Here is a 230686-nt window from a genome sequence, read left to right on the forward strand (position 1 = left end):
CGTATTATTTGTAGCTAATTTAACACGATTTTTTTTCGTAAGAAGAAGGCAAAATAAAAAAGTAGAAAAATGTATTAGCGCTACCAATGTCCTAAACAAGGAGATCTATATCTTTAATTTAAGTACTTAATAAACCGACAAATAAAATATTCGTGAAATTTATAAACCAAGCAAAACACTAACCGCATTTCCACCAAATCCAACAGAATTTATAAGTACTTTCTGAATCTCCTTAGTTTGTTTTTGCTCGAAGAAAGGAACTCCGATAAACTGATTGTTTTGCAGCATTAGTAAAGCTAGTTCTATGCTTAACATTCCCGAAGTTCCGAATGTATGTCCTATTTTCCATTTGTTCGAAGTTAATAATGGCAAATGCTTTCCAAATACTTTTTGGATGGCTTTGTATTCCGTTAAGTCCCCTTTTATAGTGCCTGGCGCGTGCATCACAATGACATCCACTTCCTCAAGCGGTATTTCTTTTAATGCCATTTTCATCGATTTTTGAAAGCAAGTTGCTTCGGCGGAAATCGAGATATTATGTTCCAAAATTTCAGTGGCATAACCTACACCTATTAGATAAGCCAAAGCGTTGTTTTTTTCGCCAATTTCCAAACAGCAAACCGCTGCCCCCTCACCCAGTACCATGGTATTTTGCTTTTTATTTAAATCTAAAGCTAAGTTGGGCCAAGAATCTTGATCTACTTTTGCACGCGAATATATTTTGAGTGCTCGCATTTGTGCAATCGTAAAATCCGTCAAAGGTGCTTCGCTTCCACCAACCAAAAACTGGTCAGCCATTCCGGCACGCAACCAAGCCACCCCATTTAATAAGGAATGTAATGCGGTTGAACACGTAATAGAATGTGAAACTTCAGGTCCCTCAGTTTGTAAATCATGCGCAATCCATGAAGAAATATTTCCTAAAGTAGTAGTTGGCGAAGTTAAAGTTTGTGCTTTTCCAGATTCTAAATATTCCTGAAAGTGTTTTTCGAATAAGTCGGTGGCTCCTCTGGAAGAACCAATGTTAATTCCGAAATTAGAACGTTTAACCCAACCCGCTTTTTGCACCGCTTGTCTCGACGCATACAAAGCAAATAAAACCGAATTATCCAGGCTTTTATAATTGGAATCTGAAGAACGAATTGCATCTATTAAATCTTTTGAATTCTCACTCAAAGCACCAACAACTGTTTCTTGCTTGTCTAAAAACTGAGAACTAAAACAATGATTTTTGTTTTTGTAGTTTTCCCACACTTGTTCGGAAGTATTTCCTAAAGGAGAAATAGAAGCAAAAGAGGTAATCGCAATTTTTGGAGTGTTCAAAATATAATTTTTGGCAAAGGTAAGCAGCTTGAATTTTATTTCACATTATACCTCAAAAAAAAATCTCATAGTGAGAATGTTTGGTAAGGCTGAAATTCTCAAAAATGAATTTGTTAGAAAAATTAAAATTTGCCACAGATTAAATCCTTTTAGTTAATTTAAACTGTGGCAAAAAAATATAAGTTAACAGTAAATTAATGCAGCGTAAAAATGTACCGAATCTCTGCTTCTACTTTTTGTTTATCGTTTCGAAATTAAAAACGAAATACTTTTAAACCATTTCTACTGCTTCTTCAACAATAGCATATACTTTTTCTAATTGCTCGTCACTAATAATGTATGGCGGCAAAATGTACACAATATTTCCAACGGGACGCAAAATTACACCTTTCTCAATAAAAAAATTGTAGAGTTTATTCCGCATTGAACCGTAATAGCTTTCATCCGAATTTGATTTAATTTCCAGAGCAAAAATAACCCCTAAAACACGAGTAGTTGTAACCTTTGGATGGTTTTTAATGTGGTTTTGAAACGCCAAATGTCTTTCATTTACTCTTTTTATATTGGCTTGCATATCGGGTTTTTGCAACAATTGCACACTGGCCAAAACTGCTGCACAACCTGTTGGATTAGCAGTAAATGTATGTCCGTGAAATAAAGCTTTATTGATGTCATCATCGTAAAAAGCATCAAATATTTCTTGGGTAAAAGTAGTTATGGCCATCGGAATCGTTCCGCCAGTTAATGCCTTCGACAAACACATCATGTCTGGTTGCTCTTTTACATAATCCATGGCAAATGTTTTGCCTGTTTTTCCAAATCCTGTCATCACTTCATCCGCGATTGTCAAAACCTTATTTTCTTTGCAAATTTCGATTAAGGTAGCTAATGCCTCAGGCTCATACATCACCATTCCTGCGGCTCCTTGAACCAAAGGCTCGAAAATGAATCCCGCACATTTATGATTGTCTATCACGTTTTTTAAAGCAGTAAAACTTGCTTTTTCTTTACCTTTTACGGGAACTGGAATCCGAACCACATCGATAAACATTCCTTGAAATGCCTGCGTATAGAATGATATTCCGCTTGCTGCCATTGCTGCAAAAGTGTCGCCATGAAAAGCATCTTCAAAAGCTATAATAGTTGTCCTTTTTTCTCCTTTATTAAAGAAAAACTGCAAAGCCACTTTAATCGCGACTTCTACCGCAGTAGAACCATTATCCGAAAAAAATATTTTTTGCTGATTGCTAGGCAGAATTTCAATCAACTTTTCAGCGACTTGAATAGCGGGCTGATGGGTAAAACCTCCAAATAAAACATGCTCTAAAGTGGTGAGTTGCTTATAGATGGCGTCAGCAATAAAACGGTTGCTGTGGCCAAAAGGATTCACCCACCAAGAAGCAATTGCGTCAATGTATTCCTTATTGTTCTCGTCCCAAAGCAAAGCACCTTCGCCACGAGCAATGGTTATTGGCAACTGAGCAGTTTTGTGTTGTGTATACGGATGCCAAAGGTATTGGCTATCTTTTTCTGTTGAAGTCATTTTGCAAAGATAAAAGATTTAGGAGGACAGTGGAAAGAGAATAGAGTAAAGAAGATAGACACAAGAAGCAAAGAAATATAAAAAACCATGAGGAAAATAAGTATTAAGAAACAAACGGTAGTAGTATGAATCCTTACTAATTACTTTTTACTACTTACTCCTCACTCTACAAACCTAGCAAATTTTCTCTAAATAAATCCGCATATTCTTTAATGACATTTTTATCAAAATAAGGTTCTTCCTCAATTCTTCCAATGCATTTTATTTGGGTTGAATTTAAGATAATAGCTTCAGTTGCTTGATTTTCATCTCCACTGAAGACAATTCCTGCCACTTGAAAACCTCTATTTTGAAGTGCTTCAATAGTCAATAACGTATGATTGATACTTCCTAAATAGTGGCGTGAAACCACAATCACTTTATAGTTGGGTTGAATTAAATCGATAATAAAATCTTGATCATTTAAAGGAACAAACAATCCACCGGCACCTTCAATAACTAAATGGTTTTGAGTTTCGGGTTCTTTAATCTGCGCTAAATCAATTGTTACATTGTCAATTTCAGCAGCTAAATGCGGACTTGCTGCCGTGTTTAAAGCGTAACTATTGGCATGAAATTGCGATTTAGAATTGGATATCCTTGCTTGTACTTTATGCGTGTCCGAATGCGCTAAATCTCCGGCTTGGATTGGTTTCCAATAATCCGCTTCAAGCGATTCAACAACGATAGACGATACGATTGTTTTTCCCACATCGGTCGAAATTCCTGTTATAAAGATTTTCATTATTTTAATTTTTTACAAAAGTAAAAAACCGATCCTTACGATCGGCTTTAATTATTATTCTTCTTTTAATTCGTCTAAAAGTTTCCGAATCTCTTTGGCATATTTTCCATAAAAATAATGTACCCACCATTCTAAAAGCAGACCTACTGCCAAAATCGAAATTATTATCATTGCAAACAGAGATATTAAAAGCGAATCACTTACTGTTGCTATTTGAAAATTTACTTTCTGCGACAACTGATAGTACATCATGCCAATTAGGTACAAAGTTAAAAATGGCGTAAGTGCGAAACCAAATGTTTTGTAAAGTTCCATATTGAGTCTGATGTCAAAATAGGTTTCGTATAAGCTGTCTTTTGTTTTCAATGTTATTTTTGACAACCTTTTATAAAATCGAAGCAATTTTATTAAGTAATAGGCACAAACGGGCAAAAAAATACTAAATAAGAGGTAAAAAGGAACAATTGTTTGGGAAGGGAAATCATGTGTAAAAGGCACAAATCCTATAAAAAGAACCGAAAGAGTTTGATAAATTAATTCGTTTTTAAGATTCTTTTTAATCTTATCCAGAGGCGTATTTGCTGTCTGTATTTTTTCTAGATTAGTTGGAAGTTTAATCTTTTCATTGGTCTCTTTGTTCCAGGCATCTTGTACATCTTTAAAATCCATAACCTTGATCTTTTATAATTTCTTTTAATTTTTCTTTTGCTCTGTTTAATTTCACCCTCGCATTTCCTTCCGATATTCCTAAATTAGCACCTATTTCTTTATGCGAGTAACCTTCTAATTGATAGAATAGGATTGCTTTATCGATTTTCTCAAGTTTTTGTATAGCCGTGTAGAAGTGCTTCATCTGATCTTCTTTTAATTCCGAATCACTTTCGTCTTCTTTTATGTTTTCTGTAGCAATTGGATACTTATCTACTTTGCGCTTTTCTTTTTTGAGAAAAACAATCGCGGTGTTTAATGCGACTCGATACATCCAAGTAGAGAATTGGCTTTCATTTCTAAAAGTATCGTATGACTTCCAAAGCTGACAAATGATTTCTTGAAACAAATCTTGCTGATCATCAGCATTGTCCATATACATCTTCGAAATTTTATATAAAATTCCTTTATGCACTTCCATTCGACTCAAAAACTCTTGCTCTTTTTCTCTCAAAACAATACTACTTCAATACTGGTTTAACAACATATCCTGCTTCCTTCAACAAGTTAATTAAACCAGATTTACCGGCCAAATGCGCTGCTCCAACAGCTACAAAAACACGTTGTTGTTGCATTAAAGTTGGCAATTTTGCAACCCAATTTTTATTTCTTTTATCTAACATAAATTCTTGGGTTTTCGTATTCATGAGTTTTGGATCTGTAGTTGATTCAAACAATGCAGCAATATCTTCTTCTTTATAGAGGGTCACAAATTTTTTCATATCTACATTATTTGACTCTTCCAACATCCCAATCATTTCGCTATTAGTATAAGCATTTTTCAAAGTTTCTAACTGAGAATCCATTGTTTCTAGTCCATTAACCGAAATTTTATGTTCTTTTGCTTTTTCTATAAAATCCATTTCGTAAAATTTTAAATCTGCGCAACCAAAAGCCTTTGCCACGATTAAACTCATAACAGTAACTAGACTATAGTTATCTACTTGCGCAATAGTCATTCCAGTTGTTTTATTTAAAACAGCGCTAAGACGAGACAACTCTTCGCTTGTTAACTGTCTGCTAAGTCCTTCTTTTCCCATTACTGCTTTTTGCATTGCGTCGATTTCTTTGGGATCGGTAAGATTAATTTCTAAAACCAATTGACCCGAAGACTCTAACGCCTTCTTTGTTTGATCCGTGATGAAAAAATCGGCAGCACAAATCATATGAATGGTTCCATATATAAATGATGACTTTTTTAATCCGTTCCCTGAGACTTCCCATAATAGTGACTTCTCTAATGGTATTTCCTTATTTTGTGCTTGTGTTTGAAAGTTTAAAAATAGTACAAGGACTGAAATCACTAATTTAATTGCGTTTTTCATTTTTTGATTGATTAAAGTTATTGATTGATTTATTGAAACCTCTAGTTAGTTTTGGTATCTATTTCTTTGTATTCCAGCATCCAAAAAAAGCACCCAAAAATTAAGAGTAGTGAAGTGTTTGGCTTATTTAATACAAATTGGTTGACTAAAGAATAAACTAGTTCTGCGGAGCTTAGAAAAATAAATATAATTGCCCACGTTTTTACTTTTAATGATTTTGAATATGTTTTCAAACTGCTTGTTTTTTGATTACGTGTCGTAAGTACGCAAATAATCAAAACGTTACAAAAAATGAAAGGAAATTTAAAAAACTTAAAAAAATAGACGCGTTTATAGTCACAGCCTTTTTATAAAATCAATATAAAGTACCACTTGTTAAAAAAGCAGCTTCAGTAGTAACTCTAAAATTCGAGTAATTTCTTTTTCAGAATTATAAACGTGTAAACAAAAACGAAGTCGCTCTTGTCCTTCGGGCACCGTTGGTGACAAAATAGCCTTTACATCAAAACCTTGCTCTCGCATTTGCTGCGCAACCTCTTTGACTTTTTCATTACCCGGAATTATTGCAGATTGTATAGCCGACTTGCTGCGAACAAACATCGGTTGCAAGCTCATGAGCTTTTTTTGCTGATTGAAAAAGACAATATTTTCGCGTAATTTTTTGATCGAATTTTTCTCTAAAACTAATTGTCGATAAGCCGTTAAAATAGTGGCGACCGAATGCGGCGGCAGACCTGTTGTGTAGATAAAACTTCTCGCAAAATTAACCAAATACGACTGTAGTTCTTGACTACCTAAAATAACCGCGCCGTGACAACCCAATCCTTTACCGAAAGTCATAATTCGTGCAAAAATACGCTCGTGCAATTGTATACTTTGAAGCAAACCTTCGCCGCTTTCTCCAAAAACACCCAAAGCATGTGCCTCGTCAACGACTACGTAAACTTCATGTTTTTCGCAAAGACTGACCAACTCTTCTAAGTTTGGGCAATCTCCGTCCATAGAAAAAACACTTTCTGTAACGACATAAATATTTGTACTGCTAGTTTTAAATTTTAGAAGTAAACGAGCTAAGTCTTCAAAGTCGTTGTGTTCGTATTTGTATGATTTGGCTTTGGATAAGGAAATTCCGTCCCGAATTGAAGCGTGACACAATTCATCGTACAAAATAACATCTGTACGCTGCGGCACAACGCTAAAGAACCCAACATTGGCATCGTAGCCCGAATTAAACAACAAAGCAGCCTCTGACTCATGAAACTTAGCGATTTCTACTTCTGCGATTTCATAGAGATAATGATTCCCAGAAATTAATCGGGACCCTGTGGCGCCATTTTGAATGCAGTTGTTCTCAATTAGAAATTGATGCGCTTTATTAAAAATTGTGGCGTTCTTTGAAAAGCCAATATAATCATTAGACGAAAAATCAATTAAAGCGTTTGGTTGTGGCAATTGACGTAAGGCGTTTGTTTGCTCGCGCTGCATTAACTTTTGACTGAGATTTTCGGGTAATTTCATACTGGTAAAGTTAGTATTTAATGCCTAATTTCTGATTTAATTTTGATTTTTAGCCCAGATGGAAGCGGAATGCTATTGTGTGCGCCGCGGCGCACGCAATAGATACACTGAACAGCTGGAATAGCTTCAAAAAAAAAGCCAAACATCACTGTCTGGCTTTTTATATAAATTGAATTATTTTAATCAACTAAAACAATTACTTTATTGTCTTTCAATTCGACTGTACCCGATTCAATAGTAATAGTATACTCTTGATCGCTTACTTTAGCGAATTTATTAAGAACCTCTTTAGTAAAAGTGAAACTTGGCGCCGCAATCTTTACTAATCCACTGCTCAAAATTGAAACAATTGGTGCGTGGTTGTTTAATATTTGAAAACTTCCGTTTACTCCTGGCAATGTAACCGAAGTTACTTGTCCTGAAAAAAGGGTTGCTTCTGGTGATACAATTTCTAAAATCATTTTCTTTTGGTTATGAGTTATAAATTATATTAAACTTCAGCTAACATTTTTTCTCCAGCTTCGATAGCTTCTTCGATGGTTCCTTTAAGGTTGAAAGCTGATTCTGGTAAGTGATCTAATTCACCATCAATAATCATGTTAAATCCTTTGATTGTATCTTTAATGTCAACTAAAACACCTTTTAATCCTGTAAATTGCTCAGCAACGTGAAACGGTTGAGACAAGAAACGTTGTACACGACGCGCTCTAGAAACAGCCAATTTATCTTCTTCAGATAATTCTTCCATACCAAGAATTGCGATAATATCTTGCAACTGTTTGTATTTCTGAAGAATTTCTTTAACTCTTTGTGCACAGTCATAATGCTCATCTCCTAATATCTGAGGAGTCAAAATTCTTGAAGTAGAATCTAACGGGTCAACCGCTGGATAAATACCTAATTCAGCAATTTTACGAGACAATACTGTTGTTGCATCTAAGTGAGCAAAGGTTGTTGCTGGTGCCGGGTCAGTTAAATCATCCGCAGGAACGTAAACCGCCTGTACCGATGTAATAGATCCTTTGTTTGTAGAAGTAATACGTTCTTGCATTGCACCCATTTCTGTTGCTAATGTTGGTTGGTATCCTACTGCAGAAGGCATACGACCTAAAAGAGCCGAAACCTCTGAACCTGCTTGTGTAAAACGGAAGATGTTATCAACGAAAAACAATACGTCTTTTCCTTGATCAGTTCCAGCTCCATCACGGAAATATTCAGCGATAGAAAGTCCAGAAAGTGCTACACGAGCACGAGCTCCTGGTGGCTCATTCATTTGTCCGAAAACGAAAGTAGCTTTTGACTCTCTCATTCCTGGCATATCTACTTTAGATAAATCCCATCCTCCATTTTCCATAGAGTGCATGAAATCGTCACCGTATTTTATAATTCCTGACTCTAACATCTCACGAAGTAAGTCATTTCCTTCACGCGTTCTTTCTCCTACTCCTGCGAATACTGAAAGTCCACCGTGACCTTTTGCGATATTGTTGATCAACTCCTGAATCAATACTGTTTTACCAACTCCGGCACCACCGAACAATCCAATTTTTCCTCCTTTTGAGTAAGGCTCAATTAAATCGATTACTTTGATTCCTGTAAATAAAACTTCAGATGAAGTTGACAAATCTTCGAATTTTGGAGCTTGTCTGTGAATAGACATTCCGTTTTCACCTGTTTTTGGCAAGTTTCCTAAACCATCAATTGCATCTCCAATTACATTGAATAATCTTCCATATACGTCTGGACCGATTGGCATTTGGATAGGATTTCCTGTTCCAACTACTTCATATCCTCTGCTCAAACCATCTGTTGAGTCCATTGAGATCGTACGTACTGTATTTTCTCCGATGTGAGATTGTACTTCAAGAACTAATAATGTTCCGTCTTTTTTAGTGATTTCTAATGAATCATAAATTTTAGGAAGTTCAACATCTTTTCCGTTGAAAACAACATCAACTACTGGTCCAATGATTTGGGCAACTTTTCCGATTACTTTTGACATTACTTATGTATTTATTAAATAGCTATTTAGGTTTAACGAAAATACCTCTTTTTTCAGTGCGCAAAGATAATTTTTTAAAATCTAAAATCAATATTTTTTTTGTAAAATCTGCTAGTTTTTTTAGAACAATTTAAATTTAGCGCACGTTTCGTCTCGTATTTCTTTTAAAATTACCACAAAAAAACCACCACGCTTTACAAACGGGTGGCTTTCTTATTAATAAAATGATATTTTTTACAATTTTGCAGGATATTGAATAGGATATGCTCCTAAATCTACGGCGCGTAATGTGGCACCATATGTTGTATTAATTGCTTCGACAAATTTATTCGCAATTAAAGCATATCCTCTTGCACTAGGATGAACACCATCTAAAGAAAATGCTCCACCAGTCACATAAGTTGATGAAATGGTATAGTTTCCAAATTTTACTCCACCACTAGACAATTGATTCATAACGACCTTAGAGTCTACAAATGCCAAGCCTTTTTGTTTGGCGATTGCTTCGATTGTGATGTTATAGGCATCTGTTGCTTTTTTTACTTCGGCAATTTCATTTTTCGTCAAAACCCAATTATCAGCTAAAGGAACTGAAACTCCATTTATTTTTGATGGATCACTCCCAACTGTTGTTCCAATAACTGTTCTTGAAGTCAAAACTAATAAATCTTCTTTGGTTGCCATTCGGTAAGAAGGCACTCCAAATCCAGACAAATCTGTCAAATAACTGTCTACCAAAACCACAGCATTTGCGCCTGCTTTAAAAGTGACTGTTCTTCTAGTTGCCTCCTCCGCTGTAAGTAACTTATTAGCAACCATCGCTTGCAACCCTCCGTTATAAGTAGCATAGCCTGTATTTAACTGCGTTGCTGTTGCAGCATCAAGCGGAACTGGATTGTAAGGAACAGTTGTAAAATAAGGTAACGTACTTACATAGGGTAAATTTACGATAACTCCTTTTGCACCTTTGCTCGTTAAATTGTCTACTACTGTTTTGTACACATTAGCAAAAACATTTGGATCTGTGATATCGTTTCCACCGTACGTAGCTGGGTTTAAATTACCTGTTTGATCTTTTCCAATTCCGCCCGAAGTAGCGTAGCCTAAAACATCGTTTCCACCAATCCATAAAGTGAAGAATGTTGGAGTTTGCGCAACCGCATCACCTAAAACAGTGGCCGATGGCGAGCTAGCAAACCTAGCATAATACGGATTTGCTGCGCCACTAGCGACACCTGCCACATTACCATAACCAGGAGCAACCAAATGATAACTTTTTGCTCCGGGAACGCCTAAGTTATTAAACGAACCTGTTAGATGTTTTGTCACTTCCGTTGTTGGCATACCACTTACTGTAACGGGCGCTTGACCGTTAAAGTAAAGACGAGGAGCTGTAATTACATTTCCACCCAATAATAAGCCACCTGTATTATCGTTCATGAATGGCGTTTTAAAAGTACCACCTCCAGCAGCAGCAAATTGTTGTGCCAAGATATTTACATAAGCTCCTTCTTGACCTCTTACAAACAGAGAGCCATCACTATATCCCGCAGCAAAAGAATCTCCTAAAGCCACATAATTAGTAAAGACTGCTGAGCCAGGTGTAACTGGAACTTCTGGAACTTCGCCCGAATTATCATCACTATTACAAGCTGCAAAAGTTAATGAAACCAATAACAGCCATTTGAAATTTTTTATCATCATTTGTTGATTTTTTTTTAAAGATAAATCTTCTCACTTTTATTTTTTGAGCGAAAAGAAAACCGTTTGATTGTGTTTTTTAAAGTTCAAGTGTCCAAGCGGCAAACCATTGTTGACCGATTAGTCCTGCTCCAACCACTTGAAGATAATCTTCTCCGAACAAATTAGTTGCCCCAACTTTTAAAACTGATTTTAATTTTGTGAAAGCATAATTAACCTGCACGTCTAAAACTGTGTTTTCTGGAATGATACCATCTCCAAAAGAAGATTCCCATAAATATTCAGAGTTCCAACGTACACTGACATTAAAACCTAGATCATCAGTTACTTTACTATTTCCTAACGATGCTTTGATTCTATGTTTAGGAGTGTTAAATCCTGCAACAAAACTTGGATCTTGCGTTTGGTCGAACTCAAATTCTGCATAATTATAATTAGCTCCTAATTCAAAATCTTTATATATTTTTTTTGACAATCCGATTCCATATCCAAAAGAATTAATTTCTGCTGAAGTATTGGTGTACACTTGATACACTCTACGATCACCAAACTTTAAAGCAGCATACGTTTGTTGCACATTAGGATCAGCGCTATCTGTTCCAACCTTTCCATAGTACGGAGAGATTACACGAGAGGTATTCATGAAATTAGTATACATATTGTAATAAGCATTGATATCAATAGATAAATCATTATTTACTACCGAGCGATATCCTACCTCAAAAGCCTGTACCTCTTCTGGCTTCACTAAACCAATATTGGCTACCTCTAAAACATTTGGGTTAGAAGTCGCTCCAAAAGCAGTTACCGAAGCTAATGTGTACGCATTTTTATATGCGTCTTGACCAGACAAAGTTACGGTAGCAGGTGCTCCTAAAGCTTGGCTCGCTGCACTCACATTTTTTGTTTCTACAAAGCGATCTAAATTTTCGGGTGCTGAACCAATAAGAGCAAAAGGACCTAAATCTAAACCAATGTACTGATCTTGCGTAGTTGGATTTCTAAATCCCGTTTGATACGACACTCTAAAATTATGCTGTTTTGCATTACCTGCAGAATAAACAAAGGATACTCTTGGCGAAACATTGCCATCAAAGTTTTGACTTTTATCGTAACGAATAGAACCCGTAAATTTCAAACGATCTTCTAACCATTTCTTTTGCAATTGAGCGTACGCTCCATATTCTTTATACTTCAACTCACCATCATAATCAGTAAAAATAGTTCCTTCTGAGTTCATTACGTACTGTCTCCAAGAACCTCCTACTTGAATTTCAGCAAATTTTATAAGATCTTTAAAGTTATAATTCACATCTGCATGATACAATTTTGAATGATCAATAAACTTAGCGCCTTGTGTTAAATCTGGATTATCCACTACATTCTGCAAAGCAGTATTAAACGCTGCGGAACCTGGCTCAAATCTGGCCGAACCAGCTGGTGCTGGGATGAAAGAAATTGCAGCTGGTAATGTATTATAATCTGCAAACGTTCTTCCAATCGCAGCTGATTCATTTGCATTTGTTCCCATTACGGCTCCTGATAATTGGTAAGCAGTTGCATAATTAGTAAACCATTCTGTATCTGACTTTGCAGCTCTGTTTACATTCCAACCCGCAAAACGCATGTCGTAAGAATCTCCAGCATCTTCTGAAGTGTTATACACACGTGCGAAAAAATTCTTTCCTTGAACCTCCAACTTGGTTTGAGACATGCGAAAATTATTTAGCGAGTAGCGGTTGGCTCCTTGATAAATCGTTGTACCCAAACCTAATTTTTCTTGAAAGATAATTTCGGCTCCATCATCTCCCCAAGGTCTAAAATGCAAAGAAATATCGGCTTTAATGTTTTTTACTTTGTTGTCATTTAAGTCGCGTTCTTGGTATCCGGTACGACTCACTTGACCGACATTCGGAATAAAAGTCGAAATTTCGTCGCCATAAATATTTAATCCATCATAATTTTGATTAGTCGCGTGACTGTTTCCGCCAATTGTCATACTTCGTTTGTCATCTGCAATCCATTCGGTCGCACTTACGTACGTTAAATTTCCTTTTAGTGCAAAATAGTTAGTTACTGCTTTAGCCACCCTAACTCCAACATCTACATAATTATTAGACCCTGCAGCTACTTGGGTTGTTTGACCATATTTCGCATAGGCACTAACACCTTCACTAGTAAAAGGATTTTTGCTATTCATAAATAATATTCCGTTGAATGCATTTGCTCCGTACAACGCAGAAGAAGCACCTGGCAACAACTCCACATTAGCTACATCAAGATCAGACACACCAATTAAGTTTCCTAGAACAAAATTTAATGCTGGCGAAGAGTTATCCATACCATCAACCAACTGCATAAATCGAGTATTAGCAACAGATGCAAAACCTCTAGTGTTTATAGATTTAAACGAAATACTACTCGTATTAAAATGCACTTCTTTTAAGTTTTCCAAACCATCATAAAACGTGGGAGCTGTGGTGCTTTTAATTTCTTTCATTCCCATTCTTTCTACAGTAACCGGCGATTCAACAATTCGCTCTGGAGTTCTAGAAGCAGAAACAACAATTTCATTTAATAAGTTTTGCTCTTCTACCAAAACAACATTAAATTTTTGATTGTTAGAAGTAATATTATACGTTTTAGTTTGAAAACCTACGGCTGAAACTTTAATTGTAAAAGGTGGTTTTGCATTTGTTTCCAAAATGAAAGACCCATCGAAGTCTGCTGAAGCACCATTTGAGCTTCCTTCAACATTAATATTTGCTCCCGGAATAGATTGCTTGCTAACATCGGTAACCGTACCCGATACTGTAGTTTGTGCGAAGGACAAGCTACAGACAAAGAATGTTAATAGAAGTAGTTTAATTTTCATTTAGAATGGTTTAGTTGGTTAATAGTACCAAAATACAAATAATTTTGATATTCGCAATAAAAGCAAAAAAATTATTGTTATTGTATAATAATTAATACTAAACATCATGTAATCAATATTTAATTTTATTAAATAAATGTTAATGAATTTGACTGAGTTGTTCTGAAATTATATGCATACATAACAATTTACAGAATAAACTGATTATTTCGCAAAAATCATAATTTTTAAAAAAACGGCAAAAAAAAAAGAGCGCAATAATAAATTGCGCTCTCTCTCTCAGTACTATATAAGTTATTTTTATTCGTTACTCAACTGTAACCGATTTGGCTAAGTTTCGTGGTTGATCTACATTGCATCCACGTAGCACAGCTATATGGTACGATAATAATTGCAACGGAATTGTAGTAATCAACGGTGATAACGCATCCGAAGTTTCAGGGATTTCGATTACAAAATCTGCTAAATCTCTAACTTGTGTATCTCCTTTGGTAACTATTGCAATGATGCGACCACTACGTGATTTAATTTCTTGAATGTTACTTACAATTTTATCATAATGTCCTTGTTTAGGAGCGATGATAATTACCGGCATTTGAGCATCAATTAAGGCGATTGGCCCGTGTTTCATCTCTGCTGCTGGATAACCCTCGGCGTGAATATATGAAATCTCTTTCAACTTCAATGCTCCTTCCAAAGCAACTGGAAAATTGTATCCTCTACCTAAATACAAACAATTTGGTGCATCCTTAAAAGTTTCGGCAATTTGTTTAGCAACTTCATTGCTTAACAATGCTTCTTGTACTTTTTCAGGGATAATTTCTAATTCTTGCAAGTAACGGTGATAATCTGTACTTGACATAGTTCCTTTCGCTTTACCTAAACGAAGCGCCAACATGGTCAATACAGTAATTTGAGTTGTAAATGCTTTTGTTGAAGCTACTCCAATTTCAGGACCAGCGTGCGTATATGCTCCAGCGTGAGTTTCTCTAGAAATAGAAGAACCAACTACGTTACATACTCCAAAAACAAATGCTCCTTTTTCCTTAGCTAGCTTAATCGCCGCCATAGTATCCGCAGTTTCTCCTGATTGAGAAATAGCGATTACAACATCATTACTATTAATGATTGGATTGCGGTATCTAAATTCTGAAGCGTATTCTACCTCCACAGGTATTCTAGCAAACTCCTCAATAATATACTCTGCAACTAGTCCAGCATGCCAAGATGTTCCGCAAGCCACAATAATGATACGCTCTGCGTTTAAAAACTTTTCCAAATTGTCTTCAACACCAGCCATCTGTATAATACCTTTGTTGGCATTTAAACGACCACGATAGGTGTCCTTAATTACACTTGGTTGCTCGTAGATTTCTTTCATCATAAAATGATCGTAACCCCCTTTTTCAATTTGCTCCAAATTCATTTGAAGTTCTTGAATATTAGGGTTTACCAACGAATCATCTTTGATTTTTCTAATTTTGATTGGTTTGTGCAAACGAATATTTGCCATTTCACCATCTTCCAGATACACTGCATTTGAAGTATACTCGATAAAAGGAGATGCATCAGAAGCAATAAAATACTCACCTTCGCCTACTCCAATAGCCAATGGACTGCCTAATCGAGCTGCCACAAGTTCATTTGGATTTTTGATGTCAAATACTGCAATTGCATATGCACCGACCACCTGATTTAAGGCTACTTGAACTGCTTTACCTAATTTTAGATTTTCTGTTTTTTGAATTTCTTCGATTAGATTTACTAAAACCTCTGTATCGGTATCCGATTTAAAAGTGTATCCTCTTTTTTTTAATTCTTCTTTAAGAGGCGAGTAGTTTTCTATAATTCCGTTATGAATTATAGCTAATTCTCCAGAATTGGATAAGTGAGGATGCGAATTTACATCATTTGGTACTCCGTGCGTCGCCCAGCGGGTGTGCCCAATACCAATTTTTCCACTTGTATTCAATTCTGATTCGGATTTTGCTTCTAGATCAGAAACTTTTCCTTTTGTTTTACAAAGCTTAATAGCATTGTCGTCATATAACATGACTCCAGCACTATCATAGCCCCTGTACTCAAGCCGCTTTAATCCCTTTATTACAATGGGATAAGCGTCTCGATGGCCTATGTACCCAACGATTCCACACATATATTTATTTAATTTGGTTTCGTATAGAAAATCTGAAGTTTTAATCTTTTTTCTACTGGAACGGCTGCAGTACCTCCGTACAAAACAGTTCCAAGAGGATTAGATACCGAAGTTCTTGGTACTTGATTACTTACTTCATTTGGAGTTCTAAGTTTAGCGAACCCCAAAACACTAGCGCTTTGACTAACCACCAATCCTAATTTGACATTAGTAGAATCGGCATTTTTTACCAGATTTCTAATATGATCTGTAATTCGAATTTTATAGGTAGTTCCTCTTTTGGTGGTTGCATCTTTAGCAATACCACCATCGTAAATTTCTGCTGAGAAAAAATCAACAATCTCACGATTATTATTCAAATCATACAAATAAATACGGCTTGGTTCTTTTGAATTTTTCATTTGATCCTCATCAATATGAAAGGTCAGATTGGCTTCATTAATCAACCAACTTTTGCTGCGAATCTCTTCTAATTCTCCTGGTTTACTAAACAAAGAGATCACAGACATTGCACCTACTCCGCCCTTTAAATACAACTTATCGTCACCTTCTACTTTATTAGGAGTAGTGGTGGCAGCAGTATAATTTGCGGTAGCGCTCGTTTCTTCTATTAAACTAATTGTGTTTGCTCTTTGAGGCAAAGTCGGACTAAAATTAATTTCTATGGACTTATCTTCTTTTACCGTATCTTCATCTGTAGTCGAAGCAGTTTTTGCCTTGTACTTTATGGTAATCTTTCCTTTTGTAAAATCCAACATTGCTAAATTACTAGCATTGCTTCCCGATTTCTCTACACCAAAATAAATACCTCTAAAATAATTTGTAAAAGCATCTGCAGAAGATAAATTTGACGCAGTCGCATTTAAGATTTTCTCTTGAAAGAAATCTTTATTTAAGTTCAAGACCATTTGAGGAGCAGTGTACTTCGTAGTTTCCTTCTCTGTATCTGGATCTTTAGTTTTGGTTACAATTTGCGCTTTGTTAAAAAAGAACTCTTCGTTTTCGTTCTTATTCTCAGAGTTATTTAACAAAGTAGTGCTTTTTAAAGCAGCTACGATGTCCGTTTTTTGATCGCTGTAATATATTTGATTTTGAAAGCTAGACTCAGGATCCAAATTTCTTAAATAGTAACCTGATTCGTATACGCTCAATTTCAATTTACCCTCTGCAGGTCCAGCGATAGAATCTAATGCATATTCGCTTGATCCATCTTGATTGACCTTAGTAACATGGCTCGAATACGGAATGGTTAGCACTACACTTTCGACAACTGGCGCGTCTCCAATTGTTGGCGCGTAGCTACCCAAGAACACCTGCGTTACAAAATTTGCAGTTGTAGATCCGAAAGCAGGATCATCATAGATACCTAATCCATTTATTGCTTGGTTGTTAGTCTGAACAGCCGTTATTTTTTGATTAAACGCAGCAACATCAGAGTTGTAAGTGGAAAAATCAAAATTGTTATCACCAATTAAATCATCGCCAATAACATTATAATCTTTATCGCAAGAATATAAAAAAACAACTGCCGCTACTAGTAAAATTTTCTTAAAAAAAGAACTGTCAACCATCTGTAAAAGTAAAATTAAAATTTAAAGAACCTCGTTTTTGTAAAATTCGGTATACGCTTCTGCGAAACCATCTTTGGAGGCGAAAGGTAAAAAAGGTTTTCCTGAAGATTCTATAAATTTTGTTAAACTTGGAGAAACGTTAGGCGAAGCAACTATAACAGCATCTGAATGTAAAATACTGGCTTTCATGATGTTTTCGTAATTTGGCGTTTCCAAATCGGCAATTGCTTCTTGTGGAATTTCGTCAAATTTCACTTTATTTATCATTTCACTATTCAAAGTTTCATCAAATGATTGCCCGTAAACAGACGTCACAATTTTTGTCTCAGAGAACAATGCTTCGTTTTTGTAATAATGCTTCATGTAAATTGGTAACATTGCTGCCATCCAACCGTGAACATGAATAATATCGGGAACCCAGTTTAATTTCTTAACAGTTTCAACCACTCCTTTTGCAAAGAAAATAGCACGTTCATCGTTATCTGGATACATCACGCCTTCTTCATCGGCAAAAGTTGCTTTGCGTTTAAAGTATTCGTCATTATCAATAAAATAAACCTGAATTCGCTCTTTAGGAATAGAAGCGACCTTGATAATCAAAGGCATATCTAAATCATTAACTACTAAATTCATACCCGAAAGACGAATAACTTCATGTAACTGATGTCTTCTTTCGTTAATATTTCCATATCTTGGCATGAAAATTCTAATTTGTCCTCCTTGGTCATTGATCATTTTGGGCACATCGTAAGACATTAGAGAAACCTCGTTTTCTGCTAAATAAGGCACCACTTCAGATGATACATATAATATCCTCTTATCTTTCATAATTGTAATTTACTTAATTCATTGGAAATAAAAACGATGCAAAATTACGAAAATTTATGCAGTTATTAAGTAAAATATTAAGTTTGCACTTAATTTAAAAAATACCCGCATGCAAATTTTTACCGGTAAAGTGGCTTTGATGGACTATTTAAAAAGTATTAGTACTCCAAACTGCACCATTGGTTTCGTTCCTACTATGGGCGCGCTACATCAAGGCCATTTGGCACTCATGCAGCGATCCTTGTCAGAAAACACAGCAACTGTTGTGAGTATTTTTGTCAATCCTACCCAATTCAATAATGCAGAAGATTTAGCGAAATATCCGAGAACTTTGACTGCAGATGTGGATAAAATGGAGGCATTAAACTCCAAAATTATCGTTTATGCACCGACAGTCGAAGATATATATGAAGGAAATACCGTATCAAAATCATTCGACTTTGATGGATTAGAAAATCAAATGGAAGGACAATTTAGACCAGGCCATTTTGACGGTGTGGGAACTATTGTTAAGCGCCTGTTTGAAATTGTTCAACCAACAAACGCCTACTTTGGAGAAAAAGATTTTCAACAGCTGCAAATTGTAAAAAAACTTGTCGATAAAAACCATTTAAATGTAACAATTGTCGGTTGTCCTATTTTTAGAGAAGTAAACCAGTTGGCAATGAGCTCAAGAAATGAAAGGCTTACTGCTCAAGAACGCGATGAAGCAACCGTTATTTTTGAGACGTTGAGCGAAGTGAAAGCACGTTTTAACACCGACTCAATCGAACGCCTTAATAATTGGGTAAAAAGCGTTTTTGAAAAAAACCCAACATTTGATTTAGAATATTTTGTAATCGCAGACGAAGCCACTTTGCAAACACAAACTAACATAGAAGCAGGCAAGAATTACCGTGCATTTATTGCAGTTTATGTTAATAATATTCGTTTGATTGATACCATTTCATTAAATTAATTTACTTTTGTGCCATGCAAATTCAAGTTTTAAAATCAAAAATACATCGTGTAAAAGTAACTGGAGCCGACTTAAATTATATCGGCAGCATTACTATTGACGAAACTCTCTTAGAAGCGTCTAACATTATAGAAGGAGAAAAAGTCGCCATTGTAAACGTTAACAACGGTGAACGTTTTGAAACTTATGCCATTAAAGGCGAGCGCAATTCTGGCGAAATAACGCTGAATGGCCCTGCTGCCCGAAAAGTGCAAAAAGACGACATCATCATTATTATTGCGTATGCAACTTTGGAATTTGAAGAAGCCAAAACCTTCAAACCTTGGATTATTTTTCCAAACGAAACTAATAATTCACTTACCTAACATTACCGAAAAAGGACTGAGTTTTTGCTTGTAATCGCGATTGCAGCGCATCTTTCTATGGCAATAAATCCTCCTTCGATTGGATTATACTTCATTTTTTAGCTTCGATAATTTCATATTAAAAAAATTAAATAAAATGGTATATTGCTGCCTTATTTATTCCTTTTAATTGAAGTTACCTTGCCCATTATGAAAAAAATCTACCTACTTGTACTCCTTTTTTCGTTTTCTGCTTTTGCCCAAAAAACAGTTTTCGAAATCAATTCACTTAAATTAAAAGAAAAACGAACCATCTCGGTTGTTTTACCTCCTTCTTACGAAAAAAATACCGACAGAAAGTATCCTGTTATATACCTTTTAGATGGCGATTATTTATTAGATCCTTTTCAGGGAGCACTAACGTATGGCGCATATTGGGATGATTTACCCGAAGTAATTATTGTTGGAATATATCAAGGGAATAATCGCTACGACGATTGCACGGTAGACGGGATTCAAGGCGTTCCTTTTGAAAAAGGAGCACAATTTTTTGAATTTATTGGAACTGAAGTTGTGTCATATATTGATCAAAAATACCGAACTTCTTCTTTCCGAATAATTGCGGGACACGATATCACTGCTGGTTTTATCAATTTCTATTTATACAAAGAAAATCCTCTTTTTAATGGCTTCATAGCCTTGAGTCCAGAACTGGCTCCAAAAATGGAAATGAGAATTCCAGAACAGTTCACTAAAATAAAAACACCTATTTTTTACTACCAGTCCAGTGCCGATGGTGATATCAAAGACATTAGAGAACCCGTTGAAAAACTGGATCAAAATATTAAATTAACATCTAACAAATTGGTTAATTATAAGTATAATTATTTTAAAAATGCTACTCATTATTCGTTAGTTTTATATTCTATTCCCAATGCCTTATACCAAATTTTTGAAGCATACAAACCAATTAATTCGGCCGAATTCAATACAAAAATAATGACTTTAGAATCTGGATATGCTGATTATTTAACTAGCAAGTATAGCTTTATGGCCACTTCGTTAGGAATTAAGATGCCTGTTCGAATGAATGATTTTAAAGCAGTCGAAACAGCAATTATGAAAAAAGAGGCTTACGACGAATTGGAACCATTAGCCGTTGTTGCCAATACCGATTATCCAACAGCAATGTTAGGCGAATACTTAATGGGAGTGATGTACGAAAAAAGAGGTGATTATAAAAGAGCTGGAAAGCGCTATCAAGTAGCATCTCAACTCGATCCAATTGACAATTTGGACAAAGATTTAATGTACGAGAAAATGGAAGAAATGAAGATCTTAAGCGATAAAAAATAATGTCAAAAGTTAAAACCTCTTTTTTTTGCCAAAACTGTGGCACACAATATTCCAAATGGCAAGGACAGTGCAATGCGTGCAAAGAATGGAACACTATTGCGGAAGAAATTATTCAGAAGCAAGAAAAAGTCGCTTGGAAAAATGAAGCACCTGCAGCCTCTAAAGCGCCCAAGCCATTGCGCATCAATGAGATCGATTCGACTCAAGAAATTCGAATGGATACTACAGACGGCGAATTAAATCGAGTATTAGGGGGCGGATTAGTTCCAGGTTCTTTAACTCTTTTAGGTGGAGAACCAGGAATTGGAAAAAGTACCTTGTTGCTGCAAATTTCGCTGCATCTGCCGTACAAAACATTATATGTTTCGGGAGAAGAAAGCCAGAAGCAAATAAAAATGCGTGCCGAGCGTATTACTCCAAATAGTGCGAATTGCTACATTCTGACCGAAACAAAAACACAAAACATCTTCAAGCAAATTGAAGCCATACAACCAGAAGTAGTAATTATTGACTCCATTCAAACACTACATACCGATTATATTGAATCTACCGCAGGAAGTATTTCTCAAATTAGAGAAACTACTGCCGAACTTATAAAATTTGCGAAGGAAACTAATATTCCCGTTATTTTAATTGGTCATATTACCAAAGATGGAAACATTGCTGGGCCAAAAATTTTAGAACACATGGTTGATACGGTTTTGCAGTTTGAAGGCGACCGAAACCATGTGTATCGTATTTTACGTTCTTTAAAAAATCGTTTTGGTTCGACAGCGGAGCTCGGTATTTACGAAATGCTAGGAAGTGGTTTGCGCGAAGTAAGCAATCCCTCTGAAATATTAATTTCACACAAAGACGAACAGCTGTCTGGAACAGCTATTGCCTCAACTTTGGAGGGAATGCGACCGTTGATGATCGAAATTCAATCGTTGGTAAGTACGGCTGTTTATGGAACACCTCAACGAAGCACCACCGGTTATAACGCCAAAAGACTCAACATGATTTTGGCAGTTTTAGAAAAAAGAGCTGGTTTTCGTTTGGGAGCAAAAGATGTTTTCTTAAATGTTACTGGCGGAATTTCTGTAGACGATCCTGCGATAGACTTAGCGGTTGTGGCAGCTATTTTATCATCTAATGAAGATATTGCAGTTCCTAAAGGATTTTGTTTTGCAGGGGAAGTAGGATTGTCGGGAGAAATTAGACCCGTAAATCGTGTTGATCAGCGCATACAAGAAGCAGAGAAATTAGGGTTTTCGACGATTTTTGTATCTAAGTACAATAAAATATCTTTAAAAAATACTGGAATCAAAATTGAATTGGTTGCTAAAATTGAAGATGTAGCGCGTTACTTATTCGAATAAATACGATCCTTATCAAATGAAAAGCAATCAGCAGAAAATTTTCTTGTTTTTAAAAATCGCAGCTCTTGTCTTGCTGATTTTATCGAGTGGAATGTATTTTTTTAGAGAAACTTTATTGCAAAAAGCCTTGTCCAAAATAACCTCCAAAATGGAGCGCGAATACCAATGTGCTTTTTCGGTACAAGATGCTCAATTTGAAGGATTATCTGGCATTAAACTCACCGAAGTTGTCTTGGCTCCAAAAAATGCCGACACATTATTAAACATTAAAAAGATACAAACAAAAGTAGCCTTGTTTCCTTTGTTAGTAGGCGATATTCAATTGGGAACACTGCTGATAAACGATGGTTTTATTCAGTTGACTCGAAAAGGAAAAGTTAAAAATTTTGATTCTTTTTTGAAACGTGATTCTACCGAAGTTAAAACCAATACCAAGCGAGATTATGCTGATTTTGCCTACCGTATTATTTCGAAAGTGCTCAATTTGGTTCCGACAGATATGGAAGTCAAGAATTTGGTTTTTAAATTGGATGACAATGGTAAAAAAGCAACTTTAAAGATCAATCAGCTGGTTTTAGTTGATAAAGAATTGGACACGAATTTAAAAGTAGAGACTGTTACTTTTACACAACGTTGGAGCGTAAAAGGTTTCGCCGATCCGAGAAACAAAAAAGCAGATCTTCGTTTTTTTAATCTAGATTCAGGCGCCATCAAAGTGCCTTATTTAGACGAACGTTATAATTTAATTGCTAGTTTCGATTCAATTCGATTGAAAATCGACAACATCGAAAAATCACTCGGTAAATTAAATATTGATGGCTTTTCATCTATTGTCAATTTAAAATTAAATCATCCTAAAATTGCCAGTAAAGATGTTGTGATCAAACATGCACGTTTTGATTATCGTTTTTTATTAGGCGAAAATTTCGTTAGCATTGACAGTTCTTCAACCATGCAATTGAATCAAATACAATTACATCCTTATCTTTCGTATCAAACCGAAAAAGATACCATTTATATATTAAAAGTGGCAATTCCTAAAATGCCAGCTCAGCACTTCATCAATTCCTTACCCGAAGGATTATTTACCCATTTTGAAGGAATGCAAGCGACGGGAAATTTTGATTATACATTAGATTTCTTATTCAATAAGAACCGACCTAATACGTTGGTATTTGATAGTAAACTGAATAAAGAAAATTTTAAAATCACCCAGTATGGCGAAGCGAATTTAAATAAATTGAATGGTCCTTTTACGTATCGCGCTATTATTAATAATGTACCACAACGCGGTATTTTAGTTGGAAATGGAAATTCGAATTACACGCCTTTAGACCAAATTTCACCTTACTTACAAAAGTGTGTCTTAACTAGCGAAGACCCTTCGTTTTTCTCACATCGCGGTTTTATTAACGAAGCTTTTAAACAATCGATTCTAAAAAACATTCGAACTAAGAAATTCTCACGTGGCGCCAGTACGATTAGCATGCAATTGGTGAAAAATGTGTTTTTAACGAGAGAAAAAACGCTTTCGCGGAAATTGGAAGAAATTCTTTTGGTCTATATCCTTGAGAATAACCGCGTAGCCAGCAAAGCCAGAATGCTCGAAGTCTATTTTAATATTATCGAATGGGGACCAAATGTATACGGAATTGGAGAAGCCAGTCGTTTTTATTTTCAAAAAAGTCCTGCAGAACTCAATTTAAACGAATGTTTGTTCTTGGGATCAATCATTCCGAGTCCTAAAAAATTCATGTATAAATTTAACGATCAAGGTCATTTAAGAGATTTTGCAATCAAAAACGAACAGTTCTTACAAAGAATTATGTTTGGTCGCGGTCTATTAATTTCTGAAGATACTATTGGCCACCAACCCATTTATGTTTCGGGTAATGCTCGCTCCTATTTACGGATTAAAGCACCTGATTCTTTAGCCATTGCTACAGATTCGGTCAAAGAGATTGAGGAATTTGATTTTTAATAAAAAAGAGCTTTGTTAAACGCTTAACAAAGCTCTTTATTACTGGTGTTCGAAAATACATTAATTAGGGCGCAGGATTAGAGATCACAGCATGAACACCATCAATTGTTGTAAGGATTTCTTCGGAAAGACTTACGTTTATCGAATCAATATTTTCTTTAAGTTGCTCAAGTGTGGTCGCTCCAATAATGGTGCTGGTGACAAACGGTTTTTGATTGACATAAGCTAGAGCCATCTGCGCCAAAGTCAATCCGTTGTTTTTTGCAATGTCTTGATACATTTGAGTTGCTTTCATGCATTGCTCGCTACTGTACCTTGAGTATTGTGGAAATAAGTTTATTCTAGAATTAGGAGCACTGCTTCCGTTTAGATATTTACCAGACAAAACACCAAATCCCATCGGCGAATAAGCCAATAGTCCAACATTCTCTCGGTAACTTACTTCTGCATTACCAACTTCATACGTCCTATTTAATAAAGAATACGGATTTTGAACGGTTTTAATTCTTGGTAAATTGTACTGTTTGCTTTCTTCTAGAAAACGCATAATTCCCCAAGGTGTTTCGTTCGAAAGTCCGATGTGTTTTATCTTTCCTTCTTTTACAAATCGGTCCAAAGCAAGTAATACTTCGTTTACATTGTCTTCCCAAGAATCATCTTGTTCTTTAAATCCGAGTTGTCCGAAGTAATTGGTTTTGCGTTCCGGCCAATGCAATTGATACAAATCGAGGTAATCCGTTTGCAAACGCTGCAAACTATTTTCTAAAGCATATTGAATGCTCGCCGCAGAAAAATCATTTGTATCGCGCATGTAGCCAAAATTTGGATTGGGTCCTGCAATTTTTGAACCCAATACAATTTTTTCCCGGTTTCCTGTTTTTTTAAGCCATGTTCCGATAATTCTTTCCGAGCTTCCAAATGTTTCTTCTCGCGCTGGAACCGAATACATTTCGGCTGTATCAATGAAATTAACTCCATTCTCAACTGCATAATCTAGTTGTTGATGAGCTTCGGCTTCAGTATTTTGCTCACCAAAAGTCATGGTGCCCAGATTAATTTTACTAACTTTTATATCGGTATTAGGTAGAGTAGTGTATTTCATTCTTTTGTCTTTACTTTTTTAAAAAAATATTGTAAGTGCTTTGAAGTTATAGCCGTTCAAAGGTACAAAGGTTGAAAAAGAAAAGTCATTAATCAAAAGTTAAAGGTTTTTTAGAAAAAAAATTAAATAGTAAAGATCACAAAATCCCAATTTAAAAAATTAAGAATAAAAAAAGGCTCAAAAGTAAAACCTTTGAGCCTCTGTAACTTTATAACTTTCTCTAATCTATCTCCTTCAACATATCGGCAATTTCATCTAGTCTTGGTGTTAAGATAATTTCGATTCTACGGTTTTTAGCTTTTCCTTCCGGAGTAGCGTTGCTTGCCAAAGGTGAATATTCGCTACGACCAGCTGCAGTTAGCTTCTGCTTATTAATTTTGGTGTTTTCACCTAAAATAGTAACAATTGCAGTCGCTCTTTTGGTTGATAGATCCCAGTTGTTTGCAATTGGACCAGATCCTGCGTACGGATCATTATCGGTATGACCTTCGATTAAAACCGAAAGCTCTGGATTGTCTCCTAATACTTTTCCTAATTCTACAATGGCTTTTCTACCTTCGGTTCCAACGGCCCAACTACCCGAATTGAATAGCAATTTGTTCTCCATTGAAACATATACTTTTCCATTCTTTTGCTCTACTGTCAATCCTTTTCCTTCAAAACCATTTAATGCTTTCGACAAGGTTTCTTTTAACGTACGCATTGCTGCTTCTTTTGCTGCAATCATCGCTTCTAATTCTTGCAAACGACTGGCTGTTTTGTCTAAACGTTGTTGCTCTGCCGCCAAGGCTTTACTTTTTGCTTCGAGTTGCTCAAGTAAATCGCGATTTTTGCCCATGTTGGTTTGCAAAGCTGCGTTGCTGTTTTTCTCTAAAGCTTCGTAAGAGTCTTGCAATTCTTTTAGTTTTCCTTGAGATGCCGCATATTCTGCTTTTTGTTTCTCTAGTTCTGCTCTGGTTTGGTCTAGATCTTTACCTAACCCTTCTTTATCTAAGTCTAAAAGATTTTTCTCTTGCTTTAACGCTTCGTTGGCATCGGCCATTTCTCGGTTTTCTTTTTTGAGATCAGAATATTTGGACTCTAAATCTGTGTATATTTTTTTGGACACACAAGAAGTGGTTAAGGCCACAATTAATAGTCCGATGGATGCTTTTTTTATCATAGTTTCTTAAATGGTATATATTAATAGAATAAAAATATTGGTTCTGAAATACTGAATTTCTAGCCCTGATGGAAGCGGCATCCTTTTGTCTCAATTTTTTTGGAGACAAAAGATACAGTGGACAGCAGGAAATAGCTCCTAAAAAAGAAGTACACTTCGTTCAACAAGAACAGTACCATTAATCTTCAATTTCGACTAAAACGGGGCAATGGTCTGAATGCATGGCGTCGGGAAGTATTACCGCTCTTGTAAGTTTTTCTTCGAGACTTTGACTTACCAAATTGTAATCTATGCGCCAACCTTTGTTGTTGCCTCTGGCTCCAGCACGGTAACTCCACCAAGAATACTGATGCGGTTCTTTGTTGAAATGACGGAAACTATCAATGAAACCAGACTTCATAAAACCGTCTAACCAGGCGCGTTCTTGTGGTAAAAAGCCAGAAGTATTTTTATTGCGAACGGGATCGTGAATGTCAATAGCTTGATGGCAAATGTTGTAATCACCACAGATAACCAAATTAGGAATCGTGGTTTTTAATGCGTTGATGTAGTTTTGAAAATCATCCATAAACATGAATTTATGATCTAAACGCGCAATGTTGGTGCCTGAAGGCAAGTACAAGCTCATTACAGAACAGGAATCGAAGTCGGCTCTAACGTTACGACCTTCAAAGTCCATGTGTTCAATTCCGGTTCCATAAACCACATTATTGGGTTTTGTTTTAGATAAAATGGCCACACCACTGTACCCTTTTTTGGTAGCCGAATAATAGTATTGATACGGATATCCCGCATCGGTTATAGCTTGAGTTGGAATTTGATCTTCGGTTGCTTTGATTTCTTGCAAACAAATGACATCGGGATTGGCTTGCTGCAACCAGTCGATAAATCCCTTTGCAATAGCGGCACGAATACCGTTTACGTTATACGAAATGATTTTCATTGTGTTTATTTTTGAGTTTCAAATGTAATAAAAATGCGGAAAGTTTGGATGAGAAACGACAGAAACTGCACTTTTTTGTTATCTTTGCTGACTGCTTTAATAAAACAATAATACATGGCTTTAGTTACCGCGAAAGAAGTTGCAGATGCAATAAATGTTAGTAAGTATGGCGTGTTTGGCACGTTCTCTGGCTGGTTGCTGATGAAGGTGCTAAAAATTTCTACACTCAATAAAATTTACGACCGTAACAAACATCTAGAAGATGTGACCTTTATTAGTGCGGTTTTAGATGATTTAAAAATAAAATTTGAGATTCCGGAAGAAGACTTCAAACGTTTGCCAAAAGACGGAGCTTACATTACGATTTCCAACCATCCTTTGGGTGGAGTTGACGGTTTGTTACTTTTAAAGTTAATGCTCGAAAGAGAACCTAATTTTAAGATTATTGCCAATTTTTTATTGCATCGTATTGAGCCAATGAAAAAATACATCATGCCCGTAAATCCTTTTGAAAACCATAAGGATGCTAAATCGAGTTTGATAGGAATTAAAGAAACATTGCGCCATTTGAAAGATGGAAAGCCTTTGGGTATTTTTCCTGCTGGTGAAGTGTCAACGTATGCTGATGGAAAATTAGTAGTAGATAAACCTTGGGAAGAAGGAGCAATAAAATTGATTCGCAAAGCAAATGTTCCCGTAGTTCCTATTTATTTTCATGCAAAAAACAGCCGTTTGTTTTATATTTTATCTCGATTGAACGGTACCTTGCGTACGGCAAAGTTGCCCTCGGAGGTATTGACTCAGAAAAATAGAATTATAAAGGTTCGTGTTGGAAAACCAATTTCGGTTGCCGAACAAAACGAGATTGAAAACTTTGATGATTATTCTGAATTTTTGCGTCGCAAGACTTATATGTTGGCCAATCCTTTTGAAAAAGAACACAAACTTTTGCATGCGCCCTCATTAAAAATTCCTAGAAGCCCAAAACAAATAGTTACTGCAACGGATCAAAATAAAATTGAAGCAGAAGTTAAAACGCTTCGAGATAATGATTGTCGATTGTTGCAAAGTAAAAATTACGAAGTGTTTTTTGCCGATGCAAAAGCGATTCCGAATATCTTGCACGAAATTGGTCGATTAAGAGAAATTACTTTTAGAGAAGTTGGTGAAGGAACAAACGAATCTATTGATATTGATAAATTTGACCAATATTACCACCATATGTTTTTGTGGGATGAAGATGCTAAGAAAATAGCCGGTGCCTATCGCATGGGACTGGGTTCTGAGATTTATCCAAAATACGGAATTGCAGGATTCTATTTGAATGATTTATTTAGATTCGAACCAGAACTGAACGATATGATGCAAAATTCTATCGAAATGGGTCGCGCTTTTATCATCAAACAATACCAACAAAAGCCAATGCCCTTGTTTTTGTTGTGGAAAGGAATTATTCATACCACATTGCGTTACCCAGAGCATAAGTATTTAATTGGCGGAGTAAGTATCAGCAATCAGTTCTCGGACTTCTCGAAATCGTTGATGATTGAGTTTATGAAGTCTAATTATTACGATCCGTACATTGCCCAATACATTCATCCGAAAAAAGCCTATAAAGTTAAACTGAAGGATGCCGATAAAGATTTCATTTTTGACGAAGCAGAATCAGATCTAAATAAATTTGATAAAATTATTGATGAGCTAGAACCAGGAAATTTGCGTTTGCCTGTTTTGATTAAAAAATACATCAAACAAAACGCACGCGTAATTGCATTTAACGTAGATCCGTTATTTAATAATGCGATCGATGGTTTAATGTATATTCGAATTGCTGATATTCCTGAAAGTACTATGAAGCCTGTAATGGAAGAATTTCAATTGGAATTGGAACGTAAACTTTCAGACAAAGAAGAATAGTCTTTTTTAATAAACATAAAAAATCCCGTTTCGATTGAAACGGGATTTTTTTATGTTTATTTACAATAGAACTATAGTACTATTTATTCTACTCCGATTTGATTCATTTCATCAAATTCATTTTTTGGATCTGCACCATATTGGTTTGATCCCTTCTCTCCTTCCGTGCAAGCTAATATTAGGCTATATATAGGAATCAAAAGAAACCAACCACTCTTTCCTACATCATGCATTCTTCTAACGCCTACTGCTATAGAAGGAATTAGAACGGCTAAACTGTAAAGGTTAGCTGCCATGCCAAGTGTAGGTGAAATAAGTCCAAGGACAAAACCCAAAATAAAACTTACAATAATGTTTGCTAGCGTGAACATCCAGAATTCTGTTCTTCTCGCTCTTCCATTAAAATTTGCGTAGTTATCAAAAACTACTTTTTTGTACCATTCAATCATATTTATAATTAGTTAGTTAGTTAGTTAGTTAGTTACTTGTTGAAGCGACAAGATTGCAAAATTTCAGCAATTTATAAGTACTTACTTAAAATTTGTAAAAAACAATCTCATTATAGTTTAAATAAAAAATGCCGCAGCAATTGCGACGGCATTTATTTATAACTATTAGAACCAACCTTTCCTACCCACTTGGTACGTTTGGTAAAACTCTTCGTCTGATTTAGTTAGATAAATGATACCCTCAATTAATCCCATTATACTAGCAATTCCGCATGTTACTAATGTTAGTACTATTTGAATAATTCCTTCTTTAGTATATCCCAAGATAAATTTATGCACTCCAAATCCTCCTAAAAGTATCGCTAAAATTCCTGCTACCACTTTTTTGTTTTCTGGTCTTGCTACTTGCGCATTCCATTGTTCTACTGGTTTATTGTTTTCCATTTTAAAATTTAATGATTAGGGTTAAACAGCAAAAATAAAAAATTTATGGAATAATTAACCATATTTTACTGAAATATCAATATTTATAATTTTAATTGTACAATTTATTAATTTTATCCACAATTACTTGTGCCAAACGCTCGTGGCTCTCAAATGTCCAGCCGGCTATATGTGGCGTTAATAGCGAATTTTTTGCTTGTAATAAATATTTTAAGGCTTCGGGAGTTTCACCGTCTCCAAACATGGTTTCAAAAGAAAGTTGCTCATATTCTAAAACATCCAAACCAGCACCTAGAATTTTTTGAGATTTCATAGCTTTCACTAAATCGTCAGTGACAATGTTTTTACCACGAGAGGTGTTGATGATCCAAAATGGTTTAGTAAATGAATTAATGAAAGTAGTATCAATCATTTTATTTGTTTGTGGCGTCCACGGTAAATGCAAACTTAAAACATCCACCTTTTGTTGAAATTCGGCTAATGAAACTTGCTTCGCATTCGCATCTCCTACATCTTTCAATATATCATAACACAAAACTTCTACCTCAAAACCACATAGTTTTTTAGCAAATGCTTTGCCCATATTTCCGTAACCAATTATACCAACCGTTTTTCCATCTAACTCATGTCCGCGATTGCTTTCTCTGTTCCAGAGTCCCGACTTAACTTCGTTATCGGCTTGATTTAATTTATTAAAAAGTGATAAAATCACTCCCAAGGTCTGCTCGGCAACTGCATTTCTATTGCCTTCGGGAGCAGCGATTAATTGAATGTCTTTTGATGTCGCATAGTCACAATCGATACTTTCCAATCCTGCTCCAACTCGTGCTATAAACTGCAAATTGGTGGCTTGATCCAGAAACTGCTTGTCGATTTTAAAACGACTTCGAATAACAATTCCATTATAGTCTTTTATTTTTGCTTCGATTTCTGCTTTACTTGAGGCGAAATCGGCATGGTTTTCAAAACCTGCTGCTTCCAAACCGTTCCAAAGCACGGGATTGTTACTGTCTATGTGTAAAATTTTTATTTTCATGCTGCCCTTTTTATTGCCTATTTCAGTTAGTACGATTCATTGTATTTGTAAGAGAACCTGCCCTTCTTATTCCTTCAGCCTCCTTTTACAAAGCTATCAAAAAAAACACGGTATTGCTTTAGGAGTGTAGCATACCTTATTTTAAAAAATTAAAATCACAAAAAAGAAACAGTCGATAATTTATAACTCTCTTTTTTTTAACTTTGCAAATTATGCGGTTTTAGCATAGAAAACATCTACAAAACACATCCTTTTATAAATGAAATTAACAAAAACATTCAAAGTCTTTTTTGAAAATGAAAAGTCTGGTGGTATACTTTTAATTCTCGTCACTGCACTCTCTCTCTTTCTCGCCAATTCGGCGGTTTCTGCAGATTACGTCGCTTTTTGGAACACGCAAATTGGTCATCATACCGTTACTGATTGGATCAATGACGGACTTATGACCATCTTTTTTTTATTGATTGGGTTGGAATTAGAGCGCGAAATTTACAAAGGTGAGTTGTCTAATATTAAAAACGCAGCATTACCAATTTTTGGTGCTTTAGGCGGAATGGTCGTTCCTGCTGGATTGTTTTTGCTATTAAATTTTGGTACCGCTACGCAAAATGGTGCAGGAATACCAATGGCTACTGATATTGCTTTTGCGATTGGCGTTTTATCTTTATTGGGGAATAGAGTACCGACTTCACTGAAAATATTTTTAACAGCGCTTGCCGTTATTGATGATTTGGGTGCCATTTTGGTCATTGCTATTTTTTACACCAAATCAATCGCTTATGATAACTTAGCAATTGCTGCGGGAATTATGGGCGTTTTATTTATTTTGAACCGAATGAAAATACAAAACTTAATTCCGTATTTAGTCGGTGGTTTCATTATGTGGTATTTTATGTTAAGTTCGGGAGTTCATGCCACCATCACCGGAGTGCTACTCGCTTTTGTGATTCCGTTTTCTGGCGGAAGTAGCAAAACCACTTCTTATAAATTACAGCATTTTTTACATAAACCTGTTGCCTTTCTTATTCTGCCACTATTTGCCATGGCCAATACGTGCATCGCGATTAATACCGATTGGCACGAAGGTTTAAGTCACCCCAATGCACTGGGAATTATTTTAGGATTAGTGGTTGGAAAACCTGTCGGAATCTTATTATTTGCTTTTTTAAGTGTGATCTTAGGAATTTGTGCGTTACCCAGCGATGTAAAATGGAAACATATTTTAGGGGCAGGAATGTTGGGTGGAATTGGTTTTACGATGTCGATTTTTGTAACGATACTTGCCTTTACAGATCCCGAAGTAATTACGTATTCTAAAATTGCTATTTTGATCGCTTCGCTGACTTCTGGAACAATTGGTTTTTTATTCCTGAATTCAATTTTAAAAAAGAAACACAAAAAGCATATTGATCACAAGCACCATTCTAACGCATAAAATTATTTTATAAAAAAAAGGACTTTCAGCAAATGCTAAAAGTCCTTTTTTTATATAGCTGATTTTGATTAGCCTTTAATCTGTTTCAAAGACGTTTTTATTCCTTTAATTAAAGACGAACTAAAACCATTGTGTTCCATTTCGTTCAGTCCAACAATTGTACAACCTTGTGGTGTTGTAACTCGATCTATTAATTGTTCGGGATGCACTCTTTCTTCTAATAACATTTTTGCCGCTCCTTTCACCGTTTGCGCAGCAATCGCCAAAGCAGTTTCCGAATCAAAACCAATTTCGATGCCCGCCTGCATGGATGCCCGTATGTAACGCAACGCGTAAGCCGTTCCGCAAGCACCTAAAACTGTCGCTGCATCCATTAATTTTTCGTCAATTACAGGAGCCGTTCCAAGATCTTGAAATAAATCTACAATTGGAAGTGCAAATTCTCTGTCCTTTTCAGGAAAAGAAATACAAGTCGCAGATTCTCCAAATTGTGCCGCAATATTTGGCATAATACGCACCACTGGATAGTCGTTATTAGTCTTCGTCTGAAGCATTTCTAAAGAAACACCACTGACCGCCGAAGCAATCGTTTTATTTTTTATTGACGGTAGAATCTCCGCCAAAACGATATCTACTTGATAGGGTTTTATGGTTAGAATTACCACGTCAGCATCTTCAATATTGTGTTTATTATCAGAAGAAACAGTAATTCCTAAATCCTGCAAATGCAAAATACTAGCCGTATTTCGTCGGGTCACGGTCACTTGATTGTTTTTTGAAAATTTAGCAATTCCTATGGCAATAGAAACTCCTAAGTTTCCTCCTCCAATAATATGTACGTTCATTGTTTAGTTTTTTATAATAGTTTGTCAATTAAAAACATTCCGGAAATAGAGAAATAGATAATTAAACCTGTAACATCTACTAAAGTAGCTACAAAAGGTGCCGATGCTGTGGCGGGATCCATGCCGAGTGCCCGCAGTACAAAAGGTACTAGCGAACCAGCAAGCGTTCCCCATAAAACGATAATCACCAGCGAACAGGAGACGCTCAAGGCGATCCAAATCCAGTATTCGCCGTAATCATAAAAACCAGCCTCCTGCCAAACGAAAATTCGAATGAAGCCAATCGTTCCTAAAATAGCTCCTAAAAATAGTCCTGAAAATAGCTCCTTTTTCATCACGTACCACCAGTCGCCCAATTGTAATTCTTTTAATGCCATGGCCCGAATAATTAAGGACGCGGCTTGTGATCCTGAATTTCCTCCACTCGAAATAATCAAGGGTACAAAAAGTGCTAACACGATTGCTTTTGAAATCTCACCATCATAATGCCCCATCGCCGAGGCGGTGAGCATTTCTCCAAAGAACAATATGATCAACCAACCGGCTCTTTTTTTAACCAACTCCAGCAACGAAGTTTTAGTGTAGGATAAATCCAATCCTTCGGTTCCACCAAACTTCTGAATATCCTCTGTATCTCGCTGTTCAATTACATCTAAAACGTCGTCAATCGTAATTCGGCCCACTAATCTGCCCAGTTCATCAACAACCGGAATTGCTTCTAAATCGTATTTCTGCATGATGCGAGCTACCTCAACATCTTCCGCATTTACGTTAACGGAATTTAATTTTTTGATGTACACCTCACTAATAGGCGTTCTTGTAGAAGTTGTCAATAAATCTTTCAGCGAAAGTCTTCCTTTCAATCTGTTGTCGTCATCTACCACGTAAATGGAGTGCACTCTCGAAACATTTTCAGCTTGAACCCGCATTTCCTTCACGCAAGTCAATACATTCCAATTTTCATTGACTTTTACCAACTCTTTTCCCATCAAACCACCTGCAGAATTCTCGTCGTAACGCAGTAGGTCTACAATGTCTTTGGCGTGTTCGACGTCCATCAATTCATTGATAACTTCGGCTTTTATCTCTTGAGATAATTCTCCGATAATATCCGCTGCATCATTCGTGTCTAGCTCGTCTAGTTCTTCCGCAATTTCTTTGGGAGAAAGACGACTTAATATGTTTTCCCGCAAATCTTCTTCTAATTCTAAAAGAATTTCTGCGGTTTGATCACTATCTAAAACCTTAAAAATATATGTAGCCTCTTCAAAATCTAGTTTTCCTAAAATTTCCGCGATATCCGCATGGTGCATATCGTTAAGCATTGCCGCAAGGTCACTGTCGTTCTTTGCTACAATATGTTTTTCTAATTGTGATACTAATGCCTTACTTACTTTAAACTCCATCTGCTTCTATTTTTAGCGTCATTTCAATAAATTCTTCCACACTCAATTGCTCAGGGCGTTTATCAAAAATTACGTCTTCCCGCAATCCATCTGATAAATTCAACGTTTTTAAACTGTTACGCATTGTCTTTCTGCGCTGTTGAAAAGCTGTTTTTACTACTGTAAAAAACAATTTTTCTCCGCATGGCAAACTGTAATCGTCTTTTCGCTTCATAATCATCACGCCCGATTTTACCTTGGGGGGAGGATTAAAAACGTTTTCATCTACGGTAAATAAGTATTCGGTGTGGTAAAATGCTTGCGCTAAAACAGACAAAATTCCGTAGGCTTTAGAACCCTTTTTTTCGCAGATGCGTTGGGCTACTTCTCTTTGAAACATTCCTGAAAACTCGGGAATCTGATTGCGCAACTCTAACGTTCTAAAAACAATTTGAGTCGAAATATTATAAGGGAAGTTGCCAATAATAGCAAATTGCTTTCCTTCAAAAACTTCATTTACGTCGTATCGCAAAAAATCTTTAGAGATGATTTTATCTTTTAATTTCGGATAATTGGCATCTAAATACGTAACCGATTCAGTATCGATCTCAATTACATAGGTATCTATCGGTTTTTCGAGTAAGTATTTGGTCAGCACGCCCATTCCTGGTCCAATTTCTAGAACCTGATCGTATCCTTTTAAGCTTAATGAATCGGCAATGTCTTTGGCGATACTTTCGTCTTTTAAGAAATGTTGTCCTAAATGTTTTTTGGCTTTTACTTTTTCCATGGTGCTGATTTTATCTTCTTTGCTCACATTTTTATTTGTTGGCTTTATGTTTGATTTAAATTCTCACGCAAAGTCATGCTGCTGCAAAGGTCTTTTGTATTTTCTTTATTCTTTACTCGTTCTTCTGTTGTCTTCTTAGAAATTAATGCTCGGAAATTACTTCCAATTCCGTTCGGAAAGAAAGTATTTTGTCTGCAAATAACTGCATCGCTTCTTGTTGAAATTGCGCTTGGTGTTCTTGGTAGTATTTTTCTAAGGTTTCCTTACTGTCGGCTACATATTGTACCGAATAAGTCACGCCGCCCATTTCTTCTTCAACCAAAACTTTTACAATTCGTGCTGACGAAAAAGTATTGGTTGCCAAAATTTCAGGAATGTGCTTTTGCTGCATCCAAGTCAACCATTGGTCGTGTATGCTTTCTTGTATATTGGTAGTAACGTTGTAAATTATCATTTTTTTTATATTTCAATCCTTCTGTTTTCTGAAGGTTAATTATTTCTTATCTTATTCTTTTTAATCGTACCCTATAAAATCTTCTCTTTACTTTTGCAGAATTATAAATTTGTATCACCTCTTATGGTTCGGTAGGTCTTTCTTGCTTCGACAAAATAAATACTATCTTGATGATTAAAAATGATCTTCTCGTATAATGGCTTTGCCTTTTCTGGATTTTGCAGCTTTTCATTGTAAATTTCTGCCGAAAAAAACAGCGCTTCATCTGCATAAATTCCATCACTGTGGTGGTCAATTATCAATTGAAATTGCGCCAAAGCTAAATCGTATTGTTTCAAACTTTCATGGGTTTGCCCTAATCGCAACAACGTAACAGTTTCTATTTCATTTCCTTTAAATTGATTTAAAACCAACTGAAACTGAACAATTGCTTCTTGTTTTCTGTTTTGGTATAACAAATAATCACCTTTGGCGAAGGCTTTTAAAGCCACTTGCGTAGAATCAGCAACAGTATTGTCATTGATCAATAAAAAATATTCTAACGCATCATTTGCAATCAATTGTGTACTGGCCGACTTTAGGGTTTTAAATTGTTTTAATGCCCAAACAAAATCCGTTTTAAAATAGCTCGTTTTTGCAGCTTTTAAACTCGCTTCGTGCGCTACAACATCATTTTTTAAATCCAATTCGATTTGCGAATAATACAGTAAAGCTTGATTGAATTTCTCTTCGAAAAGTAAGATATCTGCCAGTTCCATTTTAGCTTCTGCTATCTGATAATTGTTTAAAGGCAGATCCATCGCATTTTTAATAATGGTTCTAGCTTCTTCGGGTTTCTTCAAGTTAAATGCAACAAAATGTGCCTGAATCAGCTGCAAAGATAAGGTAAACGGACTAATTTCAAATTTAGAAAGCAGTCCCGTTAATTCTGCATCAATCGCAGGAAATTCTTTGTACGTAGCCTCTTCAATTTTAATCTTCATTAATTTGGTGTTGGCTTGTACCAAAACATCCAAATCCTTGGAATTTGCGATTACAAAAGTCAAAATTTTACGTGCTACTTCTTCATCGTCTTCATCTAAAGCAAATTGGGCTAAATTGATGATACTTGCCAACGATTCGGGTTCGCGTTTATAAATTGCTTTTTCTTGAATAAATGCCTTCGAGAATTCTTGTTGTTGCACATAAAACCAACTCAAATAGTGGTTCCAATATACATCTTGGTCTTTTTGGGTGCGCAAAATTAATGCTTTTCGCAAGGCATCTCTAAAACCAGTGTCAATATCATCGCTCATAAAGCGCGCCAATTGACTCTGAATCAAATTGCTGTTTTGTTGGCTTTGAAAAGATTCTGTCAACAAGGTTTCAATCATCAAATCTGTTTTGCCTAGTTGTCCGTATAAAAGACCAATTTGAAAATTAAAATTATAATTGGGCTGAATAGTCGAAGCCGTTTGATAGGCTTTTAATGCATAATCCAACAATACTTTTTTCTCAAATGAATTCGCGATTCCGAAAACTTCATTCGGCTTCTGGGTAATTTTCTCTAAAGCTTGATTGTAGTAACTGTTGGCTTTCTTCTCGTCTTTTTGCAGTTGGTAATTGTAACCCAATTCGATCAACAAAGTTCCCTGTTTGTATCTGCTGTATCTAGATTGAATGGTTTTCTCAGCCAAGTCGTACTGCTGCAATTGTTGGTAACAGTCGACAGTTCTAAGAAAATATTGAGTATTAGAAGGACTATTTGCCAGCAACTCTTCATAACTAAGTTTAGCTTTTTCAAAATCGCCTCTTTCGTAATAATATTGAGCGAGCTGCTCGTTTTGAGCGAAGGAAAGTGTAGACCACAACAAAACGATATAGATAAAAATGTTTTTCATATTCGGTTTTTAAAATGTTGTGGCTTAAAAAAACCTAACCGATTTTGAAGTCTGTTAGGTTTTGCTATAAAGTTAGTCTATAATGTCAAATCCGCAGTACGGACGCAATACTTCTGGAATTACAATTCCTTCAGGCGTTTGGTAATTTTCTAGAATTCCAGCCAAAACTCGTGGTAATGCTAATGAACTTCCGTTCAATGTATGCGCCAATTGGTTTTTACCGTCTTTGTCTTTGAAACGCAATTTCAGACGATTTGCCTGAAAAGTTTCAAAATTAGAAACCGAACTAATTTCTAACCAACGTTCTTGCGCTGTAGAAAACAATTCAAAATCGTAAGTCAATGCTGCCGTGAAACCCATATCGCCACCGCACAAACGTAAAATTCGGTACGGCAATTTTAGTTCTTGTAAAATTCCTTGAACATGTTCTACCATTCCGTCTAACGCTTTGTATGAGTTCTCTGGGTGTTCTATTCGTACAATTTCGACCTTATCAAATTGGTGCAAACGATTCAATCCACGAACGTGCGCTCCGTAAGAACCTGCTTCGCGACGGAAACAAGGCGTATAAGCCGTATTTAAAATTGGCAAATCACTTTCGTTTATAATTACGTCGCGGTACATATTAGTCACCGGAACTTCAGCAGTCGGAATCAAATATAAATCGTCTATAGTCGAGTGGTACATTTGCCCTTCTTTGTCTGGCAATTGTCCTGTACCGTAACCTGAAGCTTCGTTTACTAACAGTGGCACTTGCACTTCGGTATAACCTGCTTCGGTATTTTTATCTAAAAAATAATTGATCAACGCCCTTTGCAAACGCGCTCCTTTTCCTTTATAAACTGGGAAACCAGCGCCTGTTATTTTTGTTCCTAATTCGAAATCGATGATGTCGTATTTTTTTACCAATTCCCAATGTGGCATCGCTCCTTCATGCAAAACAGGAATTTCTCCTTGTTGATACACATTTAGGTTCTCCTCGGGTGTTTTTCCTTCGGGAACAATTTCGGCCGGGAGGTTGGGTAACGTATATAATTTTTGAGTCAATGCAAAAGCCAACGCCTCTGCTTTATCTGATAAATCTTTACTTTTTTCTTTTAATACAACGGTTTTCTCTTTTAAAATGGCCGCTTTGGCTTTTTCTCCAGATTTCATCAATTCGCCAATGTCTTTGGACAATCTATTAGATTCGGATAAAACAGTGTCTAATTCTACTTGCGTAGCACGACGCTTTTCGTCCAGTTGAACCACTTCTTCAACAACACTTTGGGCATCGAAATTTCGTTTTGCCAAAGCCTTGATTACTTGCTCCTGATTTTCTCTAATAAATGTAATTTGTAACATAGTTTATTTTTTATAACGGTAGCAAATTTAAGGAAATGTTTGGTACTTACGAGATAAAGTTGTTGTAAAAAAAGATTTCACTGAGACTCGCAAAAGTTACTCAGAGATTCGCTAAAATGTATCCAAAACTCAGCTTAACTTTGCGCTTTTTCTTTGCAGCTCTTTGCGAAACAACTCCTCGTGTATAACTATTCTCTCTTAATTTCGTGTCCCACAAATTCTTCTAATGCCGCAAACATTTCATCTACTGAAAGTATTTCGGTATCGGGATGATTTAAAAGAAAAGCGGCATTTAAGGCTACCAAATTCTCTTCTAATTCAAAATAAGTGTCGTTGTTCATTAGATCTCGAATCGGATTAACCCCTTCTAATTTTCCTTTGAAGAATTTATCGCGTTTTACACTGCTCATCAATCGGACTTTTTTGCATTGCGCTTGAAACAATTCCAAGTGTTTTTCGGCTCCAATTAAGGCCAATCCTTCTTCGATAAGTTCGTTTAATTCAGTGTTCCATTGCGAATTATACACAAATTGTGCAAAGTTACCTTCCGTATAGTTGGATGCGTAATAATCTAAATAATAACTCGTCAAGGAATCTTCGTGAATCAAATCGTCATCAATTTTTTCTTCGCGCATTAAGTTAATTACCGAAATATTGGAGTTGACCACATCTTGCGGATTTTCACTTGCTGCTGCTGTTTCTGAAATAATGATGCTTCCGAATTCCATTTGAGTTTGTTTTAAAGAGTTGATTGCAAATTTCGGAGAAATAATTGGAGAAATAAAATGTTTTATGCTGTAGATGAATAAGATTAAAACACCTATTTTTTTTTCGCAGATTAGTACCAATTTTTTTGGAATTGCTTTAGTGATAAAAATGATTTTTAACAGCAAATCACTCAGATTAGCACAAATTCTTTACGTTTTAGTACATAGAAAACACGTTCCAATTTATTTATTTTCCGCTTCGTCAGTATTCTTTTGCTCATTCATTTTCGCAACTAAGGCTTTCAATTGTTGCGCTCTCGCTTTTTTATCAGCTTGAATTTTAGCGTTTTTTCGATTGAGTAATTTGGTATGTAACGTCTTATTTTTAGTGTTTTTTTCGGGTCCTTTTGCCATGCTTTACAATCTTGTTGAGTTACAATTGCAAAGATAAATGAATAGTTAGAGCAGAAATAAAAAAAGCTGCATTACTTAGTAATGCAGCCTTTAATTTATTTGATAAGAAAACAAACGTTCTTATTTGGTTTTTAATGGTGGTAATTCAAATGCAACTGCATCGTGCTCAAAACCATTTCGGTGTGAACCATCGCAAAAAGGTTTGTTTGCAGATAATCCGCAACGACATAGACCTAAAGCTTTTCTTCCTTGCAAGTTGTAAACATTTCCGTTGGCATCGGTAATTTCGAAATCACCGTCTATTTTTATAGATCCGTTTTTATTGATCGTCAGTTTTGTTGTGCTCATAATATATTGGTGTTTTAAACAAAGATTGAAAATATATCACGAAGAATGTAAAACCAGCAGTAGTTTAAAATAATTCTAATTTAAAGTTGTTGTTTCGCGTTTTTGTCGCAGAGATGCTAAAAGGTTTGACAAAGAATCCCGCAGTTACTTTTGAAATCTGAATGCACTAAAATGAATACATGCTAGATTTATAGAAAAAACTCTGGTGAAGCGCTGTGTTAACTTTGCCGCGCTTTGTGTAATGTCAAGCGTTTTTCACAACAATAATAAGCAATTCCACCCGAAAAATATAAAAAGACGTCAATCCAATCTGCGGTATATCTTGAATTAATTTGGGGAAGATAATATTCGAAATAAATTGAATAAAAGCAAGTCATTACAATGACAAAAACAATAGAGAGCGTAAAAAAAGGATCTTTTTTCAGGAGTCGAATCGCGAATGTAATCGCACCTAGGACTAGCGGAAGACACAGCAAATCGTTGACATAATTATTGATCAATGCTGGCAAAACTATAGCTTGTTTTTGCAGTAGATAAATTGTCGAAGCGATAAGCGCCATTGCCAAATAAGCAATCCTTCCATAGTTGGGAAAATTAGATTTTTTTGTAAAAATTGCGACTTTTGAATTTTTTTCAAGCATTTTTATTTCACTTTAACCCGCTGCTGATGCGATGAGTGCTGCAATGAATCCACCAAAAACCATGGCGAAGAACGTCCAAATTGCATCAGCAGTTTGAAAAACAGAACGTATGAAACCATTTTTGTGCGTTGCTCCTTTTTTTAGGAATGTACTAATTCGGCTTGGTTCTTCTTTTTCTTTTTCAACTATTTTTTGCTGAATTTTCTTTTCGTTTTCGATTTTGCGCTTCAGAACCAAATCTAATATAGCGCCACAGTTGCTGCAATTTTCCTTATTTAAATTAATGGTATTGCACTCCAAACACTTGATATACGATTTACTCATAAATTATGTATTCTAAATTCTTTTAAATGTTTTTTTGCAACAGCCGACAGTCGCAATTTAAATGAGATTCAATCTTTTTTTTGAACTACATTCAAAGTTAGGGAATAATACTCGTTTGACGAGAGCGGATCAGAAATTGCTGGATTTTTATGAGCAAGAGAATGCCGAGTTTTATCGAAAACCGTATCTTTTCTAGTTCAGAAAAAGGTGTTATTAAAGAAAATTTGAGAAAATGGACGAGCAACCCTAGCCCAGATAGAAGTGAAAATCCTTTTGTGGCGGGGTTCGCCACAAAAGATTGTAGCGGATAGCTGGAATAGCTCCTTAAAAAACTTTAAAACTCTCGTTTCTATTGCTTATTTTTGCACTCAATAAAATTGAAAAATGATACAAAATCCGGATCGAGGCAACGCCGAATCGCGCGAAGCTAAAAGATATACCATTACTGCTGCTTTACCGTATACGAACGGGCCGATTCATATTGGACATTTGGCGGGCGTTTACGTGCCAGCCGATATTTATTCGCGCTATTTGCGTTTGCAAGGAAAAGATGTTGCGTTCATTTGCGGAAGCGATGAACACGGTGTGGCTATTTCGATGAAAGCTAAAAAAGAAGGCATTACGCCACAGCAAGTTATTGATAAATACGACGGTATTATTAGAAAATCGTTTATTGACTTCGGAATTTCATTTGATAATTATTCGAGAACTTCGGCTAAAATTCACCATGATACGGCTCAGGAATTTTTTAAAAAATTATACGATAACGGTGATTTCATAGAAGAAGTTACGGAACAATTGTATGATGCAAAAGCAGATCAGTTTTTGGCAGATCGTTTTGTGGTAGGAACTTGTCCAAAATGTGGCAACGAAGAAGCATACGGTGACCAATGTGAAAAATGTGGTTCGTCTCTGAATGCGACTGATTTAATCAATCCGAAATCGACGATTACAGGTGAAACGCCAGTAATGAAATCGACCAAACATTGGTTTTTACCTTTGAATGAATACGATTCTTTTTTGAGAGAATGGATTTTGGAAGGTCATAAAAACGACTGGAAACCTAACGTTTACGGTCAAGTAAAATCGTGGATTGACGGAGGTTTAGAGCCTCGCGCAGTAACGCGTGACCTAGATTGGGGAATTGATGTTCCGGTAGAAGGTGCTGAAGGAAAAAAATTATACGTTTGGTTTGATGCGCCAATTGGCTACATTTCTTCAACTAAAGAATGGGCAGCTCGCGAAGGAAAAGATTGGGAGCCGTACTGGAAAAATGAAGATACGAAATTGGTTCATTTTATCGGAAAAGACAATATTGTATTTCATTGCATTATTTTTCCTGCGATGTTGAAAGCCGAGGGAAGTTTTATTTTGCCAGACAATGTGCCTGCAAATGAATTTTTAAACTTAGAAGGAAATAAATTATCGACTTCTAAAAACTGGGCAGTTTGGTTGCACGAATATTTAGAAGAGTTTCCAGACAAGCAAGATGTATTGCGTTATTCGTTAACTTCAAATGCACCTGAATCAAAGGATAATGATTTTACTTGGAAGGATTTTCAAGCTAGAAATAATAACGAATTGGTAGCTATTCTTGGAAATTTTATCAATCGTGTGGTAGTTTTAACCAATAAATATTACGACGGATTTATTCCAACTCCAAACGAATTAACGGAAGTAGATGAAACAGTTTTAGCAGAATTAAAAGCCTATCCTGCCGTGATTTCTAGTTCTATCGAACGCTACCGTTTTCGTGAAGCGTTGGGTGAATTTATGAATGTCGCGCGTATCGGAAATAAATATTTGGCCGATGAAGAGCCTTGGAAAGTAATGAAAGACAATCCAGAGCGCGTAAAAACACAAATGTACATTGCATTGCAAATTGCTGCAGCTTTGAGTGTTTTGGCTGAACCATTTTTGCCATTTACTGCTACAAAATTGAACAAAATATTAAATAACCAAGGGAAATTAACTTGGACAAATGTTAGCGAATTCGACGAATTGATTCCTTCTGGACATCAAATTGGTGAAGCAGAATTGCTTTTCGCTAAAATTGAAGACGAGGAAATTCAGAAACAAATTGATAAATTGGAAGCAACAAAAACAGCCAACATAGCCGAGAATAAAAAAGCGGAACCACAAAAAGAATTAATTCAGTTTGAAGATTTTTCTAAAATGGATTTGCGTGTAGGAACAATATTAGAAGCCGAAAAAATGCCAAAAGCAAACAAATTGTTGGTATTGAAAGTAGATACTGGAATTGATGTTCGTACCATTGTTTCGGGAATTGCCGAAAGTTTTAAACCCGAAGATATTATTGGCAAAAAAGTAACCGTTCTAGTGAACCTTGCGCCAAGAGCGTTGCGCGGTGTAGAAAGTCAGGGAATGATTTTGATGACTACCAATGCCGAAGGGAAACTGGTTTTTGTGAATCCAGATACGGATGGCGCTGACAATGGCGAAACAATAAATTAAATTTTATAGTTTTTAAATAAAATAAGCAACAGTCGTTTCATACCATTTGAAGCGACTGTTTCGTTTTAAACGCATAGCAATATCGGCTATAGAAAAACTATAGTAATTTAAGTAAAAATGAATTTTCAATTTATTAGAACCTGAAACTACGTAATGTAAAAAATAATGACAAACTCGAAACCAAGAGCAGCGCTGGCCATTGGCATCCTTTGCATCTCCATTTTTCCAACATTGGTCAAATTGAATTTAACGCCTGGATTAATTTCGGCTTTTTACAGAATGACCTTTTCAATCTTGCTGCTGTTGCCATATGTGCTTTTGACCAAAAAACTCAATATGCCTTCAGTAAAAATGATTGTATTGTCGGTTTTGTGCGGAATAATTTTTGCTTCAGATGTTGCCGTTTGGAATATCGCTATTCAAGAATCTAGTGCCACTCAAGCCTCTTTATTAACCAACTTATCTCCCGTTTGGGTGGGAATAGGTTCCTTTTTATTCTTGACCAACAAACCCAAACGCAACTTTTGGCTCGGAACCTTAGTTGCAATTTTTGGGATGGTCACTTTTGTGGGTTTTCATTTTTTTGCCAATCTCGATTTTGACCGTGCTTTTCTTTTGGCCGTTTTATCTGGAATGTTATATGCTGTTTATTTATTGGTCAGCAAAAATATTTTGTCTGAAGTTGATGTACTCTCGTTTATGACGTTGAGTTTAATAGCATCTTCCATTTATTTGGGATTTGTCTGTTGGATTGCCAACGAACCTTTTAGCGGGTTTTCTAATGCGGGTTGGGGCGTTCTGGTTATTCAAGCGGTGGTTTGTCAATTGGCTGCTTGGTTGTTGATCAGTTACGCGACACAGAATATGCGTGCCACAAGAGTTTCTTTAAGTTTGTTGGGACAAGCTATTTTGACGGCTATTTTGGCGTGGTTGTTTCTGGATGAACAAATTACCCTTCAAATGATTGTCGGCGGAATTATTTTACTTTTCGGAATTCGAATCACCTTTTTTGAGGCACCAATTTCTTTAAAAAGTATTTTTTCGAAGAAGGAATAAACTTGCGAAGGTTACGCGGATTTTACTCCGTTTTATCAAACAAATAAAAACATAGGGTATGTGCAAAAAAGAATCTAATTAGAGAAATATATTTCTTTAACATAGATTACTATCCACCTTTAAAAATATGAAACACCTAAAACTAGGCTAAAGAAAGCTATGTCCCTATATGTTAGAAATAAGCTCTAAAGCAAACTCTCTTATTCCACTTAAAATAATGTGAAAGTCACTTTCTAATTCGTTTGTTTTAATTGATTTTCTTACTTTAGAGAAAAATCAAAAATCCCACCTTTATATATGACAGCTAGAATTCCAAATTTAAAAGTAATTGCTTTTGATGCCGACGATACTTTATTTGTAAATGAACCCTATTTTCAGCAAACCGAAGAAAAATTTTGTGCTTTGATGGAAGATTATCTGTCGCATCAAGGTCTGTCGCAAGAATTGTTTAAAACAGAAATCGCAAATTTACCTTTGTATGGTTACGGCATTAAAGGGTATATTCTATCGATGATCGAAGCGGCGATTAGTATTTCTAATAGTACGATTCCGATTGAAGTGGTCTCTAAAATCATGCAGTACGGAAAAGAATTGCTAGACAAACCTATCGAATTGTTAGAAGGTGTCGAAGAAACATTGCAAGCATTACATGGAAAATACAAGTTGGTTGTGGCGACCAAAGGTGACCTCAAAGACCAACACAGCAAATTGCACCGTTCTGGTTTGGGCGCTTATTTTCACCATATCGAAGTAATGTCGGACAAAAAAGAGATGGATTACGAGAAGTTACTTAAACGTCTTGATATCCAACCAAATGAATTTTTAATGATTGGCAATTCGCTAAAATCAGATGTTTTACCTGTTTTAGAAATTGGAGGTTCGGCAGTTCACATTCCTTTTCATACCACTTGGGAGCACGAAAAAATCAATCATAAAGTAGTGCATGAAAATTTCAAGACATTACCTAATGTAACAGCCGTTTTATCTTTATTTACATAAATAGTAAAGTATCGCAACTTTTAAAAATTTAATTTTCAAAAGTTAAAGTTTATTTAGAATGCATAAAAATAAGATTAATTATTTTATATTTGCCTTATAATTAAAGCAATAGATTTTGAGCAAGAAAGAAAAATCAAAAGACAAGGATAAATCGTCCGACAAGAAAAAAGAAAAGAAAAAGGATAAAAAGACAGAACTTCTTGGCGAGATGAAAAAATCCGATAAATGCAAATCGACTTGTTGTGAAAAATATAAAAAGAGCGAAAAAAAGCGCTGTTCAAGATGCCCAATGTTCGATTTAATCGAGAAAGTAGCGTAATAAAACATAAGTACATTAAAAAGTCCGCACCATTGGTTCGGACTTTTTTGTTCTGGAAATCTGTAAAAGCAAAAAACCTCGCAATCAAAAGATTACGAGGTTTTTAAGTACCCGGAGCCGGAGTACCATAATTTTTTAATTGATTTTATCTGTTTTTAACTTGCTTTTATTACTATATTTGCGCTAAACAAAGTTCGAATTTGATTTTTTCATATGATTTTTTTCATTTTAAATTCAAATTTAGCCACCCTTTTGACCACCCTTTATTTTAATTTAATTCGTTTTAACTCGAATGAAAGTAATTTTTGAACTAAGAAAAGAGAAAGCTACAGCAAATGGACTAATACCAATTCAATTTGTTATTAGAGCTGAAGGAATAAGAATAAGAAAAAATGCAGGTTTTAGCACCAAAGAATCATACTGGACAGGTTCGCGTGTAAAGCCAAATTTGAAAAAGGAAGAAGATAACAATTACCAATTCATTAATGATGAATTACAAAAAATTGAATCTAAAGTGAACGATATTTTTTTCTTTTTCAGAGCTAATAAAATACCCTTTTCAAAAGACACATTTCTAGAAAAATTTGAATCCAAACAAAGTAATTCAAAGTCAAAAATTGATTTTTTCGAATGTTTTGAGGAATACTTAACTTCTGGCAAATTATCAAAAGCTTATAATACCATAAAAGCACAAACTACAATAAAGAACTTTTTAAAAATGTTTGAAGATGAAACTGGATTTATCATCACATTTGAAAAATTAGACGGTTTTTTTTATGAAGAACTAATGAGATACTCTTTTTTAAAAAAAGAAATTAAAAACAATTACTTCGCAAAAATAATAGCTGTACTAAAGTCATTTTCAAGATGGGCATTAGACAAAAATTACCACACTAACAGAGAATTCGAGAAATTTAAAGGTATTGAACACGATGTGGATATAATTTATCTAACATTCGATGAATTGATGCTACTATATAACCGTGATTTTGAAAACTCTAGATTAAATCATACTAAAGATTTTTATTGTATGGGATGTTTTACTGGACTTCGATTTTCTGATTTATCTCAACTTCACAAAGCTAATATTACAGAAAACCACATTAACATTTCAATTCAAAAAACCAAAACACAGAATCACATAATCAGTTTAAATAAATACTCTAAACAGATTTTAAGAAAATACAAAGACACCATCTACGAGCCTCTACCAAGTATATCTCAGCAAAAGTTTAATGACTACATCAAAGAATGCTGTGAGATTGTCAAAATAAATAAACCTACAACTACAACAGGGTTTACAGGAACGAAGAAGATTCAGAACACAGTACCTAAATATGAATTAATCACTAGTCATACTGCACGTAAAACGTTTATAACCAATTCGCTACTATTAGGAATGGAGCCAAAGGCGATTAAAAAAATTGCCAACATAAAGAAAGATGCTGTTTTGGACAAATACATGAAAATTACGGAAGAATATACAGACGAACAAATGAACAAATGGAATTAATCATGTATAAAGATGAACGTAGCTTAACAGTCATATTAGAGAAAATCCTTAAAAAAGGAAAAAAATACAATACCATCGATCGTCTTATCTATTTTAAAATTGAGGAAAAAAAATTAAGAAGTATTATAAATTCGACGGACTTACATGGTTATTGGATAGAGGACTATAAATATGAATTTTTAACTCGATTTAATTATGTTATAGATTCCCTAAAACATACCATCATACATTGTTTTGGATTATATCCTTTTGAAGCTTATTCAAGAACTAAAAAAACTACAATTATTGATAATCCTTTTTTCCTTGGAATTTCCCCTTTTTTATTTCACAAAGATGAATGGGTAAACTTTATCATAAATGATATTAAAAAATGCGAAAATATTAACCTCTGTAATATTGAATCAATAATAATAAGCAGTTTAACAGATGTTTTATATAGGTTAGGCGAAGATTATTTTTTAATACAACATTCTTATTCTGCAAAAACATTTACAGATTATTCTCCAATTGCATTATTTTCATTACTTGTAGATGATATTTTTGAATTAATACAAAACAATAAAAATCAAGATTTAAGTATTCTAAAATCAGAAAAGAATGAAACAATATTTAATAAAATTATATTAAGAGATTATACAACTGGAAATATAATTGATGATATAATTAGAGGGTTTAAAGGAGATAAAGTTCTGTCAGAATACGAAAAACAAGAAATAAGAAAATTTGTTAGTCATATCTTCCAAAACAGAAAAGGGAAATGTATTGTTTATAAAGAAAATATAGATACAGACTTTATAGCAAACAACATAAAAATTATTAAAAAATCACTTACTCCAAAGCGAAATGATGAAATGGCAAATTGGACGAATAAACAAATTAGCGAAATAATACACAGGATAATCCCTAATCATTTTAAACTAAAAACAATAGAAAACTACTAAAAAACTATAAAAAAGACAGGTTCCTAAAACCAAAATAAAAACAAATAAATATCTATTTTTCAATTAGTTAGACTTAAATTTTAAAGATTTTAAAATTTAATGCTTTTTTTATTTTCAATTTTACAGCATTGAAAAAACGATTAATACTAATTAAAAAAAAGTAAAATTATGTCTGTACAATTGTATTCCCACAGTAAACAAGATTTAGAAAAAGTTGTAGAAATAATTCTCAATAAAATACAAAATTTCCAACTTACAAACACGGCCAAAGAAGCTAAACCCGAAGATTTAATTTCCCAAAAAGAAGCTTCAAAGTTTCTAAAAATCTCACTCCCCACAATCATTGCTTGGCGCAACGAAAAAGATTTACCCCATTACAATTATAATGGTAGGTATTACTACTCTCCAACAGAACTTCTAGAATATGGAAGAAGAAACAATCATAAATAAAAAATAGACGTAAAACACTCACCAAAAGCCTTTACGTCTATAAATGTTTAATCGAAGACAATGCAAATTTAAGCAAAGTTTTCCATATCAAAATAGTTTAATGGAAGATAAACAGAAAAAAAACAATGGTTTTGTTTCAAATATATTCGACATAACCGAAAAGTATTTATCTGAAAGATATGAGTTTAGATACAATGAGATAGCCCTCGAAGTTGAGTGCAAGCCCAAAAACAGTAAACAATTCAAGCCTGTAAATGAAAATTCACTGTATATAGAATTACAAAAAAAAGGCATTCGAATTTCGATTACAAACCTATTAGCAATATTAAGAAGTGAATTTGTAGAGAATTTCAATCCTATAAAAAATTATTTTATGAATCTACCTCAATGGGATAAACATCCACACATCCAAAACCTTGCTAATTATGTAACTACATCCGATAACAAGCAATTTGAATATCATTTTCTTAAATGGTGTGTACGATGTGTAAAATGTGTTTTTGAAGATGATTACTTCAACAAGCAAGCCTTAATATTTTCTCATAAAGGACAGTCAAGTGGAAAAAGTACTCTTTGTCGCTTTATGTGTCCACCTGAATTGGCAAATTATATTGCTGAGGATATTTCGAACGATAAAGATGCACGAATTTTGCTCGCAAAAAACTTTTTGGTCAATTTGGACGAGCTTGCCGTTTTATCAAAAAAAGACATTAATCAATTGAAATCTTATTTTTCTAAAACGATAATAAACGAACGCTTGCCTTATGACCGTAAGAACAGTATTCTTCCACGTGTTTGTTCATTCATTGGGAGTACTAATATGGCAACTTTTTTAAATGATGAAACAGGAAGTGTTCGATGGTTATGTTTTGAGCTTACCAAGCCGATAAATTTTGCTTATAAAAAGGAAATTGACATCAATAAGGTTTGGGAACAAGCCTATGCACTCTCAAAAACAGATTTTGATTGTGAATTATCTTTTAAAGATGTGCAAGACAATGAAAAACGAAATTCCAAATACACAACCCTTTCTGCAGAACATGAAATTATAAGTAAGTACTTCAAAATACCCATAGAAGAAATGGACGTACAATTTATGACCTCTAGTGATGTATTGCACTATTTATCAATAAAATACCAAAGACTCAATCATGTTAACATTGGCAAAGCCATGACTGGATTAGGATTTGAAAGAATAAAAGATAGGGAGCGCCAAGTTTATGGATATATGGTTAAAACATTACCATTATTCCCCATTAACTAAATCTCAACAAGAATTGTTGTTTTTATCTTACCTAGTTACCTAAAAGGCTTTAAACCGTTGTAAACAAAGATGTCTATTTAGGTAACTTAATATAATTACTTCTTACCTAAAGTTACCTAGCTTACCTAAAGAAGTAACTGCCTATTAATTAATAGTTTAATAAAACCTTACGTAAGATAGGTAAGATGAAAAAAGAGTACAAATCATATTACCGCCCTTGCTACCGTTGACTTAGGTAACTAGGTAAGATGAAATCAAGAAAAACAGTTTAGAATTAATTGCTATTGAAACAAAAAAAAAGATGAATGCACAAAAAGCAAAGACAATTCCAGTAGAACATGTGTTAAGTAAAATGGGAATATTTCCTCAAAAAGTTAGCGGTTCCGATTTATGGTATTTTAGTCCTTTTTCCACAGAGAAAACACCGTCATTTAAAATCAATCAAAAAATTAATCGGTGGTATTGTCATTCTACTGGTTGCGGAGGAAACACATTAGATTTTGTAATAAAAAAAACAGAATGTAGCATAAGTGAAGCTTTGTCTTATCTTAAAGATTTTAATTTCTCTTTTTCTTTTCAAAAGCAAATATCCGAAATCGGTGAAATAAAAAACGAAAACATTCCGACTATAATTAAAATAATACCTATTCAACATTCAGCATTAATTCAGTATTTAAACCAAAGAGGAATAACAAAATTTAGAAGTGTAAAACAGCTAAAAGAAATTCATTATTCGATTCAAGAGAAAAAATATTTCGCTCTTAGTTTTGAAAATAGTAGTGAAGGATTTGAAGTCCGAAATAAATATGCAAAGCTCTGTTTATTAAAAAAAGACATCACACTAATATCAAATAATTCAAATAAATTAAAGGTTTTCGAGGGCTATTTTGATTACTTGTCTTTTGTAAATATTGAAAATTTAGAAAAAGAAAAAACCGATTATTTGATTTTAAATTCAGTGGCTTTATTGAACAAAAACATATCTATTTTGTCGAATTATACCGCAATTGAATTGTACCTCGATAATGATGAAGCAGGAGACAAATACACTAGTTTAATTCTAAACCAATTTCCAACAGCTCAAGATTGTAGAACAATGTATAAAGGATTTAAAGACCTTAACGAATATCATATAGCGGTAGGTTTGAATGAGGGTTTTATATAAAGTTTAGAAATAGCAAGAGGGATTCACGCAGTAGCGTGAATCTATTATAAAGTACTGATTTTCAAGGTGTGTTTTTGTTCGATTTAATAAGAGTACCACAACTTATACCACAATTGAAAAATGAAGGCAGGAAAACAGTTGATTATTAAATTAAACGTACCACAAAACGTAGGACAATGAGAAAAGATATAAGAATAAGCGTAGAAGCTAAAAATAAATTTGATGAACTAAATACTAAGCAGAAATTCACTACAGCCAGTGAATGTATTATACAAATCTGTAATTTTTTTGAAGAAAATAACCTTTCGCCTAAAGATAAAATTGGAGTAAAAACAGCCAATTCTTTTAATGAACTTGAAAAAATTTTAAAGGTAGAATTGATGCTTTTAAAAGAATTTATAAAGACCGATTCTCAAAGTTTACGCAAGCGACATGGTGCAATTGAAAAAGAATATTTCATACCAATTAACCGAAAAATATCCGAAATAGATTTAAAACTCAGTTCTAAAGAAAAGTCCAAAAAAGAAGAAATTGATGTATATGAAAAACTTAATTTGAAACAAAAGGAAATAGACGAACTGAAAAAAAACCTTCAAGAAACTTCACGGATTTTAAAAAGAATAAGTGAGAATTTATCAATTGAAAATCTACAAGGAAAAAATTATCCAATTATCAATTTAGAAGAATACGAGTTAGAAAATATTGTCAATTACATCGCATTATTATGAAATTAAAAAGAGGGGTTTTGTTTCCCGAAAATCAAAAAGAAGAACCAATTATAATTTCAGAACAAGAAATTAAAAAATCAAAAACAAAATCACTTTCTGTTTTTTTTAGCAATATGTTTTTGGATGTTGACAGACAAAAAATGTGGAAGTATATTGGTTATTTCATTGTAGCACTATTGCTATTTATATTTCTAATTTTAGTAATAAATGATTTTAAAAAGGGACAAGAAGAGCAAGCAAAAGAAAAAGCAACACTAGTACAAGAAGAAATAAACGATTGCTATGGAATGCTTAATGCCCTTAAAACGTTTAAAGCTACACGCAAAAAGAAAGAAATAATAAAAAGTAGAATAATCATTAAACTCGATAGCTTAATAGTTGTTCGAGAAAATTTAAAAGCTGAATAATGCATATTTCATTTACAGCACATCAAGCATCAGGAAGCGCATCCTGTTCTAATTTGATTGAATACTTGGAAAAGGAAAATCAATTACAAGAATCCAACGAAAAATTTTTCAATTCAGAATTCCAATGTAGTAAGGCTAGTACTGGAATTGAAGGAACAAAAGTACTTCGAGACATTGACACGAATCGAGGTTCTCAAAATTTTGAGAGTTCTAATTTTTATATGCTCAATATTTCTCCAAGCGCTAAAGAGTTGGCACACATGGAAAGTTTAGCCATTAATGAACTGGACAAAAGAGGGTTTTATGAAGAATCCAATAGGGAAAACTTATACTATATTGAACAAAAAGAGGAATTAATGAAAATTCAGATGAAACTTTACACCAAAGATTTGATGAATGAATATGCCACTAACTTTGGTAGGGAAATCTATTGCAATGAAGAAAAGCTCCCTAATACCGTTGAGAAAAAAGAATTAAATTCAGAAACGGATCAAATATTTGGAGACTATCTTAAAGAAAAGGGAATTGAAGTTGACACTAAAGAGGAATCAAAATCCAAGCAATGGATTGAAGTAAATAACATTCAGATCATTGAACAGAAAGGAAAATCAGCTTTAATTCAATTGGATTTAGAAGAAAAAGGAAAAGCAACTGTTTTTGTTCCTAAAACCGCTTTGCAACTTCAAGAAAATGGGAATTATAAGCTTCCCGAAAATTTATACAATGCCAAAGTAAACGAAGTGATTGATAAAAATACTTTGAGTACAATAAAAGCTGATTTTAAAGATGTTGCTGAATTGAAAAACAAAGACAAAGTTTTTAATTTCTCGATACAAGACCAAAGATTCAAAGAACCACTTACTTATTCAATTAACGAAAAAGACTTGATCCTAAAAAAAGGCGACTATTTTGTATCCGAACATTTGCTAAAAGAAAAGACAAACACTGCAATACAGAAAGCGATTGATAAGGAATTTGGAAAGGAAAAAGAAAGGATTTATCAGAAGTTAGCACACAAAAAAGGATTTGATTTATCCACTAGACCAATGACAGGCGATGATTTGCTTTGGTATGGAAAAATTGAAAATTCAAGAACCTACAAGGCGAATGATAAATTTGCTGTTCAAAACAAAAATACCATTGATCAAATCAATAAGTTAGAAAAAACTAATGGAGATAAAAAAGAAATTAAAATGCTAAAGGAGAATCTGCATAGAGATAAAGAAACAGGAAAAATCATTGAAGCTGGCGACAAGAAAGGTGGGATTCAAATTCACGCTCACGTAGTCGTTTCACGCCATGACAAAACTATGAAAAACCCAAGAAACAAAATTTCACTTTCGCCACTTGCTAATGCCAAGGAGAGCAGAACACAGCACGGAGAAAAAATAGGTTTTGACAGAACTGCTTTTTTTCAGAAAGGGGAAAAAGTATTCGATACTAAATTTGAGTACGATAGACATAAAGAGCAAACTTTCAATCATTACAACCAAGAGAAAAAAGAGATTAAAGGATTGAAAAACCAAATAACAGGAAAAGCAAAAGGAAAGGCTACGCAGTTCTTAATGAAGCACACGGGGCTTTCGGAAATAAAACAACAAATAAGCCCAGTAGCATCCATAAAAAAGGAGCTCGGTATTGTTGCAAATATCCCTACGAGTTTGCCAAGAGGTGCGATTGATCTAGCTTTTAAAATAGTAAAGGCGATTAACAACGACATTGGCTATTAATCACTAAACTAACTTTTCAAAAAAATAACCTTATAAATTTTAAAACATGCCGAAAATTATATTAATAACACACCAAAAGGGAGGAGTTGGTAAAAGCACTCTTACTTTTAATCTTGTACAAAATTTTGCTACAAATTCTAGAGTTGCCGTATTGGATTTCGATTTACAAGGAAGTTTGAGCCAATTAAAAGAATTGGTTACAGATTTTGAAATTATTCCATATACAGAAAAAGTAGAAAAAATTTTAGAATTAGAATATGATTTTATTTTTATTGATACACCTCCCTATTTATCAAATCATTTACCAAAATTAATTTCTGTAGCAGATTTAATCATTGTGCCAACTAAAGCAGGTATTCTAGACTTGCTAGCTATAAAAAGCACCCTTGCTATTATTGAAGAAGAGCAGAGAACAGAGGATACATTGATTGTTTTTAATATGATAAAGCCAAACACGACTCTAACCCTAGATATTTTGATTGGCTTAGAAGAATACAACGTGAAAATTGCTAAAACACATATTAGTGATTTGGTTGCTTTTACCCGCTCAGTTCTTTTAAAAGGGGTTACAAATGATAAAAATGCTCAAAAACAGATAGACCAACTTACAGAAGAAATTTTGACCAAGCTAATATAAATATAGAAAAATACAGTTCTATAAATCTATAAAAATACAAATCTATAATTATGGAAAAACAAAATATCAATGACCTAATTAATAAGGCGAAATCAAGCAATCAACAAAAAGCAATTCAAAAAATTGTCCCTGTCATTACCAAAGAAATAGAAGAAGTTCAATTTTCTTTTTATTTGGAAAAAGAGCTTCTTAAAAAATTAAAACTGAAAGCTTTGCAAGAAGAGACAAGTATGAAGCAACTGGTAAATGATGCTGTAAAATCATTCCTTGCATAAATTCGACCTAAACCACATGAATTATTTTTAAATAAATATTACACTTTAAAAACTTTGACTAAATTTGGAATCAATATAATCTGTAACAAAATATACTTTTATAAAATAAAAATATAAAGTGTTTAGCTTTTGAATTAGTACTATAAAATCGCCAAAATTAATAGCACGCTAATATCAAAACTAAGACGCCCATGCCTAGCGTGGGCTGTTCTTGTTTGATGTGCGGGTGTTTGGCGATACCTATAGTGACTACAAGAAACAGTTCCACGCTTTTTTGATAAACTTCATGGAAAATACAAACGAAAAAATCGCCAATCTTCGAGTTCAAGTTTCAGAAAAATGTACAGAAAGAGAAAAATCAATTATTGAATTGTATTGGAAGTTTGATAGTTTGGAATTTTTAAGTACTGCTAAAAATATCATGAAAACTTTTGAAATTTCTCAAAATCAGCTCAATGGACTTATCTCCTCATGTGGTTTACTTTTGTTTTCTATTCCTTGTGGGTCTTGTACTAAATCTGATGATATGAAAGTATCTAGCAGATCAGATTTTAAATCAATTTTAAATCAAGCACCTTTTACAACAAGCTCTAATTCAACATATAAGTGCAGCTTTTGCATTAGTAAAGAACAAGAAGAAGCTCATTTGAAAAATGTTCAAGAACAAAAAAAAATAAATCAAAATTTAGAAAAAGGCATTGAAGCTAAAAATTGGCAGCACCTCACCAATTTTCAAAAAGGTATGTTACAAAATTGTTTCAAAATGACTTTTTTGGAATTGAAAAAGCATTATCGTAACATATTAAGTCAAGATAAATGGATGTTATTTATTGAATCATTGGAAGTTCTTGAATCACATAATCTTTTGAGTTTACAAAGAGACTCAAATAAGAAGGAGATCATGAATTATAATTATTTGGATAAACTACCTAGTTTCAAAGATGAGATTTCAATCAAAAAAGAAGCTACTAAAAGCTCATTTGAAATTGATGCTCAAACCAATGAATTAAAATTTAAACTTATTACCAATAAAGATCAAAATTATCCAGATAGTCCAGCGCACTCAGGAACTATTATATTCAATCAGGAAATAGTTATTATGCCTGAAGTTGAGTATGTTTATGGACTATGGAAAAGAGCTAATGGAAATCTATATTTAACGATGATGCCCATAGAGAATTTCGAGCTATTGCCTGCCAATATAAAATTCTCTGAAAAATCGATTAGATTGCAAAATAACATTGCTAGTTATTTGAAGGAAACGAGCAAAAAGATTTAGTGTTTTACTATTTAAAATGTATTTTTATAGAAAAGTAGATTTCTACAATTCTATAAATCTAGTTTTCTAGAAACAATTTAAATTGCAGTTAAAATAACAAAAAGTTATTTCCAAAAAATTCTTTTGAGCCTTTTGAATTAGCTCAAGAACTTTTATGGAATAACTTTAGAACCTGATAAAAGAAAAAGTCATCTTTAATCAATTTTAATCAACCCAAACAAGTCAGTATAGTAACCATTTAACAATAAAATCCTATTTTTACCCAACTTAATAAAATACAAGAATTACAATGCCTACATTAAACTGGATTGGAAAAGAAAAAGTAATCAACCATCATCAAGATGTACCCTATAAAATACTAGAACCACAATACGGTTTTACGGATGGTGTGGAGCAAGCTGAACCTAATAACAGTGGCAACAAAATAATACATGGTGACAATCTTGAAGCCTTAAAAAGCTTATTGCCCGAATATGAAGGCAAAATCAAATGTATTTATATAGACCCACCTTATAACACCGGAAACGAAAGTTGGGTATATAACGACAACGTAAACCATCCGAAAATTAAAAAATGGTTGGGCGAAGTGGTGGGTAAAGATGGCGAAGATTTAACCCGACACGATAAGTGGTTGTGTATGATGTACCCAAGACTAAAATTATTACATAAATTATTGGCAGATGATGGTGCTATTTTCATCAGTATTGATGATAACGAACAGGCTAATTTGAAATTAATCTGTGATGAGATTTTTGGCAATAGAAATTTTGTAACGAATATTATTTGGGAAAAAAATTATTCTCCAAGAAATGATGCTAAATACTTTTCCGCATCACATGATTTCGTAATTGTTTTTGCTAAATCGAAAAACAAATGGCGATTAAATCTTGCTCCTCGCACCGAAAAACAAAATAAATTTTACAAATATAATGATAAAGATGGTCGTGGACTTTGGAGACCTGATAACGTATTAGTAAAGTCTTTCTCCCAATCAGGGGTTTTTGGCATTAAAAACCCAAATAATGGCAAAATACATTTTCCTCCTCAAGGGAATTGTTATCGTTTCAACGAGGAAAAGTCTAAATTAATGTTAGCTGAAAATAAATTTTATTTTGGAAAAGATGGCAATGGAAAACCTCAGTTAAAAAGATATTTATCAGAAGTAAATGACGGTGTAGTTCCACAGACTATTTGGAAATATGATGAAGTATCACATAACCAAGAAGGCAAAAAAGAATTGAACAATATCATAGAGGGTAATGTCTTCGACAGTCCTAAACCATATCAATTGATTAATCGAGTTTTAGAATTATCTACAGATAAACAATCCATAATCCTCGACAGCTTCGCAGGTTCGGGGACAACAGCTCATGCCGTCTTAAACTTAAACAAGCAAGATGGAGGAAACAGAAAGTTCATTACGATAGAAATGGAGGATTATGCTGATACCATTACTGCCGAGCGAGTCAAAAGAGTAATCAAAGGCTACGGAATCCCCCCGACCCCCGAAGGGGGAGCAAAATCCAACAAATGGACAGAAGGCACAGGTGGTAGTTTTGATTATTATGAATTGGGTGAACCGTTATTTCTCGAAGAAGATGTACTAAACGAAGCCGTAGGAATTGAAAATATCCTGAAATACATTTGGTATTCTGAAACCAGAACAGCATTTACAAACATTGAAAACCTAGAACAAGACAACTATCGCATTGGCACAAAAGACCAAACCGATTATTATTTTTATTACACAAAACAAGCCGTAACCACAGTAGATTATGACTTTATGGCTAAAATAAAACACAAAGCCAGTCAATATATCATTTATGCTGATAATTGCTTATTAGAAAAAGATTTTATGCTAAAGCATCATATTATCTTCAAGAAAATACCAAGAGATATAACAAGGTTTTAAAATGGTTAAATTCGACCACTTTAGAATTCAAAAATAATATAATATGACATCAAAAACATTCAATATTTATTGCGATGAAAGTTGCCATCTAGAAAATGACCATAAAGATTTTATGCTTTTAGGTTATGTTAGCTCGGCATACAATCAAGTGAAGCGTCATACTGAAAGAATTAATGACTTAAAGAAGAAGCATAATTTTTATGGCGAAATAAAATGGTCAAATGTTTCCACTTCACAATTTCAATTTTATAAAGAATTGGTAGATTATTTCTTTGATACTGATCTACGTTTTAGAACTGTTGTTGTAAGCAAAAAGAAGATAAACAACGGAGCTTTCAATCAGGACTATGACACTTTTTATTACAAGATGTATTACTACCTCTTGAACCATAACATTAAAAGTAATTTTACTTACAATGTTTACATCGACATAAAAGATAGTCTAAGTGCGTACAAAGTTGAAAAACTAAAAGGAATATTAAACACTAAATACGGTGTTTTCAGGAACATACAAAATATCAGGTCACATGAAAGCGCAATGTTACAATTAGCAGACTTCCTCATGGGTGCATTATCATACAATTTGAACGACGCAAACAAAAAAGTAATAGCAAAAAGGCAAATTATTGACCGAATAAAGCATCATACAACTCAAAATTTAGATGCTACATCGTATAGCAATTCGTTTAATATGTTTTTCATTGAATTAAAATAATATGCCTTTTAACTTAATTAAAAAATACAACCAGTTATTAGAACTCAACTCTTATACTGAAAAACAGAGAGCAGTTTGTTTAAGGCAAATCTATGACCGAGACATCGTTCCCGATAAAAAAATAATTTTCAGAACAAAACCACTAAATCCTACCCCTCACGAAAACAAAATTGACTTAGATAGACACTTTTATCATTTAACAACAAAAACTGTCGACGAGAAAACAAAGCAGAGAGAGTACGATAAAGACCGATGCGAACGCTTACATTGGGTAAAATTTCACATTGAAGAAAAGAAAAAAGAGGATGTTTTAGTGTTTTCAGTAAAAGAACCACAAGGAATTAGAACCTACATTTATGATAGTGTAGAAAAATTTGTTGTCGTACTAGAACCACTTAGAAAAGTAGAGGAATACTATCTACTAACTGCATATTTAATTCAAGGAAGAGACAATGCAAGAGATAAATTTATGAAGAAATACAAAAGAAAACTAGATGTAGTATATTGATAAAAAGCAAAAAACGCAGAGCATCTAGGCTTGCGTTTCTCGATTTCCTTCATCCAAACGGAATGATGAACTCGGTGCAAATATATAAAATAGTAATACATAAATGTATTAAAAGTATATTAAAAGTGTACTAACAGTGAATTAAAAGTGTACTAAATCATTATTAATCGTTACCAGTTAATTTTTTAAAGGCAATATGGAGCTAAAATCCTACCAACAACAAGTGATTACAGATTTAGATCTTTTTTTAGAATATCTCCAAAAACACGACACACCTACCCTTGCCTTCAAACAGTATTGGGAAGACAAAGTTGGCGCATATGAATTAAAATTAGACGGCAATTATAGCGGAATGACACCCTATAAAGACAATATCAAAAACACGCCTCACATTGCCATAAAAGTACCTACCGCGGGAGGAAAAACCTTTATTGCTTGCAATGCAATTCATTCCATTTTTAGCAGTTATGAAAGTAGCCGACCAAAGGCAATTGTGTGGCTTGTGCCCTGGAGTAATCTTTTACAGCAAACTGCTTCAAATTTATCAGATGCATCGCATCCGTATCGTCAAAAACTAAATACCCTATTTAATCATAGTGTAGAAGTATATGAAAAAGAAAGTTTGCTGCAAGGCGCAAATTTTAATCCCACTTCTGTTTCAGAACAATTAAATATTTCTGTTTTTAATTTTAGCAGTTTACGAATTAATTCTAAGAAAAAAGATGACCGTAAAATTTACCAACAAAATGGTGCTTTGGAATCTTTTAGAGATAGCATTGTAGCGCAAGATTTAGTATTGCCCGATACAGATGAAACTGCTTTAATTAATATTATTAGAAGTTTGAACCCTTTAGTTATTGTAGATGAAAGTCACAATGCCGAAAGTGATTTAAGTATTGAAATGCTGCAAAATCTAAATCCTTCTTTTATTTTAGATTTAACCGCAACGCCAAAGAAAAACAGCAACATCGTTAGTTACGTCAATGCAATCGAGTTGAAAAAGGAACACATGGTAAAACTACCAGTAATTGTATACAACCACAGTCGAAAAGAAGAAGTAATCAATAGTGCTTTACACTTACAAAGACAATTAGAACAATTAGCGATTCAAGAAAGCTTGGACGGAGGTAAAAAGATAAGACCTATTATTTTATTTCAAGCACAATCTAATATAAAAGGAAGCGACAATACCACATATATTAAGATTAAAGAAAAACTAATCGAATTAAAAATTCCCGAAGAACAAATCAAAATCAAAGTGAGTGGTTTAGACGAGTTAAAAGGAATTGATTTAATGGACGAGAAATGCCCTGTTCGATACATTATAACCGTCAATGCTTTAAAAGAAGGCTGGGATTGTCCATTTGCTTATATCCTTGCTTCACTTGCTGACAAATCATCAGCAGTTGAAGTAGAACAAATTTTAGGTCGAGTATTGCGCCAACCTTACGTAATTAAACACAAAGAACCATTATTAAATCTTTCATTCGTTTTAACAGCATCAGCGAAATTCAATGAAACTTTAGACAACATTGTAAAAGGGTTACAGGACGCAGGTTTTAGTAACAAAGACTACTATGCGGAGGAAATCATAAGCGAAGAAGTAACTACTGTTCTTACAGATAAAGAGGTTCTAAGCAATGAATTGTTTGGTTCTACGGAAAACAGTACTATTCCTTCTTTTACCGATGCTGACATTACAAATATCAATGTAGGTGCCATTAATTTTGACCCTACAGAAAAAACAATATCATCTACTACCAATACAGCCATAAATCTAATAACTCAAAAAGCAATTGAGGAAGGCAAAGCTTTTGAAACAAGATTGACTACAGAGGATGGAGACAATACGGAATACCTTTTAAGAGAAATGGGAAAAGAACCAAAAAGATATAAAATAGTAGAACATTTTAATCAAGTAGCAGAAACAATATCGCTACCTCAATTTTATAAAAAATTAGAGGAAAGTGTATTAAATCAAGAATTAGTTTTTGAAGAACTGAGCCAAGGAGAAGTATTCCTAAACAGAGACCAATTACTGAGCACCTTCAAGTTATCTTCTAAAAACATTGAAATAGATTTCAATAGCGTTACTGCTGATGTAGTAAAAGTTGATTATGATGAAAAACGAAAAGATACTATAATTTCAAAATTCAGTATTCAGGCAAAAAAAATGCTGACTGATACTATCCTTGCAAAGCCTAAGGAAAAACAAGTTAAAGACATAACGAGTATTATGGTGGGTAAAATTGGTAATATGACACCCATTGCAGAACAAGAAATAAAAAAATATATCGAACGTATTTTTAGTGAATTTTCTACTGAAGAAATTATTGATGCCGTAAACAACGAATACAATTACCTCTATAAAATAAAAGCTAAAATAATTGAATTAGCGAATCAGCATGCTAAAGAAGAATTCAAAAAATTATTGGACACCAATAAAATTATAGTGAAGCCAAGTTTCAAATTCAAGAACACTTTAGTTCATAGCAAAGAAGGAGCTATGATTAATAAGTCTCTCTATGAACGTGAGGGAGACATGAATAATTTTGAACAAAGTTTAATAATGGATGTTGCATCATTAGACAATATCTTGTTTTGGCACAGAAACTCAGAAAGCAAGGAAAAAGGGTTTTATTTAAACGGATTTAATAATAATCATTATCCTGATTTCATACTTTACACTCAAAAAGGAAACATAGTATTGGTTGAAACTAAAGGTGATTTTCTCGATAACGATGATAGTAGAGCAAAAAACATTTTAGGGAAAAAGTGGGCTGAGAAATCAGGCGACAACTATAAATACTTTATGGTATTTGAGAATAAAAACGTTGAGGGGTGTTATACGGCTAAAAACTTTTTGGAGATTATTGGGGCTTTGTAAACAGTTGCCAACAGAAGGCATCAAGACAAATTTAAACAAAAAGCTTATTAAAAATAATCGTGTTGTTTTTTTAATAAAAAACGAAAAACAAAAACAGAATTTAGAGGCATATTAAAGGTTTGGATAAAAAATCAAGAATTTAATAAGATCTTAAAATTATTTAGTTTCTTGAAACTTTTGTGTGTTAATTTACAAAGGTGCAAATGAGAAATAATTGAAAAACCATATATCAATATGAGTAGACTTCAAACCATAGAGAACGGACTGTCAGCAATAAATGAAACAGTATTTCAAGAATTATGCGATAGTTTTCTTATTTTGAAAAATAATAATTACAGAGCCTTTTCTAGAACAGGAAGTCAAAGTGGAAAGCAAAAAACGATAAAAGGAACTCCTGATACTTTTTTACTTCTTCCAAACGGGAAATATATTTTTGTTGAATATTCTACGAACATATCCGCAGGATTATCAAAGTTAAAAGACGATATAAATAAATGCATTGATTCCAATAAAACTGGAATTTCTGTCAATCAAATAGATGAAATAATTCTATGTATCAATTTTAATCTGAAAACAGAAGAAATCCAATCATTAGAGAACCTTCTTTCCAATAAAACAATAAGCCTTACGGTTTATATGCTTGATTCTTTAGCTCTCGAACTCAATCTAAATCACCGAAATTTAACATCTCAGTACTTAGGACTTCCGTTAGATACTGGGCAAATTGTTTCCATCGAAAGATTTATTGAGGAATATGATAAAGTATCAAAGGGAATTGCAACAAGTTTAAACAATACATTTTTACATCGAGAAAAGGAATTAAAACAATTTAATGACGTAATTCTTCATAGTGACTTTATTATTTTAACGGGATCACCAGGAGTAGGAAAAACCAAATTAGCACTTGAAGGAATTAAAAATTTTCTTTCTATAAATTTATCATTTGGAGCCTATTGTATTTCTTATAAAAATCACGAATTACTAGATGATTTGTATCAATACTTTAATCTAGAAAGGGATTATATACTTTTTGTTGATGATGCAAATAGAATAGATGCTTTTAGTCAAATTATAGGATTTTACAAATCATCAAGAAAAGGAAATCTTAAAATAATAATGACGGTTAGGGATTACGCTTTCGAGAATCTACGGCTTCTTTGTCAAGAATTTCAACCAAAACCTATAGACATAGTAAAATTCTCGGACGAACAAATCACAGATATTATCAAAGAAAAACCATTTGAGATTCTTAATCCAAATTATCACAAAGAAATTGTTCGCATTGCTGATGGTAATCCTCGAATTGCCATTATGACTTCTTTACTTGCAAAAGAAAAACAGGATATTTATGCTTTGCACGACGTTTCGGATTTATTTGAAAATTATTTTTCTACTTTCGTTAAAGATGACGGAGAGTTCACAAACGATTTGAACATTAAATGTCTTGGATTAATTGCCTTCTTTCACGCTATCCCTTATAAAAATAAAGAGATTACAACTTCTATCCTTAATAATTTCGGAATTCAATACTACACATTTATTGATGCCATAGATAAACTTGATAAATTGGAATTAGTAGAAATCCAATTTGAACACGTTAAAATTCCAGAGCAAAACCTTTCAACTTACTTCTTCTATAAAACATTTATAAAAGAGGATTTACTTTCTTTTGAAACACTATTGAAATACTATTTTGACAGTAATAGTTACTGTTTCAAAGATTCTGTAATTCCTGCCAATAATACATTTGGTTATAAAAATGTTATGCAAAAATTACAACCTCATTTGAAAAATCATTGGGCACTAATAAAGTCTGATCAAAATCGTGGTTTTAAATTTTTATCAATGTTTTGGTTTTACCTGCGAAACGAAAGCTTGGAATTTATCTATACGATCATTGAACCATTGCCCTCTATTGGTATTGCAAAAAAATATGAGGTAACTTATAAAAACAATGCGTTTGCATATAATAAAAATGAATTTATCGAATTACTCGGTGAGTTTTTTAGAAGTTCAGATAACTTAAAAGACTTTTTAGAGATAGCATTTGAATACACATTGAAGAAACCAGAACATCTACCAGAATTAATTCATAAAATAAAAGAAAGATTAGTTTTTGATGTAGAAGATGAAAGATACGGATTTTCGAGACAAAGCATCTTGTTCAAAACTTTAATAGATGGTTTAAACAAAGACATTCCTATTTATTTCATTTCTTTCTATGAATTATCAAAAATATTTTTGGGATATAAGTTTCATCATACAAAAGGAGCTAGAAATAATTCTATTTCTTTCTATGACTATCCAATTCCAAATATTCAAGTGATACAGGGTTTCAGAACAGACATATGGAACGCTTTAAAAAATAATTTTGAAAAATACCCATTTCAATCATTAGAGGTATTACAACATTATTCTGGTGTACGCATAGATTCTTCAAAAGAGCTAATGGAATTTGATGTTGATTATTTAATTAATATTATAGAAACTCATCTAAGTCCAACTTCATTTGAACATTGTAAATATATTCAAGACCAAATAAGAGAGTACAAACGTAATTCAATTTCGCATTCTTCTTTTCCTTCATTAATTACAAGGTTTACAAATCCAACGTACGACACGTTTCTAAAATTTGATATGAATATATTTAGAGACAAAACGCTTAATAAGCAATTGAACTTTAGAGAGCAGGAAAAATTAAGAGAGACGCAAATACGCAGTTACTTTCTCTTTCATAACGTAACAGAGATAAATATTTTTTATAAAACTTTTAAATATCTAAAAAGAGTTGCTAAACGCGAATATAATTACGATGTAACTTTAGATTATATAATTGATGAAAATTGCAATAAAAATTTCGATTTAGGTTGTCAATTCATAAATATCATAATTGAAAATAACAATTGCACAAATTATTCACCTAGACTTGTGTTCATAAATAATTTAAAAACAATTGAAAAAGCAGAAAGTTTTTGGAAAATTTTGCAAAAACAAGGATTTAATCAAAAAGGAAATTGGGAACTATTATTCTATTATTTCTTAGAAATCTCTTTAATCGACAATAATTACTTAAAAGCATTAATAAATACAATAAGTAATCTGAAAGACTCACAAACAATTTACTTTGATGATTTAAAAAAATTTTTAATTATAGAGCCCCATTTGTTTGAAATACTATTAAAAATTATCACAATCAAAAACGAGAAAGAAGGAACACGTTTACAAATTTGGAGTGAAATTTTTAGTTCATCATTAAAATTATTAGGAAATGATTACCGATTGATTAAGAAAGCTTATTTACAACAAGATAAAATTGATAAATCTTTTGATTATGAAAAAAAAGGTTTTCTGAATATTTTACATAGTGATCCTTTATTCCTTTTAGAATATGTAAATGATTTGTATTCTGTAAAAGACAATTACAATTCAGTAGAAGAACATCAAGAACTAGAAATTGTTTGGCAAATAGAAAATATTGAAAATGTATTAAAAGATGTTTTTGATTTAGTCATTGAAAACGAATTATATAGCGGTATTTCAGAACATTTTTGCAATTCGTTTTTCAATAATATTCAAGAAGAAGATAAACAAAGAGCAAAAAATTTCATTTTAAACTATTGCAAAGAAAACCATTTTAATACTAGTAAAATGAATGCTATTGTTGATATAGCAAGAAATTCAATGAAAGATATATTTGATGAAATTATATTACTTTTTTTGTCATTAACTCAAGATCAGAATGTTTTTTCAGCAATTCATTGGAGAGGAAATGGAGGTATTTATTCAGGTGATATCATAATCAGTGATATTGAAATGGCAGAATGGAAAAATATTCTTTCAATTGTAGAAAAATCCGAAATCGGAATAAAACTCATTCCAATCAAAAAAGTGATTTCTGACAAAATTGAATATTGCAGAGAAAAAGGTAACTGGGAAAGAAAAAGACGTTTTTTAGAGCGATCCTAAAAACTTAAGTTAAAAATAAAAACTTAATACATTTTATTCAAAGCAAAACCTATAACTCGTTATTATATTTCGATTTAAAAATTTAACCACCCTTTTAGCCACCCTTAAAAAGCAAAAAGCCTCTTAATCAAACGATTAAGAGGCTTTTAAGTACCCGGAGCCGGAGTCGAACCGGCACGGTTTCCCACAGGTGTTTGAGACCAGCGCGTCTACCAATTCCGCCATCCGGGCTTAGCAGACAGAGATAAAAACAATTATCTCAACGCAATAAAATTATTATTCTGATCGAAATCAACAATAATTCCTTTAACACGGTGCAAATGTAAATAATAATTTTAAATCTCCCACTAAAAATACTTAATTTTTTTCTTTCAGTCTCCGATAAATTTTATAAATTTGCACCTCGTTAAAACAACACACACTAAGTCACTACTAAACAACAAATTATAATGTCACACCTAGAGCCAGAAGCAAAAATATTTGCATGTTCACAAAGTGTTTATTTAGCCGAGAAAATTGCCGAACAATATGGTATTCCGTTAGGTAAAGTAACGATGTCTACGTACAGCGATGGTGAATTTCAACCGTCTTACGAAGAGTCTATCAGAGGGTTACGTGTGTTTATTGTTTGTTCTACATTTCCAACCGCAGACAATTTAATGGAATTGTTATTGATGATTGATGCCGCAAAACGCGCATCTGCAAGACATATTACAGCAGTTATGCCTTACTTTGGTTGGGCTAGACAAGATCGTAAAGACAAACCAAGAGTTCCGATTGGAGCAAAATTAGTAGCTAATTTATTAGATGCTGCTGGAGCAACAAGAGTAATGACAATGGATTTACATGCCGATCAAATACAAGGTTTCTTTGAAAAACCAGTAGATCATCTTTTTGCCTCTACTATTTTCTTACCTTACGTAGAAAGTTTAAAATTAGAAAATTTAACGATTGCTTCGCCAGATATGGGCGGTTCAAAAAGAGCTTACGCCTATTCAAAGTTCTTGCAATCAGATGTGGTTATTTGTTACAAACAACGCAAGCAAGCCAACGTTATCGACACCATGGAACTAATTGGTGACGTAAAAGGACGCAATGTTATATTGGTAGACGACATGATCGATACTGGTGGCACATTAGCTAAAGCAGCCGATTTAATGATGGAAAAAGGAGCATTAAGTGTTCGTGCTATTTGTACACATGCAATTCTATCTGGCGATGCTTACGAAAAAATAGAAAAATCAAAATTATTAGAATTAATAGTGACCGATTCAATTCCGTTGAAGAAAGAATCGAAGAAAATCAGAGTGTTAAGTTGCGCGTCACTTTTTGCAGAAGTAATGCACATGGTACACCACAACAATTCCATCAGTGGAAAATTCATCATGTAAATAAAAACCTTTTCCTATTAGCTTTACGCTAGTAGTAAATGACTTATCTACCAAGTGCCAAAAGCCAATTGCTGCAAGCACCCAACAAGTATATTATTAATAACTATATATTTTTACAATGAAATCGATTACAATTAAAGGATCAGAAAGAGAAAGCGTGGGCAAAGTAGCTACTAAAGCCTTACGTAATGCTGGAGAGGTTCCTTGCGTATTATACGGAGGAGATCAACCAGTACATTTTTCAGCAATAGTTGCTGCATTCAAAAACTTGGTTTACACTCCAAACGCTCACACAGTTGTGATTGAACTTGGAAAAGGAAAATCTTTCAATGCAATTTTGCAAGATATTCAGGTGCACCCAGTATCAGACAAAATTTTACATATTGACTTCTTTCAATTATTTGATGATAAAGAAATCACTATGGAAGTTCCAGTAAAAGTTGTAGGTACATCAAAAGGTGTTCTTGCAGGTGGAGTTTTACGTTTAAACAACCGTAAATTAAAGGTTAAAGCATTACCAGCAAACCTTCCAGATTTTATTGAGGCTGATATTACACCTCTTGAAATGGGTAACAAATTATACGTTACTACAGTTTCAAAACCAGAGTACAAAATTATGCACCCAGAGAACACAGTTGTTGCTCAAGTAAGAATTTCTCGTGCTGCAATGAAAGCTGCTCAAGAAGCTGCAAAAGCTGCAAAAGGAGCTCCTGCAAAAGGAAAGAAAAAATAATATTTTTTCACCACTTATATCAAACGCCAGTTTTACGACTGGCGTTTTTTTGTACTTACATTTTTGGGGAGCAGTTGGTTTACATCTTTAATCGCCTTATCTCCTGCCATACACTGTATCTTTTGCCCCAAAAAGAATTGGGACAAAAGGATGTCGCTGCTGTCAGGGCTAAATCTCCATTATATTTCTTACAGCTAATACAGTAAAAAAAAGTAGCGTGTAGGTTATCCTACCATTGATCAAAATCTACATTATTATCATTCCGACAAAAAAGGAATCTACCAAATTACCTTTCACTCCTAGCAGATTTTTGAAACCTGTTAGATCTTCTCCAAAAAATTAATAGATAAAACAGCTCACTTTTAATTTGGACCACAAATTATCAGCCTTTCTAATTGCCTACTTCTGTAATTGCACTATTTTTGCAACTATGATACAATGGATCAAAAATTGGTTTGCATCAACAGCAAAAGCAGACAACACAGATAATATGAAGAAATTTTTAATCGTCGGTCTCGGAAATATTGGCGCCGAATATGTTAATACACGCCACAACATCGGTTTTAAAGTGGTTGATTTTTTAGCTCGAAAAGAAGGAATCGATTTTAAAACCGTAAAATTAGGAAGCCTAGCCGAATACAAATTTAAAGGAAGAACATTTTTCCTGTTGAAACCGAATACCTACATGAACTTAAGCGGTAAAGCTGTTCAGTATTGGATGGAAAAGGAAAACATTTCATTAGAAAACATTTTAGTTATTACTGATGATCTCAATCTATCTTTTGGTACCATTCGCATTAAACCCAAAGGAAGCGACGGCGGACACAATGGATTGAAAAATATAAATCTGGTTTTGAACACACAAAACTACACCCGTTTTCGATTCGGAATAAGTGATGAATTTAAGAAAGGAAAGCAAATCGATTACGTGTTAGGTGATTGGGACGAAACTGAAAAAGAAAAATTACCGGAACGTTTAGAAACGGCCTCCGAAATCATAAAATCTTTCGGTACCGCTGGTCTAGAAAACACGATGACAGCCTTTAACGGAAAATAAATTCGGCTCTGTAAAGCACTAAAAATGAAGCTATTTACCTAATTTTAATTTAATTATAACAAATTAGCCCTTTCAATTCTCAACTAAAATGACTAAATTTGAGAGGAAAATAGTATAGTATAAATTAAATAAAAAAAGATATCATGGCTTTTGAATTACCACAATTACCTTATGCATACGATGCATTAGAACCAAATATTGATGCTAAAACTATGGAAATTCACCATACAAAACATCATAACGCTTACACTACCAACCTAAATGCTGCTATTGCAGGTACTGATTTAGAAGGTAAAACGATCGAAAATATCTTAATCAATTTAGATAAAAAAAATGCTGCTGTACGTAATAACGGTGGTGGTTTCTACAATCATAATTTGTTTTGGTCTGTAATGTCTCCAGACGGTGGTGGATTACCAACAGGTGATTTAGCTGCTGCTATCGATGCCTCTTTTGGAAGTTTTGAGGAGTTTAAAGCAAAATTTGCTAAGGCTGGCGCAACACAATTCGGTTCAGGATGGGCGTGGTTGTGCGTTCAAAAAGGTGGAAAATTAGACGTTTGTGGAACACCAAACCAAGACAATCCATTAATGCCAGAAGTAGGATGCGAGGGAACTCCAATTTTAGGAATGGATGTTTGGGAGCATGCGTATTACTTACATTACCAAAATAGAAGACCAGATTATATTGAAGCTTTTTTCAATGTAATTAACTGGACCGAAGTTTCAAGAAGATTTGCTTCAGAAAAATAAGCGAAAAATCAATATACAAAAAAACCCGATGCGTTCTGATAAAGAATGCATCGGGTTTCTTATTTTCAAAAACTTTAGTAAATAAAAAAGGTGGATTGCTCCACCTTTTTTGCCCCAAATCTACCATAACTCAACCTACTATCGTTAATGGTTATTCAAATATAGCAGCACATTTCTAATTAATAAAATCTTTTAGACTAAAGGTAAAAATATCTGTTAAAGTGTTACTAATCAATATTTTACTACTAATAAACAAAAAAGGGTAGAATTGCTTCTACCCTTTTTGCCCCAAATCTACTATAAATTTAACCTACTAATATTATAGTGTCGCAAATATATAGTTAGACCAATGATCTAAAAAATAAAATAGTTATACGACTAAAAAAATCGATAAAGCGCAACATCTTCTATCGTGCATCACATAATCAAACTTGCGAAAGTTTCCCTACGAGGATTTGTACTTTAAAACTGTTCGTTAAAAGGTTATAAATTGTTTACTAGAAGAGAAGTCAGCTAAAAATTGTAATTTTGCAAAAAATAGTGAAGATGGTCAAGATTGGCAACATAGAATTACCTGAATTTCCTTTATTACTCGCACCCATGGAAGATGTGAGTGATCCCCCTTTTCGTAGATTGTGTAAAGCGCATGGAGCTGACATGATGTATTCAGAATTTATTTCGTCCGAAGGGTTGATTCGTGATGCGATTAAAAGCAGAATGAAACTAGATATTTTTGATTACGAACGTCCAGTCGGAATTCAGATTTTTGGTGGTGATGAAGAAGCCATGGCTTTATCTTCCAAAATTGTTACCACAGTAAAACCCGATCTAGTTGATATTAATTTTGGCTGTCCGGTAAAAAAAGTCGTCTGCAAAGGTGCCGGAGCAGGAGTTTTAAAAGACGTTGATTTGATGATTCGATTAACCGAAGCCGTGATTCGCAGCACTAATTTGCCTGTAACAGTAAAAACACGCTTGGGTTGGGACGACAATTCGATTAATATTGATGAAGTTGCCGAACGCTTGCAAGATATTGGTGTACAAGCTTTGACTATTCACGCCCGAACGCGAGCGCAAATGTACAAAGGACATGCCGATTGGTCGCACATTGCTCGCGTCAAAAATAATCCTAGAATTACGATGCCTATTTTTGGAAATGGAGATATTGACAGTCCAGAAAAAGCATTAAAATATAAAAATGAATACGGTATAGACGGAATTATGATTGGTCGTGCTGCCATTGGTTACCCTTGGATTTTTAATGAAATAAAGCATTATTTTGAAACTGGAGAACACTTACCTGCTCCAACCGTACTTGATCGCGTAGATGCTGCTCGAAATCATTTGCAATGGTCCATGGATTGGAAAGGTGAACGATTGGGAATTGTAGAAATGCGCCGCCACTATACTAATTATTTTAAAGGAATTCATTCATTTAAAGAGTACAAGCAAAAATTAGTTACTACTGATGCTCCCGAAGATCTATTTGGCGTTCTCGAACAAATAAAAGAGGTATATGCTGATTATCAATTTGCATAAAATATAAAATCCGATAGCTTAAAAAACTATCGGATTTTTTTGTTAATTAGTCGTCCTAATACTTGTCACGATTGAGACCTATTCTGATATAAAAATCTAAATGAAATCACTTTCACAAATTATCTCTATTATATTTCTTTCTTTGTCGAGCACAATTACTTTTGCTCAAAAACAAAAGGACTACTCCACCAAAATTGACAGTTTAGTTAATACCACTAGTCCGAGAATTTTTAACGGTGTTATTTTTGCCACAAAAAATGGTAAAGAGATTTATTCAAAAGTCTACGGTTATTCCAATTTTGATAGTAAAGTTCCTCTTCAATTAAACAGCACATTTAAAATTATGTCTAACAGCAAGCAAATTACTGCAGTTCTACTTTTAAAACAAGTTGAGAAAGGAACAGTAAACTTGCAAGCACCAATCAAAAAGTATTTACCATACTAAATCAAACTTGGGCAGACACAGTTACGGTACATCAATTACTAAACCATACTCATGGAATTATAGACCTAGAAAAACAATTAGCCTTTGAACCTGGTTCTAATTTTAAATACGGAAATTTATCCAATCAATTACTCGGGAAAATTATTGAGTTTTCTTCAAAAAAATCATATGCCGAAATGGCTACGATACTTTTTAAGCAATTAAAAATGACGCGCACTTTTTGCTATTCAAATAAAAACAAGCATTCTGAGGTTTCTGGGTATGTAAATAATAAAAACTCATTTAAAATCGTAACGCATTCGCAAATTACACAGGAATCAATAGCAGCCGATGGTATTATTTCAACTGTAAATGACTTAGCTATTTGGAATGACAATTTACACCAGGGAAAAATATTGAAGCCAGAAACCTATCAATTGATGACAACGTATACTACAGCATCACAACATGATGTTTTCGATACCGTAAAAATTGGTTACGGTTACGGCATCAGAATTAACGATCAGGCAGATCCGAAATTTATAGGGCACACTGGACTTGGTGATGGCTTTGCATCAATGAATTTGTATTTTCCGGAAAGTGATGTTTCAGTAGTTGTTTTAGAAAATCAAACGAATGAAATCTTTGAATTAAATTATTACTTTGAAAAAGAGATACGAAAAATAGTAACCGAAAGCAGTTTAACTAAAATAGCTGCTCCTTAAGATTTTATTACTTTTTCAGATTTTAATTTCTAAATTCTATTACTCCAATAACTTCTTGCTAACTCTACTGCTCGCTATCAGCGAAGCTAAAAAGCCAAGCGAAAGAATAGTTCCTAAAACAATCAAGACATTTTCGAAGTTAAAAACGACAGGATAGGCCAAAGTTGGTGTGATCATCACCAATTCGAATTGCTGTTGCAAAACCACTAAACCAATTCCTAACATCAAACCAATTAACCCTCCAAAGAAACTCAACAAGACTCCTTGCAATAAAAATATCTGACGCAAGTGTTTGATCTCAGAACCGAGATTAAATAACGTTTTAAGGTTGTGCTTTTTATCTAAAATCATCATAATTAGAGCGCCAATAAGATTAAAAAGAGCCACGATTATAACCAAAGTAAAAATTAAATAAACCGCAATATTTTCGGTATTGAGCATCTTGTACAAAGAAGCGTTTAGTTGCGCTCTATTTTTAACTGTAATTTTATTCTTGAAAATTTCTTGTAACTGCTTAGTTACTGTCTCTTCATTCGCTTCCGATTTCAAATCAAACTCAATCGATGAGATCTGATTGGGTTTGTATTGTAGTAATTCTTGTGTCAATTGCAAATCTGCAAAAACATATTTAGAATCTAAGTCCTCGCTAATCGAATAAATTCCAACAGGCAATACATCAATTTTGCTAAAAGCTTCTTCGGGATTGTTTATTGTTCCTTTGCCTGGTTTAGGAGCTAGAATTTGCAATTGATTCTGAAAATCGAGTATTCCCATAGAAAAATCACGAGAAATTCCGTAACCAACCACAACTTGAAATGTTTCTGGTTTGAGCCAGGTTCCATTAAAGAGACGAGATTTAATGTTGCTTACTTTATCGTAATTGGCATCAACTCCTTTTAGATAAGTAACTTGTTGCTTATTATTAAAAACAAACAAAACGCGCTCTTCGATCACTTTAGTGTACGACGCGATACCTTGAATGTTCTTAATTTCTTTATCCTCTTCTCCCGTAATTAGAAATGATTTTCCTAACGTACTTTCAATTTTTAAATCTGGATCAATTTCATTAGTAAACGACAAACTAAACTCTCGCAAACCACTAAATACAGATAAAACTACAAACAAAGCCAAAGTACCAACGACAATGCCAAGACTGGCAATTCGATTAATTATATTAATTGCGTTATTGGAACTGCTACTAAAAATGTAACGCTTGGCTATGTAAAGTGGAAACTTCAAATTATGATCTTCTTCGTTTTTCTAACAAATCACGGTTTTCGATAGGATTTTCTTTTGTTGACAAAGCATTGTCAATCTTTTCGATGTAATCTAACGAGTCATCAATAAAAAACACCAAATTAGGAACACGACGCAATTGCAGACGTACACGTTGCGATAAATCATGCTTAATTATCTTACTGTTGCTTTTTATAGCTTCTAATGTTTCTTTGGCCTTATCTTGAGGAAAGATGCTTAAGTGCACCGTTGCTACCGATAAATCGGAAGTTACAACTACTTTAGATACTGAAATTATCAAATTGGGAATTCCATTTTTTCTCACTTCACCTTGCAAAATATCCACCAAATCTTTTTGGATGACACCGCCTATTTTTTTCTGTCTGTTTGTTTCCATCCTGCAAAAATACTACTTTTATGTTGTATAGTACTATTTTCAAATACACATTGAAATTATTTTAAAAACTACAAACAAATCATAATAAAAAAGGAGCCTTTACAGCTCCTTTTTTATTATTTATTTTGCAACCATCCTTGCGGATTATTGTAGGTCGTATTTTGCAAGATCGAAAACTTTATTGTCGTTTTACCTGTATCTCCGCTCGTTCTAATTTTACCTATTTCTTGCTTAAAAGAAACTTTATCTCCTTTACTCACAAAAACGGAACTTAAGTTTTGGTACACCGTAAAATAATCTCCATGCTGAATCATTACTGCTTTATTGACTGGAGAAAGCACAATCACGCTGGTAACCTCGCCCGCAAAAACCGCTCGCGCACTAGATCCTTGCTCTGTAGTTATTTCGACACCACTATTGTGAATGGTCAGTGTATTGTATATTGGGTGTGGCTGGTCACCAAATCCTTGTGAAATAAAACCGCGCTCTACAGGCCAAGGCAACTTACCGCGATTGGCTCTAAAATCAGCAGCTAAAATTTTAGCTTCAGGCGTTAACTCAATTTTTGTGCTAGAAGCTGTTGAAGTTGGTGCTTTGGTGCCTGCCTCTTTTGCTTTCTCTAATGCTGCCTTTCTGTTAGCTTCAGCAATTGCTTCACGAATTAAACGATCAATCGAACGGTCAATGTTTTTCGTTTCTGTTTGTTTCTTCTTAATATCTTTTACGATACTGTTTTTATCTTTTTTAATAGCGTTTACTAGCTTTTGCTGCTCCTTTTTTTCTTCTTCCAAAGTCAAGCGCTGCTTAATATTCTCTGCTATAAATTTCTTTTTAGTTTCACGTTGTCCTTGTAGCTTTTGGTTGGCAGCTTCTAACTGGGTCGTTTTTGAGCCAATTTCTTCTCCTTGATTTTTTCTGAAACTGGTGTATTGCTTCATGTATTGCGCACGCTTATAGGCTTGCAAAAAGTTTTCTGAAGATAAAATAAACATCGCGCGACTTTGCTCTGACCTACTTTTATATGATTTTAAAATCATCTTTGAATAATCTTCCTTCAAAACCTTTAGATCTCGATTGAGTTGATTGATCTTTAGTTGATTTAAATACATATCATTACTCAACAATTTTGTTTGCTTTTCAGTGGTATGGATCAGTTTTTCTTTTAGTTTTATTTTATTGGTTTGAATGTAATATTCATCCAAAGCCGATTTCTCTTTCTTTTTAACAGATTGCAACATCTTTTCGTTAGCCTTAATTTCTTGTTGAATTTGAGCTTTACGTTGTTCTAGTTTTTCTTGTTGCGTGTCTTGTCCCCACATCAATGAAGAAACACAAATCAATAATACGCTAAGGAGAAATTTTGGCATCTTAAAAATATCTTTTTGCAAATTTACTTAATTATAACTCTTTTATAACCATCTGGAATACTATATGGAAAAGAAATTTCTTCATTGAATGAAATTGAATTGTAATTCAGATTAATATCAGTTTTTCCTTTAGATTGAATGGTATTGATCGCAATGCTTGTCGGTAAAATTCCCTGCTCGAACGTTTTGTGATCGGCATAGGCCACTTGTATCATAACATTTTCGGCTGTTTGGGTAATTTGTTCTTTTTGAAGCAAGAATTTTTCAGCATCAAAATAATACGATTGTTTCAAGTTAGATTCTTTTTGATCATCTAAACGATACAGTTGATCGACAATCGATTCTTTGTACTTGCCTTTTTTTAAATTATCTAGCGCTTCGCCTACCAACAAATTTTGAACTTTTTCAAAATTTAAATCAGTTCCCAGCCATTTACTCAAGCTTGTAAAATCTCCGTCGTAATACGTTCCTTTTATCTTCTCGTAGTAGCTAACAGAAGTTGGTGTAATCAAGGCCTTTGCCATTGTGATTCCTAAAAAACGAATGCTTACCAAAATTTGTTCGTCTTTTTTGATACGTATTTCAGTCGTAACATTCTGATTTTGTTTTACATCACTATATTTAGCAGTCGCTTTTATGTAAAGTGTCGTAAAATTAAGAGTATTGGAGTAATGCTTGTCTATTATTTTTTTAGACGAAACAGTATTCAAATCTTCCGTTTCAGTCGCGATGTCTTTTTTGGCTTTACAACCAACCAAAAGTACCACGACTAGAAAAACTATATATTTTTTCATTTTAAATTTTATTTTTTTTGCAATAACAAATTGGCTTTATCAAGGTGTTCTTGCTTCTTTTTAGCATTTCCTAAACCGTTAAATGCTTCAGCAAGTTGTTCATTAAAATTAATTTCGGCCGTGGCGTCATCTACAACATAATCCATGCCCATTTCTAAAACGTCTTTTGCTTTTTTAAATTGTTTCAATTGATTATTGGCTAATCCATTGTAAAAGTAAAACTCAGGTTGCGATGGAAAAGTATCAATCATCTCTGCTGATTGTTTGGCCATTTTGTCAAATTCCTTTGTTTCAGTATAAACTTGCATTAATAATAAGTTCGTTTCTACATCTGCTGAACTACTTGCTTTGTTGGCTTCTTCGTAATACTGAGCTGCCTTACTATATTGCTTTTTATTGTGAAAGAACTTCCCGACTTCTTTTGGAACATCAACAGTTGAATCTCCTTTTAAATAAGGAATTGCCTTTTCTATCTCCACCTCGTACTCTGGATTCTTTGCCGCAAAAATCAAAAACTCATTAAAAACACGGTGTTTTATTTTGATATCAACATTAGAACTTCCTAAAACCGTAAACAAGGCAGGAATGGCTTTTTTTGGTTGATTTTGGTCTAAGTAACTTTTGAACAAACTTACTTGGGCCCACTCTGATTCCGGTAGTTCTTTTTCTAATTGTTTGGCTACAGCAATAACTTTATCCAATTCATTTCGATTCGCGTACAAGTTGATTAAAGCAAGGTAATTAGACTCAACTTTGGGATTGGAATTAATATTATTGATTAACGTATCAACTTCTTCCTCTTCATGATTTCCTGTTGTGTAAATTCTTCTTTTAAACGATTCTCTTTCTGAAGTTTTACCATACTTATCATCCATTTCCTTGATCAGCGGCAATGCTCTGTCTTGCTGCTCTGTTGCCATATAAAGCGAAATCAAATCGTCTTTATATTCCTCATCAAATGGGATGATTTTTTGAATGGTATTGATCGCCAAAGGAAAATCTTTTGTTTGAAAACTCACATCGTAAATTCCGAGCAAGTACCATTTATTCTTGGGATTAAGCGCTACGGCTTTTTCAAAATTAATTTTTGCATTGTTGTAATCCTTCAACGCTAAGTAATTTTTTCCTAATTCGAAATAACTGACATCGTCATTGGGCTGAATTTTTAAACACTTTTCTAACGCTACGATCGCTTTATCATAATTTTCAATGCCTTTTTGAAGCAGAGATTCATAAAAAGAGTCTTGATACGCATCACTAGCCACGGCAACATCTTCAGGTTCACCCTGAGCTACTGCGGTTGTGACATTGCCTAAAAAGGCAAAAGCAAGTGCTATAAAAACTCTTTTTTTAATCATTATATTATATTAGCTTTTTAACTATTCCAAAACCGAATAATCACCAATGCTAATGCTTGTAAAATTACCATCAAAACTTACGTGATTTCCAATCATCGCATTGTCTAAGTTAGCATTTTTAATGTCGACATTCGATTGAATCAAACTATTTTTTAAAGTGCTATCTGTTACTTTAGCATTGTCTCCCAAAGAAACATTGGGTCCAACTGTTGTGTTTTTTAAAACTACATTTTTACCAATGTAGCATGGCGGTACAATTGTAGCGTTTTCTAAAACAACATTTGCATCTACCATGTTTTCACCATCGTCTTTAAGAAATCCCAGCATTCTAGAATTGGTTTGTACCGTCACATTTTTGTTTCCACAGTCCATCCATTCGTCTACACTACCTGTTTTAAAGACTTTCCCGTTAGACATCATGGCTTTGATACCGTCATTAATTTGATATTCGCCACCGTTCTGAATGTTATTATCCAAGACATTCTGAAGTTCATCTTTTAAATCTCCAATTTCTTTAAAATAATAAATACCGATAACCGCTAAATCGCTCACAAACTGCTCGGGCTTTTCAACCAATTCAACAATTTCGCTATTTTCGTTTAATTTTACTACTCCATAAGCTTCGGGCGCGTCTACTTGTTTAACCCAGATCACCGCATCTGCTTCTGGATCTAAGTCAAAATTAGCTCTAATTAAAGTGTCTGCATATGCAACAACCGCTGGTCCCGACAAAGAGTCTTTGGCGCACATAATTGCGTGACCTGTTCCTAATGGTAAATCTTGACGATAAATCGATGCTTTAGCTCCTAAGCTTTTTGCTAATTGCTCCAAATTAGCAACAACATCAGCTCCAAAAAAAGCTTCATCTCCTAAAATAAACGCAATTTCTTCTATTGGTTCTTTCAGAATTTTGGCTATATCTTCGACTAATCGATTAACTATTGGTTTTCCAGCAACTGGAATTAAAGGTTTAGGAACTGTTAAAGAATGAGGTCTTAAACGTGATCCTCTTCCTGCCATTGGTACAATTATCTTCATTTTTTATTGAACTATCAAAAGATTTGAAAATTAAAAGATTTGGATGTCTTAAAATTCATTAATCTTTAAATTACTACTTTTTTACTTTACTCCTGTGCTACCAAAACCTCCTGCTCCACGATCCGTTTCTGTTAGTACGTTAACTGCATTCCATTCCGCTCTTTCGTGTTTAGCAATTATCAGTTGTGCGATTCGTTCGCCGTTTTCCACAACAAATGTTTCGTTAGATAAATTGACTAAAATTACTCCAATTTCTCCTCTGTAATCAGCGTCAATAGTTCCCGGTGCGTTTAAAACTGTAATTCCATTTTTAGCTGCTAAACCACTTCTTGGTCGTACTTGTGCTTCGTAACCCATAGGTAATTCTAAAAAAAGTCCCGTTTTAACTATCGCTCTAGCCATTGGCTCCAAAGTAACTTTTTCGGTTAGATTCGCTCGTAAATCCATACCTGCTGACGCTATGGTTTCATAATTAGGCAAGTCGTGTTGCGATTTATTAATGATGTTTATTGTCATATTTAAATTTTAAAAGTAAAATAAAAGAGTTTACTTTTTATTCATAATTGCTTTAATAGTATCTTTTTCATTGTAATAAATGAAATACATAAATAATAGTAATAACGGAATTCCAACGAAATAATTTTCTCTAAAGCCATAAAAATAAATGGCTGAAAATCCAATTGATATCCCAAGATATGCTCCAATTTTATTCATATCATACGGAATGGGATAATACTTATTACCAAGAAAATAAGAAATCACCATCATACTACCATAAGCGGAAATCGTAGCGATAGCCGAACCGTAATAACTGTATTTCGGAATCAAATAATAATTAAGTGCAAGAGTTACAATCGCACCTAAAATCGAGATATACGCTCCAATTTTGGTTTTATCCGTCAACTTATACCAAACAGATAAATTATTGTAAATCCCGAGAAAGAAGTTTGCTAGAATAATTAGTGGTACTACTTTCATTGCTTCCCAATAGGCTTTATTATCGAGTAAAAGGACTTTAAAAATATCTGCAAAAACAATAACGCTCAATAGAATTAGCGAACCTAGGATTATAAAATACTTGGTAATTACTGCATACGTTTGAGGAGCATTTGCATTTTTAGCGTGACTAAAAAAGAAAGGCTCAATTCCTAATCGAAATGCTGTTGCGTACAACACCATAAACAAGCCTAATTTATAACAAGCCGAATAGGCCCCAACTTCAGATTTTGCAATATTTTCTGGAAGTAAATAACCCAATAAAATTTTATCGAAATGTTCATTGACCGCAAAAGCAAGTCCAGCAATCAAAATAGGCAAACCGTATTTCATCATTTTTTTCCAAAGCTTTGCATCAAAACCTTTTCTTAATGAAAGGTAATTTGGCGAAAGAACTATAAAAGTGGCTAAACTAGCTAGCAAATTAGCAATGAAAATATAAGCAATCTCGAAGTTTTCGAAATAAATATTATCCCAAAACGAATTTGGATGATTGTTTGCTACGGTAGGTAAATAAAGAAGGAAGAAAATATTTAAACCTAGGTTAACAGCGACGTTACCAATTTTAATAATGGCATACATCATCGGCCGTTGGTTGGCCCTTAGCTTAGAAAAAGGAATGATTACCAAAGCATCTAAAACTAAAATCCAAATCGTATAGGTTATATACTGCACCTCCACTCCTGCCCATGCGGCTAAGGTATTTCTAAATATAAGCGCTGCAAAAAGAAAAATTATAGAAGACCAGAAAACGGAGATCGTCGACGTGGCTACAACATTTTGTTTGTCTTCTTCGGCACTAAAAAACCGAAAGAATGATGTTTCCATTCCGTATGATAAAACGACGTTGAAGAAAACCATCCAAGACAATATAATAGAAACCTCACCGTACTCTGCAGTAGGCAAAATTCCAGTGTAGAGTCGTACCAATAAAAAACTAAGCATTCGTGGTAGCACTGTTGCTAAACCATAAACTGCTGTTTGCTTAAAAAGATTTTTATATAATCCCAAAATAAATGTAGTCCTAAAGTATTGATCTAACAAAAATAACCAAATCTTTGGTTTATTATTGCTTTTGCCGCATCAATAAAGAATTGTTCGTGAATAAATTTTCACGCTAATTTAGATTCATCGATAATTTTAACGAAATGAAAACCTTTAGGCCCGTATCCTTGGTTGTAATAGAATCGATGTGCACCAAAATTTCCTGTAAAAGCATCCAAAACGATACTAGAACAACCTAAATCTTGCGCTTTTTGATTGGCGTAATCAGTCAGCATTTTTCCAATTCCTTTCGAGCGATAATCCGGATGAACTATAAAGTTGTCTAATTCTAAATACTTACCAGTCCACAATTTAGTAGCGGTCCAGCAACCCGTTAATCCTAAACACTTATTATCTTCAAAAACAGCTATTTGTGTATAATTCCGAGGAATCATTTCTGACAGATTAGCACTATACCTTACTGTTGCGAGATTTGGATATAGAAACTGCATCGTTTCAATATGACCTAGCATTTCTTCCAAAGTAGTAAGCTCTCTTATTGTTATGTTCATACTAAAAGTTTTGACTACAAAATTACTTAAAAAAGTACTTTTAAAGATTCGCCTACTACTAAAATAACAGTTAAATTATTTTTAAAAAATTACTGAATTGCACCTTCAAAACAAAAAAAATGTAAATATCACTAAATGTTGGTATTGTATAAAGAATTACAATAGCGGACATTTGTATCACTAAACAACAGTGAGGTAAGGGTTTATAAAGCTAATTGTCCCATTTAAAAACAAAGCACAAGGAAAAAGCTAACCATTCCTTTAAAAAAAAGAGAGCATAGGGTTGATAAAGCTAATTGTCCCTTTAAAAACAAGCACGAGGAAAAAGCTACATTCCTTTTACAAAAAAAGCACAGGGATTATTAAGCTATTTGTTCCCTTAAAAACAAGCACAAGGAAAAGCTAACCAATCCTTTAAAAAAAGCACAGGGATTATAAAGCTATTTGTTCCCTTAAAAACAAAGCACAAAAAAAGAGCCAATTGGCTCTTTTTTCAATTATATACGAATTAAAAATTATCCGTTCAACGCTTCTGCTCCACCAACAATCTCCAAGATTTCATTAGTAATTGCAGCTTGACGTGCTTTGTTATAAGTTAATTTTAATTGATTTCTCAATTCAGTAGCATTATCCGTTGCTTTATGCATGGCTGTCATACGAGCGCCATGCTCTGAAGCAAATGAATCACGAATACCTTTGTATAACTGTGTTTTTAATGATTTAGGAATCAATGTCAATACAATCTCTTCCTTTGATGGTTCAAAAAGATAATCAGCTGCAGCAACTGGAATGTCAGTTTTAATTGGAGCCAAAGGTAAAAATTGCTCTACTTGTACAATTTGAGTAGCGGCATTTTTGAACTGATTGTAAATCAACTCAATCTTATCGTACTCTCCTGATAAAAATTTCTCTGTCAATGTTTCCGCAATAGCAGCTACATTTTCAAAATTTAAATCATCAAAAATAGCACTTTCGTTAGCAACAACTTTGTTTGTTTTGCATAAAACATCGTTTCCTTTTTTACCAATAGCAAAAACATCAACCTGTTTACCTGCGTAAGCAAATGAACGATTTTTAGCTTCCTTAATAATATTAGAATTAAATGCACCACACAAGCCTCTGTTTGAAGTAATGGCAACAACCAACACTTTTTTCACTTCGCGTTGCGTTGTAAAATCACCTCCCACTGCTCCTTCAAGAGTAGCAGAAAGACTTTGCAATAATTCTGTTAATTTCTCGGCATAAGGGCGCATTGCAGTGATTGCATCTTGTGCTTTCTTTAGCTTTGCAGCAGAAACCATTTTCATTGCCGATGTAATTTGCATCGTAGATGAAACGGAAGTAATTCTATTACGGATTTCCTTTAAATTTGCCATTCTTTTTTTAAATATTAAGTTTAAAGCATGAAGTAGTAAGTAGCGGTAAAACCTAAATACTCAGTACTTCATACTCAATCCTTTTATTAGTTATATTTCGCCGAAATTTCTTTTGCTGCTTTTTCTAAAACATCAGTGATAGTATCATCTAATTTTCCAGCTTTTAAAGCGTTCAAAGTATCTTTATGTTTGTTGCTTAAGTACGAAATGAAATCAGCTTCAAATTCTTTTACTTTATTAACAGGAACATTTCTTAACAAGTTTTTAGAACCTGCATAGATAATCGCTACTTGATTTTCTACAGGATAAGGATCATTTAAACCTTGTTTTAAGATCTCAACGTTTCTTTTCCCTTTTTCAATAACATTTAAAGTAACTGCATCCAAATCAGAACCAAACTTAGCAAATGCTTCCAATTCACGGAACTGTGCTTGGTCTAATTTTAACGTTCCAGATACTTTTTTCATTGATTTAATCTGAGCATTACCTCCAACACGTGATACAGAAATACCAACGTTAATTGCCGGACGAACTCCTGAGTTAAACAAATCTCCATCTAAGAAAATCTGACCATCCGTAATCGAAATTACGTTTGTTGGGATATAGGCAGAAACGTCACCAGCTTGAGTTTCAATAATTGGCAAAGCAGTTAATGAACCACCACCTTTTACAATTCCTTTTAATGAATCTGGTAAGTCGTTCATGCTTTTAGCAATTCCGTCATCAGCAATTACCTTACAAGCACGCTCTAATAAACGAGAGTGTAAGTAGAAAACGTCTCCAGGATATGCTTCACGTCCCGGTGGTCTTCTTAACAAAAGAGAAACCTCACGGTAAGCAACAGCCTGTTTAGATAAATCATCATAAACAATTAAAGCTGGACGACCAGAATCTCTAAAATACTCCCCAATTGCAGCACCTGCCATTGGAGCATATACTTGCATTGGAGCTGGATCAGATGCATTTGCTGCAACGATCACTGTATAAGCCATTGCACCTTTTTCTTCTAACATTTTTGCAATTCCTGCAACTGTAGAAGCTTTTTGTCCAATTGCTACATAGATACAAAATACAGGTTTCCCCGCATCGTAAAATTCTTTCTGATTTAAGATGGTATCGATACAAACAGAAGACTTTCCTGTCTGACGGTCACCAATAACCAACTCACGTTGTCCACGACCAACTGGAATCATAGCATCAATAGCTTTTATTCCGGTTTGTAATGGTTCTGTAACTGGTTGACGGAAGATAACTCCAGGAGCTTTTCTTTCTAATGGCATTTCGTATAACGTTCCACCAATTGGCCCTTTTCCATCGATAGGAAAACCAAGTGTGTTTACTACACGACCAACCATTTGTTCTCCTACTTTAAGAGAAGCGATACGTTGTGTTCTTTTTGCAATTGAACCTTCTTTGATCCCTGTTGAAGGTCCTAAAAGTACAACACCAACATTATCTTCTTCAAGGTTTAGTACAATTGCTTCAAGCCCGTTTTCAAATTCAACTAACTCTCCGTATTGTACATTAGATAGCCCGTAAATACGAGCAATACCGTCTCCAACTTGAAGTACAGTTCCTACTTCCTCTAGCGTAGCACCAGATTCAAAACCTTCTACTTGCTTTCTTAATATTGCTGAAATTTCAGCAGGTTTGATTTCCGCCATCTTAATATATTATTTAAACACTTAACGTGTGATAAAACTAATTACTTAACTCTCTTTTTAATACTTGTAATCTATTGCTAACAGATGCATTGTATTGCTTGTCACCAATTCTTAAAATAAAACCTCCAATAATTGCAGGATCTACTTTATTAATAATCGTTACTTTTTTATCTGATAAAGTAGCCACTTTTGCTAAAACTTTTGCTTCTAAAGCAGCGTCCATTTCAATTGCTGTAGTAACAGTAGCTATTTCAACACCATTACTTTCATCAAACAATGCAGTATATTCTTGTGCGATAGCTTCAAGAATTTCAAATCTTTTATTTTCAAACAATAAATGAAACAACCCTTTGGTTACGCCATTAGTTTCAGCAAAAATTTCTGAAAGTGCACTTTCTTTAACATCAACTTTTAAGGTTGGGTTTAAAATAAATGTACTTAATTCTGCATTACCAGTAATTGTTGAAGCGATTAATTTCATATCATTATTCACAACTTCAGCAACTCCTTTTGAGTTGGCTAAGTCCAGAATTGCTTTCGCATAACGTATTGCTGCTCTTGTACCTGCCATAATTGCTTAGTTTAACTTTACATCACCTAACATTTTCTCAACCAATTTGGTTTGAGCCTCTTTGTTAGATAGTTCTTCTTTCAATAATTTTTCTGCGATATCCAATGATAAAGTTGAAACGTGTGATTTCAATTCAGCCATAGCAGCATTTTTTTCTAATTGAATAGCATTTTTTGCTTGCTCAATCATTTTCAAACCTTGCTCTTGTGCTTCTTTCTTAGAATCAGCAATTATTTGGTCTTTCATTTCACGCGCTTCTTTTAACAAGGCATCACGTTCCATTCTTGCTTCTTGTAAAATACGTTCGTTATCTGCAGTTAAATTTTGCATTTCTAAACGAGCAGATTCTGCTGCGACTAATGCATTATTAATAGATTCTTCTCTATTCTTTACTGCCGTTAAAATAGGCTTCCAAGCAAATTTTGCCAAAAGAATGAAGAAAACGATAAAGATAATCGTTGTCCAAAAAATTAAACTCTCTGGTGAAGTTAATTGCATAACATTATATATTTAAAAAATTGTTTGTCTTGTTTAAAAAAACTTCCTGGAGCCAACCGCTACAGGAAGTTTTTGATTTTAATTATTTTGCGATTAACGCAACAACTACTGCGAAAAGTGCAACACCTTCAATAAGTGCAGCAGCAATAATCATAGCAGTCTGGATTTTTCCAGCAGCTTCTGGTTGACGAGCAATAGCGTCCATTGCAGAACCACCAATTTTTCCAATTCCAAGACCTGCACCAATTACAGCTAATCCAGCTCCGATTCCAGCTAATACCATAATACTAAATTTATATAGTTAATAATTAATAAAACTCAAATTAATGATGATCGTGCTCTGCTACAGCCTGACCGATAAATAATGCTGAAAGCAAAGTAAATACATACGCTTGCAAAGCAGCAACCAACATTTCTAAAACACTCATAAATAAAACGAAAGCTCCAGCCACTGGCCCGATAAAAACGCTTTTAAAAATAAATATCAAAGAAACTAAACTTAAAATAATAATGTGACCTGCAGTGATGTTTGCGAATAAACGAATCATCAGTGCGAAAGGTTTCGTTAACATTCCGATAATTTCTACAGGAATCATAATTGGAGCCAACCACACCGGAACGCCTGGCGTGTTAAAAATATGTCCCCAGTATGATTTGTTTCCGCTTAATGTAGTAACGATAAACGTAATAAATGCCATTACAAATGTAAAGTAAATATTTCCGGTCAAGTTAGAACTAAATGGAAAGAAAGGAATCAATCCGATAAGGTTGTTGATCCAGATAAAGAAAAAGATCGTTAAAAGATACGGCATGAACTTCGCGTATTTTTTGTGACCAATATTTGGAATCGCAATTTCGTCTCTCACATAAGTAACTAGTGGCTCTAAGAAACCTGCTAATCCTTTTGGTGCATTTGGGTTTTTCTTATATGATCTTGCTACTGCAAAAAACAAAAAGAATAGTACAACGGCAGACAAAAACATTGAGAATACGTTTTTAGTAATCGAAAAGTCTAATGGTCTTGCGCTAAAAGCAAAAGCACCATTATCTCTTTGGTCTGCTGTCATTGTTTCAAATTGATCAGCATAAAAAATAATTTCTTTATAACGAACTACTTTTTGACCGTTCACATCAACAACATGTTCACCTGAATTATCATGGTGAAATTTTTCTGATGAAAAAATTTCCAATCCGTTTGCTGTCCATAAAATAACCGGCAAGTTAAAAGAAATTGGATGACCGTTCCAGTCAGCAATGTGAAAATCATGAGCGTCGCCGATGTGCGAGTTAATTAAATCACTAGGATTAAATTCTTTTTCCACCTCGTGACCAACAGTTTCGCCGTGACTGGTTGTTACTGCCTGATTGCTCTCTGTGAGTGAAACATTTTCGCTTTGAACAGAGACACTATCAACTGTTGTTGAAGCGAAATTAATCGACGAAGTAAATGCTAATAAAGCAACTAGTAAGTAATGAACTGGTTTATTTGAAATTATCATTATTAAATCTGTATCTAATTTAGGTTTCAAAAATTTTTTGCAAAGGTACATATTAAATTCAAAATCGAAAACATATCTATGTAATTTTTACGATTTAAATTAAAAGTACAACTCAAGTAATACTGAGCTCTTTATCTCTTATTTAGTAATAGAATTGTAAAATACACTTCAAAGAATAAAAATAAAAAATACGGTATAAAAAATGCTCCAAGATCAATAATTGGAGCCTCAACATCGGACTGTATAAACGGAATTAAAAAAACTACTGCAGCCATCATTCTAAACAAACTTGTTCCTAGAAAAGCGAATCCTGTAAAATCTTTAAATTCCTTATTTACAAAAATCAACAATAAATAAACTAAAAAAGTAGCAATGATGTTAAAGGCATAGATACTCCATACCGAATGAAAAAAAACATGTTCTGTGGCTAGGGATTGTGTGATAAAGTATTGAGAAACAAACAATACAACTGAAAAAGGAACAAAATACTTTAGAAAATTTAAAACTCTAATCATTATTTATTTAAATTTTTAACTTGTCGAATGACATTATAAAGCGCAAGAAAAACAGAAAGCAAAGATAGAATTATTGTCCAGATAGACGACCCATTCGAATACTTTTCATCTAGCCACATTCCCAAATACGTAAAGGCCAAGATAATAATTCCCATTTGAAATGGAATATTAATAAGCGCAATCCATTTGTTATTCGACGACTTTTCTTTCGGTTGCTTTTCCATCTGTTTTAGCTTGATTTTTTGCTTCATTTAGCATTGCGCAAGTGGCGGTAAAGCCAGCCCCTGGTTCGACCGAAAGTTTGCCAACAGTAACTTCGCCTTGTATGCTTGCTTTTTCTTTTACATTTAAAATATCGTGCACTTTTATACTGCCGCTAAAAAAACCTTCGATATCGGCATTTTGGCACACTACATCTCCAGTTACTCTTCCTTTTTGTCCAATTACTATTTTCCCTTTAGACGTAAAATTTCCAATTAATTCGCCGTCTAACCTAAAATCAGCTTCGGAGATAATGTCTCCTTTTATAATAGTTCCTTCTACTATTCGATTCGTTTTTCCTAGAACATCATTAGTAGGTTTCTTGGTTTTTTCAAACATAATTATGGGGTTTTTAATGCTTTGTATGCGTCAATATTTTTCTTAATTTGAACAAGACTGTAATTACTACTCGAAATTACAGTTGGTTCTTGTTGTATCTTATACTTATTTTCCCTTAGTAATGTAGCCAAATCGTACGCGTAGGTCTGCGATTTAATGGCATGAATAACTACAAAAGAATCTTTGTCATCGTATTTATCGACTGACAACGTTAATTTCATATAATTTTCTTCATTCAGGAATTTATTAAATTTTGCTTTAATGTCTTCAACTGCTTTTTCATCAGTAGTCGCAATTTTGTAGATAATTTTCCAGTTTTGCCCTTCGGTTGTGGTGAATGCCATTTTCTCTAAAGTCGGAATTTGATTGTTCAAAATGTCTTTCGCCTTTTTTCCTTCTTCACTATTAGGATAATTAGTAACCACTTGTTCCATCGCTGTTTTATAAGCTTCTAAACCCTTTGTTTTTCCTAACGCATTGGCCTTTAGCAATTCAAATTTAGAGACAATTTCCTCTCCCGCATACTCTCTAATCAAAACGTCAACAGTGTCTAAAATAACGGTAAATTGTTCGGCTTCGTATAAAGCGTATTGCTTTTTGTAGACCGCGTCTGGAGAATTTAATCCAGCAGCTGCCGTTGTTGCATTGGTAATAATTTGCGCATAACGCGAAGTAGGATACTGCGTTACAATTTCGTTTTTAATGATTTCAGCTCGATTCGGATTCGTAATCTGATATATTTTATACAAATTATATTCTGCTGGTAATACCAATTTTTCATCTGGTTTAAAAGCAAGTAATTGTTCTAACTTAACACTTGCGAGCTCGTATTCTTTTAAATTTTCTTTGTAAATTAGACCCAATTGATAGTAAGCAAAATCACGATCTTTTTTTATAGTTTGAATTGCCTTTAACTCTGTAGGTAGTTTTTCAGTATAAAAAGCAACCGAGTATCTTGGATCCAGTGGTACAATCGAGTCAGAAACAACTTCTGCTGAACTATTAGTTTCTTGATCGGCCAAAGCTTGGTTAATGTTGGCCAAAGACGAACGCCAATTGCCGTCTAAAGTTCGATTCCCAAATTGTTTCTTAAATTGTAACTTACCATAAGCAACCGTTGTTGGGTTGTAAAAATAGAAGTTACTCTTCACGTCGGTCGCAGATGGCGGACCGTAATTATTCATTACTTTTGCCGCAGGTACATCTGTAGCTCCCGATTGATTGTTGCGTTCTATATTGGCTAACTTTTCTTTTTCTTTATCGGCCGCTACTTGTTTTGCTTTGTCTTGAACTTTTAACGTATCAATATAATTCTGGTAGAAGATAGTTCGTTCTTCTGGCGTGTAGGCAATTACCTTTAAAATACTGTCATTTACCTTAGCAATCGCTTCGTATTTGATTACGTCGTCTAGATTGGTTCGCTTTTTTTTCAGATACACATATTCCCGCGTTTTTTGATTCAGATTGACTAAGGTGCTGTCGTAGTATTTGGCAGCAAGTGTATAATTGGTTTTTTTAAAATACATATTTCCTATATTTCTATAGGTAGAAGCAACCAAATACGAATCTTTAGATTCGGTGTCTAAGGACGCATTGTAAAAATGAAGTGCTGCTTTTTGATCTTGTGTTTGATCATAAAAAACACCCATTTGATAATTTAAAACATCTAAAAATGGACGATTTTCTCGATCTTCTAGTAATTTAGTGTAGCGCTTTACAAAAATTTCTTTATCGCCATTTTCATAATCAAACAGTTGTGCTTTTTTTGCATATGCCTGAATCATGTATTTGCGATCTCCTTTTCTATTCATAGCAATTACCGACTGATAGTATTGTAAAGCACTATCTCGCTCTTGCTTGGCCTCAAATAATTGTGCTAAAATAAATCGGTAACGCGATTTTTCGGTGTTTTTTTTAGAAAACTGAATGGCAATTTTTAATTTACTTATAGTACTGTCGTTTTTTTGTAAATTAAAAAAAGCTTCAGCCAATAAAGCATTCGCATCTGAATAGACTTGTTTGTCTACTTTTACATCTTTTAAAATCTGATTGATGTTTTTGATGACAACGGCATCGTTACCCAAACGCATATTGGTTTTTTCGCGCCAGATTCGGGCGGTATTAATGTTGCTGCTTGTAGGGTATTTGTATAGAATATAATTGAAGGCATCCAAAGCGGGAATGAAGCGCTCGTCATAATAACGTGCTTTCCCTAACAATAAATAGGCTTCGTCCATCTGAAAGTTTTTCTCTCGTCCACCTATATTCATGGAGTGCTTTTGGATGGCTTTGGTGGCTTTAGCTTCTGCTATTTCAAAGTCGGGATTCTTGATTTTTGCTTCTTCCGAAAAATTATCTTCGACTTGCATTCTTTCAATGGGCAAAATTTCCCAAAAATTATCAGCTTCAGCAGTATTAACAGATTGAATTCCTTTATCCAAACCAATTTGACCATTATACAAAATGTTGTATTTAGTACTTAAGGCATGCGAATTTCTAGCCAAAAAAGTGTCCTTTTTGGTAGAACAAGCCACCAAAACAAACACTACGAAAAGCGTGAGAATATATTTAAAATTAGTGTATTTCAAACGGAAAATGTTTAATCATTAAACTTACAAATAGAGCTTTTAGTATAATGATTTGTAAAAATACATTTCTTTTCGAGATAAGTGTCTTTACACGGCAAAAAACAGTTCTAACTCTTGCAACGTCTCGGGTGAAGTTTGAATGTCTTTGACAACTTCTCCTTTACTTAAAGCCACAATTCTATCGCAAACTTCGACCGTATGCTGCAAATCATGGCTGGAAACTAAAACGGTAACATTTGGATCCTCAGCCAAGGTTTTAATGATTTTTTTTAATCGGCTAACTGTGGTTGGATCTAGATTAGCAAAAGGCTCATCTAAAATAACGACTTCGGGACTGCCTATTAATGTGGCAATAATACCCACTTTCTTTTGATTTCCTTTCGATAAATCGCGTAAATATTTTTTGTTATTTAAAATTTCATTATTAAAAAATTCATCATATTTTAATAATAATGCATCAACGTCTGCCTTGTTCTGTCCTCTTAAATCTCCAATAAAATAAAAATATTCTTCGGGAGTTAGGTAACCTATCAAGAAATTTTCATCTAAAAATGAACCAGTAAAAGATTTCCAACTTTCATCTGTATCTACTTGTATAAAATTATTAGTTATATGGCCTGTTGTAGGCTGAATTAAGTCGAGTAATAAACTAAAAAAAGTTGTTTTTCCGGCGCCGTTATTACCTACTAAACCAAAACTTTGTCCTTTTGGAATGACCAAATTTTCTATTTTTAAAACTGTTGTTTCGTTGTATTTTTTTGAAAGATTTGTTACTTGTATCATCTTTATATGTTTAACTGTTACTTATTTACTTTACTTCTCAACTACTTCTTTTGTTTGTATGCGGCGATCGTTGAATATTTTTCGGATTTATATTTTTTTTCGATAAAAGCAAAAACGCTGTTTCTAAAAATAAAACCGAGCACTCCAGCACCTGCCACCAACGCGAGTCCAATTGTAGTATTGTCAAAATACAGGCCTATTCCATACAATAAAACAGGAAGAATTATTTTTGGTAGCGTAAGCAACATCGCACTAACATTAAATGCTTTTTTATCGCCAAAAGCACCTTTGCTAGAGGTTAGGTCGATTGGTGTTTTAGTGTAAGCACCTCCCAATAAAACCAAATGCGAATTAACGCCAATGTTGTAGATGGCGCCCACTACGATTAATAAATAAAATTGCCATCCTAAATAAATATAAAAAGAAGCTAAAATGGTGGAGATAATAGTTGCAATTACGATTAACCACCATTTGGCATTAAGATAACCTCGGTACGGAATATTTTGTGTCATCATCAATTGATAGTAGGAACTGTCCCAACTAGGAACAAATTGACCAAAGACAAACAAGAATCCGCCAGAGACAAAAATTCCAGCAAATATTTGCATCGCTGCCGGTTGTGTAGAATTAAAGAAGATAAAACCGTAAAACAAAAACAAGAAGCTCATGAGAATCGTCGTTTTTGAACGTTTATTTCTTCTAATTAATTTAATGTCATTTTTAAGAAAAGTACCTAAAGTACCAAATTGATTGAGCCAAGTCAAATTTTCGGTTCGGGCGATATCATGCTTCTCTGATAGTCCAGCATCCAAAAATAAATTATTTTTAAAGAATTTGAATGTTAGAACATACAACAGCGCAAAAACTATAAATGGCACTATAACCACTATTGTATTTTGGTACAACGCCTGAAAAAATGGTGCCGTATGTTGTGTAATATCAAAATACTGATAATATTGTAAAGCGGCTAACACACCAACCAGTACCAAGAAAAAAGTAAAAAGCTTATCTATATTGCTTAGTAATAAATTTAAAAAATTATTGCAATAGATCATGCAAAACATTGCAAGACTCCAGGCAATAACACCAAGAGCATCATAACCTTCGATCAATAATACGATGGAAAATGGCACAAAGAAAAAGACATGAATTAAATTAAAAAAGGCTAGAAACGTTTTCCAAAGTGAAAAGTGAACGATGCTGTTTTTTTTAATATTCATTACCAAAAGTGGTTTAATATTTACCACCGGAATAGCTTGAAAAATCAGCCGGATCGCCAGATCAAAAAAGAAATAATAAATCAAAAATTTATTGATGGTTGCCAACGGTTCCAAACTCATCTTTTTGAGTACATAAAAAGCACCAACTCCCATGGCTAAAAAAACGACTGTAAAGTATAGTACCAAAAAAGCCATTAAAATTTTTAAAACGATGTTGGTTCCAAAAGAAGCAGACCGTGAAAAAGACTTCCATTCGAGATAAATAAAATTTTTAAACATAATACATGTATATAAGTTTTCTAGTTGGTATTAAAATGTAAGAAAACGTTACAAATTATTTTATAATCTACTCTGAAAGCGTGGTTTTAAGCGATTACTTTTTTTGAAGTTGGATTGTAAAAGTAAAAATCTAGTTTGCTAGTTTACTCCATTAGAGTATTTGGTATTTTGCTTTTAACTGATAATGTTTTGTCAATAGCACAAAAGAGCTTATACTGTAAAATAGATACAAAAACACAAAAATCAAAGAAATGATATTTCTGTTGGATGAAGTAGTATCTGGCAAAATTGGTAATATGTTAAAAATAAAGCCAACCGCATAAAGTACCACCAAAACGAATCTTCGATCATAAACCTTGGAGAACGTAGTAGTAAAGTTTGATTTAAACAGTAAGATTTTGCCGACTACGTAAATTATAAAAGCGGCCAACAACGAAACTTTTAATGCTATTCTTGTAGTTTTTATAAACGGAGTGGTACTTTCAAAATTATAAATGAGCGTGGTTAGAGATGCCGCGATAAGTACTAAAAAAACTAACGCCCACTTTAATTCGTTTCTTACAATTCTAGACATTTTGTCCATTGCTATTTTGGGTCCCGAAAGAGAATAACATACTGAAAAACCAAGCGTAGTCGTTTTTAGTTGTCTGTTCCATTTATCGAAAACTATTTGTAAAGCATTTTCAAAACCAATATTTTTATCAGATAAAATGGTTTCTATCTCGGTAGCAATATGATCGATAACTTCGTATTTAATGTCGGAGTATGTGAGAGTATTCAAAACCAAAGTTTCATCGATAAGTGCAATTTGTTTGGTGGTTAGTTTCATAGTAAACGGTTTAAAATTCTAATTTTAGATTAACTAATGATTGCATATTTCGTATAAAATTTTCTAGTTCAACAAGTCGATTCGCCGTTTCTTTTCGACCGGATTCTGTTAGTTTATAATATTTACGCAACCTATTGTCTACTCTTTCTATTTCGACATCCAACAATCCTTCGGCCTCTAATTTATGCAAAGCAGGGTACAAAGCACCTTCGGTAATAATAAGTTCTCCCAATGTAATTGCTTTTACTTTTTGCGTAATTTCATAGCCGTACATCTTATCATTTTCTTCCAATAACTTCATAATTATGGTATTTAAACTTCCCTTATATAATTGTGAACTTTTCATTTGTCTTATGCTTTTGAAACACAAATATACATAACTTTCTTATACATATGATTCTTATGTATAGTCAATATGATTTTCTGTTAAGTAAAAACGAATTTCGTTTATTATCTTTGCCTAAAAATTAGCATTATGCCTTCATTCAAAAAACTTACTATAAAAGAAGTAAAGCGCGAAACTCCAGGGGCAGTTTCAATACTTTTTAATGTACCACAAGAATTACAACCCGACTATACATTTGTTGCGGGTCAATATGTTAACTTACGTTTAACCATTGATAATCAAGAAATAAGAAGAGCGTACTCTATTTGTTCTTCACCAGAAAGCGGCGAATTGCGTATTGCTGTCAAAGCCGTAAAAGACGGATTATTTTCGCAGTTTGCTACTACAAAATTAAAGGCTGGTGATTTATTGGAAGTAGGACAACCAGAAGGTAAATTTATATTTGAACCAGACGCAGATCGTCAAAAAAACTATGCTGCTTTTGTAGCCGGTAGCGGAATTACGCCAGTACTTTCGATCATAAAATCAGTTCTAAAAAGCGAACCAAAAAGCTCATTTGTACTGGTTTACGGAAATAAAACTGCCGAAGAAACTATTTTTCATGAGCAGTTACACGATTTACAGTTGCAATATGTTGGTCGCTTTTTTGTTCATTATGTTTACAGTCAATCTAAAGTAGAAAATGCTTTGTTTGGAAGAATTGAGAAATCGGCTGTGAATTTTGTATTGAATAATAAGCACAAAGAATTAGAATTTGATAAGTTTTATCTTTGTGGTCCCGAGGTTATGATTAACACGGTTACAGAAATTTTAAAAGAAAAAAATGTAAAAGATTCGGCTATTAAGTTTGAGCTATTTACTTCTTCCTCTGAAGAAAATGTGATCAATGCTTCTCTCGAAGGACATTCGAAAATCACAATTTTAGTAGATGATGACGAGGTTACTTTTGAAATGTCTCAAAAACAAACCATTTTAGATGCTGCGCTAAAGCAAGGAATCGATGCACCTTATTCTTGCCAAGGCGGAATTTGCAGCAGCTGCTTGGCTCGCGTAACTTCTGGAAGTGCCGAAATGTCTAAGAACTCTATTTTAACTGATAAAGAAATTGAAAGTGGACTGATTTTGACTTGTCAAGCGCACCCAACATCAGAAACTATCTATGTTGATTATGATGATGTCTAGCAAATAGTATGCAGATGACTGATCTTAGTTGGAAGTCTGTAGTTTTATAAATAATTAAAATGAACACGCAGATTTGGCAGATTCGCAGATTTTTTATCCCTAATAAATCTGATACAATCCGTATAATTTGCGTGTTTTATTTTTTATTTAAAATTGATTTGACACCAACACTTAAAAATCCTTTGAAGATGAAAAATCCTCGCGAACTTTTCAAAAACAAACCACATCTTCTAGAGGAAAAAGAAGTAGAAGATCTTTTAGATTATTGTATAAAATTGCAAGATGAATTGATTGATTTGAAATTCGACCAAAAAGAAAGCAAACAACTCATTATGCTCGACATGCTCAAGGAAGTTGTAAAAGCTTGTGAATCAGCCGAAAAACAACAAAAAGAGTTCATCCGTTTTGGACTAGAACCGTCCGATTTTGAAGAATCTATTTCAAATCTCAAAAGATTTTTGACGCTGAGATGTCGTGAAAATGGAATTTGGTTGTGAAAAAATTGAATAATATTCCGATTGTACTACTACTTCAAAAATTGAATTATCTTACTATTTAGCCTAAATAAGACTGAACAGTCGAAACCACTTCTTGTGGAAAAATAGTTCGCATGGCCTCTTGATAGTTTTCAACAACTTTATTTCCATACACCGAAGTGGGCAGTAACGGATACTTTTCTCTGTCTGAAACTAAAGCAGTTTCTAGGGATTGATTGAACGGTAAAAAACCCGCGTAAGGATGCGTTGCACCCCACAACGTGATGACTTTTATTCCTAACATTGCTCCAATGTGCGCGTTTCCAGAATCCATAGAAAGCATGACATCGAGGTTGCTAATTAATTTTAATTCTTCTTGAAATTTAATTTTTCCGGCGAAATTAACAACGTTTTTAAAAGGCTTTGCAATACTCTCTAAAATTTCAATTTCTTTTGCGCCACCTCCAAAAAGTAGAATAGTGTGCTCTTTATTATCAGCCAAACTTGCAATGACCTCTTGCATTAAATCTAATGGATATACTTTAGCGTCGTACTGCGCAAAAGGAGCAATACCGATTAATTTATCGTACTTCAATCCTATCAAACGGGTTATTTCTGCGCTTAAAGTGGCTTTTTGGGGGAAAGCTGGATTTGATAAATCTATTGTAAATCCTAGTTTTTCAAACACTTTTAAATGTCTTTCAAACATGTTCGGTTGCTGTTTGAAAATTTTATTTTCGGAGCGTGTTAGTTCTTTTTTTCCTTGACGACCTTTATCTACAGCTGCCACTTTTTTTCCGCTCAGAGAGAAAAGATTCCGAACAATTTGCGAGCGCAAGACATTGTGTAAATCGGCAAAAGCATCTATTTTAAGTTTTTTTAACTCATTGTATAGCTGAAGTAATCCTAAAAATCCTTTGTGTTTTTGTTTTTCATCAAAAGCAAAAAAAGTAAGATTTGGAATTCCGTCAAAAAATGGTTTAAAGAATGGACGCGAAATTACGGTCAGTTTTACTGCTGGATTTTGTTCTACGAAAGCACGCAAAACTGGAACGGTCATCGCGACATCTCCCATAGCAGAAAGTCTCATGACGGCAATATGTTGAATTTTAGCTGACAAATTACAAATGTTTATGCTCGACTATTACCTGTCCTAGCCCAGATTAAAATGAAAATCCCGGAGCAAAAAAAGAAAAGTTTCTTGTTCTAAAAAAGCGACCAACGGAAGCTCTTTTTAGAACAATAGAAACTATACTTTTTTTGTGAGGAATTGTAATGGAAAGCTGGAAAATGCTCCAACTACTATTTTTTATTTTGATATAAAACTGGATTCAAATCATCATCGTTGTACATTTTCATTTGCTTGTACACTTTCATAAATTTGTCACCATTCTCGATGTCATTCAATAAATCATCAATCGCTGTCGACAAATCACTTCTTTGCTCCAAAAGCACATTTAGTTTTTCTTGGCATTTATCTCTATGCTCTTGCGAAGCTGCTGCACGAGTTGCTTCTTCATTCATATGATAAATCTTCAAAGCTAAAATTGACAATCTATCAAATGCCCAAGCTGGACTTTCTGAGTTAATTTTTGCTCCGTCTTTTACTTTGACCTCATTGTATTTTTGTAAAAAATAACCGTCAATATATTCTACCATATCCGTACGCTCTTGATTGGAAGCGTCAATTCTTCTTTTTAAAGCCAAAGCTGCGACAGGATCAATTTGCGGATCACGAATGATATCTTCAAAATGCCATTGAACCGTGTCGATCCAATTTTTCAAATATAATAGGTGCTCAAATTTATCCTTCGGGAAAGGATTATTTATTGGCTGGTCCACATTATCAAACTGATGATAATCTTTGATACTTTGTTCGAAAACAGAATAAGCTAATTTTGAAAACATGATTTTATATTTAGTAAGAGATACAAAGATACTTTTTATACATTTATGGTTCTCAAAAAAAAATTAAACTTTAGCCTTTTTAAACTCAAATTAAAAAATCATGCAAATTCATTATTTATCTGAAAACAACAGCGTTTTAAATCACTTTTTGGGGCAAATTCGAAACGTAAATGTTCAAAAAGACAGCATGCGATTTAGAAGAAATATTGAGCGGATTGGCGAAATAATGGCGTACGAAATCAGTAAAAATTTAGCGTATAAAAACGTCGAAATACAAACGCCATTAGGAATTAAAAATACTACAGAAATCGCCGACGACTTAGTTTTGTGCTCGATATTGCGTGCCGGTTTGGCGTTGCATATTGGTTTTTTAAATTACTTTGACGGCGTCGAGAACGGATTTGTCTCTGCCAGTCGTCATCATCCTAATAACGACAGCGAATTTGTGATTTTAGTAGAATATCAAGCACTAACTTCTTTAGACGACAAAACCCTTTTGCTAGTTGATCCAATGTTGGCCACTGGACATTCGTTGGTTGCTGTTTTCGAAAAATTGATGCAGAACAGCACTCCAAAAGAAATTCATATCGCAGTAGTTATAGCCGCTCCCGAAGGAATTGCGTATGCAAAAGCAAATTTACCAGACAATTGCCATTTGTGGGTTGGCGTTTTAGACAGTCATTTGAATGAGAAAAATTACATCGTTCCCGGTTTAGGTGATGCAGGCGATTTGGCTTACGGTACTAAATTATAATTGCGCAAAAAAGACAAATAAACTGCATAGAATTAAAGCTCCAAAAGTTAATTCGTTAGTGATTTTCTGCTGCACAAATTCGATCTGACTCGTGGCCATAATTGCTAAAGGCGCAACTGTAAAGACTAATAAATCATTGCTTTTATCTGGAGAAACTAAATACACTAAAATGGCAATAAAAAAGTAAGCCACCACTTTTTTATAAGAAGAATGCAGTAATAATGGACGTTTAGATAAACTAGTTACCATTAAAAAAACAAAACATAAAGCAACAGTAAAATAGATGGACAAGGCCCAATTTTGTGAACTTTTAGCAAAGTAGGAAATACTGAAATCCATATGCGCTCTGTTTTGATAGTGCGAAAGAATATCAATATTAAACAGCAATGCGAAGGCAATAAATAAAGTTCCTACAGCGAGTAAAGCTATAAATGGTAAAATCCAGTTTCGATAATCGCCTGCAACGTGAAAAATTATCGATATAAAAACCAGTACTAAAAATAAAATGCACCAAAATTGAAATAAAGAGGCTACAATAATCCATAGAGATGCATCAAAAATTTTCTCCTTAGCCGATTTTAAAGATTGTAGCGATATTAAACGACGCAAAGCCAATAAGAGAAAAAAGTTTGCCAAAATAATATTGGACTTACTAAACGAATCTGGAAAAAAGGCAAACAGTAAAAAGTAAAAAAACACTACATAAGTATTGTCTTTACTCAGTCCGTTCTTTTTAGTAATGAAATTCGTTACCAATATAGAAGCTAAAATAACACTAATCAATACTACTTTTTCTACAATAGAAATAGCGGATCCAAACCAAGACAAATCTTGAAATTGATAGATAAAAAAGAACAACAGCATTAAAATTATGATTAAGGAATAATTTAATGGTGTAGATTTTTTAAAAACACTTGTAATCATAAGGATATTTTATACTTTTGTGACTGTAAATATAATACTTGTTTAAAAAACGAAACTAACTTGTTGGAAAAAGATTCTCAATCTTACTTCAATACGCTATAAAACAATAAATAACATAATAATTTATAAATTATGAAAGCATTTTTTGAAGGAATAAAAACTCTTTTTGTTGATTTTTTACTTGTGCCGCTAGATCTTATCCGCGCGTTAGAGTTAAAATCATGGTTCGGTGCTAACGCAATCAACTGGATCTTCATGATTATCTGCGCATGTGCAATCGTATACTGGATTAAACAATTACGCATTTTTGATGATGCTGGAACAGAAAATCAAGACACAACGGCTCACTCATTTTTAAAATAATAAAAAAGTCCTAATCAACGATTAGGACTTTTTTAGTTTTACTACAAATCGTTTCCGATATCGCGCCTAAAATACATTTGATCAAAATGTAGTTTATCTATATTTTGATATGATTTCTTAATGGCCTCTTTAAAATCCTCTCCATAAGAAGTGATTGCAAGTACACGACCTCCGTTGGTTACTACTTTTCCACTTTCTAACGAAGTTCCCGCATGAAAAACAATAGAATCGGTTATTTTTTCAATACCTGAAATTTCCTTTCCTTTTTCATACTCTTCTGGATAACCACCTGAAACCACCATAATGGTTGTTGCACTTCTAGGATCAATTTCTAAATCGATCGTATCCAATTCTTGTTTAGCAACTGCTTGAAACAGTGCTACCAAATCCGTTTTTAATCTTGGAATTACGACTTCGGTTTCTGGATCTCCCATTCTAACATTATACTCAATAACAATTGGTTCGTTGTTCACATTAATTAAGCCGATAAAAACAAACCCTTTGTATTCAATTCCGTCCTTTTGAAAGCCGTCAATTGTTGGTTTAACGATACGTGTTTCGATTTTTTCCATCAAGACATCGTCTACGAAAGAAACTGGAGAAACCGCTCCCATTCCGCCTGTATTCAATCCCGTGTCACCTTCACCAATTCGTTTGTAATCTTTAGCCGTTGGTAAAATCTTGTAATTTTTTCCATCCGTTAATACAAAACAACTCAATTCAATTCCGTCCAAAAATTCTTCGATTACGACTTTAGAGCTCGCTTCGCCAAATTTTTGTCCTATCAACATGTTTCTTAATTCCGTTTGAGCTTCCGCTAGATCTTGAATAATCAAAACACCTTTTCCTGCTGCTAAACCATCCGCTTTTAACACGTACGGCGGTTGCAGCGTTGTCAAGAAATCACATCCTTGTTCTACCGTTTCAGCCGTAAAACTGTCATAAGCTGCTGTCGGAATGTTGTGACGTACTAAAAATTCTTTTGCAAATTCTTTACTTCCTTCTAATGTTGCGCCTACTTTTGACGGACCAATTACTGGAATATGCTGCAAACTTTCGTCGTTTTTGAAATAATCATAAATACCTTTTACCAAAGGATCTTCTGGACCAACAACGACCATGCTAACATTTTCTTTAATTACAAATGTTTTTATCGCTTCAAAATCGGTTGCACTCATAGCGACGTTCGTTGCAATCGCTGCTGTACCTGCATTGCCTGGTGCTACAAAAAGTTTTTCACAAAGCGGACTCTGAATCATTTTCCATGCAAAAGCATGCTCTCTTCCGCCTGAACCCAGTAATAAAATTGTCATGTTGTAGTTGTATTTAGTTGCTTGCCCGCCTTTTGGAGGATCTGCAAAAATAATTGCTTTTGTACGTAAAAAATAATTAATTTTTAAAAACTTCGTGATTCCCGAAAGATAATTGCCGCTAAAGAGTATTTTTGAAAAAAATAAGCATTTATGTTTCGACTTTTTGATCTTTCGCTGCGGCTTAACGGCTTCCCCATTCAGGAAGCAAAAGCACAATTGAAAGAAATTCTGAAACTTAAAGAGAAGGAATACCAAAATTTTTTAGAAAACAAAAAAATGGAAATTGTACATTTTCATTTAAAAAATAATCTTTTTTATCAAGATTTAGTCGGTGTAGAAAACATACCTCAGTGGGAAGATCTTCCAATACTGACTAAAAAAGATTTGCAACAACCTTTACAAAATAGACTTTCCAAAGGATATTCGGTTAAAAATAGTTTCGTCAATACAACCTCGGGTTCTAGTGGAACTCCGTTTATTTTTGCGAAAGATAAAAAAACTCATGCTTTAACTTGGGCATCCAATATGTTGCGATTTGGCTGGTACGGTATTGATTTTAACTCTTCCTATCAAGCTCGTTTTTACGGAATTCCAAGTGATTTTATCGGAAACAAAAAAGAGCGTTTCAAAGATTTTTTAAGTCATCGATTTCGATTTCCTATTTTTGATTTGTCGGATTCTGTTTTAGAAGGTTTCTTGAAAAATTTTCAAACTAAAAAATTCGATTACCTCAACGGTTATACGAGCTCAATTGTTCTATTTGCCAAGTTTTTACAACAAAAAAATATAGTTTTAAAAGAGGTTTGCCCCACTTTAAAAGTTTGTATTGTGACTTCTGAAATGTTGTTTGAAAGTGATAAAATACTGCTTGAAAAACAATTCGGAATTCCGATTATCAATGAATATGGTGCTTCTGAATTGGATTTGATTGCTTTTGAAAACCCGCAAGGCGAATGGCAAGTCAATGCAGAAACTTTATTCATCGAAATTCTAGACGATAACAATCAAGTGTTGCCTTACGGCGAAATGGGAAAAATTGTAATCACTTCTTTGTTCAATAAGGCACATCCATTTATTCGCTACGAAATTGGTGATTTGGGTATTTTAGATGAAAAAAGCACACTTCAAAAACCAATTCTCAAGCAACTTATCGGCAGAACGAATGATTTTGCCCATTTGCCAAGGGGCAAAAAAGCGCCTGGATTGACGTTTTATTATGTGACTAAAAGTTTAATTGAAGACGATGGAAACGTAAAGGAATTTATCATCAAACAAACCAAAATCGATACATTTGAAGTTGATTACGTAAGTGAAAGTGAATTAACTTCTGCGAAGATGGATCAAATTCAAAAAGCAATTGCTAGTTATTTAGAACCCAATTTGAAATTTACTTTTAATCGAAAAGCAGTTTTAAATCGAAGCAACCGCGGAAAATTAAAACAATTTACTTCATTTATATAAAGTAAATAAATTCCTATATTTGTGTTTTATTTTCAAACCTATGAGCGCAAATCTTATACTTTCAGAAGAGACTATTTCGAATGCCATTTATTACATCCAAAATCAAAAAGTAATGCTTGACAGAAATTTAGCTGTACTTTACGGAATTGAAACGAGAGTTTTAAAACAAGCTGTTAAAAGAAATATTTCAAGATTTCCCGGAGAATTTATGTTTGAACTCACGAAATTAGAATTTGAAAATTGGAGGTCACAATTTGTGACCTCCAATTCAGACAAGATGGGTTTGCGTTACGCTCCAATGGCTTTCACCGAACATGGAATACTGATGTTATCTAGTGTCTTAAAGAGCGATACAGCCATTCAGACCAACATATAAATCATGCGAATTTTCACGAAGGTGAGACAAATGCTACTTGATACCACCGAAATGAAATTGGATATTGTTCAAATTCAAAAGAAATTAGAAAATCAAGGTAAAAATATCGAACTGGTTTTTTCTTATTTGGATGAACTAACAGACAAAAAAGAAGCTGAAAAACCAAGAACAAAAATTGGTTTTAAAAAGTAATCGCTTCGCTAGCAATTACGGCATATTCTTTACGTATTTCGGTTTAATCACTAATTGGGTGAATAAAAAACCAATCATACAAAGCGACGCTTTCAGCAAATTATACTTATGAAAATTGCGATAAACGCCAAAATTATATTTCAGTAATTTAACTTTAGATGCTGAAATAGAATTGTCTCGTACGCGATAAAAAGCCAGACTTTCGGTTACTGGTTCTGCCTTCTTGATTTGTTTTAAAATAGTCAACCACAATATCCAATCTTGTCGCTTTCGGCTCTTATCAATCGTGATTTTTCCAAAATAATCGGTACTATAAATTCCAGTAAGATTTCCGATATAATTACAAAAAAACAATTGTCTGTAACTTAGAATGCTTGGCGCCTCTACTCTTTTATGTAAAATTTGTCCGTTTTCATTAATACAGTCGTAATACGAAAAGGTAAACGGAACTTGCGTTTCCACTAAAAAACGAACCTGCTTTTCAAGTTTTTTAGGCTTCCACAAATCGTCTGAATCTAAAAAAGCGATATACTTTCCCGAGGCTTTTTCGAGTGCAAAATTTCTAGCTACACCTGTTCCACTATTTTTATTTAAAGAATGGAATTGTATTCGATTGTCGTTTTTTACATAGTTCAAAATCAGTTCAGCCGTATTATCAGTAGAACCATCATCGATAATAATCATTTCCCAATTTTCATAGGTTTGATTTAAAACAGATTTTATCGTTTCAGCAATAAAGGCTTCCGAATTAAATGCCGGAGTTATAATAGATACTAACGGTTCTTTCATATTAATACGCTTTTTCATCTCCTTTTAAGATATTAAATATCGTTTTTAAGATAATTTCAATATCTAGTAAAATAGACCAATTCTCCATATAAAAAATGTCATATTTGAAGCGATTAATAATATCTGAATCATTTTCTACTGCACCTCGGTATCCTTTTGTTTGTGCCAATCCAGTAATTCCAGGTTTAATAAAATGGCGAATCATAAAATTATTCACTTTCAAAGCATATTGTTCGGTATAACTGATCATGTGAGGTCTTGGTCCGACTACCGACATTTCTCCCTTTAATACATTATAAAACTGTGGAAATTCGTCCAAACTAGTTTGTCTTAAAAATTGACCTATTGCTGTCACTCTAGAATCAACTTTAGAAACTGGATCGTATTTCTCATCCTTAGAAAATTGCATGGATCTAAATTTGTAACAAGTAAAGACTTTATTACTTAATCCATTTCTTTGGTGTTTGTAAAAAACGGGTCCTTTGGATTCCAGCTTTATTAAAAAAGCTAAAATAGGAGTTAACCAACTTAAAACTACCACAATAACGAGTACTGAAAACAAGATGTCAAAAATACGCTTCGCAATTTTATTGTATGTCTCGTCCAAACGAATGTCTCGTAATGCAATTATGGGCAGATAACCGTAGTACTGAAAAACATAACTTCCCGATAAAATCTGGTTGTCATCCGGAATAAATTTAAGCGTTTTTAAATTATTATTTGCAAAGTCAATGAGCATTTGTATTTGAGGTTGAGTTAAATCACTCATCGCACAATACACCTCATCCATCTTGTTTTCGATTATAAAAGAAAATGCTTCCTGTAACTCCTTTTCAATATTTTCTTCTAGTGAAAAGGAGTTACAAACCTTATATCCATATTCTAAATTTTCGGAGAAAAAGGTCTGTAAAGGCGCTACTTTCTCAGGAGAACCTATTAAAATTACTCTTCTTAAATTTCCGCCGTAATGCAATCGGAATTCCTTTAAAAAATAATAGATGACTAATTTTAAAATAACAATGCAAGATGCAACACTTCCTAAATAACTAAACAGTGTTGTAAAACTTGTTTGCTCACCATACAAATAAACAATAGATAATAGAGAAATAGTAAACAATACAAACTGTTTAACAGCGCAGTTGAGTATACTGACTACTTTGGTGTACCGATATACTTCATAAAAACCAAGTTGTGCAGCTATAATCAGCCATACGGAACTTAAAAGCAGGTAAAATGGAATTTCTCTTTGTGGAAAATTAAAAAAATAAAAGCCAAAAAAACTAAGTATCAAAACATCAGACACATAGGAAAAAGGGCGAATATACCCTGAATATCTTCCTGTTGTATTGCGCATGTACGTTTGGTTTAGTGAATTTTATGGTGATTATACGGATCAATTTACATCAAAATCAAAATTCACTTACAGAGTTATCCGAGAAATTTTACTATTTGTAAACTACGCTAAAAAGTTACTTTATGATAAAAAAAACGTAGCTTTTTGGCTATTTTTTATTTGATATACTCTGAAAAATCTTTATGCTCTTCTTTTGAAAGCTCTTCTTTAGAAAGGGACTTAAAATAATCATAAGTGATCTTCATTCCTTCACTTCGACTCACTTTTGCCTCCCACCCTAAAATTTCTTTTGCTTTGGTGGTGTCTGGCTGACGTTGCAACGGATCATTTATTGGTAACGGATGATACACCACTTTCTGATTCGTTCCGGTGAGCTTAATGATTTCTTCAGCAAAATCTTTAATGGTAATTTCGTCTGGATTTCCAATATTTACTGGATACACATAATCAGAATGCAGCAATCTAAAAATACCTTCTACTTGATCGTCTACGTAACAAAACGATCGCGTTTGCATTCCGTCTCCAAAAATGGTTAAATCTTCGCCACGCAGTGCTTGACCAATAAAGGCCGGAATAACACGCCCGTCGTTTAAGCGCATTCGCGGTCCATACGTATTAAAAATACGGACAATTCTAGTTTCTAAACCATGAAAAGTATGATAAGCCATGGTAATTGATTCTTGAAAACGCTTGGCTTCGTCATATACTCCGCGAGGTCCTATGGTGTTTACGTTTCCATAATATTCTTCGGTTTGTGGATGAACTAATGGATCTCCGTAAACTTCAGATGTCGAAGCGATTAAAATTCGCGCTTTTTTTACTCGGGCCAAACCCAATAAATTGTGTGTTCCTAGCGAACCAACTTTTAAGGTTTGAATCGGAATTTTTAGGTAATCAATTGGACTTGCAGGTGATGCAAAATGCAAAATATAATCTAACTCTCCTGGAACGTGAATAAATGTGGTAATATCATGATGATAAAACTCAAACTGTTCTAATTTAAATAGATGTTCAATATTCTTTAAATCGCCCGTAATCAAGTTGTCCATTCCGATAACGTGATAGCCCTCTTTGATGAAACGATCGCACAGATGTGATCCTAAAAACCCAGCTGCTCCAGTGATAAGTATTCTTTTCATTTGTTTGCTTTATACCTCAACTCTTACTTGAAATTTATTTTTTTATTTGAACTTACACGTTCAAAATTTGCTCTAAAATTTTAATCGTAATCAAATACGTTGGTTTAACTCCCGTAGTTCCTAATCCTCCAGAAGCTAACGTACTTCCTGTTTCTAGTGGATTATCCGACGCGTAATACGCATATCTTACTTTTACGTTGTTGGGTATGCTCTTTCTAATTTTAGACGCTGATTGAATCGCTTTTTGATAGTACGAACCTTCCATCTCTAATCCGATTACTCCCCAAGTAGATTCATGAAAAAATTTAAGTAACTCTCGATTTTGCAATGAGGTTCCCAAAACAGTAACCATAGCACCTTCATAAACTGCAATTCCATTTCCTTCAAACATAGCTCCAGTTAATTCATTTTCGAAAAAATAATTATCTGCCGTTCCTTCGTTAATATGGGCAGTTGGAATCATAATGTCTCCTTTTCCTCCTTCTAAAATTCCTGCTTTACCCATAATCGAAACCGATTGTACGTTAAGTAACGTATCTTTTTTAAACGGTTTTAAAAGCTCATCAATCGTTTCGTAGGCTTGTTCCCCAAACGCATAATCCATGACGATAAGCACAGGTTTCGGATCCTCTAATTTTACATTTGCAAAAGCGGTGATACTCCAATCAATCTTGGCTGTATCAAAAATTTCAACATCAATATTAGTACCTGAAGTATCTGGTAAAAATAACATTCCGTTTTTTAGGGCGATATTTTCTACTTCTTTTCGAATGGCGCTTGCACCCGATTTGCTCAATTCTTCGTAAATAGTAAAATCTTCTTTACCTTTAAATTTAGGTCGCAAAATTGGCGTGGCAAAAATCGAATTCATCACACTGTGCATATTGGCACTAATAATATGAATGGGTCTGTCTAAAAGATTGTTGGCTTTTAAAACTTCTTTAATATTGGTTGCCCAAATTTCACCATGAATGTGATGTCCCAAACGCTCTCTAAGAATCGGACTGAACGTAATGGTTCTTTTATTATTATCTAATAATTCTTCAATAGCTAATTTCCCCAACCAATAAATGACGTGCAAGAAACGATCAGGAGCCTTTTCGGATCCAAAAGAATCGTAGATATCTAAAATTTCTTCGAATGTTCTGCCTAAAATATTAGCGGTATGCGAAATGGCAATTTCCTTATCCACTAAAGATAATTTTTTGCTTTGTTGTACGGCATATTCTAATTTCATCCAATCCCGAGATAGTTCGCCCGCCTCATCCAATAGCACTCGATTTCTAATTTTATGAGATTCTATGAAAATGAACGTCAAATGGGTTAAAATGTCATAAATATCAGAGCGTCCGCGCGTAATTTCAACGTTCATTTGCTCTTCATCTATACGGTAACAGTTGCGTCTTCTTTTTGGAGGAACAATGGCTTCAAAATGCGATTTAGAATAACCCTCATCTGACGTTAAATTGATAAAACGACATTCTTCAATACCAATAGGTAAACGTTCCATTACATACAACAAGCCATTTAATTCGACTTTTTCGTCACCAATAAAGCCATAAATTTCTGGTCGCAATGCTAATAATGCTTCTCGCAAAGTATCTCCAGAAACGCCCATTGGTTTGTAGAAACCACGGTTGAACAAATGACGCATCGTAATGTACATTTTTTCAATTGCTGCTGATGATTCTTGTGCTCTTGATCTTGATATGTGTTTGGTCTCTGCCATAATTTTATAATTTCTGAACTTTGCTTATAGAAAGCATAAGTTTTATGATTTTTTTTGATTTAAATTACGAATTTACTAAAAATGTATTTGAAATAAGTCGAAGTTTTATCAATTATAGTACGTTCAAATAAAAGCGAATAGAATTATAGCACTTCCAGCACATCTGCAATCGTACGATTGTCTGCTAAACGCGGAATTTTATTTTGACCACCCAGCTTTCCAACCGATTTCATGTAATTTTCAAAACCGTGTAAAGCCACTTTAGAAACAACTACTTTGCGTAAAATATTTCCAGTAATTAGATCGTCGTAATAAATATTTTGCTTGCGCATCGCGGCATCTAATTTTTCTGAAAATAATACCATGTCTTCTGGTTCATTTTCAAACTCAATAAACCACTCGTGGTACGGAAGTCCCGAAATTGGATTAATTTGAGGCGCCACTGTAAACTCATTAATTCGAACACTTGTTCCTTCCATTGCTTCTTTCATGGCATTCTCTACCTCATTGCTAATAACATGCTCACCAAAGGCAGAAATGTAATGTTTGATGCGGCCCGAAACGATAATGCGGTGCGGTTTTAGATTAGTAAACTTTACGGTATCCCCAATATTGTAAGCCCAAAGTCCCGCATTGGTTGATACAATCATAACGTAATTAACGCCAATTTCTACATCGGCTACGCCTAAACGTTTTGGATTCTCATCAAAAAATTCATCACTTTTAATGAATTCATAAAAGATACCACTGTTTAACAACAGCAACATTCCTTTTTGTGTCTGCGTATCTTGATAAGCAAAAAATCCTTCAGAAGCTGGAAACATCTCAATACTGTCTACTTTTCTACCAATTAAATTTTCAAACTTCGCTCGATACGGTTCGTAATTGACACCACCATAAATGAATAATTGAAAATTTTTGAATAAATCTCCGACTTTTTTCCCACCGCTTTTTTCTCGTAAGCGTTCAAAGTACATTTGTACCCAAGACGGAATTCCAGAGATCAAGGTCATGTCTTGTTCAATGGTTTCTTCGACAATGGCATCAATTTTAGTTTCCCAATCTTCAATGCAATTCGTATCCCAAGAAGGCAGTCTGTTTTTTTGTAGATATTTCGGAACAAAATGTGCTCCAATTCCAGACAAACGGCCAAATTTGATTCCGTATTTTTCAACCAATATCGGACTGCCTTGCAAGAAAATCATTTTGCCGTCTACAAAATTAGCATTACCTGTTTCATAGATATAGTGCAAAATCGCATTGCGAGATGCTTCAATATGAAACGGCATCGATTCTTTGGTAAGTGGAATGTACTTTGCTCCCGAAGTGGTACCAGAAGTCTTAGCAAAATACAAAGGTTTACCTTTCCAAAGGATATCTTTTTCGCCCAAACGAACTTTTTCAATATAGGGTTTTAAATCTTCGTAATCACGAATGGGTACGCGTTTGCGAAAATCACTTATTGTCTTTATTTTATCAAAACCGTGGTCTTTTCCGAACTCCGTTTCTGCAGCATCTCTAATTAAACTTTGAAAAACTTCTACTTGTGTTTCCACAGGTTTATTAGCCCAAGCACGCGTCTGATAGTATATTTTACTGGCAAATAATTTTGCCGCTATAGCTTTTATTGACATTTTAAGAACTAATTATTTAGTGTTTTTAGTTTTCTTTTTTGAAGCTTTTGCACTTGACTCTTTTGCCGCCTTCTCCTCTTTCTCTACTTCTGCTCGCAATTGCAACTCGGCAGCAGTAGCTTGCATATCTTCTTCGGGAACGACTAATTCCTCGTTGGCCAAAATAGAATCTTTATTAAATTTAGCATACTCTAACTCTCCCGTTAAGACTTTTTGAATCGATTTTATATACAACTCATTTTGATGTAAAACAGTTGTTAACGAATCTGATTTTAGAGCTAGCTCTGTTGCATTCTTTTTTAATTCGGTAGAAGAATAACCCGGAATGTATTCTCGCAAGGGCGTAAAGGCAATGATGAAAGTAGTAATTGATACCAAGAAAATAGCGCCTAGAGTAAGCGTCACAAAAACGTTCATCAAATTAAGCTTAAAAGAAAAAATTTCTTCAAAAGTATCTTCGTTCAATATTACCAATCGGTTTTTATTGAATAAACGTTTTTTTATAGTGGCTCTTTTCTTTTTTTTCTTTGGCATTATGGTACTTTATTCTGGCAAATATAATAATTTATAGCCGTCTTAAAACTTTGAAAAAAGATTATAACTAAAGATAAAATAGTAATTTATCAAATATTTAACGTACTCAAAAAAAAATATTTGGCCTCAAATGCAATTATATATAAGTAATTCTGTATACCTTTGCAGGACTTTATATCAATTTGCTTCGGCATATTAAATATTTCAATCATGGGAAGATTTGGTGTTACAGAAATCCTTGTTATTCTAGCAGTTGTACTATTGCTTTTTGGAGGTAAAAAAATTCCGGAATTAATGAAAGGTTTAGGAAGCGGAATCAAAGAATTCAAAAACGCTGCTAAAGACGAACAAACTACGGCTAAAAAAGAGGAGACTCCAGAGTAATTCTTTTTTAATAAAAAATAAAATTCCAAATTCTCATTGTACGCAATAAGAGTTTGGAATTTTTATTTTAAAGATTATTTATATTATCATCGTTAACTGAATGCGCTTTCGGTCTTCATCTACTTCAGTAACTTTTACCTCAACATGTTGGTGTAACTTTACAACTTCATTGACATCGCTCACAAATCCGGCTTTTAGTTGCGAAATATGCACGAGTCCACTTTCTTTAACGCCAATATCCACAAAACAGCCAAAATTGGTTATGTTATTGACAATTCCAGGTAAAATCATTCCGGTTTTCAAATCTTTTATTGTTTTCACATTTGGGTCAAATTCAAATACTTTGGCTGATTTCCTTGGATCTAAACCTGGTTTTTCTAATTCCTTAATAATGTCCTTTAACGTTAATAAACCAATTTCTGTGGTAATGTAATTTTCGGGCTTAATTAAAGCCGTCTTTTCTTTATTGGCAATCAATTCAGTTACTTTCAGTTTTAGATCTTTTGCCATTTTCTCCACAATCGAATATGCCTCGGGATGTACGGCAGAGTTATCTAGCGGATTTTTAGCATTCGAAATTCGAATAAAAGCGGCTCCTTGCTGATAGGCTTTTTCTCCCAAACGAGGCACTTTTTTTAATTGTTTTCTATCTTCAAACGGACCATTTTCCGAACGGTACTTCACAATATTTTCAGCGAGTTTCTCTCCAATTCCACTTACATAACTCAACAAGTGTTTACTAGCGGTATTGATATTTACACCAACCGAATTTACGCAACGCACAACCGTAGTATCCAATTCATCTTTTAATTTAGATTGATCTACATCGTGCTGGTACTGCCCAACTCCAATTGCTTTTGGATCAATTTTTACCAACTCCGCCAAAGGATCAGACAGACGTCTTCCGATAGAAACCGATCCACGAACGGTAACATCATAATCAGGAAATTCTTCCCTAGCAATTTTAGACGCCGAATATACTGAGGCTCCAGCTTCTGAAACAATAAAAACTTGAACCGGTTTATCAAAGGCTATTTTTTTAATAAAGAATTCTGTCTCTCGTGAAGCCGTTCCATTTCCAATTGAAATGGCATCAATTTTATAAGAATTTACCATCGAACGAATTTTTTTCATAGCCATCGCTTCTTCCTTTTGAGGTGCGTGCGGATAAATGGTTTCGTTGTATAATAAATCACCTTTTTCATCCAAACACACAATTTTACAACCGCTTCTAAAACCAGGATCGATAGCCAAAATTCGCTTTTCTCCCAAAGGCGGCGCCAACAACAACTGCCCTAAATTGTTCGCAAAAACCTGAATCGAATTGGCATCGGCTTTCGTTTTAGCGTCTTGTAAAGTTTCGTTAGAAATGGCCGGTTGCAACAACCGTTTGTAACTGTCTTCAATAGCCAACTGCAAATGTGGTGTGGTATTGTTTTGCTTTTTAATGATGATTTCATCAATGATATCATAGGCTTCATCAATATCGGTCTCAATTTTTAATTTAATATAACCTTCTTTTTCTGCACGCAACATCGCCATCAATCGATGTGCAGGTGCTTTGGATAATGGCTCTGCCCATTCAAAATATTGGGTAAACTTTTGTGCGGCTTCATCGTCTTTTTTACTCTTCACTACTTTTGTAGTAACGACTGCTTTACGCTGGTACAAACGACGCAATTGCTGACGGACATAAATATTTTCATTAATCCACTCGGCAACAATTTCGCGCGCACCTTGCAACGCAGCGTCTTCGTTAATTATCGCTTCATTAACATACTGAGTGGCTAGAAAATCAACGTCATCATTGCCTTGGGACACAATAATTTTGGCTAAGGGCTCCAACCCGTTTTCACGAGCTACATCGGCTTTGGTTCGTTTTTTCTTTTTGTACGGCAAATACAAATCTTCGATATCTTGTAAATCAAAACTATGATCAATTTTTGCTTTTAATTCAACCGAAAGTTGCCCCTGCTCATCGATTGTTTTTAAAATCGTTTCTTTTCGTTTTACGATGGTTTCGTACTCTTTTTGAAGTTTGGCAATTTGTTCAATTACTACTTCATCCAAATTTCCAGTAACGTCTTTTCGATAACGGGAAATAAACGGAATGGTGCAATCTTCTGAAAGTAATTGTACTGTTTTTTGAATATTTATAGCCGCAGTTGCGACCGTTTTTGAAATGAATTGAATATTGTTCATTAGGAATAGCGGATTAAAAAGGAGTCTTTTTTACGTTACAAAACTGATGCTAAAATACTATCTTTAAATCTCAATCGAACTTCAATTATGATTTTATTCTATTCTTTTTTGCTCTTAAATTTAATTGCTTTTGTACTAATGGGATACGATAAAAATGCAGCAAAAACCCGTAGAAGTAGGATTCCAGAACAAGCACTTTTAACTTTTGTTTTACTTGGCGGAACGATTGGTTCTGGATTGGGCATGCTTGTTTTTAGACACAAAACAAGCAAGAAAAGCTATCTATGGAAATTTTGGATCATCGTAGTAATTCAAATAGTAATAGCCGTTGTTTATTTTAAATAGTAAAAAAGTAACTCTTTTTTTATGCACAGAAGTCAGCAAACGTTATTAGTAGGAATGTTCAACTGATAATAATTCCTCTGAAGCCTATTGTAAACTTAAACTAACTTTAGTTTTTTACTCCAATAAAATTGATGTAACATTCGGGCTGTGAATAGTTCATTTTAGATTGATGCCATATTTTAAAACCAGCATCGTTGAATAGCTTGGCATAGTTGTGAGAAAAAGAATTTTCAGAACCATATATTTCAGAATTTGGATTTTTTATAAAATCATGATCCAATCCTGTAGGCTCGATGGCAATAAAAATATTTTTTTTGAATTTATTTAGTGCGTCAAAAAATTCCTGTAATCTTGACTGCGTAAAATATTCTAAAACTCCTCTCGAGGTCACCACTATCATAGCGTTATGTCCGTTTTGCTTGATCCAATCAAAACCGTCGCAGGCTACAAATTCTAAATTTGAGCTGCCATTAAATAATTTTTTATTTGCTTCAATTTGAGAACTACTTAAGTCGATGCCAACAAATCGATCAATTTGCGGAAATTTAGAACTTAAATATTCCAAAATTGTACCATCTCCAGTACCAATTTCAACAAGCGTATGGTATTTTAGAGATTCATTTTGCAGTTGTTCTTGCAACAAATCAATCAAAAAAGAACAATTGGGTATAAAAAAAGTGTCTAGTACTTTATTATTAAATCCGCTAGAAAAATATTCTTCACCTCTGTTGATCCAATAATTTTCATGAAACTGAGAGAGCGTTTCAAAATCGTTCTTATTTTTAGCTTTTTGTAGTAAAGCATCTCGCATGAAGCGATCTCTTCGAGACAAATTCATGTCTATGGTCATTCCTTTATTCAGTAATTCATCTGCTTTTTTAGGAAGCATTGCAATTAGAATAGTGCCAATACTGTTTTTTAAAAGACGCTTCATTTTTCAATTTATTTTTAGGATAGGTTAACTATAAATAATAATAAATTGACTCGGGGCGGAGTTAAGGAGGTTCCATGCTATAAAACCTTACTTTAATTTTAAAACGCTGCTACTTATTGCAACTAATAGGTAGCAGCGCTAATTTTACTTATTGACAAGCAATTTTATTGACACGAGTTTGGTGTCTTCCACCTTCAAATTCGGTATTTAAAAACGTCTCTACAATTTCAACTGCTTGTTGAATCGAAGTATAACGCGCCGGAATACTTACAATATTAGCATCATTGTGTAAACGTGTTAAATAAGCAATTTCTTTAGTCCAACACAAACCAGCTCGAACACCAGCGTGTTTGTTAACAGTCATTGCAATTCCGTTACCACTACCACAAATAACGATTCCAAAATGGGCTTTGCCTTCAGTTACATCTGTTGCAACGGGATGTCCAAAATCAGGATAATCTACTGAATCTTCAGAATCTGTTCCGTAATTAGTTATTTCATGTCCTTTTGCTTGCAACATGGCTACAATTGCTTTTTTATACTCTGGTCCTGCGTGATCGTTTCCTATTGAAATTTTCATTTTAAAATACTATTTAGTTGTATCGACAAATTTAACCAAACAATTCAATAATTAATTATAACGATTTGTTTATTTGCAATTTAATTAAAGTCTATTCGATTGACAATTAAATATATACCCGTAAAAGTATATTTTTATTCCACTATAATTAACCTATTTTCAAATACTTACGTAATTATAAAAAAGATAAATTTATATAAAATATTGATAATCAGTGTATAATATATATTTTAATTGTTAATTTTTTACAATGTTAATAGTAAAAGCTAACGAGTTGATACTCAGTTTACCTTACGTTAATATTAATTGTTAATAAGTATGGATAGAATATTAGAAGTTTTTTTTGGTTGTTTGATTTTTTTACCTAATCCAAAACTGCAATTAGAAATCCTAATAAAGTTTACTGATTTTTTAGAATAGTTATCAATACTTAAAAGTAGTTTATCAACATAAAACGCTAGGTGAAGTTATCTACAAAATCATTTGTTTTTAGGTTATCAACGATTGTTAATAGCAATCTAAAAAGTGTTTAAAATGAAACCATTAACTCCAATTAGCTATGTTGATAACTCTAAATAAAGAAGCAAAACTTAATATCACACTCTTTTTTCAAAATTTTATAGCCACTATTAACAAGCCATAATAACCACCAAAAATTAATTAAATTTAAAATTTCTTTTTTGTTGTATTTAATATATGTTGACAACTTTTGAAATTTTAGAAAAAAGAGAAAATAAAAATTGGATTAAATTGGACAGTAGTTTGAAATTTTAGAATTGATTCTGAAATTTGAAAGTGATTATCGGTTGCAACTAAAAATGAAGTAGAAGTTGCATGTAATTTTGATTTCAAACGATTCGAAGCGGATTGTTTAAATTGTCGATGAATGTTTGAACGCGTTCAAAATCGCTATGGTGTATTTTAAGTTTAATACCGCCCAAAGCATTTGCGTAAAAGGGAACGATAGATAATGTGGTTTCGTTTTCAAAAAAATACGGAATTTCATCTTGTTCTAATAAATGTTTTAGAACAACAGTTTCGTGTTGATAATTGAAAATTGCTATAGTTTTAAAGCCTTTCATAACACTGTTTTTATAAATTCAGGAGTTATATTTTTAATAAATGTACTCGTTAAAATCCGTAATCTGATATCTTCTTCGTAATTTTAAACTTTATAAGAAAAGATATATGAGTAAGAAAATTAGAAAGCCGATAAAAAACGAAAAAGATTTTTCGGATAAAATAATTAAAATTTTATCGCAAAATGCTAATAAACCATTCAACTACAAACAAATAGGAGCTAAGTTAGAATTGGACGATACCCAAAGTCGCAATCAAATTATAAAGGATTTAAAAATTCTTGCCGCTCAAAATAAGATAATTGAATCAGAACCAGGAGCTTATTTAATCAAAGCAGTAAGCCAAGATTATTACGAAGGAACCATTGATATGACAAGCCGTAAGACGGCTTATTTTATTTGTGAAGATTTCGCAGAAGATGTATTTATTCCGACTAATAATTTGAATCGTGCGTTAGACAAAGACAAAGTAAAAGTCTATGTCTACAACCGTAGAAAAGGAAAGCGACCTGAAGGAGAAGTAATTGAAGTAATTGAGAGAAACAAAACAGAATTTGTGGGTGTGATTGACATTCAACCCAACTTTGCGTTTGTTTCGACGGCCAATCCAAAAATGTATACCGATATTTTTATTCCAAAAGATAAATTTGGTGATGCTGAAAATGGCGATGTTGTTTTGGTGGTCATTGAAGACTGGAAAAAACGTGCTGATAGCCCATTTGGAGCTGTTATAAAGGTTCTTGGTAAACCAGGTGAACACAATACAGAGATGCATGCAATTTTGGCTGAATACGGCCTTCCTGCAGATTTTCCGATTGAGGTAGAAGTATTCGCGCAAAAAATTGATACGTCAATTACTGAAAGCGAAATTGCCAAACGTCGGGACATGCGCGACACGTTGACCTACACGATTGACCCAAAAGATGCAAAAGATTTTGATGACGCACTTTCCTTTAAAAAATTAGAAAATGGCAACTTCGAAATCGGAATTCATATTGCCGATGTTTCTTATTATTTAGAAGAAGGAACTATTTTAGACGATGAAGCGTATCAAAGAGCAACCTCGGTTTATTTAGTTGATAGAGTGGTACCGATGTTGCCCGAAGTATTATCTAACTTTGCCTGTTCGTTGCGTCCAGATGAAGAAAAATATACTTTCTCGGCCGTTTTTGAAATTTCACCTCAAGCGCAAGTAGTGAACCAGTGGTTTGGTAGAACGGTAACGTTATCCAACCAACGTTTTGCGTATGAAGAAGCACAGTACATCATTGAAACCAAAGACGATGTTATTCCAGAAGAAATTTCTATTACTGGATCTTCGTATAAAGTTTCAGAAGAATTAGTGGAAGCGACTATAAAATTAGATGAATTAGCTAAAATTCTTCGTAAAAAACGAATGGCAAATGGCGCAATTTCTTTTGATAAAGTTGAAGTGAAATTTGATTTAAATGAAGAAGGAGAACCAGAGGGCGTTTATTTTAAAGTATCTAAGGATGCCAATCATTTGATTGAAGAATTCATGCTTTTAGCCAATCGTAAAGTAGCAGAATACATTGGTAAGCAGAAGAAAACATTTATTTATCGCATACACGATGAACCAAATGAAGATAAATTAATAGCCATGCAAACTGTAATTGCAAAGTTTGGTTATAAAATTGATTTTAGGAATAAAGGAGATATTTCCAAATCACTGAATGCTTTGATGGAACAAGCAAATGGATCAAAAGAACAAAATTTAATTGATACGTTAGCCATTCGAAGTATGAGTAAAGCCAAATATTCGACTGATAATATTGGTCATTATGGATTGGCTTTTGACTATTATTCTCATTTTACGTCACCAATTCGTCGCTATCCTGATGTTATGGTACACCGTTTGTTACAGTTTTATTTAGATGGAGGAACTTCAGTAGATGAAGATTTGTACGAAACCAAATCGTTGCACTGTTCTAGTATGGAAAGTTTAGCATCTAGTGCAGAGCGTGACAGTATTAAGTACATGCAAGTTAAATATATGCAAGATCATCAGCATGAAGAATTCTTGGGAGTTATTTCGGGTGTTACCGAATGGGGAATTTACGTTGAAATTGTGGCCAACAAGTGTGAAGGTATGGTGCGTATTCGTGAAATAAAAGACGATTATTATACGTTCGATGAAAAGCAATATGCTATGGTTGGTGCAACTTCAGGAAAAATTTTACAATTAGGAGACGAAATTTATGTGAAGGTTAAAAATGCAGATTTAGTTAAAAAACAACTGGATTTTCATTTTCTGAGAAGAGCAGGAGAATAATAAATTTAATTAAAGTGAATATGAAAAAGATACTAATTGGAATTGCAATTTTATTTGTTCAAGTTTCTTTTGCACAAGTTTCAAAAGAGTTAGGCGAGTTTAGTGAAATAAAGGTTTTTGATCAATTAAGTGTCCAACTAATTCAATCTTCAACTAATAAAATTGACATTACAGGCGATCGCAGTGATGAAGTAGAAGTAGTGAATAAAAATGGACAACTGAAAATTAGAATGCCGTTTCCAAAATTACTTTCAGGAAATAATATGAGCATCAAACTTTATTACAAGCGTATTGAAAGAATTGATGTGAATGAGGGAAGTATTGCACACTCGAAAGAAACGTTTAAACAAACCGCTTTTGAAGTTAGTGCACAAGAAGGCGCAAGGGTAGAAGTGAATTTAGAGGTGGATAAGGTAAAAGTAACAGCTGTTTCTGGCGGAATTGTCAATATTAGTGGTTCTGCTACCAATCAGTCGGCAAGTTTAGGCGCTGGTGGTATCTTAGAAGCTAAAAATTTGCTAACTTCTCAAACGGCTGTTAGTGTTTCGGCTGGCGGTCATGCCGAAGTTAACGCTTCCATTTTAGTTGATGCAAAAGTAAGTGCTGGTGGATCGATCTATATTTATGGCAAGCCAGAACAAATTAACAAGAAGACCGTTTTAGGTGGCCGAATTGAAGAAAAATAATAATTTTTTTGAATGATAAATGATATTTTAGCCGGAGTTCCATGGGGAATTTTCCTCAGTTTTATGATTGGTCCTGTCTTTTTTATATTACTTGAAACAAGTATTACAAAAGGGTTTAGGGCCGCTCTGGCTTTTGACTTGGGTGTGGTTTTAGGAGATGTGTTTTTTATAGCCATTGCATATTTAGGGAGTTATCGATTGATTAAAAGTTTAGAAGATAAACCTGCTTTATTTATTTTTGGAGGTATAATTATGTTAGCTTATGGTATCATTTCTTTTATGAAATTAAAAAAAGTGAAACCGATTAATCTTGAAGAAATTGACCGTGATATTTTAAAGCGCGACTACGCTTCACTATTTGCAAAAGGTTTTGTTTTAAATGTGATCAATGTTGGTGTGTTAGGCTTTTGGATGGCGATAATTATTTCGGTAGGGCCAAAATTAGAGATGCAAACATCAAGGATGATAACTTTCTTTACTGCGGTTATTGTGAGTTATTTGATTGTTGATTGCCTTAAAATACTACTGGCCAAACAATTAAAATCTAAAATGACGCCGACTAATATTCTTAAAATCAAAAAAGGAATTAGCGTAGTGTTAATGGTTTTCGGAGTAGTTTTAATTGTTCAAGGTTGGTTTCCAAAAGAAAAGGAAATGGTAAAAAATGCTTTTGAACACATTAAGAAAGAGTAATTCTTTAGATAATTATAAGGAGTAAGCCTTTCCATTGGAGAGGCTTTTTTTATGCGCTAGAGTGCAGTCAATTTTGTAGTTCTCACGAAGAAAAAATCGCTGTAAAATTTTTGTATAATAAGAATATCTTATTACCAATAAGACAAAAAAAAACCCTCAAATTGCTTTGAAGGTTTTAGAGGCATCGTCCGGATTCGAACCGGAGTAGGAGCTTTTGCAGAGCCCAGCCTAGCCACTCGGCCACGACGCCATTGTTATGGGTTGGCAAAAGTAACCAAAATCATCATAGTTAAAAAATATTTTCAAACTATTTTTTTAAAATTAAAGTTACTGCATTATTTTAGAATACCTATATTCTTTTAATTTTATGGTAACCGACTCAACATCACCACCAATAGGAGGATTAATCTTTGAAACTTCTACAATAGTTTTTTGTACCATTGGTAGTTCGGCTAATACTCTCGTATTTATTCTTTTGGCGACATGTTCCAGTAATTGAGATCGAATTGCCATTTCTTCCACTACAATACGGTTTAAATGCACATAATCGACTGTATCTCCCAAATGATCGGTTAGTGTTGATTCTTCTAAATTAGCATCTACAGTGAGATTAACTGCGTAATCAGAACCAATTTTACCTTCTTCTATTAAACAACCGTGATAAGAAAAGGTTCTAATATTTTTTAATTTGATGGTACTCATAATGAATTGAATTTTACGTTGAATTTTCAAAGGTTAACAAGCTAGTTTTAGCTTTAAAGCTTGCTGCTTTTTTTTATCTTTGCTAAAATTATACAAAATTATGGCAGCAGAAGAGAAATCACTTCATTTTATAGAACAAATCATTGAAGAGAATTTAAGCAATGGTTTTTCGCAAGATAAATTGCGTTTTCGTTTTCCACCAGAACCTAATGGATACTTGCATATTGGCCATGCAAAATCGATATGCTTGAATTTTGGATTGGGATTGCGTTACAATGCGCCTGTTAACTTGCGTTTTGATGACACCAATCCAGCCAAAGAGGAACAAGAGTATGTTGATGCTATTAAGGAAGATCTACAGTGGTTGGGCTTTAAATGGGCTGAAGAACGATATGCTTCTGATTACTTTCAGCAATTGTATGATTGGGCTGTGGTAATGATTAAAAATGGTAAAGCGTATGTCGACAGTCAATCTTCTGAAGACATGGCCATTCAAAAAGGAACACCAACGCAGCCAGGAGTGGATGGACCGTATAGAAACCGTTCTATTGAAGAAAATTTACAATTGTTTGAAGCAATGAAAAATGGTGATTTCCCAGAAGGAAGTCATGTTCTTCGTGCTAAAATAGATATGACATCAACAAATATGTTGATGCGCGATCCGTTAATGTACCGTGTTTTACACCGCCACCACCATCGTTCAGGAAATAAATGGTGCATTTATCCAATGTATGATTTTGCACATGGGGAAAGCGATTACATAGAAAGTGTTTCACATTCAATATGCACATTAGAATTTGTGATGCATCGCGAACTTTACAACTGGTTTTTAGATCAAATTTACGACGATACTAAAGTGCGTCCACATCAATATGAGTTTGCACGTTTGAATTTGAATTATACTGTAATGAGCAAACGAAAGTTGTTGCAATTGGTTCAAGACAATGTGGTTAATGGCTGGGATGATCCTAGAATGCCAACCATTTCAGGATTGAGAAGAAGAGGGTATACGGCCAATTCTATTCGTAAATTTTGTGAAACTATTGGTGTTGCGAAGCGCGAAAATATTATAAATGTTTCACTTTTAGATTTTTGCTTGAGAGAAGATTTAAACAAAACTGCACCTCGTGTAATGGCTGTTTTAGATCCGATAAAATTAACCATTACCAACTATCCGGCAGGAGCAGAGGAGTGGTTGGATGCCGAAAATAACCAAGAAGATGAAAGTGCTGGATTTAGAAAAGTACCTTTTTCAGGCGAATTGTACATTGAAAAAGAAGACTTTTTGGAAGAAGCGAGTGCTAAATTTTTTCGATTAACTATTGGAAAAGAAGTGCGTCTTAAAAATGGTTATTTGATTAAAGGTGAAAGCGTTGCCAAAGATGCAAGCGGAAACATAACTGAAATTTTTGCGACTTATGATCCTGATTCTAAAAGTGGAAGTGGGACAGAAGCAAGCCAAAGAAAAGTATCTGGAACTTTGCATTGGGTTTCTGTAAAACATGCTATTCCTGCTGAAGTTCGTTTGTACGATCGTTTGTTTTTAGATGAAGCGCCAGACAGTCACAAAGAGAAGAATTTCTTAGAATTTATCAATCCAAATTCACTAGAAGTTACAACAGGATTTGTAGAGCCAAGTTTGAAAGAAGCAAAAATTGGAACTCATTTTCAGTTTCAAAGAATGGGTTATTTTACTGTTGACAAGGATACCACTGATGGTAAATTAGTGTTTAATAAAACTGTTGGTTTAAAGGATGCTTGGGATGAGAAAGGTAAAAAAGAAGAAAATAGTATTAATAATTCGTTGAAAGATATCAACAAATATTTTAAAGTAGCAACCGAAGCAGAACGGTTGACTATTGAAGAAAGTATTGGTGGAAATATTAAAACGATTGCAAATTTTAGTTTGCTGCAAAATGCGTTCAAGAAAAACACCAACAATAATAAAAGTTCGCTGTTATTTAATCAATTTTTATTGAAATATACTTCTTTGCAAGTTTCGGATTTTGATGCGGAGGAATTGGAAAAATTATTTGCTTTATCATTTCGAAGTGAATCGTCGTTTGTTCGGTCTAAAGCAATGTTAAATTTAAGAGATTTGCAAATTCCGACAGCAATCAAAGTTGAAGTTATAAAGAATGTTAAAACTATTTACGAGAATCCTCCAAAAGGAGCGACGGAAGAAGAACTTCTAATCGTTGAAGAATTAATTTAGTAGTAAATAGATCGAATCTATCAAAAGTGCCTTTCGGGGCGCTTTTTTTTTATAATATGTTTTTCTTATCATAAAATAGATTTTAATAAACGTTATATATCATAAATGACCGTTCTATGTGAGTTTTAAGATCATTTTAAAAATACCTAAGCATAATTTGACGCCTATTGTTTTTCGATCAAATTAGCGCTTTTAAAATCAGTTTGGTGTTTATTTAAACGTAGATAGAAGGCCTTGTCCCTTTAAATTTTAGATATTTAGATTTCAAAGTAATTTTAGAATATTTCTTGAACAGTTTTCCAACAACTTGAACGAAAAATATTTTAAGGAGTTTTGAAAGTAACGAGGATCTAATTTAAATTTTAAGGAATTATTTTAAAAAAGTAATACGGCTTGTTAAAGTTGTACTAATGATTTTTCGTTCAAAATTTTGCAAATGAATTTTAGGTATCTTTATAAAGTACTTAAATTTTAAAATCATGTCAAAAGATAATACTATAGCACTATTGGCTATTGTTGCAGGCGCTGCAATTGGAGCTGGAATAGGAATTTTACTAGCGCCAGAGAAAGGATCTCTTACGAGGAAACGCGTAAAGGGAGGTGTAGACGATTCAATTCAGAAATTAAAAGAAAATTTACAAACGACCGCTCAAGCTTTACAAGAAAAATTAAATTATGCTAAACAGGATCCGAAAGCAAATTATAGCGAATTGCTATCCACGATGAATTACAAAACGGACGACGATACGTTATTTATATAAAACTAGATAATACTTGTTAAATTTTAGCTAACGATTGAGTAATCAACTTTTTCATGGTTATTTTTCCCTACCTTTATTAGGTACTTAAAACTTAAATATTATGTCAAAAAATACAGGAATAACAGTATTAGCGCTTGTTGCAGGTGCTGCAATAGGAGCAGCAGTAGGAATTTTATTAGCACCAGATAAGGGCACAGTAACGAGAAAACGTTTGAAAGAGGGTTATGATGATACTGCGCACAGTTTAAAAGATACTTTAGGAGCAACCGCTGAAGCATTGCGTGGAAAATTAAGTACTGCAAAAAAAGACGCAGAAGAAACTTATGAAGATTTACTTTCGAATATGAGTCATAAAACTGAGGATGTTATTTCTTTCTTAGAATCAAAACTCGCCGATTTAAAGGTTAAAAACGCAAAATTACAGCGTTAATACTTAAACTATAATTCAAAAGCACAAAGTTCGCTTGTTGTAGGTTTAATTTTCTTTGATTTATTAAGGAAACTGAACTACAATTAGCGAACTTTGTGCTTGTTTTGTTAATAACCTTAGAAAATGGATTTATGGCTTTTGAAGATTTAAAAGGGCATACAGATACTATTCAAGATCAAGCCAAAGTTTATTTTGAAAGTCATCTTGCCTATTACAAATTGTGGGGTTTTAAAGTTGCGATGAAATCAACTACTTTAATTTTTAAGTTTGTTTTAATTGGTTTGTGTCTTTCTATGGTCTTAGTATTTGCTTCGGTAGCTTTAGCATTTGCAATTAGCGCAGCCTTGGATAGTTACACCTTTGGATTTCTATCAGTAGGAGGGATGTATTTGGTAGTAGGTGTTTTATTATTTTTTATAAAAGATAAAATGGTGGAAGGACCAATTATTGAAAAATTCTCAGAAATCTTTTTTAATGATTAAGTTATGAACGTAAAAAAATATGCATCGTACGCAGAGATAGAAAATGAATTAGAAATTTTAAAACTTCAAAAAGAAATTAGTTATCAAAAGTTAATTCTTAGTTTGCAACAAACCAAACAGAGTTTGTCACCACAAAATGTAGTGTCAAATTTATTAAGTTCCTACACTGATTACTTTGCAAATAATTACAGCAAACTACTACAAATGGCAATACCATATGTTATAGGTGGGTTTATAAATAAAAAAAGAGGCTAAATTAATAGCCTCTTTTTTATTATTTTTTATGTTCCTCGTCTTCGTCTTTATCCGTTTCTGAAGTATCATAATCATAACCATGCTGAATTTCTCGAGGTTTTTCTTCGTGTTTATTTCTATTAGTTTTCTTCATCATTTCCCCCACTTGGTTGGATGCCGAAAACGATGCGACCATATTATTTAGCATTTCACTTCCTGCTTGTGGTGAATTTGGTAACAAAATTAAGTTAGAATTAGAGTCCGCACCAATTGCTTGCAACGTATCATAATGTTGCGTTACAACAATTAAAGCCGAAGCTTCCTGTGAATTGATGCCTACTTTATTTAAAACATCTACACTTTCTACTAATCCTCTTGCAATTTCACGACGTTGATCTGCAATACCTTGTCCTTGTAAACGTTTGCTTTCTGCTTCTGCTTTAGCCTTTGCAACGATTCTAATTCTCGATGCTTCTGCCTCAAATTCAGCTACCGTTTTTTCTCTATCAGCTGCATTAATTCTATTCATCGCATTTTTAACTTGAATGTCTGGATCAATATCCGTTACCAAGGTATTAATGATGTTGTAACCATACGTAGTCATTGCTTCGTTCAATTCTCTCTTTACTGCAACTGCAATATCATCTTTTCTCTCAAAAACATCATCTAATTTTAATTTTGGCACTTCTGCACGCACAACATCAAATACATAAGACGTAATTTGGTCGTGTGGATACTCTAATTTGTAAAATGCGTCATAAACGGTATCTTTTACCACCATAAATTGAACTGAAACTTTTAGTTTGACAAATACGTTATCCTTTGTTTTAGTTTCAATGACAACATCCAATTGTTGAATTTTTAAATTAACGCGTCCTGCAATTCTATCAATCATCGGAATTTTTAAATGCAATCCTGATTGTCTGGTGCTATGAAATTTTCCGAAACGTTCGACAATAATACTGGTTTGTTGCTTCACTGTAAAAAACGAAGACATCAAGATAAAGAAAGCAATAAATGCTATAATAATTAATGGAATCATAATTGTTTTTAATTAGGTTTTAGAAAAGGTCAAATTACGAAAATTCTTTCTTCTTTACGTATTAAATTCATTTTATAAAAAAAGCCAAGATTTCTTAATGTAAAGATTTCTTGGCTTTTGTATTTTTTTTTAACGGAGGTTATAAACTTGCTATTGCTTTCTTAATTCTTGAGGTAGTTTCTTCTTTTCCAATTATTTCAACAATGTCAAATAGGTGAGGACCTTTTAAAGCTCCGACTAAACTTAAACGAAATGGTTGCATCACTTTCCCCATTCCAATTTCGTTAGTAATCATCCATTCTTTTACTATTGTTTCGATATTTTGACTGGTAAAATCTTCGATTGTATGCAAGACAGAAATTAAATCGTGCATTAATTTTGGAGTTTCTTCTTTCCAATTTTTAGTTGCTTTTTCATCGTATGAAGTTGGAGCAAGGAAAAAGAAGTCACTTAGCTCCCAAAATTCAGAGACGAAATGAGCGCGTTCTTTAATTAAAGAAACGATGCGAGTTAATTCTATAAACGAATACGATTTTGTGTGCTCTTTTGTTTCTAAAATACCAGCAAAATTTTCTGCTAAATCAGTATCATTTTGCATCATCAAATGTTGATGGTTGAACCATTTGTTTTTTTCTGGATCAAATTTGGCTCCAGATTTATGTACTCTGTTTAAGTCGAAGGCGGCTACTAGTTCTTCTAAAGAAAATAATTCTTTATCTGTTCCATCGTTCCAACCCAATAAGGCCAAGAAGTTTATAACTGCTTCCGGAAAAAATCCTTTTTCTCTGTATCCTGATGATACTCCTTCTTCGGTTTTCCATTCTAAAGGAAACACAGGAAATCCTAGTTTGTCACCGTCTCTTTTTGAAAGTTTTCCGTTTCCGACAGGTTTTAATATTAAAGGTAAATGTGCAAATTCTGGAGCTTCCCAACCAAATGCTCTGTATAACAGAACGTGTAAGGGCATAGATGGCAACCATTCTTCACCGCGAATTACGTGCGAAGTTTCCATTAAATGATCATCAACAATATTTGCCAAATGATACGTTGGCATTCCGTCGCTTTTAAACAATACTTTATCGTCTAAAAGATTGGTATCAAATCTTACTTCTCCACGAATAATATCTTGCAGCACTAACGTTTCATTAACTGGAGTTTTAAAACGAATAACGTAATGTTCACCATTGGCAATTCTTTCGGCAGTTTCTTCTTTACTACCAACTAAAGAAGTATCTAATTTTTCACGATTGTGATGGTTGTAAATAAATGTTTTACCATCAGCTTCATGTTGTTTTCGGTGCGCATCTAAAGCGTCTGAAGTATCAAAAGCATAATAGGCCCAACCATTTTGAATCAAATCGTCGGCGTAATTTTGATAAATTGCCTTGCGATCACTTTGTCTATACGGACCAAATTTTTCGTTTTTACCAACTGTTTCATCAGGAGCAATTCCCAACCATTCCAACGCTTCCATAATATAAGCTTCAGCTCCAGGAACAAAACGGGTTTGATCAGTATCTTCGATTCTAAGGTAGAATACGCCATTATTTTTTTTGGCAAATAAATAATTGAATAGGGCAGTACGAACACCACCAATATGTAAAGGACCTGTTGGACTAGGTGCAAAACGCACACGAACTTGCTTAGACATTTTTTAGAATTTTGTTACAAAGATACAATTCTAATTAGAATAGGAGGGAAACGTTGGTACGAGATCATTAGTGGCTTGTTGTCTAATTAGTGCGTTTTGCAATGAATTTTTATAGAATTAAAATTATTACATTTAGGGGTTATAAATTTAAGTACAAATTATTTTGAATTCGACACATTCGATTTACCAAAAATTAGAAGACTTTATAAAAAAATATTATACCAATGAATTAATTCGAGGCATACTTTTGTTTATCGGCTTAGGATTGCTGTACTTAATATTGACTGTGTTCGTCGAGTATTTTTTATGGCTACAACCAGCGGCTCGTACTTTTTTATTTTGGATTTTTGTTGTAGTTGAAATTTTGCTGCTGGTACGATTTATAGTATTTCCAATTTTTAAGTTATTGAAACTAAAAAAAGGAATCGATTATAAGGAAGCTAGTATAATAATAGGAAATCATTTTAGTGAGGTAAATGACAAGTTAATTAATTTTTTACAGTTGTCTTCTGCTGAAAATAATTCAGATCAGTCCGAACTATTATTGGCTTCTATTGAGCAGAAGGCAAATTCATTACAATTAGTGCCGTTTAGTAATGCAGTAAATTTTAAAACGAATAAGAAATATTTACCGTTAGCTTTGATTCCGCTTTTGATTCTTTTTGCTTTTTACATTTCAGGAAACAGTGGTGTGGTTTCGCAAAGTCTGAATCGAGTAGTACATTTTAATGCTGTGTTTCTGCCGCCAGCTCCTTTTGAGTTCGTAGTTTTAAATAAAAATTTGCAAACAGAACAACACAAAGACTTTCTTATTGTGATGGAGACTAAAGGAAACATTGCTCCCGAAAATGTGAGCATTCGAATCGGTTCCGAGACCTATTTCATGGAAAATTCTAAACCAGGTCGGTTTGAATTTAAGATAGAGAAGCCGAAGGAGAATGTTGATTTTATTTTTGAGGCAAATTCAATTGCGTCGAATGGGTATGTGCTAAAAGTAGTAACAGTTCCTACCATTGCTAATTTTGATATGATTTTAAATTTCCCTTTGTACTTAGGTAGGAAATCTGAAATTGTAAAAGGATCTGGGAACGCCATTGTTCCTGAAGGAACCCGTGTGATTTGGAAAATGAATACGCAATCAACTCAAAGTATTGATTTAGAAATCGGTAAAGCTTCTTTTCCTTTCGCTAAATCTGATAATAGCTTTGTTTTAGCTAAAAATATCAGTCAAAACGCAGAATATCAAATTGTTACTTCCAATAACTCCATAAAAAACTATGAAAAGTTATCTTATCAGCTTTCGGTAGTAAAAGATCAGTTTCCTAGCATACAAATTAACGCCGCACCTGATAGTTTAAGGCTGGACAAAGGATATTTGTTGGGTCAGGTTTCTGATGATTATGGTGTATCAAAAGTACAAATTGTCTATTACGAAAGAAGCAAACCACAGACAGCGAAGCGTGGAAATTTAGCAATAAAGAATGCTGTTTATGATCAATTTGTATTTTCTTTTCCGAGTAACTTACCTGTACGAAGTGGTGTTTCGTATGATTATTATTTTGAGGTTTTTGACAATGATGCGCCACATAATTTTAAAAGTGCTAAGTCCGCTGTTTTTTCTGATCGTGTATCGACCGCAGATGAAGTACGTGAGCTTGATTTAGAACAACAAAATACAACGATTAAAGGTTTGGAGAAATCATTAGAAAATCAAAACAAACAGTTTTCTGAATTAGATAAACTAGAAAAACTTGGTAAAAAGAAAGACAATCTTGACTTTAAAGAGCAGCAGAAAGTAAATGAGTTTATTAAACGTCAGGAAAAGCAAGACGATATGATGAAGCAATTTGCGGAGAAGTTGAATCAGAATTTGGATAAAATGAAGGATTCAAAAAAAGATGAAAGGATTGAAAATTTGCAAAAGCGATTGGAAAATGCCGATAAAGACATTGAGAAAAATCAGAAATTATTGGAGGAACTTAAAAACTTAAATGAGAAGTTAGACAATCAAGACTTGTTTGAGAAGTTAGAAAAGTTCAAACAAGTGAGCAAAAACCAATCCCGAAATTTGGAACAATTGGTAGAGTTGACTAAACGTTATTATGTAAATAAAAAAGCAGAGCAGTTGGCTGATCAATTGAGTAAATTATCCAATAAGCAAGAACAACTTTCGAACAAAGACAAAGAGAATGTTGTTGAGAGGCAAAATGAAATTAATAAGGCCTTTGAGAAGATTCAAGAAGAATTAAAATCGCTTCAAAAGGAAAATGGTTCTTTAAAGGCGCCTTTAGATTTGCCTAAAGATGGAACGAAAGAAAAGGAAATAAATAGTGATTTACAAAAAGCATCTGCTGAATTAGAAAAGAAAAATACGGCTTCGGCAAAACAAAAACAAAAAAGTGCTGCAAAGAAGATGAAGGAAATGAGCAGTAAAATGGAAGAAAGCATGGCGGGTGGTGAACAAGAACAATTGCAAGAAGATATTGCGATGTTGCGTCAGGTGCTCGATAACCTATTGGCTTTTTCTTTATCTCAAGAATCGGTCATGTTACAGTTTAAAGGAATGAAACTGGGTTCGTCTGCTTACAATAGAAATATAAAAGTGCAGCAAAACCTCGAACAACAGTTCAGGCATGTGGATGATAGTTTGTTTGCTTTGTCTTTACGGAATCCTAAAGTTGCTGAAGAAGTGACGAAGGAAATAGGCTATGTGCAATATAATATTGATAACGCATTAGAGTCTTTAGTAGAGGTGCAAGTTCCTAAGGGAGTTTCGCACCAGCAATATGCAGTTTCTGCATCAAATAGACTTGCGGATTTTTTAAGTGATTTGTTAAGTAACATGCAAAATCAAATGTCAGGTTCAGTAGAGGGCAAACCAAAACCTGGGCAAGGCGATGGTGGTATGCAGTTGCCAGATATTATTAAGAAACAGAAAGGACTTGGAGAAAAACTCAAACAAGGGACACAAGAAGGCAAGGACGGTGCTGCAAATGGAGGAGAGAAAAACGGCAAGTCTAAAGATGGAAAGCAAAAAGGAGAAGGTGGAGATGGTGAAGGAGATGCAGAAGCAATCATGGAAATTTACAAACAGCAAGTTGAATTGAGAGAGGCATTGCAAAAGGAGTTGGCCAAGCAAGGCATTAATCCCAATGGGCAGAATGCGGTGGAGCAGATGAAACAGCTAGAGAAGCAATTATTAAACAAAGGTTTTAAGAATGAGAATTTGCACAGAGTATTAAATATTCAGCAAGAATTGTTAAAATTGGACAATGCTATACAGCAACAAGGAGAGGATTCAAAAAGGAATGCGAACACCAATAAATCTGAATTCAGAAATCCTGCTCAAGCTTTGCCTGCCTCACTTTTAGATTATTTAAATAGCGTAGAAATATTAAACAGACAATCACTACCTTTGCAGTCGAATTTTAATCAAAAAGTTCAAGAATATTTTAATAAAAAATGATCAATTTTAATTACGAAACCGACTTTACATTAAGCGATGAATCTGTTTATGAAAAATGGATCTCAGCTATTATAGCTTCGGAAAACAAGAAGGAAGGAGAGATTAGTTATGTTTTTTGCGATGACGAGTACTTGCACAAAATCAATCTTGAATATTTAAACCACGATACCTTAACGGATATTATCAGTTTTGATTATTCGGTAGGCAATGAGTTGAACGGAGATATATTTGTTTCGGTTGAAAGAGTACAAGATAACGCAACTGATTTTAATGTTTTGTTTGCAGAGGAATTACTGCGAGTTTTAGCACACGGAATTCTACATTATTGCGGCTACAAAGATAAATCAGAAGAAGAAGCTGTTTCAATGCGAAAGAAAGAAGACGAGAAAATAGCAATGTTCCACGTGGAACTGTAGTTAATTACCCCCTTTCCCTTTTACTGTTCCACGTGAAACATCATTTCAATATTGGTTTTATAAAAAGTTTTGTTTCACGTGGAACAATTTGTAAAGATTGACTTTGTAATAAATACTGTTCCACGTGGAACAAGTTAGTATTAATTTAATTTGAAGACTGTTTTTGCGACAGCGCTTCTATATAATAGAGAAAAACAATATGTTTTTAGAAGAATATGATGTAATTGTAGTTGGTGCAGGACACGCTGGATCGGAAGCTGCGGCGGCGGCGGCAAATTTAGGTTCTAAAACTTTATTGGTAACAATGAGCTTACAGAACATTGCGCAGATGTCGTGTAATCCTGCAATGGGTGGAATTGCCAAAGGACAAATAGTTAGAGAGATTGACGCCCTTGGCGGGTATTCCGGAATTGTTTCAGACCGCACAGCTATTCAATTTAAAATGTTGAACAAGTCCAAAGGTCCTGCAATGTGGTCGCCTCGTGTTCAAAGTGATCGCATGCGATTTGCCGAAGAGTGGCGCTTGATGTTGGAAGCAACGCCTAATTTGGATTTTTATCAAGAAATGGTAAAAGGTCTTATTATTGAAGGTGGAAAAATAAAAGGAATTCGAACTTCGTTGGGTTTAGAGATTCGGTCTAAATCGGTGGTCTTGACCAATGGTACTTTCTTAAATGGGTTGATTCATATTGGAGAAAAGCAATTTGGTGGAGGACGTGCTGGTGAAAGTGCAGCATACGGAATTACCGAAGATTTGGTTGAAGCTGGTTTTGAATCGGGTCGAATGAAAACGGGAACGCCGCCTCGAGTAGATGGTCGTTCTTTAGACTACTCAAAAATGAATGAAGAAAAAGGAGATGCTGTACCGCAAAAATTCTCTTATTCTGATTTGACCAAACCTTTGGAGCAACAAAGATCGTGTCACATGACCTATACGTCTTTAGATGTTCATGATATTTTAAGAAAAGGTTTTGACCGTTCGCCAATGTTCAACGGTCGTATCAAAAGTATTGGTCCAAGGTATTGCCCGTCGATTGAAGATAAGATAAATCGTTTTGCGGATAAAGAAAGGCATCAGTTGTTTGTGGAACCTGAAGGTTGGAAGACCTGCGAAGTATATGTGAATGGATTTTCGACTTCGCTGCCAGAAGACATTCAATTTAAAGCATTGAGCTCCGTGGTTGGTTTTGAGAAAGTAAAATTTCTAAGACCAGGATATGCGATCGAGTACGATTATTTTCCGCCGACGCAATTGAAACATACGTTGGAAACTAAATTAGTGGAAGGCTTGTATTTTGCAGGGCAAATTAATGGAACGACGGGATATGAAGAAGCCGCTTCTCAAGGTTTAATGGCAGGAATAAATGCACACTTGAAAATTAATGAAAAGGCTCCTTTTATATTAAAACGAGACGAAGCGTATATCGGAGTTTTAATTGATGATTTAATAACCAAAGGAACCGAAGAGCCGTATCGAATGTTTACTTCACGAGCAGAGTACAGAACATTGCTTCGTCAAGACAATGCCGATTTTAGATTGACGCCGATGTCTTATGAAATTGGCTTGGCTTCGGAAGCGCGATTGAGAAGAATGGAACACAAATTAAAACAATCTGAAAATATGGTTTCTTTCTTCAGAGAAACGAGTATTTCTGTTGCCGAAACCAATCCTATTTTGGAGGCCAAAGGTTCCGCTTTAATTTCACAAGGAGATAAGATGTTTAAAGTTTTTTCTCGTCCACAAATGGAATTGGAAGATATTTTGAAATTCGAAAAGGTTCAAGAATATGTGACAACTCACAATTTGGATCAGGAGATTTTAGAGCAAGCAGAAATTCAGGTGAAGTATTCGGGTTATATTGAAAAGGAAAGAAATAATGCGGATAAGTTAACTCGCCTTGAAGAAGTAAAGATTCCTGAGAATTTTGACTACGATAAAATTAAATCCATGTCCATTGAAGCAAAGCAAAAACTAAAAAAGATTCGTCCGGTAACTATTTCGCAAGCCTCGCGAATTAGTGGTGTTTCACCAAGTGATATTTCAGTGTTACTAATTTATATGGGAAGATAATTAAAGTCATCCGTTTTAAAAGTTTGGTTCTTTAGCGTTCATTTGCTACTTTTTTGAAGCTGTGAAATTAATTCTTTCAAAATTTTATTACTATTGGAACTGGTCGCGGTCATTATCAAAAACACTGATACTTATTAAAATTGTTCCACGTGAAACTATTTTTTAAAATAATAGCAACACCTGTGTAACATCAAAAAAACAAAGCCCTAAATGTGAATTTTCACGTTTAGGGTTTAATTGTACTTAACCTCAAAATGCTAATTTAGATCAATGAATCTATCTGATAAAAAAAAGTTCCTTACGGTAAAAGATCACTCGGTATCACAAGAGCTGTTCGATTTGCATTACGATGCGAATTTAGACATGCTGATTACCTCGCCACAACCAAACGAAAATGTCTTGAGTAAATATTACGAAAGTGAAGATTACATTTCGCACACCGATAACAAACGATCTCTTTTTGAAAAAGCATATCATTTGGTAAAGGGTATTGCGCTAAAAAATAAATTGAGTCTGATAAATACGGAGCAACCACAAAAAGGATTGCTTTTAGATATCGGTGCGGGCACGGGTGATTTTTTATTAGTTGCAAAAGAAAATGGTTGGCAAACGGTAGGAGTGGAGCCAAGCCCAAGAGCAAAGAAAATTGCTATTGGAAAAGGAATCACTTTCGTGGAACAGATAAAAAGCTTAGAAAATAATTCTTTTGATGTAATTACTATGTGGCATGTTTTAGAACATGTACCCGATTTAGATTTACAAATTCAAGAATTGAAACGGTTGTTAAAACCAAGCGGAACATTACTTATTGCTGTTCCAAATTTTAAATCCTACGATGCAAAACATTACAAAGAATATTGGGCAGCATACGATGTGCCAATTCATTTTTGGCATTTTTCAAAAACAGCCATTTCAAAACTTTTTTCTAAAGTAGAAATGAAATTAGAAAAAGTGTTGCCAATGAAATTTGATTCGTTTTATGTAAGCTTACTTTCAGAAAAATATAAAAGTGGCAAAATGAATTATTGGAATGCCGTAAAGATCGGATTGAAGTCGAATTGGAAAGCAAAAGAAAGTGGAGAGTATTCTTCGCACATTTATGTCTTGAAAAACCAGTAGAATCGATTTTGACGTTAATTTTAGGCTGTTTTTAGGGTTGTAATTAGAAAACACCTTGACCGTTTCTGAAAATAGCTTAAAACGAACGGGAACGCGTCAATATTAATAAATATTAATGATCAGATTACGAATTTCAATAGCAAAAACTAATAGCATAAAAATTGTAGCATTTTTCAAACTTTATGTTGAGGCTATCTATTTTTTTATATTTTTGTCATCAATACTATAAAAACAAGAAATTATCAAAATGAAAAAAGCATTAGTAATTATCGCACTTTCGATTTCAGTTATAGCGTGTAACAAACCAGCAGAAGTTAAGGAAGTAAAAACAGCTTACGTAGACACTTCGCTTTTAATGAAAGAATATACAGAAGCCAAAGATTTGGAATCAAAATACAAAACTCAAGCAGAAGAAAAAGGAAGACAATTACAAGCAGAAATAAATCGATTCAAACAAGATGCTGCAAGTTTTCAAAGTCAAGCACAAGCAAACGGTCAAGAGTGGGCTCAGAAAAGAGGAACTGAACTTCAAAAAAGAGAACAACAATTAGGATACGCGCAACAACAATTGGCGCAACAGTTGCAACAAGAAAGTGGTGCCGAAATGGATTCATTAGTAAGTGGTGTAAAAAAATTCATTAAAGGTTACGGTAAAAAAAATGGATATTCTTATATTTATGGAACTGGTGATGCAGCGACTGTTTTATATGCAGAAGATAAATACGACATTACAAAAGAAATTATTAAACAATTGAATGAGAATTATAAAGCGGGTGAAAAATTAGAATCAAAAGCGGACGATAAAGCAAAAGATTCTACTGCTACAAAAAAATAATTAAGTTCAAATAACTGTAAGCTAAAAAGCCTAAATCTGTAAAAGATTTAGGCTTTTTTTATTTAGATTTAGCCCAGCAGTCGATTGAAGCTATTTTTAAATGATGCTTTATTTAGTAACTTTCGGTTTTTAATTTACACGCCAAATGCAAGATCTCTCTCAAGCAGCTTCTTATACGTTGCAGTTTATCAATCAAACACAGCGCTCCATATTTCTTACTGGAAAAGCAGGAACCGGTAAAACGACGCTGCTGCGGGAAATTATAGCCACAACGCACAAGAACACAGTAGTGGTGGCTCCAACAGGAATTGCGGCCTTAAATGCTGGCGGAGTAACTATTCACTCGATGTTTCAGCTGCCTTTCTCTGGCTTTATTCCAACGGCGCAAGCAGAATCTCTTTTTACCGAAAACGTAAAATTTGAAAGTAAGGAAACTTTACGACGTCATTTTAAAATGAATAACGTAAAACGTGCAGTAATTCGAAACATGGAACTACTTGTCATAGACGAAGTGAGTATGTTGCGTGCTGATTTGTTAGACGCTATGAATTTTATGCTGCAAACCGTTCGAAAAAGTGCACGACCTTTTGGCGGAGTTCAAGTGTTATTTATTGGCGATTTACTACAATTACCACCCGTAATTAGGGACGAAGAATGGCGTACGCTGAGAAATTATTACAGAGGAAAATTCTTTTTTCATTCGCATGTTGTGCAACAATATCCGCCTTTATACATAGAATTGGATAAGATTTTTAGACAAACGGACGATCATTTTATTTCGATTTTAAATAATCTTCGAAATAATGAAATTACAGCTACTGATATTGCAGTGCTCAACAAGTATGTGCAACCTGATTTTGATTTAAAGAAAAACGAAGGATACATTACGCTTACCACGCACAATGCCAAGGCAGATGAGATCAATAAAAAATCATTAACCGACTTAAAAGGAAAGGCAACAGCTTATTTTGCAAGTATTGTAGACGAATTTCCGGAGAAAATATATCCAGTCGAAGGTACGTTGCAGCTAAAAGTAGGTGCTCAGGTAATGTTTGTAAAGAACGATACGTCGTTTGAGAAGAATTATTTTAATGGAAAAATGGGAATCGTAAAGTCGCTTTCTAGTGCCGAAATTATGGTTCATTTTCCAGAAGAAAATAAAACCATTGAGGTCGAAAGATACGAGTGGCAGAATATTAGGTACACGGTCAATGCGTTAACGAAGGAAGTAGAAGAGGAAGTCTTAGGAACGTATGTGCATTATCCAATTAAATTGGCGTGGGCAATTACGGTGCACAAAAGTCAAGGCTTAACTTTCGACAAAGCTGCGCTTGATGTATCGCAAGTTTTTTTACCTGGACAAGCGTATGTTGCTTTTTCACGTTTACGTTCTTTAGAAGGGCTTATTTTACTCTCTCCGTTGCGAATGAATGGAATTTCAAATGATCTAGATGTGATGGCTTACGCCGAACATAAAGCATCAACTGCAGTTTTAGAACATTCGTTGCATTTTGAAACTAAGAATTTTATTCATAACTATTTGGCAGTCAGTTTTGATTGGGCAAATTTGACGCAAGAATGGAGGAATCATTTATACAGCTATCAAGAAAAGTCTGAAAGTTCTGAAAAAGGCAAGCATGAAGATTGGGCGAAAAAGCAATTCCTAGTCATGGAGGGGCTGGTAGAACCTGCTCGAAAATTCATAGTGCAGTTGAATCGGGTGTTCAGCCAGGAGACTGTAGATTTAATTTACGTGGCTGATAGAATGACTGCAGCCTATGTTTATTTCTTCGATGCGCTAGATAATTTAGTATATGAGCTGTTGTATAAAATTGAAGAAATTCAAAGAAAGAAAAAAGTCAAAGCTTTTTATGATGAATTGGCTTTTCTAGAGGAGTTGCAAACCAAAGCTATCTTGCGTTTGATGAAAGCCAAATTGCTAATTGAGATTGTTGTTGCTGGTGAAACTATTTCGAAAGAGAACTTGACTTCTTCTGAAATTAAAAGCTATTTAGCTAGAAAAACAACTGCAATTCGAGAGAAATTCAAAATCGAAAATGCCGATTTATTGCAAGAAGATGAGCCAGTAATTCGTTATACTTCTGCTAAAGCTAAAGAAAAAACAGTTAAAAAATCCACGGTGGAAGAAACGTTCGATTTGTGGAAAGAGAAAATTTCAATTGAAGCAATCGCCGAAGCAAGAAAACTAACGATAGAAACAATAGAATTACATATAGTCAAACTAATTCAATCCAAATCAATTCAAATTTCCGAAATTTTGCCAGCAGCTAAGATTCTAGAGATAGGAGAAGCTTTTAAATTTTATCAAGAAGAATCGTTGGGTGGATTGAAAGAAAAACACGGAGATCAATTCAGTTGGTTTGAACTCAAGATGTTTAAAGCCAGTATGAATGCATAAAAAAATCCGATTCTTTCGAATCGGATTTTGTATTAAAAACGTTTAGCAATTTTCTCTAAATCATTCTGTTGTTCGAGTACTTTCAACTTTAATTTTTCAATTTCAAGTTCCGATTTCTTAGAGCTTATCTTAAGTTTTTGAATTTTTTCAAGATCAGAATTGGTACTAATTCTTAAAAGTAATTTCTCATTCTTTTTTTGCTCTTTTTCAATCTTTTTGTACGTTTTGTCGATACTTTTTTGTGCACTTTTTAAACTTTTTTCGTGCTTTTTAATTTCCTTTTCTCGCTTTGCAAAACCAGACTTTTCTGCTTTAAATTTATTCTGGTACGATTCCATTTTTTTTGCTTGCTCTCTTTTTTGATCAATCGCGGTATTTTCGGGATTAGCAGCATCAACCTTTTGAGCAGAAGAAGGAATCGAAATAACTAAAAAGCAAGCAACAATAAAAGCATTTAATTTTGCACACATAATTTTAGGTATTAAATGTTATTATAGATTTTCAATTAAAATCCAAGCCTCAGGATTTTCTGCTTTATGAATTTCACGTTGTGCACGTTCTGCTTCCTGCATTGTCGCGTAACTTGCGTACAAAACGGGATACAATCCGTACTTGTTCATTTCGATGCATTTGGCATTTTCAAAACCATTTTTAATCAAAATGGTGTATAATTTTTGAGCACCTCTTTCACTTCTAAAAGCACCTGCAACAATATGATACGACTTGCTTTCTTCTTTCTCTGCGACAGTTAAAGTAACTGCTGGCATTGGATTTTTAATAAAGAAAGTTGCTTCTTGAATCTTATTTTGAACTTGTTTTTGAACCGCATTTTCAACCACAACAGTTTGTGATGCAATTTGGTTTTGATACATTGGGTAACCAATACCTCCAGCAACGGCAAGACCTAAAACAAAAATGGCAGCGTATTTTAAGAAAGAGCCAGATCTACTAGTTTCTTCAGAAAAATATTCAATAACTTCAGTTTCTGTAATCGTTGGTTCTAAAGTAGCTATTCTTTGTTCAAAGACCTCTCTTTGCACCAAAGGGGAAACAAACGGACTCAAACCAAAAGAACTGGTCAAATAATTGTGTTGATCGCTTGGCGTAAAAATGATATTGTGATCTGCATTCAAACGCAATTCACCGATATTTTTTATAAATAAAGTTCCATTTTGTTCCAATTCTTTCTTCCAAGACAAAACCTCATGACCAATAGCGCTTACGGCGTAATCATAAGAAGTTTTTTCTGCCTGAGCAATGTGATTGGCTAACAATCCATCGTTATTTTTTAAGTAACCGTTAAACGAGATCGTCTTTTTTGGAGGAAAAAACGAATTCGAGCTTTCATTAAGCTGTGCCGATTGAATTTCGGTTAAAAAAGCGCCGAATCCAGGAACCGTTACGCACTGATAACGATATAATAACTGAGAGATGTATTGTTCAATTTTCATAGTAACAAAGTTAGGCAAGAAGAATAGTTATCAAAATTTTATTCACAATTTTTATTAACAATTCAGTTAATTTTATAGACAATTCAAGCTCAATAAGTTGAATATTTAGAAGTTGTTGAAAAGTAAAGATAAACAAGAGCATAATTAATATTTTTATAAGAATTTACGTAAATAATTGCCAATTTATTTGTTAGAAGATTTAATTTTGATTTAGTTTGACGGAATTTTTAAGTAAATAATAAGGCATAAAGTAAACTGATTTTTATGACAGAAGAAGAATTGTATTATACGTTGGCTTTACTTCGTGTAGATGGTATAGGCGACATAATGGCTAAAAAATTGTTGCAGCATTGTGGTACTGCTAAAGCTGTTTTCGAAACGAAAAGAAACCATCTTGCTGCTATTGATGGCGTAGGTTCTTTTTTAGTAAACAATTTAAAAGAGACTTCTGTTTTTGAAAAGGCTCAAAAAGAGCTTGATTATATTCGTAAAAATAATATTGCAGTTTCTTTTTTTAAAGAAGACAGCTATCCCGAACGACTGAAGCATTGCATTGATGCTCCTGTTTTGCTTTTTGCATCGGGCAATTTGGACTTTAGCAATCGTAAAATAATAAGTATTGTTGGCACCAGACAAATTACAAGTTATGGTACCGATTTTTGTAAAAAATTAATCGAAGATTTGGCACCATTGAATCCGATAATCGTAAGTGGATTTGCCTATGGAGTTGACATCGTCGCACACCAACTAGCGATGGAGTTCGGTTTGCAAACTATTGGGGTTTTAGCACACGGTCTCAATCAGGTTTATCCGAAAGTGCACAAAAGGTATGTAGCTAAGATGGAGGAAAATGGTGGATTTTTGACTGAATTTTGGAGTTCATCGAATCCCGATAAAGAAAATTTTGTGCGCCGCAACCGAATCGTAGCTGGAATCTCAGAAGCAACAGTAGTTATAGAATCGGCCGAAAAAGGAGGTTCGCTCATAACAGCCAATTTAGCCAACGATTACAACCGAGATGTGTTTGCCGTTCCAGGGCGTGTTACAGATAAATTCAGTTTGGGATGTAACAATTTAATTAAAACTCAAAAAGCCAATCTCTTAACTTCGGCAGCCGATTTGGTGTACATGCTCAATTGGGATATTCAAGAAAAGAGCAAACCTATTCAAAAACAGTTGTTTGTAGAATTGGAACCCGAAGAACAAAGAATTTATGATTACTTACTTCAAAAAGGCAAAGAATTGTTAGATGTCATTGCGTTACAATGCGAGTTGCCTGTTTATAAAATAGCGGGTATTTTAGTCAATATGGAACTCAAAGGTGTCATTCGACCGCTGCCAGGAAAATTATTTGAAGCAATTTAAGATTGGATGTTATTCATTTTTTGAATAATTGCGGAACTGTAAAAAAAAATCCCTTTTAAAGTTAGGACTCAAAAAGGGAAAATTATATACTATGTAATTATTCTTAGTTGGTTTCAAATCCTAATTTAACACGCACGCGGTGTAAAACGCCATTTGCTACAATCGCGGCTTTTTCAGCACCTCTTTTTAACAAAACATCAACTTCATCAAGGTTGTTCATGTAGTAGGTGTATTTTTCTCTTTCAGTTTTAAACTTTTCGCATATTAATTCAAACAAAGCTTGTTTAGCGTGACCGTAACCGTAATTTCCACCCAAATAATTCGCTCGCATTTCAGCAATTTGCGACGCTGTGGCTAGTAACGAATAAATAGCAAAAGCATTACAAGTATCCGGGTTTTTAGGATCTTCCAAAGGGGTACTGTCGGTTTCAATTCCCATTACTTGTTTGCGCAACGTCTTGTCATCCACAAATATATTGATGAAATTATTGGCCGATTTACTCATTTTTCCGCCGTTGGTTCCGGGAATCAACATGCTGTCTTCCTGAATTTTTGCTTCAGGAATGACAAAAGTTTCTCCCATTTGATGGTTGAAACGAGAAGCTACATCGCGTGTAATTTCTAAATGTTGCAATTGGTCTTTTCCAACGGGTACTAATTCGGCGTCGTACAACAAGATATCAGCAGCCATTAACATCGGATATGAAAACAAGCCTGCATTAACGTCGTCTAAGCGATCTGCTTTATCTTTGAAGGAATGAGCAAGCGTTAAACGTTGAAACGGAAAAAAACAGCTTAAATACCACGTTAATTCGGCCGTTTGAGGAACATCTGATTGTCTGTAGAAAGTTACTCGGTCAATATCCAAACCAAAAGCCAGCCAAGTTGCGGCTACGCTAAAGGTATTTTCACGCAGCGTTTTGCCGTCTTTTATTTGTGTAATGGAATGTAAATCAGCGATAAACAAAAAAGAAGTATTGTCTGGATTGTTCGATAATTCGATTGCCGGAATAATTGCTCCCAATAAGTTGCCTAAATGTGGCGTTCCCGTACTTTGTACGCCCGTAAGTATTTTTGCCATTATAATTTTTTCTGATCTGCGAAGTTCGCAAAGTTTTTTTCAAATTTCGTAAAAGTTTTTGGAAACTGAATTAATTTACTAAATACCACCGCTCTTTTATTACATTTGAGCCTTGTAAAATTGATCTTGGCTTACAGATTTTTTTTGTAAGTAACTTTAGAACAAGAAGTCAGAACGTATTTCAACATTAAAAACTATATTCCCCATAAATGAAATTTCTCAAAAAGCCTTTTTGGATTCTGTATCGCATTTGGTTTTACGTCTTAATGGCGATTCCAATTCTAATTATGTTTCCATTTTTAGTTCTTTCCATTTTAAAAGAAAGTGGCTATCCTTATTTTTTTAAAATGGCTCGAATTTGGGCTAAATTTATTTTATTCGGAATGGGGTTTTACTATAAAGTGGAGCGAGAACAACGGTTGCAAAAAGGTAAAAGTTATATGATCATTGCCAATCATACCTCAATGACCGATATTATGTTGACATTGGCTGTGGTTAAAAATCCATTTGTTTTTGTAGGTAAGAAAGAGTTGGTGAAGATTCCGCTTTTTGGATTTTTTTATAAACGGACCTGTATTTTGGTTGATAGAACGTCTTCGAAAAGTAAGATGGACGTTTTTGCTCGCGCTCAAAGTCGCTTAAACCAAGGACTTAGTATTTGCATTTTTCCGGAAGGTGGAGTACCAGACGACGAATCGATTGTATTGGACGAATTTAAAGATGGCGCTTTTAGATTAGCGATTGAACATCAAATTCCTATTGTACCCATTACGTATGCAGACAATAAAAAACGATTTTCGTATACCTTTTTTAGTGGGAGTCCTGGAAAAATGAGAGTAAAAATTCATGCCGAAATTGCTACGCAAGGGAAAACTGCAGAAGATCGCAAAGCTTTGCGGGATGAATGCCGCCAGCTAATTTACCAGCAATTATTAAAATTTCAGTTGCGAAAAAAAAAGAAAAGAGAAGTTGAATTAGTTCACAAGCAAAATGTTATCGATGAATAATTTTTTCGGATATAAAAGTAAATACACGACGAATTTTCACTCTGGTTTTTTTGCTGAAAAAAGGTTTGGTTAGTAGCATTTTACAAAAGATTAGTTAGAAAAGCAAATGACGTTACTTTTGTAAGAGTAGCTTTTATAAAAAAGGTTGCGTGAAAAATAAAAAAAGCCCGAAAATTTTTTCGGGCTTTTCAATTTTAAAAAATTATGCGTTCGCTAATTCTTTGATATGTGCTTTAATTTTTACTTCTAATTCATCGGCCATTTCAGGATTGTCTTTAATTAAAGACTTTACAGCATCACGGCCTTGTCCCAATTTAGTTTCGCCATAACTGAACCAAGAACCTGCTTTTTTAACGATTTCGAACTCAACGGCTAAATCTAAAATCTCTCCTGTTTTCGAAACTCCTTCTCCGTACATAATGTCGAATTCGGCAATTTTAAATGGTGGAGCTACTTTGTTTTTAACGACTTTTACTTTAGTTCTGTTTCCAATTACGTTGTCCCCATCTTTAATTTGAGACGAACGACGAATGTCCAAACGAATTGAAGCGTAGAATTTTAGTGCATTTCCACCCGTTGTCGTTTCAGGATTTCCGAACATAACACCAATTTTCTCTCTCAATTGGTTGATAAAGAATACTGTACAATTTGTTTTGCTAATGGTTCCTGTTAATTTACGCAGAGCTTGTGACATCAAACGTGCATGAAGACCCATTTTAGAATCTCCCATTTCGCCTTCAATTTCACTTTTTGGAGTTAAGGCAGCTACGGAGTCAATTACGACAATGTCAATCGCTCCCGAGCGAATTAAATTTTCAGCAATTTCCAAGGCTTGTTCTCCATTATCAGGTTGAGAGATAATTAAGTTTTCAATATCTACTCCTAATTTTTCGGCGTAATTTCTATCAAATGCATGTTCCGCATCAATAAATGCAGCAATTCCTCCTGCTTTTTGAGCTTCCGCAATTGCATGTAGTGTCAAGGTTGTTTTACCAGAAGATTCAGGTCCGTATATTTCGATAATTCTACCTCTTGGATATCCATTTACTCCTAAAGCCAAATCGATTCCAAGAGAACCAGAAGAAATAGTTTCCACTTCAACAATGGCCTTGTCGCCCATTTTCATCACGGTTCCTTTTCCGTATGTTTTATCTAATTTATCAAGCGTTAACTGTAACGCTTTTAATTTAGCATCTTTCTCCGAACTCACTTTTTCTTTTTCTTTCATCTAAATAATTATAAATCTGTTCTGTAGTATACAAATCAGTACCAATAAAAGTCTGATTTTGATTGTTTTCGCGTTCTAGTTTTCGTAAAAATAATTCTTTTTTTCGAACAAACAATGGCTTTATTTTTATGGCAAAAATAAGGCTCTTAATTCGGTTGCATCCGCAGGTTTTATTTTTCCAGCGAGCAATAAACTCAGTTGTTTGCGTCGCAAGGCAGCTTCAAACCTGCTCTTTTCTAAGTCAGTTTCTGGAACAACTGGTGGCACTTCAACAGGAACGCCGCTATCATCAACGGCTACAAAGGTATATATGGCTTCGTTGGCTTTGGTACGGTTACGCGATTCGCGGTCTTCTACCCAAACATCGATGTAAATTTCCATGGAACTTTTAAAAGCACGAGAAACTTTGGCTTCAATTGTTACCACCGCACCTAGTGGAATTGCTTTGTTGAAGGCTACGTGATTCACGGAAGCAGTTACAACAATACGGCGAGAGTGTCTTCGAGCAGCAATACTTGCGGCACGATCCATTCGGGCCAAAAGTTCACCACCAAAAAGGTTGTTTAAAGGGTTTGTTTCGCTTGGCAATACCAAGTCTGTTAATATTGTTAATGATTCTGAAGGATGTTTTGGACTCATTTGCATGTTTTAATGTAATAGTGTTGAAATTTAATTCAACCAGTAAACAGCCATTACAGCTGGAATAAAATAAATAGCGATGGTTCTTGCTCCATCATAATCTTTGGCCAATCGTTGACCGAAAAACAACATTAGTAATGTAATACACGAAAAAACTGCTCCATAAAAACCGTATTCGCGACCATCATTCATAAGCAGTTGAATGGCTCCGACAATACATAAGATACTCGAAATTAATTCAAGAATCAAAATATGCAAGAGCGCTAGTGGAACTTGGTTTTTAAGTTGGGTTTTAGCAAAGTGCTCTTTAAGCCAAGACACATTGTCTTTCCAATAAAAAAGTTTATCATAACCCGATTGTAAAAAGGTTATGGTTAAAAAAGCTAAGATTAAAATTGAAGCTACATTATTCATTAGGTTATTTTTTATGAATTAAACGGGTTAGTTTTATGGATAAATCGGTTAGTATAATTTTAGCATTTCCGTTGCGCTCAATGTGATACATGGCAGTGGATAATTCCTCAAAAATGGAGGTTATATTGTTACCGTTTACAAAAGGAGCAAAGTTTTCGAGTTTAAATTTCGCTACTTTAGGTTGCATATAAACCAATTTTGGCGTTTGGTAATTTAACAATAAAGCTTGACGGAACATTTCGATACAAAAGCCGATAAATTTTTTCTGACTTTCACGACCAAGACCAGCAATTTTTTCACTCCATTCAATTAAATCTTGAATCGCGGCTGCATTTCTCTTTGCTTTAAAAGCAGCACGAACCCAAACGACAAACCATTGTTCAAATGGATCCTCAGTAGTATCTTGGTTCAATAAAGACACGGCTTTATTATAATTTCCTTGTGCTTGATGCGCAATTTTAAGAGCCAAATTACCTTCTATTTTATGCTTTTCAATTAAGGCTTCAGCAACTACTGCTTCACTTAAGCCATTAAAATGAAGTACTTGACATCTGGATCGAATGGTTTGTATAATGTCTTCTTCGTTTTCAGAGATTAATATAAATAAGGTTTTATCATGAGGCTCTTCTAATAACTTCAAAAGTTTATTGGCTGCTGCAGTATTCATTTTGTCCGCCATCCAAATAATCATAACCTTAAAACCACCCTCATACGATTTTAAGGCGAAAGATTTTAGTACTTCTTGCGCATCTTCTACGCGAATTTCTCCTTGTTTGTTTTGTACGCCCAACAGGTTATACCAATCAAATAAACCGCCGTATGGATTTTCTAAAATAAATTTGCGCCAATCCTGAATAAAGTCTAAACTTTTAGGTTTCGTTTTTACGTCTTCGGTGGTTACCGTTGGGTAAATAAAATGCAAATCGGGATGTGAAACCGAATCGAATTTTAAGTTACAAGCTGCATTTCCATTTGAATTTTCGCCGTCGCTATTGCTACACAAGATATACTGCGCATAAGCTAGTGCAATAGCCAAAGTTCCGCTGCCTTCTGGGCCAATAAAAAGTTGCGCATGCGGAATGCGCCCCATAGATGCGCTCTTGGTTAAATGCGTTTTAATGTGATCTTGACCTAATATATCTGAAAATAGCATGCAGCAAAGATAACAGAAAATGATTTATGCAATAATTTAAGCGACTTAAACTTTCGACAGCTAATTTTTATAAAAATCGACGTTTCAGGAGGCTCGAAAAGCATTTCCTACCGCACTTTTTTATAAAAACTTTATTAACAGTATTTTGTTAATATTCTTTTGACGGACAGCAGCAATTGAAAATATTTTTTGTTAAATTAATGCTGTTATTAGTGCTAAAAAGATGTTAAATTTTAAGAATTTACCTATGTAGTTAAAATTTAACAAATAGCCTTCCAAGCTCGATTAAAGACACTTTTAGCCGTCAGAACGCTGTTTATTAACACTATTAGTAGTTGCTTCTGTTAAAATATTATCACAATAAAGTTGCAAATTAACTTAATTTATATATTTTTGTTTTTATTAATGAATATTTAAAATCGAATTTATGAAAGGGAAAATTATTTTTTTAAGCTTATTCTTATTATTAGCTACCGAGGTGATGTCATCTCAAAATAAAAATGCACCTCAAAGTATAATTAGTACAACTGCAATTATCCGTAAATACCATTCTCAAGATGAATTGAAAGGAATGCAAAAAGGAGAATTACTTGAACTGTATATTGAACGTATTAAAGTTTTAACTAAAACCCTACCGTACATTGCATTGGCGACCAAGCCAGGAGTAACTATGGCAGATTTAGGTATCCCTATGGATAACGAAAATAAAAAGGTTCAGGACAGCCAAGTAGCATCTACAGACTCGTACTTAAATGTAACCGTAGATTTTCAACGTAAAATGATGCCCTATTCTGATAAAGATAATTTGGTAGCAGCAATTTTATTTTACGAAAATACCATTAAGTCATTACACCTTTTCAATGAATACAATTAGTAACTCTTTTAAGTTTTACTTTCATAAATAATAGTGAGAACATTTTATTTGAAAGTAAATTACTAGTTTTTTATTCTATTTAAAACTAATAAGACTTCAAATGCGTATGTTCTTAGTATTAACATAAATACCTACAATATCATGAAAAAATCATTACATGTTATCTGGATTACACTTGTTATGGTTTGCACAGCAAATGCACAACAAGAAAAAGGAATTATTGGATACAACAATTGGTTAAACAATTGGACTGAATTCAAACCTAATAAAATTGAGTATGGAGAAGCAAATCAAATACTAGCTGGAAATATTTCGGTAAATACTAAGTTATTAAAAAGAAACATCTACGTTTTGCAAGGGCAAGTATATGTAACAAATAATGCAGTACTTACTATTGAACCAGGAACTGTTATTATAGGTGATGCGGATACTAAAGGAACATTAGTTATTTCTAAAGGTGCCAGTATTATTGCTGACGGATTAGAAACTGACCCTATCGTTTTTACTTCTAGTAAAGGTTTGAAAAAAGCAGGAGACTGGGGTGGAATCGTGATTTTAGGAGATGCACCGATCAATAAATTTGGAGGGATTTCTTCTATTACTTACGATTTAAATCCGGCCTTAACTATTTATGGCGGTCAAAATGTAGAAAGTAATTCAGGTATTTTGAGATATGTTCGTGTAGAATTTGCTGGTAAAAAAGTAAGAGGTTCTACTGCTATGAATGCGCTTACATTGGCTGGAGTAGGAAATAAAACTGTTCTAGAGAATGTAATGGTAAGTAATTCAGGTGGAGATTCATTTGCAATTATAGGTGGAGAATTAAGTCTTTCTAAATTTGTGTCATATCACTCTGTGAATGACGATTTTAAATTTACTCAAGGAACACAATGTAAAATATTTAATTCGCTTGCTGTACGTTCTTCTTATGTAACGAGCAACAAAGATGGATCTCGTTGTATGGAAGTAATTTCATATGATAAAAAAGAAGAAACAGATTTTAGTAAAAAACAAACTTTAGTTACGGCTTCAAACATTACGATGTTAAATGACAGTCAAAACATTAGTGCTGATATCCAGTCAGGATTGGTAAAAGAAGCCATTTACATCGGTAGTGACGCAGCTCTTGAAATCAAAAGAAGTGTAGTTTCAGGATTTAATCCAGCCGTTATTTTAAACAGCCAAATTGAGATCAACGATAAAAATTTAAAGAAAATCAAAATTGAAGAAATGTATTTCAACATGTGTAAAGGAAATATCTTTACAGAATACAATTCAAACAATGAAGATTTAGAAAACTGGTACGGTAACAGTATCTTTTTTAACGTCTACTCACAAACAGATAACAATGAAACTTTTATTGATATCATGAATCCTAAGAGACCAGATTTTAGAATCAAATTAGGAAAAATTACTGCTGCTTCCGGCAAGTTTTAATTTCAGTAAAAACATAAATAATAGGTAAGGAATTAGTGATTCGTCGCTAATTCCTTATCACTTTTGCCCAAAGTATCTTATAAAAGAATGATAGCCCCCAAATGTTAAAAAAAATTCTTTTTATTTTGTTTTTGGTAACCCCATTAGCAAATAAAGTAATCGCGCAAACACTAAAAATTGGAAAACCTAATTTCGATTTTAGTCAAGCTTGTGCCAACTCGGCCTTTAATTCATTTGAAGTGAGATTTAATTTCTCCACTTCTGCTCCATTAGATCCGAACAATCAGTTGATAGTAGAGTTGTCCGACCCCGAGGGCGACTTTGCTATACCTACTGTTCTATATCAGTCTAAAAAAGGTGAACTTACTAATAATGCGGTTTCGTTAATAGTGAGTCTTCCAATTACTGCATCTGGCGAAAATTATCAGATTAGAGTTAGAGCAACAGAGCCTGCTGTTACTAGTTCAAAGTCCAGTATTTTCCCCGCTTATTACAAAGCACACGACTCACAATTTACCATAAATAATACTATTCCCTCCGCGACTTATTGCGCAGGAGGTAGCTATGTTTTATCTATTGATTCAAATGGTAATGGAGTAACAAATTCTCCTTTGCAATACTCTTTTTTAAGCTACAACTGGTACCGAGACAATAGTACACCTTCATTATCGCTACCTCCCACTTTGCTTGCCACTGCAACATCAGGGTCTTACACGGTAAGCACACCAGGAGTATATTATGTAGAAACTAATTACGGTACTTGTACGTCAGATTCTTATTCTAATTACGTGACCGTTACAGAGGCTAATACCACTGCTGCTGCTACCGTGGTTTCAAGCTTGGGCAATCCTTTCTGTTCAACTTTAGGAGCTACAATTTTAAGCACTACAGCAGGTAAAAGTTACCAATGGTTAAAAGATGATGTCGCGATAAGTGGCGCAACAAATAAAACTTTTTCAGCAACTTCAGCTGGAAAATATTCTGTTAAAGTAGATTATGGTGGATGTCAAGCGAATGGCTCTATCGTCTTGCAAGAGTATCAAATGACTGCTAGTCTTAATGTACCTTTGAGTCCTGCAATAAAACAGATTGTTTCTGGCGAATCTTTTAATGTAGTTGTTGCGACAGATGCAAATAATCCTACATACAAATGGTACCTTAATGAGACTCTAATTGAAGGAGTTAATTTAAACAATTACTTGGTTGAGGTAAAAGGAAAGTATAAAGTAATAGTAACTGAAGAAGGAACTTGTAACTTAAGTAAAGAGCTTTCTTTTATTATTAACGATTCCAATCCTTTTGCGGATGTTCCAAATATTCCCAATTTAATTAGTCCGAATGGTGACTTTGTAAACGATACCTGGATTTTACCAAACGAATATGTTAACGGTAGCAATGCAGAAGTAATGATCATTAGCGGTAATGGGAATGTAATTTTGCAAACGACCAATTATCAAAATGATTGGCCTTCAAATGAAATCGAATTTAAAAATATAAATCCAGTTTATTACTATATTATTACAACACAAGATAATAAAGTTAGAAAAGGATCCATAACGGTTATAAAATAATATGAAGAAAATTTTACTATTCATAACTTTATTTTACGGTGTTACCTTTCCACTCTATTCACAGAAAACTGATTCTGGGGATGGAGTTGTTTCGTTTTCACTGCCGATAAGGAATTCTATAAAGTACAACCGTTTTGCCGTTAATCCAGCTTTTAGTTTTGTTAGAGAACAATCTACTATTGCAAGTTTTTATAACAAAAGACAATGGATAGCATTTGATGATGCGCCACAAACGTATGTATTTAGTTATTCGGGTCGTTTCAGAGAAAACGAAGGAATAGGTATAGGCGTTTTTCAACAAAATTATGGGTTGCTTACCACTTTTGGTGTTATTGCAAATTTTGCGCACAATTTAGTACTTCAAGAAGACAGCAATTTGACCTTCGGTTTAAATGTATCTGCTTATAAAAGCGGTTTAGATCAAGGAAAAGTAATTGTAAATACACCCGATCCATCTTTAAATGATATCCCTTCCAATACCATTTTAGCGGTTAATCCAGGAATCAATTACGGAAATGCATTTTGGGACGTAGGTCTAGCGGTTCATAATCTAGTGCTATACAATTTTGCTAGTTCAGAAATTGTAAAAGAAGACCCAGAGCAAAGTTTATTAGTGCATGGTATGTACACGGGATATTTAGATTCGTACGGCTTTTTAGACCGAAGCAAATTTTCTGCAATGGCTCGAACTGAATTCAAAAAGGATGAAATGGTTATTTCTGGCGTTGGTATGTTCATGATACCGCAAGGGGCATGGGCTCAAGTAGGCTACAATACTGTTTTTGGTTTTTCAGCAGGATTAGGAGTCAATGTTACTCCAAAAATATCTATTGAATATAATTACGAAAGAGGCACAGGAAATTTTTCAAATTTTGGTGCTTCGCATGAATTTTTAATAGCATATAAGTTCAAAAGTAAAAATTATTATTACGGTGACGATGAAGAAGAGGGTGCTTTAATTGCGCCAGCTTCGGCGCCTAAACCAGCGGCAACGACTGCAACTAAAGCACCTGTACAACGTGTGAATGCAGAGCAACGTGCTGCCGAGGCTAAACTTCTTGCTGCTGCAAAAGCTAAGGCCGATGCAGAAGCGCTTCAAGCTAGACTCGCAGCTACCAGCAAAGCTAAAGCGGATGCTGAGGCATTGCAAGCAAAATTAGCAGCGGACGCTAAGGCGAAAGCCGATGCAGAAGCCGTTCAAGCAAAATTATCTGCTAGTGATAAAGCTAAAGCGGATGCAGAAGCACTTCAAGCTAAGTTAGCTGCAGACACAAAGGCCAAAGCTGATGCAGCCGCAGTTCAAGCAAAGTTTGCAGCTGAGGCTAAACTTAGAGCTGAGGCTAGAGCTAAAGCTGATGCAGAATCACTTAAATTAAAAATTGCGGCTGATGAAAAAGCAAAAGCAGCAGCTGTAGCATATCAAGTTCGTTTAGCAGCAGATAATAAAGCTAAAGCAGAAGCAGAAGCGATCAAAGCAAGACTTGCCGCCGCCGCCAAGGCCAAAGCTGATGCTGAAGCACTTAAAAACAAACTAGCAGCTGATGCTAAAGCGAAAGCCGATGCAGCAGCTTTACAAACGAAACTAGCAGCAGATAATAAAGCGAAAGCGGATGCAGCAGCATTGCAAGCGAAACTAGCAGCTGATGCTAAAGCGAAAGCCGATGCAGCAGCATTGCAAGCGAAATTAGCAGCAGATAATAAAGCTAAAGCGGATGCAGCAGCTTTACAAGCGAAACTTGCTTCAGATGCGAAAGCTAAAGCGGATGCAGCAGCTTTACAAGCGAAACTTGCTGCAGATGCGAAAGCGAAAGCAGACGCCGAAGCTACACAAGCGAAAGTCGATGCAGCAGCATTACAAGCAAAACTAGCGGCGGATAGGAGAGCCAAGGTTGATGCCGAAGCTACACAAGCAAAATTAGCTGCCGATGCGAAAGCAAAATCTGATGCGGAAGCGTTGAAAGCCAAACTTGCTGCAGATGCGAAAGCGAAAGCAGACGCCGAAGCTGCAGCGAAATTAGCAGCTGATGCAAAAGCTAAATCTGATGCGGAAGCGTTGAAAGCCAAGATTGCAGCAGATGCGAAAGCGAAAGCAGACGCGGAAGCTGCACAAGCGAAAGTCGATGCAGCAGCATTGCAAGCGAAACTAGCAGCTGATGCTAAATCTAAAGCCGATGCGGAAGCGCTTCAAGCCAAGATTGCAGCAGATGCGAAAGCTAAAGCAGACGCCGAAGCTGCCCAAGCGAAAGCAGATGCAGCAGCATTACAAGCGAAATTAGCGGCGGATAGGAGAGCGAAAGTTGATGCCGAAGCTACACAAGCAAAATTAGCTGCCGATGCGAAAGCAAAATCTGATGCGGAAGCGTTGAAAGCGAAACTTGCTGCAGATGCGAAAGCTAAAGCAGACGCCGAAGCTGCCCAAGCGAAAGCCGATGCAGCAGCATTGCAAGCGAAATTAGCTGCAGATGCTAAATCTAAAGCCGATGCGGAAGCGCTTCAAGCGAAACTTGCTGCAGATGCGAAAGCGAAAGCAGACGCCGAAGCTGCACAAGCGAAAGTCGATGCAGCAGCATTACAAGCGAAATTAGCGGCGGATAGGAGAGCAAAAGTTGATGCCGAAGCTACACAAGCAAAATTAGCTGCCGATGCGAAAGCGAAATCGGATGCGGAAGCGCTTCAAGCGAAACTTGCAGCAGATGCGAAAGCGAAAGCAGACGCCGCCGAAGCTGCAGCGAAAGCCGATGCAGCGGCATTACAAGCGAAATTAGCGGCGGATATGAAGGCCAAGGTTGATGCGGAAGCTACGCAAGCGAAGATAGCTGCAGATGCAAAAGCGAAATCTGATGCCGAAGCCTTTAAAGCGAAACTAGCAGCTGATGCGAAAGCAAAAGCAGACGCGGAAGCTGCAGCTAAATTAGATGCAGCGGCATTACAAGCTAAATTAGCGGCGGATAGGAGAGCCAAGGTTGACGCAGAAGCTACGCAAGTGAAGTTAGCTGCAGATGCAAAAGCTAAATCGGACGCGGAAGCTCTAAAAGCAAAACTAGCTGCTGATGCACAAGCGAAATTAGATGCAGAAGAAGCTGCAAGAATAGCGGCTGCAAAATCAGTTCAGAAAGACGAAACGGCCAAAGCCATGGATAACTTGGCGGAGAATTTTGGGTCGACCTCAAAAACGCAGTCTGACTTAATTGCACAATTAAATGCTGCTGTTGCAAACAAACAAAAAGAATTGGATGACATGCGCGAAGAAAACGACTTGAGCGAAAAAGGCATTTACAGAGAGCAAAAAGAATTAGTGTTCAAAAGCGTTTCTGGAGAAGCAGCTCAGTTAGAGAGTTTGAAAAATCAAATTAGCGATGTCAATAGAAGTCAAAAAATCGCTTTAGATAACTTGACTAAATTATATAACGATAGACTTAAAAAAGTGCCGAATAAAAATGATGCACTCAACAAGTCGTACTTAGAAAAAATTGAAGCATTAAAGGCCGAGCAGTTGGCAGCCGAAAAATCGAATGCTGCACTCTTAGCTAGTTTAGAAAAAATTAAAGCAGAAACCGAAATCGAACGCAAGCGTCGTATTAAAAGAGCAGCTTTTGAAAACGATCAAGGAAAATATACCCAAGATCAAGTAGCCTTAAAACGAATTAAGGAAACGACCAAATTAAGTGCGACTCCTTTAAAAGCAGCAGATTTTGATTCTGGTGAAGAGCAATCGAACATGCAGATCATTAAAAATGTTAAGAACGAGCAAAGCGGTTATTATTTAATTATTGCCGTTCATAATAGCGTTGAGAAGAGAGATCAGTTTTTAACCAAAGCAGTGGCAGCGGGACGATCAGATATTAATTTCTTTTACAATGTAAATACGAGTAAGTATTACATCTATTACGAGAAATTTGACGGCTTAGAAGATGCTCAAAAAGCATTAGAAAATAAAGGGACAAAACCATACAATGAAAAAATGTCGGTGGTGAAACTCGAAAACGAATAAAAGTATAAAACAAAATTATAAAAGAATTGCAGTTGTTTTTTATCGCAAGAGAGCAACTGTAGTACAATAACATTTAAGGACGAGTTCGCTCTTTTTTAGAAACCCCTCTAAAAAGAGTAAACAGATCAAACCTCAAAATACCATGAAGAAACCTACTATTTTAAAAGCAGTTTTAGTTGTATTATTCCTAATACAGAGTTCTATTTCTGTAGCGCAGAATGTAGTGGCTTACAATTCAAATACGTCTTCGTACTTGAATACTGATCCTACTTTGTTAGGTCAATCAATTGCAAAGCATAACTTAAAAAGTTTTGTAAAGAGCGATAAGATATCAAAAAAAATAGTAGCTGCAGTCGACATAAATCCCGTGATAAAATACGCGCAACTGCCTTACGCAGGTCAGGTTGCTGTTTGCCCTAATAACAATAAATTGTTACCCAAATTGTTTTTATGTGGTGGAACTGATTCGAGGTTAATTAAGACAGGAATAAAAGATGCAAAATCTATTATTTGGGAACGTTTTATTTCTGGAGGAAGTTGTATAACGGTTTCTAATAGTGATTGTGCTAATGAATCTGCTGCAGTAACTTGTTGGGAAAAAGTGGCAATAGGGGAAGATTATTTAGCTAATTCGGCAGGACAATTTCGTGTTAAAATAATAGACAAAACAGATACACAATATGTTTATTTTTTTAATGTATATCAAAATACGTTAATACCTACAGCTACTACCAAAAGTGATATTGTAAAATACGACATAGCTTGTACAATTAACGGTAAAATTACTGTTGGAGGATTTGGTAGTGGGTATGAATATAGTTTTTCTACTACTGGTTCTCCTGGAACATGGCAAAACAGCAATATTTTTACAACGAGCACACCAGGTGTTTACACGGCATTTATTAGAATCAAAGAAATTGTAGGATCTTGCGAATTCAAAGTTTTAAATCTTGAGATTAAAAGTCTTGATTTTTCAGTAGCTACAGAAATTATTTCACCAAAATGCAGTGGTGCACTAGGAAGTATCAGAGTAATTTCTAGTGATGTTAAACAACAATACAAATACAAAATTACAAAACCAGATTTTACAGATTCATCTAACTTAACAGAAGCTTCGGAGTATATATTTACGGGTTTAGCTTCAGGTACTTATAATGTTGAGACCACTGTTGTAGGTTCAAACTGTATGGTAGATTCTAAAACTGTTATTATTGCTGCTGCTCCAAATGTTATCAAAGCTTCTGCGAGAATTTCAGAGGAGTTAACGGCTTGTAACGATACTGGTATTATACTGTTAGAAAATTTAAGTGGAGGAACTAAACCTTATACCTATTCGGTGAGTATTGATGGAGCTGCATTTGTCAATAATGGTACAAATAAAAGTATTATTACATCAAAATCGGGTATTTATACTATTCGTGTCACTGATGCAAATGGATGTTTCATTGACACAAAGGTTACAGTTCCTGTTGTTGACAAGCCTATTTATACCGTTACTAAATCCGAAGGTAGTTGCAGCAATCCGAACGGTACAATAAAAGTTACAATAATTGATGCTAAAGGTTATAATATTCAAACTAGAATTAATGACGAAAATTATATAACTGTTGATGGATACATTGAATATCCAAATCGTGCGCCAGAAAACTACATAATAAGGGTTCAGTACAGAAAGGGTGACAAGGGTAATTATTGCATTGATACAGACATTCCTATTTCAATAGGATTAACGACAGCCTTAACCGCGTCTGCTGGTGTAGCAGAATTATCGGGTTGTGGCCCAGCAGGAAAAGAACTTCAAGGTAAAGTTAGAATTACCAATGCTGAAGGTGGGGTTCCTATTGCCGGAGCCAATCCTTACTTATATAGTTATGATGGAATGAAAACGTGGACAACTTCAAAAGAAGCTTATGTTGATCCTGGAACACATGTTTTTTACGTCAAAGACGCTAATTGTGAGATTCCATTAGATAAAGTTATTCTAGCCGAAAAGCCGGGCGCTCCAACAATTAAAGTAGACAACCCTGCTTTTAATTGTGATGGGACGGCAACGACTACCGTAACAGTAACGAACGACGTAAATTCTCAATTTAAATATGAGTATTATTTAGATGGAGTTCTCAACACCAATATCCCTACTAATATTTTTAAAAACGTTAGTCAAGGAGATCATACGATTACAGTAAGTTATAATGTGGTAAGTGTTCCTACGGAGAGTGTTTTATTGAGAGAAACATTTGGCTCGGGACCCGATGTCAGTTCGCCGGGTATTAATGCTGCATTTTGCTGGGAGAGACAAGTAGAAGCAACAAAATGTAACGGAAATAAATTATTTGGAAATGGTGAATACACGGTAACGAATTCATTAAAAAACAATCCCTATAGTGGATGGCATAATCCTATAGATAATACAAGTAAGGGTAAAGATCCAAATGGAAGATATCTGGCTGTAGATGCTGGAGAAGCAATTCCTAATAATGCAGTGCTTTATAGAAAGACCATAAAAGACATTATTCCCAATCAACCTGTTAAAGTAACATTTGTAGCAACAAATTTATTGAAAATAGGAAATAATCAACCGGATGCATCACTTACTGTCGAATTGCAAGATGCGAATGGAGTAGTGCTGCCAGGGCCTCCTCAATCTACTGGAGGTATTCCCAAAACAAACGGTTGGGTAGAATATACAAAAACAGTAAACCCTGGCAATAATACAACATTGGATTTTGTATTGCGACTGGAACTTTCTCAAGTTAACGGTATTGATTTTGCAGTAGACGATATAGTAGTTACTCAAATGCCAAAATCATGTAATACCACTGCTAATTTTCCCCTAGTTATTGACGGTAGTAAAGCTTTCGCAGCTAGTATTACGGGTTACAAAAATGTACAGTGTAACGGTGAGCAAAATGGAGAAATAACTTTATCTGCTAAAAATTTTGATCCCGTAAAAGGTTTTCAATATCAAGTTGATGGTGGTAATTGGATAACGGTAATTCCTTCACCAGCGAAATCTCCAACTACTGGGAGTGTTACTTTGCAAAACTTAGGTAGTAAAGTATATGACATTAATATTCGTTATGACGATACAGGCGTGAGTTGTAATTTTCCTCTTAAACAAGAAATAAAAAACCCACCTGTTTTAACAATTAAAGCGGAGGTTACCACGAAAGCAACTTGTATTTTTGGAGCTACTATAACTGCTAAAGCAGAGGGAGGAACGCCAGGATATGCGTATGAATTGCGAGAAGCTAATGGTACAACATTAGTGCAGCCTTTTCAGGATTCTGGAATATTCACTAACGTAGCAGTAGGAGATTACACAGTTATTGCAAAAGATTTAAATTCATGTCAGTCTGCGGTTCTTGCAGAAGTAAAAGTGGTTGCTGCAGTTGCACCAGTTGCTGTATTTGAACCTTCAAATTTGTGTTTTGATTCTACAGCAGAATTTAAAATAAAAGTAACTGGAGGTGTAGGTCCTTATACTTATACCACAATATATAATGGTGGAACAAAAAGTAATCCAAGTGTTACTTTTGTTGGACCCATTCTTACGTATACTGTAAATAATGCAGGAAAGTACGAATTTGAAATTACCGATAGCTACGGTTGTAAAACGAATGTACTAACTGAAACAATTAGTGCTAAATTAGTTACGGTAACTCCGGTTACAACTCCTTTAGATTGTGATGTGGCACCAGCTAATGAAGCTGTTATTACAGGAACAATTACAGGCGGTAAAGCACCATTTACGGTAACGCTTACTTCCGGTTCAAATTTAGGGACATTAGTTCAGCCTACTGCTGTTACAACTACTGATGAAAGAATATTTACCTATTCTACTGCAGTTTCAGGTAATTACAAATTTAAGATTACTGATGCCAATAATTGTACAACAACAAGCGAAGCTACTATTGCGGCCTTAAATCCTATTACTTTAGGATCTACAGATATAAATCCTAAATGTAATGGTGATTCGAATGGATCTGTAACATTGATACCAGGTGGCGGATCAGGAGTTTATACGTATAGTAAAGATGGAGTTCTTTATGATAATACTATTCTTTATACTGGATTGAAAGCTGGAATAGAATATACTTTTTATGTTAAAGATGGTAATGGTTGTACTAAGAGTAAAAAAGTTACATTAGTAGATCCTGCAGTAATAGTAGCTTCTGCAAATCTTCCTGTACAAACCTGTACTAAATCTACGGTTGTTACTGCTTCTGGAAGTGGTGGTGCAGGATTAGTAACTACAGATTATACGTATAGTTTTGATGGTGGTGAATATAAAACCACAAATACTTACACAGCAACCAAAACAGCAACTGGTTACGATCTTACTTATTCTGTAAAAGATGCTAATGGCTGTACAAAAGATAATAAAATAACAATACCAGCTTACAATCCGCCAACTGGCATTACTTTTTCAACACCAGCAGCAATAAGTTGTAAAGCGGGTTCTACTACAACTAGTGTTACATTAACACCAAATAACGGCACTGGAGTTGCTCCATTTACTTATAAAATTGTTTCTGGACCAGGAACTGCAACTTCAAATGTGAGTGGATTAAATGATGGTACATTCACAGGTTTAGTATCGGGAGATTATACTTTTGAGATAAAAGATGCTAATGGTTGTCCCAAACAAGCGTCTAAAACTATTGCAGAAGGAATTAAAATTAAAGTTTCAGGAGTAAAAACAGACGAAAAATGTTTTAATGCTAAAAATGGTACTGCCACGTTTACCATTACGGAACCTAGTAGTTTAGGTAATTTTACTTATGTATTGAGTCCAACTGTTCCTGCGGGTCAAATTCTGCAGACAGATAATGAAGTTAAAGTTACAGGATTGGGAACTGGTAGCTATACCTTAACAGTTACGGATAAAACAACGGGTTGTTCTCAAACTTCAAATGCAGTAGTGGTTGCTGCTGCAACACAAATTCTCATTAACACCGTTACTGCAACAAATGTAAGTTGTAATAAGTCGGAGTCTACTATTGAGGTTACTGCCACTGGTGGAATAAAGAATTACAAATATGCGTATGTTGTAAAAGGAGCTTCAGAACCTTTAGCAGGAGATTTTGCAATTACAAATACTACTATTAATACGGGTGCTAATCAAACTAGTTTAGATTGGGATGTATATGTTATGGATCAGAATGGTTGTATTGCTGGACCTTTTAATAAAGTAATTACCAGAGATGCATCACCATCAACAAAAACACCGGCTCCAGCGGTACTATGTTTTGTTGCAGGACCACCAATGCCACTAGATGTATCTACATTATTTAATTTAGGTACAGGAACGCATAAGTACACTGTAAATGGTACAGGCATTACAGGAACTAACTATAATATTAAAGCAAGTGGAACTTATACCATAATAGCAACAGATGCTAACAATTGTTCGGCAACGGCAACCTATATCGTAAAACCAGAGGTGACTATTTTAGCTACTCGTGTTAAAGATTTAGATTGTATTAGTGATGGAATAATTAGTTTTGTAGTATCAGAAGGTTCTAAAACTTATAGTTCTTATGAAGTACAACTTAACGGAACAAGTCCTTGGACACCAGTAGACTCACCGTTTGATGTTGACGAAGCGGGTAATTACCAAATTAGAGTTACGGATAACGCAGGATGTACTGCGGTTTCCAATATTATTGAAATATCACCTGTAACAGCACCTACTTTTGTAAGTAAAAAAACTAATATTAGTTGTTCTGGAGGTTCTAATGGAGTGATTACAATCACGAATCCAACCGGATTAGCACCATTTACTTATTCCATCAAAAAAGGGGTAAGTGTAGTTGCTTTTTCTACTATTGCTAATGGTATAACGGCTACTGCCTTAACGGCAGGAACTTATGATGTTGTAATGAAAGACAGTAAAAATTGTACTTTTAGCGAGTCAATTACTTTATCTGAACCAACTCAATTAGTAACAACTGCTAAAGTAACTACACCGCTTTCTTGTGGTGCTCTTAATGCAACTCAAGATGCAATTATTACAGTTACTGTTCCTACTACAGGAACTGGTCCTTATAAATATAGTTTTAACGGAGGAGCATTCGATACCTCAAATACCTATGCTATTGGAGTTGCTGGAAATGTAACGGTACAAGTGCAAGATAGTAATATGTGTACTTTGGCAGCTGTCATCACTGTTCCTGTTGCTGCTCTTAACATCCCTAAGTTAGCATTAATTACAGGAACGACTCTTTACTGTGCACCTCTTACTAGTACCACAAGTACCGTTCAGGTTAGCACAATAGCAGGTACTGGAGTTGCACCACTTTCTTATACGTTAGTTTCTGGTCCATCAGCTGGAACCACTACGGCAACGATAGGTGAATTTAAGGATCTTATTGCGGGAACTTATGTGTTTAAAGTTACGGATGACAACGGTTGTACAGATACACAATCCTATACCGTAAAATCACTAGTTAACATAAATGCAGTTGTAGCATCGCAAATAGATGTAGAATGCAATGGAGACGCTACAGGTTCCGCAAAAATCACGGTTTCAGGATTTACAGGAACCTATACGGCTACTTTAATTTCTGGAACAGGAACAATAACTCCGATAGGAGCTACAACTAATACGACCATTGATGTAACGGGATTAGTACAAGGAGCGTATACTTTAAGAGTACTTGATAATGTTACGGGTTGTAGTAAAGATGTTACATTTACCATTGCTGAGCCAACGGCTGTAACATTAACATTAAAATCTAATAAAAATGCGAATTGTAATACTCCTTTAGCGACTGTAACCGTAACCGCTGCTGGTGGTACATCACCTTACAGTTATGCTTTTATAAACACTACAGGAAATCCTGCTGCGGGAGATTATATTTTAGATAAGAACAAAACAGATCTAGATCCGGCAATTCCTACTTGGTATGTATGGGTAAAAGACGCTAACGGATGCGAAAAGCAATTAGCAACACCAGTTACAATCGTAAAAGATCCTGCGGCTGCAATTAATGTTCCTGCACAACAATGTTTTAGTGGTAGTCCTTTTACGATTACACTTACAGGCACTGGTACTGGAACTTTAAAATATTCTGTAAATGGGATACCTATAACAGGAAACACCTACAGTATTACTGCAGCGGGTACCTATAAATTGGGAGTTGTAGACGCTAATAATTGTGATGATTTTGTAAACTATACGGTTGACAAACAAATTTTTGCTACTTCATTCCTAGATAAAGATATCACTTGTGTTGCACCAATTGATGCATCTATTACAGTAAATGTAACAAACGGAACAGGACCGTATTCGTACCAAATTTATAATGGTCTAGCAACTGTTGGATCAGTGGTAACGGGAATAGCGACTACTACTTTTACAAAAACTTTTGCAACTCCTGGAAATTATAGTTTCCTTGTTAGGGATAGCAAAGGATGTCCAGTACAAACGAATCCGCAATTGGTTACTGCTACGGTTATTCCTGTAATAACTTCTGTTGTTCAGCCAATCAACAAAATGATCTTATGTCACGATGAAGAAACGGCAGAGATTGTGGTTACGTACGATAATACAATCGGAACAGCTCCTTTCATTATTAATGTAAAAAATGATACAACGGGTAAAGATTATGGGGAACAAACAACTGGTCTAAAAGCAGGTGTTTACACGATAACCCTTACTGATGCTAGAGGATGTGCAACTACTAGCACAATTACTATTGGTGAACCTACAGCTATTGTAATAGATGCTGTTGCAGATCCAATCACTTGTAATGCATTAGGGGTTTCTAAAGGTTCAGTTACAATCAATGGTGTAACTGGAGGAACAGCTCCTTATGATTATTTTATTACAGGTAAATTTTATATTAATGAAGCATTAGGTGAAACGGGAGGAACTGTCGTATTTAATGTTGTAGATCCAGGGATTTACCAAGTTATCGTTAAGGATGCAAATGGTTGTACGGCAATTGTGGCAGATTTGAAAGTGGCTTCGGATGTAAAAGATCTTGATATATCGGTAGTATTGCCTCCGGCCAATTGTACAACTGGTGGTTCAGCCACTGTTGCGGTGGGAGCACTTTCAACTAATATTACGGGTAATGGACCTTTCTTTTTCCAGATTTATACGGGTCAACCACAAGTTTATCCTACAGATGGAGTTTGGTTGCCAGAATCGAGCACCGGAAGTAAAAATGCTACGTTTACCGATTTAACACCTGGAGTTTCCTATTCATTTGTGGTTTATGATAGTATAACGGGTTGCTATTTTACAAGTCCTTCTACAACACCAATTCCATCCAATTCTACACTAGTAGCAGCTGTTTCTGGGTTTAATAACGTGGCTTGTAAAGGAGATGCAAACGGGAATGTTGCTTTTAGTGTAACTAGTTCATATGCGGTTAGCACTCCAATTACTTACGAAATATTTGAGGCTACAACTAAAGCATCAACTTTAATAACTGGAATAGAAACTGTACCTGCAAACGGAAATATATCGTTTGTAAATATTGGTCCATTACCAATTGGTGCGTATTATATATTAATCAAAGAGGATCTAGGCGGCTCAAATGCAGGTTGTAGTGTTGCAACAGCTAACTTTAACATCACAGAATCTTTAGAATTACTAACCGTTACAGCTTCGAACACTAAAAAAGTTAACTGTAATGCTAATTCCGGAGTGATTACGGCTAGTGCCCAAAGAGGTACTGGACCATATAAGTACCAGTATTTATTGGCTACAGCGACTCCTCCTACAGGTTCAAGTTTATTATGGATTGATAGCACTACTTATAAAACAAGTGTAACAGGTAATTATATTGTATATGCTAAAGATGCTTATGGATGTATTCAAAGTACTCCAGTAACTGTTGATCCAGAAATAGCGCCTGCAATTGCAGCTATTACACCGGCTTCATTATGTTATACAGGAACAGCCATCGCTGTAACTGTTACAGCAGATGCTACAACAATTTTACCAGTTACGTACAGCGTAAATCAAGGTGCGATTATAGGTGGGTATTCAAATAATAATGTATTTAATCTGACACCAGGTACTTACACACTGAATATCAAAGACGGGTATGGCTGTATTGCTTCGGCGCCATTTACGGTTAAAGAGCAATTAACACTTAATCCTATTGCAATTAAGAAAGTAGATTGTAAGACAGCAGCTCCTAATGGTGGAATCACTGTGAAAGCGGATGGCGGTAATACCGTTCTTCCAGCGACTTATACTTATTCTATTACAGCTGGTCCTACTATAAATTCAACTGGAGCAGCAACAGGAATCTTTACTGATTTAGCAGATGGAAATTATACTTTTGAAGTATCTGATGGTACGTGTACGGCTACAACTACCGCTACAATTGATGCATTAGTACCAATTGTTCCTACAGCAGCAGCAGGTATTCCTTTATGTGTGGGTCAAGCCACAACTGTAGTAATTAATGCGACAGGAGGAACAGGAACTTATACTTATCAAAAAGGAGCTGCTCCTACATTACCAACTGAAACTAATAATGAATTTAATCAAACAGCAGCAGAAGGTGAAGTAACCTATTATATAAAAGATGCTAATGATTGTGTTGAAACAATTAAGGTTACTGTAACAGATCCAACGCCAATTGCGACACTAACAATTGTGGTAGATCAAATGAGGTGTGGAGGAGGAAATGATCCTATAGAGGCAACGATTACGGTTACTACATCAGGTGGTACAAATGATTTTCTTTATAGTTTTGATAATGGAGGCAGTTATTCCTCTAATAATATTCGTAAAACAACTGCAGCAGGAACTTATGAAATCATTGTAAAAGATAGTAATGGCTGTACAACAGCTATGATTCCTATAGTTATTGATGCATTAGATCCTCCAAAAATTACTGGATTTGTGCCTACTCAAATGACTTGTCCTGCATTGACAAGAGATGTCAAAATTAATTATTCTAACGGTATTGGTACCGTTACTTATACCTTGGTTTCTGGTCCATCTTTCCCTAATAACACGGGAGATACTACTGGAACTTATTTAGGATTGTTAGCAGGTGATTATATGTTTAGAGTTACCGACAGCAAAGGATGTAGTACTGATGAAGAATTATATACAGTACAAAAATTGCCAGCGCTTCAATTAGTGCCAAATGTTGTATCTAATGTAAAATGCAAAGGCGGAGCTACAGGAAAAGCTACTTTTACGGCAAGTTCAACAACCGCTCCAGGTGCTTTTACTTTTGCTGTAGCAACAAATCCAGTTGGGTTACCAGTAATATCAAGTAAATTGGGTGATGTAATTACTTTAGAGGATTTAGCGATTGGTACTTATGATGTTACTATAAGAGACAATACAACAACTTGTGAAATAACAAAATCGGTTACTATCACTCAACCAGATTTAGATTTGTCTATAAATGCTGTACCAAGTAATGTGAGTTGTGATAAACCTATTTCTCAAATTACGATGTCACCGTTAGGAGGTACTCCGAATTACAAATATGCTATTGTTCCACCAGGATTTTCTGGAGCTATAATTTTCTCTGATGTTACTACTATAGATACGTCAACATTAACAAATGGGATAGCAACACCTTTAGGAATGACTTGGGCTGTTGAGGTACACGTACAAGATGCAAATCTATGTACAGCAATGATACCTATTACGATTACTAAAGATGATACACCAACAGTTTCGGTTCCAACATTAGCCTCAAACCAATGTACTGCATCAGGAAATTATACTTTTGTAGCTACAGGAACGGGTGTTTTACCACTAAGTTTTAGCATCAACGGAACTGATTTCTTTACTAGTACAGGTACGACGTATACGTTTACAGTTCCTGCACCAACGGGAGCATCACAAGCTTATACGGTTACTGTTAAGGATGGCAATGGTTGTATTGCAACTAGCGCTACCACAATTACTGTATACAAACCGTTACAATTAGCGGTTACTCAAGTTAAGGATCTTACTTGCGCTCCTGCAGCAACAACTGCTGGTGAATTTACTTTTAGTGCTACTGATGGGAATAATGCAAGTTATACCTTTGCAGTAAGTATTAATAGTGCACCGTTTGCAACAATTACTTCGCCTTATACGAATAGCACTATTGGAACATATGTTTTCCAAGTTACCGATGCAAACAATTGTACGGTGCAAAGTGACCCATTTGAAGTTACTATTCCAATAAATCCAGCAATTGCTTCAACTGTTATTAGTTCACCAATAGAATGTTTTGGTGGAACGGCAACATTGACAGTAAATGTTGACTTGTCAAAAGGAGTGGCACCTTATACTTTTGTATTATCAGGAGCAACTAATAACACCGGTGATTCATCAGGAATTTATACTGGTTTAGTAGCAGGTTCTTATAGTGTGGTTGTTACCGATGCTAAAGGATGTAGTTCTGTGGCGGCAACGCAAGTAATTAATAATCCACCATTATTAACTACAACAGCAACACAGTCAATTAATACTACTTGTAGTAGTGAGACAGTAATTACCGTTGTTGGAGCTGGTGGAACACCTACGGGAGTTTTAACAGGTTATTATTACAACTTCAACTCAATAGGGTATGATAGTGATAATACATTTTCTGTCAATGACGATGGAGCAATCCAAACGATAATTTATACGGTAAAAGATGCTAATGGTTGTGAGACAGCGCCTAAAACAATAACTGTTGATCCTTTAAACAAACCAACAGATTTAGCTTTTGATGCTACACCAATTCTTTGTTCTCCAATTGTAGATCAAACGAGTACGGTTACAGTAACGGCTACAAACGGAGTTGGCGCGTTGAAATTTGAAATTATTGAAATTGATGGTGTACCGCTAGCGACTCCTACTGTAGTTAATACAACCGGAGCTGCTGACCCAGCGATTTTCGCAGGATTACTTGCTGGTGATTATACTTTTAAAGTAACAGATGCTAATGGTTGTTCGTACCAAGAACTTACCACTGTAGACGATGGTATTAAAATAGCCGTTAGTGGAGAAGTAGTAGGTGTTGCTTGTAAGGGTGAAGCGAACGGAAAAATTACTTTTAAAGTTTCTGATTTTGGAGCGACAGGATTTACTGCGACTTATACTGGACCAACAGGAGGTACCACAACTGTAGTAGGAACGGACACAATTGAATTAACCAATCTTATAGCAGGTACTTACGGAATAAAAGTGGTAGACAATACCACTCTATGTGAGGCTACTGTTAGTATAGAAGTAGAAGAACCTGTTGTTTTAGATGTTAATTATGTGACAATTAAAAATGCCAATTGTAATAGAGGTTTTGAAATAAAAGCAACGGCTTTTGATGGTACACCGGGATATACTTATGCTTTTGTAAAAGCTGGAGATACAAAAGTATATGATGTTTATGATACAGCGATTTTAGATCCTGCATTCACTTGGACACTTTGGGCAAAAGACGCTCACGGTTGTGAAGTTTCTATGCCAATAGTGATTGTTGAAGATCCAATGCCAACTGTAACTGCAACCACTAGCCAATGTGCTAGTCCTTATACAATCACTGCTGTAGGAGCATCGGGTGTAGCCCCATATGAATACTGTTTAGACGGTAATACATGGCAACTGAACAACAATATATTAACTGTTCAAACAACAGGAAATCATACTGTTTATGTTAGAGACGCCAACAAATGTGTGGTGACAGAAACGGTAACTATATTAGAACCGTTACAATTACTTTACGAACTTACTACTACTCCAACTTGTACAGACGCAGATGGCGTAGTAACCTTGACGGCTTCTGGAGGGACATTAGTGGCAAGTTATGAATACAGTATTGACGGAGCTCCTTATGTTTCATCAAATGTATTTACAAATTTAGCGCCAAACACTTATATTTTTACCGTTATAGATACAGGTACAAACTGTACAAAAGAGGTTGAAGTTATCATTGAAAATCCGAATCAAATTATCAATTTTAGTTTGGCTAAAACGGATGTAATTTGCAACGGAGATAGCAATGGAACTATTACGGTAAACATGGATACTGCAACAACAACAGTAAACAACAATCCGGTTTATACGTACGATATTAGCCCTAATGTAGGAACGTTAGTTGGAAACGTATTTAAAAATCTTCCGCAAGGAAATTATACGATAACAGTAACTTCAGGAAGAGGATGTTCAGAGTCTAAAAATGAAACAGTACTTGAACCAGCTCCACTAGTTGTTGTAGCACCAACTGTATCAGAGTACGGTTGTGCAACAGGAAACGGAACTAATGATGCGACCATTAGTGTACCATTGCCAACTGGAGGTTCAAACGTTTATACGGTATATGAATTTTTAAGAAATGGAAATCCTATCCCAGTTCAAAGAGGTGATAATCCTATTTATAGAGAAACTGATTTACTAGGAGGTACTTATCTAATCAATGTATACGATGATAAAGGATGTTTAGGTACTACTACCGCAACGATCAATGCATTTGTAGGAATTGATTTTGCTACAACAGAGAATATCACAGTAACCAAAGCAATTACATGTATTGATACCGAAGATATTCAGGTTAATGTTGTCTTTACAAGCGGTGCAGCAGTTCCTCTTGATTACACAATTGAAGGAACAGCAACTAATGCAATTGCATATCCAACGCAAACAAATACTAACGGTATATTCACAAATTTAACTGTTGGTAGTTATGCAATTACTGTTGCAAATCCTATCACAGGATGTAGCATAAAAGCGATTCATTATGTAAATGAACCCAACACATTTAATATTGTAGCAAGCAACGTTCAAAATGTTATTTGTTATGGTTCAGCTACCGGAAGTGCAGTATTGACTTTTGTTGACAATCAAACGGATCCTACTGATGATGCAGGACCTTTTGAATATACTATTACGGGACCAAATGGTAGTACTCCAGTACAAACAACAGCAGGAGTTTCAATTACGATTCCGAATTTACCAGCAGGAGTTTATAATGTAAAAGCTAAATTAGTAAATACTCCAAGTTGTGAGGTCGAAACAAACTTTACAATTGCAGGGCCTACAGCGGAATTGGAAATTTTTGTAACAGCTACGCCTATAACTTGCGATCCAGGCGATGATGGAACAATTTCAGTAACGGCAGATGGCGGATGGTCAGGTATTTACCAATACGAGTTGGTAGGTCCTGTAAGTGTTCCTTATTCTGATCAGTTCTATTTTGAAAACTTGATTCCAGGAACGTATACAGTAAATGTTAAAGATGCAGGTGGCTGTATTGATACAGAAACAGTTATTCTAAAAAATCCAGATCCAATTGTGGTTACGGCAAGTGCTACCGCAACTACGCTAGCTTGTAACGGATCTTTCGATGGAGAAATAGTTGTCGCTCTTCCAACGGGAGGTCAAGGGACAAATTATGCTTACATTTTAAATTATGTGTCAGCTAATCCGATGTTTTCTTCTACACCACAAAGTAGTCCTGTATTTTCAGGTTTAGGTGCTGGAACGTACAGCGTAACTGTTGTTGATGGTTTAAATTGTGTGTCACAACCTACAGCGAATATTGTAATTGGAGAACCAACTAAGGTAGAGCCAACATTATCTCTTGAAACTGGAGTGACTTGTCTGACACAGGCAACATTAACGTTAAGCGCTACTGGCGGAAAAGGACCATATGAATACAGTGAAGATCAAAATTTTGTAATAGTTTCAGGTTCTTTTGTTTCTGAAGTAACTTTTTCTGTGGGCTTAGGAGATCACCAGTATTATGTTAGAGATGCAAATAATTGTGTGAGTTTTATCTCAAACAATGTAACTATAAATGCATTAACGCCTTTAGATCTTAATTTAGATTTAAGTAATGCAGACGTTAAATGTACAGGTTCTGCGTCAGGAGTTATAGACGCGAGTGCTGTGGGTGGTTTAGGAAACTATTTGTACACTTTATTAGATGCTAGTAAAGTTGCAATTAGACCTACACAATCAACTGGTTATTTTGATTTGCTTCTTGCAGGCACGTACATCGTTCGTGTAGACAGTGGAGATTGTCAATTCGATAGCGGTGTAGTTACAATTGCTGAACCGTTGCTAGCATTGACTGTTACGCCGCTTATTACGAATGTTACGTGTAACTCAAACAAAGATGGTAAAATTACAATCGATGCTTCTGGAGGAACAGGTGCTATTTCGTACGCAATTTCTCCGAATTTAAATCAATTTTTTGAAGGCAATAGTGCTACTGGACATGTCTTTGATAATTTGAGAGCGGGCAACTATGAAGTATTAGTTACAGATGAGAACGGCTGTTTTGTTTCACTTAAAAACATCACAATCACAGAGCCAGACGACTTAATCGCTACAATTATACCTAATTCTATTAGAGAGGAAGTTTGTCAAGGTGATAACGATGGAGCATTTAGTATTGATATTGAAGGAGGAACTGCTCCATACCAAATTAGTTTGGATAATTTCAAAGGAGTGTATACAACAGTAACTACTCTTCCTTATGACTTTACCGGATTATCTGGGGGTAAACATACAGTTTATGTTAAAGATGCTTTAAACTGTACTACTGAAGTAGAAATTGAATTTGAGGCGGCAGTAATACTAAATCCTAAAGCAGTGGTTACATACGACTGTGTTAACAATGCGTCTGCAAATGTTGTAACGATTACAATTGATGATAGTAATGATCCAGCAGATGTAGATTATGATTTAGACGGTGCAGGCGTTTTCCAACCAAGTGGTATATTTACAAATGTTGCCCCAGGTAAACATTTTGTAATAGCAAGACACAGTAATGGTTGTGAAAAACGTACAATTGAATTTGAAGTGATTGCAGTTGCTCCATTAACGCTTACATTAAGTGATGGTCAATTAAACCAAATTGTGGCTACTGCTACAGGTGGAAGTGGAGAGTATGAGTACAGCTTTAATTCAGAGTCATTTACAAGCAGTTCAAATTACGTTTATTATAAATCAGACGTGTACACGGTAACTGTGAGAGACAAAAACGGATGTACTGCAACAGCTTCAAGACAATTTGATTATGTTGATGTGTGTATTCCTAATTATTTCACGCCAAATGGTGATGGAAACCAAGATACTTGGGGACCTGGATGCTCAATCAATTACACTGATTTAGTATATACGATTTTCGACCGTTACGGACGTGAAATTGCTAAATACCGTTTCGGACAAAAATGGGATGGAACGTACAAAGGAGCAGCATTACCAACAGGAGATTACTGGTATGTTGTTAAATTAAACAACCCAAAAGACGATCGCGAATTCGTAGGTCACTTTACATTATACAGATAACTTTTAATTCCCAAATCGACTGTTGTCTATTAAAAAGAATACCATGAAAAAAAGATTTTTAGCACTATTACTCTTGGCCGCTAGTTACGGTTACGGCCAAGAGTTAAATTTACCTACGTTTACGCAATATCTTGCAGACAATCCATTTGTGGTGTCGCCTGCTTATGCTGGTATTGGCGATAATCTTAGAATACGTGTAAATGGGTTGACGCAATGGGTTGGTGTCAAAGATGCACCCGAAAACCAGTCCGTTTTTGCCGATTTTAGAGTGTTAGATCGTTCGGGAGTTGGACTGTCCTTTTACAATGATAAAAACGGATACACCCGCCAAACGGGAGCCAAAGTTTCGTTTGCACATCACTTGGTTTTAGATTACTATTCCAAACAATATTTGTCGTTTGGTCTTTCGTATAACTTCAATAGTTTTAAGATTGATATTAATGAGTTTGATCCAAATTACGAAAATCCAGTACTTGATCCAGCAATTACCAACAACCGGTATACCTCAAACAATAACTTTGATGTGAGTGCTTTGTATCGTAATAAAGGATTTTATGCTGCCTTAACTGCCAGTAATATTTTAACTAAAGACATTGATAAGTTTTCGGGTATTGAACCAAATTTGCTTCAGAATTATCAATTGTATACGGGATTAATCATCAAAGGTCAAAATTATGATGAGTTCGAACCCTCTGCATACATTCAGTATTTTGCAAGCGACGGTCGTTCAAGTACTGACATCAACTTTAAGTACCGAAAGTTCAACCGCTACGATGATTATTATTGGATAGGGGCGTCGTATCGTTTCTTAAATGATCAACCCATGAAACCGCTTAATGTAGGTCCAATGGTTGGTTTTGCGAAATCTAAATTCTATTTTGGGTATTCGTATCAAGTAACGGTCAATGATTTTGTGTCGTACAATAGTGGTACGCACATGATTACATTAGGTTTTGATTTCTTACAGTCGATAAGTAACTGTCCGTGTACGCAAGGGCCAGTTCACGATTAATTTTAATAATTTGTAATAGTTTAAAAGCGGTTAAGAAATTAACCGCTTTTTTTTGTCTTAAAAAGAAGCACTAGAAAAAATCGTTTATTTAAAGTTTGGGACTCTACTACGAAGTGGATTTCAGCAGAATATTTATCCCGAAAAGAAGGAAATACATCTCTAAAAAAGCAAATTAGTACGGACGAGAACGGAGTTTAGGTTACTGCATAGCCAGTGTATGGATAAAGCATAGATAGTGCATGGATAGTGCATGAAAACAAAGTAGCAAAGAAGTCAGTATTTGCTAAAAAATTAGAGATGAGGCTACGGATGCGTTTTCGTACACTTACTTTCTCCCTTCAAACAATAATTCTTACTTTTTTACAACGTTTTCGTAAAATTTAGATGCTATTTTCTGAAAGTGTCCAATTTATAACTTGCTCTAAAATGCTATATTTGTGGTACTTTCAAAAAATATAAAAAACGATAAAGTATGAAAACGATAAACGATTTTAATTTTGCAGATAAAAAAGCCATTATCCGTGTTGATTTTAATGTGCCTTTGGATGATAATTTTAAGGTAACCGATACCACTCGTATCGATGCAGCTAAACCAACTATTGATAAAATCCTTGCCGATGGCGGAAGTGTAATTTTAATGTCGCACTTAGGACGTCCAAAAGGAGTAGAAGAAAAATATTCTTTACACCACATTTTAAAAACAACTAGCGATATTTTGGGAGTTCCTGTCCAATTTGCAGCGGATTGTATTGGTGAAGAAGCGAAAAATGCGGCAGCCAATTTAAAGCCAGGTGAAGTTTTATTGTTAGAAAATTTACGTTTTCATGCAGAGGAAGAAGCGGGAGATGTTGCTTTTGCAAAAGAGTTGGCTTCTTTGGGAGACATTTATGTAAATGATGCTTTTGGAACGGCACACAGAGCGCACGCTTCAACTACAATTATTGCACAATTCTTTCCAATAGCAAAATGTTTCGGATTGCTATTGGCCAAAGAAATTGAAAGCTTGAATAAAGTATTAAAAAACAGTCAAAAACCAGTAACGGCAGTTTTGGGAGGCTCGAAAGTTTCTTCTAAAATTACAGTGATCGAGAATATTTTAGACAAAGTAGACCACATGATTATTGGTGGTGGAATGACCTTTACCTTTGTAAAAGCACAAGGAGGAAAGGTAGGGAACTCGATTTGCGAAGATGACAAATTAGAACTAGCCTTGGAGATTTTACGTTTAGCGAAAGAAAAAGGAGTTCAAATTCACATTCCAGTTGATGTAGTTGCTGCAGATGATTTCTCAAACACAGCTAATAGTCAAATTGTAGATGTAATGGCGATTCCTGATGGTTGGGAAGGTTTAGATGCTGGACCAAAATCATTAGAAAATTTCAAGAAAGTACTATTAGAATCAAAAACTATTTTATGGAACGGTCCTTTGGGTGTTTTTGAAATGGAAAGTTTCGCAAAAGGTACTATTGCTTTAGGTGAATTTATTGCAGAAGCAACTGAAAACGGAGCCTTTTCTTTAGTAGGTGGGGGAGATTCTGTGGCCGCTGTAAAACAGTTTGGTTTTGAAGATAAAGTAAGTTATGTATCGACTGGTGGAGGTGCCATGTTAGAAATGTTAGAAGGAAAAGTGCTACCTGGCATTGCAGCAATTTTAGACTAACTAACTGATATTTAACATAGTTTAAACATTATTTTAATTTCAACAGGCTAAGTTTGTAAAAAAAGTTTATCTTGCTTTTTCAAAAGCCCCTGTTGAAATTAATCTATGTTAGTAAAAAATACCACACTTTCGTTTTTTTGTTTGTGTTCTTTTGCCTTATTTGCCCAAGATAATCAAACAAATACCCCTTCAAATCTTTCGTATTTAGAGCAAGTCAAAAACTCCTTTGTTACCGATAAAATGACGACTTGTGTCGATAGTTTATGGATCAATGAATTGACCAGTTCTGATTTATATGAAGAGAAAAATGTAAGCTTCGAAGAAGTTGTAATCGATACCGATCTGGATGTCGAATTACCAACCGCTTTACTCAAAGAACGGTTGCAAGTAATGAATCAAAAGTCGCCTTTCAATATCGAATACAATGAAAGCCTCGAAAAAACCATAAAATCATATTTAAAATACCGACGCAAGTCATTTGGCCGCTTGATGGCCTTGTCAGATTATTATTTTCCTTTATTTGAGGAAGCGTTTGCCAAACAAAATGTTCCTTTAGAAATAAAATATTTGGCCGTTGTCGAATCGGCGCTTAATCCGAAAGCGGTGTCAAAAATGGGAGCTACAGGATTGTGGCAATTCATGTACCACACCGGTAAGCAATACAATTTAAAAATAGATTCGTACATCGACGAACGTAGCGATCCGCTAAAATCCAGTCAAGCCGCAGCCGATTATATGGCAAAAATGTATAAAATTTTTGGCGATTGGGATCTGGTTCTAGCCTCATACAATTCAGGTCCAGGAAATGTTTCTAAAGCAATTCGTCGTTCGGGCGGAAAACAAAGTTATTGGGAAATTAAAAAACACTTGCCTAAAGAAACGCAAGGCTATGTACCCGCTTTTTTAGCAACGATGTATTTGTATGAGTTCCGCAAGGAGCACGGCATCGTTCCGCAGGAAGCAGTCGTACAACATTTTGAAACCGATACGGTTCAAGTACGTCAAAAAATGAGTTTTCAAGACGTAGCCGATTTACTAGATGTTCCGCAAAAGCAAATTGAATTATTAAACCCTTCGTATAAATTGAAAGTGATTCCATACTACGCAAACGAACCACACTTTCTTCGTTTGCCTTTGGATAAAATTGCAGTTTTTACGGCCAATGAACCAAAGATTTACGCGTATTTAGACCATAAAAATAATCCAGAATTTAACAACCAGCGAACAGCTATTGCCAAAGCTGAAATTAAAACCAGTACCAACGGTTCTATTAGTTATTATAAAATTAAAAGTGGCGATAATTTAGGAGCAATAGCAGATAAGTTTGATGTTTCTGTAGTAGAGCTAAAAAGTTGGAATAAATTAAATACGAATCGTATTGCTGCTGGTGCAACTTTAAAATTGTACAAAGAAGTTCCAGTTGAGGTTGTTCAGCCAAAAGAAGTGAAAGTAAAAAACGCTTCGAAAATTGATAAAAAACGTGTGGAAGAAGTAGTGGCCGAGGTTCAGGTAGATAAAAACAAATCGACAAAAGATCCAGTTTTATATACCATTCAAGTGGGCGACAATTTAGAAAGTATTGCTAAAACAAAGAATGTTGCAATTGCTGATTTGCAAGAATGGAATGCATTAAAAGATTCTAAAATCACGGCAGGAAAAAGTCTAATTGTTTCTTTAGCAGTTCCAGAAGAAATGGTGGTTGTAAAAACGAAAACTAGTATCGTTTCGAACAACGCTACCGTAAGTGAATTTAAAAGACATGCGACAAGTAGTAAAGAATCTACAATAAATTACCAAGTTCAAAAAGGAGATTCGTTGTACAGCATAGCTAAAAAATACCCTGGAATTTCGGTTTCAGATATTAAGCAGTTAAATGATGGCATCGAAGCCAAGGATTTAAAACCCGGAATGAAACTTAAGATTAGCAGTTAGTCCAAAAAAAATACATTAAATTTGGCTTTATTTCATAATAGTAAAAATGAATAAAGCCATTTTTTTTATCCTAATTTCGGCGGTCCTCTGTATTTCTTGTTTTAAAAAGAACGATAAAAATAAGAGTAAAGAAGCCAATAAAACCAATGCTATATCGGTTATCATTGACGACCAATTGTGGTACGGAGAAGTCGGAGATACGATTCGAAATAAATTTGCTTCGCCCGTTGTTGGCCTTACCAAAGAGGAACCTCTGTTTACCATCAATCAATATTCGGCAAAATTACTAGAAGGCTACATGACCGATGGCCGCAATGTGATTATTGTTAAAAAAGAAGATTTTAATAAATTTGAAGTCAAAAGAAATCAATATACCTCTCCTCAAAATGTATTTCGCATTAGCGGCAAATCTATTGCTGATATTATCCAGTCGATCGAAATTAACGCAGCAAGCATCATTCAACAAATTCATAAAACCGAACTCGAGGAATGCCAGCAACAAAATGCGAAGTCATTACTCGATCCGACGGTTATCAAAAACAAATTTCATATCGATTTAAAAATCCCAACAGGTTTTAAATATGCCTTGCATGAACGCAACTTTATTTGGCTTAAAAAAGAAGTAGTAGGCGGAAATATCAGTTTGTTGCTGTACCAAATTCCACTACATTCATTTGATCCTTCAAAGGATATTGCCAATCAAATTGTAAAAATTAGAGATTCTGTTGGCCTGCATGTAAAAGGAAAAGAGCCGGATACACCAATGGTAACAGACGATTCTTATGCTCCCTATTTTTCTACCATTCTTCTAGATGGTAAGAAAGCATTTGAAACCAAAGGAACATGGGAATTGCAAAACGATTTTATGATGGGACCTTTTATCAATTATGCTATTATAGATGAAACGTACAATCGAGTTTTGGTTGTTGAGGGTTTTTGTTATGCACCGTCTAATGAAGAACGAGATTTAATGTTGTATTTAGAATCTATTATCAAATCGGTGCAAGTGCAACCGCGACAAAAAGCAGAAGAATGAATCAAGTAGAATGGAAAATAAAGCCTTTTCAGGAGTTAACGGTATCCGAATTATATGACACGCTACAATTACGCAGTGAAGTCTTTGTGGTGGAGCAAAATTGCGTCTATCTTGACTTAGACGGTAAAGATAAAAAAGCGTTGCACCTAATTGGTGTTTGTGATAGTGAAATCGTGGCGCATGCCCGTTTGTTTGATGCCAAAATTAGTTTTGAAAATGCATCGATTGGTCGAGTAGTGGTTAGTCCAAAATACCGTCATAGAAAGTGGGGTCACGCGTTAATGCAGCAGGCTATTGATGGCATAAGACTGCATTATAATAAAACAGCAATAACCATCGGTGCACAATTGTATCTTAAAAAGTTTTACGAATCGCACGGCTTTATACAAACTAGCGAAATGTATTTAGAAGATGACATTCCGCATATTGAGATGCAATTGCTGCCAGTGCTAAAAAACAGTACAAATGAATAAGTACAAGATCGATAGCGGACGCTTAACGTTGAGGGCTATTGTCGAAAAAGATCTCCTGCAGGTACATTATCTGCATTCGTTAGAAGAGGTCGACCAATACAACACAGTAGGTATTCCTGAAAATTTACAAGAAACCGAATCAATTCTCCAAAGTTGGCTTAAAGAACATGATACTCAAAACACGCAGCGGTTTACCTTTGCGGTTGAGTTGAATACGGATCATCAATTCATTGGTTTAATTGGAATCTCGCTTGGAAAAGCCAAGTACAAAAATGCTGAAGTTTGGTTTAAATTTGATCCAAAGTTTTGGAACAAAGGCTACGCGACAGAAGCGTTGAAAGAACTATTGCTTTTTGGTTTTGAGGAGCTAAGACTCCACCGAATCGAAGCGGGCTGTGCTGTAGCGAATTTGGGTTCAATACAGGTTTTAGAGAAAGCAGGAATGCGTAGAGAAGCACATACCCGACAACTTTTGCCGTTAAAATCGGGATGGTCAGATAATTACGGATACGCAAAATTAGCATCCGATTGATGAAACGTATCGCGTTTCTGTAAGCAGAACTTAAAAATAAGCATAAAAAAAGTGGGTAGTTAGAATTCTAAATACCCACTTTTTTTTTAAGAGTTGAAGCGTATTATACTCCTATTTTTTTAGCAATATCTGCTGGAATTGCATTTTTGTTCACTAAGAAAGAAGTCGTCTTATATTTTACGAAATTCTTAGTTACAAAAAGATAACCTTTGTAATCATTGGTTGCGCCCCAAGAGTTCTTAACGATATAATAGTCTTTACCCGATTGATCTTTGGCCAAACCGATAATGTGCATTGCGTGATCGTCTGTAGTTTCATAATTGTCAAACGCTTCTTGACGCAATTCTGGAGTAATGTCTAGTTCTGTTTTTGGACCGTTAAACATTTCTTTTTTCTCCTCTTCGCTCATATCTTGGTATTTCTTGGTTGGCACATACGCTACACCATTTTTCCAGCTAAAGCTTTTTTCGCTCACATCTGTCGACCACGCTACTGTATACCCTTTTTTCAAAGCATTGTCAATTACGTCGGTCATCTCATTCATTTTTACGTTGTATACTTGATCAAACGACCAGTTATCAGGAACCATTAACATTGTTTTTTGATAGTAAGGTGCATTGGTAAACGAAGATAGTTCTACATATTCGTCTGGATTTATGCCTACTACTTCTTTTGCAAAAGTCTTTGGAGTGTATTCTTTACCTTTAAAATTAAATTTTTCTGGAACCTGACCCAAATACGAGTCAATTACTGCGGCGTATGCTTTTTGCCAGTTGGGAGTTAAACTTCCATTCGGATTTTTAACAACCGCATTTAAAACACCTTCTAGCATCGCAGACATTTCGCCCAGTTGGTTTTTATCTGTTCCATAATTTAGACCAGTGTAGACCTCTCTAGGTACGGCTCCGTATTTACGAAACATGTTTATTACGTCGTGCGTTTCTCCACCTTCTCCTAAAGAAACAGCTCCGTGCATTCTCACATAGTTTGCTCCTTTATCCACATAGACGTTGCGTGCAGAAAAAAGTTGAGACAATTCAACTGGTTGTTTGCCCATACGAATCATTTCCGACTCCAAATACGAATTGGTGGCGTAGCTCCAACAGGTTCCCGAAGATCCTTGGCTTTTTACAGCAGTAGTTCCTAAGTTAATTTGCTCGGTAAATTTGAAGCTGCTTTTGCTATTCTCGCTGGCATTTAACTTCAGTGAATTGACCAAAATGTCTTGGGCAGACACCACACTTAATCCCGCAAAAAACAAGGTGGCAACACCAAACGATTGGATTAGATTTTTTTTCATAGTAATAATTTAATAATAGTTGAGTTAGTAAGCATAAATGAATTAGTGTTGCAAAATAATCAAAAACAAACCAAAAAATTTAGTCTTTTAACAAATTATTGAATCACAAGCAGATTGCAATTGCGTAAAACAAAAAAATCCCTGCGTTCTGTCGCAGGGATTTTAAATATAAAGTTTAAACTGGAATGATTGACTATAATTATTTGGCTCCTAATAATTGCAAATCACTAATTAGGACTTCAGTGATATAGCGTTTTTCACCGTTTTTATCGTCATAACTTCGGTGGGTCAACTTACCTTCAACGGCAACTTCTTTGCCCTTGGTTACGTATTTCTCAATTAATTCGGCTGTTTTTCCCCAGGCAGTTAATCGGTGCCATTCGGTTTGTTCTACTTTTTCGCCTTTGTCATTGGTATATCGGTCGTTGGTTGCAACCGTAATGTTGGCTACTTTTCGACCGCCTTCTAATGTTTTTACTTCTGGATCTTGACCTACGTGACCAATCAACTGCACTCTGTTTCTTAAATTACTCATGGCGTATACTTTTTTAATGGTTTATATAATGTTGCAATCGTTACAGTGATTCAACTAGGCAAAGATGCAACAGTAGTCAAAAAGTATTCGGTTGTTAACTAGTTATAGTCGGCTGTAATTATTTGTTGTCGTTTGTAATTAACTTTTTACAGGTACAACATTGGTAATAAAAATGAAGCTAAAATCAATAAAACGATCGATAGTATTCCTCCAATAATTAAAAAATGTTTGAATTTGTAAATACCCAATCCGTAAATAATAGCATTGGTTTGGTAGCCCATTGGCGTGTAAAAACTAAAGTTAGCACCAAACATAACCGCATATAAAAGTGGCTTCGGATTTAAATTTAGTTTGGCGGCAACTGCAATCACAATTGGTGCTACGATAATTGCGGTAGCATTATTAGAGACAAAGCCACTCATTAACATTGTAAATGCAAAAATGATAGAAATGGTTACCGAGGTAGGAACTGATTTTAAAAGTCCGTACAAATGTTCGGCAAGATACACATCGGTTCCTGTATTTTTCATCGCTACTCCAAGTGGAATCATTCCTGCCAATAAGAAAATTACTTGCCAGTTAATTCCAGAGTACGCATCTTTTAACTGAATACAACCGGTAAACAAACACAAACCAACTCCCAAAAGACTGCTCTTTAATATGGAAAAGGTATTACTAGCCGATAAAATGATAACCAATAAAATAGCACCAAACGAAATTATTTTCTTATAATTCGGAATGTGTGGGTTGGTAATTACAGTGTTTGCAAACAACAAGTTATTAGAATTTGCTATCCTTTGAATTTCAGTTAAATTCCCTGTCAATAACACACGGTTTCCCGGAATTATAAATTTCTTTGAGAAAAACTTTTTAAAATAATTGCTGTTATTTGGACGAGTTCTGTCGCTACTTACTCCTTTCACATACACGTTCTCAGGCAAAGATTCGTTAAATTCTTCAATCGACATATTAATGTAACGCGAGTTAGGAAGAATAATAACTTCATGAAATTCATTGCTAAAATGCTCTTCAACCAAATCTTGATCAACTCCCAAAATATTTAAACCTAACCTTTCAGTTTGTGCCGTTAAATCTTCGATGGTTAAATCAAGCCAAAGTATGTCGTTTTCTTGCAGTATTTCCGATTTTAAATCGCTTTTTAAATGCCTTTTCCCACGCTGAATTTTAACGAGACGAATGTCATTTTCATTCCAAATTTCAGTATCGTAGGGTTCTTTGCCAATTAATTTAGAACCCGCTTTAATTTTTACTGCGGTGATGTACCCAAATTTATTATGCAAGTCGATGTTTTCTGGCTCTGGAGTTCGGGGTAAAAACTTTTTAGCAAGAAAAAATATAATCGGAATAGAAACTAAGATAAAAATGATTCCCGCTGTAGAAAATTCGAAGAAACCAAAACGCCCGATACCACTTTTTCGCGAAATATCCGAAACAATCAAGTTGGTACTTGTTCCCATTAAAGTACAGCTACCACCTAAAATTCCAGCAAATGAAATGGGTAATAAAACTCTAGCACGATCTACTTTGCCCAGTTTGTCTAATTCGTTGACTAATTTGATAAAAATAATAACAACGGCAGTTGTTGCAATAAAAGAAGAAAAAATCCCAACAGTAATCATTAATAAAGGTAAAAAGAACCAAATGGGCAATTTCATTATCGGAACAATCTTTTGCGCCATCCAAGAAACTACGCCATTTTTCTCTAAGCCAATGGCAATAATCATTAAACATAGTATGGTTAAGACCGCATTGTCAGAAAATCCAGAAACGGCTTCTTCGGGTGTTACCAGTCCACAGATTAGAAGACTTATCAAGATAAAAAAGGCAGTCTTGTCTACCGTAAATTTTTCGCTCACAAAGAGTGCGAAAGCCACCACTAAAATTCCGATTACGATAGCAATAGCTGTTGTCATAATTTCTTCAATTAAAAATTTAAAAGTATTGGCAAAACTACCGATTAAAGTTATATAATTTTTTAGAGATGTTATATTTTAAGTAATTTTGATTTATAATTGTAACCGTTTGTAAATGGAAATAGTTTTTGTATATTTGTTAGATTGCCGCGATTTATTTGCGAATTATTAAAAAAGGAAGTGTTTTATTCGTAAGTACCACTTTTTTAATACTTAAAAGGAGTTGTTAGTAGAAATCGGTTTTAAAGTTCGGACAGAAAAAATGATCATTCGGAAGTACAGCGAGGCAATAAAAAATAAGATTTAAAAAAATTAAAACAAGATTTGCAGACAGTAAAAGCAATAAAATCATTCGCGTTTAAAATGCTTTTAAGTAGAGATGAGGTGGAAATGGCGCTGTAAATTAAAATTCAAAAAAGGAAGAACAAACATGCAGAAAGAAATAAATAAAGTCGAGCTACGAAATTTGGCTTTTGAAGATTACAAACAATTAAAAAACTCTATGATCGAATCGTATCCAGAAATGGCCGATTCGTATTGGAAACCCGGAGAAATTGAATTATTACTAAAAATTTTCCCAGAAGGACAATTGGTTATTTTGGTTGATGATATCGTTGTAGGTTCGGCACTATCGTTAATTGTAGATGAAAAAAGAGTAGATAAAAAACATAATTATTTAGAGATTCTAGGCAACTATACCTTTTCTACACACAATCCTGAAGGTGATGTATTGTACGGAATAGATGTTTTTATTCATCCCGAATACCGCGGTTTGCGTTTGGGGAGACGTTTATATGATGCTAGAAAAGAACTATGCGAGCAACTAAACTTGCAGTCGATTGTATTTGCAGGTCGTATTCCTAATTATGGACAATACGCCAAGAAATATTCGCCAAAAAAATACATTGAAAAAGTAAAGGATAAAGAAATACACGATCCAGTGTTATCGTTTCAGTTGAGTAATGATTTTCACGTATTGCGTGTGATAAAAAATTACCTAGAAGGCGACCAAGATTCAATGGAATTTGCTGTTTTATTAGAATGGAATAATATTTATTACGATGAAAGTCCGAAGTTAATCAACCTCGATAAAAGCGTGATACGTCTGGGATTAATTCAGTGGCAAATGCGATCACTAAACAATATTGAAGCTTTATTTGAACAATCTGAGTTTTTTATTGATGTAGTTTCGGGTTACGGAAGTGATTTTGCTTTGTTTCCAGAATTGTTTGCAGCGCCTTTAATGGCCGATTACAATCATCTTACCGAAGCAGAAGCCATTCGCGAATTAGCCAGACATACCGATTCTATTCGCAAAAAATTTCAAGAATTTGCCATTTCATATAATATCAACATCATTACTGGAAGCATGCCTTACATGGATGGTGGCAATTTGTATAATGTTGGATTTTTATGCAAAAGAGACGGAACCTCAGAGATGTATACCAAAATTCACGTGACACCAAATGAAGTACAGCATTGGGGAATGAAAGGTGGATCTGAATTTAAAACGTACGATACCGATTGTGGTAAAATAGGAATCATGATTTGTTACGATGTTGAATTTCCCGAATTGTCTCGAATTATGGCCAACGAAGGAATGAACATTTTATTTGTTCCCTTTTTAACGGATACTCAAAATGCGTACACCAGAGTCAAACATTGTTCGCAAGCACGAGCTATAGAAAACGAATGCTATGTGGCCATTGCGGGTTGTGTCGGAAATTTACCCAAAGTAAACAACATGGACATTCAATATGCACAAGCGGCCGTTTTTACACCTTCAGATTTTGCTTTTCCGAGTAACGGAATCAAAGCAGAAGCTACGCCCAATACCGAAATGACTTTGATTGTCGATGTAGATTTAAATTTATTGAAAGAATTGCACGAACACGGAAGCGTTCGGATTTTAAAAGATAGAAGACATGATTTGTACGATATTAAAAAGATTGAGAAATGAAAACTTGTTTAGAGTGTAGCGAAAAAATTGTTGGTCGGGAAGACAAAAAGTTTTGTTCAGATAGTTGTAGGAATGCCTACAACAATAAAATGAACAAAGACAGTACTAACTTTATGCGAAATGTAAATAATAAACTACGAAAAAATTACCGTATTCTTGCAGAATTGAATACTGATGGAAAAAGTACGGTGACCCGAGACAAATTGTTGAGTAGAGGGTTTGACTTTGAGTTTTTTACCAATATTCTAGCCACTAAAACCGGAAACACCTATTATTTTTTATACGATCAAGGCTATCGAATTTTAGAAAAAGATTATTATATGCTTGTTAAAAAGGAAATCTAGTATTGCGCTCCATTATGAAAAAAAGTTTCTCCTCTATAATTGCCACGTTGTTTATTTTGATCGTATTGATACTGATGTATTTTACGATTATGCCGCGTTGGGATTCAAAAAGTCACGAAGCCTTGTCTGATTTCTCTACGGAGCGGGCGATGGATCAAATTAAAAACATTGCCAAAGAACCGCATTATGTTGGCTCGGCAAATCACGAAGTAGTAGCCACTTATCTGCAAGCCGAATTAGTTGAATTAGGTCTAGAAACGACTATTCAAGAAGGTTTTACTTTGAGTGATTGGGGCAATTTGGTCAAGTCCAAAAATATCATGGCTCGCATCAAAGGATCCAATAATTCTAAAGTCTTGGTTTTGCTTTCGCATTACGACAGTGCGCCACATTCAGCTTCAAAAGGGGCAAGTGATGATGCGTCGGGCGTTGCCACAATTTTAGAAGGTATGCGTGCTTTTATCTACGACAAGCAACCGCATAAAAATGACATCATTATTCTCTTTACTGATGCCGAAGAGTTGGGCTTAAATGGCGCCGCTCTTTTTGTAACCGAACACCAATGGGCAAAAGAAGTCGGAATGGTCATTAATTTTGAGGCCCGTGGTACGGGAGGCCCGAGTTATATGCTGATGGAGACCAACAAAGGAAATTCGGCTATGGTTGATGCTTTTGCAGCAGCAAAAGTTAAATATCCGGTGAGTAATTCACTAATGTATAGCATTTACAAAATGCTTCCTAACGATACCGATTTGACTGTTTTTAGAGAACAAGGTCAAATTCAAGGCTTTAATTTTGCTTTTATTGACGGACATTACAATTACCACACACAGCAAGATGATCTTCAGCACATAGATGAAAACTCGGTAACGCACCAAGGAACGTATTTGATGCCGTTGCTGCGCTATTTCGCAAATGCAGATCTTTCTAACTTGAATACTACTGAAGATCAAGTCTATTTTTCTCTTCCTTTTACCTTTCTTAAATATCCTTTTAGTTGGGTTTGGCCAATGACCTTAATTGCTTTTGGGCTGTTGATTGTCATTGTTATCTTGGGTTTCGCCAAACGAATTTTTATCGCCAAGGAAATAATTAAAGGATTTGTACCCTTTTTAGGTGCATTGCTAACTTCAGCTTTGTTGGCTTTTATTGGTTGGCATTTATTAAAACTATTATATCCACAGTACAATGATTTGCTCAACGGATTCACCTACAACGGTCATGCTTATATCGCTGTTTTTGTATTATTGAGTCTAGGTATTTGTTTTGCCTTTTACCATAATTTCTCAGAACGAAAATTCGCTATGAACCACAGCGTAGCGCCGTTAATTTTGTGGATTATCATTAATGGAGCAGTAGCAAACAGTCTTCCTGGGGCTGGATTTTTAATTATCCCAGTTTATTTCGGATTGCTATTGCTTGCTTTTCATGCGCTTTTTCAAAGTAATTCACTTTTTATAATGTTGCTTTTTAGTATTCCGACACTTTTAATAATTGTCCCTTTTATCGAAATGTTTCCAATTGGCTTAGGATTGAAAGTTTTATTTGGAAGTGCCATTTTAACAGTACTCACGTTCGGATTGCTTTTGCCGATATTCGGTAATTTTGAAAACAAAGTAGTGTGGACGATGTTCTTTTTTGCGGGAGCGATTGGTTGTTTAGTTTGGGCACATGTAGACTCTGGTTATGAGTACGGGAAAGCCAAGTCAAATAGTTTATTGTATGTATATAACGCCGATACAGGTCAAGCCAAATGGGTAACGTACGATAAAAATTTAGACGAGTGGACCAAGACTTATTTAGGAGAGAATCCAGAAAAAGCAACGGACTTAAATCTTCTTCCCTTGTTTAGCAAATACAATTCGGGCTTTACGTACGATAAAGTGGCCGAAAAGAAAATGCTAATTACACCTTCTGTTTTCTTCTTAAAAGATACCGCTCGTGGCAACCGCAGATTTTTAAAAATTAAAGTGGTGCCGAATAGAAAGGTAAATCGATATGATATTTTTGCCAATCCTAAAATGACTTTTTATAATTTTAAAGGAAATGGCGTGGCCTCTTTAGGTCAAAAAGGAGAAAAATTAGAACGCAAAGGCAAGAAAATACTAAGCTATTATGTGGTAAACAATGATCCATTAGAAATGGAATTTAGCATTGATAAAAGTGCCGTATTTGATATGGATCTTTTAGAAAGTTCTTTTGATTTATTGACTAATCCGTTATTTGATATGAAGCCAAGAGCAGATTGGATGATGCCTACTCCTTTTATTTTAAATGATGCGGTTGTAATTAAACAAAAAATAAAGCCGCGCGCTGTTACTACCGATCCTAGAATTATTTCTCCCTTGGGAGAAGTTGTTATTGATAGTACAGCCACGGATAGTATAGTTGTTAAACCTGTAAATATTGGACAATGAAACAAATTAGTATTTTAGGTTGTGGATGGTTGGGATTGCCTTTGGCTAAAGCCCTACTTGATAAAGAATTTGCTATTAAAGGCAGTACGACTTCTGATGAAAAACGGAGTATTCTTGAGAAAGCCAGCATAAAACCGTTTGTAATTGATTTAGGAACGGAGGCAATTCAGGGCGATGTGCATTCTTTCTTGGAAGGAAGTGAAATTTTAATCATCGATATTCCTCCTAAGTTGAGAAAAGAGAACTCGGAAAGTTTTATAGATAAAATTAAATTGTTCGTGCCTTTTATTGAAGAATCAGGTGTTACGAAAGTGATTTTTGTGAGTTCAACATCGGTTTATGGAAAATCTTCAGCTGAAGGAGAAGTTACAGAGAATACACTTTTAGAACCAGAAACAGAAAGTGGAAAGCAGTTAGTTGAAACGGAAGAATTTCTTCATAGTAATACTAAATTTAAAACCACTGTATTGCGTTTTGGCGGATTAATTGGCCCGGATAGACATCCAATTACGTCTTTGGTTAAAAAAGTAAATACAGATGCAAACGCACCTTTAAACTTAATCGATCAAAAAGATTGTATTGCCATCATATCCGAAATTATCAAGCAAGACTGTTGGGGGGAAACATTTAATGCGGCGTCTCCAATGCATCCTACCAAAAAAGAATATTATTCGAAAAAGGCAGTAGAATTTAATTTGCCTGAACCGCAGTTCACTTCTGAAAAAACAATGACCTATAAAATTGTTTCTAGCGCAAAACTAGAGCACATTCTTAACTATACTTTTCAAGTAGCGATTACATAAAAAAAGCGTCCCAATTGGGACGCTTTTTTGTATTACCAAATCTTAACTCGTTTAGCAGGTTCGATATACATACCATCTCCTGGTTTGATATCAAATGCTTTATAGAAGGCATCCATATTCTGAATCGGAATTACCGCGCGGTACATTCCTGGCGAATGCGGATCTGTTTTTACCTGACTTTTCAAGGCTTCATCACGGCTCTTAGTTCTCCAAACCGTAGCCCAAGAAATAAAGAAACGCTGTTCTGGCGTGTATCCGTCAATTAAGCCTGGGTTTCCATTTGCTTTCAAATACATTTGTAAGCCGTCATAAGCAGCATAAACACCACCTAAATCTCCAATGTTTTCACCCAAAGTAAATTTACCATCAACAAAAATTCCTGGTAAAGGTTCTAAAGCACTGTATTGGTCGGCTAAATTTGTTCCCAATGCTGTAAATTGTTTCAAATCTTCTGCAGTCCACCAGTCTACTAAATTGCCGTCTGCATTGTATCGAGAACCAGAATCATCAAAACCATGTGAGATTTCGTGACCAATTACAGCTCCAATTCCACCATAATTTACGGCTTCGTCAGCTTGATAATTGTAAAACGGCGGTTGTAGAATTGCTGCTGGAAATACAATTTCGTTATAAGAAGGATTAAAATAGGCGTTTACGGTTTGCGGAGACATTCCCCATCTGGTTTTGTCTACTGGTTTTTTAAGATCGGCTAATCCTTCCTCAAAACTCCATTTGGCTAAATTCATATTGTTTTCAAAATACGAACCGCCTTCGCTGATGCCTTTAATTTGTAATTGACTGTAGTCTTTCCATTTATCAGGGTAACCAATTTTTACCGTTAGTTTATTTAGTTTCTCAATGGCTTTCTCTTTGGTTGAAGCAGACATCCAAGGCAAATCGTTAATTCGAATTTCATAAGCAGCAATTACATTTTTAATCATGTTTTCTGCTTTGGTTTTTGCTTCTGCAGGAAAATACTTTTCAACGTACAATTTACCTAAAGCTTCACCAATTGATCGGTTCAATACTTGAAGGGCTCTTTCGTCGCGCGGACGTTGTTTTTCGGCACCTGTTAATGCCGTTCCGTAAAATTCGAAATTAGCATTTTCTATGTCAGTCGACAATTGGGAAGAAGATCTATTTAAAAGTGTCCATTTCAAATATTCTTTCCAAGCAGGTATATTTTTTTCTTTAAAGACTGTTTCCAAAACTTCCATGTAACGCGGCTGCGTCACGATTACTGTATCTACTTTAGTCATTCCTATCGCAGTAATAAATCCTTTCAAGTCTAAGGAAGGAGTCATTTTGCTCAAGTCATTTACAGCAGTTGGGTTGTATTGCTTGCGTCGGTCCCTGCGTTCTACACGATCCAATCTTGGTGCAGACATTTTAGTTTCTAAAGCTAAGATAGCCGCAGCATTGGTTTTTGCTTGTGCTGGAGTTTCACCAATAAACTGCATCATACGCGCTACGTGTGCTTCGTATTTCGCTCTTTTTTCTTTAGAATCTTTATCGTCAGAATTATAATAATCTTTGTCTGGTAACCCTAAGCTGCCTGGAACAAGAGAAACTACATTTCTAGTACTATTTTTGCTATCTGAGCTCACATAAAGTCCGAAAAATCCGAGTCCACCTTTTGGCTCCATTTCGACTAACAACTTTTGTAAATCGGATACGTTTTTAATCGCATCAATTTTTTTTAAGTAGGGCTGTAGTGGAGTGATTCCTCTTTTATTTCTACCCACCGTATCTAATATCGAATTGTAATAATTGATTGCTTTTCCTTGATCGGTAGTCGATTTGTAAGCGTTGCTTTTGGATGCTTCGTGCAAGAGTGACAAGGCGTTTTTGTCTGTTCGTAGACGCAATTCATTAAAAGAACCCCAGCTCGTTTGATCGCTCGGTATTACCGTTTCAGTAAGCCAAGCGCCGTTCACGAATTTAAAGAAATCATTGGCAGGTTTTACATTTTTGTCCATGTAAGCACTGTTGATTCCTGGTTCTTTTGGAACATTGTTTTGGGCTACTCCAGTGGCAAAAGTGACCATTGCAGGAATCGCAAAAAACAAAAGTTTCTTAGTTTGTTTTTTCATATTTGTTTACTGTTTTGTGGTTATATACAAACATATCGTTATTTTTTGAATAATTATGTTAAATTATTCTTTTCAAATAGAAGAATTTATCACAAAATTCTAGCTTGTTTTTGTGGTTTGTTTACCTAATGTTTCAAAGAAATTGCAGCAAGTTGGCGATGCGCTAATGTAACCATTAAACATTTTTAAAGTGAACTGAGACAGAGGAGTAAATAATCAGTTTTATTTCTTCTGCAATAAGCGTTAAAGTGCTATAAGTACGGCGGTGCTTTTTGAGATAAAAAAAGAACTGTAGTAAGAGTAATTATTTGATTGTCAAATAATTTATAATTGTAAATTAATAGTCGGAATACGATATTTATCATAAAATGGGTGATAAACTAATCTTACATTTAACTCATAAAAAAATGAATTCTAAAATATTTTAAGATGAGAGCATTAAAAATAAGTGTACTGGCTGCAATCGCTTTTCAAGCAGTGGGATACGCACAAGAAACAAAATCGCCATTTTCATTAGATGGAGAATTTAGACCTCGAACGGAATGGAGAGATAGTGGTTTTTCAAAAACTGCTTTAGAAGGTGCTGAAGGTTATTTTAGAACCGACGCTAGAGTGCGTTTGGGTGCGGGTTATAAAACAGAATCCATACATACGTATTTGCTTTTGCAGGAAGTTTTCGTTTTTGGCGATCGCGCACAAACCGCAACTAAAGGCAATGATAATTTTAGAGTGCAAGAAGCTTGGGCAGATATTAAATTGACCAGCAAATCTACTTTTAAAGTAGGACGTCAAACCTTGTCTTATGATGATCAACGTATTTTAGGTGCATTGGATTGGGCACAGCAATCGCGCACGCACGATGTTGGTGTTTTTAAATTGAATGAGAATGGGTATGTTTTTGATGCTGGATTTGCTGTTAATTCTGATGGGCAAGACAATTTGTACAATACTGCGGCCGGTTTCTCTTATAAGAACATGGTTTTTGCGCACTTAAATAAACAGTTCGGACAGTTTAATATGAGCCTTTTAGTTTTAGGAAATGAATTTCAAGATGCCACAGATCCTGATGCTTTAGGTCCTTTGTTGCCTTCAGACAATAAATCATTTTTAAAAACGGCTGGTGTTCATCTGGATTATACTTTTGATATTTTAAAATTAAGCGCCAACGGATATGTGCAAGACGGCTACCGATTAAATGATATTGCGGTTGATAATGCTTATTTAGTAAGTTTGGATGCAGCTTTTAAATTGAGTGAAGTTTTTGGAGCTACTCTTGGAGCCGAGATAATTTCTGGTAAAGACGATTCTTCTGTGGGATTTTTCCCGTTGTACGGAACCAATCATAAATTTAATGGTGGAATGGATCGCTTTTATGTGGGAAATTATGCGAATGCTAATGGTCTGGTAGATCTGCATGCAGGACTTTCGGCGAATTTAAAAAATGATTTTTCGGTAGGTTTAGATGTGTTGTACTTTACAGAGCAATCGCAAACTAAAGAATACATGGGAACCGAATTGGATTTTGTAATTGGTAAAAAATTCAACGGCTATGCTTTAAAAGGAGGTTACTCTCAGTTTTTTGAGCCGAGTCGAATTACAAATGATAAAGGCAATCAAAATTGGGCTTGGTTAATGTTGGTAGTAAAACCAAAGTTCTTGTAATAGCGTGCTACGGCAAAAGTAGTGTCAAATCGAGCGCATTGGAGTTATCTTGTAAATTAGCAAGAAAAGTCTCGACTGCGCTTGAGATGATAGCTGCAGGATTGTTGAGGTTTTGGCGTTTCGTCTGATTCGTGAGTTGAATAATAAAAAGAAGTGACTTAGCCCTGGTAGCAGCGGTATTCCCGCTTTTTGCGAGATATAGCGGATGACGGGAGTACACGTTATTATGAAAAGGAAAACTTCAGCTCCTTAAACTAGCGCAATTCAATTCTTAGCAGAAGGTTAAAACCGAAAGCTTTGCTGCAAAGAAGAAGTTGTTTTTGTATTTTTGAGGCCAATTCGTTTTAGAACCGATTTATTGGTAAAGAAGTTGTTTTTCAGACAGCAATTATCGTGAGATGGGTAATAATTCGAACGTTAAAAAACAAATCACACTGCTATGAAATCTTTATTGTACCGCTACCGAAAATTTTTAATTGCACTTTTTATTTTTTCGGCAGTGACCTTATCTCTAATCTACATACAACTTAAACCGGCTAAATCATTACCAATTTTTAACCCCGCTGATGTCAATCCAGAGTTGGTGGATAGCACCATGCAGTATAAAAGTAAATACCATACCATTGCAGATTTCTCTTTTGTGAACCAAAACGGCGATACGATTACTCAAAAAGATTACGAGGGTAAAATATATGTAGCCGACTTCTTTTTTACAACCTGCGGAACTATCTGCCCTAAAATGACGGCCAATTTATTTGACGTACAAGCGGCGACTTTAAACAATCCGAAAGTTATGTTGTTGTCGCACACGGTTTTCCCGGATACAGACAGTATTCCGGTGCTTAAATCGTACGCTATTAAACACGGCGTAGTGGATCGAAAATGGAATTTGGTCACTGGCGATAAAAAACAAATTTACGAAATGGCGCGTAAGTCGTATTTGGCTGTTAAACTTGGTAGTCCTGACCAATTGTACGATATGGTACATACTGAAAATTTTATTTTAGTCGATCAAAAAAGACGCGTTCGCGGTTTTTATGATGGAACTCAAAAAGAAGACGTAGCACGCTTGATCGAAGACATTGAATTTTTGAGCACACAATAAAAACACACTAATTTACAATTGTTAAAAGATTTTTCATAGCCTCCAAATGCCCTTAAATTCATATATATTTGCTACTTTTGCAATATTAATTCAATCTAAATAAGCTTGAGACATTCAATTCACACCATGAAAAAAGGGGACAAAGCAATCATCAAAGATTTTGATATTGACTTGGTTCCATTAAAGTTATTAGAAATGGGCTGTTTGCCAGGAAATAGTGTCGAGTTGCTTCAGATTGCTCCTTTCGGAGATCCGTTGTATTTGGATATTAATGGCTCTCATGTTGCCATTAGAATTGAAACTGCACGCGAAATAGAAGTTGAATTAATTGAAGTCCACTTATAATGAGCATAAAAAATATAAATGTTGCCTTAATTGGTAATCCCAATGTTGGTAAAACATCTGTTTTTAATCAATTAACTGGTCTGAATCAACAAGTTGGTAATTATCCCGGAATTACTGTCGAAAAAAAGATGGGATTCTGCAAATTAACCAACAACATCAAAGCCAATATTTTAGATCTACCAGGAACGTACAGCTTAAATGCGAGTTCTATGGACGAAAGTGTGGTGATTGAATTGTTGTTGAATAAAAACGACAAACTTTTTCCGGATGTTGCTTTGGTAGTGACTGATGTAGAAAATCTGAAACGAAATTTACTGCTTTTTACACAAATTAAAGATTTAGAAATTCCGACGATCTTAGTCATTAACATGGCAGATCGAATGAAGCAAAAAGGAATTACCTTAGAAATTGACATTCTTGAAGAGCGATTGAACACCAAAATTGCGTTGGTAAGTTCTCGTAAAGGACTGGGAATTGAAGCCCTAAAAGAGTTGATTGTTTCGTACAAAACCCTTCCGCACAAACCGTGTTTGAATGCTTCAAATATAGATCCCGAATATTTTGCAAAGTTACAAAAAACATTTCCCAACCAATTGTTGTACAAATTGTGGTTAGTAATAACGCAGGATGTGAATTTTTTAAAGCTAGAGCGTAACGAAATTCGCAGTACGTTTACGCGATCACACTCGGATTTAAAGCGTTTGCAACAAAAAGAAACCGTTAAAAGATACCAATTTATAAATGAAGTTTTAAAAGACGGAATGCAAGTTGACTCTAGTGCTGCAACCGATTTTAGATCTAAATTAGACCGTGTCCTCACGCACAAATTCTGGGGATATATTATTTTCTTTATGATTTTGGCGGTTATTTTTCAGTCCATTTTTGCTTGGTCTGCTATTCCGATGGATTTTATCGATGCGACTTTTGCTGATTTAAGTGCTTTTGCTGCAGATAAATTACCAACAGGTATTTTGACCGATTTAATTTCGCAAGGAATTATTCCAGGTATCGGCGGAATATTAATTTTTATTCCACAAATTGCCTGCTTGTTTTTATTTATCTCAGTACTCGAAGAAAGTGGTTACATGAGCCGTGTAGTCTTTTTGATGGATAAAGTGATGCGTAAATTCGGTTTGTCAGGTAAAAGTGTAGTGCCTTTAATTTCGGGAACAGCTTGTGCGATTCCGGCAATTATGGCAACGCGAAACATTGAAAATTGGAAAGAACGTTTGATAACAATTTTGGTCACGCCGTTCACGACTTGCTCCGCTAGATTACCTGTTTATGCGATTATAATCTCGTTGGTTATTCCAGACGAACGCGTACTCGGTATTTTAAATTTACAGGGATTAACCTTAATGTTGCTGTATTTACTAGGTTTCGGAATGGCAATTTTGTCCTCGTATCTCCTAAATATCATTCTTAAAATAGACGGTAAAACGTATTTTGTGGTAGAAATGCCCAATTACAAATTGCCTTTATTGAAGAACGTTCTTATTAATGTGGTCGAAAAAACCAAGGCGTTCGTTTATGGTGCAGGTAAAATTATATTAGCGATTTCGGTAATATTGTGGTTCTTGGCTTCATACGGCCCGGGAGCGTCATTTAATAATGCCGAGAACATCGTTAAAGAGCGTTTTCAAGGACAAAATCTCACTCAAGATGATATTGAACATGAAATTGCTTCGCAGAAAATAGAAAATTCTTATATCGGAATTATGGGGCACGCCATTGAACCAGCTATTGCACCGTTGGGTTACGACTGGAAAATTGGTATTGCCATCATCAGTTCTTTTGCAGCGCGTGAAGTATTTGTTGGAACTTTGGCCACTATTTATAGTGTAGGCGGAACCGATAATGAAGCTACAATTAAAAGCAAAATGCAAGAAGAAGTGAATCCGGTGACGGGCGAGAAGATCTTTAATTTTGCAAGCGGAATTTCGTTATTATTGTTCTATGCCTTTGCACTGCAATGTGCTAGTACGTTAGCTATTACCAAAAAAGAAACGAATTCATGGCGTTGGCCAATGATTCAGTTGGTATTAATGACTGGATTTGCATACATAACGGCATTAATTGCCTACCAACTTTTAAGCTAAAATTATGATTCAAGAAATTATAGCCTTTGTCATTCTAGCCTTCGCACTTCTTTTTTTGATTAAGAAATTCTTCTTTAAATCTAAAAAAAAGAAAAGCGGCGATTGTAATGATTGTCATTAGTACAAGCCAGTGTGGATAATACTTAGACTAACAAAACAATGTTTAGACACCGAGGAAAGACAAGAACATTAAACCACAATAAAAAAATTGCTTCTTTACTTTCGTGTGTGGCAGGAATTGTAAACGTTGTCGGGTTTTTATCGGTGCAGCGGTTAACTACAAATGTAACGGGACACTTTGCGTTTTTTGTAGATGAGGTTTTTAAGCTTAATTTTTCTGAAAGTTTTATTTACTTTTTTTACATCTTGTTCTTCTTCTTGGGTTCTTTTTTTTCCAGTCTATTAGTCGAAATTATTACCTTAAAAAACGAACGATTTATATTTGTTATTCCAACACTGATTGAAAGTGTTATTTTGTTTGCGATTGCATTTTTGGGTCACATTCTCATAAAAGACAACCCAAATTTAATAGCGTTTAGTTTGCTTTTTGCCATGGGATTACAAAACTCACTGGTCACACGAATTTCCAACGCAGTCGTGAGAACGACCCACTTGACAGGACTTTTTACCGATTTAGGAATCGAACTTTCTCAATTATTTTTCTACAAACAAAAAGAGCAACAAGTCAAGCTGATCTCTACTATTAAACTACGCTTGCGCATTATTCTCTTTTTCTTTTTCGGAGGTTTACTTGGCGGAATTTTATATCCTTATTTCAGTTTTTATGTTTTACTTATACCAGCGTTTATGTTAATTATGGGCTTGTATTATGATACTTTGCGATTTAAACTGTTGCATTGGAAACGAAATTACAATCTGAAAGACAAAAGATCGTACCATTAAATAATGGTTTCTTTATAACCAATCATACGCTGCAGTGCTAATCTTCGGTAAAAAATAGCGGTAAAAGTTGCTTTCTTTTGTGAGCGTAAAATCCATTTTATTTTAAAAAATGTATATATTGCTTCTCTAATTCTAACCTTCAATTATACTAAAATGAGAAACAGTAAATACACCAAATACGTAGCCATCGCGTTAATCGTTTTGTTCTTAGTTACTAGTTTAATGGTATAAACTATACTAGTATACAATAAATTTAAACACCTAGCTCGCGTTTTATAATGCGAGTTAGGTGTTTGTATTAGTAATGGAATACGTGGATCACTTAAAAAATGTACAATGAAAGTATTTGCAGAAACCGAAAGATTTATTTTAAGAGAATTACTTCCGAGCGATGTGGACGGAATGTTCGAATTGGATGCTGATCCTGAAGTTCATAAATATTTAGGAAATAAAACAGTTTCAATCAAAGACGAGTCTGCTGTAATTATTAGTACCATTAGACAGCAGTATTTGGATTACGGCATTGGAAGATGGGCTGTAGTGGATAAGAAAACAAAAGAATTTGTGGGTTGGTGCGGAATTAAATTTATAACTGAAGAAACGAACAATCATAAAGACTTTTACGATATCGGCTATCGATTACAGAAACGGTTTTGGGGAAAAGGAATTGCAACTGAAACGGCTTCGGCCTGTTTAAAATACGCTTTTGAAGAACTCGATTTTAAAGAAGTCTACGCTTTAGCTGCTGTTGATAATGCGGGATCGAATAAAATTCTAAAAAAAATTGGAATGCGATTTATCGAAAATTTCGATTACCACGGTGAAGATGAGAACTGGTACAGAATCGAAAGGAAAGATTTTTTAAAAAAAGAATAACCATTGATTTATAAGTGCAGCTTATAGTTAAGAGTGCAATCTAAACAATTGGTATTCATAAAACTTAACTGTTTTTATTTTAATAGTTTTGAATAGTGCGATAACATAAAACAGTGCCATTTCTATAGCTTTAGGCTTTCTAATTTGGTAATAATTTAGACTCATCCCATTGGTGAAAATCCGACCTAAGGAGCTTATTTTTTTTATATTTGTGAAAATTAAAAATAATGATAGATTTTATATACCAAGATCCGTATCCGATCTTAAAAGACGATACCGAATACCGAAAAATCACTTCTGATTTTATAAAAGTAGAACAATTGGGCGATCGCGAAATTGTAACCGTTGATCCCAAAGGTTTAGAGTTATTAGCCGAAGAAGCATTTACCGACGTTTCGTTTATGTTGCGTACGTCACACTTGCAAAAGCTGAGAAAAATTTTAGACGATCCCGAAGCAACAGATAACGATCGTTTTGTAGCCTATAATTTATTGCAAAATGCTAGTGTTGCTGCCGAAGGTCAATTGCCAAGCTGTCAAGATACAGGAACAGCGATTGTGATGGGTAAAAAAGGAGAAAACATATATACTGGAGTTGATGATGCTGAGTGGTTGAGTAAAGGTATTTTTAACACCTATCAAAAACGCAACTTACGCTATTCTCAAATTGTGCCGATCTCGATGTTCGAAGAAAAAAACTCGGGTTCTAATCTTCCGGCACAAGTTGATATTTATGCTAAAAAGGGAGCGTCTTACGAGTTTTTATTCATGGCAAAAGGAGGTGGTTCGGCCAACAAGACCTTTTTATATCAAAAAACAAAATCGTTATTAAACGATAAAGCAATGGACGAATTTGTCCGTGAAAAAATAAAGGATTTAGGAACGTCTGCTTGCCCACCCTATCATTTAGCCTTGGTAATTGGCGGAACTTCTGCTGAAGCGAATTTAGCGGCTGTTAAAAAGGCTTCTGCAGGTTATTTCGATCATTTGCCAACTTCAGGAAATATGGCCGGACAAGCTTTTCGCGATATCTTGTGGGAAGAGAAAGTACAGCAAATTTGCCAAGAAAGTGCCATTGGAGCACAATTTGGAGGAAAATACTTTACACACGACGTACGTGTCATTCGTTTACCGCGTCACGCTGCTTCTTGTCCAGTTGGTTTAGGCGTTTCTTGTTCGGCCGATCGAAACATTAAAGCAAAAATTAATAAAGACGGAATCTTCTTGGAACAATTAGAAGTGAATCCGAAACAATTTTTACCAGAGACCGCACCCCATTTAGAAGCGCCTGTTGAAATTGATTTGGATCAGCCGATGGCAGAAATACTGGCGAAATTGAAACAATACCCAATTAAAACACGTTTAAAATTGAATGGTACTGTGATCGTAGCACGTGATATTGCTCATGCAAAAATTCAAGAATTACTAGACGCTGGAAAACCAATGCCAGACTATTTTAAAAATCACCCTGTGTATTACGCAGGTCCAGCGAAGACACCAGAAGGAATGGCGTCTGGAAGTTTTGGACCAACTACTGCAGGGCGTATGGATGTATATGTAGATGAGTTTCAAAAGAATGGTGGAAGTATGATTATGCTAGCCAAAGGAAATCGCTCGACACAAGTAAAAGAAGCTTGTAATAAGTATGGTGGATTTTATTTGGGATCTATTGGCGGACCCGCAGCCATTCTAGCTCAAGACAACATTGTAAAAGTAGAAGTGGTTGATTTTGAAGAATTAGGAATGGAAGCCGTTCGTAAAATTACGGTAAAAAATTTCCCAGCATTTATTATCACAGATGATAAAGGAAATGACTTCTTTGAGAATTTATAAGAATATCGAATAGCTCATATAACAACGAAACCGCCTAAATTTTACTTTAGGCGGTTTTTTTATAATTCAATTATTTTTATTATTTCAAAGTACTCTGAAAATAAGCTTCAATTCCAGCTAATTCTGCATCAGTCATTGCTTTAGTAACCGGAAAGTTTGTTTTCATTACCTCATACTGACTTGGATCAACAATAGGTTCTCCTTTACCTAGTAAAAACGTTACCATATTAGCGTTTTTATCTTTGTAAATTTGAGCAATTTCTTTGATACTTGGTCCAATTACTTTTTTGTCTACTTGGTGACAAGTGTAACAATTCCCTTTTCCTTCCACAATAGATTTTCCTAAAGCTTCTGGAGTCATTACCTCAGCTGTTGCTTCTGGAGTTACTTCGGTTGTTGTTTCCGTTGGTGCTTCTGTTGCCGTTCCTGTACCGAACGATTCATTTGAAGATTCTTTTTTGCAAGAAACAATTGCAAAAAACGCTGCTGCTAAAATTATTTTTTTCATTTTTTTATAGTTTACCAACCTCATTTTTTCAAGGTTGAGTTTGACACTGGTTTAATAAAGATTATTAATCTTTGAATAAGACTTTCAGTAATTTACACTAAAATAATGTGCTGAAATTTTTATTTTCAATCCTCAAAAAAATCTACTTTATCAGATAAAGTTAATATTTTATTTGAAATAATCTTTGTTTTGGTATGATTAAGAGGTTTCTCTGTTTCGTTATTTTATTTAAATTTCGAATGAAATCGATTGTAAAAAACATTATTTTTTATTCAAAAGAATAGCAGCTTCTTTCGCAAAATAGGTCGAAATTAATGTTGCACCCGCTCTTTTAATACACATTAATTGCTCCATCATAATTTGATCGTTGTCTAACCAACCTCTTTCTGCTGCCGCTTTAATCATTGCATATTCTCCAGAAACATGAAAAACGGTTACTGGCACGTTTACGGCGTTTTTAACTTCTCTAACAATATCTAAATAAGCAATTCCAGGTTTTACCATTACCATGTCTGCTCCTTCTTCTACGTCCCAAATGGCTTCCTTAATGGCTTCTAGCCGGTTGGCGTAGTCCATTTGATATGTTTTTTTATCTTTAGGAACAATCACTTCTGATTTTTTAGGCGCACTGTCTAAAGCATCACGAAACGGACCGTAAAATGCCGAAGCGTATTTAGCCGAATAACTCATAATACCCACATTTATATATCCTGCAGCATCCAAACCTTCGCGTAAGCGCAATACACGACCATCCATCATGTCGCTTGGAGCTACGAAATCAGCGCCAGCTGCTGCATGAGAAACGGCCATTTGTACCAAAGCCGCAACGGTACTATCATTTTCTACATCCCCATCGGCAATTATGCCGTCGTGACCATAAACCGAATAAGGATCTAATGCAACGTCTGGCATTACGATCATTTCGGGACATGCTTTTTTAATAGCACGTATCGTGTTTTGCATTAATCCATCCGGATTCCAAGCTTCTTTTCCAGTATTGTCTTTTAAGTCCTCGCTTACTTTTACATAAATATTTACAGCACGAATTCCTACAGCGTATAATTCTTTTACTTCTTCTATAGTTAAATCCAACGAACGTCTAAAAATTCCAGGCATCGAAGCAACTTCTATTTTTACATTTTCTCCTTCTGCAACGAACATCGGAAACATAAAGTCAGACGGACTTAAACTGGTTTCGCGAACTAAACTTCGTATGGATTCATTGGTTCTTAATCTGCGACCTCTGTGTAATGGAAACATATTTTTGAATTTTATATTTTGAATTTATAAGATGAAAAGCTGCTATATTCCTGCTATATCTCGTTATAAATTTTATTGTTTTTAGGGTAATTTTATTTTGAATGTAAATTTTTACACTATTTTAGAATAACAAAGTTAGACAAAATTGAACTAATTGTAGCTGATAAAAATCATAATCAGACTTCAGTTTTAAAGATTTTGAAGGTTCAATTTGAAGTGACTTTTTTAAAGTAAAATTTTGTTTTGATTGATACTTATTTTTTGGAATCGCTTAAATTTCAAAGAAATAAGATAGTTTATGTACTAGCGGTAAAACGCAAATCCGTAGCGAGTTCTAAGGATTTGTTTATTTTAAATTACAACCAATCAATTGGATTTTCTAATAGTTGAATTAATTTTTCTTCGTGACTTCCCACTTCCGGATGATGATCATAAACCCATTGCACGTGCGGAGGCAAGGACATTAAAATACTCTCAATTCTTCCGTTAGTTTTTAAACCAAATAAAGTGCCTTTGTCATGAACTAAGTTAAACTCTACATAACGACCACGACGAATTTCTTGCCATGTTTTGTTTTCAGGAGTATAAGCTACTGCTTTTCTTTTTTCTACAATTGGCACATAAGCTTCTAGAAAACTATTTCCAACTTCCGAAACAAAGTTGAACCAATCTTCCATGCTAGTTTCTGGAGTTGCTTTGCAATAATCAAAGAATAAGCCTCCAATTCCGCGGGCTTCGTGACGATGTGCATTCCAGAAATAATCGTCACATTGCTTTTTATATTTAGGATAAAATTCGGGGTTGTGTTTGTCGCACGCCGTTTTACACGTTTGGTGAAAATGTTCGGCATCTTCTTCAAACAAATAATAGGGTGTTAAATCTTGTCCACCACCAAACCACGAGTTAATTACGGTTCCGTTGTCGTCGTACATCTCAAAATAGCGCCAATTGGCATGCACTGTGGGCACCATCGGACTTTTAGGATGAATCACTAAACTCAGTCCGCAAGCAAAGAAATCGGCTTCTCCAACGCCAAACATCTTTTGCATGGCTTCCGGTAATTTTCCGTGAACAGCAGATATATTCACTCCGCCTTTTTCAAAAACGTTTCCATTTTCGATGACACGTGTTCTTCCGCCTCCGCCTTCTGGGCGATCCCAAAGATCTTCGCGAAATTTAGCTTGACCCTCAACGGCTTCTAATCCTGCTACGATTTGGTCTTGTAAGTTTTGTATGTATGCGTAAAATTTATTTTTCATTGTAGTTTCACTTTAGCAGAAGTGATTTTAGTGTTAATTCCGAATGAAAACGTAGCACTTTCAGTTTGAATGTGTTCGTAAAGTGCCAATGCTTTTGCGGTAAATTGGAACTGATTTTCTTTCGATAGAAAAATCAAGACATCAGCAAACTGCTCTTTTTGATTCCAGTCGAGATGGCATCTTGAGAGTAAAGTGATCATTTCATTGGGTTCTGATTCAATAAGCGTTTCTAGACTTAAACCAAAATTTTTTAGTTGACCGTCAATTTCACTGAGATCTTCAAAAATCCAATATTTTGGCACAAATGTAAGTGAATGCAATATGCGTAGCGTGTTCTCAATTCGGGTGCTTTCTTCGTCTCTTAAACCTTTGTTTAGCATGGCTTTAATTTAAAAATTCCTGCAAGGCTTTTAAACTTTGCAGGAATATATTTTTCTTACTGTCCGTATTCTTTCACCGCATCAATAAATGCTTTGGCGTGATCAACTGGAATATGAGGTAAAATTCCGTGACCTAAGTTTACGATGTATTTGTCTTTTCCAAATTCGTCGATCATTTCGTGGACCATTTTTTTGATGGTTGGAATTGGAGAAAGTAATCTTGAAGGATCAAAATTTCCTTGCAAGGTGATTTTTCCACCAGATAAGTAACGTGCATTAGTTGGCGAACAAGTCCAGTCTACACCTAATGCCGAAGCTCTACTTTTACCCATTTCGCCTAGAGCGAACCAACATCCTTTTCCGAAAACAATAACGGGAGCATGATCAGCTAAAGCTTCAACGATTTGGTTGATGTATTTCCATGAAAATTCCTGATAATCAACCGGAGAAAGCATTCCGCCCCAAGAGTCAAAAATCTGAACGGCATCAACACCAGCTTTTACTTTTTCAATTAAATATAAAATAGTGGTATCTGTGATTTTTTGCAACAAGGTATGTGCTGCAGCCGGATTTGAGAAACAAAATCCTTTGGCTTTGTCAAAACTTTTAGAGCCTTGACCTTCGACAGCATAACATAAAATAGTCCATGGAGAACCAGCGAAACCAATCAAAGGCACTTCGTCGTTCAACATTTCTTTGGTCAGTTTAATGGCATCCATTACGTAACCTAAACTTTCTTGAATGTCTGGAACATATACGCGGTGTACATCTTCCATCGAACGAATCGGATTTGGAACAAACGGACCAAAATTTTCTTTCATCAATACTTCAATACCCATCGCTTGAGGAACTACCAAAATATCCGAGAATAAAATAGCAGCATCAGGAGCAATTCTACGAATCGGTTGAACCGTAATTTCAGAAGCAAGTTCTGGGGTTCTACAGCGTGTGAAAAAGTCGTATTTATCGCGTAAAGCAATAAATTCTGGCAAATATCTTCCGGCTTGACGCATCATCCAAACAGGTGGACGTTGCACAGTTTCTCCTTTTAATGCGCGTAAAAATAAGTCGTTCTTAATCATAATTTATTGTCTTAAAGCGTTTTCATTATTTTTTGTTGTTTAAAGAATCTTTAAACATAATTTATCTGTACTCTGCAATTACTTCTTCAATCACATCTTCAATTGTAGGTTGCGTAGCGACTATTACATTTTTAGTTATCCCCTCTAGAGCGCTTGAGGTTGTAGTTCCAATGCAAAAACAAGTTTCATTTGTAATCTTATTGTCTTTCAAATAGCTTTCGATTCCAGACGGACTAAAAAATAAAATAGCTTTTACTGGTGTTTTGATTTTTTGAGGAGTCAATGTAGTTTCATAAACTTGAATTTCATTAAATTTGATATTAGCGCCTTTTAATGCTTTTGGCAGGGTCTCTCTTCTTAAACTTCCACTAAAAAAAGTGAAGCTTTCACTATTGTAAATTAAAGTAATTATCTCTGCCAAATCGTCTGCGTAACCGGTGTAAGCGACCACATTATAACCACTTTCAGAAAGCATGATTTTAGTTTTTAAACCTACGCAAAACACATTCTTAGATTTTAGTTCTGCTGATTTTGGATCTAGCAAGAAACTTTGAACTGAGTTTTGGCTCGTAAAAATTAAATTATCATTAATTTCATTTAATGTAAACGGATTGCTTTGAGTCTTGATAAAATCGACTTCAATAACATTGAAATCAGCATTTACCAAGGCTTCTTTTTGATGGTGTAAAAGTGTTTTTGTGGATAGTATCTGAATCATGTTCTAGCTTCTTTTTTGGTATTCTTCTTGATCTAAACAGTAGGTTTCTATATCTTTATTGTAGCCGTAAACCACTAAAATGTCATCTTGTAAAATAACAGTAGAAGGAACGGGACGGCCAATTGATTCTTTTACAATCGATTTTTTACCTATTAAATTTTTCTTTTCTCTCTTTCGAATAATCGTGATCAAAGTTAAACGATATTTATCGATGGTGTCTAATTCTGCTAATGTTTTACCAAAGAATTCTGGCTTTGCTTTTACTTCGGATATCGTATAATTATCATCCAATTGATAATTTTCTAAAGTAGATTTAAAATTAATTTGCTTGGTCAATCGATCTGCTGATTCTTGTTCAGGATGAACAATACTATGAATTCCCATAGCCTCAAGAACCGTATCGTGAATAGGCGACAAAGCTCTACTTATAATTTTCACATCGCTCAATTTCTTAATAATTGCGGTTGTGATGATTGCGGCACCTTCATTTTCTCCAATAGCAACCACTACTTTATCAGTATCTTTTAGAGGGAGAGCTTCATAAGACAGTTCGTTTGTAGAGTCCATCGCAATGGCATGTGAAATTTTATCTTTTACAAGATTCACTTTCTCGATATTTTTGTCTACACCAATAACTTCATTTCCTGTTTCGGTAAGGCTTATAGCCAATGACATTCCGAAATTTCCTAAACCAAAAACGATTATTTTCATCTAAACAAGTTTAGTTAATTAATATATTTTCCCGCGGATATTCGTAAAACTGATGGTTCAATCTACGCAGTAATCCGACCATTAAATTCAGCATTCCTATACGACCAATAAACATAGTTAGAATGATCACAAACTTACTCGGCTCCGTAAGTGTCGGCGTAAAATTGATACTTGACCCTACAGTACTGTAAGCCGAAAAACACTCGAAAGCTACCGTTAATATTGACGTTCCTTCTGGTTCAAAAATCAGTACACCCATAATAGAAAGACCAATGGTGATTAACGATATGGATAAAATAGCAAAGGCGCGAGAAGTAGAATCTGCTGATATTCTTCGACCAAACAATTGGATTCTACTTTTTCCTCTGGCAACGGCAACAATATTCAATGTCGCTAATGCAAAAGTACTCGTTTTTATTCCACCGGCTGTTGAGGCTGGTGAACCACCAATCCACATTAAAAAAATTATAAAAAGAAGCGACGGTACGCCCATTTCTGCATAATCGGTTGCACTAAATCCTGCTGTTCTTGGCGAGACTGCATTAAAAGCTGCCGAAGTTATTTTTCCGAAAACGGTATCATGTTGCAATAGAGTATGATTGTATTCAGAAATATAAAGAAATATCGAACCTCCTACTAATAAAATCAGGGTAGTATAAAGTACAATTCTAGTATTTAAGGTGATAATTCTAACTTTTTTATGAATTATTTTTTTGTCAAAAAGTTCAAACACATACGTTTTCCAATAATGAAAAAAGTTAAAAACAATGTTATGGCCTAAACCACCCAGTATAATCATGAGCATCAGAATCCACTGCAGGTAATAATTAAACTTAACCGTTGTATTTAAAATACCTCCAGGTAAAGTAGAAAATCCTGCATTACAAAAGGCAGAGATGGAGTGAAATATAGAAAAGTATAATTTATGTTCGATAATTGAATTTTCGATAATTGAAGAATAAATGAATATTGCTCCAATTAATTCAACTGCTACCGTAAAAACAACCACGTTGAGAGCCGCTCTAAAAACATCTCTTAGCCCTTCATTGGCAATAAAATCTCGTGTATTTAAGCCTTCTTTAAACGAAGAACTTCCTCTGAAGAAAAAAGCAAAAAAGGAGGTAAAAGTTAAAATACCAATTCCGCCGAGTTGAATTAAAACAATAATTATGGATTGTCCAACAATTGTAAAGTCTACTGCCGTATCTACTACCGTTAAACCCGTCACACAAACGGCGCTAGTAGCGGTAAAAAGCGCATTGGTAAAAGTGATTGAACCAGTAGTTGCGCTTGGAAGCATTAATAAAAACGCTCCAATTAGAACCAAAATCATAAAACTTCCCACAAATACAATAGCGGGATTAAAATAAATGTCATAAATATGACGAACTAAAACCATCAATCGAAGTAAGAAGTAAAAGATTAAACCGCCTTCAATAACGGGTTTAATTTTTTGTAAAGCGTAATAAGAGGGAAGCGAGTAATTAAGAAACCAAATTATAGCAGCTACTATTAAAAGAAAAGACAGAATAATCATGTTGATCAACACGACCCTTTTATTACTTTTAAATGTGTAATTGTAATATTTAAATGAATTAAAAGCCAATAATCCAACTGAAAGTAATATTAATGCAACGACATGAGGTGAGTTATAATTATCCTCAAAATCATACCCAAAATCAAAAACTATAAACAGCAATACGATAATATCGAAAAAGCGATACAAGTAATTGAGTAGGGATTCTTTTTTCATAATGAGATAAAATTACTTTTTTAAATCATTGCGAATGCTTATCATCAAACTAGTTCCGCCGTTACTCAAAACTTCTTGAGCCGAATGATAACCCAACTTTTTCCACTCTTCAATGGGAACCGTTTTGTCGATTTCGATTTTTTGTGCTCCATCTAAAGAGAATAGAACGCCTTGAAAATGAATGGTATCTTCATCTTCATTGTACGTTGCTAAAGCACCAATTGGAGCCGTACAACCGCCTTCTAAAGTTCGTAGAAATTGACGTTCAATATAGGTTAGAATTTCGGTTTCGATATCGTTTAATTGCGATAAAGCATCCAAAACATAATTATCACTTTCCATAGCAACAACAACCATCGCACCTTGAGCCGGGGCGGGAATCATCCAATCAAGATTGATAAAGTTGCCTGGTTTTAGGTTAATTCGTTCGAGACCAGCCGCTGCAAAAACAGCACCGTTCCAGTCGTTATCTTCTAATTTTTGCATTCTTGTATTTACGTTTCCACGCAAATCAACTACGCTATGTTCAGGGTATTTACTGAGCCATTGTGCTTGACGACGCAAACTTCCAGTTGCTATAGTTCCGCTTGCAGTTAAAAAATCAAGATTTCCTTTATGAACCAAAATGTCTAAAGTACTAGCTCGTTCTAGAACGGCAGCTTGTACAATGCCTTTTGGTAATGCAGTCGGCACATCTTTCATAGAGTGCACCGCAATATCAACGCTTCCGTTCAGCATTGCAATGTCTAGTGTTTTGGTAAAAATACCTGTAATGCCTAATTCGTATAAGGGTTTGTCTAAAATAATGTCTCCCGTCGATTTGACAGCGATAATTTCGGTGTCGTAACCCAAGGATTTTAATTTATTTGCAACAGTGTTGGCTTGCCATAATGCTAATTCGCTGTCACGCGTTCCTATACGTATTGTTTTCTTTGTCATTTTTAGGTTTTACAAATGCCGTTGAGCAGTTGGTTTTTATAATAAAACCATTAAGAAATTTAACTTCATTAATGGTTGTTTTAAATTGTATTTGATGGAATAAAATAAGTGCCAGACGAAATTGCTTTCGAAATTTAATATTTAATTACGGCTTCAATTTTAAATACTTTCTCAATCCATTCAATGCTTTCATCTACCGACGTATTTTCGTCTTTCAAATGATTAGCAAATTGAGTTGTTATTTTATGAATCAATCGGTTCGTGATGATCTCGGCTTGTTCTTCGTTGAAACCAGCAATTTTTCTGCTTTGAAAATCTAATTCTGAATTTTTAATTTCGTTTAGTTTGGCCTTCAGTGCATTAATAGTTGGAGCAAATTTTCGGCCCTTAGTCCAAGAATTGAACTCTTCTTTGATTTCTTCAATAATATCTTCAGCAGCAGGGATGTGTCTTTTTCTATTCTCTAAGGTTTCATCGGTCATTTGAGACAAATAATCCATGTGAATTAAAGTAACATGATCTAAATCGGTTACGTTTTCGTGCACGTTTTTAGGAATCGATAAATCTAATATCAACAACGGTTTCTTTAAATTTAAGATGGCTTTGTCAATCGTAGGGTTTTGAGCGCCAGTAGCCACTACAACTACGTCTGCTTTTTGCAATTCCAACTGTAAATCGGCATAATCTTTAACTACTAAGTCCAATTTTGCAGCTAATTTTTCAGCTTTATCCTTGGTTCTGTTAATTAAAGTTATTTGTTCGTGTTTGGTATGTTTAACTAAATTTTCGCAGGTATTTCTTCCAATTTTACCAGTTCCAAAAAGTAGAATATTTTTATTAGCAATATCAGGAACATTTCTAGTAATATATTGAACTGCAGCAAAGGAAACAGAAGTGGCTCCCGAGCTAATTTGAGTTTCGTTCTTTATCTTTTTACTCGCTTGTATTACCGAATTAACTAAGCGCTCCATAAAAGTATTGATCAAACCATTGGATTTACTTTGATTGAAGGCATTTTTAATTTGACTGATAATTTCAAAATCGCCCAAAATCTGACTGTCTAGTCCAGTTCCTACGCGAAACATATGACTGATAGCATCTTGGTTTTTATAAATATAAGCGACTTTTTGAAATTCTTCGACCGTACCGTTGCTGTTTTCACAAAGTAATTTGATGAGTTCGTAAGGGTGGTTCGCAAATCCGTAAATTTCGGTTCTATTACAAGTCGAAGTAACTATTAAAGCTTCAATCCCTTCGGCTTCGGCTTGCATCAGTAGTATGGATTGTGCTTTGGCATCTAAACTAAACTTTCCTCTAATTGTTGCATCTGCTTTTTTGTAGCTGAGGCCTAAAGCGTAAAAAGTGGTGTTTTTGGACATATTGAAATTTTCCATATTATACTTTCCTTAAAAAGTTCAACAAAATTATTACTAAGTATTTTATAAAAACAACGCTAGAGGGGCTTTTTGTATCGCTACGAGATTATTTGTTCCGAAATACTTCTAAAACACTGTTTTTAATAGATTTCGTAGTGATTTCGATAGCTAACAAATCAACTTATATAGATACATTCTAAATAACAAGACTAAAATTGAATACAATTGCAACGTCATTTATATCGCTTGAAGTTCATTTTAATTTAAAGAAGTGTGTAAATCAAAAAACCAATTGCTTGTTTTATAAAAACGCTATCGCTTACTGCAGATAGCGTTTTTAAATAAGCTACATTATTTTTGAATAATTGGTTTTCTTAATGATTCTAAAACTGCAACAATATCGGTGTACAATTCTGTATTTGCTGCTACACCGTTTTTATTGGCAGCTGCACCAACGTAACCTTCAAATTTAGTATAGGCTGCTGCATCAATTTTAGTTCCCATACGTGGATTTTGTGCTGGATCGTGTGTAGCGACCATGTTTAAACCAGTATACTTGTTTACAGCATTTGTACCGCCCGTATTAAAAGAAAAGAAATCAGTTAAATTGTCTGATAATTTTGCAATGTTTGTGGCTTGTGTTTGACCCGTTTCTGCTAGTAAAGGTGCAAAATGTTCTTGCAAGTTTCCAGAAGCGTTTGATTGCACATCGGCAACGATCAAACCAATGGTTGAGTTAATTACTTTGCGGAAACTCAATCGGCCAGCTTCGATCATTTGTCCAGCATTATCTGGATCTGCTATCATTTTTGTTCCGCCCAAGCGCTCGTATATGCTCGCTTTTTCTGCAGGAACAATTGGATCATCGTCGTTGTTGCAAGAAGTAAATGCAGCAGCGGATACTAGTAATACACCTAAAGTGATTTTTGAGAAATTTTTCATAATAGAATATTTAAAGATTAATTAAAAAAGTGATTTATTTGTTGCGAAAGTTTGTAGGTAAAACTGTTGGGGTCTATTGGGCAAACTTCTTTGTTGGCTAGGTTATCAGGTAGTATAAAACGTTGAGCATTATAAGAGCCTTTGCTCATGAGTTCAGCATAAACTTGTTTAGAGTCGGTCATTTTATTGTTATGAAAATAAACGACCACATTTCTTTTGATGATAATAGAGTCGGAAGTAATGCCATTAATAGTTCTTAAATCGTGATTGATTTTTTTTGCTTCTACCGAATCGATATCGGATTTAAAATCAATGCGGCTAACTTGTAGATTTGCATTTTCGTATACCGCTGGTTTTGCTGTGGCAATGTGGTAAATTAAAATAGCAACAAATAACACCGCGATTCCGGACACTACTTTAAGTCCAATTTTTAAATTTTTGTTCATTTTCATAATACGTGAGATTTAATTTTTAGCTTTTTTATTTTGTTTCTCGGCGTTACTTTTACAGATCTAGTGGCCGATTGCACTTTTATTTACGAGAGCCGGTTCGATCTGGTTTTAAAAATTCGTCAGAATTGTTTTATTTATAATTATTATAAATAATTAACATTTTTTTTTGAGACGCTTTTTAGTAAGAAATACAGTGAGAATCAAGCATGAGCTAAGTCAGCAGAATGTTAAACGACTAGTAAAAATTTTATAATTTTAGTGTCACTTATGTCTTTAATCATTAAAATGAAGTAATTTTGAGAACCATAAATGACTCTTTTTCGTTTATGATAAAAGAATAGTTGTTATCTTCATTTTTTAATGATTAATTGTATTGGATAGCGCACAATATTTGGTTTTAGATCAATGCTATTTAAATAAAAAACAAACGACCATGCAGGAAGAAATTAAAATTGATGATGATTTTATTTTAATTCGGTTTCAAAATAATTCAGATGAAGTAATGACTTTTCAACGCCCCGTACAGCTGGGATTGATTCAGTTTCATTTTGGTTTGAAAGGAAATGCCAATTACATTTTTAGTCAAGGCAATTACAACTTACAGCTTAAAGAAGAAAAAGTTTTGTTGTTTTACAATACCGAAAAAGAGTTGCCATTGCATGTGGAGGTTGCTCCAAAATCGTGGGTGATTTCTATTTTTGTTTCAATAAAAAAATTCCACGGATTGTTTAGTTCAGACACCGATAATATTCCGTTTTTAAGTCCGCAAAACAAAGAGAAAAAATATTACAATGAAAGCGATAGCAGTCCTTCGATGGCTATTGTGCTCAATCAGATGTTTCATTACAACTTACATCCTTCGATAAAAAACTTGTATTACAAAGGCAAGGGTTATGAATTGTTGAGTTTATATTTCAACCGCACTGAAGATCCAAACGCAGAACAATGTCCATTTTTGATTGACGAAGACAATGTGATGAAAATTAGAAAAGCCAAAGAAGTGATCATAGCCAATATGGCTGAACCACCTGGATTGCAAGAACTAGCCGATCAAGTGGGTTTGAATTTAAAGAAGCTCAAAATGGGTTTCAAACAAATTTATGGCGACACAGTTTATGGTTTTTTGTTTGATTATAAAATGGATTATGCTAGAAAATTGCTAGACAGCGGTTCGTATAATGTAAACGAAGTTGGACTGAAGATTGGCTATAGCACCGGAAGTCATTTTATCGCGGCTTTTAAAAAGAAATTTGCCACTACACCCAAAAAATATTTAATGTCAATAAATGCGAATGTGTAGCGCAAATCAGTAGTAGTTAAAGCAGCATAAGCAAAACATAATATTTATCATACTTAAAACAAGTAGATTAAAATACTTTTGAACAAAATTAAACCCAGTATATGAAAGGCGTATTATTAGTAAATCTTGGTTCACCAGAAAGTCCGACACCAAAGGATGTAAAACCGTATTTAGACGAATTTTTAATGGACAAATACGTCATTGACGTACCGTTTTTATTAAGAGCTTTATTAGTTCGTGGAATTATTTTGCAGGCAAGACCTAAAAAATCTGCTGCAGCGTACGCCAAAATTTGGTGGGACGAAGGTTCGCCATTAATTGTTCTCTCGGAACGTATGCATAAAAAAGTACAACCATTAGTTGAAGTTCCTGTAGTTTTGGCTATGCGTTACGGTACAATGAGTATCGAAAAGGGATTGCAAGAATTGCACGATAAAGGAGTGGACGAAGTAATGCTTTTTCCATTGTATCCGCAATATGCAATGGCATCAACGTTAACTATTTTAGTAAAAGCGGAGGAAATTCGTAAGAAGAAATTCCCCAACATGAAATTTACTGATGTACCAGCGTTTTATAACAAACCTGATTACATTAAAAATTTGGCCGATTCTATTAAAACCGGCTTAGTCGGTTTTGATTACGATCATTTACTGTTTTCGTACCACGGAATTCCGGAGCGTCATATTCGCAAAACAGATGTGACTAAATCGCATTGTAAAATTGACGGATCTTGTTGCAATACGCCTTCAGCGGCCCACGAATTTTGTTACCGCCATCAATGCTATGAGACAACAAAACAAGTGGTGAAATTATTAGGTATTCCAGAGGGAAAATACAGCCAAACTTTTCAATCGCGTTTAGCGGGAGACAAATGGTTGACGCCATACACGGATGTCGAAGTTAACAAAATGCCAGAAAAAGGAATTAAAAATCTAGCGGTGGTAACGCCTGCTTTCGTGGCAGACTGTTTAGAAACGTTAGAAGAAATTGCTATGGAAGCCAGCCATGAATTTAAAGTACATGGTGGTAAAGAATTTTTAGCCATTCCTTGTTTAAATGATAGTGATGATTGGTGCGCAACCGTAAGTAACTGGATAAACGACTGGGCAAAACAATAGCATATGGCAGTAACCTCCGAAGAATTAGGCACACAGACCATAAAAAAATTGCTACTCAAGCAAGCCGTTCCAGCCTCGGTTGGAATCTTGTTTATGTCACTTAATATTTTAATTGACACTATTTTTGTAGGGCAATGGATTGGTTCTTTGGCAATTGCGGCGGTTACTGTGGTTATGCCAATTTCATTTTTAGTATCTTCTCTAGGAATGGCTATTGGAGTAGGTGGAAGCTCGGTGCTCTCGAGAGCTTTGGGTGCTAAAGACCAAGATAAGGCACTGTTTACTTTCGGAAATCAAATTATGATGACGCTGCTGTTGTCGTCTTTTTTCGTTGCAGTAGGATTGTTTTTTGAAGAGGAAATGCTGCGTCTCTTTGGAGCAGAAGGAACTATTATGGCGCCTGCCAAAGAATTTTTTGTTCCTATTTTAATATCAGCACCATTTTTAGCACTGTGCATGATGGGCAACAGCGTAATTCGTGCTGAAGGGAAAGCTAAATTTGCCATGTTTGCCATGATCGTTCCTGCATTTGCCAACATTATATTTGATATTATTTTTATAAAATACCTCAATTTGGGAATGGCTGGAGCAGCTTATGCAACAGCGATTTCTTATTTTCTTTGTTTCTTATTTGTACTTTGGTTTTTTGTCTACAAAAGCGAGTTGCGACTACAATTGAAACATTTTGGTTTTAGAATTCCAATTGTTTCCGAAATTACCAAACTTAGTTTTGTAACCTTTGCGAGACAAGGTGTGGTGAGTATTTTGGCGATTATTTTAAATCATATTTTGTATAAACATGGTGGCGAACACTCCATTGCGGTATACGGAATTATAAGTCGAATGTTAATGTTTGCCTTATTTCCTGTTTTAGGAATTACTCAAGGATTTATACCCATCGCAGGATATAATTACGGTGCAGGCAATCACCATCGAGTAAAAGAAACCATTCAAGTTTCTATAAAATATGCAGCTATTTTTGCTACTGTAATTTTTGTTTTTATTCTAACTTTTGCCGAATCCATCGTTGCAATTTTTACTACTGATCCTATAGTGATTGCCGAGACCCCAAATGCGTTGCGTTGGGTTTTTGCGGCATCACCCATTATTGCAGTACAGCTTATCGGAGCGGCTTATTTTCAGGCAGCTGGTTTGGCCAAACAAGCTTTATTTTTGACATTAAGCAAGCAAGGGTTTTTCCTAATTCCTTTAGTGCTGATACTTCCTTATTTTTTTGGTATTTTTGGGGTGTGGATATCATTTCCTATAGCCGACGTTCTATCAACCATAATCACGGCTTATTTTTTAAGAAGAGCAACCAATATCGAATTCAAAAAAGATCCTGATGGAATATTATAATTACCTAAAATCATTGCACCTTATTTTTGTTATCACCTGGTTTGCAGGATTATTTTATATTGTTCGATTGTTCGTATATCAAATTGAAGCGAACGATAAACCCTCTCCAGAAAAAGAAATTTTGCAAGCGCAATACAAAATAATGACCTACCGTTTGTGGTATATTATTACGTGGCCAAGTGCAGTTTTGGCAAGTGTGTTCGCTTTTTGGATGTTGTTTTTTACCGATTTAGGTCAATCATGGCTCAAAATGCCTTGGATGCATGTTAAACTTTTTTTTGTGTTGTTATTATTTTTATATCATGGAAAATGCCATCAAATATTCAAACAACTGCAACGCGATGAGGTTAAATATTCCAACAATTTTATGCGTTTATGGAATGAAGGTGCTACGCTAATACTATTCGCAGTAGTTTTTCTAGTGATTTTAAAAAGTGCTGTAAACTGGATTTTTGGTGTAGTGGGAATATTTTCATTTTCAATACTAATCATGTTGGGTTTCAAGTTTTACAAACGAATTAGAGAGAAAAAAAGTAAGTAGTATAAGGACTGTTGCTAATTTTCTTCGTTTCTGCTACTCCTTAATTGCTATTTACTAGTCACCAAATTATGCTAAAAAACTTCAAATTATCGATGCTTTCTTTACGGGTCAGGATTTTCCTTTCTATGATAGTATTGATTATTGTAGCTTCGGTTTTATTAGCTTCTATCTCCATTATTCAGTTTAAAAATGAAGCCAAAGAATACCATCAAGAACGGTTGGAACGCAAGGAAAATGCTGTTAAAGAGCATATAAACTACGTTTTAGCAACTACCACTTATCCTTTAAAGACTACCAATTTAGATTTGATTTTCAAGGATAAAATTCACGAATTAGCCCAAATTCATAACATCGAAATTAATATTTACAGTCTAGAAGGAAAATTACTAAAGTCATCTAAAGAATCTTTTTCGGTGGATGCAGTGGCGCGACCAATTCCTGATTATATTTTAAAACTCGTTCGTTCGTCTATCGAAAAACGTTTTGTAGACATCAAGACTTTTGATGGTGTTAAAAATCGATCGTCTTATAGTTTAATTAAAGACGCAAAGTTTAAACCGCTTGGTATTTTGAACTTACCATATATTGAGGATGACGGCTATTACGATAACGAACTCAATACTTTTTTGATCCGTTTGGGACAAGTGTATTCGTTTATGATGCTGGTCGCTTTTGCATTAGCTTATTTTTTATCCACTTACATTACAAAATCTTTAAAAACGATATCGGATAAATTAAGTGAAACTAACCTGAATCAAAAAAACGAAATAATTGTACTAGAAGCCAGCAGTAAAGAAATCAATTTCTTGATCAAATCGTACAACAGCATGGTCGAAAAATTAGAAAAAAGTGCCATAAAATTAGCGCAGAGCGAAAGAGAAGGAGCGTGGCGCGAAATGGCGAAACAGGTGGCGCACGAAATTAAAAATCCACTGACGCCGCTGCGTTTAACGGTACAAAGTTTCCAGCGCAAATTCGATCCAAACGATGCGGAAGTGCGACAAAAAATGAATGACTACTCGGAAACCCTTATTCAACAAATTGATACAATGACAGCAGTGGCTTCGGCATTTTCTAACTTTGCATCAATGCCAGCACAGCAAAATGAAACGTTGAATGTAGTTGAAGTAGTCGAGCTCTCTTTGGATATTTTTAATGAAGAATTTTTAGTTTTTGAAAGTGAAGAAGAAGAGATTATCTCAAAAATGGATCGTACGCAACTCATTCGAATCATTACGAACTTAGTAAAAAATGCGACGCAAGCCATTCCAGACGAGCAGGAAGATAAATCGATTTTGGTTACGGTAAAACGAAAGTTAGATTCGGTTGAAATTGCAGTTAAAGATAATGGAATCGGTATTGAGCTCAACGATATTGACCGTGTTTTTGAACCAAAATTTACCACAAAAACGAGCGGAATGGGCTTGGGACTTGGAATTATTCGGAATATTATCGAAAATTATAAAGGAACAATTACCTTTGAAACAACGTATGGAGAAGGAACTACTTTTATAGTGACTTTACCGATTACAAACACTTAAAATATTGGTTATGAATTACGAAAATCTTTTAATTACAGTTGAAAATAGAATAGGTACAATTACAATCAATAGACCTACAAAACTCAATGCTTTAAATAAAACAACCATCTTAGATTTGCATCATGCAATTAAAGATCTAGGAAAAAATAAGGAGGTTCGTGTAATTATTTTAACAGGCAGTGGTGAAAAAGCATTTGTGGCGGGTGCCGATATTTCGGAGTTTTCAAATTATACGATTGCAGAAGGAACTAATTTAGCAGCAGAAGGACAAAGCAAATTGTTTGATTACATTGAAAATCTAAAAAAGCCGGTTATCGCAGCAATTAATGGTTTTGCTTTAGGTGGCGGTTTAGAGTTGGCCATGGCATGTCATTTTAGAATAGCTTCGGATAATGCCAAGATGGGATTACCCGAGACTTCTCTAGGATTAATTCCGGGCTACGGAGGAACGCAACGTTTGCCTCAATTAGTAGGTAAAGGTCGTGCGATGGAAATGATTATGACTGCGGGAATGATAACGGCAGAAGAAGCTTTGTCTTATGGCTTAGTGAATCGCGTCGTGCCTCAAGTAGAACTATTGTCAGTTTGTGCTGATATTGCTCAAAAGATCATTAAAAATGCTCCTATCGCGATCGCAAAAGCAATTAAGTCAGTTAATGCTAATTATGAAGATGGTAAAAATGGATTTGAGGTAGAAATTAAATCGTTTGGAAAATGTTTTGGAACAGTTGATTTTACCGAAGGTACCACTGCTTTTTTAGAAAAAAGAAAAGCGGAATTTACTGGGAAATAATTTGTTCTAGATAAACATGGTACTATAAAAAAAGACGGGCTTTTGAATATTCAAAAGCCCGTCTTTTTTGTTTAATTTTTAAACTAAAAACCATAGTTGACTCCCAAGCCAAACACTTCTCTTGTTTGAAAACCTTGAAAAGCATTGTCATCATAAATAGCTTGAAATTGCACATTTGTTGATAAATATTTGTTGATTTTTAATACGACATTCAAAGAATAGTCAATATCAACGTTCTGAGGATCTTCTAAATAATTAGAATATAAATTCAATGTGTTTTCAAAGCTAACATTGGTCATTAAGTTGAACTTGTAGTAAGCCGACGCATAAAAACCAAGTTCGTAACGCATACTTTTATTGGCGTCTACTCCAAAATAATCGCCATCGACATAGCCAGGAGTTGAGGTAAACGTATTATCTACAAATGTAAATTTAGAGGTTAATGGAGCAAAATTTATTCGTAAGTTTTCGTTTTTTTTCCAGTACATACCAGGACCTAAAGTTAAATAACCTGGTGATAAAAAGCTTGTGGTATGATTTCTAATCTCTGCTCCGTTCGCATCTTTACCGTATTGGTAGCCTTTGGTAAATTGCGTTCTAAAATTAAGAAAAAAGGAGTAATACCAGTTTTCGAAAGCTTGCTTTCCTAGAATAGAATTAAATTCGAGACGATCGTCTGTCTTTTTATTAAAACTGGAGTTTTCCGATTGTAGTAACCCATAGGATGCCAAGACTTTATTGTCCCAACTTACATCATTCTTTTTGTAGTTGAAATCATAGTTGATACCCAAATTTCCAGATAAGTTGTTTTCACCTCCAGCAGTCCAATTATTAAAGTTAGATTGATTGAACAGAAATGAAATATTTCCTTTTTTGATCCAACCATTCGGAATAGTATCGGCTAATTTCTTTGCTGCTTGTTCCGTGTTTTTAATTAATTCTTTCTCGGAGTTTTGCGCTTGTACAACAGTTGCGCTTGCTATTAGGGAAAGTACATAAAGGAACTTTTTCATAATGAACAAATTTAAATGTTAATGACCTGTATTTGTAGGACAAAGATACTAAAAAGTGATAAAGTAACAGTAAAGCTAAGCGTTTACTAGATTGTTTATTTCTTGCTTTCTTTATAAAGAGGTACTGCAGAGCAGGCTTCGCCGTACATGATGCTTTTTGCAAAAGGCTGCAAATAGTTCGCTGCTAGCACATAGGCACGCATGGGAACGGGCATTCGGGAGCATCCTTTAATGATCATTGATTTGCCTTTATAAGTACTGTAGTCTATTTTTGAAAGTAGTTCTTCGTACAAACTACCTTCTAGATCTTCAAGAGATCCATTGATGATTTTTTTTGCAAAAGGCACCAACTGTATCGTAACTAAAATCGCAGCCCAAGCCGGAATAATAGCATCGGTACTGCATTCAATTGCGACATAATGGCCTTGATAGCGTGACCAATCATGGTTTTTCAAGTCTTCTCTAAAATCTTTTTCTTTTAATAATAGGCCTTCAATCAGCCATTGCGAAATGTCAATTGTAGTCCTAATTCCTTTTGGATAGTAATCTTCTAAATCAAAAACTTCAAGAGAACTATTGGCAACTTTATTTATTATTTCGTCCATTTCTTAAAAAAATTATGGTTTAAAAAAACAGTCCTTTACTATTCAATAAAAATTGAATAGTAAAGGACTGTATAGCAAGGGCTCTTATCTAAAGCATTCCTAATTCTAATTTTGCTTCTTCGCTCATTAAATCTTTACTCCATGGCGGATCAAAGGTAATTTCGACATCAGCATCTTTTACATTTTCAATTTTCTTCACTTTCTCTTCTACTTCTCTTGGTAAGCTTTCTGCTACTGGGCAGTTTGGAGAGGTTAACGTCATTAAAATTTTTACTTCGTAATCGGTGTTAACCATGACGTCGTAAATTAATCCTAATTCGTAAATGTCAACAGGTATTTCTGGATCGTAAATCGTTTTTAATGTTTTTACAATTAATTCGCCTAATTCGTTAGTGTCTATTTCTGGTTCCATTTTCTTTAATTTTATTTGTTTGTTACCCTATAAATTTAGTTGAGACTAAACGGATGGGATTAAATCTTTAATTTTTGTTCTTTGAATCAAAAGCCAAAGCGTACATTTTAATGTTTTTAATCATAGAGACTAAGCCATTTGCACGAGTAGCCGATAAATGCTCTTTTAAGCCAATATCGTCGATAAATTTAAGATCGGCATTGACAATGTCAATCGCTTTCTGATTATTGAAAGCACGTATTAAAATGGCAATAATTCCTTTAGTTAAAATTGCGTCACTATCTGCTGTAAAAACCACTTTGTCGTCGTCTTGCTCGCCTTGCAGCCAAACCTTCGACTGACATCCTTTAATTAAGTTGACATCTGTTTTATATTCTTCTTTAATCATAGGAAGTGTTTTTCCTAATTCAATAATGTATTCGTAGCGTTGCATCCAATCTTCAAACATCGAAAATTCGTCTACAATTTCTTCTTGTATTTCTTTAATTGTCATTGTGTTGAATTTTATTCTTTCTAGTTTTTATTTAAAGCAACTAGTAAGTTTACTAATTTTTCTATTTCGGCTGGCGGAAAACCATGATCAAAAGCGGGAGTTTCATACGTTTTTCCCTCTTTTGTTATTTTTAAATTCGCAATTGCAGCCCCGTCGTAAAAACGTTTTTCGGTGGGCGCTTTTACATTGGCAATTGCTGGAACATTTATTTTTTCAAATTCACTAGCAATTGCTTTCCAGTCTTTATCGCTAATTTCGAGAACTAAAGGTTGTTCGGCTCTCGCGTTTAAAATTACTGCTGACTTATTTTCGACGCTAATGTTTTGGTACAAACCTCTAGAAACAGCCGAATATTCGATAGTTACATCTTTTAGTATGTCAGTTTTATGACTCGCACAGCCCAATTGCATCAAAAAGGTCAAAAATAATAAAGGTATAATTTTCATACTAGTGTTTTTTTAGCTTAACATCATTTGAGCTTTCTTGACCGCTTCTACCATCAAATCTATTTCTTCTTTGGTATTGTAAAATGAAAAAGAAGCACGTATGGTTCCCGGAATATTATAATAGTTCATGATTGGTTGTGTACAATGATGTCCAGTTCGTACGGCAATGCCCAGTTTGTCAATTATTGAACCAACATCGTACGGATGAATTCCTTCGATATTAAAGGAAATTACAGCGGTTTTTTGATCTGAAGTTCCGTAAATTTTCAGTCCTTCAATTTCTAATAAACGTTTGGTTCCGTAAGCTAAAAGTTCACTCTCTTGTTGCTGTATATTTTCAAAGCCTATTTTATTTAAATAATCAATAGCAGTTCCTAAAACAATTCCGCCTGCAATATTGGGTGTTCCTGCTTCAAATTTATGAGGCAATTCCGCATAAGTTGTTTTCTCGAAAGTAACTTCTTTGATCATTTCGCCACCACCTTGATACGGAGGTAATTTATTCAGCCAAGCTTCTTTCCCGTATAAAATACCAGTTCCAGTTGGCGCACACATTTTATGTCCAGAAAAAACATAAAAGTCACAATCTAAATCCTGAACATCGGGTATTAAATGCGGTACCGCTTGCGCACCATCTACTAGAACAGCTGCACCAACGGCATGTGCTTTACGGATCATTTCCTTTACAGGATTAATGGTCCCTAATGCATTTGAAATATGATTGAAGGTTACAATTTTTGTTTTGTCTGAAAGTAAGTTTTCATATTCGCTTTGAATCAATTCTCCTTTATCATTCATTGGAATAACCTTTAGAATTGCCCCTGTTTTTTCGCAAAGCAACTGCCAAGGCACAATATTACTGTGGTGTTCTAGGGCAGAAACTAAAATCTCATCACCCGATTTTAAAATCGAAGCAAATCCGCTGGAAACTAAATTGATTCCAAACGTAGTGCCCGAAGTAAACAACACTTCATGCAAATGTTCGGCGTTTATATGTTCTTTTACCGTAGCACGCGAAATTTCGTAAGCATCGGTTGCCAATTGACTCAATGTGTGAACTCCACGATGAATATTGGCATTTATTTCTTGATAATATTTTGAAATCGCGTCGATCACTACTTGCGGTTTTTGCGAGGTAGCACCGTTGTCGAAATATACTAAAGGTTTTCCGTTCACTTTTTCGTTCAAAATCGGAAAATCGGCTCTTATTTGTTGAATGTCTAGCATAGCTTATTTAGAAAAATTCTAATTACAAAAGTACAAAAAGTAAATTGTTTTCGACTTCATTTCAAGGTATAGATTAACGCCTTTTTATTTATAACGTAATAGTTTTTTTGCTTTTTACGGTTTTGTAGCTTCGAGGGCAGTTGAATATTGTTTTTCAAGGAGTTTGCTCGTCGATAAGTTTTTATATATTCGTTAAAACGAATCAAACCACATGAAGAAAATTTTTAAAATTCTAGTAGTAGCAGTGCTTGGGATATTAGCGTATTTCGTGATAGCAACGTATCCCAAACTCGATTTAATTTCGGGATTTTCAGCAAAGAGTATTGCCTCAGGACATTTTATTGATAAACGTACTATTGAAACAATTGAGAAGGGCGACAATGATATTCCGCTTTTAAATTTAGCCACGAATACAGTTGATGAATCTGAACAATCAGCGTCGTCTTCTGTTTATGGATTGAAGAAAAGAAAAGCGATTTATCGCGAAGGATTAGGAGCAACATTAATCAATGCTGATTTTGATGTTCATAAACCCTATTTGATTCCTAAGAGAAACAAATCAACTTCAACTTTACCTTTTCCATACGGAAATTCAGAACCGAAAGACACGATTTTTCAGGAAGTCGATTATAGAAAATTAAAAAGTGCAGTAAATTCTACTTTCGATGCATCAGATACTAAAGAGAAACGGACCAGAGCTGTTGTGGTTTTGTATAAAAACAAGTTGATAGCAGAGCAATACAGTACCGGATTTACTAAAAATAGCTCGATTTTAGGTTGGTCGATGACGAAAAGTATTACAAGTTCCGCTTTTGGAGTTTTGGTTAAACAAGGAAAATTTGATATTCATAAACCGGCGCCCATCAGTGAATGGCAAGATGATGATCGAAAATCTATTACCACTAACAATTTGTTGCAAATGAATTCGGGTTTAGAATGGGAAGAAAACTATAGTAGTATTTGTGATGCGACCAAAATGCTCTTTTTAGCGGAAGATATGGGTGCAGTGCAACTTGAAAAAGCGCCAAAATTTAAGCCGAATACACAGTGGAACTACTCGTCTGGAACGACCAATTTGTTGTCAAAAATTTTAAGAGGTCAATTTAGAACCCATCAAGAATATTTAGATTTTTGGTACAGTGCTGTTATCGATAAAATAGGAATGAATTCTATGCTGGTTGAAACAGATATGGTCGGAAATTTTGTTGGATCATCCTACGGATGGGCGACAGCGAGAGATTGGTCTAAGTTTGGTTTGTTGTATTTGAATAAAGGAAATTGGAACGGAGAACAAATTTTGGATGAAAGCTGGATAAATTATACCAAAAAGCCAACAGCAACATCAAACGGTGGTTATGGTGCACAATTTTGGTTAAATGCTGGAGGAAAATTCCCAGACGTTCCTCGTGACATGTATTATTGCAGTGGTTTTCAAGGACAAATGGTAGCTATTATTCCATCCTTAGAGATGGTAATTGTTCGAATGGGACTGAAAGAAAATCCAGATTTTGATTTTAATGGTTTTCTGAAAAAAGTAATCGAGAGTGTGAAGCAGTCAAAAGCTATGGTAGAATAGAGTTTTGCAATTCGTTTGATAGGAAGTCTAAAGCCTTCATAATAAAAGGTAAGTGCTATTTTTAGGATAGTGTTAGAGCTAACGCTAATTTTCATAACTTCGGCTTATCTTAGAGAAATAACTCACAAATCATATTGGATTAAGGTGTTGCGATTTAGGAAAGATCATCTTGTAAAGAAAACTCAGAACAGAAAAAGAAATTATCTAAATCACAACAAATGAAAAAAAACATCTTAACGGTGAGCATCGCAGCCGTCCTTCTTGCCTGTAATAGTGGAGTCAAAAAAGAAAATACCGCGAACGATAGTACGGACAGTATACAATATAAAGACACTATAATAATTGCAGATGCTAACGCAAATATGCCAGAATTTGATATAAACAGCATCAAAGAATCTACAGTTGAGCTTGGAGTTTTTCCTTATTTAAATGCGCCCCAAAGCTATACGTATAACTACGATAAAAAGATAAGTACCAATGATATAAGAGATTTTGACAGAGAATATTTTGCTGTGCATGGAAGATTAATTCCTGTTGAAGGGAAAAGTTTTAAAGTACGTTTGGAGAAAGACAGAAGTGACGGCAAGAGGTTTAATAGTTTAATTGTCGATAAAAGTTACGAAGAAGCAATTTTAGCTTTAGGAGGAGTTAAAGTTAATGATGTCAGTATACCAGATTCTGAAATTGTCAGAATTGGTGATAAAGAATTAATCGATAAGAAGTACGGGCACTCTTTGGATTATAATCTTTTGGACGATGTTAAAACGTACGTGATTAAAACAAAAGACAAAGAAATTTGGATTCAGTATTATTTACTAAACGACGAAAGCGGAGGAATAACCATATTAGAAAAAGGTAGGTTAAATACACTTGCAATAACAAAAATTACGGCTAGTCAAATGAAAAGTGATATTGAAAAGAATGGTAAGGCTATTTTGAATATTAATTTTGATACCGACAAAGCTTCTCTTAAGCCAGACGGACAAGAAGTAGTTAAAGAAATTACGGAGCTACTACAATCCAATCCTACACTTAAATTATCGATAGAAGGTCATACCGATAATTCAGGGGATGCCAAGAAAAACAAACTATTGTCATTAGATCGCGCTACTAATGTTTTAAATGTCTTAGTAGCTAGTGGTGTCAGTAAAGAAAATTTAAGAGCAGTTGGTTTTGGTGCAGAAAAACCTTTAGTCGCAAACGACACCGAAGAAAATAGAGCAAAAAATAGACGAGTAGAGTTAGTGAAGTTTTAAAGAGAAGCTTTTATGGATTAGATTTTATTTTGAAGAGCATTAAAAAAATAAAGAGCGCAAAGTTTATTTTAAACTTTGCGCTCTTTGCGTAAATACTACTGCATATTGCGAGTCAGTATGCTATAAATCGAAACCTAATTTCACTCCTAATTTAGTAGCAATAATTTTAGTAATTCGTTGTTTTAATTCTGGTATTTTAATGCTTTCGATAACAGCATTAGAGAATGCGTACATCAACAATGCTTTGGCTTCTTTTTTAGGAATACCACGCGATTGCATGTAAAACATAGCCGTTTCGTCTAATTGACCAATTGTACATCCGTGTGAGCATTTTACATCATCAGCAAAAATCTCCAATTGTGGTTTAGCGTTAATTGTAGCTTTGTCACTCAACAAAATATTATTACTTTTCTGGAATGCGTTGGTTTTTTGTGCTTCTTTATTAACAAATATTTTTCCGTTAAAAACACCAGTAGATCGATCAGAGAAAATCCCTTTGTAATCTTGAAAACTTTCGCAATTGGGTTGCGAGTGATTCACCAAAGTGTAATGGTCAACGTGTTGCTTTTCTCCAATAATAGTAATTCCGTTCATTGTACTTGTCAAACGCTCACCAAAATGATAAAAATTCAAGTTGTTACGAGTCAGGTTTCCTCCAAAAGAGAAGGTGTGCACATAAACATGACTTTCTTGTTGTTGTGAAACGAAAGTATTGTCTATTAAATTTGCATTTTCATTGTCATTCTGAATCTTATAATAATCGACAATAGCTCTTTTTTGCGCAAAAATCTCAGTAACCGAATTGGTTAAAACTGGATTTTCATTCAGACTTTGGTGGCGCTCAATAATTTGTACATGAGAGTTTTCTCCAACAATTACCAAGTTACGGGGCTGAACCATTAATGCAGCTTCATTTCCAGTAGAGAAATACATAATCTCAATAGGTTTGTCAACCACTTTTGATTTTGGAATATTGATGTAAGCTCCTTCACAAGCAAATGCCGTATTCAAAGACGTTAAACTATCGTCTTTGTTTGCAACTTGATTGAAATAGGCATCAATAATCATTTTGTATTTTGGTTTGGTCAATGCTGATGACATCAAACAAACATCAATTCCTTCGTGTGTTGTTGAAGATAGATGCGAACTAAAAACGCCATCGATAAAAACCACTTTATACGTGTCTATTTCATGAATGAAATACTTTTTAACGTGATTAAATTCAACCGCACTTTCTTGCTTTGGAAAAACCGTAAAGTCATTTTTTAAAATAGCATTTAGTGAGGTATATTTCCAGGCTTCGTCTTTTTTAGATGGGAATCCTTGGTCTTCAAACGTTTTTATCGCCTGAGTTCTGATGTCGTGTAGTTCTGTGTGAACATCAACACGCTCTTCAAAAGCCATAAAAGACGATACTAATTTTTCTTTTAAATCCATTTTAATTTAGGCTTAAAGCCGAAAGTAAAGAGTAAATAACTCCTATTTTTCAACTATGCTGTTATTATCAATCTTTAAGTGAAAAAGTAGAATAATTTACCATTTCACTTAAAGACGTTTGATTATTTTTTAAGCTTCTTGTTCTTGTTTGATCCAATCGTATCCTTTTTCTTCTAACTCGTGAGCTAGTTCTTTTCCGCCCGATTTTACGATTTTTCCATTGTATAATACGTGAACGAAATCAGGAACGATATAATCTAATAAACGCTGGTAGTGTGTAATTACAATGATTGCATTTTTGTCACTTTTAAGTTTGTTAACACCGTTAGCAACAATTCGCAAGGCATCAATATCCAAACCAGAGTCAGTTTCATCAAGAATAGCCAATTTTGGCTCTAACATTGCCATTTGAAAAATCTCATTACGTTTTTTTTCTCCACCCGAAAAACCTTCGTTTAAAGAACGAGATAAAAACTTACGATCAATTTCTAATAATTCTGATTTCTCACGAATGACTTTCAACATTTTATTGGCTGGCATTTCTTCTAAACCATTCGCTTTGCGCGTCTCGTTTATAGCTGTTTTCATAAAGTTAGTTACACTTACTCCAGGAATTTCAACAGGATATTGAAACGACAAGAAAACCCCTTTGTGTGCTCTTTCTTCTGGAGCAAGATCGGCAAGATCTTCTCCGTCTAAAAAAACGTCTCCTTGCGTCACCTCAAAGTTTTCATTTCCAGCAATTACTGCTGCAAGTGTACTTTTTCCAGAACCATTTGGTCCCATGATAGCATGAACTTCTCCCGCTTTAACTTCTATATTGATTCCTTTCAGGATTTCTTTATCGCCAATTGAGGCGTGAAGGTTTTTTATACTTAACATGTTTATTGTTTGTTTAAAATTTAAAAGCATCAAATTTCAATTAGTGGTGAAACCTGCCGCGTTTAAATCTTTCTTGTTTTAAATATGATATTTATTTAATCTCTTGAATTCTAACTTCTTTATCCTACTGAACCTTCCAATGAAATTTCTAATAATTTTTGAGCTTCGACAGCAAATTCCATTGGTAACTTGTTCAATACATCTTTACCAAAACCATTGACAATTAGCGCAATCGCTTTTTCTGTAGGAATACCACGTTGGTTGCAATAAAAAACTTGATCTTCTCCAATTTTACTTGTCGTTGCTTCGTGTTCTATTTTTGCAGTTGGGTTTTTACTTTCGATGTATGGAAACGTGTGTGCGCCACAATTGTTACCCATTAATAAAGAGTCACATTGTGAAAAGTTACGAGCATTTTCGGCTCTTGGACTAATTTGAACCAATCCACGGTAACTGTTTTGTGATTTTCCAGCAGAAATACCTTTTGAAATTATGGTCGACTTGGTATTTTTACCCAAGTGAATCATTTTAGTTCCAGTATCGGCTTGTTGGTAATTGTTGGTAACAGCAATTGAATAAAATTCTCCTACTGAATTGTCTCCTTTTAAGATACATGAAGGATATTTCCACGTTACTGCAGAACCTGTCTCTACTTGTGTCCAAGAAATTTTAGCGCTGGTTTCGCACAAACCTCTTTTGGTTACAAAATTATAAACACCACCTTTTCCTTCTTTGTTTCCTGGAAACCAGTTTTGAACGGTAGAGTATTTAATTTCTGCATTATCCATAGCGATTAGCTCTACTACGGCAGCATGCAATTGATTCTCGTCACGACTTGGTGCAGTACAACCTTCTAGGTAGGACACATACGAACCTTCATCGGCGATAAGCAACGTTCTTTCAAACTGACCAGTTCCTGCTTGATTGATACGGAAATAGGTCGACAATTCCATTGGGCAACGAACGCCTTTCGGAATGTAACAGAAACTTCCATCAGAGAAAACAGCCGAGTTTAATGCAGCGTAAAAATTGTCTTTTCTCGGGACAACTGTTCCTAAATACTTACGCACTAGTTCAGGATGTTCCTTAATAGCTTCAGAAATAGGACAAAATATAATTCCTTTTTCGGCCAACGTTTTCTTAAATGTAGTGGCAACAGAAACAGAGTCAACTACGATATCCATAGCGACATTATTCATCATTTTTTGCTCATCTACAGAAATTCCTAACTTTTTGTACATTTCTAAAAGTTCAGGATCCACGTCGTCCAATGTTTTGTTTGGATCTATTGCTTTTGGAGCAGAGTAGTAGGAAATGGCTTGAAAATCTGGTTTTTCATAATGAACATTCGCCCATTCTGGTTCTACCATTAGTTCCCAAGCACGAAAAGCTTCAATACGCCAATCGGTCATCCAACTTGGTTCTTCTTTTTTTAAAGAAATGGCACGAACAATATCTTCGTTAAGACCAATAGGAAACGTGTCTGATTCTATATCAGTATAAAACCCGTATTCGTATTCTTTGGTTTCGAGTTCGACTTTTAAATCGTCTTCAGTGTATTTGCTCATTGTTTTAATTTAAAGATTGAAAAATTTAAAATAATCTCTTAAAAAATTCTAATCATTTATTGAATTCGAGGTTTAGAATTGAAATTCTATCAAGGAATTTTGAAATTAATTTACTGACTTAGCTATTCAATAAATCCTTCAAAATGTAACTCTTTTAAATTGTTTTAGAGAGAAAAACTTTCTCCGCATCCGCAAGTTCTGCTTGCATTAGGATTGTTAAAAACAAATCCTTTTCCATTAATTCCGCCAGAATATTCTAAAATAGTTCCAGCAAGATATAAGAAAGATTTTTTTTCGACAGCAATTGTTATGTCGTTGTCTACAAATATTTTATCGTCGTCTGCTTTGTTGTGGTCAAATTTTAAATCATAAGACAAACCGGAGCATCCGCCACTTTTCACACCAACTCTTACGTAGTCTTGTGAGGCATCAAAACCATCATCTTGCATCAGATCAACGATTTTCTTTTTGGCTGTATCAGAAACCTTTATCATTGTTGTATTGATTTTGTCTAAATTAACGACAAAGATACTATATAAAAATCTTTTACCATAACGGTTCACATTATTATAACAAATGTTAAAATAGAGAAATGTTATTGTAGAAATAGATCTTCAGGTTGTAGTTGTATTTCAAATATTTTAAAGATTTGGAGAAAGAAATGGAATTAACCTCTTGTCTTTATTTACAGAATCGTTACTTATTTTTTAGTTGAATCTCAATAAATCTAAATTTACTTTTATTCTAATATCGATTCATCATTTGTTTTTTAAGAGGGAACTATTTAAAATAATTCCGATTCAAATTTCATGAAATGCAACAGAGGTGGGATTTTTTATTATTTGTAATGAAGTTCGTTTATGGAAAGGTTAACTTTGTGTACAATCTTCAAAATAAATTCAAATGAAATTATATCCAATAGAAGCAGGTAATTTTAAGTTAGATGGTGGAGCAATGTTTGGCGTAGTTCCAAAAACCTTATGGAGCAAAACCAATCCTGCCGATTCTAATAATTTAATTGATATTGCTGCGAGATGTTTGTTGATTGAAGATGGTGAAAAACTAATTTTGATTGATACCGGAATGGGCAGTAAACAATCGGATAAGTTTTTTGGTTATTATTCGCTTTGGGGCAAGCACTCTTTGGATGCGTCATTGTCAAAATATGGTTTTCACCGTGATGATATAACCGATGTGTTTATGACTCACTTGCATTTTGATCATTGTGGCGGAAGTGTACAATGGAACGCTGCACGTACAGGCTACGAACCGGCTTTTAAAAATGCGAAATTTTGGAGTAACGAACAACATTGGAGCTGGGCTACCCAACCCAATCCTCGAGAGAAAGCTTCTTTTTTACCTGAAAATATTTTACCCATGCAAGAAAGTGGTCAATTAAATTTTATTAAGAGGCCCGTTAGTGACTTCTTGCCACAGTCGGAGCTCGGTTTTGGAATTTTCTTTGCTGATGGCCATACCGAAAAGCAAATGATTCCGCACATTCAATACAATGATAAAACGATCGTGTTCTGTGCTGACTTACTAGCAACGGCAGGACATATTCCTTTGCCTTATGTTATGGGGTACGATACGCGACCATTGTTGACATTAGATGAGAAAGAACATTTTTTAAATGCTGCAGCCAGTAATAATTATTATTTGTTTTTAGAACACGACGCGCACAACGAAATAATAACAGTAGAACAAACAGAGAAAGGTGTTCGCTTGAAAGAAGTATTTACGTGCGACGAAGTTTTTTAAGAAGACATTTCTAGTATTTAAAACCCCATTTTCAGATAGTTGAAAATGGGGTTTTTGGTTTTGAGCCCTTTGCATGCTGAATGGGATGCTGAATTTAAGTTACTTGCATTTGTTAAATTTTAACATTTAGTTAACCAGAGATCATATCGTACTGAAAACATGATGGTCATAGTTTTTTTTTTACTTAAAAACCAAATAACGTGCGCTTTGCATGGGTTAGTGCTTGTTTTTCCAAATTATTTTAATACGTTTGCACCTCATTTTATTAAACCTAAACCTATGAAAAAAATCTTTATTTTAACATTTTTTATTTCTTTTCTGAGCGCACAAGGGCAGAAAGTAGATCTTGATCACTTTTATTTTAAGGTCAATTATCAAGTGCTTCCAAAAGAGCCAGTTCCTTTTGATAAACGAACTTTTTCTTCGCGCGTAAAGCTTGGTGGAACTTTACAAACGTATGTAAATAGAGAAGATCTAAACGAAAAAATAAATATTGCAGGTTGGAAAAAAGTCGATGAAAATGGGACCGTTGATATTGAACTTAATTTAGAAGATTTTGTCGAAAAAGGAGCAAGCGCACAAACTAGGGTAGAAGAAACTAAGGATAAAGAAGGCAGAGTTACTAGTAGAAAAGAATATTATTATGTTCTTGCAAAATATGCTACGAGAGGTTATGCTAAAGTAAAAGGTCCAATAACTCCAATAGCACTGACAGAGAAAGAAATTGAAGCGGAAAAAGCAAAGCAAGCAGCGGTATCAACAAATAGGTTTTTGAAAAATGCAGTGGTAAAAAAAGATACGCTACCATCTAATGAAGGATTTTATATCGCTTTTAATGGTGATGTCGAATACAAGTCTAAGGAATATCAGGATGCTACTACTCCAATGAAGGATTTTTATTTAAATAGAAATGCAATACGTGATAAAACACTTAGAAGTTTTGCAGATAACTCTTTAAATCAGTTTCAAAATACTATAAACTATACGTATGGATATAAACCAAAGTCAGACAGCGAGATTCTTTGGATCTTAGATGCAAAAAGTGACGAAGGTGATGCGCAAATAGAGGCGATAAAAGCAGTTCGAAATTTATTTGAAACCATGAAAGCAGATGAACCGATAGATGATTTAAAAGCGAACATGCAACCTTTAATTGAATATTTTGATTCGTTAAAAGTTAAATATAACGGAGATAATAAACCATCGCGCAAAATGAGATACTCTGCTTATTTTAATTTAGCAGTGATCTACTTGATGTTGGATGAGCCAGATAAATCTATCGTTGAAGCAGAAAATTTAATTAAAAACGATTACGACAAATCAGACGGGAAAGCAATTATTATAAAGGCGAATGATTTAATTAAAAGCTTCAAGCGAGCACAAACAAATACTACACATAATAAACCATTTAATTAATTAACACATGAGAAAAATTACCAAAATACTTTTACTGTTACTGCTTACAAGTCTTAATCACGTTGTTTTTGCACAGAGTGAGGTTGACGAAACAAGATTAAATTTAAGAGGTCCAATACCTCCAATTGATACCCAATACGGAAAATATAAAACATACGAGATAATCTTAGACCTGTCTCCAGGTTTAGAAAGTAGTATGAATTTTAGAAAAATACCTTTCTCAATAGACAAATTTTATTCTAAGTTTAATATTTCGGGACTTAAAAAAGTAACTGAAGGGGAGTTTAAGGTAAAGTATAATCTGACGCGTTATGAGTCAGTACACGATGAAGATTACGTTCAAACCTATTTTCAAAAAGCTCCTGCTTTTTACATTGGCTTAGAGTCTAATTTAGAAATATTAGACAAAACAGGAAAGTTGATCTATAAAAGATACACCACTCCTAAAGTAAATATGTACGTGGTCAATCCGACGGATACGTACGAAGCTTTGGCGTATAAAATTTTAACAGATAACTTTTATTCAATGATTGAAGAGTTTGAAGGATTCTATTTATATGGGCCAAAAATTACTGGACTGCGTTATTTTGACATTGAAAAGAAGAAAAAATCAAAGTCTAGTTTCAATGCAGAAGAATACAATCAATCGGTTCAAGTTTTGCCAACGTTAGTAGATGTAGATAGAGAGGATTGGCCAACTCTTTTTGGAGAAGCTCAAAAATACTGGGAAGAATTTTTAACTTTTGAAGATAAAAGTGATGAA

General features: G+C 34.7%; 197 protein-coding genes and 2 tRNA genes (1 of these 199 cut by a window edge). 93 read left to right on the top strand and 106 right to left on the bottom strand.

The genetic code is table 11. From position 1 onward, the window contains the following. Window positions 1–159 precede the first annotated feature (159 nt). From AP058_RS13375 to AP058_RS13440, 14 genes are all read right to left on the bottom strand, one after another. Complete coding sequence (locus AP058_RS13375) at window positions 160–1323, bottom strand: beta-ketoacyl synthase N-terminal-like domain-containing protein (protein ID WP_066311855.1); 1164 nt, start codon at window positions 1321–1323, stop codon at window positions 160–162. A gap of 271 nt (window positions 1324–1594) precedes the next feature. Further along, window positions 1595–2866 carry an adenosylmethionine--8-amino-7-oxononanoate transaminase gene (gene bioA, locus AP058_RS13380; RefSeq protein ID WP_066311858.1) on the bottom strand — a complete coding sequence of 424 codons (1272 nt, stop codon included), beginning with the start codon at window positions 2864–2866 and terminating at the stop codon, window positions 1595–1597. 166 nt (window positions 2867–3032) lie between these two features. Beyond that, on the bottom strand, window positions 3033–3650 hold the full coding sequence (bioD, locus tag AP058_RS13385; protein ID WP_066311860.1) for a dethiobiotin synthase: 618 nt from the start codon (window positions 3648–3650) through the stop codon (window positions 3033–3035). Window positions 3651–3704: 54 nt separating this feature from the next. Continuing rightward, entirely contained in the window at window positions 3705–4319 is a 615-nt protein-coding gene (locus AP058_RS13390; protein WP_066311863.1) for a hypothetical protein, read from the bottom strand. Next, on the bottom strand, window positions 4309–4812 hold the full coding sequence (locus AP058_RS13395; RefSeq protein WP_066311866.1) for an RNA polymerase sigma factor: 504 nt from the start codon (window positions 4810–4812) through the stop codon (window positions 4309–4311). The genes AP058_RS13390 and AP058_RS13395 overlap by 11 nt, the downstream gene beginning before the upstream one ends. A 7-nt stretch (window positions 4813–4819) precedes the next feature. After that, entirely contained in the window at window positions 4820–5683 is an 864-nt protein-coding gene (locus tag AP058_RS13400) for a TraB/GumN family protein (protein WP_066311869.1), read from the bottom strand. 375 nt (window positions 5684–6058) lie between these two features. After that, window positions 6059–7201: a pyridoxal phosphate-dependent aminotransferase family protein gene (locus AP058_RS13405; protein ID WP_066311871.1), complete on the bottom strand. Its 1143-nt coding sequence runs from the start codon at window positions 7199–7201 to the stop codon at window positions 6059–6061. A gap of 179 nt (window positions 7202–7380) precedes the next feature. Continuing rightward, on the bottom strand, window positions 7381–7662 hold the full coding sequence (locus AP058_RS13410) for a F0F1 ATP synthase subunit epsilon (protein WP_066311873.1): 282 nt from the start codon (window positions 7660–7662) through the stop codon (window positions 7381–7383). Between the two features lie 29 nt (window positions 7663–7691). Then, window positions 7692–9203 carry a F0F1 ATP synthase subunit beta gene (gene atpD / locus AP058_RS13415; protein WP_066311874.1) on the bottom strand — a complete coding sequence of 504 codons (1512 nt, stop codon included), beginning with the start codon at window positions 9201–9203 and terminating at the stop codon, window positions 7692–7694. Between the two features lie 234 nt (window positions 9204–9437). After that, entirely contained in the window at window positions 9438–10904 is a 1467-nt protein-coding gene (locus AP058_RS13420) for an SGNH/GDSL hydrolase family protein (protein WP_066311878.1), read from the bottom strand. Between the two features lie 79 nt (window positions 10905–10983). Further along, a complete protein-coding gene (locus tag AP058_RS13425) occupies window positions 10984–13779 on the bottom strand; it encodes a carboxypeptidase-like regulatory domain-containing protein (protein ID WP_066311881.1) in 2796 nt (931 codons plus the stop codon). 307 nt (window positions 13780–14086) lie between these two features. Continuing rightward, the gene (gene glmS / locus AP058_RS13430; RefSeq protein ID WP_066311884.1) at window positions 14087–15934 is read right to left on the bottom strand and encodes a glutamine--fructose-6-phosphate transaminase (isomerizing); all 1848 of its coding nucleotides are present in this window, start codon (window positions 15932–15934) and stop codon (window positions 14087–14089) included. A gap of 8 nt (window positions 15935–15942) precedes the next feature. After that, window positions 15943–17505: a DUF4270 domain-containing protein gene (locus tag AP058_RS13435; protein ID WP_066311893.1), complete on the bottom strand. Its 1563-nt coding sequence runs from the start codon at window positions 17503–17505 to the stop codon at window positions 15943–15945. Between the two features lie 21 nt (window positions 17506–17526). Beyond that, window positions 17527–18333 (bottom strand): glycogen/starch synthase, encoded by an 807-nt coding sequence (locus tag AP058_RS13440; protein WP_066311896.1) that lies wholly within the window; start codon window positions 18331–18333, stop codon window positions 17527–17529. 109 nt (window positions 18334–18442) lie between these two features. On the opposite strand from AP058_RS13440, the gene panC reads away from it, so the two are divergent. The 5 genes from panC (at window position 18443) to AP058_RS13465 (ending at window position 24333) form a co-directional block, all read left to right on the top strand. Continuing rightward, window positions 18443–19291 carry a pantoate--beta-alanine ligase gene (gene panC / locus AP058_RS13445; RefSeq protein WP_066311898.1) on the top strand — a complete coding sequence of 283 codons (849 nt, stop codon included), beginning with the start codon at window positions 18443–18445 and terminating at the stop codon, window positions 19289–19291. Between the two features lie 14 nt (window positions 19292–19305). Next, the gene (panD, locus tag AP058_RS13450; protein ID WP_066311900.1) at window positions 19306–19656 is read left to right on the top strand and encodes an aspartate 1-decarboxylase; all 351 of its coding nucleotides are present in this window, start codon (window positions 19306–19308) and stop codon (window positions 19654–19656) included. A 189-nt stretch (window positions 19657–19845) separates the two neighbouring features. Continuing rightward, window positions 19846–20991: an alpha/beta hydrolase gene (locus tag AP058_RS13455; protein ID WP_066311902.1), complete on the top strand. Its 1146-nt coding sequence runs from the start codon at window positions 19846–19848 to the stop codon at window positions 20989–20991. Then, on the top strand, window positions 20991–22352 hold the full coding sequence (gene radA, locus AP058_RS13460) for a DNA repair protein RadA (RefSeq protein ID WP_066311909.1): 1362 nt from the start codon (window positions 20991–20993) through the stop codon (window positions 22350–22352). Before AP058_RS13455 ends, radA begins: the two co-directional genes overlap by 1 nt. Before the next feature lie 16 nt (window positions 22353–22368). Further along, window positions 22369–24333 (top strand): transglycosylase domain-containing protein, encoded by a 1965-nt coding sequence (locus AP058_RS13465; RefSeq protein ID WP_066311916.1) that lies wholly within the window; start codon window positions 22369–22371, stop codon window positions 24331–24333. 64 nt (window positions 24334–24397) lie between these two features. Here AP058_RS13465 and AP058_RS13470 read toward each other — a convergent pair whose 3' ends face one another. The 3 genes from AP058_RS13470 to AP058_RS13480 form a co-directional block, all read right to left on the bottom strand. Further along, window positions 24398–25435: an NADP(H)-dependent aldo-keto reductase gene (locus AP058_RS13470; RefSeq protein WP_066311919.1), complete on the bottom strand. Its 1038-nt coding sequence runs from the start codon at window positions 25433–25435 to the stop codon at window positions 24398–24400. A 220-nt stretch (window positions 25436–25655) separates the two neighbouring features. Further along, window positions 25656–26597, bottom strand: a complete 942-nt coding sequence (locus AP058_RS13475) for an OmpA family protein (RefSeq protein ID WP_066311921.1) — start codon at window positions 26595–26597, stop codon at window positions 25656–25658. 178 nt (window positions 26598–26775) lie between these two features. Continuing rightward, window positions 26776–27540 (bottom strand): exodeoxyribonuclease III, encoded by a 765-nt coding sequence (locus tag AP058_RS13480; protein WP_066311923.1) that lies wholly within the window; start codon window positions 27538–27540, stop codon window positions 26776–26778. 114 nt (window positions 27541–27654) lie between these two features. Between AP058_RS13480 and AP058_RS13485 the strand changes: the two genes are divergently transcribed. Further along, window positions 27655–29457, top strand: a complete 1803-nt coding sequence (locus tag AP058_RS13485) for a GNAT family N-acyltransferase (protein ID WP_066311925.1) — start codon at window positions 27655–27657, stop codon at window positions 29455–29457. Window positions 29458–29540: 83 nt separating this feature from the next. Here the strand turns inward: AP058_RS13485 and AP058_RS13490 are convergent, their stop codons facing one another. The 3 genes from AP058_RS13490 to AP058_RS13500 form a co-directional block, all read right to left on the bottom strand. Continuing rightward, window positions 29541–29906 (bottom strand): DUF805 domain-containing protein, encoded by a 366-nt coding sequence (locus tag AP058_RS13490; RefSeq protein ID WP_197413407.1) that lies wholly within the window; start codon window positions 29904–29906, stop codon window positions 29541–29543. 165 nt (window positions 29907–30071) lie between these two features. Next, entirely contained in the window at window positions 30072–30350 is a 279-nt protein-coding gene (locus AP058_RS13495; protein WP_066311927.1) for a TM2 domain-containing protein, read from the bottom strand. Between the two features lie 91 nt (window positions 30351–30441). Then, the gene (locus AP058_RS13500) at window positions 30442–31386 is read right to left on the bottom strand and encodes a 2-hydroxyacid dehydrogenase (RefSeq protein WP_066311929.1); all 945 of its coding nucleotides are present in this window, start codon (window positions 31384–31386) and stop codon (window positions 30442–30444) included. 259 nt (window positions 31387–31645) lie between these two features. On the opposite strand from AP058_RS13500, the gene nhaA reads away from it, so the two are divergent. Further along, the gene (gene nhaA, locus AP058_RS13505; protein ID WP_066311931.1) at window positions 31646–32821 is read left to right on the top strand and encodes a Na+/H+ antiporter NhaA; all 1176 of its coding nucleotides are present in this window, start codon (window positions 31646–31648) and stop codon (window positions 32819–32821) included. A gap of 68 nt (window positions 32822–32889) precedes the next feature. Here nhaA and proC read toward each other — a convergent pair whose 3' ends face one another. The 11 genes from proC to AP058_RS13555 all read right to left on the bottom strand — a co-directional run bounded on the left by proC (window position 32890) and on the right by AP058_RS13555 (window position 41953). Continuing rightward, the gene (proC, locus tag AP058_RS13510) at window positions 32890–33666 is read right to left on the bottom strand and encodes a pyrroline-5-carboxylate reductase (protein ID WP_066311939.1); all 777 of its coding nucleotides are present in this window, start codon (window positions 33664–33666) and stop codon (window positions 32890–32892) included. An 11-nt stretch (window positions 33667–33677) separates the two neighbouring features. Then, window positions 33678–35072: a magnesium transporter gene (gene mgtE, locus AP058_RS13515; protein ID WP_066311941.1), complete on the bottom strand. Its 1395-nt coding sequence runs from the start codon at window positions 35070–35072 to the stop codon at window positions 33678–33680. Further along, a complete protein-coding gene (gene rsmA, locus AP058_RS13520) occupies window positions 35062–35841 on the bottom strand; it encodes a 16S rRNA (adenine(1518)-N(6)/adenine(1519)-N(6))-dimethyltransferase RsmA (protein ID WP_066313468.1) in 780 nt (259 codons plus the stop codon). Before rsmA ends, mgtE begins: the two co-directional genes overlap by 11 nt. Window positions 35842–35983: 142 nt before the next feature. Further along, the gene (locus tag AP058_RS13525; RefSeq protein ID WP_066311955.1) at window positions 35984–36295 is read right to left on the bottom strand and encodes a DUF4286 family protein; all 312 of its coding nucleotides are present in this window, start codon (window positions 36293–36295) and stop codon (window positions 35984–35986) included. 101 nt (window positions 36296–36396) lie between these two features. Next, window positions 36397–38175 carry a tetratricopeptide repeat protein gene (locus tag AP058_RS13530; RefSeq protein ID WP_066311957.1) on the bottom strand — a complete coding sequence of 593 codons (1779 nt, stop codon included), beginning with the start codon at window positions 38173–38175 and terminating at the stop codon, window positions 36397–36399. 72 nt (window positions 38176–38247) lie between these two features. Further along, window positions 38248–39519 (bottom strand): serine--tRNA ligase, encoded by a 1272-nt coding sequence (serS, locus tag AP058_RS13535; protein WP_066311959.1) that lies wholly within the window; start codon window positions 39517–39519, stop codon window positions 38248–38250. Window positions 39520–39707: 188 nt separating this feature from the next. Continuing rightward, the gene (locus AP058_RS13540; protein ID WP_066313470.1) at window positions 39708–40247 is read right to left on the bottom strand and encodes a hypothetical protein; all 540 of its coding nucleotides are present in this window, start codon (window positions 40245–40247) and stop codon (window positions 39708–39710) included. 222 nt (window positions 40248–40469) lie between these two features. Then, on the bottom strand, window positions 40470–40640 hold the full coding sequence (locus tag AP058_RS17020; RefSeq protein WP_197413408.1) for a hypothetical protein: 171 nt from the start codon (window positions 40638–40640) through the stop codon (window positions 40470–40472). 120 nt (window positions 40641–40760) lie between these two features. Further along, a complete protein-coding gene (locus tag AP058_RS13545) occupies window positions 40761–40988 on the bottom strand; it encodes a CDGSH iron-sulfur domain-containing protein (RefSeq protein ID WP_066311961.1) in 228 nt (75 codons plus the stop codon). 218 nt (window positions 40989–41206) lie between these two features. Beyond that, a complete protein-coding gene (locus AP058_RS13550; RefSeq protein WP_231739662.1) occupies window positions 41207–41629 on the bottom strand; it encodes a hypothetical protein in 423 nt (140 codons plus the stop codon). Window positions 41630–41641: 12 nt separating this feature from the next. Next, complete coding sequence (locus AP058_RS13555; RefSeq protein ID WP_066311963.1) at window positions 41642–41953, bottom strand: hypothetical protein; 312 nt, start codon at window positions 41951–41953, stop codon at window positions 41642–41644. A gap of 149 nt (window positions 41954–42102) precedes the next feature. On the opposite strand from AP058_RS13555, the gene AP058_RS16925 reads away from it, so the two are divergent. The 21 genes from AP058_RS16925 (at window position 42103) to AP058_RS13655 (ending at window position 67179) form a co-directional block, all read left to right on the top strand. Then, complete coding sequence (locus AP058_RS16925) at window positions 42103–42264, top strand: hypothetical protein (protein ID WP_157492731.1); 162 nt, start codon at window positions 42103–42105, stop codon at window positions 42262–42264. Window positions 42265–42337: 73 nt separating this feature from the next. After that, entirely contained in the window at window positions 42338–44428 is a 2091-nt protein-coding gene (gene metG / locus AP058_RS13560) for a methionine--tRNA ligase (protein WP_066311965.1), read from the top strand. Window positions 44429–44593: 165 nt separating this feature from the next. After that, window positions 44594–45484 (top strand): DMT family transporter, encoded by an 891-nt coding sequence (locus AP058_RS13565; RefSeq protein WP_066311968.1) that lies wholly within the window; start codon window positions 44594–44596, stop codon window positions 45482–45484. A gap of 297 nt (window positions 45485–45781) precedes the next feature. Further along, complete coding sequence (locus AP058_RS13570) at window positions 45782–46483, top strand: HAD family hydrolase (protein WP_066311971.1); 702 nt, start codon at window positions 45782–45784, stop codon at window positions 46481–46483. 115 nt (window positions 46484–46598) lie between these two features. Continuing rightward, the gene (locus AP058_RS13575; protein ID WP_066311972.1) at window positions 46599–46802 is read left to right on the top strand and encodes a hypothetical protein; all 204 of its coding nucleotides are present in this window, start codon (window positions 46599–46601) and stop codon (window positions 46800–46802) included. 292 nt (window positions 46803–47094) lie between these two features. After that, window positions 47095–48315 carry a site-specific integrase gene (locus tag AP058_RS13580; RefSeq protein WP_066311973.1) on the top strand — a complete coding sequence of 407 codons (1221 nt, stop codon included), beginning with the start codon at window positions 47095–47097 and terminating at the stop codon, window positions 48313–48315. 2 nt (window positions 48316–48317) lie between these two features. Beyond that, complete coding sequence (locus AP058_RS13585; RefSeq protein WP_157492733.1) at window positions 48318–49256, top strand: hypothetical protein; 939 nt, start codon at window positions 48318–48320, stop codon at window positions 49254–49256. 168 nt (window positions 49257–49424) lie between these two features. Continuing rightward, window positions 49425–49706, top strand: a complete 282-nt coding sequence (locus AP058_RS16715; RefSeq protein ID WP_082706665.1) for a helix-turn-helix domain-containing protein — start codon at window positions 49425–49427, stop codon at window positions 49704–49706. Window positions 49707–49806: 100 nt separating this feature from the next. Further along, window positions 49807–50970 carry a VapE domain-containing protein gene (locus AP058_RS13595; protein ID WP_066311979.1) on the top strand — a complete coding sequence of 388 codons (1164 nt, stop codon included), beginning with the start codon at window positions 49807–49809 and terminating at the stop codon, window positions 50968–50970. Between the two features lie 301 nt (window positions 50971–51271). Continuing rightward, window positions 51272–52135 carry a toprim domain-containing protein gene (locus AP058_RS13600; RefSeq protein ID WP_066311980.1) on the top strand — a complete coding sequence of 288 codons (864 nt, stop codon included), beginning with the start codon at window positions 51272–51274 and terminating at the stop codon, window positions 52133–52135. 176 nt (window positions 52136–52311) lie between these two features. Next, a complete protein-coding gene (locus AP058_RS13605; RefSeq protein WP_066311981.1) occupies window positions 52312–52863 on the top strand; it encodes a BfmA/BtgA family mobilization protein in 552 nt (183 codons plus the stop codon). Then, entirely contained in the window at window positions 52860–53270 is a 411-nt protein-coding gene (locus AP058_RS13610) for a hypothetical protein (RefSeq protein ID WP_066311983.1), read from the top strand. The genes AP058_RS13605 and AP058_RS13610 overlap by 4 nt, the downstream gene beginning before the upstream one ends. Next, window positions 53270–55000: a DUF5712 family protein gene (locus tag AP058_RS13615; RefSeq protein WP_066311985.1), complete on the top strand. Its 1731-nt coding sequence runs from the start codon at window positions 53270–53272 to the stop codon at window positions 54998–55000. The genes AP058_RS13610 and AP058_RS13615 overlap by 1 nt, the downstream gene beginning before the upstream one ends. Window positions 55001–55046: 46 nt before the next feature. Next, complete coding sequence (locus AP058_RS13620) at window positions 55047–55637, top strand: ParA family protein (protein ID WP_066311988.1); 591 nt, start codon at window positions 55047–55049, stop codon at window positions 55635–55637. A 50-nt stretch (window positions 55638–55687) separates the two neighbouring features. Continuing rightward, complete coding sequence (locus AP058_RS13625; RefSeq protein ID WP_066311990.1) at window positions 55688–55912, top strand: hypothetical protein; 225 nt, start codon at window positions 55688–55690, stop codon at window positions 55910–55912. A 286-nt stretch (window positions 55913–56198) separates the two neighbouring features. Beyond that, window positions 56199–57191 (top strand): hypothetical protein, encoded by a 993-nt coding sequence (locus AP058_RS13630; RefSeq protein ID WP_066311992.1) that lies wholly within the window; start codon window positions 56199–56201, stop codon window positions 57189–57191. A gap of 289 nt (window positions 57192–57480) precedes the next feature. Continuing rightward, window positions 57481–59103, top strand: a complete 1623-nt coding sequence (locus AP058_RS13635; protein ID WP_066311994.1) for a site-specific DNA-methyltransferase — start codon at window positions 57481–57483, stop codon at window positions 59101–59103. A 43-nt stretch (window positions 59104–59146) separates the two neighbouring features. Continuing rightward, window positions 59147–59818 carry a DUF3800 domain-containing protein gene (locus AP058_RS13640; RefSeq protein WP_066312000.1) on the top strand — a complete coding sequence of 224 codons (672 nt, stop codon included), beginning with the start codon at window positions 59147–59149 and terminating at the stop codon, window positions 59816–59818. Between the two features lies 1 nt (window position 59819). Continuing rightward, window positions 59820–60326, top strand: coding sequence for a hypothetical protein (locus AP058_RS13645; protein ID WP_066312001.1), 507 nt, complete (start codon window positions 59820–59822; stop codon window positions 60324–60326). Window positions 60327–60522: 196 nt separating this feature from the next. Continuing rightward, window positions 60523–63213 (top strand): DEAD/DEAH box helicase, encoded by a 2691-nt coding sequence (locus tag AP058_RS13650; protein WP_066312004.1) that lies wholly within the window; start codon window positions 60523–60525, stop codon window positions 63211–63213. A 318-nt stretch (window positions 63214–63531) separates the two neighbouring features. Continuing rightward, window positions 63532–67179 (top strand): hypothetical protein, encoded by a 3648-nt coding sequence (locus AP058_RS13655; RefSeq protein WP_197413409.1) that lies wholly within the window; start codon window positions 63532–63534, stop codon window positions 67177–67179. A gap of 151 nt (window positions 67180–67330) precedes the next feature. Here AP058_RS13655 and AP058_RS13660 read toward each other — a convergent pair. After that, a tRNA-Leu gene (locus tag AP058_RS13660) sits at window positions 67331–67410 on the bottom strand. A 218-nt stretch (window positions 67411–67628) separates the two neighbouring features. Here AP058_RS13660 and AP058_RS13665 point away from each other — a divergent pair. The 7 genes from AP058_RS13665 to AP058_RS17225 all read left to right on the top strand — a co-directional run bounded on the left by AP058_RS13665 (window position 67629) and on the right by AP058_RS17225 (window position 73800). After that, window positions 67629–68570 (top strand): ribose-phosphate pyrophosphokinase, encoded by a 942-nt coding sequence (locus tag AP058_RS13665; protein ID WP_066312008.1) that lies wholly within the window; start codon window positions 67629–67631, stop codon window positions 68568–68570. A 118-nt stretch (window positions 68571–68688) separates the two neighbouring features. Next, the gene (locus AP058_RS13670) at window positions 68689–69303 is read left to right on the top strand and encodes a 50S ribosomal protein L25/general stress protein Ctc (RefSeq protein WP_066312014.1); all 615 of its coding nucleotides are present in this window, start codon (window positions 68689–68691) and stop codon (window positions 69301–69303) included. 430 nt (window positions 69304–69733) lie between these two features. Next, window positions 69734–70360: an aminoacyl-tRNA hydrolase gene (gene pth, locus AP058_RS13675; protein ID WP_066312017.1), complete on the top strand. Its 627-nt coding sequence runs from the start codon at window positions 69734–69736 to the stop codon at window positions 70358–70360. A gap of 143 nt (window positions 70361–70503) precedes the next feature. Continuing rightward, complete coding sequence (locus AP058_RS13680; protein ID WP_066312019.1) at window positions 70504–71112, top strand: superoxide dismutase; 609 nt, start codon at window positions 70504–70506, stop codon at window positions 71110–71112. A 546-nt stretch (window positions 71113–71658) separates the two neighbouring features. After that, window positions 71659–72651 carry a tRNA dihydrouridine synthase DusB gene (dusB, locus tag AP058_RS13685; protein ID WP_066312021.1) on the top strand — a complete coding sequence of 331 codons (993 nt, stop codon included), beginning with the start codon at window positions 71659–71661 and terminating at the stop codon, window positions 72649–72651. 100 nt (window positions 72652–72751) lie between these two features. Next, window positions 72752–73096, top strand: a complete 345-nt coding sequence (locus AP058_RS17220; RefSeq protein ID WP_255357098.1) for a serine hydrolase domain-containing protein — start codon at window positions 72752–72754, stop codon at window positions 73094–73096. A 59-nt stretch (window positions 73097–73155) separates the two neighbouring features. Beyond that, window positions 73156–73800: a serine hydrolase gene (locus tag AP058_RS17225; protein ID WP_255357104.1), complete on the top strand. Its 645-nt coding sequence runs from the start codon at window positions 73156–73158 to the stop codon at window positions 73798–73800. Window positions 73801–73839: 39 nt separating this feature from the next. On the opposite strand, the gene AP058_RS13695 is transcribed toward AP058_RS17225, so the two are convergent. The 23 genes from AP058_RS13695 to AP058_RS13805 all read right to left on the bottom strand — a co-directional run bounded on the left by AP058_RS13695 (window position 73840) and on the right by AP058_RS13805 (window position 95310). Further along, window positions 73840–75039 (bottom strand): FtsX-like permease family protein, encoded by a 1200-nt coding sequence (locus AP058_RS13695; protein WP_066312028.1) that lies wholly within the window; start codon window positions 75037–75039, stop codon window positions 73840–73842. A gap of 1 nt (window position 75040) precedes the next feature. Then, window positions 75041–75433 carry a 30S ribosome-binding factor RbfA gene (rbfA, locus tag AP058_RS13700; protein WP_066312035.1) on the bottom strand — a complete coding sequence of 131 codons (393 nt, stop codon included), beginning with the start codon at window positions 75431–75433 and terminating at the stop codon, window positions 75041–75043. Window positions 75434–75549: 116 nt separating this feature from the next. Further along, window positions 75550–76800 carry a murein hydrolase activator EnvC gene (locus AP058_RS13705; protein WP_066312038.1) on the bottom strand — a complete coding sequence of 417 codons (1251 nt, stop codon included), beginning with the start codon at window positions 76798–76800 and terminating at the stop codon, window positions 75550–75552. Window positions 76801–76823: 23 nt separating this feature from the next. Continuing rightward, window positions 76824–77594: a DUF4292 domain-containing protein gene (locus AP058_RS13710; RefSeq protein ID WP_066312040.1), complete on the bottom strand. Its 771-nt coding sequence runs from the start codon at window positions 77592–77594 to the stop codon at window positions 76824–76826. Window positions 77595–77602: 8 nt separating this feature from the next. Continuing rightward, window positions 77603–78952 carry a lipopolysaccharide assembly protein LapB gene (locus AP058_RS13715; protein ID WP_066312042.1) on the bottom strand — a complete coding sequence of 450 codons (1350 nt, stop codon included), beginning with the start codon at window positions 78950–78952 and terminating at the stop codon, window positions 77603–77605. Window positions 78953–78973: 21 nt separating this feature from the next. Then, window positions 78974–79990 carry a sugar nucleotidyltransferase gene (locus AP058_RS13720; RefSeq protein ID WP_066312043.1) on the bottom strand — a complete coding sequence of 339 codons (1017 nt, stop codon included), beginning with the start codon at window positions 79988–79990 and terminating at the stop codon, window positions 78974–78976. Between the two features lie 81 nt (window positions 79991–80071). Next, complete coding sequence (dut, locus tag AP058_RS13725; RefSeq protein ID WP_066312045.1) at window positions 80072–80506, bottom strand: dUTP diphosphatase; 435 nt, start codon at window positions 80504–80506, stop codon at window positions 80072–80074. 30 nt (window positions 80507–80536) lie between these two features. Beyond that, complete coding sequence (locus tag AP058_RS13730) at window positions 80537–81997, bottom strand: lipopolysaccharide biosynthesis protein (protein ID WP_066312049.1); 1461 nt, start codon at window positions 81995–81997, stop codon at window positions 80537–80539. Window positions 81998–82098: 101 nt separating this feature from the next. Next, on the bottom strand, window positions 82099–82542 hold the full coding sequence (locus AP058_RS13735; RefSeq protein ID WP_066312055.1) for a GNAT family N-acetyltransferase: 444 nt from the start codon (window positions 82540–82542) through the stop codon (window positions 82099–82101). 515 nt (window positions 82543–83057) lie between these two features. After that, window positions 83058–83918 (bottom strand): ATP synthase F1 subunit gamma, encoded by an 861-nt coding sequence (gene atpG, locus AP058_RS13740; protein ID WP_066312057.1) that lies wholly within the window; start codon window positions 83916–83918, stop codon window positions 83058–83060. 86 nt (window positions 83919–84004) lie between these two features. After that, on the bottom strand, window positions 84005–85582 hold the full coding sequence (gene atpA, locus AP058_RS13745; protein ID WP_066312060.1) for a F0F1 ATP synthase subunit alpha: 1578 nt from the start codon (window positions 85580–85582) through the stop codon (window positions 84005–84007). A gap of 37 nt (window positions 85583–85619) precedes the next feature. After that, window positions 85620–86153 (bottom strand): ATP synthase F1 subunit delta, encoded by a 534-nt coding sequence (gene atpH / locus AP058_RS13750; protein WP_066312062.1) that lies wholly within the window; start codon window positions 86151–86153, stop codon window positions 85620–85622. 6 nt (window positions 86154–86159) lie between these two features. Next, window positions 86160–86651, bottom strand: a complete 492-nt coding sequence (locus tag AP058_RS13755) for a F0F1 ATP synthase subunit B (RefSeq protein ID WP_066312064.1) — start codon at window positions 86649–86651, stop codon at window positions 86160–86162. Between the two features lie 82 nt (window positions 86652–86733). After that, window positions 86734–86934, bottom strand: a complete 201-nt coding sequence (atpE, locus tag AP058_RS13760; protein WP_031453874.1) for an ATP synthase F0 subunit C — start codon at window positions 86932–86934, stop codon at window positions 86734–86736. A gap of 40 nt (window positions 86935–86974) precedes the next feature. Beyond that, the gene (atpB, locus tag AP058_RS13765; RefSeq protein WP_082706685.1) at window positions 86975–88150 is read right to left on the bottom strand and encodes a F0F1 ATP synthase subunit A; all 1176 of its coding nucleotides are present in this window, start codon (window positions 88148–88150) and stop codon (window positions 86975–86977) included. Between the two features lie 131 nt (window positions 88151–88281). Then, the gene (locus tag AP058_RS13770; RefSeq protein ID WP_066312074.1) at window positions 88282–88665 is read right to left on the bottom strand and encodes a hypothetical protein; all 384 of its coding nucleotides are present in this window, start codon (window positions 88663–88665) and stop codon (window positions 88282–88284) included. Further along, window positions 88665–88889 (bottom strand): AtpZ/AtpI family protein, encoded by a 225-nt coding sequence (locus tag AP058_RS13775; RefSeq protein ID WP_066312076.1) that lies wholly within the window; start codon window positions 88887–88889, stop codon window positions 88665–88667. The genes AP058_RS13770 and AP058_RS13775 overlap by 1 nt, the downstream gene beginning before the upstream one ends. After that, window positions 88855–89265: a polymer-forming cytoskeletal protein gene (locus AP058_RS13780; protein ID WP_066312079.1), complete on the bottom strand. Its 411-nt coding sequence runs from the start codon at window positions 89263–89265 to the stop codon at window positions 88855–88857. Before AP058_RS13780 ends, AP058_RS13775 begins: the two co-directional genes overlap by 35 nt. Before the next feature lie 2 nt (window positions 89266–89267). Continuing rightward, complete coding sequence (locus tag AP058_RS13785; protein WP_066312092.1) at window positions 89268–91853, bottom strand: gliding motility protein; 2586 nt, start codon at window positions 91851–91853, stop codon at window positions 89268–89270. Window positions 91854–91940: 87 nt separating this feature from the next. Then, a complete protein-coding gene (locus tag AP058_RS13790; protein ID WP_066312093.1) occupies window positions 91941–92636 on the bottom strand; it encodes an ABC transporter ATP-binding protein in 696 nt (231 codons plus the stop codon). A 41-nt stretch (window positions 92637–92677) separates the two neighbouring features. Beyond that, window positions 92678–94135, bottom strand: a complete 1458-nt coding sequence (locus tag AP058_RS13795; RefSeq protein WP_066312094.1) for a DUF5687 family protein — start codon at window positions 94133–94135, stop codon at window positions 92678–92680. Window positions 94136–94286: 151 nt separating this feature from the next. Then, window positions 94287–94964, bottom strand: a complete 678-nt coding sequence (locus AP058_RS13800; RefSeq protein ID WP_066312095.1) for a hypothetical protein — start codon at window positions 94962–94964, stop codon at window positions 94287–94289. A 10-nt stretch (window positions 94965–94974) separates the two neighbouring features. Next, window positions 94975–95310 (bottom strand): PadR family transcriptional regulator, encoded by a 336-nt coding sequence (locus AP058_RS13805; protein WP_066312096.1) that lies wholly within the window; start codon window positions 95308–95310, stop codon window positions 94975–94977. A gap of 129 nt (window positions 95311–95439) precedes the next feature. Here AP058_RS13805 and AP058_RS13810 point away from each other — a divergent pair, with 129 nt between their 5' ends. Continuing rightward, entirely contained in the window at window positions 95440–96492 is a 1053-nt protein-coding gene (locus AP058_RS13810) for a ferredoxin--NADP reductase (RefSeq protein ID WP_066312098.1), read from the top strand. 188 nt (window positions 96493–96680) lie between these two features. Further along, window positions 96681–96989, top strand: a complete 309-nt coding sequence (locus AP058_RS13815) for a hypothetical protein (RefSeq protein ID WP_066313473.1) — start codon at window positions 96681–96683, stop codon at window positions 96987–96989. Window positions 96990–97047: 58 nt separating this feature from the next. On the opposite strand, the gene AP058_RS13820 is transcribed toward AP058_RS13815, so the two are convergent. Together AP058_RS13820 and AP058_RS13825 are read right to left on the bottom strand one after the other, a co-directional pair. After that, a complete protein-coding gene (locus AP058_RS13820; RefSeq protein ID WP_066312101.1) occupies window positions 97048–98058 on the bottom strand; it encodes a glycosyltransferase family 9 protein in 1011 nt (336 codons plus the stop codon). 212 nt (window positions 98059–98270) lie between these two features. Further along, window positions 98271–98876 carry a DUF4254 domain-containing protein gene (locus tag AP058_RS13825; protein WP_066312103.1) on the bottom strand — a complete coding sequence of 202 codons (606 nt, stop codon included), beginning with the start codon at window positions 98874–98876 and terminating at the stop codon, window positions 98271–98273. Window positions 98877–98976: 100 nt separating this feature from the next. On the opposite strand from AP058_RS13825, the gene upp reads away from it, so the two are divergent. After that, complete coding sequence (gene upp / locus AP058_RS13830) at window positions 98977–99630, top strand: uracil phosphoribosyltransferase (protein WP_066312105.1); 654 nt, start codon at window positions 98977–98979, stop codon at window positions 99628–99630. Here upp and AP058_RS13835 read toward each other — a convergent pair. Continuing rightward, window positions 99625–100554, bottom strand: coding sequence for a DUF6427 family protein (locus AP058_RS13835; RefSeq protein ID WP_066312106.1), 930 nt, complete (start codon window positions 100552–100554; stop codon window positions 99625–99627). The two genes, upp and AP058_RS13835, sit on opposite strands and share 6 nt — an antisense overlap. 132 nt (window positions 100555–100686) lie before the next feature. On the opposite strand from AP058_RS13835, the gene AP058_RS13840 reads away from it, so the two are divergent. Beyond that, the gene (locus AP058_RS13840; protein WP_066312107.1) at window positions 100687–100917 is read left to right on the top strand and encodes a uracil phosphoribosyltransferase; all 231 of its coding nucleotides are present in this window, start codon (window positions 100687–100689) and stop codon (window positions 100915–100917) included. A 41-nt stretch (window positions 100918–100958) separates the two neighbouring features. Here the strand turns inward: AP058_RS13840 and purD are convergent, their stop codons facing one another. After that, on the bottom strand, window positions 100959–102230 hold the full coding sequence (purD, locus tag AP058_RS13845) for a phosphoribosylamine--glycine ligase (protein WP_066312108.1): 1272 nt from the start codon (window positions 102228–102230) through the stop codon (window positions 100959–100961). A 150-nt stretch (window positions 102231–102380) separates the two neighbouring features. Between purD and AP058_RS13850 the strand changes: the two genes are divergently transcribed. The 3 genes from AP058_RS13850 to AP058_RS17145 are packed head-to-tail and all read left to right on the top strand — an operon-like array spanning window position 102381 to window position 104259. Next, complete coding sequence (locus tag AP058_RS13850; RefSeq protein WP_066312110.1) at window positions 102381–103691, top strand: phenylacetate--CoA ligase family protein; 1311 nt, start codon at window positions 102381–102383, stop codon at window positions 103689–103691. 40 nt (window positions 103692–103731) lie between these two features. Then, the gene (locus tag AP058_RS17140) at window positions 103732–104067 is read left to right on the top strand and encodes an ORF6N domain-containing protein (protein ID WP_231739665.1); all 336 of its coding nucleotides are present in this window, start codon (window positions 103732–103734) and stop codon (window positions 104065–104067) included. Between the two features lie 30 nt (window positions 104068–104097). Further along, on the top strand, window positions 104098–104259 hold the full coding sequence (locus tag AP058_RS17145; protein ID WP_231739668.1) for a hypothetical protein: 162 nt from the start codon (window positions 104098–104100) through the stop codon (window positions 104257–104259). A gap of 15 nt (window positions 104260–104274) precedes the next feature. On the opposite strand, the gene AP058_RS13860 is transcribed toward AP058_RS17145, so the two are convergent. The 6 genes from AP058_RS13860 to AP058_RS13885 form a co-directional block, all read right to left on the bottom strand. Beyond that, window positions 104275–105048: a glycosyltransferase family 2 protein gene (locus AP058_RS13860; RefSeq protein WP_066313482.1), complete on the bottom strand. Its 774-nt coding sequence runs from the start codon at window positions 105046–105048 to the stop codon at window positions 104275–104277. Between the two features lies 1 nt (window position 105049). Further along, a complete protein-coding gene (locus AP058_RS13865; protein WP_066312113.1) occupies window positions 105050–106402 on the bottom strand; it encodes an exopolysaccharide biosynthesis polyprenyl glycosylphosphotransferase in 1353 nt (450 codons plus the stop codon). A 155-nt stretch (window positions 106403–106557) separates the two neighbouring features. Beyond that, the gene (locus AP058_RS13870; protein ID WP_066312116.1) at window positions 106558–107541 is read right to left on the bottom strand and encodes a UDP-glucuronic acid decarboxylase family protein; all 984 of its coding nucleotides are present in this window, start codon (window positions 107539–107541) and stop codon (window positions 106558–106560) included. A 52-nt stretch (window positions 107542–107593) separates the two neighbouring features. Beyond that, complete coding sequence (locus tag AP058_RS13875) at window positions 107594–109270, bottom strand: hypothetical protein (protein WP_066312119.1); 1677 nt, start codon at window positions 109268–109270, stop codon at window positions 107594–107596. Between the two features lie 143 nt (window positions 109271–109413). After that, entirely contained in the window at window positions 109414–110904 is a 1491-nt protein-coding gene (locus AP058_RS13880) for a GH3 auxin-responsive promoter family protein (protein ID WP_066312122.1), read from the bottom strand. A 12-nt stretch (window positions 110905–110916) separates the two neighbouring features. Then, window positions 110917–111438, bottom strand: coding sequence for a peptidase (locus AP058_RS13885; protein ID WP_066312123.1), 522 nt, complete (start codon window positions 111436–111438; stop codon window positions 110917–110919). A gap of 210 nt (window positions 111439–111648) precedes the next feature. Between AP058_RS13885 and AP058_RS13890 the strand changes: the two genes are divergently transcribed. Then, window positions 111649–111822: a twin-arginine translocase TatA/TatE family subunit gene (locus tag AP058_RS13890; RefSeq protein WP_066312127.1), complete on the top strand. Its 174-nt coding sequence runs from the start codon at window positions 111649–111651 to the stop codon at window positions 111820–111822. 78 nt (window positions 111823–111900) lie between these two features. Here the strand turns inward: AP058_RS13890 and AP058_RS13895 are convergent, their stop codons facing one another. Beyond that, the gene (locus AP058_RS13895; protein ID WP_066312130.1) at window positions 111901–114024 is read right to left on the bottom strand and encodes a Tex family protein; all 2124 of its coding nucleotides are present in this window, start codon (window positions 114022–114024) and stop codon (window positions 111901–111903) included. An 87-nt stretch (window positions 114025–114111) separates the two neighbouring features. Between AP058_RS13895 and AP058_RS13900 the strand changes: the two genes are divergently transcribed. Further along, a complete protein-coding gene (locus AP058_RS13900; protein ID WP_066312133.1) occupies window positions 114112–114369 on the top strand; it encodes a DUF1294 domain-containing protein in 258 nt (85 codons plus the stop codon). A 106-nt stretch (window positions 114370–114475) separates the two neighbouring features. On the opposite strand, the gene AP058_RS13905 is transcribed toward AP058_RS13900, so the two are convergent. The 3 genes from AP058_RS13905 to AP058_RS13915 form a co-directional block, all read right to left on the bottom strand. Then, a complete protein-coding gene (locus tag AP058_RS13905) occupies window positions 114476–115303 on the bottom strand; it encodes a class I SAM-dependent methyltransferase (RefSeq protein ID WP_066312135.1) in 828 nt (275 codons plus the stop codon). 148 nt (window positions 115304–115451) lie between these two features. After that, the gene (gene rpiB, locus AP058_RS13910; RefSeq protein WP_066312136.1) at window positions 115452–115883 is read right to left on the bottom strand and encodes a ribose 5-phosphate isomerase B; all 432 of its coding nucleotides are present in this window, start codon (window positions 115881–115883) and stop codon (window positions 115452–115454) included. A gap of 848 nt (window positions 115884–116731) precedes the next feature. After that, window positions 116732–116965 (bottom strand): hypothetical protein, encoded by a 234-nt coding sequence (locus tag AP058_RS13915; protein WP_066312141.1) that lies wholly within the window; start codon window positions 116963–116965, stop codon window positions 116732–116734. A 106-nt stretch (window positions 116966–117071) separates the two neighbouring features. Between AP058_RS13915 and rnr the strand changes: the two genes are divergently transcribed. The 3 genes from rnr to AP058_RS13930 are packed head-to-tail and all read left to right on the top strand — an operon-like array spanning window position 117072 to window position 120634. Further along, on the top strand, window positions 117072–119255 hold the full coding sequence (rnr, locus tag AP058_RS13920; protein WP_066312143.1) for a ribonuclease R: 2184 nt from the start codon (window positions 117072–117074) through the stop codon (window positions 119253–119255). A gap of 20 nt (window positions 119256–119275) precedes the next feature. Continuing rightward, window positions 119276–119941: a head GIN domain-containing protein gene (locus tag AP058_RS13925; protein ID WP_066312146.1), complete on the top strand. Its 666-nt coding sequence runs from the start codon at window positions 119276–119278 to the stop codon at window positions 119939–119941. Window positions 119942–119953: 12 nt separating this feature from the next. Beyond that, window positions 119954–120634, top strand: a complete 681-nt coding sequence (locus AP058_RS13930) for a LysE family translocator (protein ID WP_066312148.1) — start codon at window positions 119954–119956, stop codon at window positions 120632–120634. A 179-nt stretch (window positions 120635–120813) separates the two neighbouring features. Here AP058_RS13930 and AP058_RS13935 read toward each other — a convergent pair. Both AP058_RS13935 and folB read right to left on the bottom strand, forming a co-directional pair. Then, window positions 120814–120884 (bottom strand) — tRNA-Cys (locus AP058_RS13935). A gap of 77 nt (window positions 120885–120961) precedes the next feature. After that, a complete protein-coding gene (gene folB, locus AP058_RS13940; RefSeq protein ID WP_066312150.1) occupies window positions 120962–121336 on the bottom strand; it encodes a dihydroneopterin aldolase in 375 nt (124 codons plus the stop codon). Window positions 121337–121436: 100 nt separating this feature from the next. On the opposite strand from folB, the gene AP058_RS13945 reads away from it, so the two are divergent. From AP058_RS13945 to AP058_RS13965, 5 genes are all read left to right on the top strand, one after another. Next, window positions 121437–123551: a glutamine--tRNA ligase/YqeY domain fusion protein gene (locus tag AP058_RS13945; protein WP_066312152.1), complete on the top strand. Its 2115-nt coding sequence runs from the start codon at window positions 121437–121439 to the stop codon at window positions 123549–123551. 479 nt (window positions 123552–124030) lie between these two features. Further along, window positions 124031–124312 (top strand): YtxH domain-containing protein, encoded by a 282-nt coding sequence (locus tag AP058_RS13950; protein WP_066312159.1) that lies wholly within the window; start codon window positions 124031–124033, stop codon window positions 124310–124312. 100 nt (window positions 124313–124412) lie between these two features. Then, window positions 124413–124742 (top strand): YtxH domain-containing protein, encoded by a 330-nt coding sequence (locus AP058_RS13955; protein ID WP_066312166.1) that lies wholly within the window; start codon window positions 124413–124415, stop codon window positions 124740–124742. 131 nt (window positions 124743–124873) lie between these two features. Further along, the gene (locus tag AP058_RS13960; protein ID WP_066312168.1) at window positions 124874–125224 is read left to right on the top strand and encodes a phage holin family protein; all 351 of its coding nucleotides are present in this window, start codon (window positions 124874–124876) and stop codon (window positions 125222–125224) included. 3 nt (window positions 125225–125227) lie between these two features. Beyond that, window positions 125228–125479 carry a DUF6327 family protein gene (locus AP058_RS13965; protein ID WP_066312170.1) on the top strand — a complete coding sequence of 84 codons (252 nt, stop codon included), beginning with the start codon at window positions 125228–125230 and terminating at the stop codon, window positions 125477–125479. Between the two features lie 19 nt (window positions 125480–125498). On the opposite strand, the gene AP058_RS13970 is transcribed toward AP058_RS13965, so the two are convergent. Together AP058_RS13970 and gltX are read right to left on the bottom strand one after the other, a co-directional pair. Further along, entirely contained in the window at window positions 125499–126500 is a 1002-nt protein-coding gene (locus AP058_RS13970; protein ID WP_066312172.1) for an SPFH domain-containing protein, read from the bottom strand. A 139-nt stretch (window positions 126501–126639) separates the two neighbouring features. Next, entirely contained in the window at window positions 126640–128151 is a 1512-nt protein-coding gene (gltX, locus tag AP058_RS13975; RefSeq protein WP_066312173.1) for a glutamate--tRNA ligase, read from the bottom strand. A 163-nt stretch (window positions 128152–128314) separates the two neighbouring features. Between gltX and AP058_RS13980 the strand changes: the two genes are divergently transcribed. The 6 genes from AP058_RS13980 (at window position 128315) to AP058_RS14005 (ending at window position 138477) form a co-directional block, all read left to right on the top strand. Continuing rightward, window positions 128315–131617 (top strand): ATP-binding protein, encoded by a 3303-nt coding sequence (locus AP058_RS13980; protein WP_066312175.1) that lies wholly within the window; start codon window positions 128315–128317, stop codon window positions 131615–131617. Further along, a complete protein-coding gene (gene ybeY, locus AP058_RS13985; protein ID WP_066312177.1) occupies window positions 131614–132033 on the top strand; it encodes an rRNA maturation RNase YbeY in 420 nt (139 codons plus the stop codon). Before AP058_RS13980 ends, ybeY begins: the two co-directional genes overlap by 4 nt. A 199-nt stretch (window positions 132034–132232) precedes the next feature. After that, entirely contained in the window at window positions 132233–134104 is a 1872-nt protein-coding gene (gene mnmG, locus AP058_RS13990) for a tRNA uridine-5-carboxymethylaminomethyl(34) synthesis enzyme MnmG (RefSeq protein ID WP_066312180.1), read from the top strand. 270 nt (window positions 134105–134374) lie between these two features. Continuing rightward, window positions 134375–135223, top strand: a complete 849-nt coding sequence (locus AP058_RS13995) for a bifunctional 2-polyprenyl-6-hydroxyphenol methylase/3-demethylubiquinol 3-O-methyltransferase UbiG (RefSeq protein ID WP_066312182.1) — start codon at window positions 134375–134377, stop codon at window positions 135221–135223. Between the two features lie 247 nt (window positions 135224–135470). Then, window positions 135471–136058 (top strand): OmpH family outer membrane protein, encoded by a 588-nt coding sequence (locus AP058_RS14000; RefSeq protein ID WP_066312184.1) that lies wholly within the window; start codon window positions 135471–135473, stop codon window positions 136056–136058. 145 nt (window positions 136059–136203) lie between these two features. After that, window positions 136204–138477 carry a helix-turn-helix domain-containing protein gene (locus AP058_RS14005; RefSeq protein ID WP_066312186.1) on the top strand — a complete coding sequence of 758 codons (2274 nt, stop codon included), beginning with the start codon at window positions 136204–136206 and terminating at the stop codon, window positions 138475–138477. Between the two features lie 32 nt (window positions 138478–138509). Here AP058_RS14005 and AP058_RS14010 read toward each other — a convergent pair whose 3' ends face one another. Together AP058_RS14010 and AP058_RS14015 are read right to left on the bottom strand one after the other, a co-directional pair. Beyond that, complete coding sequence (locus AP058_RS14010) at window positions 138510–138947, bottom strand: hypothetical protein (protein ID WP_066312193.1); 438 nt, start codon at window positions 138945–138947, stop codon at window positions 138510–138512. A gap of 21 nt (window positions 138948–138968) precedes the next feature. After that, the gene (locus tag AP058_RS14015; RefSeq protein ID WP_066312195.1) at window positions 138969–139928 is read right to left on the bottom strand and encodes an SPOR domain-containing protein; all 960 of its coding nucleotides are present in this window, start codon (window positions 139926–139928) and stop codon (window positions 138969–138971) included. 264 nt (window positions 139929–140192) lie between these two features. On the opposite strand from AP058_RS14015, the gene dprA reads away from it, so the two are divergent. Next, entirely contained in the window at window positions 140193–141293 is a 1101-nt protein-coding gene (dprA, locus tag AP058_RS14020) for a DNA-processing protein DprA (RefSeq protein WP_066312198.1), read from the top strand. Between the two features lie 103 nt (window positions 141294–141396). Here dprA and trpS read toward each other — a convergent pair whose 3' ends face one another. After that, window positions 141397–142374, bottom strand: coding sequence for a tryptophan--tRNA ligase (trpS, locus tag AP058_RS14025; RefSeq protein WP_066312200.1), 978 nt, complete (start codon window positions 142372–142374; stop codon window positions 141397–141399). Between the two features lie 209 nt (window positions 142375–142583). Between trpS and AP058_RS14030 the strand changes: the two genes are divergently transcribed. Then, on the top strand, window positions 142584–143381 hold the full coding sequence (locus AP058_RS14030) for a 1-acyl-sn-glycerol-3-phosphate acyltransferase (protein WP_066312202.1): 798 nt from the start codon (window positions 142584–142586) through the stop codon (window positions 143379–143381). A gap of 202 nt (window positions 143382–143583) precedes the next feature. Here AP058_RS14030 and recA read toward each other — a convergent pair whose 3' ends face one another. The 4 genes from recA to AP058_RS14050 all read right to left on the bottom strand — a co-directional run bounded on the left by recA (window position 143584) and on the right by AP058_RS14050 (window position 146815). Next, window positions 143584–144591 carry a recombinase RecA gene (recA, locus tag AP058_RS14035; RefSeq protein WP_157492766.1) on the bottom strand — a complete coding sequence of 336 codons (1008 nt, stop codon included), beginning with the start codon at window positions 144589–144591 and terminating at the stop codon, window positions 143584–143586. Window positions 144592–144735: 144 nt separating this feature from the next. Then, window positions 144736–145248, bottom strand: coding sequence for an acyl-CoA thioesterase (locus AP058_RS14040; RefSeq protein ID WP_066313485.1), 513 nt, complete (start codon window positions 145246–145248; stop codon window positions 144736–144738). A 30-nt stretch (window positions 145249–145278) separates the two neighbouring features. Continuing rightward, window positions 145279–145662 carry a DoxX family protein gene (locus tag AP058_RS14045; RefSeq protein ID WP_066312214.1) on the bottom strand — a complete coding sequence of 128 codons (384 nt, stop codon included), beginning with the start codon at window positions 145660–145662 and terminating at the stop codon, window positions 145279–145281. A gap of 4 nt (window positions 145663–145666) precedes the next feature. Continuing rightward, window positions 145667–146815 carry a DNA polymerase III subunit delta' gene (locus AP058_RS14050; protein WP_066312216.1) on the bottom strand — a complete coding sequence of 383 codons (1149 nt, stop codon included), beginning with the start codon at window positions 146813–146815 and terminating at the stop codon, window positions 145667–145669. A 427-nt stretch (window positions 146816–147242) separates the two neighbouring features. Between AP058_RS14050 and AP058_RS14055 the strand changes: the two genes are divergently transcribed. The 11 genes from AP058_RS14055 (at window position 147243) to AP058_RS14105 (ending at window position 177591) form a co-directional block, all read left to right on the top strand. Then, window positions 147243–147689, top strand: coding sequence for a hypothetical protein (locus AP058_RS14055; RefSeq protein WP_066312219.1), 447 nt, complete (start codon window positions 147243–147245; stop codon window positions 147687–147689). Window positions 147690–147830: 141 nt separating this feature from the next. Further along, window positions 147831–149126 carry a hypothetical protein gene (locus tag AP058_RS14060; RefSeq protein WP_066312222.1) on the top strand — a complete coding sequence of 432 codons (1296 nt, stop codon included), beginning with the start codon at window positions 147831–147833 and terminating at the stop codon, window positions 149124–149126. 101 nt (window positions 149127–149227) lie between these two features. Beyond that, a complete protein-coding gene (locus AP058_RS14065; protein ID WP_066312227.1) occupies window positions 149228–150697 on the top strand; it encodes a gliding motility-associated C-terminal domain-containing protein in 1470 nt (489 codons plus the stop codon). A 1-nt stretch (window position 150698) separates the two neighbouring features. Next, complete coding sequence (locus AP058_RS14070; protein WP_066312229.1) at window positions 150699–154688, top strand: type IX secretion system membrane protein PorP/SprF; 3990 nt, start codon at window positions 150699–150701, stop codon at window positions 154686–154688. Window positions 154689–154830: 142 nt separating this feature from the next. Beyond that, on the top strand, window positions 154831–170946 hold the full coding sequence (locus AP058_RS14075; RefSeq protein ID WP_066312239.1) for a T9SS type B sorting domain-containing protein: 16116 nt from the start codon (window positions 154831–154833) through the stop codon (window positions 170944–170946). A 43-nt stretch (window positions 170947–170989) separates the two neighbouring features. Further along, a complete protein-coding gene (locus AP058_RS14080) occupies window positions 170990–171958 on the top strand; it encodes a type IX secretion system membrane protein PorP/SprF (RefSeq protein ID WP_066312241.1) in 969 nt (322 codons plus the stop codon). Between the two features lie 472 nt (window positions 171959–172430). Next, window positions 172431–173618 (top strand): phosphoglycerate kinase, encoded by a 1188-nt coding sequence (gene pgk / locus AP058_RS14085; protein WP_066312244.1) that lies wholly within the window; start codon window positions 172431–172433, stop codon window positions 173616–173618. Window positions 173619–173723: 105 nt separating this feature from the next. Then, on the top strand, window positions 173724–175550 hold the full coding sequence (locus tag AP058_RS14090) for a LysM peptidoglycan-binding domain-containing protein (protein ID WP_066312246.1): 1827 nt from the start codon (window positions 173724–173726) through the stop codon (window positions 175548–175550). A 46-nt stretch (window positions 175551–175596) separates the two neighbouring features. Then, a complete protein-coding gene (locus AP058_RS14095) occupies window positions 175597–176586 on the top strand; it encodes a DUF4837 family protein (RefSeq protein ID WP_066312249.1) in 990 nt (329 codons plus the stop codon). After that, entirely contained in the window at window positions 176583–177059 is a 477-nt protein-coding gene (locus AP058_RS14100) for a GNAT family N-acetyltransferase (RefSeq protein ID WP_066312250.1), read from the top strand. The genes AP058_RS14095 and AP058_RS14100 overlap by 4 nt, the downstream gene beginning before the upstream one ends. Next, entirely contained in the window at window positions 177052–177591 is a 540-nt protein-coding gene (locus tag AP058_RS14105; protein WP_066312254.1) for a GNAT family N-acetyltransferase, read from the top strand. The genes AP058_RS14100 and AP058_RS14105 overlap by 8 nt, the downstream gene beginning before the upstream one ends. 103 nt (window positions 177592–177694) lie before the next feature. On the opposite strand, the gene AP058_RS14110 is transcribed toward AP058_RS14105, so the two are convergent. The 3 genes from AP058_RS14110 to AP058_RS14120 all read right to left on the bottom strand — a co-directional run bounded on the left by AP058_RS14110 (window position 177695) and on the right by AP058_RS14120 (window position 181360). After that, window positions 177695–178891, bottom strand: coding sequence for an aminopeptidase C (locus AP058_RS14110; protein ID WP_066312256.1), 1197 nt, complete (start codon window positions 178889–178891; stop codon window positions 177695–177697). A gap of 199 nt (window positions 178892–179090) precedes the next feature. Then, window positions 179091–179426, bottom strand: a complete 336-nt coding sequence (locus tag AP058_RS14115; RefSeq protein WP_066312259.1) for a single-stranded DNA-binding protein — start codon at window positions 179424–179426, stop codon at window positions 179091–179093. A 146-nt stretch (window positions 179427–179572) separates the two neighbouring features. After that, complete coding sequence (locus AP058_RS14120) at window positions 179573–181360, bottom strand: SLC13 family permease (RefSeq protein ID WP_066312262.1); 1788 nt, start codon at window positions 181358–181360, stop codon at window positions 179573–179575. A 430-nt stretch (window positions 181361–181790) separates the two neighbouring features. On the opposite strand from AP058_RS14120, the gene AP058_RS14125 reads away from it, so the two are divergent. From AP058_RS14125 to AP058_RS14140, 4 genes are read left to right on the top strand one after another with little or no spacing between them, the layout of a single operon-like run. Then, on the top strand, window positions 181791–183320 hold the full coding sequence (locus AP058_RS14125) for a carbon-nitrogen hydrolase family protein (RefSeq protein ID WP_066313487.1): 1530 nt from the start codon (window positions 181791–181793) through the stop codon (window positions 183318–183320). Continuing rightward, a complete protein-coding gene (locus AP058_RS14130) occupies window positions 183317–183664 on the top strand; it encodes a hypothetical protein (protein WP_066312265.1) in 348 nt (115 codons plus the stop codon). The genes AP058_RS14125 and AP058_RS14130 overlap by 4 nt, the downstream gene beginning before the upstream one ends. A 14-nt stretch (window positions 183665–183678) precedes the next feature. Further along, the gene (locus AP058_RS14135; protein WP_082706667.1) at window positions 183679–186081 is read left to right on the top strand and encodes a M28 family peptidase; all 2403 of its coding nucleotides are present in this window, start codon (window positions 183679–183681) and stop codon (window positions 186079–186081) included. Beyond that, window positions 186078–186884, top strand: coding sequence for an NAD(P)-dependent oxidoreductase (locus AP058_RS14140; RefSeq protein WP_066312267.1), 807 nt, complete (start codon window positions 186078–186080; stop codon window positions 186882–186884). Before AP058_RS14135 ends, AP058_RS14140 begins: the two co-directional genes overlap by 4 nt. Before the next feature lie 32 nt (window positions 186885–186916). Here AP058_RS14140 and AP058_RS14145 read toward each other — a convergent pair whose 3' ends face one another. Further along, window positions 186917–188977 (bottom strand): M13 family metallopeptidase, encoded by a 2061-nt coding sequence (locus AP058_RS14145; RefSeq protein WP_066312271.1) that lies wholly within the window; start codon window positions 188975–188977, stop codon window positions 186917–186919. Window positions 188978–189406: 429 nt separating this feature from the next. Between AP058_RS14145 and AP058_RS14150 the strand changes: the two genes are divergently transcribed. The 7 genes from AP058_RS14150 (at window position 189407) to AP058_RS14180 (ending at window position 197799) form a co-directional block, all read left to right on the top strand. Then, entirely contained in the window at window positions 189407–190639 is a 1233-nt protein-coding gene (locus AP058_RS14150; protein ID WP_066312275.1) for a hypothetical protein, read from the top strand. 439 nt (window positions 190640–191078) lie between these two features. Further along, window positions 191079–191744, top strand: coding sequence for an SCO family protein (locus AP058_RS14155; protein WP_066312278.1), 666 nt, complete (start codon window positions 191079–191081; stop codon window positions 191742–191744). Between the two features lie 126 nt (window positions 191745–191870). After that, on the top strand, window positions 191871–192089 hold the full coding sequence (locus AP058_RS14160; protein ID WP_157492736.1) for a FeoA family protein: 219 nt from the start codon (window positions 191871–191873) through the stop codon (window positions 192087–192089). Beyond that, entirely contained in the window at window positions 192089–194188 is a 2100-nt protein-coding gene (gene feoB / locus AP058_RS14165) for a ferrous iron transport protein B (RefSeq protein ID WP_066312281.1), read from the top strand. The genes AP058_RS14160 and feoB overlap by 1 nt, the downstream gene beginning before the upstream one ends. Window positions 194189–194347: 159 nt before the next feature. Next, complete coding sequence (locus AP058_RS14170; RefSeq protein ID WP_066312282.1) at window positions 194348–195091, top strand: YoaK family protein; 744 nt, start codon at window positions 194348–194350, stop codon at window positions 195089–195091. A gap of 336 nt (window positions 195092–195427) precedes the next feature. Beyond that, window positions 195428–195967, top strand: a complete 540-nt coding sequence (locus AP058_RS14175; protein WP_066312284.1) for a GNAT family N-acetyltransferase — start codon at window positions 195428–195430, stop codon at window positions 195965–195967. Window positions 195968–196194: 227 nt separating this feature from the next. Then, complete coding sequence (locus tag AP058_RS14180) at window positions 196195–197799, top strand: fumarate hydratase (RefSeq protein ID WP_066312289.1); 1605 nt, start codon at window positions 196195–196197, stop codon at window positions 197797–197799. A gap of 79 nt (window positions 197800–197878) precedes the next feature. On the opposite strand, the gene AP058_RS14185 is transcribed toward AP058_RS14180, so the two are convergent. The 12 genes from AP058_RS14185 to AP058_RS14240 all read right to left on the bottom strand — a co-directional run bounded on the left by AP058_RS14185 (window position 197879) and on the right by AP058_RS14240 (window position 209179). Next, window positions 197879–198307: a c-type cytochrome gene (locus AP058_RS14185; RefSeq protein ID WP_066313493.1), complete on the bottom strand. Its 429-nt coding sequence runs from the start codon at window positions 198305–198307 to the stop codon at window positions 197879–197881. A gap of 261 nt (window positions 198308–198568) precedes the next feature. Then, window positions 198569–199567, bottom strand: a complete 999-nt coding sequence (gene hemB / locus AP058_RS14190; RefSeq protein WP_066312290.1) for a porphobilinogen synthase — start codon at window positions 199565–199567, stop codon at window positions 198569–198571. Window positions 199568–199923: 356 nt separating this feature from the next. Continuing rightward, a complete protein-coding gene (gene hemF / locus AP058_RS14195; RefSeq protein WP_066312292.1) occupies window positions 199924–200826 on the bottom strand; it encodes an oxygen-dependent coproporphyrinogen oxidase in 903 nt (300 codons plus the stop codon). After that, entirely contained in the window at window positions 200823–201206 is a 384-nt protein-coding gene (locus AP058_RS14200; RefSeq protein ID WP_066312293.1) for a hypothetical protein, read from the bottom strand. The genes hemF and AP058_RS14200 overlap by 4 nt, the downstream gene beginning before the upstream one ends. Window positions 201207–201262: 56 nt before the next feature. Beyond that, complete coding sequence (gene hemE, locus AP058_RS14205) at window positions 201263–202288, bottom strand: uroporphyrinogen decarboxylase (protein ID WP_066312294.1); 1026 nt, start codon at window positions 202286–202288, stop codon at window positions 201263–201265. A 61-nt stretch (window positions 202289–202349) separates the two neighbouring features. Then, the gene (locus AP058_RS14210; RefSeq protein WP_066312296.1) at window positions 202350–203006 is read right to left on the bottom strand and encodes a uroporphyrinogen-III synthase; all 657 of its coding nucleotides are present in this window, start codon (window positions 203004–203006) and stop codon (window positions 202350–202352) included. A gap of 3 nt (window positions 203007–203009) precedes the next feature. Then, on the bottom strand, window positions 203010–203717 hold the full coding sequence (locus tag AP058_RS14215; RefSeq protein ID WP_066312298.1) for a TrkA family potassium uptake protein: 708 nt from the start codon (window positions 203715–203717) through the stop codon (window positions 203010–203012). Between the two features lie 10 nt (window positions 203718–203727). Then, entirely contained in the window at window positions 203728–205470 is a 1743-nt protein-coding gene (locus AP058_RS14220) for a TrkH family potassium uptake protein (RefSeq protein WP_066312304.1), read from the bottom strand. Between the two features lie 12 nt (window positions 205471–205482). After that, window positions 205483–206409, bottom strand: a complete 927-nt coding sequence (gene hemC / locus AP058_RS14225) for a hydroxymethylbilane synthase (protein WP_066312305.1) — start codon at window positions 206407–206409, stop codon at window positions 205483–205485. A 134-nt stretch (window positions 206410–206543) separates the two neighbouring features. Further along, entirely contained in the window at window positions 206544–207803 is a 1260-nt protein-coding gene (gene hemA, locus AP058_RS14230; RefSeq protein WP_066312306.1) for a glutamyl-tRNA reductase, read from the bottom strand. 333 nt (window positions 207804–208136) lie between these two features. Next, window positions 208137–208727 (bottom strand): hypothetical protein, encoded by a 591-nt coding sequence (locus AP058_RS14235; RefSeq protein WP_066312307.1) that lies wholly within the window; start codon window positions 208725–208727, stop codon window positions 208137–208139. Between the two features lie 17 nt (window positions 208728–208744). After that, the gene (locus AP058_RS14240) at window positions 208745–209179 is read right to left on the bottom strand and encodes a hypothetical protein (protein WP_066312308.1); all 435 of its coding nucleotides are present in this window, start codon (window positions 209177–209179) and stop codon (window positions 208745–208747) included. Between the two features lie 433 nt (window positions 209180–209612). Here AP058_RS14240 and AP058_RS14245 point away from each other — a divergent pair, with 433 nt between their 5' ends. The 6 genes from AP058_RS14245 to AP058_RS14270 all read left to right on the top strand — a co-directional run bounded on the left by AP058_RS14245 (window position 209613) and on the right by AP058_RS14270 (window position 215831). Continuing rightward, window positions 209613–210479 (top strand): AraC family transcriptional regulator, encoded by an 867-nt coding sequence (locus AP058_RS14245; protein WP_066313496.1) that lies wholly within the window; start codon window positions 209613–209615, stop codon window positions 210477–210479. Between the two features lie 101 nt (window positions 210480–210580). Further along, window positions 210581–211597, top strand: coding sequence for a ferrochelatase (hemH, locus tag AP058_RS14250; protein ID WP_066312314.1), 1017 nt, complete (start codon window positions 210581–210583; stop codon window positions 211595–211597). A gap of 3 nt (window positions 211598–211600) precedes the next feature. After that, on the top strand, window positions 211601–212956 hold the full coding sequence (locus tag AP058_RS14255; RefSeq protein ID WP_066312318.1) for an MATE family efflux transporter: 1356 nt from the start codon (window positions 211601–211603) through the stop codon (window positions 212954–212956). Further along, the gene (locus AP058_RS14260; RefSeq protein WP_066312320.1) at window positions 212943–213497 is read left to right on the top strand and encodes a CopD family protein; all 555 of its coding nucleotides are present in this window, start codon (window positions 212943–212945) and stop codon (window positions 213495–213497) included. The genes AP058_RS14255 and AP058_RS14260 overlap by 14 nt, the downstream gene beginning before the upstream one ends. Before the next feature lie 125 nt (window positions 213498–213622). Continuing rightward, window positions 213623–215038 (top strand): ATP-binding protein, encoded by a 1416-nt coding sequence (locus AP058_RS14265; protein WP_082706668.1) that lies wholly within the window; start codon window positions 213623–213625, stop codon window positions 215036–215038. A gap of 10 nt (window positions 215039–215048) precedes the next feature. Then, the gene (locus AP058_RS14270; RefSeq protein ID WP_066312324.1) at window positions 215049–215831 is read left to right on the top strand and encodes an enoyl-CoA hydratase/isomerase family protein; all 783 of its coding nucleotides are present in this window, start codon (window positions 215049–215051) and stop codon (window positions 215829–215831) included. Between the two features lie 83 nt (window positions 215832–215914). On the opposite strand, the gene AP058_RS14275 is transcribed toward AP058_RS14270, so the two are convergent. The 6 genes from AP058_RS14275 to AP058_RS14300 form a co-directional block, all read right to left on the bottom strand. Further along, window positions 215915–216844: a DUF3078 domain-containing protein gene (locus AP058_RS14275; protein WP_066312325.1), complete on the bottom strand. Its 930-nt coding sequence runs from the start codon at window positions 216842–216844 to the stop codon at window positions 215915–215917. Between the two features lie 95 nt (window positions 216845–216939). Next, the gene (locus tag AP058_RS14280; protein WP_066312327.1) at window positions 216940–217449 is read right to left on the bottom strand and encodes a DUF2480 family protein; all 510 of its coding nucleotides are present in this window, start codon (window positions 217447–217449) and stop codon (window positions 216940–216942) included. Between the two features lie 88 nt (window positions 217450–217537). Then, window positions 217538–217861 carry an SUF system Fe-S cluster assembly protein gene (locus AP058_RS14285; RefSeq protein ID WP_066312329.1) on the bottom strand — a complete coding sequence of 108 codons (324 nt, stop codon included), beginning with the start codon at window positions 217859–217861 and terminating at the stop codon, window positions 217538–217540. A gap of 67 nt (window positions 217862–217928) precedes the next feature. Continuing rightward, window positions 217929–218354 (bottom strand): SufE family protein, encoded by a 426-nt coding sequence (locus AP058_RS14290; RefSeq protein ID WP_066312331.1) that lies wholly within the window; start codon window positions 218352–218354, stop codon window positions 217929–217931. Between the two features lie 20 nt (window positions 218355–218374). Then, entirely contained in the window at window positions 218375–218800 is a 426-nt protein-coding gene (locus tag AP058_RS14295; RefSeq protein ID WP_066312333.1) for a hypothetical protein, read from the bottom strand. A gap of 12 nt (window positions 218801–218812) precedes the next feature. Further along, complete coding sequence (locus AP058_RS14300) at window positions 218813–220027, bottom strand: aminotransferase class V-fold PLP-dependent enzyme (RefSeq protein ID WP_066312336.1); 1215 nt, start codon at window positions 220025–220027, stop codon at window positions 218813–218815. A 211-nt stretch (window positions 220028–220238) separates the two neighbouring features. On the opposite strand from AP058_RS14300, the gene AP058_RS14305 reads away from it, so the two are divergent. Continuing rightward, window positions 220239–221603, top strand: a complete 1365-nt coding sequence (locus AP058_RS14305) for a serine hydrolase (protein ID WP_066312338.1) — start codon at window positions 220239–220241, stop codon at window positions 221601–221603. A gap of 218 nt (window positions 221604–221821) precedes the next feature. Further along, complete coding sequence (locus AP058_RS14310; protein WP_066312340.1) at window positions 221822–222859, top strand: OmpA family protein; 1038 nt, start codon at window positions 221822–221824, stop codon at window positions 222857–222859. Window positions 222860–222979: 120 nt separating this feature from the next. On the opposite strand, the gene sufD is transcribed toward AP058_RS14310, so the two are convergent. From sufD to AP058_RS14330, 4 genes are all read right to left on the bottom strand, one after another. Then, window positions 222980–224296: a Fe-S cluster assembly protein SufD gene (sufD, locus tag AP058_RS14315; RefSeq protein WP_066312343.1), complete on the bottom strand. Its 1317-nt coding sequence runs from the start codon at window positions 224294–224296 to the stop codon at window positions 222980–222982. 129 nt (window positions 224297–224425) lie between these two features. Further along, a complete protein-coding gene (sufC, locus tag AP058_RS14320) occupies window positions 224426–225178 on the bottom strand; it encodes a Fe-S cluster assembly ATPase SufC (protein WP_066312345.1) in 753 nt (250 codons plus the stop codon). A 119-nt stretch (window positions 225179–225297) separates the two neighbouring features. After that, complete coding sequence (gene sufB / locus AP058_RS14325) at window positions 225298–226746, bottom strand: Fe-S cluster assembly protein SufB (protein ID WP_066312348.1); 1449 nt, start codon at window positions 226744–226746, stop codon at window positions 225298–225300. Between the two features lie 164 nt (window positions 226747–226910). Further along, on the bottom strand, window positions 226911–227240 hold the full coding sequence (locus tag AP058_RS14330; RefSeq protein WP_066312351.1) for an iron-sulfur cluster assembly accessory protein: 330 nt from the start codon (window positions 227238–227240) through the stop codon (window positions 226911–226913). 409 nt (window positions 227241–227649) lie between these two features. Between AP058_RS14330 and AP058_RS14335 the strand changes: the two genes are divergently transcribed. The 3 genes from AP058_RS14335 to AP058_RS14345 form a co-directional block, all read left to right on the top strand. Then, on the top strand, window positions 227650–228507 hold the full coding sequence (locus AP058_RS14335) for an MBL fold metallo-hydrolase (RefSeq protein ID WP_066312354.1): 858 nt from the start codon (window positions 227650–227652) through the stop codon (window positions 228505–228507). Window positions 228508–228786: 279 nt separating this feature from the next. Next, complete coding sequence (locus tag AP058_RS14340) at window positions 228787–229923, top strand: hypothetical protein (protein WP_066312361.1); 1137 nt, start codon at window positions 228787–228789, stop codon at window positions 229921–229923. A 7-nt stretch (window positions 229924–229930) separates the two neighbouring features. Further along, window positions 229931–230686, top strand: the start of a protein-coding gene (locus AP058_RS14345) for a hypothetical protein (RefSeq protein ID WP_066312364.1). It continues 849 nt past the right edge of the window; only the first 756 of its 1605 coding nucleotides appear in the window; it begins with the start codon at window positions 229931–229933; its stop codon lies beyond the right edge, outside the window.

The organism is Flavobacterium sp. TAB 87, assembly GCF_001529295.1.
GTDB lineage: Bacteria > Bacteroidota > Bacteroidia > Flavobacteriales > Flavobacteriaceae > Flavobacterium.

Excerpts from the sequence above, each read along its gene's own strand:
- bioA (WP_066311858.1), bottom strand. The coding sequence starts at position 2,866 with ATGACTTCAACAGAAAAAGATAGCCAATACCTTTGGCATCCGTATACA.
- bioD (WP_066311860.1), bottom strand. The coding sequence starts at position 3,650 with ATGAAAATCTTTATAACAGGAATTTCGACCGATGTGGGAAAAACAATC.
- AP058_RS13390 (WP_066311863.1), bottom strand. The coding sequence starts at position 4,319 with ATGGATTTTAAAGATGTACAAGATGCCTGGAACAAAGAGACCAATGAA.
- AP058_RS13400 (WP_066311869.1), bottom strand. The coding sequence starts at position 5,683 with ATGAAAAACGCAATTAAATTAGTGATTTCAGTCCTTGTACTATTTTTA.
- AP058_RS13405 (WP_066311871.1), bottom strand. The coding sequence starts at position 7,201 with ATGAAATTACCCGAAAATCTCAGTCAAAAGTTAATGCAGCGCGAGCAA.
- AP058_RS13410 (WP_066311873.1), bottom strand. The coding sequence starts at position 7,662 with ATGATTTTAGAAATTGTATCACCAGAAGCAACCCTTTTTTCAGGACAA.
- atpD (WP_066311874.1), bottom strand. The coding sequence starts at position 9,203 with ATGTCAAAAGTAATCGGAAAAGTTGCCCAAATCATTGGACCAGTAGTT.
- AP058_RS13420 (WP_066311878.1), bottom strand. The coding sequence starts at position 10,904 with ATGATAAAAAATTTCAAATGGCTGTTATTGGTTTCATTAACTTTTGCA.
- AP058_RS13425 (WP_066311881.1), bottom strand. The coding sequence starts at position 13,779 with ATGAAAATTAAACTACTTCTATTAACATTCTTTGTCTGTAGCTTGTCC.
- glmS (WP_066311884.1), bottom strand. The coding sequence starts at position 15,934 with ATGTGTGGAATCGTTGGGTACATAGGCCATCGAGACGCTTATCCCATT.
- AP058_RS13435 (WP_066311893.1), bottom strand. The coding sequence starts at position 17,505 with ATGGTTGACAGTTCTTTTTTTAAGAAAATTTTACTAGTAGCGGCAGTT.
- AP058_RS13440 (WP_066311896.1), bottom strand. The coding sequence starts at position 18,333 with ATGAAAGATAAGAGGATATTATATGTATCATCTGAAGTGGTGCCTTAT.
- panC (WP_066311898.1), top strand. The coding sequence starts at position 18,443 with ATGCAAATTTTTACCGGTAAAGTGGCTTTGATGGACTATTTAAAAAGT.
- panD (WP_066311900.1), top strand. The coding sequence starts at position 19,306 with ATGCAAATTCAAGTTTTAAAATCAAAAATACATCGTGTAAAAGTAACT.
- AP058_RS13455 (WP_066311902.1), top strand. The coding sequence starts at position 19,846 with ATGAAAAAAATCTACCTACTTGTACTCCTTTTTTCGTTTTCTGCTTTT.
- radA (WP_066311909.1), top strand. The coding sequence starts at position 20,991 with ATGTCAAAAGTTAAAACCTCTTTTTTTTGCCAAAACTGTGGCACACAA.
- AP058_RS13465 (WP_066311916.1), top strand. The coding sequence starts at position 22,369 with ATGAAAAGCAATCAGCAGAAAATTTTCTTGTTTTTAAAAATCGCAGCT.
- AP058_RS13470 (WP_066311919.1), bottom strand. The coding sequence starts at position 25,435 with ATGAAATACACTACTCTACCTAATACCGATATAAAAGTTAGTAAAATT.
- AP058_RS13475 (WP_066311921.1), bottom strand. The coding sequence starts at position 26,597 with ATGATAAAAAAAGCATCCATCGGACTATTAATTGTGGCCTTAACCACT.
- AP058_RS13480 (WP_066311923.1), bottom strand. The coding sequence starts at position 27,540 with ATGAAAATCATTTCGTATAACGTAAACGGTATTCGTGCCGCTATTGCA.
- AP058_RS13485 (WP_066311925.1), top strand. The coding sequence starts at position 27,655 with ATGGCTTTAGTTACCGCGAAAGAAGTTGCAGATGCAATAAATGTTAGT.
- AP058_RS13490 (WP_197413407.1), bottom strand. The coding sequence starts at position 29,906 with ATGATTGAATGGTACAAAAAAGTAGTTTTTGATAACTACGCAAATTTT.
- AP058_RS13495 (WP_066311927.1), bottom strand. The coding sequence starts at position 30,350 with ATGGAAAACAATAAACCAGTAGAACAATGGAATGCGCAAGTAGCAAGA.
- AP058_RS13500 (WP_066311929.1), bottom strand. The coding sequence starts at position 31,386 with ATGAAAATAAAAATTTTACACATAGACAGTAACAATCCCGTGCTTTGG.
- nhaA (WP_066311931.1), top strand. The coding sequence starts at position 31,646 with ATGAAATTAACAAAAACATTCAAAGTCTTTTTTGAAAATGAAAAGTCT.
- proC (WP_066311939.1), bottom strand. The coding sequence starts at position 33,666 with ATGAACGTACATATTATTGGAGGAGGAAACTTAGGAGTTTCTATTGCC.
- mgtE (WP_066311941.1), bottom strand. The coding sequence starts at position 35,072 with ATGGAGTTTAAAGTAAGTAAGGCATTAGTATCACAATTAGAAAAACAT.
- rsmA (WP_066313468.1), bottom strand. The coding sequence starts at position 35,841 with ATGGAAAAAGTAAAAGCCAAAAAACATTTAGGACAACATTTCTTAAAA.
- AP058_RS13525 (WP_066311955.1), bottom strand. The coding sequence starts at position 36,295 with ATGATAATTTACAACGTTACTACCAATATACAAGAAAGCATACACGAC.
- AP058_RS13530 (WP_066311957.1), bottom strand. The coding sequence starts at position 38,175 with ATGAAAAACATTTTTATCTATATCGTTTTGTTGTGGTCTACACTTTCC.
- serS (WP_066311959.1), bottom strand. The coding sequence starts at position 39,519 with ATGTTACAAATTACATTTATTAGAGAAAATCAGGAGCAAGTAATCAAG.
- AP058_RS13540 (WP_066313470.1), bottom strand. The coding sequence starts at position 40,247 with ATGGAATTCGGAAGCATCATTATTTCAGAAACAGCAGCAGCAAGTGAA.
- AP058_RS17020 (WP_197413408.1), bottom strand. The coding sequence starts at position 40,640 with ATGGCAAAAGGACCCGAAAAAAACACTAAAAATAAGACGTTACATACC.
- AP058_RS13545 (WP_066311961.1), bottom strand. The coding sequence starts at position 40,988 with ATGAGCACAACAAAACTGACGATCAATAAAAACGGATCTATAAAAATA.
- AP058_RS13550 (WP_231739662.1), bottom strand. The coding sequence starts at position 41,629 with ATGCTTGAAAAAAATTCAAAAGTCGCAATTTTTACAAAAAAATCTAAT.
- AP058_RS13555 (WP_066311963.1), bottom strand. The coding sequence starts at position 41,953 with ATGAGTAAATCGTATATCAAGTGTTTGGAGTGCAATACCATTAATTTA.
- AP058_RS16925 (WP_157492731.1), top strand. The coding sequence starts at position 42,103 with ATGAGCAAGAGAATGCCGAGTTTTATCGAAAACCGTATCTTTTCTAGT.
- metG (WP_066311965.1), top strand. The coding sequence starts at position 42,338 with ATGATACAAAATCCGGATCGAGGCAACGCCGAATCGCGCGAAGCTAAA.
- AP058_RS13565 (WP_066311968.1), top strand. The coding sequence starts at position 44,594 with ATGACAAACTCGAAACCAAGAGCAGCGCTGGCCATTGGCATCCTTTGC.
- AP058_RS13570 (WP_066311971.1), top strand. The coding sequence starts at position 45,782 with ATGACAGCTAGAATTCCAAATTTAAAAGTAATTGCTTTTGATGCCGAC.
- AP058_RS13580 (WP_066311973.1), top strand. The coding sequence starts at position 47,095 with ATGAAAGTAATTTTTGAACTAAGAAAAGAGAAAGCTACAGCAAATGGA.
- AP058_RS13585 (WP_157492733.1), top strand. The coding sequence starts at position 48,318 with ATGTATAAAGATGAACGTAGCTTAACAGTCATATTAGAGAAAATCCTT.
- AP058_RS16715 (WP_082706665.1), top strand. The coding sequence starts at position 49,425 with ATGTCTGTACAATTGTATTCCCACAGTAAACAAGATTTAGAAAAAGTT.
- AP058_RS13595 (WP_066311979.1), top strand. The coding sequence starts at position 49,807 with ATGGAAGATAAACAGAAAAAAAACAATGGTTTTGTTTCAAATATATTC.
- AP058_RS13600 (WP_066311980.1), top strand. The coding sequence starts at position 51,272 with ATGAATGCACAAAAAGCAAAGACAATTCCAGTAGAACATGTGTTAAGT.
- AP058_RS13605 (WP_066311981.1), top strand. The coding sequence starts at position 52,312 with ATGAGAAAAGATATAAGAATAAGCGTAGAAGCTAAAAATAAATTTGAT.
- AP058_RS13610 (WP_066311983.1), top strand. The coding sequence starts at position 52,860 with ATGAAATTAAAAAGAGGGGTTTTGTTTCCCGAAAATCAAAAAGAAGAA.
- AP058_RS13615 (WP_066311985.1), top strand. The coding sequence starts at position 53,270 with ATGCATATTTCATTTACAGCACATCAAGCATCAGGAAGCGCATCCTGT.
- AP058_RS13620 (WP_066311988.1), top strand. The coding sequence starts at position 55,047 with ATGCCGAAAATTATATTAATAACACACCAAAAGGGAGGAGTTGGTAAA.
- AP058_RS13625 (WP_066311990.1), top strand. The coding sequence starts at position 55,688 with ATGGAAAAACAAAATATCAATGACCTAATTAATAAGGCGAAATCAAGC.
- AP058_RS13630 (WP_066311992.1), top strand. The coding sequence starts at position 56,199 with ATGGAAAATACAAACGAAAAAATCGCCAATCTTCGAGTTCAAGTTTCA.
- AP058_RS13635 (WP_066311994.1), top strand. The coding sequence starts at position 57,481 with ATGCCTACATTAAACTGGATTGGAAAAGAAAAAGTAATCAACCATCAT.
- AP058_RS13640 (WP_066312000.1), top strand. The coding sequence starts at position 59,147 with ATGACATCAAAAACATTCAATATTTATTGCGATGAAAGTTGCCATCTA.
- AP058_RS13645 (WP_066312001.1), top strand. The coding sequence starts at position 59,820 with ATGCCTTTTAACTTAATTAAAAAATACAACCAGTTATTAGAACTCAAC.
- AP058_RS13650 (WP_066312004.1), top strand. The coding sequence starts at position 60,523 with ATGGAGCTAAAATCCTACCAACAACAAGTGATTACAGATTTAGATCTT.
- AP058_RS13665 (WP_066312008.1), top strand. The coding sequence starts at position 67,629 with ATGTCACACCTAGAGCCAGAAGCAAAAATATTTGCATGTTCACAAAGT.
- AP058_RS13670 (WP_066312014.1), top strand. The coding sequence starts at position 68,689 with ATGAAATCGATTACAATTAAAGGATCAGAAAGAGAAAGCGTGGGCAAA.
- pth (WP_066312017.1), top strand. The coding sequence starts at position 69,734 with ATGATACAATGGATCAAAAATTGGTTTGCATCAACAGCAAAAGCAGAC.
- AP058_RS13680 (WP_066312019.1), top strand. The coding sequence starts at position 70,504 with ATGGCTTTTGAATTACCACAATTACCTTATGCATACGATGCATTAGAA.
- dusB (WP_066312021.1), top strand. The coding sequence starts at position 71,659 with ATGGTCAAGATTGGCAACATAGAATTACCTGAATTTCCTTTATTACTC.
- AP058_RS17220 (WP_255357098.1), top strand. The coding sequence starts at position 72,752 with ATGAAATCACTTTCACAAATTATCTCTATTATATTTCTTTCTTTGTCG.
- rbfA (WP_066312035.1), bottom strand. The coding sequence starts at position 75,433 with ATGGAAACAAACAGACAGAAAAAAATAGGCGGTGTCATCCAAAAAGAT.
- AP058_RS13705 (WP_066312038.1), bottom strand. The coding sequence starts at position 76,800 with ATGCCAAAATTTCTCCTTAGCGTATTATTGATTTGTGTTTCTTCATTG.
- AP058_RS13710 (WP_066312040.1), bottom strand. The coding sequence starts at position 77,594 with ATGAAAAAATATATAGTTTTTCTAGTCGTGGTACTTTTGGTTGGTTGT.
- AP058_RS13715 (WP_066312042.1), bottom strand. The coding sequence starts at position 78,952 with ATGATTAAAAAAAGAGTTTTTATAGCACTTGCTTTTGCCTTTTTAGGC.
- AP058_RS13720 (WP_066312043.1), bottom strand. The coding sequence starts at position 79,990 with ATGAAGATAATTGTACCAATGGCAGGAAGAGGATCACGTTTAAGACCT.
- dut (WP_066312045.1), bottom strand. The coding sequence starts at position 80,506 with ATGACAATAAACATCATTAATAAATCGCAACACGACTTGCCTAATTAT.
- AP058_RS13735 (WP_066312055.1), bottom strand. The coding sequence starts at position 82,542 with ATGAACATAACAATAAGAGAGCTTACTACTTTGGAAGAAATGCTAGGT.
- atpG (WP_066312057.1), bottom strand. The coding sequence starts at position 83,918 with ATGGCAAATTTAAAGGAAATCCGTAATAGAATTACTTCCGTTTCATCT.
- atpA (WP_066312060.1), bottom strand. The coding sequence starts at position 85,582 with ATGGCGGAAATCAAACCTGCTGAAATTTCAGCAATATTAAGAAAGCAA.
- atpH (WP_066312062.1), bottom strand. The coding sequence starts at position 86,153 with ATGGCAGGTACAAGAGCAGCAATACGTTATGCGAAAGCAATTCTGGAC.
- AP058_RS13755 (WP_066312064.1), bottom strand. The coding sequence starts at position 86,651 with ATGCAATTAACTTCACCAGAGAGTTTAATTTTTTGGACAACGATTATC.
- atpE (WP_031453874.1), bottom strand. The coding sequence starts at position 86,934 with ATGGTATTAGCTGGAATCGGAGCTGGATTAGCTGTAATTGGTGCAGGT.
- atpB (WP_082706685.1), bottom strand. The coding sequence starts at position 88,150 with ATGATAATTTCAAATAAACCAGTTCATTACTTACTAGTTGCTTTATTA.
- AP058_RS13770 (WP_066312074.1), bottom strand. The coding sequence starts at position 88,665 with ATGATTAGAGTTTTAAATTTTCTAAAGTATTTTGTTCCTTTTTCAGTT.
- AP058_RS13775 (WP_066312076.1), bottom strand. The coding sequence starts at position 88,889 with ATGGAAAAGCAACCGAAAGAAAAGTCGTCGAATAACAAATGGATTGCG.
- AP058_RS13780 (WP_066312079.1), bottom strand. The coding sequence starts at position 89,265 with ATGTTTGAAAAAACCAAGAAACCTACTAATGATGTTCTAGGAAAAACG.
- AP058_RS13790 (WP_066312093.1), bottom strand. The coding sequence starts at position 92,636 with ATGATACAAGTAACAAATCTTTCAAAAAAATACAACGAAACAACAGTT.
- AP058_RS13795 (WP_066312094.1), bottom strand. The coding sequence starts at position 94,135 with ATGTTTAAAAATTTTATTTATCTCGAATGGAAGTCTTTTTCACGGTCT.
- AP058_RS13800 (WP_066312095.1), bottom strand. The coding sequence starts at position 94,964 with ATGAAACTAACCACCAAACAAATTGCACTTATCGATGAAACTTTGGTT.
- AP058_RS13805 (WP_066312096.1), bottom strand. The coding sequence starts at position 95,310 with ATGAAAAGTTCACAATTATATAAGGGAAGTTTAAATACCATAATTATG.
- AP058_RS13810 (WP_066312098.1), top strand. The coding sequence starts at position 95,440 with ATGCCTTCATTCAAAAAACTTACTATAAAAGAAGTAAAGCGCGAAACT.
- AP058_RS13815 (WP_066313473.1), top strand. The coding sequence starts at position 96,681 with ATGAAAAATCCTCGCGAACTTTTCAAAAACAAACCACATCTTCTAGAG.
- AP058_RS13820 (WP_066312101.1), bottom strand. The coding sequence starts at position 98,058 with ATGAGACTTTCTGCTATGGGAGATGTCGCGATGACCGTTCCAGTTTTG.
- AP058_RS13825 (WP_066312103.1), bottom strand. The coding sequence starts at position 98,876 with ATGTTTTCAAAATTAGCTTATTCTGTTTTCGAACAAAGTATCAAAGAT.
- upp (WP_066312105.1), top strand. The coding sequence starts at position 98,977 with ATGCAAATTCATTATTTATCTGAAAACAACAGCGTTTTAAATCACTTT.
- AP058_RS13835 (WP_066312106.1), bottom strand. The coding sequence starts at position 100,554 with ATGATTACAAGTGTTTTTAAAAAATCTACACCATTAAATTATTCCTTA.
- AP058_RS13840 (WP_066312107.1), top strand. The coding sequence starts at position 100,687 with ATGAAAGCATTTTTTGAAGGAATAAAAACTCTTTTTGTTGATTTTTTA.
- purD (WP_066312108.1), bottom strand. The coding sequence starts at position 102,230 with ATGACAATTTTATTACTGGGTTCAGGCGGAAGAGAGCATGCTTTTGCA.
- AP058_RS13850 (WP_066312110.1), top strand. The coding sequence starts at position 102,381 with ATGTTTCGACTTTTTGATCTTTCGCTGCGGCTTAACGGCTTCCCCATT.
- AP058_RS17140 (WP_231739665.1), top strand. The coding sequence starts at position 103,732 with ATGAGCGCAAATCTTATACTTTCAGAAGAGACTATTTCGAATGCCATT.
- AP058_RS17145 (WP_231739668.1), top strand. The coding sequence starts at position 104,098 with ATGCTACTTGATACCACCGAAATGAAATTGGATATTGTTCAAATTCAA.
- AP058_RS13860 (WP_066313482.1), bottom strand. The coding sequence starts at position 105,048 with ATGAAAGAACCGTTAGTATCTATTATAACTCCGGCATTTAATTCGGAA.
- AP058_RS13865 (WP_066312113.1), bottom strand. The coding sequence starts at position 106,402 with ATGCGCAATACAACAGGAAGATATTCAGGGTATATTCGCCCTTTTTCC.
- AP058_RS13870 (WP_066312116.1), bottom strand. The coding sequence starts at position 107,541 with ATGAAAAGAATACTTATCACTGGAGCAGCTGGGTTTTTAGGATCACAT.
- AP058_RS13875 (WP_066312119.1), bottom strand. The coding sequence starts at position 109,270 with ATGGCAGAGACCAAACACATATCAAGATCAAGAGCACAAGAATCATCA.
- AP058_RS13880 (WP_066312122.1), bottom strand. The coding sequence starts at position 110,904 with ATGTCAATAAAAGCTATAGCGGCAAAATTATTTGCCAGTAAAATATAC.
- AP058_RS13885 (WP_066312123.1), bottom strand. The coding sequence starts at position 111,438 with ATGCCAAAGAAAAAAAAGAAAAGAGCCACTATAAAAAAACGTTTATTC.
- AP058_RS13890 (WP_066312127.1), top strand. The coding sequence starts at position 111,649 with ATGGGAAGATTTGGTGTTACAGAAATCCTTGTTATTCTAGCAGTTGTA.
- AP058_RS13895 (WP_066312130.1), bottom strand. The coding sequence starts at position 114,024 with ATGAACAATATTCAATTCATTTCAAAAACGGTCGCAACTGCGGCTATA.
- AP058_RS13900 (WP_066312133.1), top strand. The coding sequence starts at position 114,112 with ATGATTTTATTCTATTCTTTTTTGCTCTTAAATTTAATTGCTTTTGTA.
- AP058_RS13905 (WP_066312135.1), bottom strand. The coding sequence starts at position 115,303 with ATGAAGCGTCTTTTAAAAAACAGTATTGGCACTATTCTAATTGCAATG.
- rpiB (WP_066312136.1), bottom strand. The coding sequence starts at position 115,883 with ATGAAAATTTCAATAGGAAACGATCACGCAGGACCAGAGTATAAAAAA.
- AP058_RS13915 (WP_066312141.1), bottom strand. The coding sequence starts at position 116,965 with ATGAAAGGCTTTAAAACTATAGCAATTTTCAATTATCAACACGAAACT.
- rnr (WP_066312143.1), top strand. The coding sequence starts at position 117,072 with ATGAGTAAGAAAATTAGAAAGCCGATAAAAAACGAAAAAGATTTTTCG.
- AP058_RS13925 (WP_066312146.1), top strand. The coding sequence starts at position 119,276 with ATGAAAAAGATACTAATTGGAATTGCAATTTTATTTGTTCAAGTTTCT.
- AP058_RS13930 (WP_066312148.1), top strand. The coding sequence starts at position 119,954 with ATGATAAATGATATTTTAGCCGGAGTTCCATGGGGAATTTTCCTCAGT.
- folB (WP_066312150.1), bottom strand. The coding sequence starts at position 121,336 with ATGAGTACCATCAAATTAAAAAATATTAGAACCTTTTCTTATCACGGT.
- AP058_RS13945 (WP_066312152.1), top strand. The coding sequence starts at position 121,437 with ATGGCAGCAGAAGAGAAATCACTTCATTTTATAGAACAAATCATTGAA.
- AP058_RS13950 (WP_066312159.1), top strand. The coding sequence starts at position 124,031 with ATGTCAAAAGATAATACTATAGCACTATTGGCTATTGTTGCAGGCGCT.
- AP058_RS13955 (WP_066312166.1), top strand. The coding sequence starts at position 124,413 with ATGTCAAAAAATACAGGAATAACAGTATTAGCGCTTGTTGCAGGTGCT.
- AP058_RS13960 (WP_066312168.1), top strand. The coding sequence starts at position 124,874 with ATGGCTTTTGAAGATTTAAAAGGGCATACAGATACTATTCAAGATCAA.
- AP058_RS13965 (WP_066312170.1), top strand. The coding sequence starts at position 125,228 with ATGAACGTAAAAAAATATGCATCGTACGCAGAGATAGAAAATGAATTA.
- AP058_RS13970 (WP_066312172.1), bottom strand. The coding sequence starts at position 126,500 with ATGATTCCATTAATTATTATAGCATTTATTGCTTTCTTTATCTTGATG.
- gltX (WP_066312173.1), bottom strand. The coding sequence starts at position 128,151 with ATGTCTAAGCAAGTTCGTGTGCGTTTTGCACCTAGTCCAACAGGTCCT.
- ybeY (WP_066312177.1), top strand. The coding sequence starts at position 131,614 with ATGATCAATTTTAATTACGAAACCGACTTTACATTAAGCGATGAATCT.
- mnmG (WP_066312180.1), top strand. The coding sequence starts at position 132,233 with ATGTTTTTAGAAGAATATGATGTAATTGTAGTTGGTGCAGGACACGCT.
- AP058_RS13995 (WP_066312182.1), top strand. The coding sequence starts at position 134,375 with ATGAATCTATCTGATAAAAAAAAGTTCCTTACGGTAAAAGATCACTCG.
- AP058_RS14000 (WP_066312184.1), top strand. The coding sequence starts at position 135,471 with ATGAAAAAAGCATTAGTAATTATCGCACTTTCGATTTCAGTTATAGCG.
- AP058_RS14005 (WP_066312186.1), top strand. The coding sequence starts at position 136,204 with ATGCAAGATCTCTCTCAAGCAGCTTCTTATACGTTGCAGTTTATCAAT.
- AP058_RS14010 (WP_066312193.1), bottom strand. The coding sequence starts at position 138,947 with ATGTGTGCAAAATTAAATGCTTTTATTGTTGCTTGCTTTTTAGTTATT.
- AP058_RS14015 (WP_066312195.1), bottom strand. The coding sequence starts at position 139,928 with ATGAAAATTGAACAATACATCTCTCAGTTATTATATCGTTATCAGTGC.
- dprA (WP_066312198.1), top strand. The coding sequence starts at position 140,193 with ATGACAGAAGAAGAATTGTATTATACGTTGGCTTTACTTCGTGTAGAT.
- trpS (WP_066312200.1), bottom strand. The coding sequence starts at position 142,374 with ATGGCAAAAATACTTACGGGCGTACAAAGTACGGGAACGCCACATTTA.
- AP058_RS14030 (WP_066312202.1), top strand. The coding sequence starts at position 142,584 with ATGAAATTTCTCAAAAAGCCTTTTTGGATTCTGTATCGCATTTGGTTT.
- AP058_RS14040 (WP_066313485.1), bottom strand. The coding sequence starts at position 145,248 with ATGAGTCCAAAACATCCTTCAGAATCATTAACAATATTAACAGACTTG.
- AP058_RS14045 (WP_066312214.1), bottom strand. The coding sequence starts at position 145,662 with ATGAATAATGTAGCTTCAATTTTAATCTTAGCTTTTTTAACCATAACC.
- AP058_RS14050 (WP_066312216.1), bottom strand. The coding sequence starts at position 146,815 with ATGCTATTTTCAGATATATTAGGTCAAGATCACATTAAAACGCATTTA.
- AP058_RS14055 (WP_066312219.1), top strand. The coding sequence starts at position 147,243 with ATGAAAGGGAAAATTATTTTTTTAAGCTTATTCTTATTATTAGCTACC.
- AP058_RS14060 (WP_066312222.1), top strand. The coding sequence starts at position 147,831 with ATGAAAAAATCATTACATGTTATCTGGATTACACTTGTTATGGTTTGC.
- AP058_RS14065 (WP_066312227.1), top strand. The coding sequence starts at position 149,228 with ATGTTAAAAAAAATTCTTTTTATTTTGTTTTTGGTAACCCCATTAGCA.
- AP058_RS14070 (WP_066312229.1), top strand. The coding sequence starts at position 150,699 with ATGAAGAAAATTTTACTATTCATAACTTTATTTTACGGTGTTACCTTT.
- AP058_RS14075 (WP_066312239.1), top strand. The coding sequence starts at position 154,831 with ATGAAGAAACCTACTATTTTAAAAGCAGTTTTAGTTGTATTATTCCTA.
- AP058_RS14080 (WP_066312241.1), top strand. The coding sequence starts at position 170,990 with ATGAAAAAAAGATTTTTAGCACTATTACTCTTGGCCGCTAGTTACGGT.
- pgk (WP_066312244.1), top strand. The coding sequence starts at position 172,431 with ATGAAAACGATAAACGATTTTAATTTTGCAGATAAAAAAGCCATTATC.
- AP058_RS14090 (WP_066312246.1), top strand. The coding sequence starts at position 173,724 with ATGTTAGTAAAAAATACCACACTTTCGTTTTTTTGTTTGTGTTCTTTT.
- AP058_RS14095 (WP_066312249.1), top strand. The coding sequence starts at position 175,597 with ATGAATAAAGCCATTTTTTTTATCCTAATTTCGGCGGTCCTCTGTATT.
- AP058_RS14100 (WP_066312250.1), top strand. The coding sequence starts at position 176,583 with ATGAATCAAGTAGAATGGAAAATAAAGCCTTTTCAGGAGTTAACGGTA.
- AP058_RS14105 (WP_066312254.1), top strand. The coding sequence starts at position 177,052 with ATGAATAAGTACAAGATCGATAGCGGACGCTTAACGTTGAGGGCTATT.
- AP058_RS14110 (WP_066312256.1), bottom strand. The coding sequence starts at position 178,891 with ATGAAAAAAAATCTAATCCAATCGTTTGGTGTTGCCACCTTGTTTTTT.
- AP058_RS14115 (WP_066312259.1), bottom strand. The coding sequence starts at position 179,426 with ATGAGTAATTTAAGAAACAGAGTGCAGTTGATTGGTCACGTAGGTCAA.
- AP058_RS14120 (WP_066312262.1), bottom strand. The coding sequence starts at position 181,360 with ATGACAACAGCTATTGCTATCGTAATCGGAATTTTAGTGGTGGCTTTC.
- AP058_RS14125 (WP_066313487.1), top strand. The coding sequence starts at position 181,791 with ATGCAGAAAGAAATAAATAAAGTCGAGCTACGAAATTTGGCTTTTGAA.
- AP058_RS14130 (WP_066312265.1), top strand. The coding sequence starts at position 183,317 with ATGAAAACTTGTTTAGAGTGTAGCGAAAAAATTGTTGGTCGGGAAGAC.
- AP058_RS14135 (WP_082706667.1), top strand. The coding sequence starts at position 183,679 with ATGAAAAAAAGTTTCTCCTCTATAATTGCCACGTTGTTTATTTTGATC.
- AP058_RS14140 (WP_066312267.1), top strand. The coding sequence starts at position 186,078 with ATGAAACAAATTAGTATTTTAGGTTGTGGATGGTTGGGATTGCCTTTG.
- AP058_RS14145 (WP_066312271.1), bottom strand. The coding sequence starts at position 188,977 with ATGAAAAAACAAACTAAGAAACTTTTGTTTTTTGCGATTCCTGCAATG.
- AP058_RS14150 (WP_066312275.1), top strand. The coding sequence starts at position 189,407 with ATGAGAGCATTAAAAATAAGTGTACTGGCTGCAATCGCTTTTCAAGCA.
- AP058_RS14155 (WP_066312278.1), top strand. The coding sequence starts at position 191,079 with ATGAAATCTTTATTGTACCGCTACCGAAAATTTTTAATTGCACTTTTT.
- AP058_RS14160 (WP_157492736.1), top strand. The coding sequence starts at position 191,871 with ATGAAAAAAGGGGACAAAGCAATCATCAAAGATTTTGATATTGACTTG.
- feoB (WP_066312281.1), top strand. The coding sequence starts at position 192,089 with ATGAGCATAAAAAATATAAATGTTGCCTTAATTGGTAATCCCAATGTT.
- AP058_RS14170 (WP_066312282.1), top strand. The coding sequence starts at position 194,348 with ATGTTTAGACACCGAGGAAAGACAAGAACATTAAACCACAATAAAAAA.
- AP058_RS14175 (WP_066312284.1), top strand. The coding sequence starts at position 195,428 with ATGAAAGTATTTGCAGAAACCGAAAGATTTATTTTAAGAGAATTACTT.
- AP058_RS14180 (WP_066312289.1), top strand. The coding sequence starts at position 196,195 with ATGATAGATTTTATATACCAAGATCCGTATCCGATCTTAAAAGACGAT.
- AP058_RS14185 (WP_066313493.1), bottom strand. The coding sequence starts at position 198,307 with ATGAAAAAAATAATTTTAGCAGCAGCGTTTTTTGCAATTGTTTCTTGC.
- hemB (WP_066312290.1), bottom strand. The coding sequence starts at position 199,567 with ATGTTTCCATTACACAGAGGTCGCAGATTAAGAACCAATGAATCCATA.
- hemF (WP_066312292.1), bottom strand. The coding sequence starts at position 200,826 with ATGAAAAATAAATTTTACGCATACATACAAAACTTACAAGACCAAATC.
- AP058_RS14200 (WP_066312293.1), bottom strand. The coding sequence starts at position 201,206 with ATGCTAAACAAAGGTTTAAGAGACGAAGAAAGCACCCGAATTGAGAAC.
- hemE (WP_066312294.1), bottom strand. The coding sequence starts at position 202,288 with ATGATTAAGAACGACTTATTTTTACGCGCATTAAAAGGAGAAACTGTG.
- AP058_RS14210 (WP_066312296.1), bottom strand. The coding sequence starts at position 203,006 with ATGATTCAGATACTATCCACAAAAACACTTTTACACCATCAAAAAGAA.
- AP058_RS14215 (WP_066312298.1), bottom strand. The coding sequence starts at position 203,717 with ATGAAAATAATCGTTTTTGGTTTAGGAAATTTCGGAATGTCATTGGCT.
- AP058_RS14220 (WP_066312304.1), bottom strand. The coding sequence starts at position 205,470 with ATGAAAAAAGAATCCCTACTCAATTACTTGTATCGCTTTTTCGATATT.
- hemC (WP_066312305.1), bottom strand. The coding sequence starts at position 206,409 with ATGACAAAGAAAACAATACGTATAGGAACGCGTGACAGCGAATTAGCA.
- hemA (WP_066312306.1), bottom strand. The coding sequence starts at position 207,803 with ATGGAAAATTTCAATATGTCCAAAAACACCACTTTTTACGCTTTAGGC.
- AP058_RS14235 (WP_066312307.1), bottom strand. The coding sequence starts at position 208,727 with ATGAAAAATTTCTCAAAAATCACTTTAGGTGTATTACTAGTATCCGCT.
- AP058_RS14240 (WP_066312308.1), bottom strand. The coding sequence starts at position 209,179 with ATGAAAATGAACAAAAATTTAAAAATTGGACTTAAAGTAGTGTCCGGA.
- AP058_RS14245 (WP_066313496.1), top strand. The coding sequence starts at position 209,613 with ATGCAGGAAGAAATTAAAATTGATGATGATTTTATTTTAATTCGGTTT.
- hemH (WP_066312314.1), top strand. The coding sequence starts at position 210,581 with ATGAAAGGCGTATTATTAGTAAATCTTGGTTCACCAGAAAGTCCGACA.
- AP058_RS14255 (WP_066312318.1), top strand. The coding sequence starts at position 211,601 with ATGGCAGTAACCTCCGAAGAATTAGGCACACAGACCATAAAAAAATTG.
- AP058_RS14260 (WP_066312320.1), top strand. The coding sequence starts at position 212,943 with ATGGAATATTATAATTACCTAAAATCATTGCACCTTATTTTTGTTATC.
- AP058_RS14265 (WP_082706668.1), top strand. The coding sequence starts at position 213,623 with ATGATAGTATTGATTATTGTAGCTTCGGTTTTATTAGCTTCTATCTCC.
- AP058_RS14270 (WP_066312324.1), top strand. The coding sequence starts at position 215,049 with ATGAATTACGAAAATCTTTTAATTACAGTTGAAAATAGAATAGGTACA.
- AP058_RS14275 (WP_066312325.1), bottom strand. The coding sequence starts at position 216,844 with ATGAAAAAGTTCCTTTATGTACTTTCCCTAATAGCAAGCGCAACTGTT.
- AP058_RS14280 (WP_066312327.1), bottom strand. The coding sequence starts at position 217,449 with ATGGACGAAATAATAAATAAAGTTGCCAATAGTTCTCTTGAAGTTTTT.
- AP058_RS14285 (WP_066312329.1), bottom strand. The coding sequence starts at position 217,861 with ATGGAACCAGAAATAGACACTAACGAATTAGGCGAATTAATTGTAAAA.
- AP058_RS14290 (WP_066312331.1), bottom strand. The coding sequence starts at position 218,354 with ATGACAATTAAAGAAATACAAGAAGAAATTGTAGACGAATTTTCGATG.
- AP058_RS14295 (WP_066312333.1), bottom strand. The coding sequence starts at position 218,800 with ATGAAAATTATACCTTTATTATTTTTGACCTTTTTGATGCAATTGGGC.
- AP058_RS14300 (WP_066312336.1), bottom strand. The coding sequence starts at position 220,027 with ATGCTAGACATTCAACAAATAAGAGCCGATTTTCCGATTTTGAACGAA.
- AP058_RS14305 (WP_066312338.1), top strand. The coding sequence starts at position 220,239 with ATGAAGAAAATTTTTAAAATTCTAGTAGTAGCAGTGCTTGGGATATTA.
- AP058_RS14310 (WP_066312340.1), top strand. The coding sequence starts at position 221,822 with ATGAAAAAAAACATCTTAACGGTGAGCATCGCAGCCGTCCTTCTTGCC.
- sufD (WP_066312343.1), bottom strand. The coding sequence starts at position 224,296 with ATGGATTTAAAAGAAAAATTAGTATCGTCTTTTATGGCTTTTGAAGAG.
- sufC (WP_066312345.1), bottom strand. The coding sequence starts at position 225,178 with ATGTTAAGTATAAAAAACCTTCACGCCTCAATTGGCGATAAAGAAATC.
- sufB (WP_066312348.1), bottom strand. The coding sequence starts at position 226,746 with ATGAGCAAATACACTGAAGACGATTTAAAAGTCGAACTCGAAACCAAA.
- AP058_RS14330 (WP_066312351.1), bottom strand. The coding sequence starts at position 227,240 with ATGATAAAGGTTTCTGATACAGCCAAAAAGAAAATCGTTGATCTGATG.
- AP058_RS14335 (WP_066312354.1), top strand. The coding sequence starts at position 227,650 with ATGAAATTATATCCAATAGAAGCAGGTAATTTTAAGTTAGATGGTGGA.
- AP058_RS14340 (WP_066312361.1), top strand. The coding sequence starts at position 228,787 with ATGAAAAAAATCTTTATTTTAACATTTTTTATTTCTTTTCTGAGCGCA.